Genomic DNA, 220,384 nt, shown 5'->3' on the forward strand with positions numbered 1-220,384 from the left:
GGGCGAAGCCACCAGCAGTTGCGAGAACTGGCCCAGACGACGCACCGAGAGCCGCGAATCGGTGAGTTCGCCGGTGCGCACCACGGCATCGAAGCCCTCCTCGATGACGTCGACGAGCCGGTCGCTGAAGTCGAGGTCGAGTTCGACGTCCGGGTACTCGCACATGAAGTCGGCCAGCAGCGGCAGCACCAGCGAGCTGACCAGCGGCAGGCTCACGCGCAGCTTGCCGCGCGGCGAACCGGCCGAGCAGGACAGCTCCTGCTCCGCCGCCTCGATCTCGGCCAGCACCCGGCGGCTGCGCGCGAGGAACAGCGCGCCCTCGGCGGTGAGCGTGATGCTGCGGGTGCTGCGGTGGAACAGCCGCACGCCCAGCCGCTCCTCCAGCCGCGCCACGCGCTTGCCGACGGCGGACGCGGAAACGCCGAGCACGCGGCCGGCAGTGACGAAGCTGCGGGTTTCGGCGACCTGGATGAAGACGGTGAAGCCGCTGAGGCTGTCCATGGCTTTGCTCCATTGCGGACCCTAATGTCCGTATTGAGTGGAACTGTATCCCCCTTTTTCCGGAGTCGGCTTCTTCCTATCGTTGGCCGCATGACATCCTTCAACCCGAATTCCTCCCCTTCCAGAGCACGGCTGCCGCTGTCCGGCCTGCTTGCGCTGGCGGCCGCCAGCTTCATCACGATCCTCACCGAAGCCATGCCGGCCGGCCTGCTGCCGCAGATAGGCGCGAGCCTCGCCGTCACGCCCGCGCTGGTCGGACAGCTGGTGACGGTCTATGCGCTCGGCTCGCTGGTCGCTGCCATTCCGCTGGTGGCGCTCACGCGCGGCTGGCGGCGGCGTCCGCTGCTGATGCTGGCGATCGGCGGCTTCGCGGTCGTCAACACGATCACCGCCCTGTCCCACAGCTATCCGCTGACGCTGGCCGCGCGCTTCTTCGCCGGCGTGTTCGCGGGGCTGCTCTGGGCGCTGGTGGCCGGGCACGCGGGGCGCATGGTGCCGCCGTCGATGCAGGGCCGCGCGATCGCGGTCGCCATGCTGGGCGCACCGCTGGCGCTGTCGCTGGGCATTCCGGCGGGCACGCTGCTGGGCACGGGCGTGGGCTGGCGTCCGGCCTTCCTGGTGATGTCGGCGCTGTCGGTGCTGCTGCTCGGCTGGGTGCGCTGGAAGGTGCCCGACTTTCCCGGCCAGGAAGCCGCGCGCCGCCAGAGCGTGAGGCGCGTGTTCCTGCTGCCGGGCGTGCGGCCTGTGCTCGGGGTGATGCTGGCCTTCGTGCTGGCGCACAACATCCTCTACACCTACATCGCGCCGTTCCTGGTGCATGCCGGACTGGGCGCGCGGGTCGACCTGGTGCTGCTGGTCTTCGGCACGGCCTCGCTGGCGGGCATCTGGGCGACGGGCGTGCTGATCGACCGCTGGCTGCGCGAACTGGTGCTGGCGAGCACGGCGGCGTTCGGGCTGACGGCGCTGCTGCTCGGCTCCGCCACCGGGTCGGCGGCAGCGGTGTACCTGGGCGTGGCCATCTGGGGCCTGGCCTATGGCGGCGCGGGCACGCTGTTCCAGACCGCCTCTGCGCAGGCGGCGGGCGAATCGGCGGACGTGGCGCAGTCGATGGTGGTCACGGCGTGGAACCTCGCCATCGCGGGCGGAGGCCTGATCGGCGGCCTGCTGCTGCAAGGCGGCGGCGCGGGGGCATTGCCCTGGTCGCTGCTCGTGCTGCTGGCGCCGGCGCTGTGGCTGACCTGGCGGGCCTGCGCGCACGGCTTTCCCGGGGCACGCGCTGTCGCCGGCGCGACAGCACGCTGAAACCCGCGGCTTTTGATGCGTCCGCCGCATCGAAAAGCCGCCGATAAATCATCAATGGCTTTGGCCACCGCGCCACCTGCCCGAGCAGGCGAATAGTTACATTCGAAGTCATGCAATCTCCCGCCGCCCCCGCCCTTTCGATCAAACAGGTCCTTTTCTGCGGGGCGATGATCGTCACGCTGTCGATGGGCATACGCCACGGCTTCGGCCTGTGGCTGCAGCCGATCACGCAGGCGCAGGAGTGGAGCCGGCAGACCTTTTCCTTCGCGCTGGCCATACAGAATCTTTCCTGGGGCATCTTCGGCGTATTCGCGGGCATGCTGGCCGACAGGTTCGGCGCGTTCCGGGTGCTGATCGGCGGCTCCATCCTTTACGCGCTGGGGCTCTTCGGCATGGCGCATTCGCCGACGCCGCTGCTCTTCACGCTGAGCGCGGGCATCCTGATCGGCGCGGCGCAGGCGGGCTCGACCTACGCGGTGATCTACGGCGTGATCGGGCGGCAGATTCCGGCCGAGCGGCGCTCGTGGGCCATGGGTGTGGCGGCCGCGGCCGGCTCGTTCGGCCAGTTCCTGATGGCGCCCATCGAAGGCCGGCTGATCGGCCACCTCGGCTGGCAGACGGCGCTGGCCGTGGTGGCGGTGCTGGCGCTGGTGATCGTTCCCCTGGCCTTCGGGCTGCGCGAGCCGAAGACGGCGGCGCAGGCCGGGCACCGCGAGCAGTCGGTGATGCAGGCGGTCGGCGAGGCCTTCCGCTACCCGAGCTTCGGGCTGCTGATGGCGGGCTACTTCGTCTGCGGCTTCCAGCTGGCGTTCATCGGCATCCACATGCCGACCTACCTGCGCGACCGCAGCCTGCCGGCCGAGGTGGCGGGCTATGCGCTGGCGCTGATCGGGCTATTCAACGTGTTCGGCACCTACACGGTGGGGCTGCTGGGGCAGAAGCTGGCCAAGCGGAAGATCCTGGCCGCCATCTATTTCGCGCGGGCGGTGTCGATCGCGCTCTTCCTGATGGCACCGATCTCGCCGATGAGCGTGTATCTGTTCTCCGCGGCGATGGGCTTCCTGTGGCTTTCCACGGTGCCGGCGACCAACGCGATCGTGGCCGGCATCTTCGGCGTGGCGCATCTGTCGATGCTCAGCGGCTTCGTGTTCCTGAGCCACCAGGTCGGCTCCTTCCTGGGCGTGTGGCTCGGCGGCTATCTGTACGACACCACGGGCAGCTACGACATCGTCTGGTACATCGCGATCGCGCTGGGCGTGTTCGCGGCGGTGGTCAACCTGCCGGTGAAGGAAAGCGCGATCGCCCGCAGTCCCCAGCCGGTAGGCGCCGCGGGCTGACCCGTGAGCCGGTTTGCGTGTAGAACAGCGCCATGACTCCGCAGATGCGCAACCACATCGCCCACGCCGGCTGGCTGGCCGCCGCGCTGGTGGTGCTGGGCGGCGTGTTCGCGCTGTACGTGCATCCGGATTTCCTCGTGACGCTGGTCGACCAGATCTGGTCCTGCTTCTGAGCTTCGGATTGCTATGAAAGAAATAGCGCCAGTGCACGGCCTGGGAGCCCCTTCCGAGTGGATCGTCCGCTGGTCGCACCTGCTCGCGCCCGGGGCCGGCGTGCTGGACGTGGCCTGCGGCGGCGGGCGGCACATGAAGTGGTTCGCCGGACGCGGGCACACGGTCACCGGCGTCGACCGGTCTCCCGAGGCCGTCGAGGCCGCCGGCGCATTCGGCAAGGTCGTCGAGGCGGACATCGAATCCGGCCCCTGGCCCTTCCCGGGCCAGGCCTTCGGTGCCGTGATCGTCACCAACTACCTCTGGCGGCCGCGCATGGCCGACATCGTGGGCGCGGTGGCGCCGGGCGGCGTGCTGCTCTACGAGACTTTCGCCGCCGGCAACGAGACCGTCGGCAAGCCCTCGCGGCCCGACTTCCTGCTGCAGCCGGGCGAACTGCTGGCGGCCTGCGCCGGGTTGCGCGTGGTGGCCTATGAAGACGGCTTCATCGCGCAGCCGGAGCGTTTCGTGCAGCGCATCGCCGCCATTCGCCCGGCCGCATCCGATGCCGGGCAGCCGGCCCGGCCCGTCCTTAAGGGAAACTGAGGGGGCCGGGGCTGCTGTCTGGCGGGGCGCCGGAGTAAGTAGAATCGGCGCTTTCGTCCACCGACAAAGAGATTCCCCTTGGAGCAACTGACAGGCAGCATCGTCGCGCTCGTCACGCCGATGCACGACGACGGCAGTGTCGACTACCCCGCCCTGCGGCGACTCATCGACTGGCACATCGAAGAAGGCACCGACTGCCTGGGCGTGGTCGGCACCACCGGCGAATCGCCGACGGTCGATGTCGAGGAGCACTGCGAAATCATCCGCGTCTCGGTCGAGCAGGCCAAGGGCCGAGTGCCCGTGATGGCCGGCTGCGGCGCGAATTCCACCAAGGAAGCCATCGAGCTCGCCAAGTTCGCCAAGGGCGTGGGCGCCGACTCGCAGCTGCAGGTCGTTCCCTACTACAACAAGCCCACGCAGGAAGGCCAGTACCAGCACTTCAAGGCCATCGCCGAGGCCGTGGGCGACCTGCCCATCGTGCTGTACAACGTGCCCGGCCGCACCGTCGCCGATATGGCGCACGACACCGTGCTGCGCCTGGCGCAGGTGCCCGGCATCATCGGCATCAAGGAAGCCACCGGCAACATCGAGCGGGCCCAGTGGCTCATCCGCGAAGTGCCGAAGAACTTCGCCGTCTATTCAGGCGACGACCCGACCGCGGTCGCGCTCATGCTCTGCGGCGGCCAGGGCAACATCAGCGTCACGGCCAACATCGCGCCGCGCAAGATGCACGAGCTGTGCGTGGCCGCGCTGGCGGGCGACGTCAAGCGCGCCATGGAGATCCAGTTCGAACTCATGCCGCTGCATCGCAACCTGTTCGTCGAGCCCAACCCCATCCCGCTGAAGTGGGCCATGGCACGGCTCGGCCTGTGTGGCGGCGCGCTGCGCCTGCCGCTCACCGAACTCGGCGAAGCAAGCCGCCCGGCGGTCGAAGGCGCCCTGCGCGCCACCGGCCTGCTGAAGGGTTGAGCACTCCCCTCCAGCACGTCCCGGACCCGCCTTTCCCCTGGCCGCAGCAAGGTTAAGCAACCTTTTGCCCGAACCGCGCTCAGAGATGGCGGCGGGCACTGCGGCCCCTAGATTGACCGAACCATTCCAACAAGGAAGACGACGTTGAAGAACCTTTCGCGACTTGCACTGCTGGCCCTCGTTGCCAGCCTCGCCGCCTGCTCCGTCCTCGAGAGCGACAAGATCGACTACAAGAGCGCAGGCAAGGCCCCGACGCTCGAAGTCCCACCCGATCTCTCCCAGCTTTCGCGCGACAACCGCTACGCCATCCCCGGCGGCGCCGTGACGGCCAACTCCTACCAGGCCGGCATCGCCAATGCCCCGGGCATCCCCACCGCCGTGGCCAACATCGGCGACGTGCGCATGGAGCGCTCGGGCACGCAGCGCTGGATCGTCATCAACCGCACGCCCGACCAGCTCTGGGACCCGGTCAAGGACTTCTGGCAGGAAAACGGGTTCCTGCTGACCACCGACCAGCGCAACCTGGGCATCATGGAAACCGACTGGGCCGAGAACCGCGCCAAGCTGCCGCAGGACATCATCCGCGGCACGCTGGGCAAGCTGGTCGACTCGGTCTACTCGACCGGTGAACTCGACCGCTTCCGCACCCGCCTGGAGCGCACGACGACCGGCACCGAGATCTTCATCAGCCACCGCGGCATGCAGGAGGTCTACAACAACTCCCGCCAGGACCAGACCGTGTGGCAGCCCCGCCCGAGCGATCCTGAGCTCGAGACCGAATTCCTGCGCCGCCTGATGGTCAAGCTCGGCGTGTCGCAGGAGCAGTCGAAGATCCTGGCCGCGACCACCGCGACGCCCAAGACCGCCACCATCGCCAAGGTCGGCAACCAGCCGGTCGTGCAGATCAGCGAAGGCTTCGACCGCGCATGGCGCCGCGTCGGCCTCGCGCTCGACCGCACCGGCTTCACCGTGGAAGACCGCGACCGCAGCGCAGGCCTCTACTACGTGCGCTACGTTCCGCCGAACCCCGACAAGAAGGAGCCTGGCTTCTTCGGCAAGCTGTTCGGTGGCTCGAGCAAGACCGAAGCGCCTGCGAAGTTCCGCATCTCGGTCAAGGGCCAGGGCGAAGCCACCACGGTGTCGGTGCTCAACGAAGCTGGTGCACCCGAAACCTCGGTCAACGCCGAGCGCATCGTCAAGGTCATCGCCGACGACCTGAGATAACCCGCATGCTCCGCTTCCGAAGCCTCGGCAGCGGCAGCACGGGCAACGCCGCGCTGGTCGAGACGACCAGCGCCGGCCGCACCTCCCGCCTCCTCGTCGACTGCGGCTTCGGCCTCAAGCAGCTCGACCTGCGGCTGGCCCAGGCGGGCCTTGTCGCAAGCGACATCGATGCGGTCTTCGTGACCCACGAGCATGGCGACCACATCGGCTGCGCCCACTCGCTGTCGCGGCGCAACCGCATTCCCGTCTGGATGAGCGAAGGCACCTGGCTCGCCACCGGCGGGCGCGACTTCGAGGGCCTGCTGAACCTGGCGCGCGACGATGCCGAGTTCACGGTCGGCGACATCTGCGTGCAGCCCTTCACCGTTCCGCACGATGCGCGCGAACCGCTGCAATTGCGCTGTACCGACGGCAAGCGCACCCTGGGCGTACTGACCGACCTTGGCCATGCAACGACGCACGTGCTGAACCGGCTGGCCGGCGTGCATTCATTGCTGCTGGAGTTCAACCACGACAGCGAACTGCTGGCGAACTCGAGCTATCCGCCTTTCCTGAAGCACCGCGTGGGCGGCAACTACGGGCACCTGTCGAACGTCGCCGCGGCGGAGATCGCACGCGCGCTTCTTCACGACGGACTGCGGCACGTGGTCGCGGCACACCTGAGCGAGCAGAACAACCGGCCCGAGATCGTGCGTCGCCTCATGGCCGAGGCGCTGGGCGGCAACGAGTCGGAGATGCTGACCGCCACGGCCAGCGGGGGCTCGCCCTGGCTCGACGTCTGAGCACAATGCCTCTCACAAGGCAATAAGGCAGAAGACGCTCACTCTCTCCTAAGAAAAAAAGCCGCCTCATGGCGGCTTTTTGCATGTCTGATGCAGCGCTGCTGTTTACTGCTTCGGCGCTTCATTCTTCTTCGCGGCCTCGGTGGCCGCATTCGCGGCATCGAGCGCGGACTGCGAGCCCGGAGCCGGTGTTGCAGACGACGAAGACGATGCGCCCGGATCGGCCGATGGCGCGGGAGCCGGGGCAGCGGGTGCTGGCGCGGGTTCAGTCACAGGCGCAGGAGGCGGCGTCACGACAGCCGGCGCTGCATCCTCCTTCTTCCCGCAGGCGACGAGCGCGGCAGCGGCAATCAGCGAGGCGATCAGGACGGACGATGACTTCTTCATGGAAACTCCTTTGGCAATGAAGATCTGGAACGAAAAAATTCTAGACCTGCATATCCGCCCGAATATGTCTCGCGGCCGCATTCGCGGCATTGGCTTACAAGCCGAGTGTCGATGCGGGAAAGGCGGGGCGCCCGAGGCGCCAGCACTCTTCGATGGCCTCGCGCAGTTCGCGTCGCGAGCGCGCATCGATGCCGCTCACGCCCCTGCTGCGTTCGGGGTCGATGCGGTGCACGAACCACGTGGGCGTCCAGATGGCGCTCGGCACTTCGGAGCCCGCGGCCTTGCCGGTGGCGCGGCATTCGATGATGTGGTCCCACAAACGCCGCCACGGCACGAAGCGCGCATGGCCTCGCTCCAGCACGTCGAAGCGCTGCGCGAGCAGCATCAGGCGCCGACCGCTCGCGGCCCAGGCCTGCAGTGCCTCGATGGTCGCGCGCTCGCCCAGGGGCCAGTCGGCGAAGTCGGGGTCGCTGAAGACGATCTCCTTCCAGCCCTCGCGCGCCGCGGCCGAAAGCGCGTTGCGCAGGAGCGCGTCGAAGGCTTCGCGGCCGTCGAAGCGCCCTTCGGGCAGCGAAGGAGCGGGAGCCTCATCCGGCATGAAGCCACCCTGCCTCGCACCACTCGCCGAGCAATGCAAGAGCGCCCTCGCTGGCGCGCGCGAGTTCGCGCGGGCCGAGTGCGCGGCGATCGGCCAGCTTGCGCATCAGCGTCGCATCGGCGCCGCCCGCGCGAAAGCTCTCGCCGTTGATGTAGATGTGGCGCGCGTCGTAGAGCATGCGCGTGCGGCGATCGAGCTTCACATGCTGCATGGCGTCGGGCGCCTCGCCGCCTTCGCCGAACCAGACGTTGGCCTTGGGCTCGGTGAGCGACTCGCCAAGCGCGCGGTCGACGGCATCGGCGTCGCGCAGCGCGGCCTCGATGGCCTTGCGTGCGAAGCCCTGCAGGGCTGCGGGCATGGCCGCGGGTGCATCGACCGCGGGCTGGGTCGGATCGCGATACCGCGCGAGTTCGGCAGGCCCGGCGCCCTCCAGGTCTTCCGCATAGGCCTGCGCCATGCGCGCCAGCAGGTCGGCGCCGAGTTCACCGAGTGCCGACGAACGCAGGCCGATGGAACAGGTCATGCAGTCGTCGCCCACCGCCACGCCGTCGTGGGCGTAGCGGGGAGGCAGGTAGAGCATGTCGCCGGGCTCGAGCACGAAGGTCTGCTCGGGTTCGAAGTTCTCGAGGATCTTCAGCGGCAGGCCCGGCTGCAGCCGCAGGTCGCTCTGCTTGCCGATGGACCAGCGACGGCGCCCTTGCGCCTGCAGCAGGAACACGTCGTAGCTGTCGAAATGCGCGCCGACGCCCCCGGTGTCGCTGGCATAGCTGATCATCAGGTCGTCGAGGCGCGCGTCGGGCAGGAAGCGGAACTGCCGCAGCAGCTCGTGCACGCCTTCGTGATGCAGGTCCACGCCCTGCACCAGCAGCGTCCAGGCCGGCTGCTTCAGCGGCGGCAACGCGCGCCGGGCCAGAGGCCCATGCTTGAGCGACCAGCCGGCCTTGCCGTGGCGGATCAGGCGCGATTCGACATCTTCGCGTTCGGCAAGCCCGAACAACTCGGAACGCTCGATCGGTGGCACCATCGCGGGTATCGCCTGGCGAACGAGCAAGGGTTTCTTCTGCCAATGCCGCCGCATGAACTGCGCGGCGCTCAGGCCACCCAGCAAGGGCAGCGGTTCGTTAATCTCCATGGGAGAATTCTGCAATGGAAATCTCTGAACAATGCGTGGTCGGCCTGACCTGGACGATGAAAGACACGCTCGGCGACGTGCTGGACGTGCTCGACGAGCCGGTGGAATTCATGGTCGGCGGCGACGATCTCTTCGACGTGATCGAAGCGGCCCTGCAGGGCCATGAGCCGGGCGCCCGGGTGCAGCTGCAGATCGAGCCCGAGCAGGGCTTCGGCGACTTCAACGACCAGCTGCTCTTCCTGGAGCCGCGATCCCTTTTCCCCGAAGGCACGGAAGAAGGCATGACCTTCGACGGCTCCGCCCTGCCCAAGGGCGTGAACGGCGACATTCCGAAGGACGCGATCTACACCGTGGCGGAGATCTATCCCAATCACCTCGTGCTCGACGGCAACCATCCGCTGGCGGGCATCGCGATCCGGCTCGACATCACGGTGCGCTCGGTGCGCGAGGCCACGGAGGAAGAAGTGGGCCGCGGCACGGCGGGCACTGGCTTCTTCAAGGTCGCGCCGATGGCGCCGGGCAACCAGACGCTGCACTGACTGCCGCGCAGCACCCATGAAAAAGCCGGGCAGTGCCCGGCTTTTTTGCATCCCGATGGATCGGGTTCGCTTACATGCGCGAAATCTGGCCGTTGTCGATGCGAACGCGGTCGCCGATGCGCAGGTCGCCGGGGCTCTGCACGTCGAAGGCGCGGTAGCCGCCGCGGTCGGTCTGCACCGACACCCGATAGATTTCATAGGCACGCGGGCCGTTCTGCTGCGCCTCGATGGTGTTGCCCAGCAGGGCCCCGCCGACGATGCCCAGGGCGGTAGCCGCTGCACGGCCGTTGCCGCGCCCGAACTGGTTGCCCACCACGCCGCCGATCACACCGCCGGCGACAGCGCCGCCGCCCGTGGTGCCGGTGCCGGCGGTTTCGCTGCGCAGCACCTCGATGTTGGCCACGTGGCCGTATTCGACGTAGGAAGCTTCGCGGTACTGGATGGCCTGCGGGGGCGCCTGGTACGGATAGCGCGAGGTCTGGTAGACCGGCGCCGGTGCCACGCACGCCGTGAGCGTGGCCAGGGCCAGCACGGAAGCGGTGACGGAAACAAAGCGCATTGAGATCTTCATGTTGGGAGGCTCCTCGGATAGAACGGCGCATGCATCATGAATGCATGCACCCTGCGTGTGCCTGACTAACGCCGCAGCATCCGCCGCGATGACGCAGTTCACACACTGAAACCTTCGAGGCCGTACAGCCCACGCCGGTTCCGTTCTTTACCGCCCCGAAACCCAGCCGATCTTCAGGATTCGCTCAATGTTTGCCGGTGGAGCCGTAGCCGCCCTCGCCACGTTGCGTGGGTGCAAATTCTGTGACGACTCGAAACTGCGCCTGCACCACGGGCACGATCACCAGTTGCGCCAGCCGCTCCATCGGGTTCAGCACGAAGGGCGTGTCGCTGCGGTTCCAGGCGCTGATCTTCAACTCGCCCTGGTAGTCGCTGTCGATCAGGCCGACGAGGTTGCCCAGCACGATGCCATGCTTGTGGCCCAAGCCCGAGCGCGGAAGGATCAGCGCCGCATAGGCCGGATCGGCCAGGTGGATGGCGATGCCGGTGCCCACCAGCTGCCAGCCGTTGGGCTCCAGCGTGATGGGGGCATCGAGGCAGGCCCTCAGGTCGAGGCCGGCGCTTCCGGGGGTGGCGTATGCAGGGAGTTGATCCACCATGCGCGGATCGAGGATGCGGACGTCGACTTTCACTTAGTTGTTGCCTTGCTTCTGTTGCTGTTCTCTTTGCTTGCGTGCCGCCTCTTCGAGCACCTGCTGCCACTTGGCGACACCCGGGGTGAGCTTCACGCCCTTCAGTTTCCTGCCGAACCACGTGGCCAGCGCTGCGAGCAGCACCAGCACGCCGAACGGCACGCCCGCCGCCCACAGCACGAGGAACACCACCGCGCCGAAGGCACCCAGCACCTTGAGCAGCACCGGGTCGAATGAGCCGGGCTGTTTTCTCGGCACCTCGCCGTTCGGCAGTTCAGCGCGCTGCATCGCGGCCGTGACGGGCCCCTGCCCCTGCTGCGGCCCCGAGGTCGTCGTCATGCCGACGTCGAGCCCGTGCTCGCCTGGTGGCGCGGGTCGCCTGGGCAGCGCCGCCTGCGCGGACAGCCGCTCGACATAACGGGCGAAATCGCCATTCGGCGGGGTGTTCCATTGGGGATTCATCAGACCCTCCAGTCGGGAAGACGCGCTGCGATCTCTGTCATGAGCTCGCGCGCCAGCGTGAGCTTGGGTGCGCGCGGAAGCTCGCGCACGCCGTTGGCGTCCACCAGCAGCAGCGCGTTGTCGTCCTGCCCAAAGGTCAGCGGGCCGATGTTGCCCACCAGCAGCGGAATGCCCTTGCGCTCGCGCTTGGCCTTGGCGTGCTCGGCGAGGTTCTCGCTCTCGGCGGCGAAGCCCACGCAGAAGAGCTTCTTCGACTGGGCCCGTTCGCTCTTCGCGACGGTGAGCAGGATGTCCGGGTTCTCGGTGAAGTTCAGCACCGGCGTCTTGCCGCTGCCGTCCTTCTTGATCTTCTGGTCGCTCTGGGTGGCTGGGCGCCAGTCGGCAACGGCGGCCGTAGCTACAAAAATGCTAGCACCCTGGGCAGCACGGGTGGTGGCTTCGAGCATGTCCTGCGCCGAAAGCACGTCGATGCGTGTCACGCCGCGCGGCGTGGGCTGGTGCACCGGGCCGGCCACCAGCGTGACCTCCGCGCCCGCCTCGCGGGCCGCCCGCGCAATGGCGAAGCCCATCTTGCCGGACGAATGATTGGTGATGCCCCGGATCGGGTCCAGCGCCTCGAAGGTCGGGCCGGCCGTGACCAGTACCTTCTGTCCCGCCAGCAGCTTGGGGGCGAAGAAGGCCGTGATGTCCTCCAGCAGCTGCGCCGGCTCCAGCATGCGGCCGTCGCCGGTCTCGCCGCAGGCCTGCCAGCCGTTGCCCACGCCCAGCACGGTCGCGCCGTCGGCGGCCACCTGCATCAGGTTGCGCTGCGTGGCCGGGTGGACCCACATCTCGCGGTTCATGGCCGGCGCGATGAGGAGCGGAACGCGGTCCATCGGACGGGCCAGGCACATCAGGCTCAGCAGGTCGTCGGAGCGGCCCTGCACCAGCCGGGCGATGAAGTCGGCGCTGCAGGGCGCCAGCACGATCGCATCGGCCTCGCGGCTCAGGTTGATGTGCGGCATGTTGTTGGGCTCGCGCGTGTCCCACTGCGAGGTGTAGACGGTACGCCCCGAGAGTGCCTGCATGGTCACGGGCGTGATGAACTGCTCGGCCGCCTCCGTCATGACCACCTGGACGGTCGCTCCCGCCTTGACGAAAAGCCGGCACAGCTCGGCCGACTTGTAGCAGGCGATGCCTCCGGTGAGGCCCAGGACGATGTGTTTGCCGGCGAGATCTTGCATGGGGCGTATTGTTGCTCACATGCCATCGTCCCCCGGGGCAACAAGCCCTTGGCGGAAGGTGTCGCGAAGGGCACACCTATAATCGCAATTTCCCACTGCCCGGATTCACAGCGTCCGGAACTGGCATGACCAAATTTGTCTTCGTCACCGGTGGTGTCGTTTCTTCCCTTGGCAAGGGAATCGCCTCCGCCTCGCTCGCCGCGATCCTCGAATCGCGCGGCCTCCAAGTCACCCTCATCAAGCTCGATCCGTACATCAATGTCGACCCCGGCACGATGTCGCCCTTCCAGCATGGGGAAGTGTTCGTCACCGATGACGGCGCAGAGACCGACCTCGACCTCGGCCACTACGAGCGCTTCATCAACACGCGGATGCGCAAGGCCAACAACTTCACGACCGGCCAGATCTACAAGACCGTGCTCGAGAAGGAACGCCGCGGCGACTACCTCGGCAAGACGGTGCAGGTGATCCCGCACATCACCAACGAGATCCAGGAATACATCAAGCGCGGCGCCGGCATCGGCACGGCGCACGAGGTGGACGTGGCCATCGTCGAGATCGGCGGGACCGTGGGCGACATCGAGTCGCTGCCCTTCCTGGAGGCCGTTCGCCAGATGAGCCTGCGCATGGGCCCGAACAATTCGGCCTTCGTGCACCTGAGCTACGTGCCCTGGATCGCCGCCGCCGGCGAACTCAAGACCAAGCCCACCCAGCACACCGCGCAGAAGCTGCGCGAAATCGGTATCCAGGCCGACGCCCTGCTGTGCCGCGCCGACCGCCCGATTCCCGACGACGAACGCGCCAAGATCTCGCTGTTCTCGAACGTGCCCGAATGGGGCGTGATCTCGATGTGGGACGTGGACACCATCTACAAGGTGCCCCGCATGCTGCACGAGCAGGGCCTGGACGGCCTGATCTGCGACAAGCTGCGCATCAACACCCCGCCCGCCAAGCTGCAGCGCTGGGACGAACTGGTGTACGAGGTCGAGCATCCGCAGAAGGAAGTGTCGATCGCCATGGTCGGCAAGTACGTCGACCTGTCGGACAGCTACAAGTCGCTCAACGAAGCGCTGCGCCATGCCGGCATGAAGAACCATGCCCGCGTGAAGATCGACTACATCGACTCCGAGACCATCTCTCCGCAGGACGTGTCCCGCCTGGCCAAGTACGACGCCATCCTGGTGCCCGGCGGCTTCGGCCAGCGCGGCGTGGAAGGCAAGATCTCGGCCGCCCGCTTCGCCCGCGAAGGCAAGGTGCCCTACCTGGGCATCTGCCTGGGCATGCAGGTCGCCACCATCGAGTACGCCCGCCACGTGGCCGGCCTGAAGAACGCCAACAGCACCGAGTTCGACCCCGAGACGCCCACCCCCGTGATCGCGCTGATCACCGAGTGGAAGGACCGCGACGGCACGGTGAAGACGCGCGACGAGAAGTCCGACCTCGGCGGCACCATGCGCCTGGGCGCGCAGAGTTCCGACGTGTCGCCCGGCACGCTGGCCCACAGCATCTATGGCGACGTGGTCACCGAGCGCCACCGTCACCGCTACGAAGCCAACGTGAACTACCTCGACGAACTGCGCAACGCCGGCCTCGTGATCTCCGCGCTCACGCAGCGCGAGCACCTGACCGAGATCGTCGAGCTGCCGCAGAACGTGCACCCGTGGTTCATGGGCGTGCAGTTCCACCCCGAGTTCAAGTCGACCCCGTGGGGCGGCCATCCGCTGTTCAACGCCTTCATCAAGGCGGCGCTCGAGCACAAGGAAAAGGGCGCGGGCAGCACCAACAAGGCACTGAAGGCCGTGGCATGAGCAGTGGATACGTCATCGCCCACGTCGAGGTGACGAACCCGACGCAGTACGAGGAATACCGCAAGTGGTCGACCGTCGCCATGCAGGCGCACGGCGCCGAGGTGTGCGTGCGCGGCGGGCAGATCCAGCCGCTGGAAGGCGACTGGAAGCCCACGCGCGTCGTGATCCTCAAGTTCCCCAGCTTCGAGAAGGCCAAGGCCTTCTACGAGACGCCCGAATACCTGAAGGCGCGCGAGGCGCGTGCCGGCGCAGCGATCATGAACATGATCGCCGTCGAAGGCCTCTGATCCTTCCGCTCCCTCCGACCCGTTCCCCCATCTATTCATCCGCCCAAAGAGACCAGAAAGAGAAAGACAGAAGATGAGTGCAATCGTTGACATCGTCGGCCGCGAAATTCTCGACAGCCGAGGCAATCCCACCGTCGAGTGCGACGTGCTGCTCGAATCGGGCACCATGGGCCGTGCGGCCGTGCCCTCGGGCGCATCGACCGGTTCGCGCGAAGCGATCGAGCTGCGTGACGGCGACAAGAGCCGCTACCTCGGCAAGGGCGTGCTCAAGGCCGTGGAGAACATCAACACCGAGATCTCGGAAGCCGTGCTGGGCCTCGACGCCAGCGAACAGGCTTTCCTCGATCGCACGATGATCGACCTCGACGGCACCGACAACAAGGGCCGCCTGGGCGCCAACGCCACCCTCGCCGTCTCGATGGCCGTGGCCCGCGCCGCGGCCGAGGAGTCGGGCCTGCCGCTGTACCGCTACTTCGGCGGCATGGGCGGCATGCAGCTGCCGGTGCCGATGATGAACGTCATCAACGGCGGCGCGCACGCCAACAACAGCCTCGACCTGCAGGAATTCATGATCATCCCCGTGGGCGCCAAGAGCTTCCGCGAGGCCGTGCGCTACGGCGCCGAAGTGTTCCACGCACTGAAGAAGATCCTGGGTGACCGCGGCATCAGCACGGCCGTCGGCGACGAAGGCGGCTTCGCTCCCAGCGTCGAGAGCCACGAAGCGGCCATCCAGCTGATCCTGGAAGCCATCGACAAGGCCGGCTACACGGCAGGCGAGCAGATCGCCCTGGGCCTCGATTGCGCGGCCAGCGAGTTCTACAAGGACGGCAAGTACGTGCTGTCGGGCGAAAACCTCTCGCTCACGTCCGAGAGCTGGACCGACATGCTGGCGACCTGGGTCGACAAGTACCCGATCATCAGCATCGAAGACGGCATGCACGAAGGCGACTGGGACGGCTGGAAGCACCTGACCGAGCGCCTGGGCAAGCGCGTGCAGCTGGTGGGCGACGACCTGTTCGTCACCAACACCAAGATCCTGCAGGAAGGCATCGAGAAGGGCATCGCCAATTCGATCCTGATCAAGATCAACCAGATCGGCACGCTGACCGAGACCTTCGCAGCCATCGAGATGGCCAAGCGCGCCGGCTACACCGCCGTGATCTCGCACCGCTCGGGCGAGACCGAGGACAGCACCATCGCCGACATCGCCGTGGGCACCAACGCCGGCCAGATCAAGACCGGCTCGCTCTCGCGTTCGGACCGCATCGCCAAGTACAACCAGCTGCTGCGCATCGAGGAAGACCTGGGCGACATCGCCGTCTACCCCGGCCGCGGCGCGTTCTACAACCTGAAGTAACGCCCGGACGCCACGCTGCATGCGCGCCCGCTTCGTTCCTCCCATCGTCCTGCTGCTCCTGTTGGCCATCCTGCAGTGGCAGCTGTGGAACGGGCGCGGCAGCGTGCGCGACGTGGCCCAGCTGCGGACCAAGCTGGCCGACCAGAAGGAAGCCAACGCCAAGGCCGTGCTGAACAACGAGCGCCTGAGTTCCGAGGTCAACGACCTGAAGGACGGCCTCGAGATGGTCGAGGAACGGGCGCGCGCCGAGCTCGGCATGGTCAAGCCGAACGAAGTGTTCGTGCAGATCGCGCACTGACCTCGGCCTTCCCCCCTCTCCTCCCCTTTTCTTTCTTCCGTCCGCCGAGCCGATGACCGAGCTACTCTCGGCCCCCGCGTTCATGCTGTTGGGCTCTCCCGTGAGCTGGCTCGAGCTCGTCGCGTCGACGCTGGCGCTCGCCATGGTCGGCTGCAACATGCGCGAGATCCACTGGGGATGGCCGCTGGCCATCGTCAGCTCGTTGCTCTACGTGGCGGTGTTCGCCAAGGCGCGCATCTACGGCGACGCCTCGCTGCAGGTCTTCTTCGCGCTCGTCGCCTTCTGGGGCTGGGCGCAGTGGCTGCGCGGCCACCGGGCCGACGGCAGCGCGCTGCGCGTCAGCCGGCTTTCGTCGCGCGGCATCGTGCTCACGCTGCTGGCCTGCGCGCTCGCATGGCCGGCGGTCGCCCTCTTCCTGCGCCGCTTCACCGACACCGACGTGCCCTGGTGGGACGGCTTCGCCACCGGCCTGAGCCTGGTGGGGCAATTCCTGCTCGGGCGCAAGTTCATCGAGAACTGGCTGATCTGGCTGGCGGTGAACGTCGTGAGCGTGGGCCTCTTCATCCACAAGGGCCTGTGGCTCACCGTGGGGCTGTACGCGGTGTTCGCCGTGCTCAGCGTGGCCGGCTACCTTGCCTGGCGCCAGCGCATGCCCTCTGCCGGGGCTGCGCGCGCATGACGCCCGTGCTGCCGACCGGTTGCGTCATCGCCCTCGTGGGCGCCGAGAGCACCGGCAAGACCGAACTGGCCCGCGCCATCGCGCAGCGCCTGCACGACCGCGGCATGCCCGTCACGCTGGTGAGCGAATACCTGCGCGAATGGTGCGAACGCGAAGGCCGCACGCCGCGCCCCGACGAGCAGCAGGCCATCGCCGACGAGCAGACCCGCCGCATCGCGATGGCCGCGGCCACCGGCGTGGTGGTGGCCGACACCACGGCGCTCATGACAGCCGTCTACAGCGAACAGCTCTTCGCCGACACCTCCCTCTACGACGCCGCGCTGGCCGCGCAACAACGCTTCGCCATCACGCTGCTGACCGCGCTCGACCTGCCCTGGGTGGCCGACGACATGCGCGACGGCCCGCATGCGCAGCAACCCACCGACACGCTGGTTCGCGCCGCGCTCGCACGCGCGAAGCTCTCGTACGCGGTCGTGCACGGCACCGGTGGCGAGCGGCTCGCCAGCGCCTGGAACGCCATCGTCTCCATCGCGGGCAACGAGGGCCGGCCGCGCACGCGCGCCCGGTCCGACGCGAAGCCCGCCTCGTGGTCATGGCCTTGCGAGAAATGCTCCGACCCGGAATGCGAACATAAGCTGTTCAGCGATCTCATCGCGCGCCGCGAGTAACGCGCTCGCCCTCCTTCCTCTTACCGGAGACCCGATGCCCCTTTCGACCGCCGCGCGCATCGCGCTTCTTCCCGGCGCCCTGGCCGCCCTGCTGTTGGCCGCGACCGGCCCGGCCAATGCGGCCCCTGTCGCCGCCACCGTCGAGAACGGCACCACCACCACCGCCTGCGCCGAGGAAGACAACGTCTCGCTCACCCTGCGCGGCGAAGGCATCCGCCGCATGCGCATCGAGGCGCTGCAGCCCGATTACCTCGACAAGATCGGCAACGACGTCACCGCGCCCGATTTCTCGGGCTGCAACTTCGACGGCGGTGCGCACCCCACCGACCCGGCCTACCGCTTCCGCAAGCGCACCGTGGTGCTGATGGACAACGCCCAGTGGCGCGTCGTCGGCATGACGCTGCCGAGCTTCTGGCGCCCGCAGCGCGTGCCCGTGCAGGTAGGCAAGCGCAAGGACCGCGGCTTCCACCTGCTGCAGGTGTTCAGGAAGGAAAACGGCAAGCCGCTCGAAGCCATCGTGCTCTATCCGTCCGACGGCTACTGGCGCATCAAGCCGCTGCCCGAGCCGCGCTTCGGCGACGGCGTGTACGGCTCGTCCTTCCTGCTCGGCCCGGTCGAGGCGGCCGCGCGGCCGGTGGTGAACATCGCGTCGATCCGCATCGTGCCCCGGCCGCTGGCCATCCACGTACGCTTCACCGATGGCGGCAGCGCAGCAGTGAAGGTCGACGAGATCAGCCGCACGCGCACCGCGCTCGACGTCACGCTGTCGAAACCGACGGCAAGTGCCCAGCCCTTCGCGGTGCTGCGCTCGATGTACGTCACGCCCGACAACGCCGACGTGAGCGAGGTTCGCTGGCAGGCATCGCCCGGTGCCGCGCAGCAGGTGCTGCCGCTGCCGGAGGTGAAGAGCCTTCAGGCCACGCAGGTGCGCTTCGGCCGCAGCCTGCCATCGAAGCACAACACGAGCGCGCCGGACATCGCCTTCGGCGGCTTCGACAGCCAGGACTGAGCGCCGAGCGCGGCCAGCCCTACTCGATGCCCAGGTCGGCGATGAAGCGTTCGCGCCGCTCGAGCGCTTCCAGCGCCTTCTTGCCCAGGCCGGTCGCGACCAGGTTCAGCAGGCCCTCGCAGAAGATGACGTAGGCGCCCATCGAGTTGCTGAAGAAGGTGCTGCCGTGCGGCACGAAGAAGGAGTGCTTCGCGAAGGCCGCGAGCGGCGAGGCGCGATGGTCGGTGATGGCGATCACGACCATGCCGGCCTTGGCGGCGGCCTCGGCCGTCTCCGCGATGCTGCGCGTGTAGGGCTCCACGCTGGTCACCACCACCAGGTCGCCGGGCTGCAGCTGCGCCAGCCCCTCGGCCACGCCCAGCCCGTGCGGATCGAGCAGCGCCACGTCGCCACGCACCATCGCCAGCCCGTAGGCCAGGAAGCTCGCCAGCGCGCTGAACTGCCGCAGGCCGTGCACCCGCACCCGTGGCGCGGCGGCAAGGAGCCGGGCAGCCTGTTGCAGCTCGTCGGCCGACAGCTGCGCGAGAAAGCCTTCGGTGTTGGCGATCGAGTCGCGGGCGATCTGCACCATCGTGTCGATCTCCGGGCGCTGCCCCGGCCCTTCGGACTGCGAACGCTCCGACGCGTGCGCCACCAGCCGGCCGGCCTGCTCGCTGTAGAAGTGGCGGTGCCGCGACGCCAGTCCGTCGCGGAACACAGTCTGGAACTCGACGAAGCCGGCGTAGCCCAGCCGGGTGGCAAGGCGCGTGAGCGTCGATGCGTTCACGCCCAGCGAGTCGGCCAGCTCGGTGATGGTGCGCACCGCGACCTCTTCCGGGCGTTCGACCAGGCGAGCCAGCACGCTGTGCGCCTTGCTGCCCATCGAGATCAGCGCGTCGCCGCGCCCGAGGCTGACCGTCAGTGCGCGTAGTTCCTCGACGGTTCGCGGCGGCGAGGCGCCGTCCGCAATGCCGCCTGCGCCGTCGGTGTCGTCGGCATCAGGCTGGGCGGGCACGCTGGCTTTTTTCGGTGCTTGCATGGCCGTCGATCATATGGAATCGCGGCGGCCGGGCCGGGTGCTCGTACACCTCCCACTCGATATGCGAAGCGCCGGCGACGATGCGGATGTCGGCGGTCGCCATCGTGTTCTCCGCGTCGCTGTCGTCCGGGGCGGCACGCAGGATCGGGAACGACGCATCGCTGCCGTCGGCCAGCAGGCGCAGCGGATCGATCGTCGCGCCATCTTCCGCCAGCAGCGCATCGCCGCGCTCCTGCCTGTGCCGCGAAGAGCCCGTGACGATCTGCGACAGGTCGCGCAGCGACGAGTGCAGCGCATGGTTGGCATGCAGCCGGCGCCCGTCGATCTCCACGATGGAGCAAGCCCCGGAGCTGAACTCCACGCTCAACAGCCCGGGCGATGTCCGATGCGCCACCGTGAGGTGAAAGCCGCCCGCGCGTTCGTTCGACGCGAGCAGTTCGCGCACATCCTGCGGGCTGGCGGCTTCGAGCAGTGCCCGTGTGAGCACCATGCGCGGAACGCCCGGCCGCACGTTCAGGCATCGAAGGTTGTTCACCGTCATCGCGAGGCCGCCGTCGGTCACGGCGAAGGTATGGCCCGGCAGCGAGCCCGGATAGACGAAGGAGGTGAAGGGCACACTGCCCTCGACGGTGCATTCCGCGATCGCGCAATGCCCCGCGAAGGCCGGGTCGCCGTCTTCGTTGTGCGTGATGCGGCGCAGCGTGCCCGTCGATTCCTGCACCGTGGTGCAGCCGTCGGGCGCCATGGCCCACAGGTCGCCGCGGCAGTTCCACAGGAACACGTCTTCGAGGGGCAGCTCCAGCCCCGTGGCGAGGCCCTGGAGTTCGTCCCATATGCGCGGGAAGCGCGAACGCACCAGGGCGGACATCGCCGCGGCAGCGGGTGTGCCGCGATGGTGCATCACCGATGCCCATGCAGGCGACTGCCGCGCATAGTCCTGCATCGCCGCGGCGCCGAAGCGGCCCAGCGTCCGTCCCGTCTCGAACGGCGATCCTCCGGCTTCGAGGTAATTCAATGTCGGCATGTCACTCCACGTGCTGAAGAAAGTCGCGCAGGCGCTGGTTGGGCGGGTTGTCCAGCAACTGGCCCGGCGGTCCGTCGACCGTGATGTGGCCGTGCTCCATGAAGATCAGTCGTGTCCCGACCTTGCGGGCGAACTGCATCTCGTGGGTGACGACCACCATGGTCATGCCCTCCTCGGCGAGCGACTGCATCACGCGCAAGACTTCCTGACGCAGCTCGGGGTCGAGCGCGGAGGTCGGCTCGTCGAACAACATCAGCTTGGGTCTCACGGCCAGCGCGCGTGCGATGGCCACCCGCTGCTGCTGCCCGCCGGAGAGTTCGCTGGGATAGTGGTTCACGCGCTCGGAGAGCCCCACCTTGGCGAGCAGCTCCGCGGCCTGCGCCCGGGCCTGCGACCTGGAGGCGCCGCGCACCTGGCGCGGGCCGAAGGCGACGTTCTCCAGCGCGGTCATCTGCGGGAACAGGTTGAACTGCTGGAACACCATGCCGGCCTCCTGGCGGATCTCGCGCGCCACGGCATTGCCGCCGCGCACGCTGAGGCCGTCCACCAGCAGGTCGCCGCCGTCGATCTGCTCCAGCGCGTTGATGCAACGCAGCAGCGTCGACTTGCCCGAGCCCGAGGGGCCGATCAGCACCACGACCTCGCCCTTGCGGATCTGCAGGCTCACACGGTCGAGCACCTTGTTGGCGCCGAAGCGCTTCTCCACATTCTTGAATTCGACGATGTTCACAGGATGCGCATCCTTCTTTCGACAGTCCGCAGGCCGAGCGTGAGCAGCCCGATCAGCAGCAGGTAGATGGCCGCGACCGCGCTCCAGATCTCGATGGCGCGGAAGTTGGCGGCCATGATTTCCTGCCCCTGGCGCGTGAGCTCGCCGACGCCGATGACGATGAAGAGCGATGTGTCCTTCAGGCTCACGATGAACTGGTTGCCCAGCGCCGGCGTCATGCGCCGGAACGCGACCGGGCCGACGACGAACGCCAGCACCCGCCAGCGCGGCAGGCCCATGGCCAGCCCCGCCTCGCTCAGGCCGCGCGGCACGGAGAGGAAGGCGCCGCGCACGATCTCCGCGATGTAGGCGCCTGAATTGATGACGATGGAGGCGATGGCCGCCGTCATCGGGTCGACGCGCACGCCCAGCAGGCCGGGCAATGCGAAGTAGATGAACATGACCTGCACCACGATGGGCGTGCCCCGCACCAGCCCCACGTAGGCGAAGCCGATGCTCGCGACGAGGCTGTTTCCGTAGGCGCGCATCAGGCCGAACAGCACGCCCAGCAGCGTGCCTCCGGCAAGACCCGCCACGGTGATGAGCACCGTGAGTTGCGCGCCCTTCAAGAGCGCCGGCAGCGCGCCGGCGATCACTGACCAGTCGAAATCCATGAATGGCTCCGTGGCGTGTCGCTCAGGGCTTCGGCGGTTCGGCCTTGAACCACTTGCGGTAGATGGCGGCGTAGCGGCCGTCGGCCTTGATCTTCGCGAGCGCCGCGTTCACCTGCGGCACCAGCGGGCTGCCCTTGGGGAAGCCGATGCCGTACTGCTGCGCCATCATCTGCGGGCCCACCGCCTTGGCCTTGCCAGCACCGGCGGTCGCGATGTAGTACAGGACGTTCGGCGTGTCGTGCATGGCGGCGTCGACACGGCCGGTCATCAGTTCGAGGTAGGCGTTGTCGATGTTCGGGAACTGGCGCAGCTCGGTGCCGGCGAAGTTGGCCTTGGCGTAGTCGGCGGCGGAGGTGCCGGTCTTGATGGCCAGCGTCTTGCCCTTCAGGTCGGCCACGCCGGCGATCTTGCTGGCGGCGGGCACCATGAGGATGAAGCCGCTGTCGTAGTAGCCGTCGGAGAAGTCGATGACCTTCTTGCGCTCGTCCTTGATAGTGATGCCGGCCAGCGCGACGTCGACGTTCTTCGTCTGCAGCGCGGGCAGGATGCCGGCGAAGTCCATCGGCTGCAGCTTGTATTCGAGCTTCAGCTCCTTGGCCACGGCTTCCCACAGGTCGATGTCGAAGCCCACGTACTTGTCGCCTTCCTTGAATTCGAAGGGAACGAAGGCGGTATCGACCGCCACCAGCAGCGGGCCGGCCGCCGTGGCGGGAGCGGCGATGAACGACGTGGCGACGGCCGCGGCCGCGAGCAGTCGGAGTACGAGTTTCTTCATGACAATCCTTCCGGAGTAAGAGCTCACCGAATTGGTGCAATTGAATTTGCATGAAAATCAAATTCGCAAATCCATTTGCATAATGTGTGCCATGCGGCAGCGCGCGGCAAGCTCGGGTTTGCCCTGAGCGCCGTCGTGCCGCCAAGGCAGGTTTCGGAAGGAGGATGGGAAGAAATCGGCCGCGTCGCCCGGCCGATGGCGGAGCAGGCGCCCTAGCCCGCGCGCCGCACTTCGCCCGGCGTGACGCCGAGCACGCGGCGCATGCAGCGCGCCATGTGGCTCTGGTGCGAGAAGCCGCTTTCCAAAGCGACCATGCTCGCCGGCATCTCGCTGCGCAGCAGCAGGCCGCGCGCGCGGTCTACGCGGCGATGCACCACGTACTCGTGCACCGGCAGGCCGATGGAGCGCTTGAACTGCGTCTTCAGGTGCGATGCGCTGAGGCCGGCAATGTCGGCCAGCGTGGCCAGCGAAAGATCGCCGTCGAGATTCGCCTCGATGAACTCGGTCACGCGACGCAGCTGCGGCCGCGTCAGTCCTTGCGTCGATGCGGCGCCTGCGGCGGCCTCCTGCCCGGCGAGCAACTGCACCGCGAGCGCGGTGCCCAGGCTGTCGGTATAGAGCCTGCCATTGGGAAAGCCCGCGCGCCGCTCGGCGTCGAGCGCCCATGCGACGTGCTCGATGCGCGCGTCGCGGAACTGGTGGCGCTGGTCGAGCACGGCCCGCTCGGGTGGCAGCCCCATCTCTTCGGCGGTGCGCTTCAGCAGCACGGGCGGCATGCGCACGACGACCGAGGTGCTCGGCGCTTCCTCGTGCCAGACGTCGGTGATGCCCGCCGGCAGGATGTCGAGATCGCCGCGCGTGTACAGGAAGTTGTGCAGCCTGCAGGCACCAGCCACCGGCCCGCCGATGTGCAGCTTGATGCGATGGTCGGGCAGCGCGTCGTAGCCGACGACGCCGCCCGGCGTCTCGCGCAGGTCCACACGCAGGCTCGTGTCGAGGTCGGTGTTGCTCATCGGAACATTATCGAGCGCGGTGCTTCACGACGTCGTCCGTTCGTGCTCCGGCACGGCCGAACGTGCGCGACCCGGCGGGTGCCGATCCGGATCATTCGCAGCCTTGAACTTCATCCATTCAAAGGCAAGCGAATCATGACGAACATCTACGGCGGCAAGAAGGCCGTCATCACCGGCGGAACCATCGGCATGGGCCTCGCGACAGCGCAGGCGCTGCTCGCGGGCGGCGCCGAAGTGCTGGTGACGGGGCGCAACCCCGCGAATCTCGAAGCCGCACGGCGCACGCTCGGCGCGGGCGCCCACGTGCTGGCCTCCGACGCGGGCTCGCTGGCCGACATCGACGCGCTGGCAGCCACCGTGCGCGAGCGCTTCGGCCGGATCGACCTGCTGCACATCAACGCCGGCATCTCTACGCTGGAGCCCTTCGACCAGGTGACGGAGGCCGGCTACGACCGCGCCTTCGCCATCAACACCAAGGGCCCCTTCTTCACCGTGCAACGCCTCGCGCCGCTGATCCGCGAGGGCGGCTCCATCGTCGTCACCTCTTCCATCGCCGACGAAGGCGGCATGCACGGCCTGAGCGTCTACAGCGCGACCAAGGCCGCGCTGCGCTCCTTCGCCTCGGGCTTCGCGGCGGAACTGCTGGCGCGCGGCATCCGAGTGAACGTGGTGAGCCCCGGCTTCATCGACACGCCCACGCTCGGCGTTGCCGACGCGACGCCGGAGGAGCGCGCGGAGTTCATCCGGCTGGGTGACCAGATCACGCCGATGCGGCGCCATGGCACCGCCGACGAGGTGGCTCGCGCGGTGCTCTTCTTCGCCTTCGAGGCGACCTTCACGACCGGCGCGCGACTGACCGTCGACGGCGGGCTGGGCCAGAACCTGACGCCCGCCGCAGCCTGATGACGAACAGACGAGAAAAGGAACGGAGAACGACATGACCGACGTATCCCTCATCGGCCTCGGCCCCATGGGCATCGCGCTGGCGCGCGCCCTTCAGCCCCGGTACACGCTGACCCTCTGGAACCGCACCGCCGAGCGTGCGAAGCCGCTGCTGAACCAGGGCACGCTGCTCGCGGCCGACGCGCGCAGCGCCATCGAAGCGAGCCCCATCGTGCTGATGTGCGTGGCCGACTACGCGGCAGCGCGCTCCATCCTTGCCATGCCCGGCGTGGCCGGGGCCTTGCGCGGCAAGGTGCTCGTGCAGCTGAGCACCGGCACGCCCCAGGACGCGCGCGATGCATGGGCAGCCGCCGACGGCGTGGCCTATCTCGACGGCGCCCTGCTCGCCACACCGGGCCAGATCGGCCGGCCCGACACGCCGCTCTTCATTTCCGGCGAGGAACGCGCACTCGCCATCTGCCGCCCGGTGCTCGAAACCATCGCGGGCAACGTCGTGTATATGGGCGAGCCCGTCGGCAACGCGGCGGCCTGGGACCTCGCCACGCTGTCGTGCATGTTCGGCGCGATGAGCGGCTTCTTCCACGGTGCGCGCATCTGCGAGTCCGAGGGGCTGGGCGTGGGCGAGTTCGGCCGGATGATCGGCGCGATATCGCCGGTGCTGGGAGAAATGATCCGCGCCGAAGGCGATGCCATCGAGGCCGGGAGCTACGGCGAGCCCCAGAGTTCGATGGCCACCTGCGCGGGTTCGGGCCGGCTGTTCGTGAAGCAGGCGCGAGAGGCGAAGCTGGACGCGAGCTTTCCCGATTTCCTGGCCGGCATGTTCGACCGCGCGCTGGCGGCCGGCTACGCGAACGAACGGCTCGCCGCGATGGTCAAGGTGCTGCGCTGAAAGGCTCGTCGGCGCAGCCGCTCACTGCACGACCGGGCTGCCCGGGATCTGGTCGCCCAGCGGCGTGAACAGCTGCGCCGCGTCGACCGCATCGAAGCGGTACTGCTTGCCGCAGAAGTCGCAGCCCACCTCGATGTTGCCGCGCTCGGCGAGGATGCTCTCGGCCTCCTGCTCGCCGAGGCCGCGGATCATCTGCGCCACGCGCTCGCGGCCGCAGGTGCAGGCGAAGCGCGGGCCGAGCATGCCGGCCTGCGGCTCGAAGCGCAGCAGCTTCTCTTCCCAGAACAGGCGGCGCAGGATGGTCTCGACGTCGAGCGTGAGCAGCTCGTCGCGCGTCAGGCTCGACGCGAGGATCGAGATGCGGTTGTAGTCCTCGTTGCGGCCGATCTGGTCTTCGTTGGCCTGGTCATGGTCCTTGTCGGCGGTGCCTTCAAGGTTGCCCTCGCCCTTCACCGGCAGGCGCTGGATCAGCAGGCCCGCGGCGACCTTGTCGTCGGCGGCCAGCACCAGCGTGGTGTCGAGCTGCTCGCTTTGCAGCATGTAGTGCTGAAGCACGTCGCTGAGCTTGCCGAGCTTCTCGCCGTTGTCGCCGAAGAGCGGCACGACGCCTTGATAGGGCGTGGTGCCCGGCAGCTTGTCCTTGGGGTCGAGCGTGATGGCGCAGCGGCCCTTGTTGTTCACGTTGACCATGTCGGGCAGGTGCGCATCGGCGGGCAGCTCGCCCATCACCTTGGCGGTGGCGCGCAGGCTCAGGTCGGGCTTGGACTCGGCCACCGCCACCTTGACGGGACCGTCGCCGAAGATCTGCAGGATCAGCGCGCCGTTGAACTTGATGTTGGCCTGCATCAGCGTGGCCGCAGCCGTCATCTCGCCGAGCAGTTCGACCACGGGCTGCGGATAGGCGCCGGTGGAGGTGTTGGAGGCGCGCCGCGCAAGGATCTCCTGCCACGCATCCGTCAGGCGCACGATCATGCCGCGCACCGGCAGGCCATCGAACAGGAATTTGTGCAGCTCGCTCAAAACATTGGTCCTCTCTCAATAAAACAGTCTTCGCGCGGAATACCGCGGAACCGGCTTTGCCGGGCCGCCGGTATTGCCCCCTGCAAGGGGGTTGGCGGCCACACGAAGTGGGCAAGCCTGGGGGTTAGCCAATTTTCTTCAGGCCCTTGGCAAAGCGCCGGGCGTTGGCCACGTAGTTCTCCGCGCCGTGGCGCAGCTTGGCGGCCGCCTCGTCGTCGAGGGTGCGCACCACCTTGGCGGGCGATCCCATGATGAGCGAGTTGTCGGGAAACTCCTTGCCCTCGGTCACCACGCTGCCGGCGCCAACGATCGAGTTGCGGCCGATCCTCGCGTTATTCAAGACCACGGCCTGGATGCCGATCAGCGTGTTGTCGCCGATGGTGCAGCCGTGCAGCATCACCTGGTGGCCCACCGTCACGTTGTCGCCCACGGTCAGGGGGCAGCCGATGTCGGCATGCAGCACCGAGAGGTCCTGGATGTTGCTGTTGCGCCCGATGCTCAGCGTCTCGGTATCGCCGCGCAGCACGGCGCCGAACCACACGTTGGCGTTGTCCGCCAGCCTGACGTTGCCCATCACCTCCGCGCTGTCGGCCACCCATGCACCTTCGCCCACCTGGGGTGCCACACCGTCGAGTTCGTAGAGCGCCATTGTTCCGGTCCCTGCAAGGTCAAAACCTAGAATTGTAGGGATGCACCCCCGATTGAGCGCGCTGGCCGCGCTTCGCCTTACTGACCCCGATGAAAAGGTGGCCGCCACCCGCGCCATCTCTCTGAACGGCGCTACCGATTCCATAGCAACCGAAGCCATCCGCACGCAGGGCGACGAACTCGGCGTGCCGGGCCGCCCGGAACGCCCGCTGCGCGTGGCCGCCACCGCCGTGCAGAAGCGCTCGCCCTTCACTACCGAAGGCCGGGCCGCGCTGATCCATTCGATCTGCCACATCGAGTTCAACGCCATCAACCTCGCGCTCGACGCCGTCTGGCGCTACGACGGCATGCCCGAGGCCTACTACCGCGACTGGCTGCGCGTGGCCCACGAGGAGGCGCTGCACTTCACCCTGCTGCACGCGCACCTGCAGGACATGGGCTGGCGCTACGGCGACTTCCCCGGCCACGACGGCCTGTGGAACATGTGCGAGAAGACGAAGGACGACGTGCTCGCCCGCATGGCGCTGGTGCCGCGCACGCTGGAGGCGCGCGGGCTCGACGCCACGCCGCTCATCCAGGGCAAGCTCAAGCGCGTGAACACGCCCGACGCGCTGCGTGCGGTGGAGATCCTCGACATCATCCTGCGCGACGAGGTGGGCCACGTGGCCATCGGCAACCACTGGTATCGCTGGCTGTGCGATGGCGCCGGCCTCGATGCGGAGGCGACTTACCCGACGCTGGTCGCGCGCTACGACGCGCCGCGCCACAAGCCGCCCTTCAACCTCGAGGCACGCAGCCGGGCGGGCTTCAGCCCCGAAGAACTTCGTGCGCTGACCGACTCCCGTCCCGAATGACCATCGTGATCTCCGACCAGACCTGGTCGCGCCCCGACCTGCTCGCCTGCCTGCAGGACCGCAAGGGCACCGAACCGCTGCACTTCGAACGCTGCAATTTCGACGAAGCCGACCTGTCGCGCCTCGACCTGCGCGGCGCGCAATTCACGCTGTGCAACTTCGCCGAAACCTCGTTCGACCGCACCCTGCTGTCGGACAGCCGCTGGGCCGGCTGCAGGGCGCGCCAGGCCGACTTCGGCCTCGCGGACCTGACGAACGCCCGCTTCCAGGACAGCGACCTGAACAACACGCAATGGGCTCGCGCCAAGCTGGCTTCGGCGTTCTTCAGCGGCGTGAAGCTCACCGGCGCGCACTTCGGCGAAGTGTCGGCGCTGGGCATCGGTTTCAAGGATTCGCTGCTGGTCGACGCGCACCTGCGCGGCATGTCGTTTCGCAAGCAGAAGCTCGAACAGCTCGACTTCTCCGAGGCCGACCTGTCCGGCTGCGATTTCCGCGAGGCGGTGTTCGAAGGCGGCAGCCTGCGCAACGCGCACCTGAAGCTCACGCGCTTCGAAGGCGCCGACCTGCGCGAGGTCGACCTGGGAGGGCTGCGGCTCGCGAACGCGGCGCAGTTCAAGGGCGCCACCATCTCGCACCGGCAGGCCGCCTCGCTGGTGGAGGAACTGGGCCTGCGCGTGGTCTGAATGCGGCTCAGGCCGATGCGGGCCTGGCGTGCACCACGAGCTTCGGCGAGAAGTCCTGGAGCACCTCTCCGCGCTGGTTGAGCGTCTGGCAGTGCATCGTCACCATCGCGCGGCCCGGCTTGGAACGCGAAGGCACGATCGCGGTCACCTCGCCCTCCACGTGCAGCACGTCGCCGGGCCGCGTGGGCCTGGGCCACTGCAGCTCGCCGCCCGATCCGATGATGCCGTCGGCCAGCGGGATGCCGCTTTCGACCAGCAGCTTCATCGTGAGCGCGGCCGTATGCCAGCCGCTCGCGGCGAGGCCGCCGAAGAAGGTGTTCTTCGCGGCCTCCTCGTCGGTGTGAAAAGGCTGCGGATCGAATTGCTGCGCGAAGGCCTTGATCTGCGCCACGTCCAGCGCGTGCTCGCCGCTGCGGAAGCGGTCGCCGACCTTCAGGTCTTCGAGATACAGCTTGGCCATGGGGTCTCCTTTGTTGTTGGCGGCGACCGTCATTCTCGGACGGTCCGTGTTCAGACGCGCTCGAGGATGGTCGCGATGCCCTGCCCTCCGCCGATGCACTGCGTGGCCAGTGCATAGCGGCCGTTCTCACGCGCGAGCAGCGACGCAGCCTTGCCGGTGATGCGCGCACCGGTCGCGCCCAGCGGATGGCCGATGGAAAGGCCGCCGCCATCGAGGTTGATCTTCGCCGGGTCGAGCCCGAGATCGCGGATGCAGGCCAGTGCCTGCGAGGAGAAGGCTTCGTTGATCTCGATCACGTCGAGGTCGGCCGCGCTCAGGCCCGCGCGCGCCAGCGCCTTGCGCGTGGCGGGAATCGGACCGATGCCCATGATCGCCGGGTCGACGCCCACGGTCGCGAACGAGCGGATGCGCGCCAGCGCCTTCAGCCCGTGCTTCGCCGCGAATTCGTCGCTGGTGACGAGCACCGCTGCAGCGCCGTCGGTCAGCGGCGAGGACGTACCGGCAGTGACAACACCGTCGGGGCGGAACGCGGGCTTCAGGTTGGCCAGTGCTTCCGCCGAAGTCGTCGGACGGATGCAGCCGTCGGCATCGACGACATCGCCCGAAGCCAGGCGCACCGGCACGATCTCGCCCGCCAGCCGCCCCTGCGCGCGCGCCTCGGCCGCCTTGCGGTGCGACTCCACCGCGAAGGCCTCCTGGTCGGCGCGGCTCACGTTCCAGCGCTGCGCGACGTTCTCGGCGGTCTCGCCCATCGAGATGTAGGCGTCGGTGTTTTCCTTCAGCTCGGGGCTCGGCGAGAAGTTGAAGCCGCCCTGCGGCACCATCGTCATCGACTCCACGCCCACGCACAGGAACGCATCGCCCATGCCCGCCTCGATCTGCGCGGCGGCGATGTGCACGGCCTGCATCGACGAGCCGCAGAAGCGGTTGACCGTCATGCCGCCCACCTCGTGCGGAAGACCAGCCAGCAGCCCGACGATGCGCGCCAGGTTGTTGCCCTGCGAGGCCTCGGGGTAGGCGCAGCCGAGAACCACGTCTTCGAGCAGCGCGGGATCGAGATCGGTGCGCTGCAGCAGGCCGCGCACGACGCCGGCGGCGAGCGTGTCGGGCCGCACTTCGGCAAGCGCGCCTTTCTTCGCGAAATGGAACGGGGAACGGGCGTAGGCGGAAATAACGGCTTTCATGGGATGTTCTCCAGCGGGTTTGACTACCTTCCAATCGGTAGGCTTCGAGGTCGAAAAATAAGCACGCCAAGGCGTGCCTGCGCGAGGCCGGGCGTTCAGCCCGACAAGGAACTCCTGAGTTGGGCGATCGCTTCGTCGAAGTCGTCGACGCGGCCCGTCATGCGCGCCGACAGCAGCGCGCCCTGGCAGACCGAGAACACATAGGCGGCCAGCGAAACCACCGAGGCGCCTGTCTTGCGCTCCGGCATCAGCGCACCCAGCACGCCGGTGAGCCAGGTCACCTGCGTATTGCGCAGCTCCTGCACGGCAAGGCGCAGTTCGTCGTTGATGACGCCCCAGCCGGGAGCCACCGCCCCCGCGGGGCACATGCCCGAGCCGGCCCGCAGCGTATTGCGGTACATGCGGAAATACGATTCGAGCGCGTCCTTCGGCTCGCGCGCCCGGGCGGCATCCCAGTCCTTGAAGCCCTGCGTGGCCCCGCGGATCACCGCGACGCCCAGCGCTTCCTTGGTCGGGAAGTGGTGATACAGGCTGGCCTTGCGCACACCGACCGCGTCGGCCACGTCCTGGAAGCTGAAGCCCAGGTAGGAGCGCGTTTCGATGAAGCCGCGGGCCACCGCGAGGATCTGCTCGCGGGTGCTGCCGGCGGCCAAAGCTGTGGCGTTGGTCATCTACCTACTATAAGGTAGGGAAGATCAACCCACAAGCCGAGATGTCATGAAGGCGTCAGTCGGCCTTGATGCCCGCCGCCTTGACGATGCGCCCGTTGCTCTCGAACTCGCTGGCGATTTCCTTCGCGAACGCCGCCGAAGTGCCGCCGGTCGGCACGTTGTCCGTGGCCGTGAGCTTGGCGCGCAGCTCGGGGCTGGCCAGCGCCTTGTTGATCTCGGCGTTGTACTTCGCGACCAGCGCGGCAGGCGTGGCCGCGGGCGCGAACACGCCGAACAGCGAATTGATGTTGGCCGCCTTGTAGCCCAGCTCGCCCAGCGTGGGCACCTGCGGCAGGCTCTCGAGCCGCGCGGGCGCGCCCACCGCCAGCGGGCGCAGCTTGCCCGACTGGATGTGCGAAGAGAGCGTCGGGCTCGCGTTGGTCGACAGGATCTCGAACTGCCCGCCGATCGCGTCGTTGAGCTGCTGTCCGCCGCCCTTGTAGGGCACGTGCGTGATGTCGACGCCTGCCGCCGCGCGAAGCTGCTCCAGCACGATGTGGCCGAGCGAGGCCGGCCCCGAGGTGGCCCAGCGCACCGCGCCCGGATGCGCCTTGGCATCGTCGATCAGCGCCTTGAAGTCCTTGGCCTTGCTCGCCGGCGTGGCGATCAGCAACACAGGCGAATACATCACGCTGGCCACCGGCGCCACGTCCTTCAGTGGATCGAAAGGCAGCTTGCCCAGGTGCGGGCTCAGCACCAGCGGGCTGATGGCCGAGAAGCCCAGCGTCGCGCCGTCGGGCGCGGCCTTGGCGACGGCGTCCATGCCGATGGCGCCGCTCGCGCCGGCGCGGTTGTCAACGATCACCGTGACACCCATCTGCGCCGCGAGTCGGTCGCCCAGTGCGCGCGCGACCACGTCGCTGACGCCGCCCGCCGGGTAGGCGACGATGAGCCGCACGGTCTTGGGCACGGCCTGCGCGAAAGCGCCGGATGCGGCGCACAGCGCGGCGGCGGCAAGGAGTCGGGTCGCCGTGCGGCGCGAGGGCTTCGAGGAAGCGAGGAAATTCATGTCGTGTGTGTGGCAGCCCGGATCGTCTGCCTGCTTGCGTGATGGATGGCGTCAGTCCAGCTGCAGCTTGCGCTCCTTGATCAGCCTGGACCACTTCTCATTGTCCGCCTTCACGAAAGCCGCGAACTCGACCGGGCCGAGCGAATGCACTTCGGCGCCCGCCGTCGCGAACTTGGCCTTGATCTCCGGCTGCGCCAGCGCCTTCGCGAGCTCGCCGGAGAGCCGCTCGACGACCTCCTTCGGCATGTTGGCCGGCCCGACCAGCCCCTGGAAGCCGACCGACTCCATGCCCGCGAGGCCCAGCTCCTTCACCGTTGGCACGTCGGGCAGCTGCGGATCGCGCACCGGGCCGGTCACCGCCAGCGCCTTGAGCTTGCCGCCCTTCACCTGCGGCAGCAGCACGCTGCCCGCGTCGATCAGGATCTGCGTCTGCCCGCCGATCAGGTCCTGCACGGCGGGCGCGCTGCCCTTGTACGGCACGTGGGTCATGTCGAGCCCCGTCACCTGGTTCATCAGCTCGCCATTGAGGTGCGTCGAGGTGCCGTTGCCGCCCGAGGCGAAGTTGACCTTGCCCGGCTGCCCCTTGGCCCAGGCGACGAACTCCTTGAGATTCTTCGCCGGATGGTCGGGTCGCGTCACCGCGATGTAGCTGCCCTGGCTGATCTGCCCGATGTAGGTGAACTGCCTGATCGGGTCGTACGGCGGCTTGCTCTGCAGGTACGGCGCGATGGCGAACGGCCCCGTGTTGGCCAGCAGCAGCGTGTAGCCGTCGGCGGGCTGGCGCGTGAGCTCGGTGGCCGCGATCATGCCGCTCGCACCGGGCTTGTAGTCGACCACCAGCTGCTGCTTGAGCGCCTCCTGCAGCGGCACCTGCACCGTGCGCGCCGCGAAGTCGATGCCGCCGCCGGGCGGATACCCGACGATCAGGCGGATGGGCTTGGCTGTCGGAAAGCCCTGTGCGAACGCAGCGGTGCCCGCGGCCAGCAGTGCTGCAGCGAGCAGCGTCGTCATCTTCTTTTTCACGAATCGTGTCTCCTTGTTTTTCGGGGAAAGAAACCGCGCGCCCTCAACCGCGCGGATGGTGCTGCGCATGCAGCTGCTTCAGGCGCTCGCGCGCCACGTGCGTGTAGATGGTCGTCGTGGAGATGTCGGCGTGCCCCAGCAGCAACTGCACCGCGCGCAGGTCGACGCCGTGGTTCAGCAGGTGCGTGGCGAAGGCATGGCGCAGCGTGTGCGGCGACAGCGGCACGTGGATGCCGGCCGCGGTGGCGTGCTTCTTGACGATGACCCAGAACATCACGCGCGTCATGCCCGCGCCGCGCGCGGTCACGAACAGGTCGGGCGTCTGCTGTCCGTCGAGGATGGCCGGGCGCGAGTCTTCCAGGTAGCGCTCGATCCAGCGCCGCGCCTCGGCGCCGAAAGGCACCAGCCGCTCCTTGTTGCCCTTGCCGAGCACGCGCAGCACGCCGTCGTTGAGGCTCATGTCGATCGCCTTGAGCGCGACCAGCTCGCTCACGCGAAGGCCGCTCGCGTACATCAGCTCCAGCATCGCGCGATCGCGCAGGCCCAGCGGCGACTCGACGTCGGGCGCGCCCAGCAGGTCGTCGACCTGCTTTTCGGAAAGCGTCTTGATGGCCCGCGGCATCTGCCGCGCGGGCATGAGCCGGATGCTCGGGTCGGCCGTGATGCGCCGCTCGCGCAGCGCCCAGCGGTAGTAGCGCTTGAACACCGTGAGCCGCCGGTTCGCCGACGTGGCCTTGCCCCTGGTGGACAGGCGCGCACCCATGTAGGCCTGCAGGTCGGTTTCCTTCGCTGCGTCGAGCGCGGTGCCGCTGCGCTGCGCGGCCAGCCATTGCGCGAACAGCGCGAGGTCGCGGCGGTAGGCGGCCAGCGTATTCTTCGACAGCCCGTCCTCGAGCCACAGGGCATCGATGAAATCGTCGATCTCGGGTGTCTTCGTCTGTGTCTGCGGCGCGGCCTCTGTCATGCCTTGCAAGATAGCAAAAAGAAAAAGCCGCCCGGCATGCGGGCGGCCTTTGCGTGCGGAAAAGGAACCGGGCTCAGTCGAGCTTCAGGTTCTGCTTCTTCACGACCTGCTTGTAGACCTCGTACTCGGCCTTGATCTGCGCCGAGAACTGGTCGGGCGTGTTCGCCACGATCAGCGAGCCCGTGTCCTCGATGCGCTTGCGCACCGCCGGCTCTTCCACTGCCTTCTTCACGCCCGCGCTGATCTTCTCGACCACTTCCTTCGGCAGGCCCTTCGGGCCGAGGATGCCGTAGTAGGCCATGCGGTTCACCGGCTCCAGGCCCACTTCCTTGAAGGTGGGCACGTTGGGCAGCGCGGCCAGGCGCTGCGGCGCCGACACCACGATGGGAATCAGCCGGCCGCTCTGGATGAAAGGCATGGCCGAGGGGATGTTGTCGAACATGATCGGCACCTGGCCGGCCACCACGTCGTTCAGCGCCGGGCCCGCGCCGCGGTACGGGATGTGCGTGACGAAGGTGTTGGTCAGGCTCTTGTAGAGCTCCATCAGCAGGTGGCCGATGCCGCCCGTGCCCGACGAGGCGTACGAATACTTGCCGGGGTTCTTCTTCAGCTCGGCCACGAACTCTGCGTAGTTCTTGGCCGGGAAACTGGGGTTGACCGCGATGATGTTCGGCGTGGCCGCGATGTTGATGATCGGCGTGAAGTCGTTGATCGGGTCGTACGGCGTCTTCGGGTTGATGGCCGGGTTGGCCGCCGTGCTCGACACCGTGGCGATGCCGAGCTTGTAGCCGTCGGGCGTGGCACGTGCCGTCTCGGCCGCGCCCACGATGCCGCCGCCACCGGCGCGGTTGATCACCACCACGGGCTGGCCCAGCACCTTGCCCAGCGGATCGGAGATCACGCGCGCCACGATGTCCGTCGTGCCGCCCGGTGCGAACGGCACGCTCAGTTCGACGGGCTTGTTGGGATAACCCTGCGCAAAGCTCTGGCCCGCGACTGCAATCAGTGCCGCGGCTCCCACCATCGCGCTCCATTGACGACGTTGCATCAAAAACTCCTTGTTCTGGCTGTATGTCGAAAAAACGAAGCCCGGATGCTAGCGGCTCGGGGGCCGTATCCGTGCTCTGGATTACCCATGGTCAGGGAGGTTTATCCTCGAAGCGGTGAACTACGCGCAGCTGCTCTTCCCCGACTTCTCCCTCATCGCCATCGGCTGGCTCCTGTGCCGCTACACCGCCCTCGACCGCCGCGTGTGGGACCAGGTCGAGAGCCTCGTTTACTACTTTCTATTTCCTGTACTGCTGTTCCATTCGATCGTGCGCAGCCCGCTCGACTTCGCAGCGACCTCGAGCCTGCTCACCGCAGGCGTCGGCGTGGGCGTGTGCGGCATCGCGCTGGCCTATGCACTGCCCTTCGTTCCGGGCCTGCGCACGCACATCGACCGGCGCGACCACGCGGCCAGCGCGCAGATCGCCTTTCGCTTCAACTCCTTCATCTGCCTGGCGCTGGCCGAACGGCTCGGCGGCTCCGAGGGGCTGCTGCTGATCGCGGTGTTGATCGGCGTGTGCGTGCCCATCTTCAACATCGCGGCCGTTTGGCCGATGACGCGGCATGCGCAGACGGGGTTCGTGCGGCAGCTGGTGCGCAATCCGCTGATCGTTGCGACCGTGGCGGGGTTGCTGGCCAATGTGCTGGGGTTGACGGTGCCAACTTGGGCCACGCCCACTCTGACGCGGATCGGGGCTGCTTCGCTGGCGCTCGGGCTGCTGGCGGCGGGGGCGGGGATGAAGTTCTCTACCTTGGGGGCGGGGAAGGTGCTGGCTGTGTCCGTGCTGGCGATACGGCATCTGTTTCTGCCGTTGGTGGCTTGGGGGCTGGCTCGGTTGCTGCGGCTCGATGCTGCGCAGGGGGCTGTGTTGATGGCGTTTTCTGCTGTGCCTACTGCTTCTAGTGCTTATGTGTTGGCGGCTCGTATGGGGTACAACGGGCCCTACGTGGCTGGGCTGGTGACTCTGTCTACCTTGCTGGGGGTTGTCAGTTTGCCGTTTGCTTTGGCTTTGCCTCGGTAGGAGGAGTGTTTGTTTTCCGGGGCCGGGTCTCGGCCCGGCGGCCGACTCACTTTCTTTTGCTTCGCCAAAAGAAAGTAAGCAAAGAAAAGGCGACCCTACTGTCTGCGACCCTTCGCTTCGCTACGGGCAACCTGCGGTGCTCGACGTAGGAGGGGGTCCGCAGAACTCGCTTCGCTCAAACAGCTGCGGCCCTTATCCCTCCTACGTCTGCGCTCCTCGGCGCAGCCAGAAGGGAGTTGGGGACCGAGCAGGCCATCGCTGCGCTCGGCCTTCTGAACAGCCTGGACTGGCCTTCGCTTCGCTCGGCCACGCGTTCAACTTCAGCGCCGCCAGCAAGAGCAGCGATTCATTCCAAGCACGGCAGGCGCGAAGCGCCTGCCGTGCCTTGGAGGCCGAGCAACGCGATGGCCCGCGCGTCTCCCCTCCCCTCTGGCTGCGCCGAGGAGCGCAGCGTTTCGCGGATCAGGGCTCGCAGCTGTTTGAGCGAAGCGAGTTCTGCGAGACCCCGCGAAACGCGAGCACCGCAGGTTGCCCGCAGCGAAGCGGAGGGTCGCAGACAGTGGGGTCGCCTTTTCTTTGCCTACTTTCTTTTGGCGAAGCAAAAGAAAGTAGGTCCGCCGCCGGGCGGAACTCCCGGCCCCGGGAAGCAAACAACCAACAAACCTCAACCACGAGCCAACAAAGCAGGAACAGCAGAAGCCAACAAAGCAACCCCGGAAGCCGTCAACAACCCCAACACAACCTTCCGAAACGCCACCTCACTGATCCCGATATAAAGCCGAGCCCCCAACAAAACAGGCACAGCAACAGCCAGCGCAACAACCCCCAGCAAAGGCACAACAGCCCGCCCGATATTCCCGCTGAAAACGTGAATCCCGAACGCCACCAGCAACATCGAAAGATTGAAGTTCTGGATCACAGCCCGCTGCGTATCCCGCTGAAACCCACGCAACGTGCACCACAGCGTAGGAATAGTCCCCGAAAACCCCCCGATGCCCGCCATCGCCCCACCGATGGCACCAGCCACCCCATCGGCCACGCGCCCGCCGAACGCAACCTTCGGCAGATGCTGCGACATCAGCATCGCCGGGCACCACAACACGAGCAGCACCCCAAGACACAGCTTGAAGACGACAAGATCGAGATGCGGCAGCAGCCAAACGCCGAACGGCACCCCGACCAGCCCACCGAGCACGAAGGGCCAGAGAACGCTCTTGTCGAAGGAACGCCGCACGGTGACCGCGGCAATCACCTGCCCCGTCAGCGCCCCGAACAAGGCGAGCACGGCGGCAAGCTGTGGCTCCAGGGTCCACGCCCAGACGGACATCGCCACCAGGCCGAACGCAAAGCCCGACAGGCCCTGCACGAAACCCGCCAGCACGGCGCCGGCGACCACATAGACATACAAGGCTTGCATGCGGTCGATGATATCGACCGCACTCCGTTCAGCCGCGTGGGCCGCAGGCTCAGGCGGAGGCCGGCACCACCAGCGCCGTGCGCCGCACGCGACGCACGTTGAAGGCGCTGGCGATCAGCACGCCCTGCACCAGCGCCAGACCCACGATCACGCTGGTGTACTGGCCGTGGTCCATCAGCCGGCCGAACACCAGCGGCGCCACGGCCTGCCCGATGTCGAGGCCCGCGTACACCACGCCGTAGACGCGCCCGGTCGCATTGGGCGGCGTCGACTTCTTCACCAGCAGGTCGCGCGACGGACCCGCAACGCCCGAGACGAAGCCCATGGCACCGAAGAGCACCGGCACCACGATCGGCGGGAAGTCGGCGAAGGCCAGCGCAAGAGCCAGCGCGGCCGCGACGCCGAAGCCCACGCCCACGATGCGCTCGCAGCGCGAGGGATCGGACGCCAGGAAGCCTCCCACCACCATGCCCGCCGCGCTCGCGACCATGTAGACGGTGAGGCACACGGCCACCAGCGCCACCGGCACGGCGTGCAGGTGCCCCGCGGCCACGGGCGCGAAGGTCTGCACCACGCTGATCACCACGGCATAGAAAAAGAAGAAACCGAAGCACATCCACACGGCCGGAATGCGCAGGAAGTCGAACTCGCCGCCGGCGGGTGCGTGCTCGCCCTGCCCGGTGGCCTTGTGCACGGCCGCCGCGTCGAGCGACAGCACGCTGCGGTAGATCCACAGCACCAGCAGCACCAGCAAGGCCACGGCGCCCGCCGAAGCCAGCGCCACGCGCCACGAGAAGGCAATGGCGATCGGCACCACGAAGGCCGGCGCCAGCGCCCAGCCCAGGCTGCCGGTGATGCCGTGCACGCTGTAGGCATGGCCCAGGCGCGTCGGGGCGACCTTGCGGTTGAACAGCGTGTAGTCCACCGGGTGGAACACGCCGTTGCCGATGCCGCCGACCACCGCGCACAGCAGCAGCATCCAGTAGCTCTGCGCCAGCGCATAGCCGAAAGCAGCCAGCCCCAGTGCCCCGAGCCCCACGAACAGCACCGGCCGCGGGCCCAGCTTGTCGACGATGAAGCCCGATGCCGCCTGCACGATGCACGAGACCACGAAGAACACGGTGAGCACCGCGCCCAGCTCGACATAGCTCACGTTGAACGCGTCCTTCAGCCACGGGAACAGCGGCGCCAGGATGAGCTGGCTGAAGTGGCTGACCGCATGGGCCAGGCCGACCAGCCCGATGAGCTTGGCGTCGGTGCGCAGGGTTGTCTGGGGAGAGGAGGAAGCGGCACTCGCGGGCGAGGTTGAAGACATGGATTGCTACAAAAAAACGGGGCGGGCACCGATGCTATGCGGCGGGGAAGCGGCAGAATGGCGATACAGCGACAACATTTGTCGAAACCATGCCAAGCGCCGCCTCATCCCCCCCAAGGAGCGCCGCGTCCGCCGCCAGGCTGCGCGGGCCCACCCCGATCAACAGCGTTGCCTCCCTCACGCCGCACCTCTACGCACCCGACGCGGTGCGGCCGCTGCGCGCAAAAGAACATTTCCTGAGCGCCGACACGCTGGTCGAGCTGCACGAGCACCCGTGGCCGCAGCTCACCTTCTCCACCCGCGGCGTGATCCGCCTGAGCACGCAGGACGGCAGCTACATCGTGCCGCCCTCGCGCGCGCTCTGGGTGCCGGCCAACATGCCGCACAGCATCACGCTCATCGAGGACGCCGAGCTGCGCACCGTCTACCTGCACGCCTGGATCGCGCCCTCCTGGGAGAAATGCGAGGTGCTCGAGATCAGCCCCCTGCTGCGCGCGCTGATGCTCGCGCTCGACACCACGCCCGATGGCCTGCCGCCTATAGACGCGCATGCGCCGCAGCGCGAACGCATGATCGCGCCGCTGCTGGTCGACGAGCTGGAGCGCGCCACGCAGATCCGCATCGACGTGCCGCTGCCCACCGACAAGCGCCTGCGCCAGCTCTGCGAGACGCTGCTGCGCAACCCGGCCGACCGCGCCACACTGGCCGAGCGCGCCGCCGCCATCGGCGCGAGCGAGCGCACGGTGGCACGCCTGTTCCGCGACCAGCTCGGCATGAGCTGGCAGCAATGGCGCCAGCAGGCCGTGATGGCACACGCGCTGCCGCTGCTGGCGCGCGGCATGGCAGTAAGCCAGGTGGCCGCCGCCAGCGGCTACGCCACCGACAGCGCCTTCTGCGCGATGTTCAAGGCCGCCACCGGCCGCTCGCCCACCTCGTTCCAGCACCGCAAGCGTCCCGCGCCCGCCTGAGGCGACCGGGGATCGGCGGGGACTTCACGGCGCTCTGGCAAGATCGGCGGCCGACAACACCATGCACTCACCGATCTCCCTGAACGCAGCACCCGGCGCCAGGCCGCCCACGTGGACCGCCGACATCTGGCTGCGCGTGCGCCGCCATTTCCTGCTGAAGGCGGTCGGCACCACGGTCTTCACGTGGCTCTTCTTCATCGGCTACTTCCACCTGCTGCGCAACCCGGCCTTTCCGATCGAGGTGATGCCGCTGACGCCGCTGGACCGCCTGCTGCCGTTCCAGCCCTACCTGCTGGGCCCGTACCTCTCGCTGTGGGTGTACGTGGGCATCGCGCCGGGGCTGCAGCTGACCTTCCGCGAGCTGGTGGTCTACGGGCTGTGGATCGGCGGGCTTTGCATCACCGGCCTGGGCATCTTCTACTTCTGGCCGACCCAGATACCCCCTTTGGCCATCGACGTCTCCGGCTACCCGGGCTTCGCGATGCTGCAGGGCGTGGACGCGGCGGGCAACGCCTGCCCGTCGATGCACGTGGCGGTGGCCATCTTCACTGCCATCCGCATCGAGGACGTGCTGCGCGAAGCGCGCACGCCGGCCTTCTGGCGCTGGCTGAACTGGGTCTGGTTCGCCGCCATCGCCTATTCGACGCTGGCGGTCAAGCAGCACGTGGCGCTCGACGTGGCAGCCGGCGCGCTGCTGGGTATGGCGTTTGCCCTACCCTCGATGCGCTGGCGGCCGGGCGCGCGCGAGCGCAGGGATTCCCCTTGGGTGGGAGCGGATATCATCCGTAAACACTGACCACTCACCACTGGCCGACGAGGAAGGGATCGATTGACTCAAGGACCGCACAGGGCGGCGATCGATCGGCGGCACACGACGACAGGCATTGCACGATGAGTTCGCTGAAGGAATTGCAGGACCTGATCCACGAGAAGTACGGTATCGAACCGTCGAAGCTCGACCCCCACGCCTCCATGCGTGAAACCGGCGGACTCGATTCGCTGGCACTGGCCGAATTTCTGTTCGCCATCGAAGACCACTTCGGCATCGTCATGCCCGACGAGGACGCGAGCATCGACACCCTGGCCGAACTCGCCGTGCTGGTCGACAAGGTAAGGGCCGAGAAGGCCGCGTCGGCGTCGTGAACCACGAGGTCGCCGTCACCGGGCTGGGCGTCGTGGCGCCGCACGGCGACGAGCCCGGCGCGCTCTTCCAGGCACTGCTGCAGGGCCGTTCGGCCATACAGCCCGTTTTTCCCGAACTGCCCAAACCGGCAGCGGCGGCCACCGTGGCCTTCGACGAGACCCGCTGGTTCACCAAGCTGCAGCTCGCCGGCGTCGACCGCGTGAGCCAGTTGGCCGTGGCAGCCGCCGACATGGCGATGCGCGACGCGGGCCTCTCCGTATCGGACGCCGACCCCGAGCGCGTGGGCGTCTTCTCCGGCTGCGGCATGGGCGGCGCGGCGGCCCTCGAAGCGGCCTATCGCGGCAACGGCCGCGTCTCTCCGCTCACCATTCCCGCCTTCATGCCCAATGCACCGGCCGCCCACGTGGCCATGCGCCAGGGCGTGAAGGGCCCGGTGCTCACCTATTCGGTCGCCTGCGCCTCCTCTTCGGCGGCGATCGCCGAAGCGGCCAAGGCCGTGCAGCGCGGCGAGGTCGACGTCGCCATCGCCGGCGGCAGCGAAGCGCTGATCGTGCCGGGGGTGGTTGTGGCCTGGCAGGCCATGCAGACGCTGGCCGGCTTCCAGCCCGGCGAGGCTGCCGGCGCGGTGCGCCCCTTCGCCACCGACCGCAGCGGCTTCGCGCTCGGCGAAGGCGCGGCTTTCCTGGTTCTCGAATCCGCCGAACGCGCGCGCTCTCGCGGCGCCCGCAGCCATGCCACGCTGGCCGGCTGGGGCCTGAGCAGCGATGCCACCCATCTCACCAAGCCCGACGCGCCGGGCCAGGCCCGCGCACTGCGCGCCGCCCTGCGCCAGGCCGGCCTCCAGCCGAGCGACGTGGGCTACTGCAACGCGCACGGCACTGCCACCCGCATCGGCGACGTGGTCGAGCGCAACGCGCTGGCCGAGGTGTGGGGCGACGATCTCGACAGCCTGCGCGTGAGCTCGACCAAGGCGCTGCACGGCCACATGCTGGGCGCGGCGGGCGCCATCGAGGCGCTCATCACCGTGCTGGCGCTGCAGCAGCGGCAGTTGCCGCCCAACGCCAACTGCCGCGAGATCGATCCGGAATGCCGGCTGAACCTCGTGGCGCAGGACGATGCGGCGGCACCGTCGCTCGAAGCCGCCATCAGCAATTCCTTCGCCTTCGGCGGCACGAACTCCGTGCTGCTCTTTCGCCGGGCCTAGGCGGCCTTCAGCTCGCGCGGCACGGCCAATGCGGCGGCCGCGCGCAGCCAGGCAACGAAGGCGCCGACCAGCGCATCGTCCGTGCGGCTCGGCGCCACGAACACGCTGTAGCCCCGGCTCGACGGCGCCCGATGCGGGCAGGCCAGTACGAGTTCTCCCGAACGCAACTCGCGCTCGACGAAGTAGTCGGGCACCAGCCCCACGCCCAGGTCGGCGCGCACGGCCGCGACCAGCGAGGAGAACATGTCGAAGCGGTGGCCCGCCACCAGGTTCTCGGGCGCACGCAGATGCGCGCTCTGCCCAAACCATTCCTCCCAAGCGCCCATGCGCGTGCGCAGCTGCAGCAGCGGCGCCGCGCGGAAATCGCCGCGCGCCATGGCCGCCCGCCCCTTCGCCTTGGGCGAGCACACCGCGACGCAGAACTCCCCCATCAGCGGCAGCGCGTTCGCGCCCGGCCACACCGCATCGTCGTACTGCACGCCCACGTCGAAGGGCAGGTCTTCCATGTAGAGGTTCGTGGGAAACACCTGCAGGTGCAGGCTGCAGCCCGGATTCAGGCCGATGAACTCCGGCAGGCGCGGCGTGAGCCAGCCCTCGGCCAGCACCGGCACCGCGCCCACCAAGAGGCGCAGGCCGTCGGTGCGCTGCGCCATGGCTTCGAGCGTGTGGTTCTGCAGCCGCAGCAGGTCGCCCGAAATCTGGCCGTGGTAGCGACGCCCGGCTTCGGTGAGCTCGGTGCCGCGCGCGGTGCGCTGCACCAGCCGCACGCCGATCTGCTCCTCCAGCAGCCGCAGCTGCTGGCTCACCGCGCTGTGCGTGAGGCACAGCTCCTCCGCGGCCTTGCCGACGCCGTGGTGGCGGGCCACCGCGTCGAAGATCAGCAGCGCGCGGGTGCTCGGAATGTGGCGGCGCATGAGGGCTTCGTTAGAAAAACTGACAACGCGGAAGATTAAACCAGAGCGCGCACTTAACACAGCCATAAGAATCGCTGACGACGCCGCACCGGCGTCGCCTCGTATCCGGCCCCTCTACAAGGACATTCCGCACCATGCCCCGCTCCGTGTCGCTTCGCCTCGCTCCGATCGTCCTCGCCCTGGCCTCCGCCGCCACGGGCCTCGCCCATGCCCAGAACGGCAGCGTCGCGGCCACGCCCACCCAGGTGCGGCCCGAAGTGGACAAGGCCTACACCCAGCTGATGGCCTCGCCCGCCATCCAGAAGCTGCTGGAGGCCGTGAAGGCAGACCACGATCGCTCGGTCGAAGACCTCAAGATGCTCACCGAGATCGAGGCCCCGCCCTTCAAGGAACAGAAGCGCGCCGAGGCCTTCCTGGCCCGCATGAAGGCCCTCGGCCTCTCGGACGCGAAGATCGACGCCGAAGGCAACGTGGTCGGCCTGCGCAAGGGCACGGGCAACGGGCCGAAGCTGCTGATCTCGGCTCACCTCGACACAGTCTTCCCCGCCGGCACCGACGTGAAGGTCAAGGAGCGCGACGGCAAGCTCTACGCGCCCGGCATCTCCGACGACACGCGCGGCCTGTCGGTGCTGCTGTCGTGGCTCAAGGTGCTCAACGACAACAAGATCCAGACGGTGGGCGACCTGCTCTTCGTGGGCAACGTGGGCGAGGAAGAGCTCGGCAACCTGCGCGGCATCAAGGCGATCTTTCGCGACAACCTCGACATCGACGGCATGGTCGGCCTCGAGCCCGCGCCCGACGGCACGGTGCTGATGCTGGGCACGGGCAGCCACCGCTACGAAGTGACCTTCAAGGGCCCGGGCGGCCACAGCTACGGCGCCTTCGGCCAGGTGCCGAGCGCCATCCACGGCATGGGGCGCGCCATCGCGAAGATCGCCGACATCCGCACGCCGAGCTTCCCGAAGACGACGTTCACGGTCGGCACGGTCGGCGGCGGCACCTCGGTCAACACCATCGCGCCGGACGCGCGCATGGCGGTCGACATCCGCTCCGACGACATGGCGCCGCTGCTCGAGACCGAGAAGAAGATCCTCGCGGCCATCGACGAAGCCGTGGTCGAGGAGAACAAGCGCTGGAACGTCAACACGCTGAGCGTGAGCACCAAGCTCATCGGCGACCGTCCGGGCGGCCGCACGCAGTCGGACACCGTGATCGTCGAGGCGGCCACGCGCTCTAATTCGGCCTTCGGCCACAAGACGCTGCTGACCGGCGCGAGCACCGACGCCAACGTGCCGATGTCGCTGGGCATCCCGGCCATCATCATCGGCGGCGGCGGCAAGACCGGCGGCTTCCACGCGCTCAGCGAATGGATCGACGTGACCGACGGCTGGAAGGGCGCGCAGAACTCGCTGGTGACGGTGCTCGGCCTGGTCGGCGTGCAAGGCACCAGCGCACCGCTGCTCGAAAAGCGCCCTCCACGTTCGAAGTAAACACAGGCGCGAGGGCGACTGCAGCCGGGGCTTGGCCCCGGCGTCTCCGTTATGCTGGTGGCCGCTTTCCACCACGCTACCGACAGGAGGACAACATGCACGCCCGTTCCACCCTCATCGCCCTCGCGCTGCTCGCCGCAGGGGCTTCGGCACAAGCCAACAACCTGCTCGACCAGCTGAAGGAAAAAGCCGGCGAGGCGGCCACCGCCAACTCGCAAGGCGGCGCCGGCAGCAACAGCGCAGGCGGATCGGCGCTCGGCAACCTGGGCAGCAGCCTGGGCTTCAAGATGCCCGCCATCGGCACCAGCACCATGGGCAACGCGGCCGGCGTGCTGCAGTACTGCGTGAAGAACAACTACCTGGGCGGCGATGCGGCCTCGGTGAAGGACAAGCTGCTCGCCAAGATCACCGGGCAGAAGAAGCAGGAGACCGGCTTCGCCAGCGGCGCCAAGGGTCTGCTGCAGGGCGGCGACGGCAAGTCGCTGAACTTCAAGGGCCTGTCGTCGAAGGTCAAGGAAAAGGCCTGCGACTACGTGCTCAAGAACGCCACTTCGCTGATCTGACCCCGCTCCGCATTCCGCATCGCTCCCGCGCGGCGCACCGCGCATGTGCCTGCAGTTTTCTCCCGTGCGCCCGCAAACATCCATGACTCCGGCTGCCCCCTCTCCCTCCCTGCGCCAGCGCCTGTCCCGCTGGGTTCCCTGCCTGGCCTGGCCCCGCCCTTCCGCAGCGCTGCTGCGCAACGAGGCGATGGCCGGCATCACCGTGGCGCTGATGGTCATTCCGCAGGGCGTGGCCTATGCGGCGCTGGCGGGCATGCCGCTGGTCACGGGCGTGTACGCGGCGCTGTTCCCGGCGCTGATCGCGGTGATGTTCAGCTCGTCGCAGCGGCTGTCGGTGGGGCCTACGGCGCTCACCAGCCTGCTGGTCGGCGCCTCGCTCGCTCCGCTGGCCGTGGCGGGCAGCGCCGAGTGGGTGGCGATGGCGGTGTGGCTCACGCTGATGTCGGGCGCGATCCAGATCGTGCTGGGCGCGGGGCGCTTCGGCTGGCTGCTGCGGCTGGTGAATTCGCCGGTGCTCATCGGCTTCACGCAGGGCGCGGCGGTGCTGATCGCCATCTCGCAGTTGCCGGCGCTGCTCGGTTTCACCGGTCGAACGATTCCGCAGGTGCTGCAGGGCGGGCCGCTGCCCGACCTCGTGGCCATCGCATTCGGCCTCGGCAGCATTGCGGTGCTGTGGCTGGGCAAGCGCCTGCTGCCGCGCTTTCCGACCACCATGGCGCTGGTGGCCGGCGCGGCCGCCATCAGCTGGCTGATCGACTACGCGCTGCGCGGCGGCGCGGTGGTGGGCACTCTGCCCTCGGGCCTGCCCTCGTTCTACTGGCCCGGGCTGCTGCCGGTGAGCACCTTCAGTGCGCTGGTGCTGCCGGCGCTGATGATCACGCTGGTGAGCTTTCTAGAGACGGCGTCCAGCGCCAAGGTCGACAACGCACGCGCCGGCACGCTCTGGAACGAAAACCAGGACCTGATCGGCCAGGGCCTGGCCAAGCTGGCCTCGGGCTTCACGGGCGCGTTTCCCACCAGCTCGTCGTTCTCGCGTTCGGCGATCACGCTGTATGCGGGCGCGCAGACCGGCTGGGCGACGCTCTTCAGCGTGGTCGTCGTCGCAGGCGCGCTGCTGTGGCTGATGCCGCTGCTCTACCACGTGCCGCAGGCGGTGCTGGCGGCGGTGGTGGTCACGGCCATCCTCGGACTGGTGAAGCCGGCGAGCTTCACCGCGCTGTGGCGCATCTCGCGCATCGAGGCGGGCATCGCCTTCGGCACCTTCGTGCTGACCATCGCGACCGCGCCCAGCATCTACTGGGGCGTGCTCGGCGGCCTGCTGGCCGCCCTGGCGCACTACATGTACCGCCACCTGCACCCGCGCATCATCGAGGTGGGCCTGCATCCCGACGGCAGCCTGCGCGACCGCCACCTGTGGAAGCTGCCGCCGCTGGCGCCGAATCTCTATGCGCTGCGCATGGACGCCGAACTCGACTTCGCCTCCGCCTCCACGCTCGAACGCGCGCTCACGGTGGCAGTGGCCGAGCAGCCCGGGCTCACCGACGTGTGCCTGTTCGCGCAGCCTATCAACCGCATCGACATCACCGGCGCCGAGGTGTTCGGGTCGATCCGCCGGATGATGGAATCCAAGGGCATCCGCCTGCACCTGAGCGGCATGAAGCTGCCCGCGATGCAGGTGCTGGAAAGCGCCGGCCTGCTGGCGCCGGGGCCGATGCTCTTCAGCTACCGCACCGACGGCGAGGCGCTCGCGGCGCTGATGCCGCGCGTCGAAGTGCCGGCGCAGCAGGAAGCCGCCGCCTGAGGCGCCAGCGCCCATGAAGACCACCATCGAAGAACTCGTCGCGTTCCGCACGGTGGTGGACACGGGCTCGATCACGGCCGCGTCGGAGCAGCTGTCGCAGACCGTCTCGGGCATCAGCCGCGCGCTGAGCCGGCTCGAGCAGAAGCTCGACACCACGCTGCTTCGCCGCACCACGCGGCGGCTCGAACTCACGGAGGAAGGCGCGGCCTTCCTGCAGCGCACGCGCGCGATCCTCGATGCCATCGACGATGCGGAAGAGCAGATGGCCGCGCGCCGCCAGCAGCCCGCCGGCCGGCTGCGAGTGAACGCGGCCTCGCCCTTCATGCTGCATGCCATCGTGCCGCTGGTGCCGGAGTTCCGCAGGCTCTATCCGCAGATCAGCCTGGAGCTCGACACCGACGACCTGCCCATCGACCTGCTGGAGCGCCGCACCGACGTGGCGATCCGCATCGGCCCGCTGCGCGATTCCACGCTGCATGCGCGGCCGCTGGGCACGCACAGGCTGCGCGTGCTCGCGAGCCCGGCGTACCTCGAAACGCACGGCAAACCGCGCAAGGTGGCCGACCTGGCCGAACATACGCTGCTGGGCTTCACGCAGCCCGAGTCGCTGAACCGCTGGCCGCTGCGCGGCGTGCACGGCGACGAATGGAACATCGCGCCCACGCTGGTTGCGTCGAGCGGAGAAACGCTGCGCCAGCTGGCCCTGGCGGGCGTGGGCATCGTCTGCCTGTCGGACTTCATGACGGGCATCGACCGCGCCAATGGCTCGCTGGTGCAGGTGCTTGTGAAGGAGACGGCGGACGTGCGCCAGCCGGTGAATGCCGTGTACTACCGCAACACGCAGCTGTCGGCGCGCATCACGTCGTTCCTGGACTTCCTGTCGCAGCGCATGGTCGGTTAGCCAGCCGGCCGGCGCTGCCATTGCGGCACGGCGGCTACTGCGGCTGCTTCGCCACGAAGCGCTCGACCGTGGCCGACTTGATCTCGTAGCCGCTCACGCCCATGTCTTCCGACGAGTAGCGCGCGGCCTTCAGCGTGCCGCTCACGTACACGGTGTCCATCGCGTGCAGGCCCTTGACGACCGAGGCGGCGACCACGTGCACGATCTGGTTGGCGGGCGGCGGCGGGGTGTGGATGCAGGCGCCGAAGTAAGGCACCAGCAGGAACTCACGGATGCCTTCCTGCGTGTTGTCCAGCGGCACGACGAAGCCGGCGAGCTTGCCGGCCTTGCCGTCGAGAGCCACGTTGACGGGCGCGTTGTCCCAGACGGCGCGCATCTCGTCGAGCATCTGGATCGCGCGCGGATCGTTGTCGCGCAGGGCCTCGAGGCTGATGTTGCGGTAGCGCCTGGTCGGGTCCCAACTCTTGGGGATCAGTTCTTCCCACTTGAGCTCGGCGGGTGCGGTGGCGTTTGCGTCCCGTTGCGCCGCCGCTCCAGGACCGCATCCGGTCAGGAGCGCCGAGGCCGGCGCCAGCAGGAACGCGGCCAGCACGGCGCGCGGAAAGAACCTTCTCATGAGTGCGATTGTGATCGGCGGATGTTTCAACCCCGTAAAGCAGGGCCTTTTGCACTCAATTCCTCCCAGATGGATACAAATTCGTTGCAACGAGCCAGAATGCCGCACCACGACTCGAGCGAGGAGGCCTGCATGGCACCGACAGGATGGCTGGGACTCACGTCCCTGGGGACCGTTCACACCGCGATCAGCCTGGTCGCCGTCGTTGCGGGGCTGCTGGCCCTGCTTCGCTGCAAGGAAATCACCATGCGCACCGGCCTCGGCCGGCTCTTCGTGTGGACCACCGTGCTGACCTGCCTCACGGCCTTCGGCATCTTCCAGCACGGCGGCTTCGGCAAGCCGCATGCGTTGGGCATCATCACGCTGCTCGCGCTGGCCGTGGGCGCGCTCGCCGGGCGGGGCGCTCTCTTCGGGAAGTGGGCGCGCTACGTCGAGGCCATCGCGTTCTCGGCGAGCTTCCTGTTCCACTGGATCCCGGCCTTCACCGAAACGCTGACGCGCCTGCCGCTCGGTGCCCCGCTGTTGCCGAATGCCGACGCGCCGGAGCTCAAGGCGATCACCGGGGTGCTGCTCGTGCTGTACCTGATCGGCGTGGGGCTGCAGATCCGCCGGCTGCGCGGCGGTGGCGGCGAGCTCAGTCCCGCACCGGCCCGCGCAGGCTCTTGATCTGCGAACGCTGGCTTTTGCCTTCGAGCCGGCGCTGCTTCGAACCGTAGGTGGGCTTGGTCGCGCGCCGCACGCGAGGAGCGACGGCGACGCTGTCGACCACCGCCTGCAGCCGCGCGAGCGCGTCGGCGCGGTTCATCTCCTGCGTGCGGTGCTGCTGCGCCTTGAGCACGAACACGCCTTCCTGCGTGATGCGGCTGTCGCGCAGCGCGAGCAGCCGCTCCTTCACGTCGGCCGGCAATGAGCTGGCATGGATGTCGTAGCGCAGGTGCACCGCGCTCGACACCTTGTTGACGTTCTGCCCGCCCGCGCCCTGCGCCCGGATGGCGCTGAAGTCGACCTCATCGGGGTCGATCAGGACGGGCGGATGAAGCACGCGCTCAGACTCGTTCGAAGACGGCCGCGATGCCCTGCCCGCCGCCGATGCACATCGTGACCAGCGCATAGCGACCGCCAGTGCGCTGCAACTCGGCGATCGCCTTCGTCGTGATGATCGCGCCGGTCGCGCCCACAGGATGGCCCAGCGAAATGCCCGAGCCGTTCGGATTGACCTTGGCGGGATCGAAGCCCAGCTCCTTGATGACCGCGCAGGCCTGCGCCGCGAAGGCTTCGTTCGACTCGATCACGTCGAAGTCGCTCACCTTCAGGCCGGTGCGCTCCAGCACCTTGCGCGTGGCGGGCACCGGGCCGATGCCCATGTACGCGGGCTCGACGCCGGCGTGCGCGTAGCCCACCAGGCGCGCCAGCGGCTTCAGGCCGCGCGCCTTGACGCTCTCGCCGCTGGCCAGCACCACGGCAGCCGCGCCGTCGTTGATGCCCGAGGCATTGCCGGCGGTGACGAGGCCGTCCTTCTTGAACGCGGGCTTCATCTTCGACAGCGTCTCGACGGTGGTGTCGGCGCGCACGTGCTCGTCGGTGTCGAACAGCACGACGCCCTTGCGCGTCTTCACCTCGACCGGAACGATCTGCTCCTTGAAGCGGCCCGCCGCGATGGCGGCCGCAGCGCGCTGCTGGCTGCTCACGGCCAGCTCGTCCATCTGATCGCGCGTGATGTCGTAGCGCGCGGCCACGTTTTCCGCCGTGATGCCCATGTGGATCTTCTCCCACGGGTCGTGAAGGATGCCGAGCATGTAGTCGACCAGCACCGCATCGCCCATGCGCGCGCCGTAGCGTGCCGAGGTGTCGAAGTACGGGCCGCGGCTCATCGACTCCGAACCGCCGCCGATGGCGATGTCGCAGTCGCCCAGCGCGATGGCCTGCGCCGCCGACACGATGGCCTGCAGGCCCGAACCGCAGAGGCGGTTGACGTTGAAGGCCGGCGTCTCGATGGGGCAGCCCGCGTCGATGGCCGCCACGCGGCTCAGGTAGGCGTCCTTCACGTCGGTGGGGATCACGTTGCCCATGACCACATGGCCGATGGCATCGGCCGCGACGCCGCTGCGCTCGATGGCGGCCTTGACGGCGGTGGTGGCAAACTGGGTGTTGGGCACGTCCTTCAGCGAGCCGCCGAAGGTGCCGATGGCGGTGCGGGCGGTGCCGACCACGAAGATGTCGCGCGAAGTCATGGAATGTCTCTCCTGGATGAAAGCAAAAAGCCGCGGCTGGCGAGCCGCGGCTCCAGGAGGACGATTCTGACGGCGAACGGCGCGACCGGCTGTCGCGCCCGAAATAGCGCCGGGTGGCGACCGGTCAGCCGCGCGGAGAGACCGATTTGGGCGAAACGTCGGTCACGTCGCTGGCGCTGCCTCGGATGCGCACCGGGCGCTCCACCGATTCGCCGCGTGCCCGGGCGTTGGCAACGTCGGCAGCGGTCGGTTCGGCCGGCTGTGCCGCATTGCGAAATCGGTCGAAGCCCGAGCGGGGGTTGAAGCGCATGACCCATGGGGTCACGGGCTTGCCCGTGAGGCGCCCCCAGGCGTAGCGAACGCCCCAGACGGCCGCCAGCAGCATGACCGCAACAGCCAGGCTGGCCGCGAAAACCAGCCCCAGGAGCAGAAGAATGACGCGTATTACGAAGTTCATCATCCGACTTTAGGCCGAAGCAGCCGCCGTTGGTTCCCCCGCCTTTCGGAAGGCGAACTGGCCGGGCGACTGGATCGGGTCGGTCGTGACCTCGATCGTGTCCTTCGGCCCGAAGCTTCCGTCGAGCAGCAGCTTCGACAGCGGGTTCTCGATGCGCTGCTGGATCGCGCGCTTCAGCGGACGCGCGCCGAACACCGGGTCGAAGCCGACCTTGGCGATCTCCGCCAGCGCCGCCGGAGAAACCTCCAGGCCAAGATCCATCTTCGCGAGCCGCGCCTGCAGCACCTTGAGCTGGATCGCGGCGATCGATTCGATGTTCTTCGCGTCGAGCGCATGGAACACGACCGTTTCGTCGATGCGGTTCAGGAACTCGGGGCGGAAGTAGTTCTTCAGCTCGTCCCACACCGCTTCCTTGATCTCTTCCGAGGGCTTGCCCACCATGGCCTGGATGATGGGCGAGCCGATGTTGCTCGTCATCACGATCACGGTGTTCTTGAAGTCCACGGTACGGCCCTGGCCGTCGGTGAGGCGGCCATCGTCGAGCACCTGCAGCAGCACGTTGAACACGTCCGGGTGGGCCTTCTCGACCTCGTCGAGCAGCACCACGCTGTAGGGCTTGCGGCGCACGGCTTCCGTGAGGTAGCCGCCCTCCTCGTAGCCCACGTAGCCCGGCGGCGCGCCGATCAGGCGTGCGACCGAATGCTTCTCCATGAACTCGCTCATGTCGATGCGGATCAGGTGGTCTTCGCTGTCGAACAGGAAGCCCGCGAGCGCCTTGCACAGCTCGGTCTTGCCCACGCCCGTGGGGCCGAGAAACAGGAACGAGCCGGTCGGGCGGTTCGGATCGGACAGGCCCGAGCGCGAGCGGCGGATCGCGTTGGCGACCGCGCCGATGGCCTCGTCTTGGCCGACCACGCGCTCGTGCAGCTTGTCTTCCATCACGAGCAGCTTGTCGCGCTCGCCCTGCATCAGCTTGGCGACCGGAATGCCGGTGGCGCGCGCCACGACCTCGGCGATTTCTTCCGAGCCGACCTGCGTGCGCAGCAGCGTGGGCGCGCTGGACTTGCCCTTGCTCGCCTCGCTGGCCTCGGCTTCCTTCAGGCGCTTCTCGAGCGCCGGCAGCTGGCCGTACTGGAGCTCGGCGACCTTGTTGAAGTCGCCCTTGCGCTTCCATTCCTCGATCTGGAACTTGATCTTGTCCACGTCTTCGCGCACCTGCGCGCTGCCTTGGGCCTGGGCCTTCTCGGCCTGCCAGATCTCGTCGTAGTCGGCGATTTCCTTCTGCAGCTTCTCGATCTCGTCCTCGATCAGGCCGAGGCGCTTCTGCGAGGCCTCGTCCTTCTCGCGGCGCACGGCTTCGCGCTCGATCTGCAGCTGGATCAGCCGGCGGTCGAGGCGGTCCATGACCTCGGGCTTGGAGTCCATCTCGATCTTGATCTTGGCCGCGGCCTCGTCGATCAGGTCGATGGCCTTGTCGGGCAGGAAGCGGTCGGTGATGTAGCGGTCGGACAGCTCGGCCGCGGCCACGATGGCCGGGTCGGTGATCTGCACGCCGTGGTGCACTTCGTACTTCTCCTGCAGGCCGCGCAGGATGGCGATGGTGGCCTCCACGCTGGGCTCACCCACGATGATCTTCTGGAAGCGGCGCTCCAGGGCGGCATCTTTCTCGATGTACTTGCGGTACTCGTCGAGCGTGGTGGCGCCCACGCAGTGCAGCTCGCCGCGCGCGAGCGCCGGCTTGAGCATGTTGCCCGCGTCCATGGCGCCCTCGGCCTTGCCGGCGCCCACCATGGTGTGCAGCTCGTCGATGAAGACGATGGTCTGGCCTTCGTCCTTCGCGAGTTCGTTGAGCACGGTCTTCAGGCGCTCCTCGAATTCGCCACGGAACTTGGCACCGGCCAGCAGCGCGGCCATGTCGAGCGACAGCACGCGCTTGCCCTTGAGCGAATCGGGCACCTCGCCCGCGACGATGCGTTGCGCGAGGCCTTCGACGATGGCGGTCTTGCCCACGCCGGGTTCGCCGATGAGCACTGGGTTGTTCTTGGTGCGGCGTTGCAGCACCTGGATGGCGCGGCGGATTTCCTCGTCGCGGCCGATGACCGGGTCGAGCTTGCCCAGCCGGGCGCGCTCGGTGAGATCGAGGGTGTATTTCTTGAGGGCTTCGCGCTGGCCTTCGGCGTCGGCGCTGTTCACGCCCTGCCCGCCGCGCACGGCGTCGATGGCGGCCTCGAGCGACTTGCGGCTCAGGCCGTTTTCCTTGGCGATCTTGCCGATGTCGGCCTTGCTGTCGGCCAGCGCCAGCAGGAAGAGTTCGCCGGCGATGAACTGGTCATTGCGCTTGATGGCTTCCTTCTCGGTGGCCTGCAGCAGCTTGCCGAGCTCGGGGCCGACCTGCACGATGTCGTGGCCCTGCACCTGCGGCAGCTTCTTGATGGCGGCCTCGGCCGCCTGCGTCAGGCCCGGCACGTTGACGCCGGCACGCTCCAGCAGGGCGCGCGGGCCGTCGTCCTGGCGCAGCATCGCGACCAGCAGGTGTGCCGGTTCGATGTAGGCGTTGTCGTTGCCCAGTGCGAGCGACTGCGCGTCGCCCAGTGCTTCCTGAAATTTGGTGGTGAGTTTGTCTTGTCGCATGGCTTGATTCCTGCATTCAAAATAGGGCCGTCGGCCGTCCCTTCAAGTGCAAAAGCGCTTGCGGGGCTTTTTCTTGTTCTTTCCACTTCTGCTGTTTTTGGAGTCCATCATGTCCTTTTCAAGGCGCAATGTCGTGTCGCTCGGGGTGCAAATGCTGCTGGCGCTGGGTCTGTCGGGTGCCGCGCTGGCACCGGCCCACGCCCAGAGCGGCACGCCGATCCGCCTGCTGGTGGGCTTCCCCGCCGGTGCCGGCACCGACGCCATTGCACGCACGCTGGGCGAAAAACTCAAGGACGTGCTGGGCGTGCCGGTGGTGGTCGAGAACCGCGCCGGCGCGGGCGGTCAGATCGCGGCGACGGTGCTGAAGTCTTCCTCCGCCGACGGCCACACGCTGTTCCTGTCGCACGACCACACCATCTCGATCCTGCCGCAGGTGGTGAAGAACCCGGGCTTCAACCCCGCCACCGACTTCGTGCCCGTGGCCGGCTTCGCCACCTTCGCCAACGTGCTGGCCGTGTCGGGCGGCACGCCGGCCAAGAGCATCGACGAGTACGTGAAGTGGGTCCGCACGCAGAAGGGCGGCAAGGAAACCATCGGCATCCCGGCGCCGGCCTCGATTCCGGAGTTCCTGGTGAAGATGATCTCCGACAAGTACAAGATCGACGTTCAGCCCGCGCCCTACCGCGGCAGCGCGCCCATGACGGCCGACATGCTGGGCAACCAGATCACCGCGGGCATCGCCTCGGTGCCGGACTTCATCGAGAACCACAAGGCGGGCAAGGTGCGCATCGTGGCCTCCATCGGCTCCAAGCGGCAGGCGGTGATCCCGAACGTGCCGACCTTCACCGAGCTGGGCTTCTCGAACCTGGAGGACCTGCCCTACTACGGCATCTTCGCGCCCGTGGGCACGCCGCAGCCGATCATCGACAAGTACGGCGACGCGCTGCAGAAGGTGCTGGCCATGCCCGACGTGAAGCAGAAGCTCACGACGATGGGCCTGACGGTGGGCTACGAGCCGCAGGGCCAGTTCGCGGGCCGTGTGCGCACGTACACGCAGACCTGGGAAAAGATCATTCAATCGAGCGGCTTCAAGCCACTCTGAACAGGGTTCTCAGGCGTTCGGGGCGCTGATGCCCCAGCGCGCCAGTGCCGCGTCGTCGGCCACGCGCGCATCGACCCAGCGGGCGCCTTCGGGCGTCTGCTCCTTCTTCCAGAAGGGCGCCTGGGTCTTCAAGTAATCCATCAGGAACTCGCAGGCCTCGAAGCTCTGGCCGCGATGGGCCGAGACCACCGCCACCATCATGATCTGGTCTTCGGGCTGCAGCAGCCCGACGCGATGGATCACGCGCGCGCCCAGGATGTCGAAGCGGCGGTGGGCCTCGTCGATCATGGCCTCGATGGCCTTCTCGGTCATGCCGGGGTAGTGCTCCAGCTCCATCGACGAGACGCTGCTGCCGTCGTTGCGGTCGCGTACCGTGCCGACGAAGCTGCAAATGGCGCCCACGCGTTTGTCGCCGTCGCGCAACGTGGCGACCTCCCGCGAGAGGTCGAAATCGTTCGTCTGGATCGAAACACGCGCAACGCTCATGTCCGAATTGTGGCATCGCGATAGACTGTGCCGATGCCCTGCCTCGCCACGCCCACGCTCTTCCCGGTGCCTTCGCACCCCGAAGGCCGCCGCCAGAGCCAAAGCAGCAGCAACAAAGCCAAAAAACCAAAGCTCGTCTGACCGGAGCCGAGGTTCCGTCGTCGGATGAGCGACGGAACCTGCAGAAGGCTTTGGCCCCTCCCGGGTTGCGCGCGCATCGGACGGTGGTTCTTTCCATCGGTCGATTCCTGAAAGGAAGCCCGCGTGCCTCAACAACAACCAAGCCCCGACACCCCCGACTTTTCCGGTTTCTGGGTGGCCCTCGTCACTCCGTTCCGCGACGGCGCGGTCGACCACACCGCCCTCGCCGAGCTTGTCCGGCGCCTCGCCGACGACGGCGTGACGGGCTTCGTGCCCTGCGGCTCCACCGGCGAGGCCGCCGCGCTCGACGAGACCGAGCAGCTGGCCGTGCTCGACACGGTGCTGGGCGCGGCCGGCGGCCTACCGGTCGTGATGGGGATTTCCGGCTATCACCTGGGCAAGGCCACGGCCTGGGCACGCAAGCTCTCCGAACGCCCGCTGGCGGGCCTTCTGGTGGCTGCGCCGCACTATGTGCGCCCCTCGCAGGCCGGCCTGCTCGAATGGTTCCATACCATCGCGGACGCCAGCTCGGTGCCCGTGCTGGTCTACGACATTCCCTACCGCACCGGCGTCACCATCGCCCGCGAGACGCTGCTGGCGCTGGCCGAGCATCCCCGCATCCGCGGCATCAAGGACTGCGGCGGCGACATGGCCAAGACGCGCGCGGTGATCGCCGATGGCCGGCTGCAGGTGCTGACGGGCGAGGACCACCAGATCTTCGGCACCATGGCCGAAGGCGGCGTGGGCGCCATCGCGGCCAGCGGCAATGTGCAGACGCGGCGCTTTGTGCAACTGGTGAAGCTGCTGGCGGACAACCGGCTGGCCGAGGCACGCGCCGAATGGCAGTCGCTGCAGCCGCTGGTGGAACTGCTGTTCGCCGAGCCCAACCCCGGCCCGCTGAAGGCGCTGCTGGCCCACTTGGGCGAGATGGCCGACGAGTTGCGCTCGCCGATGACCCGTGCGTCCGGCAGCCTGCGCGAGCGCCTTGTGGCGCTGGACGCCCGGCTCAGCCGCCCGTGACCGGCGGGAAGAAGGCTACTTCGCAGCCTTCTCGCAGGGCCGCGGCTTCATCGCTCATGACCTGGTCGAGCGCCATGCGCACCGCCTTGCCGCGAGCAAGCGCGGTGGCGTAGGCGCCGCCCCTGCCGATGAGCTCGTCGCGCAGGGCCGAAAGCGTTTCGGCTCGCGTCTCGACGGCTTCGCCGCTGCTGGAAAGCGCCTCGCGCACCGAGGCGAAATAACGGACCTGGACTTTCATGCGATTCAGCCCAGCAGCGATGCGAAGGGAATGAAGTCGACGACGTCGCCCGACTTGATCGTCCTGCCCGCCGGGTTGTCGACCACGCCGTCGCCCCAGACCATCGAGGTAAGCACGCCCGAACTCTGGTTGCCGAATAGGTCGAGGCCGCCGGCCGCATTGCGCCGCACGCGCAGGAACTCGCGGCGCTTGTCGGCTCGCAGCCAGTCGAAATCGGCGCGGATCTTCACCGCCTCTGGCGCAACGCGCGTGGCGCCCTGCAGCGTCAGAAGGAAGGGCCTCACCAGCATCAGGAAGGTGAGGAAGCTCGACACCGGGTTGCCCGGCAGCCCCGTCACATGGCAGGCGCCCTGCCCGCTGCTGCGCGCGATGGAGCCGTAGGCGAAGGGCTTGCCGGGCTTCATCGACAGCGACCACAGCTGCAGCTCGCCCAGCGACTGCAGCGCGGCGCGGATGTGGTCTTCCTCACCGACGGAAACGCCGCCGGTCGTGATGATCAGGTCGCTCGCCTCGGCAGCGTCGCGCAGCGCCACGATGGTGGCTTCGCGGTTGTCGGGCACGATGCCCAGGTCGTTCACCTCGCAGCCCAGGCGGTGCAGCAGGGCCCGCATGAAGAAGCGGTTGGAGTTGTAGATGGCGCCGGGCTTCATCGCGTCGGGCGCGACCTCGCCGGGCATCACCAGTTCGTCGCCGGTGGAGAGCATCGCCACGCGCGGCTTGCGCGCGACCTGCAGGCGGTCGAAGCCGACGCTGGCCGCGAGGCCCAGCGCGGCGGGCGTCAGGCGTTCGCCCTTCCTGAGCACGACGTCGCCGGAGGCCACGTCCTCGCCGGCGCGGCGAATCCACTGGCCGACGGCCGGGACGATGGCGATGCGCACCGAACCCAGGCTGCCTTCCTGCGGCGTGGCGGCGGTGTCTTCCTGCATCACGACGGCATCGGCGCCCTCGGGAATCTGCGCGCCGGTGAAGATGCGCGCCGCGGTGCCGGGCATGAGCCGCGTGCCCACGGTGCCGGCGGGAATGCGCTGCGCCACCTTCAGTTCGGCGCCCGGCGCGGCGCAGTCGGCGACGCGCACGGCGTAACCGTCCATCGCGCTGTTGTCGCGCGGCGGCACCGTGAGGCCGGAAACGAGATCCTGCGCCAGCACGCGGCCATCGGCGTCGAAGGTGCCGACGCTTTCGGTAGGCAGCACCGGCGCCGCCTTCGCGAGCAGCGTCGCGATCGCCTCGTCGAGAGGCATCAGCGGCGGACGCGAGGACGAAGCGGCGAAGGGAACGGGTGAATCAGCCATGGTGATCGGGGTTGTATTCGAAGCGCTCCCCGCTGTCGATCAACCACTTCGCAATGGCCTCGGCGTCGTTGAGGTCGAAGAGCGGCCGCTCGGTGGGCGACGGCAGGCTGGCCGGCGCATCGGTGGCCACGGCGACGACGAAGGGATCGTCGGGGTACAGCACGGGCCGCACGGGCTCGCCCGCCTCCGGCTCGCGCCAGATCTCGATCTTGGGCAGGTCGCTGTGGCGAAAGCCCTCGACCAGCACCCAGTCGGCGGCCGGATGCGCCTCGGCCAGCAGCTGGTGCACGTCGAGTTCGACGGGAGTCTCGAACTCGCGCATCACCGCCAGCCGCTTGTCGGACGCGACGACCACCTCGAAGGCACCGGCCTCGCGGTGGCGGTACGTGTCCTTGCCGGGATGATCGATGTCGAACTTGTGGTGCGCGTGCTTGACCACCGACACGCGCTGGCCGAGCCGCTTGAGCGCGGGGATGAGGCGCTCGAGCAGCGTGGTCTTGCCCGCGCCCGAGTAGCCGGCGAAACCGACGACCTTCATGCGAGGCCCCGACCGTGCTCAGTCACAGTGCTCGGCGATGTAGGCCTTGACGGTCTCTGCGTCGGCCGGCAGCTTGACGACGCGCTTGGGCAGCGCCTCGATGCCCTCGAACTTCTTTGGACGCGCTGGCTCTTCGCCCAGCGCCTCGACCAGCGTGGCCGCGAACTTGATGGGCAACGCCGTTTCGAGTACCACCATCGGCACTCCGGGGGTGAGCTGCTCGCGCGCGGCCTTGAGGCCGTCGGCCGTGTGCGGATCAACCAGCGTGGCGAAGCGCTTGTCGGTGTCGCGGATGGTGGCCAGGCGGTCGGCATGCGTGCTGCGGCCGCTGCGGAAGCCGAAGCGGCCGGCGGCCTGCGCAAACGCCGGGTCGGCGCTCAGGTCGAAGCTGCCGTTCAGGCCCAGGTCGTCCACGAACAGCTTGCGCAGCTTTGCCGGGTCGCGGCCGACCAGGTCGAACACGAAGCGCTCGAAGTTGCTGGCCTTGCTGATGTCCATCGACGGGCTGGAGGTCTCGTGCGTGTCGACGGCGCCGCGCACGCGGTACACGCCGGTGCGGAAGAACTCGTCGAGCACGTCGTTCTCGTTGGTGGCAACCACCAGCGTGTGGATCGGCAGGCCCATCGAGCGTGCCACGTGGCCCGCGCAGACGTTGCCGAAGTTGCCCGAAGGCACGGTGAAGCTCACCGGCTTGTCGTTGCTCGCGGTAGCCTGGAAGTAGCCGGCGAAGTAGTAGACGACCTGCGCCAGCAGCCGCGCCCAGTTGATCGAGTTGACCGTGCCGATGCGGTACTTGCGCTTGAAGGCCAGGTCGTTCGACACCGCCTTGACGATGTCCTGGCAGTCGTCGAACACGCCGGTGATGGCGATGTTGTGGATGTTGGCGTCCTGCAGGCTGAACATCTGCGCCTGCTGGAACGGGCTCATCCGGCCGTCGGGCGAGGTCATGAAGACGCGCACGCCCTTCTTGCCGCGCATGGCGTACTCGGCCGCGCTGCCGGTGTCGCCGCTGGTGGCGCCCAGGATGTTGAGCTCGGCGCCGCGGCGGGCCAGCTCGTACTCGAACAGGTTGCCCAGCAGCTGCATCGCCATGTCCTTGAAGGCCAGCGTGGGGCCGTTGGACAGGGCTTCGAGGTACACGCCGTCTTCCAGCTCGCGCAGCGGAACGATCTCGTCCGTGCCGAACACCTCGGCGGTATAGGTCTTCGCGCAGATCGCCTTCAGGTCGGCCGACGGGATGTCGTCGATGTAGAGCGACAGGATCTCGAAGGCCAGCTCGGCGTACGGCAGATTGCGCCATTTGGCGAGCGTGGCGGTATCGACCTGCGGGTATTGCTCGGGCAGGTAGAGGCCGCCATCGGGCGCGAGGCCTTCGAGGAGGATTTCGCAGAAGCGCTTGCGGTCGGGGTGGCCGCGGGTGCTCAGGTAGTTCACGGGATGTTCCTAGAGGCCAATTCCATAGTGGCGCAGATCAAGCCAGAAGCGGGAGCCGATCAGCGCCAGCATGCCGAAGAAAAGAATGAAGTAGTGCGGGACGCGGTACTCGACGTTGTCGGTCGCATCGAGCGCCGAGAAATACGCCCAGGCCGCGAGAAAGCTGCCCGCGCCGTTGAGCACGAGCTGCCGCCAGCCGAGGCTGGCGAACAAGGCCAGCACGACCAGCACCGCGAACCAGAACGCCAGGTGCCAGCGCGGCATTTCCACGTGCGCGAAGCGGAGCAATCCGACCAGCGCGAATGTGGCGATGAGCGTGGGCACGGCGGCATTCCATGGCGACGATCAGCTCAGGACAGCTCTTCCTTGCGGATGCGCACGATCGGCTCCAGCACGGTCGGCAGCGCCTGCAGCTCGGCCAGCACGTCGTTGACGGTGCCTTCGCGCGCGTCGTGCGTGAGGATGATCAGGTCGGTCTGCGTCGAGCCCTCGCCGCCCACCTCGTCGGCTTCGCGCTGCAGCACGGCGTCGATGCTGATGCCGGCGGTGGCGAGCAGGCCCGTGACCTTGGCGAGCACGCCGGCCTGGTCGGCCACGCGCAGGCGCAGGTAGTAGCTGGTGACGACTTCGGACATCGGCAGCACCTGCAGGTCGCTCATCGCGTCGGGGTGGAAGGCCAGGTGCGGCACGCGGTGCGCGGCGTCTGCCGTGTGCAGGCGGGTGATGTCGACCAGGTCGGCGATCACGGCACTGGCGGTCGGCTCGCTGCCCGCGCCCTTGCCGTAGTAGAGCGTGGTGCCCACGGCGTCGCCGTGCACCACCACCGCGTTCATCGCGCCCTCGACGTTGGCCAGCAGGCGCTTCGACGGCACCAGCGAGGGATGCACGCGCAGCTCGATGCCCTTGGCGGTGCGCTTGGTCACGCCCAGCAGCTTGATGCGGTAGCCCAGCTGCTCGGCGTACTTGATGTCCTGCGCGGCGAGCTTGGTGATGCCCTCGATGTGGGCCTTGTCGAACTGCACCGGGATGCCGAAGGCGATGGCGCTCATCAGCGTGACCTTGTGGCCCGCGTCCACGCCCTCGATGTCGAAGGTCGGGTCGGCTTCGGCGTAGCCCAGGCGCTGCGCCTCCTTCAGCACGGTCGCGAAGTCCAGGCCCTTGTCGCGCATCTCCGAGAGGATGAAGTTGGTGGTGCCGTTGATGATGCCGGCCAGCCACTGGATGCTGTTGGCCGTGAGGCCTTCGCGCAGCGCCTTGATGATCGGGATGCCGCCGGCCACCGCGGCCTCGAAGGCCACCATCACGCCCTTGGCGTGCGCGGCCGCGAAGATCTCGGTACCGTGCACCGCCAGCAGCGCCTTGTTGGCCGTGACCACGTGCTTGCCGGCCGCGATGGCCTCGAGCACGAGCTGCTTCGCGATGCCGTAGCCGCCGATGAGCTCGATGACGATGTCGATCTCGGGGTTGGCGATGACTTCGCGCGCATCGCTCACCACCTTGACGCCCTCGCCTGCCACTTCGCGGGCACGGGCGGTGTCGAGGTCGGCCACCATGGTGATCTCGATGCCGCGGCCTGCGCGACGCTTGATTTCTTCCTGGTTGCGCTGGAGCACCTTGAAGGTGCCGCTGCCGACCGTGCCTGCACCGAGCAGGCCTACTTGGATGGGTTTCATTGGGAGAGTCGCACTTATGGCGTTCAGGGTTTGGATGGGGTGGCGGACGGCTCGGAAAGCTCCACGCGGGTGACATAGCGCGGCAGGCTCCAGGCACCGCCCGCGAAGCCGCGGCACATGCCGTCGCCCGCGGCGGCGGTGCGCACGAAGTCCTTGCCGTTGAAGCTCCAGGTCTCGCTCGACCAGCAGTCGCCGACGCCACGTCCCTTCATGGAGGACGTGACGCTGGCGTCCTTCTCGTCGAAGTCGCCGTTCGCCTCGATGGCGACGGGCGCGTAGGGCGGCTTGTCGTTGGCGATCCAGAGCAGGCTGGTGTAGTTGTAGGCGCCCATGCCGCAGCCGAAGGACAGCAGCACCTTGCGGTCGGTCAGGCGCGTGACGTTCAGCGACTTGGCGTTGAAATCGTCGTGGTTGTTGCAGGCTTCCTTGACGCTGTCCAGCTTCAGGGAAGGGAAGATGCGCGCGGCCAATGCGTCGTCGCCGGCGCGCGCCTTGGGCGGCACGACCACGTTCACGACAGGCGCCGGCACCGGCGGCAGCACGGAGGATTCGGGCTTGTTGCCGCGGCGCACCAGCGCGCCGGGCGTACCGACGCGGCCCTGAGCCTCGTCCATCTTCAGCAGCACGGCGTTGAGGCCGGCAAGCGAAAGAACCCACTTGTGTCCGCCGCTGTCCGTGAGCGTGGCGTCGTCACCCTTGAGCAGTTCGGGCAGCACGGTGCGGATTTGCGCCTGGTCGAGGCTGACGGCACCGTCCTTGAGACCGGACAAAGTGGCCTTGCCGACCTTGAAGCGCATCGAGCCCTTGGCATCTGCCTGGCCGCCGGTCTGCAGGTCGATTTCGATGGGAGTTCCGGGGCCCGCATTGCGGGTGATGAGCATCGACACCGGCTCCAGAGCGCTCCCGCTCTCCACCTGGTAGCCGGCCGCGCGGCAGGTGCGGGTGTTGTCGCAGGCCAGTTCCCAGTCGTTGTGCGAGAACGAGACGCCCTCCTTGCCGGCGGCGCCAGCGGACAGCGCGGCGAACGACAGCGCCGCGGCGGCAGCGATGCGGGCGGGCGTCATGCTCGCTGCTTGCGTCGCAAGCGGTACTGCTCCAGGAACCTGGCGATGCGGTTGATGGCCTCGCGCAGGTCGTCCTCGTGGGGCAGGAACACGATGCGGAAGTGATCAGGAGTGGCCCAGTTGAAGCCGGTGCCCTGCACCAGCATCACGCGTGTTTCCTTCAGCAGCTCGAGGAAGAACTGGCGGTCGTCCTCGATCGGATAGACCTCCGGATCGAGCTTGGGGAACATGTAGAGCGCGGCGCTCGGCTTGACGCAGCTCACGCCGGGGATCGCGGTGATCAGCTCGTAGGCCAGGTCGCGCTGGCGGCGCAGGCGCCCGCCGTCGCACACGAGGTCGTTGATGCTCTGGTAGCCGCCGAGTGCCGTCTGGATGGCCCACTGGCCCGGCACGTTGGCGCACAGGCGCATGTTCGAGAGCATGTTCAGGCCCTCGATGTAGTCCTGTGCGCTGCGCTTGTCGCCCGAGACCACCAGCCAGCCGGCGCGGTAGCCGCACGAGCGGTAGCTCTTGGACAGCGAATTGAAGGTGAGCGTGAGCACATCGGTCGACAGGCTGGCGATGGCGGTGTGCTTCACCCCGTCATACAGCACCTTGTCGTAGACCTCGTCGGCGAAGATCACGAGGCCGTGCTCGCGCGCGATGCCCACGATGCTCCTGAGCAGGTCGTCGGAGTACAGCGCGCCCGTCGGGTTGTTCGGATTGATGACCACGATGCCCTTGGTGCGCGGCGTGATCTTGGCGCGGATGTCGTCGAGGTTCGGCATCCAGCCGTTGGCCTCGTCGCACAGGTAGTGCACCGGCGTACCGCCGGAGAGGCTGGTGGAGGCGGTCCACAGCGGGTAGTCGGGGGCCGGCAGCAGCAGCTCGTCGCCGTCGTTGAGCAGTGCGTTCGTGGACATCGCGATCAGCTCGCTGGCTCCGTTGCCGAGGTAGATGTCGTCCAGGGTGACGCCGACCACACCCTGCTTCTGCGTCTCGTGCATCACCGCCTTGCGTGCCGCGAAGACGCCCTTGCTGTCGGAGTAACCGGCCGAGGTGGGCAGGTTGCGGATCATGTCCTGCTGGATTTCCTCGGGAGCATCGAAACCGAACACGGCGAGGTTGCCGATGTTGAGCTTGATGATCTTCTGGCCGTCCTCTTCCATCTGCTTGGCGGCGTCCATGATGGGGCCGCGGATGTCATAGAGAACGTTGGCCAGCTTGGCCGATTTCTTGAGCTGCTTCAAAGGGCCCTCCCGGGCGCGGGTTAGAGTTTGCTTACGCGGAATCAAAGGCCCTTGCGAGCCCCGTGGCACTAGGGAAAACCTATAATTTGACCACAGTTCCCAGTGCCCAGATGAAGCTCCAGCCCGACAAATCCGACGCTCAGTCTCTCACCGCACACGGTCCCGGCTGGGTGGCGATCAACAACGAAAAAGTCGAAGGCAGCGTCGTTGTCGGCTCGCGCGGCGAGCGCTTCGAATGGAATTGTTCGAGCTTCGACCAGATCGGCCCCGAACATTTCGCGCAATTGGCATCCCTGGGCGCCGAATTGATCATCTTCGGCAGCGGAAACCGCATCCGCTTCCCCCAGCCCGCCTGGCTGAAGCCGCTGATGGCCCAGCGCACCGGCGTCGAAACAATGGACACCGCAGCAGCCTGCCGGACCTACAACATCCTGGCCGGAGAAGGCCGGCACGTGATCGCAGCCCTCCTCGTGGAGAGCCCCGTGGGTGGCTGATGGGGGTGTTTTCGGGGTAAAATACCGGGTTGCGAACAGGCCAGCTACCCCAAAGTTAGCAACGACCAATCCTCCATTCCTTGAGCAAGCCCTGTGCGAAACGGGGCGAGAGGGCTCAGGAGCGGAATCTAACGGAGAAAACAAGTTTCATGGCGATCGTTGTCAACAAACCCATTCCTGAATTCGACGCCAACGCCACGGGCGGCATCAAGGTCTCGAATACCTCGCATCTCGGCCACGTGCTGGTCATGTATTTTTACCCGAAAGATAACACTCCGGGCTGCACCACCGAAGCGATGCAGTTCCGCGATCGTTACAAGGACTTCGAAAAGGCCGGTGCCACGGTGTTCGGCGTGTCCCGCGACAACATGAAGTCGCACGACGAATTCAAGGCCAAGCTCGAGCTGCCCTTCGAACTCATCGCCGATACCGAAGAAAAAATGTGCCACATGTTCGGCGTGGTCAAGAACAAGATCATGTACGGCAAGAAGGTCAAGGGCATCGAGCGCAGCACCTTCCTGATCGGCGCCGACGGCATCCTGAAGGCCGAATGGCGCGGGCTCAAGGTCCCTGGCCATGTCGACGACGTGCTCAAGGCCGTCAAGGCCCTCAAGAAGGCTGCCTGAGCGCCTCCCGGCGAGCCGGCCACACGCTTTTCCGCCCTGGCGTGGGAAATGCCCAACGCGGTGCGTAAAGAGCTCCCGGCGCGTAATCCGCGGTGTGCATAATGGCCTCATGCCGTTGAGCTCCACGACCGCATCCTCCGAACAAAGCCGCCTTGGTCTTCAGGCGGCTTTTTCGTTTTCTGGTTCCCACTCTCTGCGAGCGATCTGACACATGCCACTGCCCCCCGCCCCCACGAAACGCGCTGCATTGCTCTCCCCGGACGCACTCGATGCGCCCGCCCGGTCCTCGCACCGGGGCTCGCGCCGTTCCGGTGATTCGCGTGCTGACGAAGCCGCGGCGCGCAGCCCGCAGCCGCTGGAGCTGTTCGACAGCCTCGGCGCAGAAGGCGCCGGCGGTGGCGCCGCCGTGCGTCCGGCCCGCCGGACCAAATCGAAGGCTGCGCCCGCACCCGCACCGGTGAGCGCGCCGCAGCCGCAGGCGCTCGTCCAGGTCGAAACCAAGGCGCCGGCCGTCGAACCTGCCCCGGCTCCCGCAACGGCTCCGCAGCCGCCGGCACGCGCCAAGCGCAGCAAATCGACCGGTCCAGCCAAGCTGTTCGTGCTCGACACGAACGTGCTGCTGCACGACCCGATGTGCCTGTTCCGCTTCGAGGAACACGACATCTTCCTGCCGATGATCGTGCTGGAGGAGCTCGACGGCCACAAGAAGGGCACCACCGAAGTCGCTCGCAACGGCCGCCAGACCAGCCGCACGCTCGACGCGCTGGCAGCCGCCCAGGACGCCGACATCGACAAGGGCCTGAAGCTCGACACCACCGGCCATCGCGAGGCCGGCGGACGCCTGTTCTTCCAGACCGCCCCGCTCGACTACTCGCTGCCGATCAGCCTGCCCCAGGGCAAGGCCGACAACCAGATCCTCGGCGTTGTGCACGCACTGCGCGACGAATATGCCAAGGACCGTCCGGGCCAGCCCAAGCGGGAAGTCGTGCTGGTGTCGAAGGACATCAACATGCGCGTCAAGGCGCGCGCCCTCGGCTTGGCCGCCGACGACTACCAGAACGACAAGACACTGGAAGACGGCGACCTGCTCTACGCCGGCTCGCTCGCGCTGCCCGCCGACTTCTGGACGCGCCAGAGCAAGACCGTCGAGAGCTGGCAAAGCGGCAGCAGCACCTTCTACCGGATCAGCGGTCCGCTGGTGCCGAACCTGTTCATCAACCAGTTCGTGTACTTCGAGGCACCGGGCGAGCCGAGCATGTATGCCCGCGTCACCGAGATCCGCGACAAGACCGCGGTGCTCAAGACGCTCAAGGACTACAGCTCGGGCAAGAACGCCGTGTGGGGCGTGAACACCCGCAACCGCGAACAGAACTTCGCGATGAACCTGCTGATGGACCCGGAGATCGACTTCGTCACGCTGACCGGCACCGCCGGCACCGGCAAAACCCTGATGGCGCTGGCCTCCGGCCTCACGCAGGTGCTCGACGACCGCCGCTACACCGAGATCATCATGACCCGCGCCACCGTGAGCGTGGGCGAGGACATCGGCTTCCTGCCCGGCACCGAAGAAGAAAAGATGGGCCCCTGGATGGGTGCGCTCGACGACAACCTCGAGTTCCTGGCCAAGGGCGACGGCGGCGGTGCCGGCGAGTGGGGCCGCGCGGCCACCAACGAGCTGATCCGCAGCCGCATCAAGGTCAAGAGCATGAACTTCATGCGCGGGCGCACCTTCCTCAACAAGTACGTGATCATCGACGAGGCGCAGAACCTCACGCCCAAGCAGATGAAGACGCTGATCACCCGCGCCGGCCCCGGCACGAAGATCATCTGCATGGGCAACCTCGCGCAGATCGACACGCCGTACCTGACGGAAGGCTCCTCGGGCCTGACCTTCGCGGTCGACAAGTTCAAGGGCTGGCCGCACGGCGGGCACATCACGCTGGCGCGCGGCGAACGCTCGCGACTGGCCGATTTCGCCAGCGACGTCCTCTGATCCCCGGGGCACCGCCCCACACGAGCCCGCGCCTGCTCTCCCCGAGCAGCGCGGGCTTTTTTCATCCGTGGTGACAGGCTACTGACAAGACGCTGTCAGTAGGCCGGCAGCACCATCCGGGCTCCTTCCAACGCAACGAAAGAAAGAGAGCCCCGAAATGCAGAACGCCATCACCTGGTTCGAGATTCCGGTCACCGACATCGACCGCGCCCAGGCCTTCTACGAGACCGTGCTCGCGCGCAAGCTGCGCCGCGAGGACTTCGGCGGCGAGACGCTGGCCATCTTCCCGCACGACAAGCCAGCCACCGGCGGCGCGCTGCAAGGCGGCGCCAATGGCAGCGCGCGCGCCGGCACGGGCATCCGCATCTACCTCGACTGCAATCCCAGCATCGACGCGGTGCTCGCGCGGATCGTGCCTGCAGGCGGGCAGATCGTGGCGCCCAAGTCGGCCCTGCCGCCCGGCCTGGGCTTCATCGCCCATCTGCGCGACACCGAGGGCAACGAAGTCGGCCTGCACTCGCTGGAGTGATCCGCCATGACGCAGCGCAACTGGATCGCCGTGGCAAGTGCCGAGCATGCGCGGCGCGGGCGCGACCACAAGCCGCTCGGCTTCATCCAGGTCGGCCACGGCAAGCATGCGCCGCTCAAGCGGCTTTCGGCGGGCGACCGCGTGGCCTACTATTCGCCGGCCACGATGTTCGGCGGCACGGACAAGCTGCAGAGCTTCGTGTCGATCGGCATCGTGCAGCCGGGCGAGCCGTACGAATTCGACATGGGCAACGGCTTCGTGCCGTGGCGGCGCGACATGGTCTACGCTGCCGGGCACGAGACGCCGATCGCCCCGCTGATCGAGCGGCTGGCCTTCATCGAGAACCCCAAGCAGTGGGGCTACAAATTCCGCTTCGGCATGTTCGACGTCACCGACGCCGACATGAAACTGATCGCCCAGGCCATGAAGGCCGACCTGAAAACACTATTGCTCTGAGGAGAAAAAAGCCAAATGGAACCAGTTCGCCAGCATCAGGATGCGTTCCGCGTCGCGGGCCTCACCATCCGCACGACAAACCGCGAGGAGACCGACCCGGCCACGGCCCGCCTCGGCAAGCTGTGGGGTCGATTCTTCGGCGAGGAAACCTATGCATCGACGCCGGACCGAACCGCCGACACGCGCATCTTCAGCGTCTATTCGGCCTACGAATCGGACGCCAACGGCGCCTTCGACGTGACGGCGGGCGTCGCCGTATCCGGCGGCGATGACAGCCTTGCAGTGGAGGCCGGCGACTACCTGGTCTTCAACGGCCAGGGCCAGATGCCGCAGATGGTGATCGCCACCTGGGAGCGCATCTGGCAGTATTTCGAGGCGCACCCCGAGGTTGCCCGCCGGTATCGCAGCGACTTCGAAGCCTATGAAGGGCCGGACAAGGTGGCGATCCACATCGGAGTTTCATGAGCACCACGAAGAAGAGCTGGCGCGAGCGCCTGGCCAGCTACCCTCACCTGCCGAGCGTCAAGGAGATTCCCGCCGCCATGCGCTCCCGGCACGGCGAGGGGACCATCGCCACGCCGTCGCCGCAGGAGGTGGAGGCAGCGATGCGCAGCATTCCCGAGGGCCGGCTCGCAACGGTGATGGGCATCGGCGAAGACATCGCGCTGCGCCACGAAGCCACCATCGGCTGCACCGTGACCACGGCGATCTTCGCGCACATGGTCGCGCACGCCGCCGAGGAGGCGCCGAAGACGCAAAGCGCGGCGCCCTGGTGGCGCACCCTCAAGGTCGGCGGCGAACTCAATGCCAAGTACCCCGGCGGCATCGAGGCGCAGATGTCGAGGCTCGAGGCCGAGGGCCACACGGTCGTGCAGCGCGGCAAGCGCTATTTCGTCGAAGACTTCGCGAAGAAGCTCACCGGAACCCGCTGATGCGCCGCGCCGACCGCCTGTTCCAGCTCGTGCAGCTCATCCGCGGCCGCCGGCTGACCACGGCCGCGTTCCTGGCGCAGCGCCTCGAGGTGTCGGAGCGAACGGTGTATCGCGACATCGCCGACCTGCAGCACCAGGGCGTGCCCATCGAGGGCGAGGCCGGCGTGGGCTACCGGCTGGGCGCGGGCTTCGAGCTGCCGCCGCTGATGTTCACGCAGGACGAGGCCGCGGCGCTCGTGGCCGCGGCACGGCTCGCGCAGAGCTGGGTCGATCCGGCGCTGGCGCGCGACATCGAAAGTGGGCTGGGCAAGATCCTGTCGGTGCTGCCGCCCGCGGCGCGCGTCTCAGCCGAGGCGCTGGCGCTCTATGCCCCCGGACTGGGCCTGGACGACACCCTGCGCGCGCGGCTGCAGACGCTGCGCGAGGCGACGCAGTCGCACAACAAGCTGCGGCTGCACTACCGCGACGTGTCGGGCGACGCCAGCGAGCGCACGGTGCGTCCGCTGGGCTGCTTCTATTGGGGCAAGGTGTGGACGCTCTCGACCTGGTGCGAGCTGCGCGACGACTTCCGGGGCTTTCGCCTGGACCGCATGGACGCGATCGAGGTGCTGCCCGATCGCTTTCGCGACGAAACAGGCAAGACGCTTGCAGACCTGCTGCGACAGGTCAACGCCGAGACGGCGCAAGGAAAAGTGGTACCGCAGAAGCCGGGCACGCCGCCGCCCTGGAACAACGGCAAGAGCGGCAACGCGGCGGGTTGACTGCGCCTCGACGCCGCCGGATCAGTACTCGTCGTTGTTGCTGTAGCCGACCAGGTTCTCGAACTTGGTGAGCGGCTTCAGGAAGCCGAGCTTGACGGTGCCGGTCGGGCCGTTGCGGTGCTTGCTGATGATCACCTCGGCCACCCCCGGCTCCTTCGACTCCTTGTTGTAGTAGTCGTCGCGGTAGATGAACATGATGATGTCCGCGTCCTGCTCGATGGCGCCGGATTCGCGCAAGTCGCTCATCATGGGGCGCTTGTCGGTACGGCTTTCCACGCCGCGGCTGAGCTGCGACAGCGCGATCACCGGGCACTTCAGCTCCTTGGCCAGCATCTTCAGGCCGCGCGAAATTTCGCCCACGGCCGTGGCGCGGTTCTCGTCGCCCGAACTGCTGGTGGACATGAGCTGCAGGTAGTCGACCACGATCAGGCCGAGCCGCCCGTACTGGCGTGCCAGGCGACGCGCGTTGGCGCGCAGTTCGCTGGTGGAAAGACCTGGCGTCTCGTCGATGTGCAGCGACACGGTGCGCAGCTTCTCGATGGCTTCAGTGAGCCGCGGCCACTCCTCGTCGGTGAGCTTGCCGGTGCGCAGGTGGCCCTGGTCGATGCGGCCGATGGAACCCACGATACGCACCGCCAGCTGGGCGGCGCCCATTTCCATGGAGAACACGGCCACCGGCAGGCCTTCGTCGAGGGCCACGTGCTCGGCGATGTTGATCGCGAGCGAGGTCTTGCCCATCGAGGGACGCGCGGCCAGCACGATCATGTCGCCCGGCTGCAGGCCCGAGGTCATCTTGTCGAAGTCGTTGAAGCCGGTGCGAACGCCCGTGATGTCGTTGGGGTTCTCGGCCATCTCCGTCACGCGGTCGAGCAGGTCGACCACCAGGGCATCCATGCTCTGGAAGCCCTGCTTCATCCGCGTGCCTTCTTCGCCGATGTTGAAGATCTTCTGCTCGGCCTCGTCGAGGATCTTGTCGACCGCCTTGCCCTGCGGATTGAAGGCGTTGGTGGCGATCTCGTCGCTGGCGGAAACCAGTTTGCGAAGAATGGAGCGCTCGCGCACGATCTCGGCGTAGCGGCGGATGTTGCTCGCGCTGGGCACGTACTGCGCGAGCGAATTCAAGTAGACCAGTCCGCCGATCTCGTCGGCCTTGCCGAGGTTCTGCAGCTGCTCGTAGACGGTGATCACGTCCGCCGGCTTGCTGGCGTTGATCAGCCCGCCGATGGCCGCGTAGATCAGCTTGTGCTCGTGGCGGTAGAAGTCGCCGTCGACCAGCAGGTCGCCCATGCGGTCCCAGGCGCCGTTGTCGAGCAGCAGGCCGCCGAGCACGCTGGATTCAGCCTCGATGGAGTGAGGCGGAATGCGCAGTTGAGCGACTTGGCGGTCGGCCGACGGATCGTTGTCGGCATAGGAAAAAACGGCGGACATGGACTTCCCTTGCAACCCTGCATGCTAAGCCGCGCAGCTCGATGCGCGTGTGGACAAGGTTGTGAATAAACGGTGATCTTCCAGTGCAATCGGCTGGAAAAGACGGGACAACTCGCTCCCGGAAAAACAAAAGCCGCCCGAAGGCGGCTTTTGTGCAGCGCACGAGGCGCTGTGGAAGATCAGGCGGTTTCGCCGTAGACCGTCACGGTGATGTCGACCACCACGTCGGTGTGCAGGGCAACGCTCACGGTGCTGTCGCCAACGATCTTGATCGGACCGTTGGGCAGGCGCACTTGCGCCTTGGCAACCTTGTAGCCTTGCTTGCCCAGTTCTTCGGCGATGTCGCCGTTGGTGACCGAGCCGAACAGACGGCCGTCGACACCAGCCTTTTGCGTCAGCTTGATGGTCGTGCCACCGAGCTTTTCGCCTTGGGCTTGCGATTCGGCCAGCTTGGCGGCCGCAGCCTTTTCGAGTTCGGCGCGCTTGGCTTCGAATTCGGCCTTGTTGGCAGCGGTGGCGCGGCGGGCGCGGCCCGACGGGATCAGGAAGTTGCGTGCGTAGCCGTCCTTGACCTTGACGATGTCGCCCAGGGCGCCGACGTTGACAACCTTGTCCAGAAGAATGATTTGCATGGTGTCGACTCCTTAGACGCGGTGCTGGTCGCTGTACGGCACCATGGCCAGGAAGCGTGCGCGCTTGATGGCGGTGTTCAGCTGGCGCTGGTAGATCGCGCGCGTGCCGGTCAGGCGGGCGGGGATGATCTTGCCGTTTTCGCTGATGAAGTCACGCAGCGTGTCGATGTCCTTGTAGTCGATTTCCTCGACGCCAGCGACGGTGAAGCGGCAGAAGCGCTTGCGCTTGAACAGCAGCGACTGGGTGTTGCGCTTCGGGCGCTTGTCTTTGTTGAATTTCTTGAACGTGGCCATTTCGGGACCTCTTGTCGAAAATTAATCTTGCTGAAAATCCTGGATGTGCAGGACCGGATGCTTGCCGTTGCCCGGTGTCGCGAGGAAGCCCTGAAAACGCCAGAGACTTCCCATCGACTGTCTTGCGAGCCGCTCGGCGATGGCGCCGAAGGCAACGGCTTTGAGGGCCGTCTTCACCTGCCTGGGCTTTCCTGCCTCCTGGAGCGTCGACTCGTGTTCGAGCTTCAGGTCGATGGCTGGCAAGCCGGCTGGCGTGAATCGCAGGTTTCCGAGTTCGGCAACGGAGGCGGTCAGCAGAAGCTGGTTGACCCCGGTTGCCGCAGCGGCGGCAGTCACGCCATCAGTTGTTGTTGGCGGCGTATTCGGCCTGCTGGGCCTTGCGGGCCTCTTCGCGCTCGACCGTCTTCATCATCGACGAAGGACCGGTTTCGGCCTTCTTCTTCTGGACGGTCAGGTGACGCAGAACGGCGTCGTTGAACTTGAACGCGTGTTCCAGTTCGCCCATCACGGTCTGTTCAGCTTCGATGTTGACGCACAGGTAGTGGGCCTTGCTGAGCTTGTTGATCTGGTAAGCCAGCTGACGGCGGCCCCAGTCTTCGACGCGGTGGACCTTGCCGCCGCCGGCCGTGATCAGGCCCTTGTAGCGCTCCAGCATGGCCGGAACTTGTTCGCTCTGATCCGGGTGGATCAGCAAAATGATTTCGTAGTGACGCATGGCACTCCTTGTGGATTCTTCCGAGGAAGAGGAAAAGCCACCTGCAGCGTCGGGCGCAGTGTGGCAAGGCAAAGCCGGCGATTATAGCCCTGTCCGAGCCGATCCGGCAAGAAGCTCAGTCGTTGAGCGCCTTGTCGAGCGCCGCTGCCTTCTCAGCGCCGACGGCAGCACGGATCTTCGGCGCCAGCGCCAGCAGATCTTCATAGCTGGTCGTGCCCTCGACCTGCAGGTTGAGCCGGAAGCCCTTCAGGCCCAGGCCGCCGGTCAGCTGGGTCGCGATGGGATAGGCGTCCTTGTAGCGCTGCTGCCTGCTGCGCCCCGAAGAGCCCTGGGCAGGCGCCGTAGCAGCGGCCGCCGTCTCCGCGGTAGGCGTCAAGCTCCCCGCCACCGGCTCCAGCACGCCCAGCCCGACCATCTGGTCGATGTCTTCACGGACGATGCCCATGCCGGCAGCCAGCACGTCATCGACAGAGCGCTTGCCGTCGAACAGGATGAACGCCGAACGCTGGCGCGGCGACAGCGGTATCGAGCGGTCCTTCAGCGCCTGGTGGCCTGCTTCTGTCTTGACGAGGATCATGGTGGTCTTCCCTTCCGGGATACGCCCGTGAGTCCCGCCAGTCTGGCATCAAATACGCAATTTGTTTCAATCACACTCCCGGGTCGCGGGAATCCCCCCATGGGGATTTCCGCAATCCAGGAGGCTCGCCCGGCTCAGCGCTTAGCGAGCTGCTGCCAGGTGTCGATCACGCTGTCGGGGTTCAGCGAGATCGATTCGATCCCCTGCTCCGCCAGCCACAGCGCGAAGTCCGGGTGGTCGCTGGGGCCCTGGCCGCAGATGCCGACGTACTTGCCCTGCGACTTGCAGGCCTTGATGGCGCGGCTCAGCATCGCCTTGACGGCCGGGTCGCGCTCGTCGAAGTCGGCAGCCAGCAGCTCGAGGCCCGAGTCGCGGTCCAGGCCCAGCGTGAGCTGGGTCAGGTCGTTCGAGCCGATCGAGAAGCCGTCGAAGTACTCCAGGAACTCGTCGGCCAGCACGGCGTTGCTCGGCACCTCGCACATCATGATCAGCTTGAGGTCGTTCTGGCCGCGCTTCAGCCCGTGCTCGGCGAGCAGGCCGGTCACGCGCTCGGCCTGGCCCAGCGTACGCACGAAGGGCACCATGATCTGCACGTTGGTCAGGCCCATGTCGTTGCGCACGCGCTTGAGCGCCTCGCACTCCATGGCGAAGGCCTCGCCGAAGTCGGCACTCAGGTAGCGCGCGGCGCCGCGGAAGCCCAGCATCGGGTTTTCCTCCTCCGGCTCGTAGCGGCTGCCGCCGATCAGCTTGCGGTACTCGTTCGACTTGAAGTCCGACAGGCGCACGATGACCTTCTTCGGCCAGAAGGCCGCGGCGATGGTCGCGATGCCCTCGGCCACCTTGTCGACGTAGAAAGCGCGCGGCGATGCATGGCCGCGGGCCACCGACTCCACGGCCTTCTTCAGGTCGTTGTCGACGTTCGGATAGTCGAGGATCGCCTTCGGGTGCACGCCGATGTTGTTGTTGATGATGAACTCGAGCCGCGCCAGGCCCACGCCGTGGTTCGGCAGCTGCGCGAAGTCGAAGGCGAGCTGGGGGTTGCCCACGTTCATCATCAGCTGGATGTCGATCTCGGGCATCACGCCGCGCTGCACCTCGGTCACCTCGGTCTCGAGCAGGCCGTCGTAGATGAAGCCGGTGTCGCCCTCGGCGCAGCTCACAGTGACCAGCGTGCCGTCCTTCAGCAGGTCGGTGGCGTCGCCGCAGCCGACCACGGCCGGAATGCCCAGCTCGCGCGCGATGATGGCCGCGTGGCAGGTGCGCCCGCCGCGGTTGGTGACGATGGCCGAGGCACGCTTCATCACCGGTTCCCAGTTGGGGTCGGTCATGTCGGTGACGAGCACGTCGCCGGCCTGCACCTGGTCCATTTCGCTGATGCTATGCACGAGCCGCACCGGGCCGGTGCCGATCTTCTGGCCGATGGCACGGCCTTCGGCCAGCACCGCGCCCTTGCCCAGCAGCTTGTAGCGCTGCTCGGCCTTGCCCTGCTGCTGGCTCTTCACCGTCTCGGGACGGGCCTGCAGGATGTAGAGCTGGCCGTCGGTGCCGTCCTTGCCCCACTCGATGTCCATCGGGCGGCCGTAGTGCTCCTCGATCACCAGCGCGTACTTCGCGAGCTGCTCGACCTCGGTGTCGGTCAGCGAGTAACGGTTGCGCTGCTCGGCCTTGACGTCGGTGGTCTTCACCAGCTTGCCGGTCGCCTTCTTTTCTTCGGGCGTGGCGAATTCCATCTGGATCAGCTTGGAGCCGAGGTTGCGGCGGATCACGGCCTTCTTGCCGGCCTTCAGGGTCGGCTTGTGCACGTAGAACTCGTCGGGGTTCACCGCGCCCTGCACCACCGTCTCGCCCAGACCGTAGCTGGAGGTGATGAAGACCACGTCCTCGAAGCCCGATTCGGTGTCGATGGTGAACATCACGCCGGCGGCGCCGAGGTCGGAGCGCACCATGCGCTGCACGCCGGCCGACAGCGCGACCACGTCGTGCTCGAAGCCCTTGTGCACCCGGTAGCTGATGGCGCGGTCGTTGTAGAGGGAGGCGAACACCTCCTTCATCTTGTGCAGCACGTCGTCGATGCCGACCACGTTCAGGAAGGTTTCCTGCTGGCCTGCGAAGGAGGCGTCGGGCAGGTCTTCGGCGGTGGCGGACGAGCGCACGGCGAACGAAGCGGACGGGTTGCCGGCGCTCAGCGTGGCGAAGGCTTCGGTGATGGCCTTCTGCAGGTCGGCCGGGAACGGCTGGGCCTCGACCATGCCGCGGATCTCGGCGCCGGCGGCGGCAAGAGCGCGCACGTCTTCGACGTTCAGGGCGGCCAGGCGCTTGCTGATCTTGTCGGCCAGGCCGTCATGGGCCAGGAACTGGCGGAACGCGTGCGCCGTGGTCGCGAAACCGGTGGGCACCCGCACGCCCTGCGGCAGCTGCGAGATCATTTCGCCGAGGCTGGCGTTCTTGCCGCCAACCGCCTCGACGTCGGTCATTCTCAGGTTTTCAAACGGTACGACCAGGGCGGTCGCGTCGAAAAGTGCAGACATGGGAAAGCTCCAGAAGTTGAAACCGGTGCCGCATGCAGACGGCGCGGCACGATCGTTCTCGTTGCTTTGGGTGCGGGCGCGGTGTGCATGGAGAGAATTGGGTTGGGAAGGCAGATTCCCGATAATGGCCCTGATTGTAGGCGGGGCAAGGTAGCCCGCGCCGCAGGACAAGGCCGCATGACTATTCCTTCACGCACCGTTTTCTTCATTTCCGACGGCACCGGCATCACCGCCGAGACCTTCGGCAACGCCGTCCTGGCCCAGTTCGAGATGAAGCCGCGCCACGTCCGGCTGCCTTTCACCGACACGGTCGACAAGGCCCACCAGGCGGTGAGGCAGATAAACCACACCGCCGAGATAGAAGGCGCCAGGCCCATCGTCTTCACCACGCTGGCCAACATGGACGTGCTGGAGGTGATCGAAACCGGCTGCAAGGGCATGCTGCTGGACATGTTCGGCACCTTCGTGCGGCCGCTGGAAATCGAGCTGGCCGTGAAGTCGAACCACCGCATCGGCCGATTCAGCGACGTCAGCAAGAGCAAGGAATACAACGACCGCATCGCGGCCATCGATTTCAGCCTGCAGCATGACGACGGCCAGAGCAACCGCGACCTCGAGGGCGCCGACGTCATCCTGGTGGGCGTGAGCCGCAGCGGCAAGACGCCCACTTCGCTCTACCTGGCGATGCAGCACGGCCTGAAGGCGGCCAACTACCCGCTGATTCCGGAAGATTTCGACCGCCGCCAGCTCCCGCCGGCGCTCATTCCGCATCGCAAGAAGATCTTCGGCCTGACCATCCAGCCCGAGCGGCTCAGCGAGATCCGCAACGAGCGCCGGCCGAATTCGCGCTACGCCAGCATCGAGAACTGCCGCCACGAGGTGGCCGAGGCCGAGGCGATGATGCGGCGCGCGGGCATCCGCTGGCTCTCGACCACCACCAAGTCGATCGAGGAAATCGCCACCACGATCCTGCAAGAGCTGCGGCCGGAGCGGCTGGTCTACTGAGCTTGCTATCTTTCGGATAGCAAGCAGCATCCGGCCGCTCTAACCGAAGAGGTACTGCACCGTCCCGTCCGCGCTGGTCACCGGCTGGCAAGGCGTGCCCCAGACCGCCTCGATCAGCGCCGGTTCGAGCACCTCGGCCGCCCTGCCCTGCACCAGCCCGCCCGAAGCTCCGCCCAGCACCACCACCTCGTCGGCATAGCGCCGCGCCAGATTCAGGTCGTGCAGGACCGCCACCACGCCCACGCCGCGAGCGGCCCAGTCGCACAACAGGCGCATCGCCGAGTGCTGATGAGCCAGGTCCAGCGCCGCGGTGGGCTCGTCGAGCAGCAGCCAGCGGCTCGCGCCATCGGGCCTCGGATTCCATAGCTGGGCCAGCGCCCGCGCCATGTGGGCTCGCGCCTTCTCGCCGCCCGACAAGGTGTTGAGGACGCGCGGTGCCAGCGCTGACACGTCGGTCAGCGCCATCGCCTCATCGACGATCGCGTCCTCGTCCGGCCCCGGCGCGCGGCGGTGCGGATAGCGGCCCAGCGCCACGATTTCCTGCGCGGTGAAGTCGAAGGCGACCGCGCTCTCCTGCGGCATCAGCGCCCGGCGCAGCGCCAGTTCGGGCATGCCGTGGTCCGCGAGCGAACGGCCGTCGAGCATGACGCTGCCGCGCGTCGGCGTGCGCTGGCCGGCCAGCACCGAAAGCAGCGTCGACTTGCCCGCACCGTTGGGCCCAAGGATGGCCGTCACCCTGCCCGGCGCGAGATGAACCGAGGCACCGGCCAGCAACGTCTTGCCGCCGACCTGGACCTCCACGCCGGAGCAGCACAGGGCCATCGGATCGCGTTGCACCGCGGTCATATGCGCCCCCTGAAGCGCCGCAGCATCCACAGGAACATTGGCACGCCGATGAAGGCCGTCAGCACGCCCAGCGGCAGCTCGGCCGGTGCCATCGCCGTGCGCGCCACGGTATCGGCGGCCAGCACCAGCGCAGCACCGAGCAGCGCCGATGCCGGCAGCACCACGCGGTGATCCGGCCCCGCCACCATGCGCACCCAGTGCGGAGCGATCAGGCCGATGAAGCCGATGATCCCGGTCGTCGCCGTCACCGCCCCCACGGCCACGGCCGTGACGAGGATGGCGCGCCGCTTGCTGCGCTCCACGTCCACGCCGAGCAACGCCGCCTGCGCCTCGCCCAGCGCGATGGCATTGAGCGGCGCCGCCAGCGACCGCGCCGCCACGCACGCGAGCAGCACCGCCGCGCCGACCAGCAGCACGGCGCTCCAACGCGCCCCGCCCAGGCTGCCCAGCAGCCAGAACTGCAGGCTGCGCAGCTGCTCGTCGGTCGCCATCACGCTGAGAAAGCCCAGCCCCGCGCTCGCCAGCGCATTCACCGCAATGCCCGCGAGCAACATCAGCGCCATGCGCGTGCCGCCCTCGCTGCGCGACAGCGTGTAGATCAGCAGGGTCACCGACAGTCCGCCGCCGAAAGCCATGAGCACCAGCGTCCAGCTACCGAGCGTGCGCGGCAGCACCGGCCAGAACCATGCGCCGAGGATGATCGTCATGCCGGCCGCAAGCGCCGCGCCGCTGCTGATGCCCACCAGCCCCGGATCGGCCAGCGGATTGCGGAACAGCCCCTGCATCAGCGTGCCCGCCATGCCGAGCCCCGCGCCGGCCGCCACGCCGAGCACGAGGCGCGGCAGGCGGATGTTGAGGAAGACGAGGTGCTCGGGCGACTTGTCGGCGCCCTGCCCCAGCGTCGTCAGCACATTCCAGAGCTGCGGCAGGCTGATGGCGTAGGCCCCGGAGACGGCGCCCAGCACGAGGGCCGCGACGAGCAGCAGCGCGCTGCCGCCCAGCACGGCCCGGGCCGAGAAGCGCTGCGTCATGCCAGCGCGGCCAGGAATTTCTCGTGCAGCTCCGCAACGGCCGACGGCATGCGCGGGCCGAAGCCCAGCAGGAGCAGCGCGTCCTGCGTGATGAGGCTGCGCTTCCTGAAGGCCGGCGTGAGCGCGAGCTCGGGCCGCTCCCAGAACCTGTCGACGCCGCCGTGGGCCTCGATGCTCTGCGTGCTGGTGAGGATGATGTCCGGCGCGGCGCTGGCCATGGCCTCGGCCGTCATCGGCCGGTAGCCCTGGAAGCCGCCGAGCGCATTGACGCCGCCGACGAAGCCGATCACCGAATGCGCGGCGGTCTTCTCGCCCGAGACCTGCGGGCTCGCGCTGTGCGAGAGCACGAACAGCACGCGCGGCTTGCGTCCTTTTCCGGAGGCGGCGGCCACGCGCTGCTGCACCTGGTTCCATTCGGCGTCCAGCTTCGCCTGCAGATCGCGCGCCTGCGACTCGCGCGCGGCGGCGCGGCCCACGGCCTGCACCTTGCGCTGCACCTCGCCCCAGCTGTGGTCGGCCTCGATGATCTCGACCTTCACGCCCGCGCTGCGGACCTGGTCGAGCACCACGGCCGGGCCCGACTCGTTGGTGGCGATGATCGCGTCGGGCTTGAGCGACAGCAGGCCCTCGGCCGAGAGCTGGCGCATGTAGCCCACCTTCGGCGTGGAGCGCGCGGCCGCGGGATAGAGGCTGGTGGTGTCGGTGCCGACGAGCTGCGCTTGCGCGCCCAGCAGATACACCACTTCGGTGATCGCGCCGCTGACGGTCACGAGCTTCGGCAGCTTCGCGTCCTGCGCGAACAGCGGCAGCGCGGCGGCGCCCAGCGACGATGCACCGAGCAGGCGCAGCACGTCGCGGCGTTGGGGAAGGCGGCGGGACATTTCGTCGAAGGCGGTCATTGGTTCTGTGCCGTGGTTTGCAGACGCGGAAGCTCGCGCACGATGCGCCGCCATTCCTCGCGCTCCGGCACGCCGGGCTTGCGCGCGCCGAAGAACATGGCCATCAGCTCGCCCTGCGGGTCGAAAGCCTCGACCGATGTCACCACGCCGTCGCTGGTCGGTTTCTCGACGATCCACACGCTGGCGATGCGGTCTTCGCGCAGGTGCAGGTTGAAGCCCGGGTCGAGCACGTTGAGCCAGCGGATCGGCGCTGCGTTCTCGCCGGGGCCTTTCATTTCCATCGGCTCGATGCGGGTCACCGGGCCGGTGTGGATCTGGATGCAGCCGGGGCTGCCGACGAACACCATGATCGGCGTGCCGTCGAACGCCGCTTCCATCAGCAGGGCGCGCACGGCGTCGGGCTCGGCGCGCTGCGTGAACTCGCCCTCGGTCAGGCGAAAGCTCTGCTGCCGCTCGACATCGAACTTCTTCAGCAGGCCGAAGAACTCGTGCGTGTCCTGCATGCCGCGCCATGCCTCCGACAGGCCGGCCGTGTCGATGGCGCTGTCATCGCGCGGCGCGGCCTTCTCCTCGGGCGCAGCGAACGCCACGGGCTCGTCGGGCGCGGTGAAGCCTTCGACAACCGACTGGAATGCATCGCGGTCGGTGGCTTCGCGCACGAAGATCTTGTGCACGGCCACGCCCTCCGGATTGAAGAACTGCAGACTCAGCGAAGGCGGCACGCCGGGGTTCGCGGCAGCCTCGCTCACTGCGAAGCCCGCATGCCAGCGGCTGAAGAACAGGCGCAGGTCGATGGCCTCGCCCAGCGCGAGCCCCATCGCCTCGCTGCCCGACACCTTTTCGTAGACGCCGGTCTTCTCGTGCACCGTGGTCTCGTTGCGTGTGAGCGCGAGTACGGGGCCGCAGAGTTCGAGCGCCTGCAGCAGCTCGACCCACGGCCCGCGCAGGCGCGTGGCGCGCAGTGCCTTGTCGTGCGCGCCGGTGTGCGCGGCCACCGCCGCGCCTTCGGACAGGCCCATGGCCGCGGCGGCGTCCTTGTGGCGCATGCCCTTGGCACGCAGTTCGGCGAAACGGGTTCGGATGTCGTCGGCGGTCATCATCGGGTTTCCTTCTTGTGGAGAAAGCGTTGCAAAGCGGCGATCAGAAGTCGGCAACGAGCGACACGTTGAAGCTGCGGCCGGGCTGGGTGTAGGCGTCGCGGATGTTCGACGTCGAGGCCAGGCCGCGCACGTCGCTCCACATCCAGTAGCGCTTGTTGGTGAGGTTGGTGATCGATGCGTTCAGGCGCAGGTCCTTGCGGATGCGCCATTGCGCGCTCAGGTCGAAAGTGGTGGCCGCGGGCGTCTGGAACTGGGTGCCGGTCGTGATCTCGGTGCCGTCGATGTCGGACCACTTCTTGCGCGCGTGGTTCACGGCGTCGAGGCGCACGCTCCACACCGGCGCCTGGTACTTGATGCCGACGCTGGCCTTGCTCGGGTCGATCGAATTGAGCGGCCGGTTGTTGGTGCGGTCGCGCCCGCGCGTCTGGCCGTAGGCGAAAGGCACCGTGAAGCCATTGCCGTTGTCGGTGAAGTCGAGCTCACCCTTGATCTCGAAACCGCTGATGCGCGCGCGCCCGATGTTGACCGACTGGAAAGTCGCCGGATTGGTGCGCGATCCGAACACGCCGCCGACCTGGCGGTCGTTCTCGATCAGGTCCTTGTAGTCGCCAGTGAAGGCGGCCACGTCGAAGCTCAGGATGCCGGTGCGCCCGCGCAGGCCCAGTTCGATGTTCTGGCTCTTCTCCGGCTTGAGGTTCGGATTGGGAATGGTCCTGTAGCCCGAGATCACGTTCTCGAAGAAGTTGTTGACCTGGAAGGCGTTGGGCGCCTTGAAGCCCGAGGCGTAGTTGCCGTACACGCTCCACTGCGGCGTGGCACGGAACAGTACGCCCAGCTTGGGCGACACGGCCGAGCCCGAGAGCGAGACGGCCTGCGCGTTGAAGCCGGCCTGCTTGGCGTTCAGCGAGAAGCGGTCGAAGCGGATGCCGGGCGTGATGCTCCAGCGGTCATGGATGAACTCGTCCTGCACGTAGAACGCCGAAGAGGTCTCGCGCGTGTCGGGGAAGCGCTTGAGCGGGTAGCTTTCGCCGGCCGGCGGCACCAGGCCGGTCTGCAGGTTCTCGACGTTGGTGCGGGTGTAGTCGAAGCCGTAGGTGATCTTCTGCGCCCAGTTACCCATGCGGATGGTCTTGTCGGCCTGCAGGCCGAGCTGCCAGGTGCTCTCGTCGTAGGTGACGTCGCGCGTGCGGTCGGCGGCGGTGTAGCGGTCTTCGTAGATGAACTCGCGCGACTTCGCCTTCTGGTAGCTCACCACGGCGAGCAGGCTGTCGGCCATGGCGGCGTTCAGGCGCAGGCGGCCGTCGTAGGTGAAGCGGTCGCGCTGCAGGTCGGTCTTGGCGTTGAGGCCGACGACCGAGGTGGAAGCGTACGGCGGCTTGGAGACGCCCGAGAGCAGGTCGTAGCGGCTGGTCTTGTCGACGTGCTCGAAGGTGAAGCCGTGGCGTTGGTCGGCGTTGGGCGTGAGGATGACCTTGGCGAGCAGCGCCTTGTTGCGGTCGCGCTGCGGGTTGGGCGTGGTGCGGTCTACGTTGGCCGCGTTGTTGGTGCCCATGTTCTCCAGCGCGCTGGAACGGCCCACGTTGGCCGAGATGAGCCACTGCAGCGTGTCGTTGGCCTTGCCCGCGAGCGTGACACCGCCGCGCGTGCCGTTGTCGTCGCCGGTGTAGCCGATGCTGGCGCTGCCACCGAAGCTCTTGCCGTCGCGCAGGTAGGACGACGGATCGCGCGTGATGAAGTTCACCAGGCCCGCGAGGCCATCGGAGCCGTAGAGCGCGGAGGCCGGGCCCTTGATGATCTCGATGCGCTCGACGAGGCCGATGTCGAAGTAGTCGCGACCGAATGCGTTGGCGCTGAAGACATAGCTGCGCGGCGTGCGGATGCCGTCGGTCAGCAGCAGCACGCGGTTGCCGTCGAGGCCGCGGATGTTGAAGCCGGCATTGCCGTCGCGGCCGGTGTTGCCCTGCGCGAGGCCGAAGCGCGCGGGAGAGCGCTTGACCGACACGTTCGGCAGGTCGCGCACGGCGTCGCGGATGTCGGTGATCTGCTTCGATTCGATGTCGTCGCGGCCGATGACCTCGGTGCTCACCGCAAGGTCGTCCCTCGCCTGCTCGGAGCGCGAGCCGCTCACCACCACTTCGTTGAGCGCCGCGACGCGCTGCTGCGCCCACGAGGGTGCGGCAAGGCCGAGCCCTGAGGCGATCAGGCACGGCAAAAGAGCAACGCGAGGGGCAAGGCGATGGGAAGGACGGAGCTTGGTTTGGGCGGCCACGAAAAAGGTCCAGAAAACAGTTGAGAAACTGCTCGCTGGACCTCTTGGCGCAGGCGGCTGCGCATGGTGACCTGGCTGGCATTGAAGGGCCCCGACACTGCGGGGCCCGAGCCGGTCATTTTATGAGAATAATTCTCAACTAAACAACCAAATGCTTACTTATGCTGGGGCCGATGTGCGGATCAGATGGTCGAACGCACCCAGCGCAGCCTTCGCGCCGTCGCCGGCCGCGATGATGATCTGCTTGAACGGCACCGTGGTCGCATCGCCTGCCGCGAACACGCCCGGCACCGAGGTCTGGCCGCGCGCGTCGACGATGATCTCGCCGTGCTTCGACAGCTCGACAGTGCCCTTGAGCCAGTCGGTGTTGGGCACGAGGCCGATCTGGATGAACACGCCCTCGAGCTCGACCTTCTTCGACTCGCCCGTCGCGCGGTCCTTGTAGATCAGGCCATTGACCTTCTGGTCGCCGGTGATCTCGGTGGTCTGCGCGTTGGTGAACACGTCGACGTTCTTCAGGCTCCTGAGCTTGCGCTGCAGCACGGCATCGGCGCGCAACTGCGTGTCGAACTCGATCAGCGTGACATGGCCCACGATGCCGGCAAGGTCGATCGCCGCCTCGACGCCCGAGTTGCCGCCGCCGATCACCGCCACGCGCTTGCCCTTGAACAGCGGACCGTCGCAGTGCGGGCAGTAGGCCACGCCCTTGTTCTTGAACTCGTGCTCGCCGGGCACGTTGATGTTGCGCCAGCGCGCGCCGGTCGAAATGATGACCGACTTGCTCTTGAGCGAGGCGCCGCTTTCGAGCTGCACTTCGATCAGGCCGTCGCCCGGCACCAGCGCCTTGGCGCGCTGCAGGTTCATGATGTCGACGTCGTAGTCGCGCACATGCTCCTCGAGCGCGTGGGCGAACTTCGGTCCTTCGGTTTCCTTGATCGAGATGAAGTTCTCGATGCCCATGGTGTCGAGCACCTGGCCGCCGAAGCGCTCGGAGGCGACGCCGGTGCGGATGCCCTTGCGCGCGGCGTACACGGCAGCCGCGGCGCCTGCGGGACCACCGCCGACGATCAGCACGTCGAACGGGTCCTTGGCGGCGATCTTCTTCGCTTCGCGCTCGACGCCGCTGTTGTCGATCTTGGCGAGGATTTCCTCCAGGCTCATGCGGCCCTGGCCGAACTCGGTGCCATTGAGGAACACGGTCGGCACGGCCATGATCTGGCGTTCCTTGACTTCGTCCTGGAAGGTGCCGCCTTCGATCATCGTGGTGCGGATGCGCGGGTTCTGCACCGCCATGAGGTTCAGTGCCTGGACCACGTCGGGGCAGTTGTGGCAGGTGAGCGAGACGTAGATCTCGAACTCGAAATCGCCGTCGAGCGCCTTGATCTGGTCGAGCACCGCCTGCTCGACCTTCGGGGGATAGCCGCCGATCTGCAGCAGGGCAAGGATCAGCGACGTGAATTCATGGCCCATCGGCAGGCCGGCGAAGCGCGGGCCGTGGTTTTCGCTCGGGCGGTTGACCGAGAACGAGGGCTTGCGATGGTTGTCGTCGCGGCTTTCGGTCAGCCTGACCAGCGGGGACGACTCGGCAACATCCTTCAGCAGCGACAGCATCTCGCCCGAGGCCTTGCTGTCGTCGAGCGAGGCGACGATCTCGATCGGCTGGGTGGCGCGTTCGAGGTAACTCTTCAATTGGGCTTTGGTGTTTGCGTCGAGCATGAGGGACTCTCTTTCGATAACGTAAAACTATCAAATGGGGACAAAAAAGCCCGGGGCCTTATGAGCACCCGGGCTTTCGCGCGGGTGGCGCTTAGATCTTGCCGACGAGGTCGAACGACGGGGCGATCGTCTTGTCGCCTTCATTCCACTTGGCCGGGCAGACTTCGTTCGGGTGGGCGGCGGTGTAGACCGCGGCCTTCAGCTTGCGCAGCGTTTCCTTCACGTCGCGGGCGATCTCGTTGGAGTGCACTTCGGCGGTCTTGATGATGCCTTCGGGGTTGATCACGAAGGTGCCGCGCAGCGCCAGACCTTCTTCGGGGATGTGCACGCCGAAAGCGTTGGTCAGCGTGTGGGTCGGGTCGCCCACCAGCGGGAACTTGGCCTTGCCGACAGCCGGCGACGTGTCGTGCCAGACCTTGTGCGAGAAGTGCGTGTCGGTGGTCACGATGTAGACCTCGGCACCCAGCTTCTGGAATTCGGGGTAGTTGTCGGCCGCGTCTTCGACTTCGGTCGGGCAGTTGAAGGTGAATGCCGCGGGCATGAAGATCAGCACGGACCACTTGCCCTTGAGCGTCTCATCGGACACATCGATGAACTTGCCGTTGAGATAGGCCTGGGTCTTGAAGGGCTGAACTTGCGTATTGATCAGGGACATGTTGATTCCTTGGATGCTGCGGGTGAACAAAAATAAGGGCGAGCCATGAGTATAACTACCAATCCTCCAATATTCATAGTTATCACCTATTGAAAGTATTGGGGCTCGCTATGTTTTCGATGACGGCGAAATACGGCTGACACACCATCAATACGAACGTGTATCACCATCACACGCATGCAGACCGGCGCAGCATGGGATTGCTTGCAAGCGGTCCTTTCCGCCTCTGACAATCACCGCTTTCAGAACAAGGAAAAATCATGAAGGGCGACCCCAAAGTCATCGAACACCTGCAGGCGCAGCTCAAGAACGAGCTGACCGCGATCAACCAGTACTTCCTGCACTACCGGATGCTCAAGCACTGGGGCCTGGACAAGCTGGCGAAGAAGGAATACGAGGAATCGATCGGCGAGATGAAGCACGCCGACAAGCTCATGGACCGCATCTTCATGCTCGACGGCCTGCCGAACCTGCAGGACCTGGGCAAGCTGAACATCGGCGAAGACGTGCCCGAGCTGCTGCGCTGCGACCTCGGCGCCGAGACCGGCGCGCAGGCCACCATCAAGGACGGCATCGCGCATTGCGAATCGGTGCGCGACTATGTCTCGCGCGACCTGCTCCAGGAGATCCTGGACGACACCGAGGAGCACATCGACTTCCTCGAGACCCAGATCGACCTGATCGACAGGGTCGGACTGCAGAACTACCTGCAGTCGCAGATGGGCGAGCTCGAATAAGGCGGGGGCCTGCCTCTCACCAATCGACGGGACTTCGGTCCCGTTTTTTATTGCTTTACGTAACTTAACCACCCACGAATAACAGTCATTCTCATTCGCACGGATAAAATCCGCGCCTTCGATGACTGCCGCCACCCGCCCCGACAACCGCCGCCGTGCCTATTGGCTCAAGACCCTGCACGAATGGCACTGGGTGAGTTCGGCGATCTGCCTCATCGGGATGATCCTGTTCAGCGTGACGGGCTTCACCCTCAATCACGCGAGCCAGATCGAGGCCAGGCCCGTCGTCACCAAACTGAACGGCACGATCGACGAGGCCCTGCGCGCCCAGCTCGAAAAGCAGTTGCCCGCCGCCAAGGCTCTCAAGGGCAAGGCCCCTCTTCCTGTCGAACTCCAGGCCTGGGTGCAGAAGCACTGGGACATCGGCACCTCCGGCCGCGAAGCCGAATGGTCCGACGACGAAATCTACCTGTCGCTCCCCCGCCCCGGCGGCGACGCATGGCTGCGCCTGAGCCTGACCGACGGCGAGATCGAATACGAGCGTACCGACCGCGGCTGGCTCTCCTACCTCAACGACCTCCACAAGGGCCGCAACACCGGCGCCGCGTGGAGCTGGTTCATCGACATCTTCGCGGGCGCCGCCCTGGTCTTCTCGATCACGGGCCTCTTCATTCTCAAGATGCATGCGGGCAACCGGCCTTTCACCTGGCCGATGGTCGGCATGGGGCTTGTGGTGCCGGTGCTGCTCGCGCTGCTGTTCATTCACTGATTTCGTTCATCAATCCATCCAGATCCAGGAAAGAGGTTTCCCGTGCACGTTCGCTACTCACTCGCACCGCTGGCCATGTCGGCGCTGTTCGCGGCTCCGGCTTTTGCGTCGGGGCTGGCCGTCAACATCGAGATTCCCCGGCTGAACGTCTCCGAGTACCACCGCCCCTATGTGGCGACCTGGATCGAGCGCGCGGACAACACTGTCGCCGGCACGCTGGCCGTCTGGTACGACGTGCGCACCAAGACCAACAACCCCGAGGGCGAAGGCACCAAGTGGCTGAAGGACATGCGCCAATGGTGGCGTCGTGGCGGTCGCGAACTCTCGGTGCCGGTCGACGGCGTGACAGGCGCGACCAAGCCTGCCGGCAAGCACCAGTTGAGCTTCACCGAAGGCACGGTGCCAATGCCCAAGCTCGCGCCGGGCGCCTACAAGCTCGTGGTCGAGGCCGCGCGTGAAGTCGGCGGCCGCGAAGTCGTGAGCATTCCCTTCCAGTGGCCCCCGACGGCCGCGGCGCAACCCACCGCCACCGGCAAGGAAGAGCTCGGCGAGATCAGGCTCGAACTCAAGCCCTGACCTTCCCCTTTCAACCTGCCAGCCCCGTCATCCCAAGGAACTGCCATGACCCGCGCCAACCTCCGCCTCGCCTCCCTCGCCATCGCCCTGTCGGCCGCCGCATCGCTCGCGCAGGCCCACAACGCCTGGCTGCTGCCCTCCTCCACCGTGTTCTCCAAGGCCGACACCGTGACGGTCGACGCCGCCGTGTCGAACGACCTGTTCGTCGCCAACCACGCGCCGCTGCGGCTCGACGGCCTGCAGATCACCGCGCCCGACGGCAGCACCGTCAAGCCCGAGACCGAGGCCAAGCTCAAGCTGCGCAACGTGTTCGACGTGAGCGTGGCGCAGGCGGGCACCTACCGCATCGCCGTGATCAACGCCGGCGCCTTCGCGAGCTGGAAGGACAAGGCCACGGGCCAGACCAAGCGCGCGCGCGGCACGGCCGAGGCCATCGGCAAGGAAATCCCGGCCGATGCGCAGGACGTGACGGTCACCCAGTCGTCCGGCCGCATCGAGACCTTCGTGACGGTCGGCAAGCCCTCCGCGCTCAAGCCGATCGGCCAGGGCCTCGAGCTGATCGCCACCGGCAGCCCGACCGACCTGGTCAAGGGCGAGAAGGCCACCTTCACGCTGAACCTCGACGGCCAGCCCGCCAAGGGACTCGAGGTGACGGTGACGGCGGGCAACACGCAGTACCGCGACAAGCTCGAGGAAATCAAGCTCAAGACCGATGACAAGGGCCAGTTCAGCGTGACCTGGCCGGCCGCCGGCATGTACTGGCTCGACGCCAGCACCAAGGACAGCAAGACCACGGTGCCGCAAGCCAAGGAACGCCGCCTGAGCTACGCGGCCACGCTCGAAGTGATGCCCTGACGCGGCGGCAGACGGATCTTTTCCTTGGGCCTTTCGTTCAGCACCTGGCGCGCTGGCGGCTATGCCAACGCGGCCGTACCTCGCCCCGCCGATCCCTCGACCCTGCAGCACCTGGGTGGACGGACCATGGGCACCACCTGGTCGCTGCGCTTCGACAACCCGCGGATGCTGCCGCTCGCGCAGGTCCAGGCGGCCGTCGAGGCAGCGCTCGGCCGCGTCATCGCGCAGATGAGCCACTGGGAGCCTGACTCGGACATCAGCAGGTTCAACCGGGCCGAGGCTGGATCGCGCCACTTGCTGCCTGCGGAGTTCGCCACCGTGATGCGATGCGCCTCCCAATGGGCAACGGCCAGCGGCGGTGCGATCGACCCGACCGTGGGTCCGCTCGTTGCCTGCTGGGGCTTCGGTCCCGAGGCAGAAGAAGACAACCGCCTGCCTGCCGAGGCAGCCTTGGCAGAAGCGCGTGGACGCGTAGGCTGGTCTCGACTGGCATTCGACGCGGGCGAAGGCTCGCTCCTTCAGCCAGGGGGCGTCGCGCTCGATCTTTCGGGCATCGCCAAGGGGTTCGCAGTGGACCATGGCATCGACGCCTTGCGCGCGCTGGATATCAACGACGCCCTTCTTGAAGTCGGCGGAGAGCTGCGAGGCATCGGCAAACGCCCTGGCGGGCAGGCATGGCAGGTGCTCGTCGATGGCGATCCTGCCGGGGCACGCCGCGTGGCGCTTGCCGATATGGCCGTCGCCACTTCGGGCGACCGGTGGCATCGGCGCTCGCGCGAGGGGCGCCATTGGTCGCACACGATCGATCCGCGAACGGGAGAGCCGGTCGCGCATGCGCTGGCTAGCGTCACCGTGCTGCATGCGGAATGCATGCAGGCGGACGCACTGGCCACCGTGCTGACGGTGCTGGGGCCGGACGAAGGCTTCGACTTCGCGCAGCAGCACGGCGTCGCCGCACTGTTCGTGAGTCATGGCGAACCGGTGCCCTCGGCCAAGGCCACTCGCGCCTGGCCCGCTCCGGCCGGAACATGAGCGACTTCGCTTGGCGCGCATTGGGCGCGGGCTCCACCGTGGCCGCCTACGCGGCGCTTTGCGCGTCGATCTACGTGCGCGAGCGCAGGCGCGAAGTTGCGGCGGCGCGCGACTCGGCGGCGCTTTCGGGAAGTGGCAACGAGCCCCCCGTCCTCATGCTGTTCGCCAGCCAGACCGGCCAGGCCGAAGCCATCGCCTGGCAGACCGCACGGCAATTGAGCGCAGCGAACACGCCGGCGCGCGTGATGGAGCTGAACGCGCTCGATGCGCCTACCCTGGCTGCCGCGCGGCGTGCGCTCTTCATCGCCAGCACCTACGGCGAAGGCGATGCGCCCGATGGCGCCAGCGTTTTCGTCGAGCGCGTGATGCATTCGTCGCTGGCACTGCCTTCGCTGCGCTTTGCCGTGCTGGCACTGGGCGACCGGCAGTACGCCAATTTCTGCAATTTCGGTCGCGCGCTCGACGAATGGCTGCTGGCGGCAGGCGCCGGACGCGAGTTCGATCGCATCGAGGTCGACAACAGCGATCCGGCAGCGCTGGCCGCATGGCATGCGCAATGGGGCGACACGCCGGAAGCCGACACCCGCGATACCAAGGCCTCCAGCTTCGCCCAATGGCGGCTCGTTGCGCGGGAGCGCCTCAATCCGGGCAGTGCGGGCGGGCCGGTCTTTCACCTCGGGCTGGTGCCGCAGGTCGGTGAGCAGTTGCCGCACTGGGCCTCGGGCGATCTTGCGCAGGTGGCGGTGGCAAGCGATCCGAAGCGCCCGCGCGACTATTCGATCGCCTCAGTGCACGCTGATGGCGAACTGCAGTTGCTCGTGCGGCAGGAGCAGCACCCTGACGGCACGCTGGGCGCAGCATCGGGCCTGCTCACGTCCACCCTCAGCATCGGCGACACGGTGGCCCTGCGGCTGCGGGCGCACCGGGGCTTCCGCCTGGAGGGCAACGAGGCGCGGCCGCTGATCCTCATCGGCAACGGCACCGGCATCGCGGGACTGCGCGCGCATCTGCGGGCACGCGCAGCCATGGGCAGGCAAGACAACTGGCTGGTGTTCGGTGAGCGCCGGGCCGCCCATGATTTCCTGTATCGCGAGGAAATCGAGGCGTGGCAGGCCGACGGCGTGCTGACGCGGCTCGACATGGTGTTCTCGCGCGACCAGGCAGAGCGCTTCTACGTCCAGCACCGCTTGCTGCAGTCGGCCGACACCCTGCTGCGCTGGCTGCGCGACGGCGCTGCCGTCTACGTCTGCGGGAGCCTGCAGGGAATGGCTTCCGGCGTGGACGCGGCGTTGCGCCAGATTGCCGGCGAAGCACTGATGAGCGAGCTGACTGCCAGCGGACGTTACCGGCGCGACGTCTACTGAAGCCTGGCAACTGCGCCAGCTACGTTGCGTGACAGCAACAAATCGAGCACAACTTTTGGATTAATTCAGCTCGATCGTAATTTTTGATATTGAGAACCAATATCATTCGCGGCGATTTACGAAGCTTCGTGAATCGACTCACCCAGCCAGTCCCGCCACGCTTCTCCAAGGAACGCAGGCCGTCAGGACACCGCCAGTCGAGTCCTGACGCCCGCCCCTTTCGGAGAAAACTTCATGGCCTACATCAAGAGCCGCAAACACCCTGTTGCGCGTGCCGTTCCACATCTCTCTGGCGCCGCCGCCGCAACGCTGATGGCCATTGCGGCCCCCAGCGCACTTGCCCAATCGGGCGGCGCGCTGCCTGAAGTCCGCGTGCAGGACTCCGCAGTCACCGACTACAAGGCCGACAACTCGGCCAACCCCAAATTCACCGCCCCGCTGGTGAACACGCCCCAGACCATCCAGGTCATCAAGGAGCAGATCATTCGCGACCAGGGCGCGACCACGCTGACCGAGGCGCTGCGCAACACGCCCGGCGTGGGCACCTTCTTCCTCGGCGAGAACGGCAACACCAACACCGGCGACGCCGTCTTCATGCGCGGCTTCGACAGCTCGAGCGCCATCTTCGTCGACGGCATCCGCGACCTGGGCTCGGTGTCGCGCGACGTGTTCAACATCGAACAGGTCGAAGTCGTGAAGGGTCCCTCGGGCACCGACGTGGGCCGCACCTCGCCGACCGGCTACATCAACCTCGTCACGAAGAAGCCCAGGCTCGAAGACAGCTTCACGGGCTCGCTGGGCTTCGGCAGCGCCGACTTCAAGCGCGGCAGCATCGACTGGAACAAGTCGCTGAGCGGTGCCAACGGCATCGGCGCGGCCTTCCGGCTGAACGCGGTGAGCGAAGACGGCGGCGTGGCCGGCCGCGACTTCGTCAAGAACAAACGCTGGGCGATCGCACCGTCTCTCGCCCTCGGCCTGAACAGCCCGACGCGCATCTTCCTCGACTACCTGCACGTCAAGCAGAACAACATTCCCGACGGCGGCGTGCCCACCATCGGCCTGCCCGGCTACACCACGCCGGACGCCACCGCGATCACCCGCGGCCTGGCCCGTCGCACCTACCTGAACTACGCGCAGCGCGTCGATCCGAGCAACTTCTACGGCACCAGCTCGGACTTCGACAACATCACGGCCGACATGTTCACGGCGCGCATCGAGCACGACCTCACGCCCGACATCACCATCCGCAACACCACGCGCTACGGCAAGACCTCGCAAGACTACATGCTGACGTCGTTCATGGGCGGCGGCCTGACGTCGACGAACGGCGTCGGCACCCTGCCCGCCGTGACGGCCGGCTTCCTGAACACCGTGATCCCGACGATCCCGGCGAGCTGGACGATCACGCGCAACCTGCCCACCAACAAGGACCAGGAAAACACGATCTTCACCAACCAGACGAGCGTGTCGGCCAAGTTCAACACGGGCAGCATCAGCCACTCGTTCAACGGTGGCCTCGAGTTCATCCGCGAGAAGCAGACCGCCAACAACTTCTACGCGCCGGGCTTCGCGAGCGTGGGCACCACGCTGGCAGCAGCCGGCTCGTGGCCTGCAGCCAACCTGTACAACCCGAACCCGTACGTGAGCGGCTACAACCGCATCGCCAACGGCACGGGCTCCGACGGCAGCACCGACACCATCGGCCTCTACGCCTTCGACACGCTCAAGTTCAACGAGCAATGGCAGCTGACTGCCGGCCTGCGCTACGACCACTACTCGACCACGTACAACGCCACCGCGCTGACGCTGGCACGCACCGGCAACGGCCCGCAGACCTCGACGATCACGCCGACCAACCTGAAGCTGTCGGACAACCTGCTCTCCGGCAAGATCGGCCTGGTCTACAAGCCGACCGAGAACAGCAGCGTCTACGCGGCCTACGGCACTGCGGCTCAGCCGCCGGGCGGCGCCAACTTCCAGCTGGCCGCCGGCGGCACCGGCAACAGCGCCGCGCGCACCGACTTCCTGCCGCAGAAGGCCAAGACCTACGAGGTCGGCACCAAGTGGGACGTGCTGAACAAGCGCGTGGCCCTGACGGCTGCGCTGTATCGCACCGACGTGAGCAACGAGGTCGTGCAGGACTCGGTCACGCAGCAGTACTTCCAGACCGGCAAGAAGCGTGTGCAGGGCATCGAACTCGGCGTGTCGGGCGCACTGACCGACAACTGGGGCGTGACTTCGGGCTTCACCACCATGAACACCCGCGTGCTGAGCGGTCCCTCGGTGCTGGCGGACGGCTCGACCGCCCTCGCCTACACGCCGAAGAAGGCCTTCACGCTCTGGACCACCTACCAGTTCCCGTTCGGCCTGACCCTCGGCGGCGGCGCACGCTACAACGGCAAGCTGCAGCGCGGTACCGACGGCGCGGTGGGCACGCCTGCGTACGTCGACTCGTACTGGGTGTTCGATGCGATGGCCTCCTACCGCATCAACAAGAACATCGACATCCAGCTGAACGTGTACAACCTGTTCAACAAGGACTACGTGGCGGCCATCAACAAGAGCGGCTACCGCTACACGCCTGGCACGCCGCGCTCGGCGAAGATCACCGCGAACTTCGCGTTCTGATCAGCCTCCTCTCCTGCACCGTGCCAATCCGGGGCGGTGCGACACTCGAGCCCCGGCCCGCGCCGGGGCTTTTCTCATTGCGGAGTTCCTGAAAAATGATGCTTCATGTGCCCGAAGTGCTGAGCCCCGACCAGGTGCGCGAGATGCGCGCCGCGCTCGACGCCACGCAATGGACCGACGGACGCGAGACGGTCGGCGCGCAGGGAGCGCAGGTCAAGCGCAACCGTCAGTTGCCGGAGCATTCGCCGGTCAGCAAGGAACTGGGCAGCATCGTGCTGGCTGCACTCGCGAGGAACGCGCTGTTCTTTTCGGCGGCGCTTCCGTCGCGCTTCGTGCCGCCGCTGTTCAATCGCTACGAGGGAGGCGAGCATTACGGCGTTCATGTCGACGGTGCGGTGCGAGCCCTGCCCGGCAGCGGGCAGCAGCTGCGCACGGACCTGTCGTGCACGCTTTTTCTGTGCGATCCGGAAGATTACGAGGGGGGCGAACTGGAGGTGATCGACACCTACGGCTCGCACGAAGTGAAGCTGCCGGCGGGGGATCTCATTCTTTATCCGGCGAGCAGCCTTCATCGCGTCCACCCGGTGACCCGGGGAGCGCGCGTGTGCTCGTTCTTCTGGCTGCAGAGCATGGTGCGCAGCGATCAGCAGCGCGGCATGCTTTTCGAGCTTGACCAGAACATCCAGAAACTGCGCGCTCGTCTCGGCGAATGCGAGGAAACCGTAGCGCTGACGGGGCATTACCACAACCTGCTGCGGCTCTGGTCGGAGGTCTGACCCCGGAAAGCCGGATGTTGCATGAATCAGTAACACATAGTTATTGTGAATGCGATGGATTCTTATTTATAATCGTCTTCATCCAACAGCCAGCCAACTGCCGCTTTCACCGCCATGATCGTTTGTGTCTGCCGCCGAGTCTCCGACCGCGAAATCGCACGCCACGTGCGCGCCGGCATGACTTTCGACGAAGTGCAATTCGAACTTGGCGTAGCCACCCAGTGTGGCCAATGTGAAGGTTGCGCGCGCGATATCGTCGCGCAGTGCAGCGCTTCGCACCCGGTCGCCGCATTGAATTGCGAATCGGGCCCGAGAGCGATCCAGCTTGCCAACTCCATCAAGGAAAGCAAAGCATGGAACTCGTCTCGGCACTCGGCGGCAGCCTGATCCTCGTCGCGGGTTCGGTCTGGTGGATCTTTCGCAAGTAGCGCCAGTGGCGTCTTCGTAGCGGTTTTGCTGCAATCGGGGCACCTTCCGCGGTGCCCGCATTCGAATGGTTGATCGTGTCTGACCGCTTCGCCCCCCCTCCTTCCGTCTTCGGCCTTTCGCGCAATGTCGTCATTGCCGGGGGCGTCGTCCTTTTTCACGCGGCTGCGCTCTGGGCGCTTCAAAGCGGGCTGCTGCGCCGCGCCGCCGAAGTGGTGATCCCCGTGGAGATCATCAGCCAGCTCGTAGAACCGCCCAAGCCGGCTCCTCCGCCGCCGCCTCCGCCCCCTCCGCCGGAGAAGAAGGTCGCCAAGGTGCCGCCGCCTCCGCGGCCCCAGGCGATCAGGGAGCCCAAGCCGACTCCTGCGCCCAACGCCCCCACGGGTAGCGTCGAGCCGCCACCGCCGCCGGCCCCCATTCCGCCACCCGCTCCGGAACCGCCCCCGGCGCCGCCTCCCGCACCGCCAGCCCCCAAGCTGGTCGAAATCAGCGAAGGCCAGACGCAGTACATCCGCGAGCCACGGGTGGTGTTCCCTGCAATGAGCAGGCGCCTGGGCGAATCCGGCGTCGTGGTCGTGGCCGTGTACTTCAGCAGCGCGGGCATTCCGAAGCGGGCTGAAATCTTCAAGTCCAGCGGCTACGAGCGGCTCGACCAGGCCGCGCGCGACGCGGTGATGTCATCGCAAGTGACGCCGTTCAAGCAGCCGGGAGCCAACGAGGCCACGGTTTACATGCTGAAGGCGCCCATCCGATTCAATCTTTCCCAGTAATTTTTTGGAGTAGTACGCATGGATTCTCAATTCGGCTTGATGAACGTCTGGAATCAGGGCGATTTCGTCACCAAGGCCGTGGCAGTGCTGCTGATCGGCATGTCGCTCGCGTCGTGGATCGTCATCATCGTCAAGGCGCTGGACGTCGTCCGCTACAAGCGCCTCGCCAAGCACTCGCAGGACTTCTGGCACAGCGAAGATTTCGCCACCGCCCTGAACAAGCTCGGCAAGGACGACAGCAACCCCTTCCGCGCACTGGCCCTGGAAGGCCGCGAGGCAGCGGCCCACCACCGCAACACCAAGGCCCATCTGCACGATGCGCTCGACGTGAGCGACTGGATCACGCGCGCCCTGCGCAACGGCATCGATGCCTTCACCGCCCGCCTGCAGACCGGCCTGGCGATCCTGGCTTCGGTCGGCTCCACGGCGCCGTTCATCGGACTGTTCGGCACCGTCTGGGGCATCTATCACGCGCTCATGAGCATCGGCTCGGCCGGCCAGGCGACCATCGACAAGGTTGCCGGCCCTATCGGCGAAGCACTGATCATGACGGCGCTCGGCCTCGCCGTGGCCATTCCCGCGGTGCTGGGCTACAACGCACTGGTGCGCGGCAACAAGTTCGTGCTGACGAAGCTCAACGCCTTCGCCCATGACCTGCACGCCTACTTCGTGACCGGCGCCCGCGTCCAGAGCGGCAGCGACGCCATCGTGGTTCCGCTCAAGAAGGGCTGAGCACCATGGCCTTCGGAACACAAGACGAACCCGATGAGGTGATGAACGAGATCAACATGACGCCGCTGGTCGACGTCATGCTGGTGCTCCTGATCATCTTCATCATCACCGTGCCGGTGATGAAGCACGCGGTGAATATCGACCTGCCGCGCGCAACGAGCGAGCCGGAACAGCCCAAGCCCCAGAACATCCTGTTCAGCGTGACGGCCGACGGCAGCTACTACTGGAACGAGCAGAAGATCGACGACAGCGAACTGCCCGGCCGCCTCGCAGCCGAAGCAGCCAAGGAACCGCAGCCCGAGCTGCACATCCGCGGCGACAAGGCTGTTCGCTACGAGCGAGTGGCCAAGGCGATGTCGGAAGCCCGTGAGGCCGGCGTGCGCAAGATTGGCTTCGTCACAGAACCCGACACGAAGTGAGCTGAAAGAGAAACGCAAATCAAAAAAAGTTGATCGCGCCGATTGACTTCTACTTGCGAATCATTATCATTCACTCATCGCTTCGATAAGGGAACTCCAGATGCCAGCCACACCGAATGCCTTTTCTGTCCTGAACCATCCTTCGCTCGACCAGTCGGGTGGTGGCCATGCGTCCATCCAGGCAACGCGTCCGGTGCCGATGCTCGAAAGCACGGAGCTTCTGAAAGGAAGCAAGACCGTGGGCATCATGCACAACGGCTCCCTCTATCGGCTGCAAGCCACCAAACTCGGCAAGCTGATCCTGACGAAGTAAGTCACCCAGCCCGCCCTTCGCGCAAGTTTCATCGTGGGGCGACTCAAGGAGATTCATCTCCGAAGGGTCGTTTTTTGCTAGCCAACGGTTCGCCGACTAGCCAAGCTTTTTTTCCACGCTGAAGCAGCCCAAATAAAAACGCCGACCTCGAAGTCGGCGTTTTGCTTTGTACGGGAGAAAAGAATCAGAGGCCGAGAGCCGCAATGCCGGCCTTTGCAATCTGCGCGTCTTCGTTCGACTTCACGCCGCTCACTCCGACTGCGCCGATCACGTGGCCGTCCTTGACGATCGGCACGCCGCCTTCGAGCAGGCCCTGCACTTCGGGTGCCGTCAGGAACGCCGTGCGGCCGCCGTTGATGATGTCTTCGTAGACCTTGCTCTCGCGACGGCCCATGGCTGCCGTGTGAGCCTTGGCGGGAGCGATGTGCGAAGACAGCGCCGCGGCGCCGTCCAGACGCTGCAGCCAGAGCAGGTTGCCCGCGTCGTCCGAGATCGCGATGGTCACTGCCCAGTTGTTCTTGAGAGCCTCGGCTTCGGCCGCTGCGGCGATGGTCTTGACGTCGGCGAGTTCGAGGAATGACTTGGTCTTCATGATGGATGAGCTCAGTTTGCGTGAAAACCCAAGAGCATAACGGCCATGCCGCCAAGGGCGCCTCCGGGGCTTGGGAACACCCTGCATACGGTTTTTGCGGTACCCCCTCTTGCCGCCCCCTAGAATGCGCCCAACTGCGTCATTGCAGCAACCACAGGAGCTCCGGCCATGAACGACCGCGTTACCACCCTAGACACCTCTTCCGACTACGGCCAGCCGTTGGCGCAGGCAGAACGCCAGCGCGTGCTGCGCAACACCTACTGGCTGCTCGCGCTGAGCCTGCTGCCCACCGTGCTGGGCGCCTGGGTCGGCGTAAGCACCGGCATCACCCGTTCGCTCACCGGTGGCCTGGGCCTCATCGTCTTCCTCGGCGGTGCCTTCGGTTTCATGTTCGCCATCGAGAAGACCAAGAACTCCGCCGCCGGCGTGCCGGTGCTGCTGGGCTTCACCTTCTTCATGGGCCTGATGCTCTCGCGCCTGATCGCGATGGTGCTCGGCTTCAAGAACGGCTCCGAGCTGATCATGACGGCCTTCGGCGGTACCGCCGGCGTGTTCTTCGTGATGGCTTCGCTGGCCACCGTCATCAAGCGCGACCTGTCGGGCATGGGCAAGTTCCTGTTCGTCGGCGCAATGGTGCTGATGGTCGGCGGCATCATCAACGTGTTCGTCGGCTCGACCACCGGCATGCTGGTCATCTCGGTTGCCGCCATCGGCATCTTCTCGGCCTACATGCTCTATGACCTGAAGCAGATCATGGACGGCGGCGAAACCAACTACATCAGCGCCACGCTCGCCCTGTACCTCGACCTGTTTAATGTGTTCCAGAGCCTGCTGGCCCTGCTCGGGATCTTCGGCGGCGAACGCGACTGAGCAAGCGGATCAACCGCACCAGCAAAAAGGGCCCTGAGGGCCCTTTTTCATTCCAGCTCGAAAACTGCGATCGACTCGACGTGCGCCGTGTGCGGGAACATGTTGACCACTCCCGCATGAGTGCAGCGATAGCCGGCCTGGTGCACCAGCAACCCCGCATCCCGCGCGAGCGTCGACGGATTGCAGCTCACGTACACGATGCGCTTCGGCGGCGTCCACCCATTGGTGCGCAATTCAGGTTGCTGATGAAGATCGGCGATGGCTTTGGCCAGCGCAAACGCGCCTTCGCGCGGCGGGTCGACCAGCCACTTGTCGGAGCTTCCGTCGGCCACCAGCATCTCCGGCGTCATTTCGAACAGGTTGCGCGCCACGAACGTCGCAGGCGACAACTCGCGGCGAGCCGACGTGGCCGGCTGATTCCTCTTGAAGTTGTCGGTCGCGCGCGCCACCAGCGTGTCGCTGCCTTCGATGCCCAGCACCTCGCGCGCCTTGCTCGCCAATGGCAAGGTGAAGTTGCCGAGGCCGCAGAACCAGTCGATCACTCGCTCGTCGGACTGAACGTCGAGCAGGCGCAGCGCCTTGCCCACCAGTGCACGGTTGATGTGCGGATTGACCTGCGTGAAATCGGTAGGCTTGAACGGCATCGTGACGCCGAACTCCGGCAGCCGGTATGCCAGCGGCGTGCCGCCCTCTTCCAGCAGCTTCACGGTGTCCGGCCCCTTGGGCTGCAGCCACCACTGGACGCCTTCATTCTTCTCGGCAAAGGCCTTCAACCGGTCGATGTCGGCACGCGAGAGCGGCTCGAGGTGGCGCAGCACCAGCGCGATCGTGCCGAGCCGCGTGGAATCGGGCGCATCGCCGCAGGCCAGTTCGATCTGGGGGCAGGTGTCGCGCGCGTCCATCGAGCCGATCAGTTCGCGCAGCGGCATCAGCATTTCGCTCACCTGCTTCGGCAGCACCGGACACACCTGCATGTCGGCCAGGTAGCGGCTCTTGCGCTCGTGAAAGCCGATCAGCACCGTGCCTTTCTTGACCACATGCCGCACCGAGAGGCGCGCGCGATAACGGTAGTGCCAGGCCGGACCTTCGAGCGGCCGCAGCAGGTTCTCGGGCTTGACCTTGCCCAGGTGCCAGAGGTTGTCTTCCAGCGCTCGCTGCTTCACGGCCACCTGGGCGGCCGCGTCGAGATGCTGCATCTTGCAGCCGCCGCATGCACCCGTGTGCAGGCCGAAATGCGGGCAGCCAGGGCGCACCCGTTGCGACGATTCACGGCGGATGGCCGTGACCGTGCCCTGCTCCCAGTTGTTCTTGCGCCGGTGAACGTTGAACCGCACTTCCTCGAAAGGCAGAGCGCCTTCGATGAACACGACCATGCCGTCGGCCTTGTGCGCCACGCCCTGCGCATCGAGGTCGAGGGACTCGACCTTCAGCCATTCTTCGCCAGGATTCGCGGGGACTTTCTTTTCTTCGATGGATTCCGTCATCCCCCGATTGTCTCAGCGTGGGCGCCTCCCCCTGGAACACCTAGAACAGCGCGTCCCGCCCCACGCCGGAGCGGGCCAGTTGGCGCCGCATCTTGGCCAGCGCTTCGTTCTGGATCTGCCGCACGCGCTCCCGGGTGAGGCCGAGGCGCACGCTCAGCACCTCCAGCGTCTCGGGTTCGCGGTCGTGCAGGCCATAGCGCCCCTCCAGCACCTCGCGTTCGCGTGCATCGAGGGCATGGACCCACTGGTCGAGCAGGCGCTCCACCTCGCGCGTATGCGTCACGTCGGTCGGGCTGCCCTGCTCGTCCTCGGACGCCACCGTGTCGGCCAGCGTGAAGCCCTCGTCTCCCCTGGAATCGCCCGCATCCAGCGAGCGCGGGGCTTCGGACAGCGCCAGCAACTCGGCCACCGCCTGCACGTCGCGTCCCAGCAGTGCAGCGATGTCTTCCACCCGCACGCCGTCCGGCCTTAGCGCAACGAACTCGGCATCGCCTTCCAGCGTGCGGCGAGCCTTCAGCACCTGTTGCAACTCACGCACCACGTGCACCGGCAGCCGGATCGCGCGTGCCTGCGTCATCACCGCGCGCTCGACCGACTGGCGGATCCACCAGGTCGCATACGTGGAAAAGCGGAAACCGCGTTCAGGCTCGAACTTGGTGATGGCGTGCATCAGGCCGAGATTGCCCTCCTCGATGAGGTCGGACAAAGGCACGCCACGGCCCAGGTAGCCCTTGGCGATGTTGACCACCAGCCGCAGGTTGTGCTCGATCATCGATTGCCGCGCGGCGAAATCGCCGGCGCGCGCGGCGCATGCGGTCTGGTATTCCTCGGCGGGGGTGAAGAGCTCGGTGCGCCGGACCTGGCGCAGGTAGATGGTCAGCGCATCGGCGCCCTCGCCACCGACCACTTCGCCCGCGGCACCCAAGGCGCCATTGGCAGGCAGAGCGGCATCCGTCGCCGAGGGATCTACATCTTCTTCAGGACCGTTCGCGTCCTTGCCGGCGAACTCCTGGTGCCCGTCGCCTGGAGGCACGCTGCTGCCCCTGCCCGCCGACCCGCGCACAGGCAACAGCGTGCGGCGGGGGCGGGAGGCAGCCATGGCATCACCGGCTGGGCAGGTAGCGAGAGGGATCGACGGGCTTGCCCTGGCGGCGGATCTCGAAATGCAGCTTCACGCGATCGGCATCGCTGTTGCCCATTTCGGCGATCTTCTGGCCCTTCTGAACCGACTGGTCTTCCTTCACGAGCAGCGTCTGGTTGTGCGCATATGCCGTGAGGTAGGTGTTGTTGTGCTTCAGGATGATCAGGTTGCCGTAGCCGCGCAGGCCCGCGCCCGCATAGACCACGCGACCGTCGGCAGCCGCCAGCACGGGGTCGCCCGCCTTGCCGGCGATGTCGTAGCCCTTGTTCTTCGCTTCGTCGAAGCCCGCGATCAGCGAGCCGCTCGCCGGCCAGATCCAGCCCACGTCTTCATCCCCGGAGCCGCCGCTGGCGGGGCTGGCCGGAGAAGCCGTGACCGGCGCCGGCGGCTTGGTCGCGCCGCTGGACGGCGTCGAAGGCACCACCACAGGTTGCGGCGGCACCGGCTTCGTGACGGCACTGTCCGAAGGCGTTGCGGGCGCGGCTGCGACAGCGGTACCCGAGCCTGTGGGCGGAATCACGCGCAACACCTGGCCGACTTCGATGAGGTCGGGATTGTCGAGGTTGTTCCAACGAACGATGTCCTGCCAGCGCTGGCCGGTATCGGCGCCGATACGGCGGATCGTGTCGCCGGGGCGCACTGCGTAGTAGCCGGGCTTGCCGTAGTTCTCGATGCCGGCAAGCGGCTTGCCGTTGGCGTCCGTGGTGATGGGTGGGCCGCCGGGCACTGTGGCCCCTGGCGCGCGAGTCATGGTGCCCCGGTCTTCGACTGGCGCCGGCCCACGAGGTGTGGAACAGCCCGCGATCACGAGCACAAAGGCCAACGTGACGCCAGCGAACCAACTCCGATTGCCAAAACCCTGCATTTGTTATTCCTTCAAGCAATACCAGATTTTAGGGGGACAAAGTGAACCGCCTCAAGAATGAGACGCTCCAGTCCCCGGGGGGTCTTGTCGATGACGACAAGGGCTTGGCCACCCTTCGCGGAATGGGTGGGCGCCACGATGCGACCACCTACGGCGAGCTGCTCGATCCATGCCTCGGGCACCGCTTCGCCGCCTGCCGCGGCGATGATGCCGGCATAGGGCGCGCCCTTGGCGTAGCCGATCATTCCGTCGCCCAATATCAGGTGCACGGTCGCCAGCCGGAAATGCCTCAGATTGGCCCGCGCGCGTTCATGCAGCCCGCGCAGGCGCTCGATGCTGTAGACCTCGGTCGCCACATGATTCAGCACGGCTGCCTGGTAGCCGCAACCCGTGCCGATCTCGAGCACCCTGCCCAGCTTGCCCTCGGGCTTTCCCGCCAGCGCGGGAGCGCCCATCAGCAGCTCGATCATGCGGGCCACCACGTTGGGCTTGGAAATGGTCTGCCCCAGTCCGATCGGCAGGCTGGTGTCTTCGTAGGCCTGGTTGACCAGTGCACTGTCGACGAAGCGATGGCGCTCCACGGTACCCATCGCGCGCAGCACGCGCGCATCGGAAATACCTTGCGCCGCAAGCTTCTGCACCATGCGCGCCCTCACGGCGTCGGATGCCATCGAAGGCGTGGACGGCACCACGGGCTTGACCGGCACGGCGGGCATGCGCCCTCGCGTGGCGGCCGAAGCGGTGGGTGTCAGGCGAACGGGAAAACTAGGCCGCTGGCTGGCCATGTCAGTTGCCGAGACGGGCCACCGTCTCGCGCCATTGGCCAAGGTTGGCGTGATCGGTCAGGTCGATCTGCAGCGGCGTCAGCGCGATGTGGCCTGCCGCGGTGGCGTGGAAGTCGGTGCCCTCGCCGCTGTCCTTGGCGCCGCCGGCACCGGCGATCCAGTACATGGTCTCGCCGCGCGGGCTGTCCTGCGTGATCACCTTCTCCGCCGCATGGCGCCGGCCGAGGCGGCAGACCTTGACGGGCTTCAACTCGCCGAAAGGCAGGTTCGGTACATTCACATTCAGCAGGAAAGCGCCGCCTTCATGCATGCGCTCGCGCTCGATCTGCTGCACCAGACGCCGCGCCACCTGGGCGGCCGCGTCGACATGCGCCCAGCCTTTTTCGATCTGCGAGAAGGCGATGGCCGGAATGCCGAACAGATAGGCCTCCATCGCTGCGCCGACGGTGCCCGAGTAGATGGTGTCGTCGCCCATGTTGGCGCCGTTGTTGATGCCGGAAACCACGAGGTCGGGCCGGTAGTCGAGCAGGCCCTTGAGCGCGATGTGCACGCAGTCGGCCGGAGTGCCGGTCACATAGCGGAAGCCGTTGTGCGCCTCGCGCACATAAAGCGGCGCCGCAAGGGTCAGGGCGTTCGACTTGGCGCTGTTGTTGTGCTCGGGCGCGACCACCTCGACTTCGGCGATGTCCTTGAGTGCGTCGTGCAGAGCGACGATGCCCGGCGCCTGGAAGCCGTCGTCATTGGAAATAAGTATCTTCATGGTGCTTCTGGATGCACCGGATTGTAGGCTTCGGGTGCGTCGCAGCAGGGACAAGCCCACCCCGCCGCGACCCCTATCATGCCCGCAGTCATTGCCCCAACATTACCTGTCTGAAGGAGACCCCTGGCATGCACGCATGGCTTTGCGAAAACCCCGTCGGCGTCGACGCGCTGACCTGGAAGGAACTGCCCACCCCCACCCCGGGCCCGGGCCAGGTGCTTATCGAAATCAGGGCGGCCAGCCTGAATTTCCCCGATCTGCTGATCGTGCAGAACAAATACCAGATGAAGCCGCCGCTGCCCTTCGTGCCGGGCTCCGAGTACGCGGGCATCGTCCAGGCAGTCGGAGAAGGCGTCACGCACCTGAAGGTCGGGCAGAACGTGGCCTGCCTCTCTGGCACGGGCGGCTTCGGCACTCACACGCTGGCGCCCGCAGCGCTGTGCATGCCGCTGCCGGAAGGCTTCGGACATGTCGACGCAGCGGCTTTCATCATGATCTACGCCACCTCGTGGCACGCACTGATGGACCGGGCGCAACTGAAGGCCGGCGAAACGGTGCTGGTGCTCGGCGCGGCCGGCGGCGTGGGCACGGCAGCCATCCAGATCGCGAAAGCTGCCGGGGCCAAGGTGATCGCGGCCGCCTCCACCGACGAGAAATGCGAGCTTTGCCGCTCCATCGGCGCCGACGCGACGATCAACTACACGACGCATGCGCTGCCCAACGGTTTTCGCGACGCCATCAAGGCCGTAACCGACGGCAAAGGACCGGATGTCATTTACGACCCGGTGGGCGGCGATTTCGCTGAACCGGCCTTTCGCTCGATCGGATGGCGCGGCCGTTATTTGGTGGTCGGTTTTGCCTCGGGCCCGATTCCGTCGCTGCCATTGAATCTGACGCTGCTGAAAGGCGCCTCTCTCGTCGGCGTGTTCTGGGGCGATTTCGCCAAGCGCGAACCCAAGGCGAATGCGCAGATGATGGCGGAATTGGCGCAGTGGTACGGCCAGGGAAAGATCAAGCCCGTGATCGACAGCACGATGCCGATGGCGGAATTGAAGGCCGCTTACGCGCACATGGGTTCGCGTGGCGTCAAAGGGAAACTGGTGATGGTGAACTGAGCGCGTCGCTCTTCGACACCCAATAAAAAAGCCCGCTCATGCGGGCTTTTTTATTGGGCACTTGCCCAGCGAAAACAGGGGCACTTACTTGATCTCGTAATCGGAAAGAGACTTGCCCGCGGCCAATGCCTCGGTCACCCAGCGCGGCTTGCGGCCACGGCCACCAGACCAGGTTTCGCCGGTCGGGCTGCGGTATTTGGCGGCAGCCTTGGCGGGGGCGGCGCTTGCACTGCGCTTGGCGGCGCCAACGCGGCCGGTCAGTTTCAGATCGGAAGCCGTCAAACCGTATTCGGCGATCTTCCGGCGCAACTCTTCGATCACGCCTGCGCGTTCCTGGTTGCGCAGGTCTTCGGCCTGCTTGCGCAATTGCGCAATCTGCTCGTCATGCTTCTTGATCTGGGAATTGATATCGGCGAGGGTCGAAGCCATTCTTGGACTCCTGAAATTGAAAACGGGGCGATTTTAATTCAGTTTACATTTGCCACAAGTGCCTTACCAGCCGAAAAAAATGGTGGCGCATTGCATTAGTGCAACAACTCGCAACGTAAAGCGACGCCCGCCGGAACAGCTTATAGGAGGCAGAGAGGGGGAAAAAGAGGCTTCGGTGCGAAGTTCGCAGAAGATGCGGCGACCGAAAAAGACAACGCCGGGACAAACCCGGCGTTTTTTGTTCCTTTGAATGTGCTATTGCGCAATAGCACAAAGGAGATATTTTGGGGTGGCTGATGGGACTCGAACCCACGACGACCAGAATCACAATCTGGGACTCTACCAGCTGAGCTACAGCCACCGCAGAGCCTACGATTGTAGCGTTAAAAATCGCGATTTTGACGGGCCGAATGAACGAAGAGGCTCGAAAGCCACATTTCACCCTGCAATCGCCGATCCACCCTGAGGCAGGGCATCCGGGATCCGTATGGAGCCATCGGATCTCTCATGAGTGCCGACCAGGAGCCCGCTGGCGACTGCATGCTCACGCAAGGCATCGACGACCTCATCTCTCCCCGGAGTTTCCGAAAACTTCGGCTTGCCCCTGAGCGCGAACAATTGGAACGCATACCTATGAACCCCGTGCCCCGGCGGAGGATCGGGCGGCAGCCAAGCCGCCTGCAAGGCGGAATTGCGCCCGACATGCAGCCCCGCCACGCCATCGTTGCCTTGGCTGGGAACGGCCCCTTCAGCAAGCGCTCCCCCCGGCACCAGATCCACTACGATGGCATGGACCAGTGGGTTCGGCGTGGGCGAGTCGGCATCTTCTACGACCAGCAGCAACGATGCCGCGCCTGCAGGCAACCCACTCCATTGAAGCGGCGGCGACACCCCTTCGGCATCGGCGGTGTAGCACTGCGGCAATGGCGCATGGTCGGCAAAGGCTACGCTGGTGAGTTGGATCGAACCCATCCCCTCTCGCATTCCGAGCGTATTGAAAACGATGTTGTCCAGTCCTGCCCGCACTCCCTGCAAGGCCTGGCCGATGACTTCAGGCAGTTTTTCCAGCATGCGAATGGTGTACCGCGGCCCTGACGGCGAATTTGTAGGACGCAGCGCAGCGCCCGCGTCACGAAGTCGGGCATAAATTCTCGGGTGCTCGCTCGATGCACAGCGTCGCCCCGCCACGCATGCCGGCACGCACATCGCTCCGCTATCATGAATGCGCCCTGTGCAGCCGGGCATGGCTTGCAGCCAGTTCCACCACTTCACCACACCAAAGGAAATCTTCATGAGCATCGTCTGGACTATCCTGATCGGGTTCGTCGTGGGTCTTGTGGCACGGGCAGTCAAGCCGGGCGACGACTCCGCAGGCTTCATCGTCACCACCATCATCGGCATCGCGGGCTCGCTGATCGTCACGTACGTCGGCCAGTCGCTGGGCTGGTACACCGCCGGCCAGGGCGCCGGCTTCATCGCCTCGGTACTGGGCGCGATCGTGCTGCTCTTCATCTACGGCATGATCAAGCGCAAGAGCTGAACGACATGAACGAGGGGCCGTGCCGCTTCACGCGCACGGCCACCCGGCGATGCCCCGCAAAGCACGCGCCAAGCATCATGTGTATGTGGTCGAGCTGGACGACCGCGTATGGAACAACGGCCGCTTCAGGCGCGCCAACCCCGACTACCAGCTCGGCAAGCCCTTCGTCTACGTCGGCATGACCGGCCTGGACCCCGACATCCGCTTCGACAAGCACAAGGCCGGCATCCAGGCCAACAGCTTCGTGCAGGAGTTCGGGCTGCGCCTGCTGCCCGCGCTCTACGAGCGCTACAACCCCATGACCTACGAGGACGCGCGCCTGATGGAAGTCGACCTCGGCATCGCGCTGCGCAAGGCCGGCTACGGCGTCTGGCAGGCCTGACGAGGCCTGATGTGGCGACTCGTCAGGAGTAGGTGACCCAGTCTTCGTAGGCCGGACCATCCAGGTGCGGCAGCGTGTTGTAGGTCACGAGCATGTGCCTCTTGGGCGTGAAGGCGAACTCGGTCACCGACGTATTGCGGATGCGCAGATTGAGTTCGATCGTCGTCTCGGCGCTCGTGCCCAGCACGTGGCCCACCGCCGTGCTGATCGGCCCTCCGCTCGACACCACCAGCACCTTCGCGCCATGGTGCCTGTCGCGCACGTGATCGAGCGCCGTCGTCACTCCGGCAAGAAAGTCGACGTAGCTCGGCATGCCCGCCGGCGCGGTCCTGCCCTGCATCCAGGCGCTCAGTCCTTCGCGCAGCAGCCGGAAGTGATGGCGATACATCTCGGGCGTGTCGGGCTTCTGCAGCTTGCCTTCGTGGATGGTGGCGATGACCGCCTCGCTGTCGTACTCGTTGAGGCCGGGCCATGGCAGCACGTCGTCGCGCTCGAGGCCCAGCCCCTTGGCAATGCCCTCCCAGGTCTGGCGATGTCGCCTCAGCGTGCCGGTGATGACGGCATCGAACTTCATGCCGCGCTCGCGCCAGTACTCGCCCAGGCGAACGGCCTGCCGATGGCCGAGCTCGCTCAGGTTGTCATAGTCGGCAGCACCGAAGCTGGCCTGCCCGTGGCGCACGAGGTAGAGGGTTCCCATGGGCGGAATTCTGGCAAGAAGCGAAGGCGCAAGTTGTCCCTCGTGCGACCTGTGCGTGCACCAATGAAAAAGGCCCGAGCCATCGGCCCGGGCCTTCCTGCTTGTTCGCGGTAGCGCGAAGTCCGCCTGTATCAGCGGCCTGCGGCCGGCGGCAGCGTCTCCGCCGGCTTCGGCACCAGGATCTCAGCCTTGAAGCGATCCTTCAGCAGGTTGTAGTAAGCCGCATCCTCGGCCGCCGCGATGGACTGGCCAACCTGCGCCTGCTCCTGCTTCGCCAGTTCGGCCGGCGGCGGCGTGCGCGGCACCAGCTTGGTCACGCGCACCACCGTGTAGCCTTGCGCACCCAGGTCCACGCCCACGAGCACGGGCAACTTGGAGGCGTCGGCACGCAGCGCGGCGTCGATGACCGGCAGCGGCTGCGATTGCGCATCGCGGCGCGACACCGTCACGGGTGCGCCGAAGGTCGCGCCGTCCGCCTTGGCAGTCCACGCGGCGAGCTTCGCTTCGCCTTCGGCCTTGGCCAGCACTGCTGCGCGCTCGGCGACGAGCTGCGCACGGATCTTGTCCTTCACATCGGCCAGCGGCACCGGGTGCGCAGCCGTGTACTTCGTCACGCGACCCGATGCGAGTTGGCTGGGGCCGACTTCGATCGCCTCGGTGTTCTGCTTGCGCTCGAGCGAGTCGGCCGCGAACAGCGCGCTCAGGAAGTTGCGGTTTGCCAGCGGGCCGGTGGTGCCCGGGGCCGGCGTACGCGCGACGTTGTCGGCAGTGCGGATCGTGAGCTTCAGCTTCTCGGCCGCCGGCTTGAGGCTGTCGGGCGTCTGGTAGACCGCGTCGGTGAAGGTCTCCGCGGCCTTCGCGAATTCCTGCGTTGCCTGCTGCGAGCGCATGTCGTTCTCGATGGTCGCGCGCACCTGCTCGAAGGGCGGCACCACCGCCGGCTTGATGTCGGTCAGGTGGATGATGTGATAGCCGAACTCGGTTTCGACCACACCGCTGATCTCACCCTTCTTGAGCGCGAACATCGCGTCCTCGAAGGGCTTGACCATCGCGCCCTTCGTCACGAAGTCGAGGTCGCCGCCCTTCTCCGCCGAACCCGGGTCCTGCGAGTTCTTGCGCGCCACTTCGGCAAATGTGTTCGGGGCCTTCTTCACTTCGGCCAGCAGTTGCTCGGCCTTGGCCTTGGCCTTCTCGCGATCGGCGGCAGACGCGCTGGCAGGCGCAGTGATCAGGATGTGGCTCGCGCGGCGCTCTTCCTTCGTGCCGAAGCGCGAGGCGTTCTGCTCGTAGTAGGTCTTGAGATCGGCTTCGTTCACGACGACGTTCTTCTTGGCCGCGTCGAGGTCGAGCACCAGGTACTCGATGCTGGCCTGCTCGGGTGCCTGGAACTGTGCCGTGTGATCCTTGTAGTAGGCCTCGATGTCGGCATCGCTCACCGTCACCTTCGACGCGAAGGCATCGGGGCTGAAGCGGGCGACCTGGATCTCGCGGGTGTCGTAGAAGGCGTTGATCGTGGTCGCGGCCAGGGCGGGCGGAGTGAAGGCCGTGCTCGAGATGCCCAGCAGCACCTGCTGCGTTGCCATCTCGGAGCGCACCGAGGCTTCGTACTGCTCGGGCGTGCGGCCCGTCACTCGCTGGAAGGTCTCGCGGTCGAACTTGCCGTCGGGCGTGCGGAAGGTGGCGAGGCCCTGGTCCTGCGCGAAGATGCGCGACAGGCGGTCTTCGGACACCGTCATGTTGGCCTTGGCAGCCGCCGCGGCCAGCACGCGATCGCGCACCATTCGCTCCAGCGTGGCGTAGCGCATGGCATCGGACTCGAGCAGCGTCGGATCGACGTTGGGCGACTGCTGGCGGATGCGGTCCGTCTCGACGCGATGCTGCTGATCCCACTCGGGCTTCGTGATGTCGTGCCCTTCGATGCGCGCAACCTTCTCGTCGCGGCCGAAGCCCTGGTAGCGCTCGACGCCGAACAACACGAACGACGGGATGATCAGCAAGAACAAGATGATCATCACGATCTTGTTGTACTTGCGGAAGGTATCAAACATGCTTGAACACTCTTTTTCGACAGCAGTCGGACGGCAATAAAAAAGGCGAACTTGTGGTTCGCCTTTGCATCGGGTGGTGGTGGGTGCTGAGGGGCTCGAACCCCCGACCTACGCCTTGTAAGGGCGCCGCTCTACCAACTGAGCTAAGCACCCCACCGGAAATACTCTCCGAGTCTAACGCCTCAGTTCAGCGCGTCTTTGAGCGCCTTGCCGGGACGGAACTTCGGAATCTTGGCTGCCTTGATTTTAATCGCGTCGCCGGTGCGGGGATTACGGCCGGTGCGGGCCGCGCGTTTGCCTACTGCGAAAGTGCCGAAACCGACGAGCGAAACGGAGCCGCCCTTCTTGAGCGTGGTACGAATGGCGCCGATGGTGGATTCGAGCGCGCGGGTCGCTGCGGCTTTGGAAATGTCGGCGTTCTTTGCGATGTGCTCAATCAGTTCGGTCTTGTTCACAAGGGCCCCTTGTAGAAAAAAAGTTGGTCGGCTTTCGTCAGCTGCGACCTGGCCGCAAACGGTGCGACACAAGAACCCGGCAGGCCTGACGCCTCGGCAGCGCGCTGCCAGCGAGGATTACAACCACTGGTCTGCAGGGTGTCAATAAGACACGAGGCCATGCCGAGCAGCGGAGCGCGCGATTTTAGGGGCGTTTCGTGAAGTCCTTTTTCAAAGGCTCTCAAAGGGCATCGGCGATGGCCTTGCCCAGGTCGGAAGTGCTGGCCGTCCCGCCGATGTCGGGGGTGCGCGGTGCTCCGCTTTGGGGCGCGAGCACCTTCTCGATGGTCGACAGGATCGCGTCGTGCGCCTGCTTGTGGCCCAGGAACTCCAGCATCATCGCGCCGCACCAGATCTGCCCGATCGGGTTGGCGATGCCCTTGCCGGCGATGTCGGGCGCCGAGCCGTGCACCGGCTCGAACAGCGACGGCATGGTGCGGTCGGGGTTGAGATTGGCGCTGGGCGCGATGCCGATGGTGCCCGTACAGGCCGGCCCGAGGTCGGACAGGATGTCGCCGAAGAGGTTGCTCGCCACCACCACGTCGAAGAAGTCGGGCCGTTGCACGAAGTGGGCCGTGAGGATGTCGATGTGGAACTTGTCGAGCCTGATGTCCGGGTAGCTCTTACCCATCTCGGCCACGCGCTCGTCCCAGTACGGCATGGTGATCGAGATGCCGTTCGACTTGGTGGCGCTCGTCAGGTGCTTCTTGGGCCGTGACTGCGCGAGCTCGAACGCGAACTTCAGTACCCGGTCGACGCCCACGCGCGACATCACCGTTTCCTGCACCACGATCTCGCGCGGCGTGCCCTGGTACATGCGCCCGCCGATGCTGGAGTATTCGCCCTCGGTGTTCTCGCGCACGATGTACATGTCGATCTCGCCGGGCTCGCGCGGCGTGCCGTCGCGCCTCACCACTGGCGCGATGATGCCGGGCATCAGGCGCGCGGGGCGCAGGTTGATGTACTGGTCGAACTCGCGGCGGAACATCAGCAGCGAGCCCCACAGCGACACGTGGTCCGGGATCTTCTCGGGCCAGCCCACCGCGCCGAAGAAGATGGCATCGTGCCCGCCGATCTGGTCCTTCCAGTTGTCGGGCAGCATCTGGCCGTGCTTCTCGTAGTAGTCCCAGCTCGAGAAGTCGAAGTGGTCGAACTTCAGGTCGATGCCGAATTTGCGCGCCGCAGCATCGAGCACGCGCAGCCCCTCGGGCATGGTTTCCTTGCCGATGCCGTCGCCGGCGATGACTGCGATTCTGTGGGTGCTCATGAGTTGGCTCCTGCTTGTTCGTGTTGCGAAGATGGAAGAAAGAAGGCCCGGGCCTCGGCGAGCAGCTCGTCCGGCGCTTCTTCGGGAACATAGTGGCCGCAAGGCAGCGCGCGGCCCGACACATCGGCGGCGCGCTCGCGCCACAGCGCCAGCACGTCGAAGGCCTTGCCGACCGCGCCATGCTCGCCCCACAGCACGCGCAGCGGCTGCGTCAACTTCAGGCCGGCAGCGATGTCGGCGCGGTCGTGCACGAGGTCGATGGTGGCGGAGGCGCGGTAGTCCTCGCAGATGGATTCGGCGGTGCCGGCGATGGCGGCGCACCGCTCGTATTCGGCCAGCACCTCGGGTGCGAAAGGCGCGAGGCCTGCGTGCCGCCCGCCCATCACGCTGCGCACGTAGCGCACCGGGTCGGATGCGATCAGTGCCTCGGGCAGCGGCGGCGGCTGGATCAGGAAGAACCAGTGCCAGTAGGCCTTGGCAAAGGCCTCGGAAGTCTGCTCGTACATCGCGAGCGTGGGGGCGATGTCGAGCAGCAGCATGCGCTCGACCGTCGCGGGATGGTCCATCGCGAGCCGGTGCGCGACACGCGCGCCGCGATCGTGCGCCAGGACGGCGAATCGCTCGAAGCCGTGGTGCCGCATGGCGGCGAGCGCATCGAGCGCCATCTCGCGCTTGCTGTAGACGGCATGCTCGGCATCGGCCGCCGGCCGGCCCGAATCGCCATAGCCACGCAGATCGACCGCCACCACCGTGAACCGCTGCGCCAGTGCCGGCGCCACGCGATGCCAGATCGCATGCGTCTGCGGATGACCATGGAGCAGCAGCAAGGGAGCCCCCTGCCCGCCGATGCGCCCGTGAATGCGCACGCCGTTGCGCTCGATGTCGAAAGTGGGGAAGGAAAGAAAGGAGGCCGTCACGGCGACGATTGTGCGTTGCGCCCCGCCTACCATCAAGCAACAATCAGCCAATTCATACTTTCCGATCTGGCATGAATCAACCCTCGATGGAACGAAGCGACCTGGCGCTGGTGCTGGCGATCCGCGACCAGGGCAGCCTCGCGGGCGCGGCCGCCACGCTCGACGTCGTGCCCTCCGTCGTCACCAAGCGGCTGGGCGCGCTGGAGGCACGCCTGGGTCAGCGCCTGTTCGATCGCACTACCCGGCGCCTCAGCGCCACGGCCGAAGGCGAGGCGGTCTGCCTGCACGCCCGGACACTGCTCGACGGCTTCGCCGCGCTCGAAAGCGAACTCGGCGAGAGGCAGAACGAGCTGACCGGCACGGTCCGCCTGGCCGCCACCTTCGGATTCGGCCGGCGCTGGCTCGGACCGGCGCTTGCTGCCTTCCAGGCCCGGCACCCCGCGCTGCAGATCGAGCTGCTGCTGACCGAGCAGCTGCCCGACCTCGGCGCCGAGGGCTACGACGGCGCGGTCTGGCTCTGGGCCGTGCAGCAGCGCCATGCGGCCGACTGGGTTTCGCGGCGCATCGCACGCAACCAGCGTGTGCTGGCGGCCTCGCCCGACTACCTGAAGCGCCGCGGCACACCGGCCTCCATCGAGGCGCTGGCCTCGCACGATTGCCTGGTCGCACGCGAGAACGGAGATGCCGGGGGCCAGCGCCAGCACGCGGTCTGGACCCTGCGCCATGCGCGCGACGGCAGCACCGCGCGCGTGCGCGTGCAAGGGCCGCTGGCCAGCAACTCGGGAGAGATGGTGCGCGACTGGTGCCTGGCCGGGCACGGGATCATGCTGCGCAGCCTGTGGGACATCGCGCCGCAGCTCGCGAGCGGCGAGCTCGTGCGCCTGCTGCCGCAGTACGCGATGGCCGAAGCCGACATCCACTGGATCGCGCCCTGGCGGCCGAAGACGCCGCGCCGCGTGCGCCTGCTGGTCGATCACCTCGTCGAGCAGTTCCGCGGCGAGCCCTGGAAGCCGGGCAAGGCCGGCGGGCGCTGAAAAGAAGGATCGGACCGCTCAGCGTCCGTTGCGCACCACGAGGCTCACGCCCGCGGCGGTGAGCCCGATGCCCAGCACTGTCACCAGCGTGATCGGCTCGGAGAACAGCAGCCATGCCATCACGGCCGTACAGGGCGGCACCAGATAGAGCAGGCTGGTAACGGCGGTGGCCGTGCCGCGCTGGATCAGCATGTAGAGCAGCGAACTGCCGCCCAGCGAAAGCGCCAGCACCGACCAGGCCATCGCTCCGCCCGAATGCAGGTTCCAGTGGATTCTGTCCGTCTCCAGCGCCGCGAACGGCAGGGTGACCAGCACCGCGGCCGCCATCTGCACGGCGCTCGCGCTGCGCACGTCGCACGGCGCGACGAAGCGCTTCTGGTACAGCGTGCCCGCCGTGATCGACACCAGCGCCATCAGAGCCAGCCCCATCGTCAGCACGCTGACTTCGCCGCCCTGCCCCAGTTTGCGCAGCACCACCAGCACAAGGCCCGCGAAGCCCAGCCCCAGTCCGATCCATTGCCGGCCGGTGATGCGCCCGCCGGTGAACGACAGCCAGACGGCCGTCAGCACAGGCTGGATGCCGACCAGCAACGCCACCAGCCCCGCGCCCATGCCTTCGCGCACCGCGGCCCAGACTCCGCCGAGGTAGCCCGCCTGCATCAGGATGCCGGTGACGGCCAGGTGCCCCCACTGGGCCTTCTGCTTCGGCCATTCGACCCGCGCCAGCGCGACCCATGCGGCAAAGCACGCCAGCGACAGCGCGAAGCGAACGGCCAGGAACTTGAGGGGCGGCGCATAGGGCATGCCGTAGCGCGCGACGATGAAGCCCGTGCTCCAGATCAGCACGAAGACCGCGGGCATCGCCCGCAGCCAGCCCGCGCCGCGGGCCGGGGATGAGGCCGTCATTTGGTTCTGGCCCGGATTTCCGGAATGGCCTTCTGCAGGTAGTACACCATCGACCAGATGGTGAGCACCGCGGAGATCCAGATCAGCCACTGGCCCCAGACGCCGGTGTCGATCACGCCGAACAGGCGCCCGTCATAGAGCAGGAACGGAATGGCGACCATCTGCACGGTCGTCTTGACCTTGCCGATCATGTGCACCGCCACGCTCTTGCTGGCGCCGATCTGCGCCATCCATTCGCGCAGCGCCGAGATGGCGATCTCGCGGCCGATGATGATGAGCGCCACGAACACGTCGGCCCGGTTCAGGTGCACCAGCACCAGCAGCGACGCGCACACCAGGAACTTGTCGGCCACCGGATCGAGAAAGGCCCCGAAGGCCGAGGTCTGGTTGAGCCGGCGGGCCAGGAAGCCGTCGAGCCAGTCGGTCGCGGCGAAGACGATGAACATGACCGTGGCGATCAGGTTGCGCATCGGCTCGGCCATCGGCAGGTAGAACACACCGACGATCAAAGGGATCGCGACGATGCGCGTCCAGGTCATGATGGTCGGCAGGGTCCAGAACATCGCTTGATTGTGTCATGGCCGCGCGATCCCCCTGCGGGCCTCATGCGCTCAATGCAACGCCTTGTAGATTTCTTCCGCCAGGTCGGAGGCGATGCCTTCGACCGAGGCGATGTCCTCGATGCTCGCAGCCGCCACGCCGCGGATGCCGCCGAAGCGCTGCAGCAACCGTGCGCGCCGCTTCGGCCCGATGCCCGGAATGTCCTCGAGCTGGCTGCCGCCCACCCGCACCTTGGCGCGCTTGGCCCGCATGCCGGTGATGGCGAAGCGGTGCGCCTCGTCGCGGATCTGGGCCACCAGCATCAGCGCGGCCGAGTCCTTGCCGAGGTAGACCTTCTCGCGGCCGTCGGCGAACACCAGTTCCTCGAGCCCGACCTTGCGGCCCTCGCCCTTTTCGACCCCGACGATCAACGACAGAGGCAGGCCCAGTTCGCCGAACACCTCGCGCGCCATCGACACCTGTCCCTTGCCGCCGTCCACCAGCACCAGGTCGGGCATGCGCGCGGTCCGGGTCTTGGGCGGCGCCTCGCTGCCGTCGCTCTCGGCGTCGCCGGGCGGCAGCGCATCGGTCTCGGCGGCCATGGCCTCGGCCAGCTTGCCGTAGCGGCGGTGCAGCACCTGGCGCATGGCGGCGTAGTCATCGCCCGGCGTGATGCCTTCGATGTTGTAGCGGCGGTATTCCTTGTTCTGCATCGCGTGGTGCTCGAACACCACGCACGAAGCCTGCGTCGCCTCGCCCGCGGTATGCGAGATGTCGAAGCATTCGACTCGGAAGTTGTCTAGGTCGTCCGCGGCCAGCTCCAGCGCGTCGGCCAGCGCGCGAGTGCGCGCCTGCTGCGAGCCTTCTTCGGCGAGCAGCCGGGCCAGCTGCAGCTTGGCGTTGGTCTCGGCCATTTCGAGCCAGTGGCGGCGCTGCTCGCGCGGCTGGAACACTGCCGTCACGCGCGAGCCGGCCTGCTGCGAGATCGCCTCGATCAGCTCGCGGCTCACCTGCTCGCTCAGCACCAGCGTGGCGGGCACGGGCACGTCGATGTAGTGCTGGGCGATGAAGGCCTCGAGCACCTGCACTTCGACCGGATCTGCGACGGCGGGCGGCGCGCCCTCCTCGTCGTCGAGTTCGCCGTGATGGATCTGCGCCGCATCTTCCACGTGCACCGGAAAGTACGGCCGGTCGCCCAGGTGCCGGCCGCCGCGCACCATGGCCAGGTTCACGCAGGCCTTGCCGCCCTGCACCTTCACGGCCAGGATGTCCACATCCTTGTCGGAGGCGATCTCGATCGATTGCTGGTGCAGCACGCGCGAGATGGCCGACATCTGGTTGCGCAGCTCGGCCGCCTGCTCGAACTCCAGCTTCTCGGCATGTGCCGTCATGCGCTGTTCGAGCTTGGAGAGCACGAGCTGCGTGTCGCCCATCAGGAAGGCCTCGGCGCTGGCCACGTCCTGCGCGTAGGCCTCGGGCCCGATGTGGCCCACGCACGGACCGCTGCAGCGCTTGATCTGGTAGAGCAGGCAGGGCCGCGTGCGGTTGGCATACACGGTGTCTTCGCAGGTGCGCAGGCGGAACACCTTCTGCAGCAGCTGGATGGATTCCTTCACCGCCCAGGCGCTGGGGTACGGCCCGAAGTAGCGGTGCTTCTTGTCGACCGCGCCGCGGTAGTAGGCCAGCCGCGGAAACTGGTGCGAGGCGATCTTGAGATAGGGGTAGCTCTTGTCGTCGCGAAACAGGATGTTGTAGCGCGGCTTGAGCGTCTTGATGAGGTTGTTCTCGAGCAGCAGCGCCTCGGCTTCGGAGCGCACCACCGTGGTCTCCATGCGCACGATCTTCGAGATCATGTGCCCGATGCGGGTGCCGCCGTGGTTCTTCTGGAAGTAGTTGGCGACCCGCTTCTTCAGGTTGCGCGCCTTGCCCACGTAGAGCACCGCGCCGGCCGCGTCGAAATAGCGGTACACGCCGGGCAGTTGCGGCAGGGCCGCCACTTCGCTGAGCAGTTGTTCGGAATGCACGTCTGACATGGCGGCTATTGTGGCGCGCGGCATGGGGCCCGGCGGCCGTCTGCGCGCAAACCCCGACGCGGCTGGAACGAAATGTGCTGAAGATGGGGCACGGGCGCGAGGAGCGCCCGTGTTTTTTCAGAAAACCTATTCGGGAACCTCCATGAAGAAAAGCAACAACAGACGCGTCTGGTGGGCGCTCACGCCCGTGGCGCTCTCGCTGAGCCTGACGGCCTGCGGCGGCGGCTCCAACAACGATGCCCAGAACGCGGCCGCCACGCTCGCGGCCATCGCGGCGATCAACGCGGCGAACCAGCCAGCACCGGCACCGGCTGCGCCCGATACCGGCTGCCTCATCCCGAGCGGCGGTTCGTCGGTAGTGGTCGGCTCCGGCGACGCGGGCGACCCTGCCGCCCCCGAGCCGGCTTCGGGCTACGTGCCTGGCCACAAGCTGGTCTACGCCAAGAACTACATGGTGGTCGCCAACCACCCGCTGGCCACGCGGGCCGGCTGCGACGTGCTGAAGGCCGGCGGCAGCGCGGTCGATGCGGCGGTGGCCGTGCAGGCCGTGCTCGGGCTGGTCGAGCCGCAGTCGAGCGGCCTCGGCGGCGGAGCCTTCATGCTCTATTACGACGCGGCCACGAAGAAGGTGCAGGCCTATGACGGCCGCGAGACCGCGCCAGCCGCGGCCAACGAGAACTACCTGCGCTACATCGACCCGACCGGCGCCGACACCACGCCGCCCAAGCCCGGCGGCGCGCGCGCCAGCGGCCGCTCCATCGGCACGCCGGGCGCGGTGCGCATGCTCGACATCGCCTACCAGGACCACGGCAAGCTGCCCTGGAAAGATCTCTTCAGCTACGGCATCACGCTGGCCTCCGACGGCTTCTCGATAGGCGGGCGCATGGCCGCCGCCATCTCCGTGTCGGCCACCGACCTCAAGCGCGACGCCGAGGCCACGGCCTACTTCCTCAACGCCGACGGCACACCGAAGGCGCTGGGCACCAAGCTGAAGAACCCGGCCTATGCGAAGACGCTGAACGCCATCGCCACGCAGGGCGCCAACGCCTTCTACACGGGCGACATCGCACAGGGCATCGTCGACAAGATCGGCATCACGACAGCCGCGAACGATGGCTCGGCCATCACGCCCGGCATGACCACGATGGCCGACATGGCCAACTACAAGGCCAAGCGGCGCGACCCGGTCTGCGGCACCTACCGCGACTACTACGTCTGCAGCATGTCGCCGCCCTCCTCCGGCGGCATTGCCGTAGTGGCCAGCCTGGGCATCCTCGAGACCTTCAACCTGGGCCTGTACAAGCCGACGGCCATCGACCTCGAGGGCGGCAAGCCGACCGTGATGGGCGTGCACCTGGTGAGCGAGGCCGAACGCCTGGCCTACGCCGACCGCGACAAGTACGTGGCCGACACCGACTTCGTGCCGCTGCCGGGCGGTTCGGTGGATTCGCTGATCAACAAGCCCTATCTGCAAAAGCGCGCCAGCCTCATCAGCCTGACCAAGAGCATGGGCAAGGCGACGGCCGGCGACCTCGGCTCGGTGCCGCTGGGCATCGACAAGACCGAGGAGCATGGCACCACGCACTTCACCATCGTCGACAAGCAGGGCAACGTGGTCTCGATGACCACCACGGTGGAGTCCACGCTCGGCTCGTATCACATGACGCAGGGCTTCATGCTGAACAACCAGCTCACCGACTTCTCGTCCAACCCGAACGACACCGTCGATCCGAGCATCAAGGTGGCCAACCGCGTCGCGCCGGGCAAGCGCCCGCGCAGCACGATGGCGCCGACGCTGGTGTTCCGGAAGAATGCCGACGGCAGCATGGGCGAGTTCGTCATGGGTACCGGCTCGCCCGGCGGCGGCACCATCATCCAGTACGTCGTGAAGACGCTGGTGGGCGCGCTCGACTGGGGACTCGATGCGCAGCAGGCCACGTCGCTGGTCGACTTCGGCGCGTCCAACAGCGTCAACACCAACGTGGGCGGCGAGCATCCGAACGTGGACACCAGCAACAGCGGAAACAACGACGCGCTGATCACCGGCCTGCGCGCACTGGGTCACACGGTGGTGACGTCGGCCCAATCCAGCGGCATCAGCACCATCATCCGCACCAACGTCGGCGGCAAGCCGGTGCTGACCGGCGGGGCCGACCCGCGGCGCGAAGGCATCGTGCTGGGCGATACCTTCACGCCCTGAGAACCCGCAGGGCCTTCACGGCCCTGAGGGTGCCCGCGCTACCTACTTCGCGAGTTCGCTGACCAGCCGGTACAGGAACTCGCGCCCGTCGTACAGGCGCTGGATCTCGATGCGCTCGTCCAGCCCGTGCGCGCGCGCGTCGGACGGCTCCAGGAACATGCCGGTCACGCCGTACATCGGGATACCGGCGTTGCGCATGAAGCGGCTGTCTGTGGCGCCGGTGCTCATCGCGGGCACCACTGGCACGCCGGGCCACATCTGCTGCGTGATCGACTCCACCGTCTTCACGAGGTCGCCGTTCAGCGGCGACGCCGGGCTGCGCAGCGGCTTGCCCAGGTTGCGCACCACGATCTTGTCGTTGCCGACGGCCTGGGTCAGCAGGCGCTCCACTTCGTCCGGGTCGTCGTGCGGCAGGATGCGGCAGTTGACCGTGGCCTTGGCCGACTGCGGCAGCGCGTTCTCGGCGTGGCCGGCCTGCACCATCGTCGCGACGCAGGTGGTGCGGAACTGGGCGCTGTAGGCTGGGTTGGCGGACATACGCTCGATCACCGACGGGTCTGGATTGCCGGCGCCCACCGCGCGCATGTCGTCGGCGAGCTGGCCGGTGGCGAAGGGTGCGCTGCGCGCGAAGTAGGTCCTGGTGACGTCCGCGAGCTTGACCGGGAAGCTGTAGTTGCCCAGCCGCTCCAGCGCCGCCGACAGCGCATAGATCGGGTTGGTCCTGGTCGGCACCGAGCTGTGGCCGCCCACGTCGCGCGCCTCCAGCATGTAGGTGGTGTACATCTTCTCGGCCACCTGCATGCGGTGCAGGTTGGGCTTGCCGCCGCGCAGCTCGCCGCCGCCGCCTTCGTTGATGCCGAACTCTGCCTGCAGCAGTTCCGGCTTGTTGTTGATGAGCCAGAAGGCGCCGTTGCTGAGCGCGTCGCCGCGTTCCTCGTCGGCGGTCAGCGCCAGGATGAGGTCGCGCTTGGGCTTGAAGCCTTCCTGCTTCAGTTGCCCCACCACCGAGACCAGCGCCGCGGCCATGGCCTTGTCGTCGATCGCGCCGCGCGCGGTGAAGTAGCCGCCGGTTTCCTGCAGCTTGAAGGGGTCGGTCTTCCAGTCTTCGCGGCGGGCCTCGACCACGTCGATGTGGGCCAGCAGCAGCAGCGGCTTCTTGCTGCCGTCGCCCTTGAAGCGAAGCACCAGGTTGCCCTTCTTGGGGAAGGGTTCGAAGATCTGGATGTCGCCCGGAGCGAAGCCCGCTTCGACCAGACGCTTTTCCATGGCCCGCGCCGCCGCGGTGTTGTCGCCCACCGAATGGGTGGTGTTGATCTCGATCAGCTCCTTGTAGATGTCGTGGAAGCGCTGCTGCTGCGGCGTGAGCGACGGCGGAGTCTGCGTCTGGGCCACGGCGGCGGCCATGCCGCAAAGTGCCAGGGAGACGGCGAGCACGGTTTTCGCGGCACGGAAGGTCTTCATCCTCATGGGTTCTCTCTCCGGTGGTGGTTGTCCGGACAGCATAGCAAGCACCGCCCGCGAACACGGGCACACTCGCGACCATGCAATCCAGCCAATCGAAGCAGTGGGACATCTTCTGCAAGGTCATCGACAACCACGGCGATCTCGGCGTCTGCTGGCGGCTGGCCAGCCAGCTGGCCGCGCTCGGCGAGCGCGCGCGGCTGTGGATCGACGACGCGACGGCGCTGAGCTGGATGGCGCCCGAGGCCCGCGCCGGCGGCGACGGCGTGCAGGTGATCGACTGGCTCGATCCCTCCTCCCTTCGCTCGGCCGTGGCTGGGCCGGCGCCCGACGTGCTGGTCGAAGCCTTCGGCTGCGATCCGGCGCCGGAACTGATCGCCCGCTTTGCCGAAGGACCGGGCCTGGCCTGGATCAATCTCGAATACCTCTCGGCCGAGCCGTACGTCGAGCGGCTGCACGGCCTGCCCTCGCCGGTGTTCAAGGGCCCGGGCGCCGGCCTGACCAAGCGCTTCTTCTACCCGGGCTTCACGCCCGCCACGGGAGGACTGCTGCGCGAGCCCGACCTGATGGAGCAACGCGCGGGCTTCGATCGCGCGCAATGGCTGGCGGCAAAGCAGATACCGTGGCAGCAGGGCGAGCGCCTGGTTTCCCTCTTTTGCTACGAGCCCCCGGCGCTGGCCGACCTGCTGGAGCGGCTTGCCGATGGCGGCCAGCCCACGCGCCTGCTGGTGACTGCGGGACGCGCCACGCAGGCAGTTCAGGCCGTATCCGGAAGTGCCCCTCTGCCCCACGGGCGAGGCGCGCTATCAATTTCATACCTGCCTCATCTCACGCAGCCCGACTTCGACCGCCTGCTTTGGGCCTGCGACCTGAACTTCGTGCGCGGCGAGGATTCGCTGGTGCGTGCCCTCTGGGCCGGCGCACCGCTGGTCTGGCAGATCTATCCGCAGGACGACGATGCCCACCACGTCAAGCTGAACGCCTGGCTGGACTGGATCGGCGCCCCGCCCTCGCTGAGGCTTTTTCACCACGCCTGGAACGGCTTCGGCGACGGGCGCCTGCCCGAGCCCGAAATGCAGGGCGCGTGGCTGCAAACGGCCCTGGACGCCCGTGCGCGGCTGCTTGCGCAGGACGACCTGGTTACCCAGCTGCGGAAATTCGTCACCCAAAAAAGCTAAAATAGTGGGCTTTGCGGATTTCGGCCCGGATCTCATCGACCCGGAATGCTCTCCGCTAAACCTGCCGCGGGACATGTACCGCGGGGCCAGACATCCCGGCGAACGTCGAAACAAGCATCGAGACGGCAGCCGAAGGCCCCGCGCACCGAGCGGCCAACATCCAGAGACCCTGTTATGAAAATCGCTCAAGAAATCCGCGCCGGCAACGTCATCATGCACGGCAAGGACCCGATGGTCGTCCTCAAGACCGAATACAGCCGCGGCGGCCGCAACTCCGCCACCGTGCGCATGAAGATGAAGAGCCTGATCGCCAACTTCAACACCGAAGTGGTCTTCAAGGCCGACGACAAGATCGACCAGATCGTGCTCGACAAGAAGGAGTGCACCTACTCCTACTTCGCAGACCCCATGTACGTCTGCATGGACACCGAATACAACCAGTACGAAGTCGAAGCCGAGAACATGGGCGACGCCCTGAACTACCTCGAAGACGGCATGGCTGTCGAAGTGGTGTTCTACGAAGGCAAGGCCATCTCGGTCGAACTGCCCACCAGCGTCGAACGCGAAATCACCTGGACCGAGCCGGCCGTCAAGGGCGACACCTCGGGCAAGGTCATGAAGCCCGCCAAGATCGCCACCGGCTTCGAAATCGGCGTGCCGCTGTTCGTGTCGCAAGGCGACAAGATCGAAATCGACACGCGCACCGGCGAATACCGCAAGCGCGTCTGAGCCTCCAGCCGCTCACCGACCACCACCCTCGAAGAAGGCTCCGCAAGGAGCCTTTTTCGTTTCCGGGACAGTTTCCGGGACATCGCCCGCGCGTTGGGCACGATGGTTGCAACGCTGCACAATCACCCGGGTCAACCTGTCCGCTTTCTTCATGAACAACACGCACAACCTTCACGACAAGCGCCTGGCCGATGCCTGGGCCACGCTCCAGGCCCATGCGGACCAGGGCCTCCCGCTCGATCCCGATCCTTCGCGCATCGCCTTCGCCGACCCCGAATTCCTGCTGCGCCGCGAGACGCGCGGCATCCGCATGCAGCTCGAGCTGATGAAGCCCGACATCGAGCAGCGCGCCCATGGCATCGAGAACACCGTGGTGGTGTTCGGCAGCGCGCGCTTCCGCAGCGAGGAAGATGCCGCGGCCATGATCGCGCAGGCCGAGCTCAGCGGCGACACCGCCGCATCCGAGCGCTGGCGCCGGCTGGCGCGCAACTCGCACTACTACGAGAAGGCGCGCGCCTTCGGCAAGCTGGTGGCCCAGTACAGCAACGACCGGGAGCCGCAGGACAAGCTCTTCATCTGCACCGGCGGCGGCCCCGGCATCATGCAGGCCGCCAATCGCGGCGCGCACGAAGGCGGCGGTCTCTCGGTGGGCCTGGCCATCGCGCTGCCGATGGAAGAGGAAGCCAACCCGTACGTCACGCCGGCGCTGAGCTTCAAGTTCCACTACTTCGCCATCCGCAAGATGCATTTCATGATGCGTGCGAAGGCGCTGGTGGCATTCCCGGGCGGCTTCGGCACGCTCGACGAACTGTTCGAGGTGATCACGCTGGTGCAGACGAAGAAGTCGAAGCCCGTGCCGATCGTGCTCTTCGGCTCCGATTACTGGAAGCGCCTGATCGACTTCGACTTCCTGGTCGACGAGGGCGTGATCTCGCCGGGCGACGTGAAGCTCTTCGAATACGTCGACGCGCCGGAAGACGCGTGGAGCGCTATCAAGCGCTTCTACAAGCTCTGATCCAGGCCGCTCCTGGAGCGGCACAGCGCCACATCAGTCGGCGCTGTCGTCGTCCTCGGCCGGATGCAGCGCCTGCTCGAGGAATTTCGTGAGCGCCCGTGCGCGGCGCTTGCGTTCCGCGGCACTGGTCTGCCCCATCGCCACGGCGTCGTCGGCCACGCCGTGCAGCGCATTGAAAAGAATCACGGCCGTGAGGGTCGCGTCCTCCACGTCCCAGAAGCCGGCGCCGTCGCCCTGCTTCAGCAGCGTGACCAGCTGGGTGATGACCGCGTTGTCGTTGCGCATGCGGCGGTCTTCGGGGCGGTATTCGTGGAACACCACGTCGTGCAGCGCGACGTTGTCGAGGTAGGTCTCCAGCCCCGTTTCCACCCAGGCCTTCAGCCGTGCGTGGTAGTTGTCGGGCCGCTGGCGGTCCATGGCCTCCTGCAGCCGCCCGCAGAAGGTGTCGACGAAGCGCTGCTGCAGGGCGCCGAGCAGCGCCTCCTTCGACGGGAAGTACAGGTAGAAGGTGCCCTTGGCCACCTGCGCGCCGGCCGCGATCTCGTCGATGCTGGTGGCGGCGATGCCCTTCTCGATGAAGAGGCGCTCGGCCGCATCCATCAGCGCGCCGGCGCGCGTCTCGGGCGCCTTGGTACGGCGGCGCGGCGCGGGCTCGCCATCGGGAGGGGTGGGAATCGTGACGGGGTCGCCGCTCTTCGTCATCTGTGTGCTGCCTCAGGAAACGGTTGCCGCCAGCCGGGCCGAGCGGATCGCCGTGCGCACGGCCTGCAGGTCGAAGGACAGGCCGCGCGGCGTCATCACGCGCTCGCCGAGCCACACCAGCGCGTCGTCAGTGTCGGCAAAGATGCTGGCGGGCACGCCGAAGAGTTTCTCGACATTCATCTTGCGCATTTTCTCGTACTGGTCGGCGGGCACCACGCTGGCCATGCCCATCATATGGCGGCGGATATCGGCGCCGCGCTCCTGCAGCCACTGCTTCGCGCCCTGGGCACTGCCTTCGGGGTGGACCAGCGCATCGGCGTCCGCGAAGACCCGCAGCGACGCGAAGGGTTCGCCGCGGTCGAGCCAGCGGTTCCAGTCGTCGGTGAAGGCCTGCATGGCCTCGAGTGTCTGGAGCCCGGCCGACACGCTGATGACGAGCGGCCACTGGCTGAGTTCGTGATGGATCATGGAAAGCTCCTTGGAAAAAGCCGGAAGGGGATGAGGACGCAGGCGCGCGCGAAAGCGCACCGGCACGCGTGCGGCGGGCATGGCGGGGTGAGGCTCAGGCGGCTCAGGCGGCTCGGGCTGGCACGGCCGCGGCGCGCGATCGCACGCTCACGAGCAGGCCCGCGGCCAGCAGGCCGGCGATGCCGGCACAGGCCATGGCGGCATGGAAGCCGCCTGCCAGCGCGGCGCTCAGGAGGCTGTGCGCCGTGGGCACATCGAGCGAGGCCAGCGCGCCCAGGTCATGCCGGCCGACTGCCGCGACCGCCGCCTGCCGGGCATCGACCACGCCGGCCTGCGCCAGCGCGTCGGCCAGCAGCGAGGTGGCACGCGTGCTCATCAACGTGCCGAGCAGCGCGATGCCGATCAGCATGCCGGCCTGGCGCAGCGCATTCATCGTCGCCGAGGCCATGCCCGAGCGCTGCGCGGGCACCAGGGCCATCATGGCGGTGCTCGTCGCCGGCACCGCCAGGCCGGTGCCCGCGCCGAGGAACACGAACAGCAGCGCCAGCAAGGCGTAGGGCGTGTCGGCGGAGAACAGCGTCAGCAGCAGCATCGCGCCGCCGATGAGCCCGTAGCCCGCCACCATCAGCGCGTGCACTTCGTAGCGCCTCGAGAGACGGCCGAACTGCGAGGACACGATGCCGGTCGCGATGAACTGCGGCACGAGCCGCCAGCCGGTGTCGCTGGGCGACCAGCCCTGCACCTGCTGCAGGAAGAGCGAGAAGAAGAACAGGCTGGCATACGCCGAGAAGCCGAGCACGAACGAGGCGAAATTGGTGACCGAGAAGCGCGCGTCGCGAAACAGCCCCAGGGGCAGCAGCGGCCGCGCCACGCGAGCCTCCACCATCAGGAACAGTGCCAGGCCGATGGCCGCCGCAACCAGCGCGCTCGCGGCATGCACCGAGCCCCAGCCGTGCTCGCCCGCGGCGATCAGCCCGTAGGTCAGCGCACCCAGCCACAGCACGCTGAGCACCTGCCCGACGGGGTCGAGCGCCGCGTGCTCGGGATGCGAGGTCTCCCGGATGCCCCAGAGGCCCAGCCCCACCGTCAGCAGGCCGATCGGGATGTTGATGAGGAAGATGCTCTGCCAGCCCGCATGGTCCACCAGCAGGCCGCCAAGCAGCGGCCCGAGGATCAGCGACAGCGCCGTGAACGACGACCACCCGCCGATCACCCGCGCCCGCGCGGCCGGCTCCGGAAACGCATGCGCCAGCAGCGACAGCGCGCCCGGAATCATCAGCGCGCCGGCCACCCCTTGCACCGCCCTGCCCGCCAGCAGCGTCGGCAGGCTCCCGGCCATGGCGCACATTGCCGACCCCAGCGTGAACACGGCCACGCCAGCCAGCCATGCGCGCTTGCGGCCATAGCGGTCGCCCAGCGGCCCGGCCAACAGCATGAAAGCCGAGAGGCACAGCGCGTAGATGTCGATCACCCACTGAAGGCCGGCCAGATCGGTGGAAAGCGCCCGCTGCAGCGTGGGCAGCGCAACATTGACGATGCTCACGTCGAGCGTGGCGATGAAGCTGCCGAGATACACCGCGGCAACCAGCGCAAGGCGGCGGCGCGGGTCGGCCACTGCCTGGGCCTGAATGGGGGAGTCCATGGACGCCTTCAAGGTCGTTGAGGAAGGCGCCGATACTGACTTTGAGTCAGTAAATTGTCAATCAAATGAGAATTACTCTTATCTGGAACGTGGATTTCATGCTCCGCCCTCCGCCTTCGATCAGACCTTCAGCCCCCAAGTCGCACGCGCACCGATCGCGACCACCCCGCCCACCACCCAGAACACGCCGGCGATGCCGATCAGCGCACCGAGCGAGCCGAACAGCATCGGCATCGCCACGCTCGACGCGTTGATGGTCATCAGCCGCAGCCCCAGCGCCTCGCCGTGGCGGGTGTGCGGCGTGATCTGGTGCAGCATGCTCATCACCATCGGCTGCACCGCGCCCAGCGCGAAGCCGAGCACCACCGAGCAGATGCCCATGGTCCAGGCCGAATCCAGCAGCGGATAGACCGCGAACACCAGTGCCGTGACCGCCGTCGAGGTCAGGATCACGTTGCGCTCCGAGGCGCGCGAGGCGATCACCGGCAGCACCACGCGGATCACCGCCGCCGCGATGGCGAAGGCGCCGAGGATCGAGCCGATCACGGAGGCGCTGATGCCCCGGTCGTGGCCAAGAATGGGCAGCACGAAGGCGTGCACGTCCCAGCTCGACGACTGCAGCCAGTTCACGAAGAGCAGCCGGCGGAACATCGGCTCGCGCAGCAGGTCCCAGGCGCGCGTGGGCTTGGCGCCCGCCAGCGGCGCGGCGGGCGGCGGTTCGTGCGCGCCGCGCGCGAGCATCCAGCAGAGGATGGGCAGCGCCGCCATCACCGCGAAGGAGATGCGGAACGCGAGCATGTCGGCTGGAGCGCGGCCCGCATGATCGATCAGCATGCCGGCCAGGAACGGCCCGACGAAATTGGCCACGGCCGGCGCGATGGCCAGCCAGCTGAACACGCGCTTGAGTTGCGTCGCATTGGTGGCCGAGCGGCCCACGTGCCGCTGCAGCGCGATCACCGTCGCGCCGGTGGCGCCGCCGGTCAGCAGCGCCGCGAGGCACATCACCGGGAACACCGGGAAGATCACCACCAGCCCCGCGCCGACGACCGCCGCGATCACCGAAAGCCACAGGGGCCGCTTGAAGCCGTAGCGGTCGGCAAAGCGCCCCGCCGGCAGGGCAAGAAAAACCTGGGTGAGCGCAAACAGCGAGATCAGCACGCCGACCGCCGCCGCGCTGTAGCCCTGTTGGAGGGCCAGCAGCGGCGTCGCGAGCCGCATGCCGGCCATGGTCGCGTGCAGGCACACCTGGGCGCCGATCACACGCAGCAGTTCAGAACCTTTCACGGGGAGTCTTCGCCCTCTTCTTTCTCGTTGTTGTCGGCTTCGGTGCCAGTGGTGGGTGGAAGCAGCGCCTGGGCCTGGGCCTCGGGCAGCGCCTCGACCTTGCGCAGCGCCAGGCGCATCTGCCGGGCGCGCGTGTCGGCCTTGTCGATGGTGTCGGAAGCCTTGGCCACCTGCTCCTTGATGCGGGCGACCCATTCGCCGTAGCGCTCGAACTCGGTCTTCACCGCGCCCAGCACCTTCCAGACCTCGGAGGCCTGGCGCTCCAGCGCCAGCGTGCGGAAGCCCATGTGCAGGCTGTTGAGCATCGCGAGCAAGGTGGTCGGGCCGGCCAGCGTCACGCGATGCTGGCGCTGCAGCGCGTCCATCAGGCCGGGCCGGCGCAGCACTTCCGCATAGAGGCTTTCCACCGGCAGGAACAGGATCGCGAAATCGGTGGTGTGCGGCGCGGCGAGGTAGTTGTCGGCGATCGACTTGGCCTCGGTGCGGATGCGCGCCTCGAGCGCCTTGGCCGCGAGGTCGACGCCCGCGGCGTCGGCGCGCTCGTGCGCGTCGATGAGCCGTTCGTAGTCGTCGCGCGGAAACTTCGCATCGATGGGCAGCCACACCGGCGCGCCGTCGTCGCCGCGACCCGGAAAGCGGATGGCGAAGTCCACGCGCTGCCCGCTGCGCGGCTTGGTCTCGATCTGCCGGGCGTACTGCTCGGGCGTGAGCACCTGCTCGAGCAGCGCCTCGAGCTGCACCTCGCCGAACATGCCGCGCGTCTTCACGTTGGTCAGCACGCGCTGCAGGCTGCCGACGCCCACGGCCAGCGTCTGCATCTCGCCAAGGCCCTTGTGCACCTGCTCGAGGCGGTCGGCCACCTGCTTGAAGCTCTCTCCCAGGCGAGCCTCGAGGGTGCTCTGCAGCTTCTCGTCGACCGTCCTGCGCATCTCTTCGAGCTTGGCGGCGTTGGTCTGCTGCAGCTGCGCGAGCTGCGCCTCCATGGTGGCGCGCACCTCGTAAAGGCGGCGCGCGTTCGATTCGCTCAGGCCCTGAAGTTGCGTGTTGAGCGTGTCGGCCAGCGTCTTCTGCAGCGAGGCGAGCTGCAGCGCGAAGGCATCGAGCTGCGCGTTCTGCGTGCGCGTGGCTTCGGCGCCCTGCTGCACCAGCGCCTGCTGGAAGGTGGCGAAGGCCTGCGCGGTTTCCTGGCGCGCGCCGCGCGAGCTTTCACCGATGTCGTTGCGCAACTCGCGTTCTGTGCGTTCGTTGGCCGCGCCCAGCGTGGCCAGCATGCGCGACACCTCGCTGAGGTCCGGCGGTGGCTGCCGGCGGGCCAGCAGCCAGATCACCAGCACGAGCTGGAGGGCCGCGAGCACGGCCAGTCCGACAAGGATCAGCGAGGAGTCCAAGGTCCGGTTGCGCTCCTGCTGCTTACTTGCTTGCCGCCGGAACCGGCGTCACGGGCGTCAGCGGCCCCTTGCCGCTGAAGTACGCGATCAGGTTGTCGGCCGCGAGATCGGCCATGGCGCGGCGCGTGGGCACGGTGGCGCTGGCGATGTGCGGCGTCAGCACCACGTTGGGCACGGTCAGCAGGTCGGGATGCACCTTGGGCTCGCCCTCGAACACGTCGAGCCCGGCGGCGGCAATGCGCTTCTCGCGCAGCGCCATGGCCAGGGCCGCGTCGTCGACGATGCCGCCGCGTGCGATGTTGATGAGCGTGGCGGTCGGCTTCATCAGCGCGATCTCGGCCGCGCCGATGGTGTGGTGCGAGGCCGGCGAGTAAGGCACCACCAGCACCACGTGGTCGGCCGTCTTCAGCAGCTCTTCCTTGCCTACGTAGCTGGCCTTGCATTCGGCCTCGAGCGCAGCATCGAGCCGGGAGCGGTTGTGATAGACCACCTTCATGCCGAAGCCGTGCGCGCCGCGTTTGGCAATGCCCTGCCCGATGCGGCCCATGCCGATGATGCCCAGCGTGGAGCCGTGGATGTCGGAGCCCGCGAACATGTCGAAGCTCCACTTCTGCCACTTGCCCGCGCGCAGGAAATGTTCACTCTCGGCGATGCGGCGGGCCGTGGCCATCAGCAGCGCAAAGCCGAAATCGGCCGTGGTCTCGGTCAGCACGTCGGGCGCGTTGGTGCCCAGCACGCCGTGCGCGGCCATCGCGTCGACGTCGAAGTTGTTGTAGCCCACCGCCATGTTGGCGCAGATCTTCAGGTCGGGGCAGGCGTCGAGCACCGCGGCGTCGATGCGCTCGCTGCCGGTCGTGAAGGCGCCCTGCTTGCCCTGCAGCTTCGCGATCAGCTGCTCCTTGCTCCAGCTCTCGTCCGACTGATTCGACTCGACCTCGAACTGCTGCGACAGGCGCTCGATGGTCTCGGGAAAGATCGCGCGCGCGACCAGGATCTTGGGCTTGCTCATGAGTTGTCTCTCTGCGAAGGAAGGTCAGCGGAAGAAGAGGAAGGTGGAAAGGACGAACAGCGGAACCAGGATGGCGCACGACCACGCCATGTAGCCGAAGAAGCTCGGCATGCGCACGCCGCGGCTTTCGGCGATGGCCTTGACCATGAGGTTGGGCGCGTTGCCGATGTAGGTGTTGGCGCCCATGAACACGGCGCCCGCCGAGATGGCCGCCAGCGTGCTCGCGTAGGTGGTCATCAGCGCGGCCGGGTCCCCGCCCGCGGTGTTGAAGAACACGAGGTAGGTCGGAGCGTTGTCGAGGAAGGAACTCAGCACGCCTGTCGCCCAGAAGTACATGGCCGGGTCAGGCTGGCCGTCGGCACGGGTCACGGCCGAGACGATGGCGCCGAACGGCCCCTGCGTGCCGGCCTTGAGCATCGCGATCACCGGGATGATGGTCAGGAAGATGCCCGCGAACAGCTTGGCCACCTCGGCCATCGGCCCCCATTCGAACTGGTTGTCGGCGTGCACCTTGGGCGAGGTGAGCTTGTACGAGACTGCCGCGATCAGCAGCAGCCCGACATCGCGCACCAGCCCCGGCAGGCCGACCTCGGTGCCGAAGACGTCGAAGACCACCGGCGACTTCCAGAAGCCGCTCAGCAGCACCAGCGCGATCACGCCGCCCAGCAGCCAGAAATTGGCGGCGCCGTCGAAGCCGATGCCGGGCGTGTCCGGCGTCGGATCGACGGGCAGCACGCCTTCCTTGCGGTAGTAGTGGCGGTCGATGAAGTAGAACAGCACCAGCAACACCGACAGGATGAACAGGGTGTCGGGCAGGATGTTCTGCAGGGTCCAGAAGAAGCTGACACCTTTCAGGAAGCCCAGGAACAGCGGTGGATCGCCCAGTGGCGTGAGCGAGCCGCCCGCGTTCGACACGATGAAGATGAAGAACACGATCACGTGCACCTTGTGCACGCGGTTGTCGTTGGCTCGGATCAGCGGCCGTATCAGCAGCATCGAGGCGCCCGTGGTGCCCATGAAGCTCGCAAGCACCGCTCCGATAGCCAGGATCGCGGTGTTGAGCCCTGGCGCGCCGTGCAGGTTGCCCCGGATGTGGATGCCGCCCGCCACCGTGAACAGCGCCGTCAGCAGGATGATGAATGGGATGTACTCGGCCACCAGTGCGTGCACGAACTGCACGCCGGCGAACTGCACGCCAAATACGGTTGCGAACGGGAGCAGGAAAGCCAATGCCCAGGCAGCCGAGACCTTGCCGTAATGGTGATGCCAGAACGCCGGCGCGAGCAGCGGCAACAGCGCGATCGACAGCAGGATGCCGGCGAAGGGAACGCCCCACAGCGGCGAGAGGCTGCCGCCGTCGAATTCGGCGGCCGAAGCCAAGGCTGGGAACAGGAGCAGGAATGGCAGCGCGGCCGCCTTGGGTGGGGTCTTCTTTTGCATGGGGCCGTACCGTACCAGACGGGCCAGTACAGCTTTCAGGCCGGGGGTTGTTCGATCTCGAACACCTGGCGCAGGTAGGCCAGGTATTTCTCGTCCTCGCACATGTTCTTGGACGGCGTGTCCGACAGCTTGGCCACCGGCTGGCCGTTGCACTCGATCATCTTGATGACGATCTGCAGTGGCTCGTAGCCCAGGTCGTTCGTGAGGTTGGTGCCGATGCCGAAGGCCAGCTGGCAGCGGCCGCGGAACTGCTGGTAGAGCTCGATGGTGCGCGGCACCGTGAGGCCGTCGCTGAAGATCAGCGTCTTGGTGCGCGGGTCGACCCGGTTGGCGATGTAGTGCGCCAGCATGCGCTCGCCCCAGATGAAGGGGTCGCCGCTGTCGTGGCGCGCGCCGTCGAAGAGCTTGCAGAAGTACAGGTCGAAGTCGCGCAGGAAGGCGTTCATGCCGTACACGTCCGACAGCGCGATGCCCAGGTCGCCGCGGTATTCGCGCGCCCAGCTCTCGAAGCCGAAGATCTGGCTGTCGCGCAGCCGCGGCCCGAGCGCCTGGCAGGCCTGCAGGTATTCGTGCGCCATGGTGCCCAGCGGGATCATGCCGAGCTTCATGGCATAGAGCACGTTGCTCGTGCCCGCGAGCTGCGGCAGCCGCGCGCCCGGCGGGGCCTGCACCGGCGGCGAGGTGACGGCGCCGAGCCGGGCGGCCGAGGTGCGCAGCACCTCTTCGTGCCAGTCCTTGGAGAAGCGGCGGCGCGTGCCGTAGTCGGCGATCTTCAGGTCGCCGAGGCCGGCTTCCTGCAGCTGGGCCAGCTTGGTCTCGAGCCGGCGGCGGCCTTCCTCGAAATCGGGCTTCTTCTGCGTGTTGCGGAAGTAGACCTCGTTGACGATGGCCAGCACCGGGATCTCGAACAGGATGGTGTGCAGCCACGGCCCCTTGATGCGGATCTCGAGCTCGCCCGAGGGCTGGGGAATGATGTTGATGTACTTCTCGTTGAGCCTGAAGAGGCCGAGGAAGTCGACGAAGTCGCTCTTGATGAAGCGCATGGAGCGCAGGTAGGCGAGTTCGGCGTCGCGAAACTGCAGCGAGCACAGGCCGCGCACTTCTTCGCGGATCTGACCCGCGAACTGGGCCAGGTCGACACCGGGGTTGCGGCACTTGAAGCGGTACTCGACCCGGGCCCCCGGAAAGTGATGCAGGACCACCTGCATCATCGTGAACTTGTAGAGGTCGGTGTCGAGCAGGCTGTGAATGATCATGGTGCTGGGCGCGGTGTCTCAAACTTTCGGCGGCCGTTCGATTATCACGGGACGCGTCGGCATCTGCCTACGGGGGGCGAACAGCACGTCCTACCGGCGGGGCGAATCCTCGCGGCGACATTGATTTCACGGCGGCGGACACGCCCCGCCGAATCAACAGTCCCAAAGGAGATTCGCATGAACAAGGACACCATCGAAGGCAACTGGAAACAGCTCAAGGGCAAGGTCAAGGAGCAGTGGGGGAAGCTGACCGACGACGACTTCGACGTCATCGCCGGCAAGCGCGACCAGCTGCTCGGCCGCATCCAGGAACGCCACGGCATCAGCCGCGACGAAGCCGAAAAGCAGGTCAAGGACTGGGAATCGCGCGACGGCCGCACGCCCGACTCGCTCTGGTTCGAGCGCTACTGAGCGCCCCTCCCCTGCTTGCAGCCGAATTCCATCAACCTGCTGAAGGAGAACATCCCATGAAAAAGCACCTTCTCATGCTGGCCCTCGCCTCCACCTGCTTCGTGGCCACCCAGGCCAGTGCCATGACCAAGGACGAATACAAGGTCGCCAAGGAAAAGATCGAGGCCGACTACAAGGTCGCGAAGACCCAGTGCGACACGATGAAGGACAACGCCAAGGACGTCTGCATGAAGGAAGCCAAGGGCAAGGAAGACGTTGCCAAGGCCGAGCTCGAACAGCAATACCAGCCGAGCGACAGCCACGCCCGCAAGGTGGCCGAGGAAAAGGTGAAGGCCACCTACGAAGTCGCGAAGGAAAAGTGCGACGACCAGAAGGGCGAAGCCAAGACCGCCTGCGAGAAGCAGGCCAAGGCGGACGAAGCCCAGGGCAAGGCCGAGATCAAGGCCATGAAGAAGACCATGTAAGGTCTTCAGCTCATCTGAAGCACTGACGGCGCCCGAGGGCGCCGTCTTTTCGTCCCGGCCCGCTCAGGCCTTGAGCGAGTCGACCACCTTCTGCAGCTCCTGCGGCAGAGGCACCGGCCGCTGAGTGACCCGATCCACGTAGACGTGCACGAAGTGGCCCTGCGCCGCGGCGGTTTCGGAGCCCTCGGCGAACAGGGCGATCTCGTAGCGCACGCTCGAACGGCCCGCCTGGGCGACCCGCACGCCCGCCTCCACCGCCTGTGGGAACGCGATCGGCGCGAAGTAGTTGCACTGCGTCTCCACCACGAAGCCGATGGTCTGCCCCTGATGGATGTCGAGCGCGCCGCGCTCGATCAGCAGGGCATTCACCGCCGTATCGAACCAGCTGTAGTAAACGACGTTGTTGACGTGGCCGTACATGTCGTTGTCGGCCCAGCGCGTCGGGATGCTGCGGAATGCCCGGTAGCCGCTGCGTGCGTGGGGAATGGGTTTGGTGGGAGCGCTCATCGCGCGGCATTCTGCCAGCGGCCCCTGGCGGGCGAAGGCAACCTTGGCGACCTCCCGCAGCCGTTCGGCCGCCGAATTTAGAAGAGGGCTTCTAAATTGCTGCATGGCAGCAAAAACCTCTTGATCGCAAAACCCAGCTGCCTATACTTGAGCCCATGCTGCACCGCAACATTGACGGCGAGACAGCGCAACGTGAACCGACCACTCAATCATCCCTTCTGGAGATCTCAAATGGCCCTGACCGCTGACCAAATCCTCGCCGCTCAAAAAGCTAACCTCGAAACCCTCTTCGGCCTGACCACCAAGGCTTTCGAAGGCGTCGAGAAGCTCGTCGAACTGAACGTGACCGCTTCGAAGGCCGCCCTGACCGAAGCCCAGAACACCGCCCAGGCCGCCCTGAGCGTGAAGGACGCCCAGGAACTGCTGACGCTGCAAGCCAGCCTGTTCCAGCCCCTGGCCGAGAAGACCGCCGCCTACAGCCGTCACCTGTACGACATCGCCCAGGGCACCGGCGCCGAGTTCACCAAGGCTTTCGAAGCCAAGGCTACCGAAGCCCAGCAAGCCTTCGTCGGCCTGGTCGACAGCGCTTCCAAGAACGCTCCCGCCGGTTCAGAAACCGCCGTTGCCGTCCTGAAGAGCGCCGTGGCTGCCGCCAACAACGCTTTCGAATCGGTCCAGAAGGCCGTCAAGCAAGCGTCGGACGTCGCCGAAGCCAACTTCAACGCCGTGTCGACCCAAGCCGTCGCCGCTGCCAAGACCGCTACCGCTTCGCGCAAGCGCTAAGCTGTCGACCACCACCAGTTGTCTCCTTGGGTCCTCACGGATCCAATTCAGGGCCTCATCCTCGGATGAGGCCTTTTTTTATACCTGTTGCTCGCGCCCAGGCTACGCGCACTTCGGGCCGCAGCGGGGACAGCACCTGCGGCCCGGCGAAGCCGGTTCCGCGGTGTTCCTGCCCTGTGCTTCGCGTCTTCGATAATGAAAGGCTCATCTCAGGAGACTTTTATGCAGATCGACGGCAAGGTTTTTATCGTGACCGGTGGCGCTTCGGGCCTCGGCGAAGGCACGGCGCGCATGCTGGCCGCCAACGGCGGCAAGGTGGTCATTGCCGACATGCAGGCTGAAAAGGGCGAAGCCGTTGCCAAGGAAATCGGCGGTGTGTTCGTCAAGTGCGACGTGAGCCAGGAAGCCGACGGCCAGGCAGCCGTGGCAGCAGCGCTCAAGCTTGGCAAGCTGGTCGGCCTCGTCAACTGCGCCGGCATTGCGCCCGCCGAGAAAACCGTGGGCAAGAACGGCCCACACGCGCTGGCCACCTTCAGCAAGACCGTCACGGTCAACCTGATCGGCAGCTTCAACATGATCCGCCTTGCGTCCGACGCCATGAGCAAGAACGAGCCCGAATCCACCGGCGAGCGCGGCGTGCTGATTTCCACCGCTTCCGTAGCCGCCTACGACGGCCAGATCGGGCAGGCGGCCTACAGCGCCTCCAAGGGCGGCGTGGTCGGCATGACGTTGCCCATCGCCCGCGACCTCGCGCGCAGCGGCATCCGCAACATGACCATCGCCCCCGGCATCTTCGGCACGCCCATGCTCTTCGGCATGCCGCAGGAAGTGCAGCACGCGCTGGCCGCCAGCGTGCCCTTCCCTTCGCGCCTGGGCACGCCCGAGGACTACGCCAAGCTCGCCAAGCACATCATCGAGAACGACATGCTCAACGGCGAAGTGATTCGCCTGGACGGAGCGATTCGACTGGCTCCCCGCTGACCTTTTCCGATTCCGGCAGCTTCGTGCTGCCGGTGCGGTCCAGGCGCTCGTACTGCGCGATCACCTGGGCCCCCAGCAGCACCAGCGTGGCGGCGATCTCCAGGCTCAGCAGCACGACGATGGCCGTGGTGAGCGATCCGTAGACCACGTTCACCTGCGACAGCGTCGAGAAATACCAGATCAGCACGCGCCGCGTGGCCTCCCACAGCAGCGCGGCCGTCACGCCGCCCAGCAGCGCGTGGCGCAGCGACATGCGCCCCGCCGGCATCACGAGGTAGAGCGAGGTCAGCATGAAGATCTCGCCGCCCAGCCCCAGCAGGTACAGCAGCAGCCCCGAAACACCCGACAGCGACCAACTGCGCCCCAGCAGGTCGACGCTTTCCTGCCCCACCAGTTGCAGCGCGCCCGACACCAGCGTGACCAGCAGCAGCCCCACGCACAGGCACAGGATGTAGACGTAGGGCATGGCCACCGACACCAGGAAGTGCCGCTTGTGGTCGGCCTTGCGGTGGTGAAAGATCACCGCCATCGCGCTTTCGAGCACGCTGAAGGCCAGCGAGCTGAAGAAGATCATCGTCACCAGCAGCACCGGGCCGAGCACGTCGCGGTGGTCGAGAAAGCTCGACAGCTCCGCCACGATGGCCTTCGATTGGCCCGGCAGCAGCCATTCCAGGTACCGCCCGATGGTGCGCAGCAACTCGGCCTGCTCGATGACGTGCGACAGCGCGATCACGCTCACGATCAGCAGCGGCACGATGGACAGCAGCGCGTAGTACGCCACCGCGCCCGCGAGCAGCAGGCCCTGGTTGGCGCGGAATTCCTTGAGGGCGTCCCAGAAGAATCTGAGGGGATGGCGCAGCAGCGGCGCGACGTGTTGCAGCGGTTTGGGCGTCGTCATGCGTGGATTCCGGTCGCTTTCAGTATGCCGTCCGGCGGTGAACCTTCGGCTGCTTGCGTATGATTTGCCGCTCTTCGCCTACATGACCATCCCCGCTTCATTCATCCAGGAACTCATCGCGCGCGCCGATGTGGTCGAGATCGTCGGCCGCTATGTGCAGCTCAAGAAGGCCGGCGCCAATTTCATGGGGCTGTGCCCGTTCCACGGCGAGAAATCGCCCTCTTTCTCCGTCAGCCCGACCAAGCAGTTCTATCACTGCTTCGGCTGCGGAGTGCATGGCAACGCCATCGGTTTCCTGATGGAACACGCGGGCATGGGCTTCGTCGAGGCGGTCCACGACCTCGCCGGCCAGTACGGCATGCAGGTGCCCGAGGACGACGCATCCCCCGCCGAACGCGCCCGTGCCGCCGCCCAACGCCAGAAACAATCAACGTTGACCGACGTGCTCGAAAAAGCCGGCGAAGCCTACCGCAAGCACCTGCGGCAGGCGCCCGGCGCCATCGAATACCTGAAGGGCCGCGGCGTCTCGGGCGAAGTGGCCAAGCAGTTCGGCATCGGCTACGCGCCGGCCGGCTGGCGCGCCCTGGCGAGCGTGTTTCCCGACTACGACGACCCGCTGCTCGCCGAGAGCGGCCTGGTGATCGTCAACAACGAGGAAGGCAAGCTCAGCGAGGAGGAAGCCAAGCGCTACGACCGCTTCCGCGACCGCGTGATGTTCCCCATCCGCAACGTGAAGGGCGAATGCATCGGCTTCGGCGGCCGCGTGCTGGGCGACGAGAAGCCCAAGTACCTGAATTCGCCCGAGACGCCGGTGTTCAGCAAGGGCCGCGAACTCTATGGCCTCTACGAAGCCCGCGCCGCCTTCCGCGACCGGGGCTACGCGCTGGTCACCGAGGGCTACATGGACGTTGTGGCGCTGGCGCAGCTCGGCTTTCCGAACGCGGTGGCCACCCTGGGCACGGCCTGTACGACGGAACACGTGCAGAAGCTCTTCCGCTTCACCGAGTCGGTGGTGTTCAGCTTCGACGGCGACGCCGCCGGACGCCGGGCTGCGCGCAAGGCGCTCGACGGCGCGCTGCCCTACGCCACGGACGTGCGCAGCATCAAGTTCCTGTTCCTGCCGGCCGAGCACGACCCCGACAGCTTCATCCGCGAACACGGCGCCGAGGCCTTCGCCCGATTCGTCAACGAGGCCACGCCGCTGTCGCGCTTCATGATCGAAGCCGCCCGCGAAGGCTGCGACCTGACCACCGCCGAAGGCCGCGCCCACATGACGAGCAATGTGCGCCCGCTCTGGAGCGCGATGCCCGACGGCGCGCTGAAGCGGCAGCTGCTGAGCGAGATCGCGACGCTGGTTCAGCTCGACGCATCCGCGCTGTCAGAGCTGTGGGCCTCCACGCCCGGCCCGCGCAGGGCCGGCGGCGCACCCGCACAGCAGCAGCGGCGCCATGACGAGCCCCCCAGCTACGGCGACGCAGGCGGAGACGACTACTACCCCGACATGCCCCCGCCGCAGGACTACGAGCCTGCGCGCTATGAAAGCGATAGCAAGCCCAAGTTCCAGCAGCAACGCAAGTTCGCGGGCAAGGGTGGCAAGCGCTGGGGAGGAAAGTTCGAGGAACCCATCGAGCCGCTGCGCGGCCGTGGCGCGCCGCCGAGCCGCCCGGACGTGGCGGTGCGGCTGCTGCTGTCGAACATGGCCCAGTGGGAAGCGCTGTCGCACGAACTCCACGTGATGCTGTGCGACCTGCCGGGCCAGCACGGCGCCCTCTTCACCTGGCTCGACAGCCAGTTGCACGAGCACGGCGTCCAGCCTTGGGCGGCCTTGCGCGAAGGCCTGCGCGGACTCGACTTCGAGTCGCTGGCCGAGCGACTGATGTCCGTCGCCGAGGCCGGCCCCATTCCCGAGGGCGAGGAAGCGCAGCACCTGGCCGACGCCGCCCGGGAGCTCGCCAGCGTGCTCGACTTCATGCTCGAGGAGCTCTTGAAAAAGCAGGAGAACGAGGCAATTGCAGCTTTCGGGAAAGATCCGGATGCGCCGGATCGCTTCAGGGCAATTCAGGCGCGGCGGCTCGAATTGCGTGCCCGATTGCGCGCGTCGGGATCAGAAACTGCTTGAAATTTGCGCAACACGCTATAATGTAGGGCTTCGCAATTGGCGAAATTAGGCAAGAGCGACAGCAGCACCTCCGGGCCGACCCCTAGCGCAATGCACTCCAACGGTAGATTCCGGCGGAAAGGGTCAATAACCGCAAGGACTGCACACCAAATGTTCGCCCGACATCTTGCCTGTTGAGGAATTAGTTCCTCTTTCCCATTTGTTTCCAGTCCGTGCCTGTGCACGGGCTCGGTGGCGCCGTCCGTGTGGCGGTGCGCCTGTGATTCCGCTTGTCTTTTCTTGCCGTAACGAGGTCGTATGCCCAGTTCAAAGAAGCCTGCTCCTTCACTTGCCAAAAGCGTCGCCACCAAGCCCGCCGCAGAAAAACCGTTGAAAGCCGGTGCGAAACCGGCAACCAAGACGGCCGCCGCCGCATCCAAATCGGCCGCCGCTACGAAAGTGAAAACCGTGCCCACGAAATCGACCTCCCTCGAAGATCCCAAGAAGGCAGCCGCCCCGGCCGCCAAGAAGGTCGGCCGCCCGCCCAAGGCCGCCGGCGCCGCCACGCCCGCCACCGGAGCCAAGCGCGGCCGCAAGCCCAAGGCCGACAAGGAAGCCCCCGAGAGCGACGTCGACCTGTCGGACATCGAGGACGACCTGGCGGGCGACGAACCCGCGGCTGCGGCAACCGAGGAAAAGGTCAAGCCGCTTCGCATGAAGATCAGCAAGGCGAAGGAACGCGCCTTGATGAAGGAGTTCGGCCTCGACGAGACCGTGCTCTCCGAAGAAGACCTGGCCAAGCGCCGCTCGCGCCTGAAGACCCTGATCACGCTGGGCAAGACCCGCGGCTACCTGACGCACGGCGAAATCTCCGACCACCTTCCCGACAAGCTGGTCGACGCCGAGACCATGGAAGTCGTGGTCACCATGCTCAACGACATGGGCGTGGCGGTGTACGAGCAGACGCCCGACGCCGAGACCCTGCTGCTGAACAACACCGCGCCCACCGCCACCACGGTGGAAGAAGCCGAGGAAGAAGCCGAAGCCGCTCTCTCCACGGTGGACAGCGAATTCGGCCGCACCACCGACCCGGTGCGCATGTACATGCGCGAGATGGGCACGGTCGAGCTGCTGACGCGCGAAGGCGAAATCGAGATCGCCAAGCGCATCGAAGGCGGCCTGATGGCCATGATGGAAGCCATCTCGGCCTCCCCCGCCACCATCGCCGAGATCCTGCGCCTGGCCGGCGAGATCCGTGAAGGCAAGGTCGTCATCTCGACCATCGTCGACGGCTTCTCGAACCCCAACGAGGCCGACGACTACGTGGCCGAGGAAGACTTCGACGAATTCGACGAGGAAGACGACGACGACGGCAAGGGCGGCTCCAAGGCCCTGACCAAGAAGCTCGAGGAACTCAAGAACGAGGCCCTCTCGCGCTTCGACCGCATCGCCGAGCTGTTCGAGAAGATCCACAAGATCTACGAGAAGGAAGGCTACGGCACGCCAGCGTACGCCAAGGCCCAGCAGGCCGTGTCCGACGAGCTGATGACCATCCGCTTCACCGCCCGCACCATCGAGAAGCTGTGCGACCTGGTGCGCACGCAGGTGGACGACGTTCGCAAGAAGGAACGCGAGCTGCGCCGCATCATCGTGGACAAGTGCGGCTTCCCGCAGGACGAATTCATCCGCGACTTCAGCGGCTACGACAAGAACGGCAACCGCATCGCCTCCAACCTGCTGAACCTGAAGTGGGTCGAGAAGCAGGCCGCCGCCGGCAAGCCCTGGAGCATGGTGCTCTCGCGCAACATCCCGCCGGTGCAGGAACTGCAGCAGAAGCTCGCCGACATCCAGTCGCGCGTGGTGGTGCCGCTGTCGGAGCTGAAGGACATCAACAAGCGCATGAACGAGGGCGAATCGTCCTCGCGCGACGCCAAGAAGGAAATGATCGAGGCCAACCTGCGCCTCGTGATCTCCATCGCCAAGAAGTACACGAACCGCGGCCTGCAGTTCCTCGACCTGATCCAGGAAGGCAACATCGGCCTGATGAAGGCGGTCGACAAGTTCGAATACCGTCGCGGCTACAAATTCTCGACCTACGCGACGTGGTGGATCCGCCAGGCCATCACCCGCTCGATCGCCGACCAGGCGCGCACCATCCGCATTCCGGTGCACATGATCGAGACGATCAACAAGATGAACCGCATCTCGCGCCAGCACTTGCAGGAGTTCGGCTTCGAGCCAGACGCCGGCATCCTGGCCGCCAAGATGGAGATCCCGGAAGACAAGATCCGCAAGATCATGAAGATCGCGAAGGAGCCGATCTCGATGGAAACACCCATCGGCGACGACGACGATTCGCACCTGGGCGACTTCATCGAGGACAGCAGCAACACGGCTCCCATCGAAGCCGCGATGCAGGCCGGCCTGCGCGACGTGGTCAAGGACATCCTCGACTCCCTCACGCCGCGCGAAGCCAAGGTGCTGCGCATGCGCTTCGGCATCGAGATGAGCACGGACCACACGCTGGAAGAAGTCGGCAAGCAGTTCGACGTGACACGCGAGCGCATCCGCCAGATCGAGGCGAAGGCCCTGCGCAAGCTCAAGCATCCGTCGCGTTCGGACAAGCTGCGCAGCTTTATTGATACGCTCTAAGCCGGTCTCCCGGTATTTCCCCGACGAGGAGGCGCCCGCAAGGGCGCTTTCTTTTTTGGTACTCGCAAGACTCGCATAAGAAGAATGGAGCAAACCTCACCATGAATCCCGATGCAGACAAACTCTGGCAGGCCCCGCGCTGGGCGCTTGCCGTGCTGCTCGCGGTGCTCGGCATGCTCGGGCCCTTCTCCATCGATACCTACATCCCGGCCTTCTCGGGCATCGCGCAATCCATCGGCGCGACGCCGGCCGAGATGCAGCAGACGCTTTCGGCCTACCTGTTCGGCTTCGCGTTCATGAACCTGTTCCACGGCGCGCTGTCGGACAGCTTCGGCCGCCGACCCGTGGTGCTGTGGGGCCTGGCGGTGTTCACGCTGGCCTCGCTGGGCTGCGCGCTCTCGCAGAACATCACGCAGCTGGTGCTGTTCCGGGGCCTTCAGGGCCTGTCGACCGGCGCCGGCATCGTGGTCTCGCGCGCGGTGATCCGCGACATGTTCCCGCCCGCCGAGGCGCAGCGGGTGATGAGCCAGGTCACGATCTACTTCGGCGTGGCACCGGCCATCGCGCCCATCGTGGGCGGCTTTCTCTTCGTGCACGCGGGCTGGCACGCGGTGTTCTGGTTCCTTGTGGCGGTGGGCGTGGTGCTGTTCACAGCCAACTACAAGCTGCTGCCCGAGACGCTGCACAAGGACCATCGCCAGCCCTTCCAGGTTCGGCACCTGATGCGCGGCTACTGGAGCCTGTGCTCCGACCCGCGCTTCCTTCTGCTGGCCTTCGCGAGCGGCGTGCCTTTCAACGGCATGTTCCTCTACGTGCTGGCCGCGCCCGCCTTCCTGGGCGATCACCTCGCGCTGCAGCCGCAGCAGTTCTTCTGGTTCTTCCTGCTGACCATCGGCGGCATCATGCTCGGCGCGCGCGCCAGCGGCCGCATGGCGGGCAAGGTGGCGCCCAAGCGGCAGATCCGCGACGGCTTCGTCATCATGCTGGTCACCTCGGTGGTCAACGTGGTGGCCAACACCTTCTTTCATGCCCACGTGGCATGGGCGCTGTGGCCGCTGGCGGTGTTCGCCTTCGGCTGGGCGCTGATGGTGCCGGTGGTCACGCTGCTGGTGCTAGACCTGCACCCCGAGCGCCGCGGCATGGCCTCGTCGCTGCAGGCGGTGATCGGCTCCACCGCCAACGGCATCGTGGCCGGCGCGGTGGCGCCGCTGGTGATGCACTCCACGCTCGCGCTGGCGCTCACCTCCATGGGCATGCTCGGCATCGGGCTGGTCGCCTGGGTGTGGCTGCACGACCGCTGGCCCGACATTGGACGCAAGGTGGCGCACGAGGGCTGAGCAAAAAAAGACAGAGACAGCGGCGCCTCCGATCGACAACAACAACGACAGCAAGAGACAGGCAAAACGTTCCAATGCGCTTCGAAGCACTCCTGACCTACGCGCGCGCCTGGTTGCCGGGCCGCACCACCGTCGATGCGCGCGAGCGGCTGCGTGCCGTCATGGGCGCGGGCATCGGCCTGCTGTTCACCGCGCTGCTGTGCCGGTGGCTTGCCGGCCCACTGGCCGCCTCGGTCTGGCTGATCGCGCCGCTCGGGGCGAGCGCCGTGCTGGTGTTCGCGGTGCCGGCCAGTCCGCTGGCTCAGCCGTGGTCGGTCATCGGCGGCAACACGCTGTCGGCGGTGGTCGGCATCGCGGCCGCCAACTGGATTCCCGATCCGGCGCTGGCAGCCGCCGTCGCCGTGGCGGGAGCCATCGGCCTGATGTTCAGCGCGCGCTGCCTGCACCCGCCCGGCGGCGCCGCGGCGCTGCTCGCGGTGCTGACGCACACGACGCACTTCTCGTCGGCCCTCTTCCCCTTCTTCACCAACTCGCTGCTGCTGGTGCTGGCCGGCGTGGCCTACAACACGCTGACCGGGCGGCGCTATCCGCACGTGCAGGTGGCGCCGCGTCCGCCGGGCTCCGACGCACGCTTCAGCCAGGCCGACATCGACGCGGTGCTGGCCCGCTACAACCAGGTGCTCGACATCAGCCGCGACGACCTCGAATCGCTGATCCGCGAGACCGAGCTCGAGTCGTACAAGCGTCGCCTCGGCACGCTGAGCTGCGCGGACATCATGTCCAGGGTGCCGATCTCGGTGGAGTTCGGCACGCCACTGCAGGAGGCCTGGGCGCTGATGCACGAGCGCCGCATCAAGGCCCTGCCGATCACCGACCGCACGCGCCGCGTGGTGGGCATCGTCACGCAGGCCGATTTCTTCCGCCAGCTCGACCTGCAGCACCACGAGGGCATCGCGGCCAAGCTGCGCGACCTGATCCGGGCCACCCGCACGGTGATGTCGAACAAGCCCGAGGTGGTGGGCCAGATCATGACGCGCCAGGTGCGCGTGGCCAGCGCCGACCGGCCCGTGGTCGACCTTGTGCCGCTGTTCTCCGAGGGCGGCCACCACCATATCCCCATCATCGACGATGAAAAACGGCTGGCCGGCATGATCACGCAATCGGATTTCGTGCGCGCCCTCTACCGTGCCGTGCGGCCGGAAAACTGAAACCGAAGGAGTGCGCGCATGGCGTGGATCGTGTTGTTCATCGCGGGCCTGCTCGAAACGGGCTGGGCCATCGGCCTCAAGTACACCGAGGGGTTCACGAAGCTCTGGCCGTCGGTCGGCACCGCGATCTCGATGGTGCTCAGCGTGGTGCTGCTGGGCTGGGCGATGCGCTCGCTGCCCGTGGGCACGGCCTACGCGGTGTGGACTGGCATCGGCGCGGTGGGCACCGTGGCGCTGGGCATCGTGCTCTTCAACGAGCCGGCCAACGCGGCGCGGCTCGTGTGCGTCGGGCTGATCGTGGCCGGCATCATCGGGCTCAAGTTCACGAGCCAGGGCTGAGCCCTATTCGAGGGTCACGCCGGCTTTCTTCACCAGCGCCGCATAGCGCGCCGCCTCGCTGCGGAAATAGCTCGCGGCCTGCTCGGGCGTGGTGGGCCTGACGACGTTGCCCTGCTTGTCCATCGCCTCGCGCACCTCGGTGCTGGAAAAGGCGGCGACCACCGCGGCGTGCACGCGAGCGACATCCGCCGGCTGCATCTTCGCTGGCCCGATCATGGCGAACCAGCCTTCGACCGCGTAGTTCGGCAGCCCCTGCTCGGCGATGGTCGGAATGTCCGGCGCGGCCGGCGAGCGCTGCGCGCCGCACAGGCCGATGGCGCGCAATGCGCCGCTCCTGATGTGCTGCTGCACCGCCGGCAGCGCCACCACGCCGAGCTCCACCTGCCCGCCGATCATGTCGGTCATCATCGGCCCGGTGCCCTTGTAGGGAATGTGCCGCGCCTTCACACCGGCCTCGTCCATGAACATCTCTCCCGCGAGATGGATGATGGTGCCGTTGCCCGACGAGGCGTAGTTGTAGCCGCCCGGCTTCGAGCGCAGCAGCGCGACCAGTTCGGGCACGTTCTTCGCCGGCAGCTTCGGGTTCGCCAGCAGCACCAGCGGCGTCGCGCCCACCACGCTGATCGGCGTGATGTCGTTGATCGCATCGAAGGGCATCTTCCTGAACACCGCCGGATTGATGACGTGGTTGTTCGACACCATGCCCAGCGTGAGCCCGTCGGGCGCGGCCTTGACGATGGCCGCCGCGCCGGTGATGCCGCCGGCGCCCGGCAGGTTCTCGATCACCACCGGCTGGCCGAAGGCCTTGCCCAGCGCAACCGACGCCGCGCGTGCAATGGTGTCGACGCCCGAGCCCGCGCTGATCGGCAGGATGAGGCGGATGGGCTTGTCCGAGCCCTGCGCGAGCGCCGGGCATGCTGCCACCGCGGCGGCGCAGGCGCCCAGGCCGAGCAGCGCGCGGCGGTTCATCTTCAGGGGAAGTGTGTGCGTCATGGTCTTGTCTCTCTTCTTTATGGTTCTCGAAAGGGCCCCGCTCAGGCCACCGCCGATCCGGCATGCAGCGCATCGATCTCCTCGCGCGCATAGCCCAGCCCCGCCAGCAGCTCGCGGGTGTGCTCGCCCAGCGTCGGTGGATGCAGCCGCACGCCGAGGCGCTCGCCGTCGAGCGTGATCGGGAACAGCGTGGTCTGCGCCATCTCTCCGGCGCGCTCGCCGTCGGGCAGGCGTATGTCGGCGAGCCCGCCCGTGGCCTTCAGGTGCGGATCGGCGTACAGGTCTTCCGGCCGCGTGATCGGCGCGAAAGGCAGGCCGGCGGCCTCGAAGATCGCCGACAGTTCCGCCGCCGAACGCTGCGCGAGGCGCTCGCGCAGGTCGGCCAGCAACGTGGGCCGCATGCGCACCCGGTCGTTGTTGGTGCGAAGCGCCGGGTCGGCCTTTAGGTCATCGAAGCCCAGCGCCTCGCAGAAGGTCTTCCACTGCGCATCGCTCACCGCCGCCAGGAAGATCTGCTCGCCGTCCTTCACGGTGAACACGTCGTACAGCGCCCAGGCCGAGATGCGCTCGGGCATCGGCGCCGCCGCCTGGCCGGTGATCGCGTACTGCAGCATGTGCTGGCCGACCAGGAACACGTTGTTCTCGAACAGCGCCGACTTCACCTCCTGGCCCTTGCCGGTCTCGGTGCGCTGCATCAGCGCGGCGATCGCGCCGATGGCGCCGAACATGCCGCCCATGATGTCGTTCACGCTGGTGCCCGCGCGCAGCGGATCGCCCGGGCGGCCCGTCATGTAGGCCAGCCCGCCCATCATCTGCACCACCTCGTCGAGCGCAGTGCGGTGCTCGTAGGGGCCGGGCAGGAAGCCCGTGTGGTTCACGTACACGAGGCGCGGGTTGAGCTTGCCCAGCGCGGCGTAGCCCAGGCCGTACTTGTCCATGGTGCCGGGCTTGAAGTTCTGCGCCACCACGTCGGCGGTGACGCACAGCCGCAGCGCCGCCTCCACGCCCTGCGGATTGCGCAGATCGAGCGCGATGCTCTTCTTGTTGCGGTTGAACATCGGGAAGAAGCCCGCGCCCGCGCCCAGCAGGTGCCGCGTGCGGTCGCCCTCGATGGGCTCGACCTTGATGACCTCCGCCCCCAGGTCCGCCAGCACCATGCCGCAGGTCGGCCCCATCACCATGTGCGTGAACTCGACCACTCGGATGCCGGCGAGCGGCAGGCGCTTTTCTTCTGTGCCTGCCGTGCTCATGCCGCGACGCCTTCCATGGCCGTGAAGGTCGTCGGAAAGCCCGCGCGCCACACCGTGCCCTGCAGCGTTTCACCCTCGAGCCAGCCCGCCACGCGGCGGCGCAGGTCGAGCAGCTTCGGCAGGTCGACGCCGGTGGCGACACCCATGCTCTCCAGCATGAAGACCAGATCCTCGGTGTCGACGTTGCCGCTGGCACCCGGTGCATGCGGGCAGCCGCCGATGCCGGCCAGGCAGGCGTCGAAGCGCGTGATGCCGACTTCGAGCGCCGCGTACGCATTCGCGAGCCCCATGCCTCGCGTGTCGTGGAAATGGCCGCACCACAGCCGGTCGCCCGCGATGCGCAGTGCGTGCTCGAACAGGCTGCGCACCATCGCCGGATCGGCGTAGCCGACAGTGTCGGCCAGGCTCACGCGGTCGGCGCCGGCGTCGAGCAGCGCCTGCATCAGCCGCAGCACCTCCTCAGGGTCGACGTGGCCCTGCAGCGTGCAGCCGAAGGCCGTGCCCACGCCGCCGTCGATCAGCGTCTTCGAGCCCGCGGCGTCGCGCGCCGCGCGGATACGGCCGACCTCGGCCACCACCTCGTCCGGCGTCTTGCGCAGGTTGGCGAGGCTGTGCGCATGGCTTGCCGAGAGCGGCACGATCATCAGGTCGGCCCCGCCGGCGATGGCGCGCTCGGCCCCCTTGAGGTTGGGCACCAGCACCGAGGCGAAGAGCCCCGGCAGCGTCTTCGCATAGGCCAGCAACTCGGCGGTGTCGGCCAGTTGCGGCAGCAGGTGCGCGGGCACGAAGGAGCCGACCTCGATCTCGCGCTGGCCGGCGGCGTGCGCGTCGTGGATCCATTCGAGCTTGCGTTCGGTGGAGAGCACGCGCGCGATGCTCTGGAGGCCGTCGCGCAGGCCCACTTCGCGGACGACCGCGCGCGGCGGCAGGAAGGCGTGAATCAAGTCTTGTCTCCGTCGTGATGCTGACAACGGCGCCGATGTTAGGAGTTCCAACTTGATCCAGAAGGTATATTTTGGAAGCCATCCGATTCCAGAACGGAACACCATGAGAGACCTCGACCTGACCACCCTGCGCCTCTTCGTCGCCGTCTGCGAAACGCGCAGCATCGCGCGCGCCGGCGAGCAGGCCAGCATCGTCGGCTCGGCCATCAGCAAGCGGCTGGCTCAGCTGGAAGAAACCGTCGGCACGCCTCTGCTGCTGCGCAAGCGCCGGGGCGTGGTGCCCACTCCCGCCGGCGAGACCCTGCTGGAGCACGCCCGCGCGATGCTCGGCAGCGTGAACCGCATCGAGCGCGACATGGCGGCGTACGCCGGCGGCGTGCGCGGGCACGTGCGCATCCTGGCTTCGGCTTCGGTCATGGCCGAGTCGCTCGCCGAGGACGTGGCCGACTTCCTGCAGGACCCGGCGCACCGCAACATCCGCGTCGACATGGAAGAGCGCGTGAGCCCCGAGATCGTGCGCGGCATCCGCGAAGGCAGCGCCTCCATCGGCCTGTGCTGGGACGCAGCCGACCTCGAAGGCCTGGAGCGGCGCGACTACCGCTGCGACCACCTCGCCATCGTGGCGCATCCCTCGCACCCGGTGGCGCAGCGCGAAAGCGTGCGCTTCGAGCAGGTGCTCGACCACGAATTCGTCGGCATGCCCGCGCTGAGCGCGGTGCAGCTCATGCTCGCGCGCGAGGCGGCCGTGGCGGGCAAGCCGCTGGTTTACCGGGTGCTGGTGTCGAACTTCGACGCGGCGCTGCGCGTCGTGCGCGCCGGGCTGGCAATCAGCGTGGTACCGGCCGAGGTGGCTCGGCCATTTGCCGAAGCCTTCGGGCTGCGGCTGATGCCGCTCACCGACGCGTGGGCGCGGCGGCGCTTTGCGATCTGCTTCCGGGGCGACACGGAGCTCTCGCCCTCGGCACAGCTGCTGGTGGCGCATCTGGAGCAGCGTGCGACGGACTGATTCGTTCGGATTCAGAAACTATCCGTTGTCGATCGTCGGGTTTTTGTTTCGATTCGCGCAACCTAACATTCGAGGCATTCAGCGCTGTCACCCATCCACCCCGAATCGAATCACGCAAAGAAAGATCGCCGCCATGTTCCGCAGAGCCCTCCTCTCCTCCGCCCTCGCCGTCGGCTTCAGCCTCGCCGCACCGCTCGCCGCCCAGGCCGCGCAGCCGCTCAAGCTCGACGTGTACAACCCCGGCGCGAAGTCGATGTTCCCGGTCTCCTCGGAGATCGTCACCGGCCAGACCGACGCGGTGCTGATCGACGCCCAGTTCCAGCGCAACGACGCCGAGGCGCTGGTGCAGAAGATCAAGGCCACGGGCAAGAAGCTGACCACGGTCTACATCAGCCACAGCGACCCCGACTACTACTTCGGCCTCGACGTGATCCAGGCCGCCTTCCCCGACGCGAAGATCGTCGCCACGCCGCAGACCGTGGCCGCCATCCAGGCCTCGAAGGACGGCAAGCTCGCGCACTGGGGCCCGATCCTGAAGGACAACGCACCCAAGGCGCTGGTGGTGCCGCAGCCGCTGGCCGGCGACAGCATCGAGCTCGAGGGCCGCAAGATCCAGGTCGTAGGCCTCGACGGCCCCACGCCCGAGCGCAGCTTCGCGTGGATTCCCTCGCTGAAGGCCGTGGTCGGCGGCATCCCGGTGTCGGCCAACATCCACGTGTGGGTGGCCGACACGCAGACGCCCCAATCGCGCCTCGACTGGATCAGGACACTGGGCCGCATCGAAGCACTGCATCCCAAGACCGTGGTGCCCGGCCACTACCTGCCGAACGCGAACGGCAGCGCGCCCTACTCGCTCGCGTCGGTGAAGTTCACGCGCGACTACCTGAAGGCCTTCGAAGTCGAAGCGACCAAGGCCAAGGACTCGGCCGCGCTCATCGCCGCGATGAAGAAGCGCTACCCGAAGCTGGAAGACGCCTCGTCGCTGGAACTCGGCGCCAAGGTCATCAAGGGAGAGATGAAATGGCCGCAATGAACGACGCCGTGAGCAACGGCGCCACGCTGCACTACATCTTCGATCCGCTGTGCGGCTGGTGCTATGCCGCAGCGCCGCTGGTCGACGCGGCGCGCGAAGTGCCAGGCCTGAAGGTCGAGTTCCATGGCGGCGGCATGATGACTGGCGCCAACCGCCGCCCGATCACGCCGCAATGGCGCGACTACGTGATGCCGCACGACCACCGCATCGCCGAGATGACGGGCCAGCCCTTCGGCGAGCGCTACTTCGAAGGGCTGCTGCGTGACACCGGCGCGGTGATGGATTCCGAACCGCCGACCACCGCCATCCTCGCGGCCGATTCGCTGCGCCCCGGTGGCGGGCTGGACATGATCCATCGCCTGCAGCAGGCGCACTACCTCGAGGGCCGCCGCATCGCCGACGTGGAAGTGCTGAAGGCGATCGCCGCCGAACTCGGCTTCGATGCCGCGGCCTTCGCATCGGCCTTCGACAGCCAGTCGGGAGAAGCGACCGCGCGCCACATCGCGCAGAGCCGCCGGCTGCTTCAGCAGGCGGGCGGCCAGGGCTTTCCGACATTCGTGCTGGCACAGCCCGACGGCAACGCGAGCCGCGTCGACATCGGCCCGTGGCTCGGCCGCGCGGACGAGTGGAAGGCGCAGCTCGGCGCGTTCGTCGCGCCGTCGCAGTCTTCTTCGGCAGAGCCGCCCGCATGCGGGCCGGACGGCTGCGCCATCTAGAACCTTCGCGCCGCTACCTGCTGCACTGGAAGCTCGCCGCCTGCGAGGCATCGCCGCTCACATAGCGCGGCCACATCGGCCACTCGCACAGCGGACGCGCACGCGTGACCTTGAACGGCGGCTGCACCTCCTGCTCCACCAACTGCAGGCCGCCAGGCGCCTTTCCGCGCTCGACCCAGTCGGCCAGCGCGCCGAGCATGTCGACATTGGCCGGCGCGCCGCTTCCCACGTGGTCGACGCCCGGCGCGGTGTACAGGCGCATGAAGCGGTCCACGTTGTCGCGCCCCAGGCGGGCGACCACCGACTCGTAGTAGCGGATGCCGGCGAACGGGCTCTGCGCGTAGTCGGCCATGTGCTCCAGCATCAGCAGCTTGCCGCCGCGGGCGTTGAATGCGCTCAGGTCGGGGTTGGTCGAATCCATGAGCTGCGACACGGTGGCGATGCGCGCGGCGTAGTCTTCGGCGCGGTAGTTGCGCACGTCGAGCGAGGGATTGCGCGCGTAGAAATACTGCAGCGCGCCGCTGCCGTAGAACCACGCGATGCCGTTGCTGGGCTGCGGCGGCACGGTCGGGGCGGCAGTGCCGGTCCACCATGCGTTCCAGCCCCCCATCGAGGCGAAGGCCGGCGTCGCCTCGCCGCCGATGCCCCAGCCGGGGTACTCGTTGATGCCATTGGCCAGCGGCACCGGCGCACGCCACGGCGAACGCAGCGTGCGCACCGCCTGCACCTGCGCATCGTTGAGGCAGTTGTCGCCGCTCGTGCCCGCCGCGCAGCGCAGCGTGGCCGGATCGAAGCGCTGCAGGCAGGCCACCGGGTTCGACACGATGCGGTCGGCCACGCCGTCCGCCGCGTCGCACGATGCGAGCACCGCGTCGTGCACCAGTTGCACCTGCGCCGGCCGCAGCCAGCCCTCGCCGAAGGTGGCGATGCCGTTGCGCGTGCCGGCGTGCTGCAGCCCCGTCCAGTTGATCACCGGCACGCGGCTGAAGATGCCGTCGAAGTCCTGCGGATAGCGCTGCGCCATCGTGAGCGCCTCGCGCCCGCCCTCGGAGCTGCCCATGAAGTACAGCTTCTGCGGCGCCTGCCTGTAGGCGCGCTGCATCAGCGCCACCGCCACGTCGCGCACCTTCTTGTACGAGGCGTGCGCGAAGTTGGTCAGCGCCTCGTCGTTGAGCGCGAAGGCCTGCGGCGGCTGGCCCGCCACGCTCTGGTGACCGGAGTCGGTGCCGTAGGTCACGTAGCCTTGCGCCAGCGGCGTGGGCAGGTCGAAGCGCGCGGCCGGCACAAGCGAGAGGCCGGTGATCAGCACGCCGTTGAAGCCGCCCCCGCCGTACTGCACGCTGCGCCCGTTCCACGCGAGCGGCAGGTTGACCTGGAACATGATGGGCGGAGCGCTGGCATCGAGCGGCGCGATGCGGCCCAGCACCTTGCAATACGAGGGCATCGCCGGCGTGATGCGTGAGGCGGGGCTGGGCCCGCGCTCGGCCACTGCGAGCGCGGAGGCCGGCACCAGCGTCGCTGAATCGATCGTCGCCGCGCCGCTCGGCAGGCCTATCGCCGACGCAGCGACCGGCGCGACAAGTGCAGCGCAGGCCGCCGCCGGATCGGCGCCGAGCGAGAGGCTCTTCGGGCCGGTGGTGGTGCCGCAAGCCGCGAGCAACAACGCGGCGGTCGCCAGCATGGCGCCCCCGCTGAACACTGTCTTCGGGGTCGCCATCTGTCTGTCTCCTTTTTTGCTTGTCGTGTCTGTCTGCTACCGCGCCACGCCCAGCAGCCGGTCGAGCACCTGCGGCTGGCTGCGCAGCGCGGCCGCGCTGTCGGTGTGGACGATGGTCCCGTGGTCGAGCACCACCGCCTCGTCGGAGATCGCGAGGATCGCCTGCGGATGCTGCTCCACGATGATCGCGGCCAGCCCTTCGTCCTGCGTGATGCGGCGAATGGCGCGCAGCAGCTCTTCCACGATGATGGGCGCGAGGCCCTCGAGCGGCTCGTCGAGCAGCAGCAGCTTCGGGTTGAGCACCAGCGCGCGGCCCACGGCCAGCATCTGCTGCTCGCCGCCCGAAAGCTGCGTGCCGAGGTTGGTCTTGCGCTCGGCAAGGCGCGGGAACATCTCGTACACGCGCTGCGGATTCCACTTGCCGGGCCGCTCCACCGCCGTGAGGTTCTCGTGCACCGTCAGCGACTTGAAGATGTTGCGCTCCTGCGGCACCCAGCCGATGCCGGCCGCCGCGCGCAGGTGCGGTGCGAGCTTGTGCAGGGCCTGGCCGCCCAGCGAGATGTTGCCGCCGTGCTGGCGCGTTGCGCCCGCGAGCGTGTTGATCAGCGTGGTCTTGCCCGTGCCATTGCGGCCCAGCAGCGCGAGCGTCTGCCCCTCGCCGAGCGCGAATGCCACGTCGTGCAGCACCACGGCCTCGCCGTAGCCGGCGCTCAGGTTCTCGATGCGCAGCAGTTCAGACATGCGCGCTCTCCCCGTGGCCCAGATAGACCTCCTTCACCTTCGGATCGTTGGCGATGGTCTCAGGGTCGCCTTCGGTCAGCAGGGTGCCGTTGACCAGCACAGTCATGCGGTCGGCGAAGCTGAACACCAGGTCCATGTCGTGCTCGATCAGCAGCACCGACACGTCGGCCGGCAGCGCGGCCACGGTCTGCAGCAGCTCCTCGCGCTCGCCGGCGGGCACGCCCGCCACCGGCTCGTCGAGCAGCAGCACGCGCGGCTCGCAGGCCAGCGCGATGGCGATTTCAAGCAGGCGGCGCTTGCCGTAGGCCAGGTGCTTCACCTGCTGTTGCGCCACGTCACTGAGGTGGAACTGCTCCAGCAGTTGCGCCGCGCGCTCGGCGATGGCCTTGCTCGAACCCAGCGGCTTCCACCACTGCGCGCCTGCACCCTGGTGCTGCGACACCACGAGCGCCAGCGTTTCGAGCGGTGTCATCGAGTCGAACAGCTGGTTGATCTGGAAGGTGCGCACCAGCCCGCGCGCCACGCGCTTGTGCGGCGCGAGCGAGGTGATGTCCTCGCCCATCAGCGTGATGCGGCCTTCGGTCGGCGTGAGCACGCCAGTGAGCTGGTTGATGAGCGTGGTCTTGCCAGCGCCGTTCGGGCCGATGAGCGCATGGCGCGCGCCACGCTTGAGCTCCATCGTCACGTTGTTGGTGGCCGTGATGCCGCCGAAGCGCATCACCAGGCCGTAGGTGGAAAGCACGGTGTCGGTCATGCCGCACCGCCCTTCTTGCCCTTGCTTGCGCCGAACCATGTCCACGGCTTCAGCAGGCGGTCGCGCCCGACAAGCACCAGCAGCACCAGGATCAGCCCGATCCAGAACATCCAGTACTGCGGCGTCACCGCCGACAACCACGTCTGCAGCAGCTTGAAGACGATGGCGCCCGCCACGCCGCCGTAGAGCCAGCCCACGCCGCCGATGACCAGCATCAGCAGCACGTCGGCCGAGCGGTCGAAGGCCAGCACGTCGAGCGAGGCGAAGCCGGTGGTCTGCGCCAGCAGGGCGCCCGCGGCACCGGCGATGCCGGCCGCCACGGTGTAGATCACCACCAGCCGCGACACCACCGGGATGCCGATGGCCATGGCGCGCAGCCGGTTGTCGCGGATGGCCTTCAGCGTGGCGCCGAAAGGCGAATGCACGAGGCGGCGCATCACGAGGAACAGCACCAGCATCACCGCCAGCGAATACCAGGCTGCCGTGCGGCCGTACAGGTCGAACTCGAACATGCCGAGCACCGGCCCCATCACCACGCCCTGCAGGCCGTCGGCGCCGCCGGTGAGCCAGTCGAGCTTGTTGGCGAGTTCGAGCAGCAGCAGCGCGGTGCCCAGCGTGACCATCAGCCGCGTGAGGTCGCTGCCGCGCAGGATCGTCACGCTGGCCACCATGCCCAGCAGCGCGGCCAGCACGGTCGCGAACAGCAGGCCCACGGTCGGGTCGGGCATCACGAGCTTGGCGAAGAGCGCCGCCGCATAGGCGCCGAAGCCGAAGAAGGCTGCATGGCCGAGCGACACGATGCCGGTGTAGCCCAGGATCAGGTCCAGCGACATCGCGAACAGCGCGACGATGGCGATCTCGTTGACCAGCAACGAGTGCGAAGGCATCACCAGCGGCAGCGCGAAGGCCGCGGCCCAGACGACGAACTCGAGCGGACGCCAGCGCGCCTTGCGCAGCAGGGCCGACTGGAAATCGGCGACAACGGGAGGCGTGCTCATTCAGCGGCCCCCTTTGCGCGTGAACAGGCCCTGCGGGCGCCACATCAGGATCAGGATCATCAGCAGGTAGACGGTGAACGCGCCCATCTTCGGAATGAAGTACTTGCCCGCCACGTCGGCGATGCCCAGCAGCAGCGCCGCCGCGAGCGGCCCGGTGATCGACGAGGTGCCGCCGACCGAGACCACGATCAGGAAATAGATCATGTACTTGAGCGGGAAGGTCGGATCGAGCCCGAGAATCTCCGCGCCCAGCGCGCCGCCCAGCCCCGCGAGCCCGGAGCCCACTGCGAAGGTCAGCAGGAACACGACGTTGACGTTGATGCCCAGCCCCGCCGCCACGCGCGGATCGTCGACCGCCGCGCGCAGCCGGCTGCCGAAGCGCGTCTTCGAAAGAATGAGCTGCAGCACCACCGTGAGCACCGCGCACACGCCGATGATGAAGAGCCGGTAGTGGCCCATGCCCAGCAGCAGCGCGCCGTCACCGATCTCGGTGCGACCGCGCAGCCATTCGGGCAGCTGCACGTTCTGCTGCGACGAGCCCACGAAGTAGTCGACGGCAGCCACGGCCATGAAGGCCAGGCCGATGGAAAAGAGCACCTGGTCGAGGTGCGGCTTGCCGTACATCGGCCGGTAGAGCGTTCGCTCGAGCAGCGCGCCGGCCAGCGCGACGACGATGAACGCGAGCGGCAGGCAGGCCAGGAACGGCACGCCCAGCTTCTGCATCGCGAACACCGTGAGATAGCCGCCCGCCATGGCGAAGGCGCCGTGCGCGAGGTTGATGAAGTTCATCAGCCCCAGCGTCACGGCCAGCCCGACGGCGAGCACGAAGAGCAGCATGCCGTAGGCGATGCCGTCGAAAAGGATGGTCAACATGTCAGCTACTCAAACACGGGCCGTGCCTTGCGGTCTCTTCGCGAAACACCGAGGAACCGGCTTTGCCGGGCCTCAGGTGTTGCCCCCGGTAGGGGGTTGGCGAAGCGACACGAAGTGCGCGCAGCCTGGGGGCGAGCCTTTATTTTGCTTTGCCCGGGTCCTTCACGCCCTTGATCACGTCGAACTCGACGTTGTAGAGCTGCCCGTCCTTCTTCTCGACCTTGCGCAGGTACACGTCCTGCACGATGTCGCGCGTCTGCGCGTCGATCAGCACCTGGCCGCGCGGGCTCTCGAAGACCTGGCCCTTCATGGCCGCCAGCAGCGCCTCGCCGCCGCCCTGGCCCTTGGTGGCCTTGAGCGCCTCGTAGATCACGCGCATGCCGTCATAGCCGCCCACGGCCATGAAGTTGGGGCGCATCTTGGGGTTGGCCTTCTCGAAGGCCTCGACGAACTTCTTGTTCAGCGCCGAGGGGTGCGCAGCCGAGTAGTGGTGCGAGGTGACAACGCCGAGCGCGCCGTCGCCCATGTCGTTGAGCTGGTCGTCGTCGGTCACGTCGCCAGTGGCGATCATGCGGATGCCGGCCTTGTCCATGCCGCGCTCCAGGAACTGCTTCATCACCGCCGCGCCTGCGCCGGAGGGCACGAAGACGAAGAGCGCATCGGGCTTCACGTCGCGCACCTTCTGCAGGAAGGGGGCGAAGTCGGGGTTGCGCAGCGGCACGCGCAGCTTGTCGAGCACCTTGCCGCCGTTGAGCTGGAAGCGCTCGGTGAAGAACTTCTCGGCGTCGTTGCCCGGGCCATAGTCGGCCACCAGCGTCACGACCGTCTTCACGCCGTTCTTCGGCGCCCAGTCGCCCATGGCCACCGACACCTGCGGCAGCGTGAAGCTCGAACGGATGATGTAGGGCGATGCCTCGGTGATGCTCGACGTGGCGGCGGCCATCACCACCTCGGGCGTCTTCGACTGGGTGGCGATGGGCGCCACCGCGAGGGCCAGCGGCGTCAGGCCGAAGCCGGCCAGCACGTTGACCTTGTCGTTCACCACCAGCTCCTGCGCGAGGCGCTTGGTCACGTCGGGCAGGCCGGTGTCGTCCTTGACGATCAGCTCCACCTTCTTGCCGGCCACGGTGTCGCCGTTCTGGGCCATGTACAGGCGCGCGGCGGCTTCGATCTGGCGGCCCGTGGAGGCCGACTGGCCCGTCATCGGAAGGATCAGGCCGATCTTGAACTTGTTGTCCTGGGCGCTGGCCAGCGACATCGAAAGCGCAAGAGCCGACAGGGCGGCGGTCTGGATGAGATGGCGTCTTTGCATGTTTTTTCCTTTGAGGGGCGGAACGCGAACCGGGGCTATTTTCAACACTTTGCAACATCCGGCGCAGCAGGCAATCACCTAGCTGGCGACCGTCGCCGGCCTTTGTTGCGCGATTGACAAATTAACTGCGCGATCATCGCGCAGGGTGTATTCCGGGGGAGCCGGTCAGCTGTCGGCGCGATAGGCGGAGTCGAGCGTGAGCGTACCCACCGCGCGTGACACGCAGGCGCAGATGCGCGTGACCGACTTCTTCTCGTGCTCGCTGAGGAACACGTCGCGGTGGTCGATCTCGCCGTCGACGGAGATCACGTCCATGGCGCACAGGCCGCACTCGCCGCGCTTGCAGTCGGAAAGCGTCTGCACGCCCGCCGCGTCGAGCGCCTCGAGCAGCGTGCAGTCGGCCGGCACGGTGATGGCGAGATTGTGCCGCGGAATGCGCACCTGAAAGGGCTGCGTGGCCAGCCGGCCGCTGCTGCCGAAGGTCTCGAAGCGAAGGTCCGCGATGGCACGGCCCGCCGCGTGCCACGCGCGCTTGACGGCCTCGAGCATCGGCACCGGACCGCAGGTGTAGAGCTGGCCCCCGGGCGGCAGCGCGGCGATGGCGGCGGCGAAGTCGATGGGCGTCGCGCCTTCGTGGGCCTCGACGCCGCTCTCGCCGAGCGCCTCGCGCAGGTGCGGCAGGTAGCCGAACTCGGCCGCATTGCGCGCGCCGTAGAGCATCTTCACCGGTACGCCGCTGCGCCTCGCATGCGCGCCCAGCCGCTGCGCCATCAGCACCAGCGGCGTGATGCCGATGCCGCCGGCCACCAGCAAATAGCCTGGCGCGGAGAGGTCGAGCGGGAAGTGGTTCTGCGGCGCGCTCACCTGCAGGCGGTCGCCCACCGCGAGCCGCCACATCGCGAGCGAACCGCCGCGGCCATCGTCGAGCCGCTTGACGGCGATGCGCCAGCACTTGCCGTCGCCCTCGCTCACCAGCGAGTACGAGCGGGTCTGCACGCGGCCCTGCGCCGTCATCACCTGCACCTGCAGGTGGGCGCCGGGTTCATGGGCGGCGGCGAACCCGCTCTCGGGGCGCAGTTCGAACTCGCGCACGGTGGGCGTCACGTCGCGCAGCGCGACGACCTGCGCCTGCATCCATTGAAGATCGCTTTTCATCGGGGGAACAACACGAAGGAGAAATGGGAGAGAGAGGTGGAATCAGCCGCGCCGGCGGATCAGCTGCACGCCCGGCAACGGACGCTGTTCCGCCGTGGGCGTGCCATGCAGCGCCTCGCGCAGGTTGCGTCGCGCGATGCGGCTGTGCTCGCGCATCAGCGCCTCGGCGCGCGAGCCTTCGCCGGACTCGATGGCGTCGAGCACCTGCACGTGCTGGTCCTGCGCGACCACGAGCATGTCGCGCGCGGCCGGCGAATTGGCCTGCACAACGACGAAGCCCGAGGGCGAGGCGAACGGCAGGTTGACCACGCGCTCCAGCTGCTGCGCGATGACGGGGCTGCCCGCCATCTCGCACAGCAGCGCATGGAAGCGCTCGTTGTGCGTCACGTAGCGCGAGAAGGCCGCGTCGTCGAGCGCAGGCTCGCGCAGCAACTCGTCTATGCGCTGCAGGCACGCGCGCGCCTCGCGCAGCACCACCGGCGCCGCGCCGCGCTCGGCGGCGAGCCGGGCCACCAGGCCTTCGAGCGTGCCGCGCAGCTCGATGGCGTCGGCCACGTCGCGCTCGGAGAAGGTACGCACCGCATAGCCGCCGTTGGGCAGCGCCTCGAGCAGGCCTTCCTGTTCGAGCCGCATCAGCGCGGTGCGCACCGGCGTGCGCGACACGCCGAGCTGCTCGGAGATCGCCACCTCGGCGATACGCGCGCCGCCGGGCAGCTCGCCCGCGAGGATCATCTCGCGCAGCCGCAGCTGCGCCTTCACAGCTTGCGAACTGCCGCTGTCGCCGGGCTCGGCGGCGGAGGAGACGGCCGCGACCTTCACGCGGCCTCCTTCTCGGCCGGACGGATCGGGATCGCCGCGCGCGCGGGCTTCTCCTTCTCGACCATGCGATCGATCAGCTTGCGCGCCCACATGGAGCCGGCGTCGATGTTGAGGTTGTAGAACTGGTGGTCGGGGTGCTCGTCGATGGCCTTCTGCTGCGCCTCGAGCACGAGCTCGTCCTCGCGGAAGATGCCCGACACTCCCTCGCGCAGCTCGTGCGTGAGGCGCTGCTCGCCCAGGCAGTAGTTGCGCGCGAAGGCCCAGAAGTAGAGGCACGTCTTGTCGGTCTCGGGCGTGATCGTGTTGAGCACGTAGCCGTTCACGCCCTTGCTGCGGTCGCCAGGGTTGCCGTCGGCCGGCACCGCGCCGCTGCCGGCCTCGGCCACGCCGACGTCGATGTTCACTGTGCACGGACCTTCGAAGCGGATGATCTGCCAGCGGTCGACCTTGCCGTTGTAGCCGCGCGCATGGCGGATCTGGCTGCCCCAGAAGGGCGGCGGATCGATGTTCTCCATCCAGCGCGTGACGGTGGCCGAGCGGTCGCCGTGCGTGGCGACGAAGGGGGCCTCGGCGACTTCGCGGTTGCCGATGGAGGAGCCGTGCACGAAGGTCTCGTGCGTCAGGTCCATGAGGTTGTCGACCACGAGGCGGTAGTCGCAGTTGACGCGGATCATCTTGCCGTCGCCGGCCCAGGCGGGATCGTCGTTCCAGTGCATATCGGGAATGAGCGCCGGGTCGGCCTTGGCCGGGTCGCCGGGCCAGATCCACACGAAGCGGTGCTTTTCCACTGCCGGAAAGCTGCGCACGCAGGCCGAGGGGTTCAGCGTTTCCTGGCTGGGCATGTGCGTACAGCGGCCCTGGCTGTTGTAGACGAGGCCGTGATAGCCGCAGACCAGTTCGTCGCCCTCCAGGCGGCCCAGCGACAGCGGCATCAGCCGGTGCCAGCAGGCGTCCTCGAGCACGGCGACCTGCCCGTCGGTACGGCGGAACAGCACCACTTTCTGGTTGCAGATGGTGCGAGGCAGCAGCGCATGGCGCACTTCGACGTCGTAGGCGGCTGCGTACCAGGCGTTCAGGGGAAAGGCGGTCGTGGGCGTTTTCATGAATACTCAATGTATACAGAAAGCGGGAAATTTCTAGTCTTTCTGGGTATTTCGAGGGTAAACACCGAGATATCTGTATACAGCAATCACCTTTTCGAAGGCGATACGATGTTCCGCTCATTCCCCAAAGAATCCCGACGGAGTCATCCATGACACAGCACGCCGCCTTGCCTGCCCGCTACGACCACGTGGGCAGTTTCCTGCGCCCCAAGTACCTGCTCGAAGCCCGCGAGCAGAAGGCCAAGGGCGAGATCACGCCCGAGCAGCTTCGCCTTGTCGAGGACAAGGCGATCACCGAGATCGTCAGGTTCCAGGAAGACATCGGCCTGAAGAGCATCACCGACGGCGAGTTCCGCCGTACTTACTTCCACATCGACTTCCTCGACCAGCTCGGCGGCGTGAAGACCGACATTCCGGTCACCATCCGCAAGCCCGACGGCACTGAAGAACTCGCTCCACCAGCGATGCGCGTGCTGGACAAGGTGCGCCACGTCAAGGACATCCAGCTCGCCGACTTCCAGTACCTCAAGAGCCAGGTCTCGGCCGGCCGCACGCCGAAGGTGACGATTCCCTCGCCGACCATGCTGCACTTCCGCGGCGGCCGCGCCGGCATCAGCAAGGACGCCTACCCCGAGCTCGACCCGACCTTCTACGACGACGTGGCCAAGGCCTACGGCGACGAGTTGCGCTCGCTGGCCGCCGCCGGCTGCACCTACGTGCAGATGGACGACACCAACCTCGCCTACCTGTGCGACGAGCACATGCGCGAAGCCGCCCGCAAGCGCGGCGACGATCCGAACGAACTGCCGCACCGCTACGCCGCCTTCATCAACAAGGTGGTGGCGCAGAAGCCGCCGGGCATGCTGCTGGCCATGCACCTTTGCCGCGGCAACTTCAAGAGCACGCACGCGGCCGCGGGCAACTACGAGCCGGTGGCCGAGGCGCTGCTCAAGGAGATGGACCTCGACGCCTACTTCATGGAATACGACGACGCCCGCTCGGGCGACTTCAAGCCGCTGCGCTACCTGCCCAAGGGCAAGACCGTTGTGCTCGGCCTCGTGACCACCAAGTTCGGCGAGATGGAAGACAAGGACGAGCTCAAGCGCCGCATCGAGGACGCGAGCAAGTACGCCTCGCTCGACCAGCTCGCACTGTCGCCGCAGTGCGGCTTCTCCAGCACCGTGCACGGCAACAACATCGCGGTGGAAGCGCAGCGCAACAAGCTGCGCCTGGTGGTCGAGACGGCGCAGGAGGTGTGGGGCTCGACCTGAAGCCCGGTTTCTGTTGAAGTCGGGGACCATGACGACTCACATCTACTCCGGTCCCCTCAGCATGTTCGGCGCCAAGGTCGAGATCGCGGCACGCGAGAAAGGCGTGCCCTTCGAGTTGGTCATGGTGCCCTTCATCGAAGGCGACCACTACGAGCCCAAGCACCCCGAGGTGCTTCGGGTCAATCCCGTCAAGCAGCAGGTGCCCGTGCTGGTCGACGACGAGGTGTCGCTCTTCGACTCGACGCAGATCTTCGAGTACCTGGAAGACCGCTATCCCAGCCCCGCGCTGTGGCCCGATGGCATTGCCGAGCGGGCCCGCGCCCGGCAGCTGGAGCAGAAGTCCGACGAGGTCTTCTTCCCGAACGTCATCAAGCTCTTCGGCCTGCAGGAGGCCATGCAGAGCGCTCCCGCGATCGCGGCCTGCGCCGGCTGTGCCCGCTTCTACGATGAGATGGAAGGCCTGCTGGCCACGCGCGAGTACATCGCCGGCCCCTACTCCTTCGCCGACATCGCCTTCTACATGGCCTGCGTGTTCGCCGACCGCAAGGGCGCCGGCATGACCGATGCCACCCCGCGCCTGCTGGCCTGGCGCACGCGCGTGGGCGACCGGCCCGCGGTGCGCGCGGTGGTCGACCCGATGATGCGGTTCCTCGCCTCGCAGGGGCGCGACGTACCGGCCTTCCTGCAGCGCTGAAGGGACACTGAAGGCGCCGCCCTCAGCGCTGAGGCATCATCGATTCATGCCGACCAAAGAGTTCGACTGGCTGCCTTCACCCTCGCAGCACTTTCTCGTCGTCACCTTCGCACTGCTGGTCTACGTGCTGACCACGCGCGCGCGCCGCGAGCAGCGCGCCCCCACCACCGCCATCGCCTGGGTCATGGGGCTGGTGCTGATGCCCTATTTCATCCTGCCGATGTACCTGCTGTTCGGCCAGCGCAAGCTGCGCCCGGCGGGTTCCCCCAGGCCGCCGCGCTCGGTGCCGCCGGGCCACTGGGCAGCCGACCTGATCGAGAGCTTCGGCCTCGCGCCGCCCGGGCGCAGCGCGATCCGCATGCATGCCGACGGCGAGGCCGCGCGCGAGGCGCTGTGGGAGGTGATCGACGGCGCGCGCGAACGCATCGACGTGTGCACCTTCATCATCGGCGACGATCCGCTCGGGCATGCGGTGCTCGACCGGCTTGCCCAGCGGGCGCGCGAGGGCATCAAGGTGCGGGTGCTGCTCGACGGCTTCGGTGCGCTCTCGCTGCCGCGCCATCACTTCGACCGGCTGCGCGCGGCGGGCGGCGAGGTGGCGGTGTTCCGCCCCTTCTTCAGCCTGCGCCGCATCGGTCCGCGCAACCTGCGCAACCACCGCAAGTTCACCATCGCCGACGACCGCTGGCTGTGGTCGGGCGGGCGCAACCTCGCGGGCGAGTACTTCACCGGCAACGACAAGCATCCCGAAGCCTGGCGCGATCTCTCCTTCGACCTGCGCGGCAGCGTGGCGGCAGCGGCGGCGCGGCAGTTCGACCACGACTGGGCCTCGGTGCGCAGCCGCAAGGCCCGCGCCATCACCGCGCCCGACGCCGAGGGCCCGGGCACGGCCATGGCCCAGTTCCTGCCGAGCGGCCCTGACCAGACGGAAGACACGGCACATGCGCTGCTGATCGACGCCTGCTTCCGCGCCGAGCACCGCATCCTCGCCATCACGCCCTACTTCGTGCCCGGCGACGGCCTGCGCGACGCGCTGCGGCTGGCTGCGCGGCGCGGCGTGCAGGTGACCATCGCGATGCCCGCGCAATCCAACCACCGGCTGGCCGACTTCGTACGCGCACGCGCCATGCGCGACCTGGCGCGCGCAGGCGTGAGCTTTCGCATGCTGCCCTTCATGGCGCACGCCAAGGCGGTGGTGGTGGACGAGGAGCTCGCGATGTGCGGTTCGATCAACCTCGACCTGCGCAGCCTGCTGCTGAACCACGAGGCGGCCGTGGTGTTCTACGGCCACGACCACATCGAATGGCTGGCCGAGTGGATCGAGACAACCGCTTCGGCCGGCGAGCCTTATCGCGCGCGCAGGCCGGGACTGGTGCGCGACGTGGCGGAAGGCCTGCTGCTCACCGTCGCTTTCCAGCTTTAGGCGCCGCAGGCGGCTCGGCGGCCTTTGCCACCGCGTCGAGCCCCGCGAGCACGTAGCGCACGACTTCGTCGGCCAGGGCCTGCGTGTCCTTCAAGGCCGGCAGCACCTTGCTGCTCAGGTCCTTGGGCGCCACCGTCAGCACCAGGCACGGCAACACCGTGAGCAGCAGGCTGCGCTGCACCGAAGGATGGTCGTCGGGCAGGCCCATGGTCTCGCCGACGATGCCGCGCAGCAGCTTGGCCTTGGGCAGCACCGCGCGCTGGATCAGCGCCGGCATGGCAGGCGACGGCGACAGCGCCTCGCGCAGCACCACGCGAAAGCCCCAGGGCGCCTTCGGCTGGGCGCTCATCTCGACCATGTGCGTGAGGAAGGTTCGCAGCTTCTGGCGCGGATCGGTCGACTCCACCGACAGCGCCATCAGCTCGTCGAGGCTCACGAGCTGCTTGTGCGCCTCGACCAGCACGGCCTCGTAGAGGCCGTCGCGCCCGCCGAAGTGGTAGTTGATGGCGGCCATGTTGGTGCCCGCGCGCGTGCAGATTTCCTTGCTGGTGCTTTCTGCGAAGCCTTGCTCCGCGAACAGCTGTCCGGCGGTTTCGAGGATGTGCAGGCGCGTTGCGTTGCCGTCGGTACGCGGAGTGCGGGTTGCCATGCCCCGAGGCTAACCCAAACAAAAAAATACTTCAAATTCAAATTTCAATTTGATAACATCGCGCCGACTCCAGGGCAGCAGCCCCGCCAGGAAACACGCCATGAACAGGAAACCCCTCATCGCCGTCGCCGTTGTGGTCATCGCCGCCGCGGCGGGCGGCTGGTGGTACGCGAACCGCTCCGCCACGCCCTCCGACCAGCTCGTGCTGTACGGCAACGTCGACCTGCGGCAGGTCTCGCTGGCCTTCAATGCCAACGACCGCGTCGCCGAACTGACGGTGCGCGAAGGCGATCGCGTGCGCGCCGGACAGGTGCTCGGCCGGCTCGACACCCGCTCGCTGGTGCTGCGCGTGGCGCAATCGCAGGCGCGCATCGGCGTGCAGGAACAAGCCCTGCTGCGCCTGAAGACCGGCAGCCGCCCCGAGGAAGTTGCACAGGCCAATGCACAGGTGGCCGCCGCGCAGGCCGATGCCGAACTGGCGCAGCAGCAGCTCGCGCGCCTGCAGGCCATCGGCGCCACCACGGCCGGCCGCGCGGTGAGCCAGCAGGATCTAGACAGCGCGCAGGCACGGCGCAAGGTGGCGCTGGCGCAGCTCGACAACGCACGCAAGGCGCAGCAACTGGTGGTGACCGGCCCGCGCAAGGAAGACATCGGGCAGGCCCAGGCCCAGCTCGAGTCGGCCCGCGCCGAGCTTGCGCTCATGAACCACCAGCTCACCGAGGCGGAGCTCAAGGCGCCCATCGACGCCATCGTGCGCGCCCGCCTGCTCGAACCCGGCGACATGGCCTCACCGCAGCGCCCGGCCTTCACGCTTGCCATCACCGATCCCAAGTGGGTGCGGACCTATGTCGCCGAGCCCGACCTCGGCCGCGTGCGCGCCGGGCAAGACGCCCGCGTGAGCACCGACAGCCAGCCCGGCGAAGCCATCGCCGGCAAGGTGGGCTACATCTCGTCGGTGGCCGAGTTCACGCCCAAGACCGTGCAGACCGAGGAGCTGCGCAGCAGCCTGGTCTACGAAGTCCGGGTGATGGTCGACGACCCGCAGGACCGGCTGCGCCTCGGCATGCCGGCCACCGTGCGGCTGCAACTGACGCCCTCTTCTTCCTCCACTGCTACCGGCAAGCCCTGATGACCGTCACCGGGCCGGCCGTGGCCGGACGCTCGCTGCACAAGCGCTTTCTGCCGAAGGCGTCGAGGGAGCCTGTGCCCGCCCTCGACGACGTGTCGCTCGAAATTCCCGCCGGTACGCTCACCGCACTGGTCGGCCCCGACGGCGCAGGCAAGACCACGCTGCTGCGCCTGATGGCCGGCCTGATGCGCGCCGACGCGGGCGAGCTGCGCGTGCTCGGCATCGACGTGTCGGCCGATCCGCAGGCGGTGCAGGACCGCATCAGCTACATGCCGCAGCGCTTCGGCCTCTACGACGACCTCAGCGTGCAGGAGAACCTCGACCTCTACGCCGACCTGCACGGCGTGCCCCGCGACAGGCGGCGCGAACGCTACGCACGGCTGATGGAGATGACCGACCTCGGCCGCTTCACCGACCGGCCCGCCGGCAAGCTCTCGGGCGGCATGAAGCAGAAGCTCGGGCTGGCCTGCACGCTGGTGCGATCGCCAGACCTGCTGCTGCTCGACGAGCCGACCGTGGGCGTCGACCCGCTCTCGCGCCGCGAGCTGTGGGAGATCGTGCAGCAGCTGGTAGACGAGGAAAAGCTCTCCGTCATCGTCAGCACCGCCTACCTCGACGAGGCCGAGCGCTGCAGCCATGTGTTCGTGCTGCACGGCGGCAAGCTGCTGGCGCAGGGCGCGCCGGCCGAACTGCGCGACCGGGCGGACGGCCTGTGCTTCGTCGCGACGCCGCCCGGCGACGAGCCGCCGCGGCTGCTGCAGGCCCGCCTGCTCGACGCGCGGCAGGACATCGTCGACGCGGTACCGCAAGGCGGCGAAGTGCGCTTCATCCGCCGTGACGCAACGGACGGCGCGCGATTCGATGCGTTGCTCGAAGGCGCTCACGCCGAGCCGGTCGCTCCGCGCCTGGAAGACGGCTTCATGACGCTGCTGCGCACGCAGCCGTCGAACGACGACAGCGCCACCCCAGCGGCGGCCGCGGCATCGCAACAGAGACAGGGCCAATCGGAAGAAGTCGTCATCGAGGTCAAGGACCTCGTGCGCCGCTTCGGCGATTTCGTCGCAGTGGCCAGCACCAGCTTCTCGGTGCGTCGCGGCGAGATCTTCGGCCTGCTCGGCCCCAACGGCGCCGGCAAGACGACCACTTTCCGCATGCTCTGCGGCCTGCTGCCGGCCAGCGGCGGGCAACTGCGCGTGGCGGGCGTCGACCTCCGGCATGCCCGCGCGCAGGCGCGCCAGCGCATCGGCTACGTCTCGCAGAAATTCGCGCTCTACGGCAACCTCACGGTGCGCGAGAACCTCTCGTTCTTCGGCGGCGCCTACGGGCTGCGCGGAGCGAAGCTGCGCGAGCGCATGGACACGGTGCTGCGCCAGTTCGACCTCGCCCACTCGCTCGATTCGCCCAGCGGCCAGTTGCCGGGCGGCTTCAAGCAACGCCTGGCCATGGCCACCGGCCTGCTGCACGAGCCCGAGATCCTGTTCCTCGACGAACCCACCAGCGGCGCCGACCCGCTCGCGCGCCGCGAGTTCTGGCGGCGCATCACCGCGCTGGCCGAAGGCGGCACCACGGTCGTCATCACCACGCACTTCATGGAGGAGGCCGAGTACTGCGACCGCATCGTGATCCAGGACGCGGGCAAGGTGCTGGCCATCGGCACGCCGCAGGAGGTGCGCGCGCAGGCGCTCGGCGACGACAGGGAAAGGCGCATCGACATGGAGCAGGCCTTCATCGGCATCGTCGAGAACGCGCGGCACGCGACGAAGAAGGAGGTGGCAGCATGAGCGGCTTCTGGTCCCGCCTGATCTCCCTCACGCGCAAGGAATTCCGCCAGCTGCTGCGCGACCGCAGCAACCTGGCCATCGGCATCCTGCTGCCGATGGTGCTGATCCTGATCTTCGGCTACGGCATGTCGCTCGACGTGAAGAACGCGCCCGTGGCGGTGGTGATGGAAGACGCCTCGCCCACCGCGCACGAGGCCATCGCCGGGCTGGCGCTCTCGCCCACCATCGCGCCTGTGCTGCTGGGCTCGATGCACGACGCCGAGGAGTTGATGCGCGAGCGCAAGGTAGACGGCATCGTGCGCGTGCCCTCCGACTTCTCGCGCTCGCTCGCCGCGGGCAACGCGCGCGTGCAGCTCATCGTGCACGGCTCCGACGCGGGGCGCGCGAGCATCATCCTGGCGTATGTGAGCGGCGCGCTCGCGCAATCGGGCGTGCGGCAGGCGGACCGCGGCGGCAACTCGGGCGGCAACGCGATCGCCGGCAGCGTCACGGTCGAGCAGCGCTTGTGGTTCAACGCCGCGAACACCAGCACCTGGTACCTGGTGCCAGGGCTCATCGTGCTCATCATGACGCTGGTCGGCGCCTTCCTCACCGCGCTGGTGATGGCGCGCGAGTGGGAACGCGGCACGCTGGAGGCGCTCTTCGTCACGCCGGTGCGGCCGGTGGAGATCCTGCTGGCGAAGATCATTCCGTACTTCGCGGTCGGCATGCTGGGCCTGGCGCTGTGCCTGCTGTCGGCGCGCTACCTTTTCGCGGTGCCGATGTACGGCTCGCTCGTCGTGGTGGTGTTCGCCTCGATGCTCTACCTGATCGTGGCTGTGAGCCTGGGCCTGGTGATCTCCTCGGTCACGCGCAACCAGTTCCTCGCGAGCCAGGTGGCCCTGATCGCAACCTTCATGCCTTCGATGATGCTGTCGGGCTTTCTCTTCGACCTGCGCAACGTGCCCACCGCCGTATGGGTGATCGGCCACGCGCTGCCGGCCACCTACTTCATGGACCTCATCAAGACGCTGTTCCTCGCGGGCGACGTCTGGCCGCTGGTGTGGCGCAACTGCGCGATCCTGCTGGCGTACGCCGTGGGCCTGCTGCTGGTGGCACGCGCGGTGACGCGAAAGAGCCTCGACTGAAAGCACGGCCATGAACGCCCTCATCGACTTCTTCCTTCGCGTGGCCAACCTCTGCCGCAAGGAGCTGCTGACCATCCTCAAGGACCCGGCCACGCGCGCCATCCTGGTGGCGCCAGCGATCATGCAGAGCCTGGTCTTCGGCTATGGCGCGACCTACGACCTCACCAACGTGCCGTATGCGCTGCTCGACCAGAGCCGCAACGGCGCATCGTCGGAGTTGATCGCGCACCTCGACAGCACGGGCGTGTTCCACCGCGTCGCCACGCTGCGCTCGCAGGCCGACATCCGCGAGGTGATCGACACAGAGAAGGCGCTGCTCGTCATCCAGATTCCCTCGAACTTCGAGCAGCAGCTCAGCGCGGGGCAGACGGTGGCCATCCAGCTGATCCTGGATGCGCGCAACTCCAACACCGCGGGCTCGGCGGCGGGCTACGTGAGCGCGGTGGTCGAGCGCTACAACGCCGAGTTGCGCACGCGCGCAGGCGCACCGCCGCGTTCGCTGACCGTGGAATCTCGCGCATGGTTCAACCCGAACCTGGAGACGCGCTGGAACCTGCTGCCCGGCATGATCGCCGCGCTCAGCATGCTGCAGACGCTGTTGCTCACGGCGCTTTCGGTGGCGCGCGAACGCGAGCAAGGCACCTTCGACCAGTTGCTGGTAACGCCGATGTCGCCGCTCGAGATCATGATCGGCAAGGCGCTGCCGCCGGTGCTCGTGGGGCTGGTGCAGTCGTCCCTGATCCTGCTGGTGGCGCTCTTCTGGTTCGGCATTCCGATGGCGGGCTCGCTCGTCACGCTCTACACGGGGCTGCTCTTCTTCACGGTGGCGAGCGTGGGCATCGGACTGTCGATCTCCGCCGTGTCGGCGAACATGCAGCAGGCCATGCTCTACGCCTTCGTGCTGCTGATGCCGCTGATGCTGCTGTCGGGCCTGACCACGCCGGTGCGCAACATGCCGCATGTGCTGCAGGTGGCGACGCTGGCCAATCCGCTGCGCTTCGCCATCGACCTGGTGCAGCGCGTGTACCTCGAAGGCGTCGGGCTGGCCACGGTCTGGCACAACCTGATTCCCCTGGCTGTCATCGCCGTCGTCACGCTGCCGCTGGCGGCGTGGCTATTCCGCAATCGCCTTGTCTGAAAACGGGAGCACGCCATGTCCCATCCTCTTTCGTCCCTTGCCTGCGCCGCTGCATCGCTCTCGCTCGCCCTCGCTCTTGCCGGCTGCGCCGTGGGGCCCGATCACCAGTCGCCAAAGACCGACGCACCCGCCGACTGGTCCGCATGGCATGGCGGCTCGCCCACGCTGCTCGGAGCGGAACGGCAGAGCGCCACCGGCACCGGCATCGCATCGGGCGACTGGAAGGCCTTCGGCGACCCGGTGCTGGACCGCCTCGAAGCCATGGTGCTAGCCAGCAACCCCGATCTGCAGACGGCCGCGCTGCGCTTCGCGCAAAGCCGCGTGCAGCGCACCACCGCCGCCGCGCAGCAGGGGCCGCAACTGAATGCCAGCGCGGGCGTCACCCGGCAGCGCCAGAGCGAGACCGGCGCAGCCACGCGGATGATCGACGCGCTGGGCTCGTCGGTCTCCAACCGCGACCAGCTCATCCGCACGCTCAGCGAGCCCTACAACCTCTATCAGGCGGGCTTCGATGCCTCGTGGGAAATCGACCTCTGGGGCCGCGTGCGCCGCGCCATCGAGGCCGCCGATGCCGACGCGGGCGCTTCGGCCGCGCTGCTGCGGCAGGCGCGGCTCAGCGTGCAGGCCGAGCTGGCGCGCAACTACTTCGAACTGCGCGGCACGCAGCACGAGCTGCGCATCGCGCGCGCGGACATCGCGGCGGCTGCCGAGTCGCTCGAACTGGTGCAGGCGCGCGCCGACGGCGGCCTCGTCACCGACCTGGACCCGGTGCGCCAGCGCGCCTTGGTCGCGGACCTGCGCGGACGCATTCCCGCCCTTCAGCAGCAGGAGGCCGATGCGATGAACCGCATCACGCTGCTGGCAGGCGCCGCGCCCGGCGCGCTCAATGCCGAGCTGGCGGACAACACCACGGGCGCCACGGGCGACGCGCTCGACGCGCCCGCGCTGCCGCCGCTCGCGCTCGGCCAGCCCGCCGAACTCGCGCGCCGCCGCCCTGACATCGCGGCAGCCGAGGCGCAGTTGCATGCCGCCACCGCGCGCATCGGCGTGGCGGTGGCCGATCTCTATCCGCGCGTGACGCTGGGCGCCGGCTTCGGCTACGAATCGGTGGGCAGCGAGCGTTTCGGCGAATGGGGCAGCCGGCAGTGGCACGTGGGTCCGTCGATCAGCCTGCCGATCTTCGATGGCGGGCGCCGCCGCGGCACCGTCGAGCTGCGCGAACTGCAGCAGCAGGAAGCGGCCGTGGCCTTCCAGCAGACCGTGCTCAAGGCCTGGCATGAGATCGACTCGGCCCTCACCGCCTACGCCGCCGAGCGCCAGCGGCAGGCCGAACTGGCCGAGCGCGAGCGCCGCAGCCGCGACGCGCTGGTGCTCGCGTCGGCGCGCTACAGGGGCGGGCTCACCGACTTCGGCGTGGAGCTCGACGCGCGCCGCACCCTGCTGCAGGCCAGACGCGACCAGGCCCAGAGCACCAGCCGGCTCGCGGTGGGGCTGGTGGCGGTCTACAAGGCGCTGGGCGGCGAGGCTGTGGCGTCAGAAGCACAAATGCAACACAATTGAAACCAATTGAACAAGCACACTAAAATATCTACCGGTTTCGGGGATTGACAAGCCAGCCTGCCCTACCGGTTCGTCACCGGACGGGCGCAAACGGATCTCCCGGCACCCCCTGCTTGGCGGGGTAGCCCGCTCGGGCACGGTCTTTCGCGGGGCCGGCCAGAGCGCCATCCGTTGGTGTCTTGCGCCCCGATCTCCGGGGAAAACCGATGCGAGCTTTCTTCTCGCTGCGTGCCCTGGCGAAACTGGCGAACCCGGCGTTGATGCTGTGGACAACGCTTTTCGCACTGTCCGGAATCCCGGCACCCACTTTCGCCGCCATGGACGAGATCGGCCGGGCTCCTCCAAGCACCCACCGCCTGAAATTCATCGTCGATCCCGAGCTGGCCGCCGACATCGGCCCCGCCGAGGCAGGCCGGCGCCTCGCGCAGTACGTGGCCGACCTCAACACGGTGTTCACGCGCGAGACGGTGCGCAGCTTCTCCTTCGACCCCGCCGCCGACCTGCAGCTGGTCACGCCCGCCAACGCGCCGCAGTGCAGCTACAACGGCCTGGTCAATGGCGAGGTGGTGGTCTGCGTCTCGAAGTCCACCCGGGGCTACAGCCACGGCGGGCTTTCCACCAGCTGGACCTTTCCGCAGAAGGGCGTGACCTGGAACCTGAACTGGATCGCCATCCACGACCCGCTGCGCCTGTCGCGCGCGCCCACGCCGGCCGCGCCCGAATCCACCGAGAAGGACTACCTCGCCCGCCAGCTGAAGACCCTGCTGCATGAGCTGGAGCACGTGTTCGGTGCGGGCTCGGGGGAGTACTACAACAGCATCGCGGTGACCGACACCACCGGCATCGCGCCCATCGCGGACCTCGCCCTGGCCAGCGACGGCGACCGCTACTGGTGGACCCGCCAGCACTGGCGGCTCGACCCGCTGCTGGGCACCGTCTTCGAGCAGCGCCGCGACCCGGCGGCCAACCGCGTCGCCACGCTCGAGCTGATCCGCTTCACCGAAGGCACCAAGGCCAACATCAACACCGACTGGACCGACTGGCCCAAGCTCGGCAGTTCGAAGTTCATGGCCGGCACCACCGCCACCCAGGTGCGCGTGACCGACCGCGACACCGGCACCGCCCTGCCCGGTGCGCAGGTCTCGGTGTGGCGCAGCCCCGGTGCCGGCAAGCCGCTGGTGATGCTCGCGACCGGCGTGGCCGACGCGGCGGGCCGCTACCAGTTCGACTGGGACTGCGGCTTCAGCTGCTTCGCCGTCGGCAAGACCACGCTGCTGGTGAAGGCGCGCGCGGCCAACCGCGCGCCGGGCGCCACGTGGTTCACCATCTTCGATGCCTTCGAGCAGAAGGCGGTGCACGGGCAGCCGATGTTCACCATCGACCTCGCGCTCGGCAGCCCCGACGCTACGCCGCCCACCGTGTCGATGGCCGCACCCTCGATGGCCACGGTGGGGCAGCTCACCGTCATAGCGCCCGCGGTGGTGGACAACGTGGGCATCGTCGGCGTCAAGGTGATGGGCCGCGACAGCATCCCAATCTGCACCTTCACCGCCCCGCCCTACACCTGCAGCTGGACGCCGGGCGCGCCCGGCGTGCAGACCATCCGCGTCATCGCGCTCGATGCCGCCGGCAACTCGGCAGTGGCTTCCGCCAACGTGATCGTCAACGCGCCTTCGGACACCGTGCCCCCGGCCGTTTCGCTGTCCGTGCCGCCGAGCGTGCCCGCGGGCGTGGCGGCAAGGCTCTCCGCCAACGCATCCGACAACGTCGGCGTGGCCGAGCTGAAGTTCGTCGTCGACGGCAGGACCGCCTGCACGCTGCGCGCGGCGCCCTACGTTTGCGCATGGACGCCGAAGCGCCCCGGCTCTGCGAATGTCGAGGTGCGCGCCATGGACGCGGCGGGCAACGTCGCCAGCACCTCCGCCGGCATGCGCGTCGAGGGCCTGCGCGCCGAAGACCTCTGATCGGCGGCTTCAATCCGCGGTGGATGCCGTGACAAAGTGCCCAAATATTAGGCACACCCTACAGCGGGGAAAGGTCCACGCCTACGGGGTCGAAATTTAAAATTGAGGCCTTCCTGGTTACAGCAACCTCGCGTTCGGCATTCGGGAATGGGCGGTCCGCCCTTCGCAGAACAGATTTGCAGCCAGTACCCCGCACTCCAGAAGCACCGGCGCCCATCAGGGCGTATCGCCCTCGGCGATTTCGGCGCGACGCAGGAGCGTGGCCAGCAAAGGTGGTCACGGGCGGGGCCTGTCCGCTTCGTGCAATTCGGAAACCATCGAGTGGCCTGAGGCGATCCCCTTTGCTTTGTTGATCACTGCCGGGCTCCCCTGAGGAAGGGGACAAGATTCGATGCGATCCATTCATTCGCTGCTGGCGCGTGCGCGCCGGCTGGGCGCAGCCTTGCCTTTTTCCTTTGCAATGCTGCTGCTTTCCCTGAATTCCACGGCCTCCTGGGCCGCCATGGACGAAGTCGGCCGCGCCACGCCGAGCGTGCACCGCCTGAAGTTCTTCGTCGATCCGCAACTGGTGGCCGACATCGGCGCGCCCGAAGCCGGACGCCGGCTCGCGCAATACGTGGCCGACATCAACACCGTGTTCACGCGCGAGACCGTGCGCAGCTTCGTCTTCGATCCGGCCGCCGACTTCCAGGTCGCCGCGCCCGGATCGGCGCCGCAATGCGGCTTCAGGGGCGTGGCCGAGCGCGAGATCGTGCTGTGCGTCTCGAAGTCGCTCGAAGGCTACAGCCACGGCGGCCTGACCACGAGCACCACCTTTCCGCCCAGGGGCGTGACCTGGAACCTCAACTGGAGCGCCATCCACGATCCGCTGCGCCTGTCGCGCGCGGTGACGCGCGGCTCGCCGGAATCCACCGAGAAGGACTACCTCGGCCGCCAGCTCAAGACATTGCTGCACGAACTGGAGCACGTGTTCGGCGCGGGCTCGGGCGAGTACTACAGCGCGATCTCCGTGGCCGACACCACCGAGGTCGCGCCCAGGGCCGACCTCGACCTCGCGAGGCTGACCGACCGCTACTGGTGGCAGCGCCAGGACTGGCGCCTCGACCCGCTGCTGGGCACCGTGTTCGAGGAGCGCTTCGACCCGGCCGCCAACCGCGTCGCCACGCTGGAGATGATCCGCTTCACCGCGGGCACCAAGGCCAACATCAATACGGACTGGAGCGACTGGCCCAGGCTGGGCACCTCGAAGTACATGACTGGCACCACGGCCACGCAGGTGCGCGTCACCGACCGCGAAAGCGGCGCCGCGCTGGCCGGTGCGCAGGTCTCGGTGTGGCGCGACCCCGGCGCGCGCAAGCCGCTGGAGCAAGTCGCGCAAGGCACGACCGGCGCGGACGGCCGCTTCGTCTTCGACTGGCGCTGCGGCTTCAGCTGCTTCGCCGTGGGCAAGACCAATCTGCTCGTGAAGGCGCAGTCGCCCGGCCGCGAGCCCGGCGCGACCTGGTTCACCATCTTCGATGCCTTCGAGCAGAAAGCCGTGCAGGGCCAGTCCTCGTTCAGCATCGACCTGCCGCTGGGCGTTGCCGATGCCTACAAGCCGACCGTGTCGCTCGCCGCGCCGGCCGTGGCAACGGTGGGGCAGCCGACGACCATCGCGCCGGTGGCGGTGGACAACGTCGGCGTCATGGGCGTCAAGGTGGTCGGCTCGGGCAGCCTGCCGATCTGCACCTTCACCGCCCCGCCCTACACCTGCAGCTGGACGCCGACCTCGGCCGGCGTGCAAACCATCCGCGTGATCGCGCTCGACGCCGCGGGCAACTCGGCGGTGGCCTCGGCCAACGTGATCGTCAATGCGCCTTCGGACACTTTGCCGCCGACCGTCTCCCTGGCTGCTTCGCCAGGCATTGCCGCGGGCACGGCGACGAAGCTCTCGGCCACCGCGACCGACAACATCGGCGTGGCCGAACTCAGGTTCGTCATCGACGGCAAGACGGCCTGCACGCTGCGCGCCGCACCCTACGTTTGCGCATGGACGCCGAAGAGCCCCGGCACCGCGAACCTCGAAGTGCGCGCGGCGGATGCGGCAGGCAACATCGCGAGCGCTTCCACCACCCTGCGCATCGAAGGCCTGCGACCCGAGGACCTCTGATCAGTCCTTGTTGGTGAAGCTCGCGTTGCCCAGCCCCGTGCCGATGGTCAGCACGCCCCAGTGGCGCACGTCGCGCATGAAGGGCAGCTCGCTCAGGCCCTGCACCACCGCGTCGTTGTGCATCAGTACCAGCGTGGGGCCCGAGCCCATCATCGGCATGCGGCGCCACAGCTGGCTGGGCAAATGGAAGGCGTGGCCTTCCCAGTCGCCCGGCAGGTTCTGTGCGCCGCGGGCGATGGAGCCATCGGGCCGGATCAGCCCGGGGCATCCGATGCCGACGAAAGGCGCGAGCCGGATCTTCCTGCGCTCGCTGTAGCGCACCATGTCCTCGAGCATGTCGGCGATGTGCTCGACCATGCCGCCGCGGTTCGGGCCTTCGTCCGCGTGGCGCCACTTCTCGCGCCGCACCACCTTCGCGAGCGAGAAGTCTGGCGCCTTGCGGTGCCGCGTCTTCACGATGCCGCAGCGCACGTTGGTGCCGCCTATGTCCACGGCGAGGATCGCGTCGTGGCCCTTCAGCATGGCGCGCGGCACGAGGTGCGCCCAGCCGATCAGCCCGCCGTCGTCCACGTCGTGCGAGAGGCGTGCGATCTGCACGTGCAGCCCCATCTCCTCGAGGATGGCGCCGGCCTGCAGGATGGCGCGCTCGCCCACGTCGCTCTCGGGAAAGCCGCCGCCGATGACGATGCGCTGCACCAGCTTCCACGAGGGCTGGCGCATGAAGCGCTGGATGACGAAGGCCAGCTCCTGCGCGAATTCCTCGATGGCCACGTGCATCAGGTCGGTGGCTTCGGACGCCTTCTTCTCCTGCAGCACGCGGTCGAGTTCCTTCTTGGCGAGGTCGCGAGAGTGCGATTTGCCCAGCGGGTCCTTGCCCTTCCTGCGGCGGCGCTTGCGCCAGTGTTCGAGCAGTTCGCGAAATGCCGTCTGGCTGGCCTGGTCGCCGACAAAGCCGTCCTTGTCGCGCAGCTGCAGGCTGTAGCCATCGACCTGCAGGCCGGGCAGTTCGCGCAGGCCGTGGACGTCGGGGCCGGGGAGGAGGTGGCGGTCGTCCCTCGCGGGTTGGGTCTTTTTCTTCATCGCGAACCACTGTGAGCCCGAACGGCCGGCGGCCCCATCGGCTCCGCGCACCATGGCGTGTAGGAGATTGGCGGGTACGCGCGACGGGGCGTTGTCTATACACTGGCCCGGATGCATCTGCCCCGCAGCTTCCTGCGCGCCGCCCTGCTCTTCGTCCTCGCCTGGCTTGCCGCCTGCGGCATCGCGCGGGCCGCCGACGAGACGCTTCGCGTCGGCTCCAAGCGCTTCACCGAGTCGTACATCCTGGCAGAGCTTCTGGCGCAGACGGCCGCGCCGCACACGGCCACGCCGCCCGTCGTGCGGCAGGGGCTGGGCAACACGGCCATCGTGTACGAGGCGCTGCGCTCGGGCGCCATCGACCTCTACGCCGAATACACCGGCACCATCGCGCTCGAGATCCTCAAGGGCGCACCGGCCGATACGCGCGAGGCGATGAACGCCGCCCTCGCGCCGATGGGCCTGGGCGTGGCGATTCCGCTGGGCTTCAACGACGGCTATGCGCTCGCGGTGCGCGCCGCCGACGCCGACCGGCTGGGCCTGCGCACGCTGAGCGACCTGGCGAAGCACCCCGAGCTGAAGTTCGGCCTGTCGAATGAATTCATCGGCCGTGCCGATGGCTGGAAGGGCCTGGCCGGGCGCTACGGCTTCACGCAGACGCCCACCGGCCTCGACCACGGGCTGGCCTACGACGCGGTGGCCGCCAAGCAGATCGACGTGATCGACATCTACACCACCGACGCCAAGATCGACCACCTCGGCCTGCGGGTGCTGGAAGACGACAGGAAGTACTTTCCGCGCTACGACGCGGTGGTGCTCTACAAGCTCGACCTGCCCACGCGGCTGCCCAAGGCCTGGGCTGCGCTGCAGGCGCTGGAAGGCAAGGTCGACGAGCACGCCATGATCGCGATGAATGCGCGCGCCGAACTGCAGAGCGTGCCCTTCGACGTGATCGCTCGCGACTTTCTCGCGAGCACGGGCGGCAAGGACGTGAAGGCGCAGCCGAAGGAAGAACGCCGGGGCTTCATGGCCAAGCTGTTCGGGCCGGACCTGTGGAAGCTCGCGCGCCAGCACCTGCTGCTGGTGGCGCTGTCGGTGGGCATCGCTATTCTTGTCGGCGTGCCGATCGCGATCCTGGTGTTTCCCCATGTGCGGCTGCGCGCGGTGGTGCTGGGCTTCGCGAGCCTGCTGCAGACCGTGCCCTCGCTGGCGCTGCTGGCCGTGCTGATCTCGATGCTGGGTGCCATCGGCGCGCTGCCGGCGCTGATCGCGCTCACGCTCTACTCGCTGCTGCCGATCATGCGCAACACGGTGACGGGGCTGGCCGAAGTGCCCAATGGCCTGCGGCTGGCCGGCACGGCGCTCGGCATGACGCCGCCGCAGAGTCTTCAGCTGGTACTGCTGCCGCTGGCGCTGCCCACGCTGCTGGCGGGTGTGCGCACTGCCACCGCGATCGCCATCGGCACGGCGACCATCGCAGCCTTCATCGGTGCGGGGGGCTTCGGCGAGCGCATCGTGACCGGGCTTGCGCTCAACGACCGCGAGTTGCTGGTGGCGGGCGCGCTGCCGGCGGCCGCGCTGGCGCTGCTGAGCGAAGGCGTGTTCGAGCTCATCGAATACATCATGCGAAGACGCCGGCGCGCGCCGCCGTCCTCGCTTCCGGCCACCTGAAGACCGATCAGGCCAGCGTGTAGGCTGTCTTCACCGTCGTGAAGAACTCCTGCGCATAGCGGCCCTGTTCGCGCGGGCCGTAGCTGCTGCCCTTGCGACCGCCGAAGGGCACGTGGTAGTCGACACCCGCCGTCGGCAGGTTGACCATCACCATGCCGGCCTGGCTGTGGCGCTTGAAGTGCGTGGCGTACTTCAGCGAGGTGGTGGCGATGCCGGCCGAGAGGCCGAACTCGGTGTCGTTCGCCGTGGCCAGTGCCTCCTCGTAGTTCTTCACGCGGATCACGCTGGCCACCGGGCCGAAGATCTCTTCCTTGTTGATGCGCATCGCGGCGGACGATTCGCTGAAGAGCGCGGGCGACATGTAGTAGCCGTCGGTCTCCAGCTTCAGCAGCTCGCCGCCCGCGGCCAGCGTGGCGCCCTCGCCCTTGCCGATGGCGACGTATTCCATGTCCTGGTCGAGCTGCGACTTCGACGAGACGGGGCCCATGTCGGTGCCCTGCGCGAGCGCGTCGCCCACCTTGATCTTCGCCATGCGCTCCTTCATGGCGTCGATGAACTTCGGATAGATGCCTTCGGTGACGATAAGCCGGCTCGATGCGGTGCAGCGCTGGCCGGTCGAGTAGAAGGCGCTCTGCACGCTGAGCTCCACGGCCTGCGCGAGGTCGGCGTCGTCGAGCACCACCTGCGGGTTCTTGCCGCCCATCTCGAGCTGCACCTTCTTGTGGTTGGTGACGCACTGCACCGCGATGTTGCGCCCCACGCCCACCGAGCCGGTGAAGCTGATCGCATGGATGCCGGGGTGGTTGACCAGCGCGTTGCCGATCACGCTGCCACGCCCCATCACGAGGTTGAACACGCCCGCCGGAATGCCCGAGCGGCTGATGATTTCCGCGATCGCCCAGGCGCAGCCCGGCACGAGGTCGGCGGGCTTCAGCACCACGCAGTTGCCGAAGGCCAGCGCGGGCGCGATCTTCCAGGCCGGAATGGCAATCGGAAAGTTCCACGGCGTGATGAGGCCGACCACGCCGACCGGCTCGCGCGTGATCTCAACGCCGATGTTGGGGCGCACCGAAGGCAGCACTTCGCCCGACAGGCGCAGGCACTCGCCCGCGAAGAACTTGAAGATATAGCCCGCGCGCGCGGCCTCGCCGATGCCTTCGGCCTTGGTCTTGCCCTCTTCGCGCGCCAGCAGCGTGCCCAGCTCTTCCTTGCGCGCGAGGATCTCGTTGCCGATCTTGTCGAGCGCGTCGGAGCGTGCCTGTACGCTGCCCGTGGCCCAGGCCGGAAAGGCCGCGGTGGCGGCGGCCACTGCCGCGTCGACGTGCGAGGCATCGCCTTGCGTGTACTGGCCGATCACGTCCGACAGGTTGCTCGGATTGACGTTCGGGCTGTAGCCCGCGCCGGCACGCCATTCGCCGCCGATGAGGTTGTCGAAGTTCTGCATGTTGGGTTCCTTGCTGCTCGATGGATGAAAAGAAAGAAGCCGGAGCGAGGGCTCCGGCTGCGGGAATGAAGAGAAACGGAGACTACGCCTTTACCTGACCATGCAGGGCTTCTTGTTGTCGAAGGTCCAGTTCGGGATCAGGTACTGCATCGCCTGCGCGTCGTTGCGCGCGCCGAGGCCGTGCTTCAGGTACAGCTGGTGAGCCTTCTCGACCTCGTCCATGTCGAGTTCCACGCCCAGGCCGCCGCGCGTGGGCACCTTCACGAAGCCTTCTTCAATCTGCAGCGGTGCCTTGGTCAGGCGCTGGCCGTCCTGCCAGATCCAGTGCGTGTCGATGGCGGTCACCTTGCCCGGTGCCGCAGCGGCCACGTGCGTGAACATCGCGAGCGACACGTCGAAGTGGTTGTTCGAGTGGGAGCCCCAGGTCAGGCCCCAGGCCTGGCACAGCTGCGCCACGCGCACCGAGCCCTGCATGGTCCAGAAATGCGGATCGGCCAGCGGGATGTCGACCGATTGCAGCGAAAGGCTGTGCACCATCTCGCGCCAGTCGGTGGCGACCATGTTGGTGGCGGTGGGCAGGCCTGTGGCGCGGCGGAACTCGGCCATCACCTCGCGGCCCGAGAACACGCCCTCGGCGCCGCACGGGTCTTCGGCATAGGCCATCACGCCGTGCAGGTCGCGGCACAGGCGGATCGCGTCCTGCAGCAGCCAGCCGCCGTTGGGGTCGAGCGTGACGCGGGCCTTCGGAAAGCGCTCGTGCAGCGCACGGATCGCCTCGACTTCCTCCTCGCCGCGCAGCACGCCGCCCTTGAGCTTGAAGTCGGTGAAGCCGTAGCGCGCATGCGTGGCCTCGGCCAGGCGCACGATGGCCTCGGGTGTCATGGCCTCCTCGTGGCGCAGGCGGAACCAGTCGTTGTCGGCGTTGGGATCGCTTTCATACGGCAGGTCGGTCTTCTTGCGATCGCCCACGTAGAAGAGATAGCCGAGCATCTGCACCGCGTCGCGCTGCTGGCCTTCGCCGAGCAGTGCCGCCACGGGCACTTCGAGGAACTGGCCCAGCAGGTCGAGCAGCGCGGCTTCGACGGCGGTGACCGCGTGGATGGTCACGCGCAGGTCGAAGGTCTGCAGGCCGCGCCCGCCGCTGTCGCGGCCGGCGAAGGCGCTGCGCATGCTGTTGAGGATCGCGTTGTGGCGGCCGATGGGTTGGCCGACGATGAGGTCGCGCGCGTCTTCCAGCGTCTGGCGGATCTTCTCGCCGCCGGGCACTTCGCCCACGCCGGTGCGGCCGGCGCTGTCGGTCAGGATCAGCAGGTTGCGCGTGAAGAACGGGCCATGCGCGCCGCTCAGGTTCATGAGCATGCTGTCGTGGCCCGCGACGGGGACCACGCGCATGCCGGTGACGACGGGAGCGCCCGTCACGGCTTTGGAAACAACGGATTCAGGGCTTGTCATCTTCGGGCTCAGTGCCTCAGTCTGCGGTGATGTGGCGGGCTTCGATCAATGTCTTCCAACGCGTCCATTCGCGCAGCTGGAAGGCGGTGAATTCCTCTGGGGTGCTGGCGACGATTTCCAGGCCCTGGTTGAGCATGCGTTTCTTCGTCTCAGGGTCCTGCATCGCTGCAATGACCGCGTCGCTCAGCTTCTTCTTGACGGCGGGCGGCAGGCCCCTGGGCGCGGCCATGCCCTGCCATGAATAGACCTCGGCGCCCTTCACGCCGGCCTCGGCCAGCGTGGGCACGTCGGGCAGCACGGGCGAACGCTTGTCGCCCGTGACGGCGATGGCGCGCAGCTTGCCGCCGCGGATGTGCGGCAGCACGGCATTGACGTTCTGGAACGAGAAATCGACCTGGTTGCCCAGCAGGTCGTTCACCGCCGGCGCGCCGCCCTTGTAGGGCACGTGCACGCCTTCGGTCTTCGTCTGCTGCCAGAAGAGCTCGGCCGAGAGATGGTCGGAAGAGCCGTTGCCCGAGCTCGCGAACGAGACCTTGCCCGGCGTCTTGCGCAGCAGCGCCAGCACCTCGGCCACCGTGTGCTCCGGACGCGCGACATTCGCGACGAGCACGTTGGGCGCCTGCACTGGCACGCTGATGTAGTCGAAGTCCTTCGTCGCGTCGTAGGGCACGCTCTTCTGCAGATGCGGCGTGACGACGAAGGCGCCGAGCGAGGACACCAGCAGCGTGTAGCCGTCGGGCGCGGCGCGCTTGACCTGGCCGGTGCCGATGGTGCCGGTGGCGCCGGGCCGGTTGTCGACGACGAAGCTGCCGCCGAGCCTGGTCTGCAGCTGCAGTGCGACGGCGCGGGCGACCATGTCGGTGGAACCGCCGGCCGGGAACGGCACGACGATGGTCACCGGCTTCTGCTGCGGCCATGCGTCGGACTGCGCCGAGGCGACCTGGGGCAGCAGCACCGCCGAGGCAGCCGCGAGGGCCGCCCCAAGAAGGACTCTCTTCTTCATTCGACCTAGATCCTCACGGCCTGCCGCGCGAGCAGCTTCCAGCTGCCGCCCTGCTTCTGCCAGACGCCGAGGATCTTCAGCGCCACCTTGCCGGGCTTGCCCGAGTCGTTGGTGTCGGCCGTGAGCGTATGGCGCACGATGGCGGTGTTGCCGTCGACCACCTTGACGGTCTGGTCGGTGATGGCGATGGTCACGAAATCGGACTTGCCGTCGAGCAGGTCGGCGATGAAGCTGGTCTTGGTGTCGACCTTGCCGCCGGAGTGGCCGTAGCTGAGGTCGTCGGCCACCAGCGCGCCCAATGCGGGAGCGGTGGGATCGATCATCGCGATGCGAAGGCGCTCGGCGGCAGCCGCCACCTCGGGCGCGGCCGATGCGGCATTGCCCGAGGGCATCACCGAGCAGGCCGAGAACAGGGCCGCAGAAGCGGCGACCAGGAAGAGCTTCTTGAGGAACATGGCGTCTTGTCTCCGTTGTTGTGATTGGGATCTGTTCTTCCGCCGGGTGCCGGCTTACTGCGGGCCGAGCGAGTCGATCAGCGCCTTGAGCTGCTCCATCTCGGCGGGCTTCAGGTCGGTGAGGGGCGCGCGCACGGGGCCGGCGTCGTGGCCGACGATCTTTGCGCCAGCCTTCACGATGCTCACGGCGTAGCCGGGCACGCGGTTGCGCAGTTCGAGGTAGGGCATGAAGAAGTTCTTCAGCAGGCGGTGCTGCGTCGGCAGGTCGTCGGCGGCGACGGCCTTGTAGAAGTCCATGGCGGTCTTCGGAATGAAGTTGAAGACGGCCGACGAATACACCGGCGTACCCATTGCCTTGTAGGCGGCGGCGTAGACCTCGGCCGTGGGCAGGCCGCCCAGGTAGGCGAAGCGATCGCCCATCTTCTGGTAGATGGCGACCATGGCCTCGATGTCGCCCACGCCGTCCTTGAAGCCGACGAGGTTGGGGTTGCGCTCGGCCAGCGCGGCCAGCGTGTCGGGCTTCAGGCGGCTGGTGGCGCGGTTGTAGACGATCACGCCGAACTTCACACTCTTGCACACGGCTTCGACGTGCGCGGCCAGGCCTTCCTGGCCGGCTTCGGTGAGGTAGTGCGGCAGCAGCAGGATGCCGTGCGCGCCGGCCTTCTCGGCGGCCTGCGCGCACTGGATGGCGAAGCGCGTGGGGCCGCCGGCGCCCGCAATGATCGGCACCACGCCGCGGCAGGTGTCGACCGCGGTCTTGATGATGCCGGGGTACTCGTCGCCGGTGAGCGAGAAGAACTCGCCCGTGCCACCGGCCGCGAACAGCGCGCTCGCGCCGTAGGGAGCGAGCCATTCGAGGCGCTGCTGGTAGCCCTTCTTGTTGAAGTCGCCATTGCTGTCGAAGTCGGTCAGCGGGAACGAGAGCAGGCCGGAGCCCATGATGGTCTTGAGTTCTTGCGGGTTCATCGGGAAGAGTCCAGTGAAGATTGGGAAAAGAAAAAGGGATGCGGCAGCCGGTCAGTCGAGCTTGACGTTGGCTTCCTTGATGACCTGGGCCCAGCGCGCGCGCTCCTTGGCGAAGAACTGGTCCTGCTCGGGCGCGGTCATGGTCACGACCTCGGCGCCCTGCCCTGCGAGGCGGGCACGGATGTCGGCGGTGCGGATGATGCGCACCAGCTCGCGGTTGAGCCGGTTGACGATCGCGTCGGGCACGCCGCGCGCGGCGACCATGCCCTGCCAGGTGCCCGATTCGTAGCCGGGGGCGCCCTGCTCCGCGATGGTCGGCACGCTGCCGATCAGCGGCATGCGCGTGGCCTTGGACACGGCGATCAGCTTGAGCTTGCCGGCCTGCACCTGCGGGTAGGTGGCGAGCATGCCGTTCATCAGGACCTGCGTCTGGCCCGAGACGGTGTCGAGCACGGCCTGCACGCCGCCCTTGTAGGGCACGTATTCCCACTTGGCGCCGATCCTGCGCTGCAGCTCGATGCCCGCGAGATGCGCGGTGCTGCCGCTGGCGGTGACGGCGAAGTTGAGATCGCTTTTCTTCGAGAGTTCGACCAGTTCCTTCAGCGTGCCCGCCTGCACCGAGGGATGCACCACCAGCAGGTGCGGCGAATAGGCCAGCATGGACACGCTGCGCAGGTCCTTCGACGGATCGAAAGGCAGCTTGGGGTACAGCGACGGGCTGATGGCCAGCGCGCCGAGGTCGCACAGCATCAGCGTGTAGCCGTCGGCGGGCGCCTTGGCCAGCAGGTCGGCGCCGAGGTTGCCGTTGGCACCGGCCTTGTTGTCGATGACGACCGGCTGGCCGAGCGCCTCCGACAGCGGCTGGCTGATGGCCCGCGCAATGATGTCGGACGAACCGCCCGGCGGGTACGGAACGATGATGCGGATCGGCTTCGAGGGCCAGTTGCCGGTGCCGCCCTGCGCACTGCCCGCGGCCTGCGCGAAGGCGCGCACCGGCAGGCTGGCGGCCAGCGTCGTGGCCAGAGCGGCGCCCAGCGCGCCGCGTCGGTTGATGGTCATGCTTGCTGCCTCCAGTTGTTCGATGGTCGTCACTGCTCGTGCATCTGCCCGCACAAGTTATCAGTCATCGTACAACTAGAGATATGACTTGTCCAGCGTGTCGGACAAGAAAAATCAGCTGGAAGCCGCCGGGACGGCAACAAGAACAACCGAGAGAGTCAGTGAGAAGCCGCGCCGTCGGACGACGGCACGGCCGCATCGGCGCCGCCTGCCGCCGCGGCGTCGGCCTTCGCCTTCTGCTGCGCAGCCTCCTGCGCCATGCGCAGCCGCTCGCGGCTGTTGGTCAGGTGGATGCGCATGGCGGCACGTGCCGACTCGGGGTCGCGCCGCGCGATGGCCGCGTAGATCTCTTCGTGCTCGCGGTTGACGCGGCTCAGGTAAGGCGCCCCGCCCTCGTGGGTGCGGATGGCGCTGATGCGGGTGCGCGGAATGAGCGTGGTGCCCAGGTGCCGCATGATGTCCGCGAAATAGGGGTTGCCTGTCGACTCGGCGATCTGCAGGTGGAAGCGGAAGTCGGGCCCCACGGTGTCGCCCGCCACCACCACGTTGCGCTCGAAGTCGTCGAGCGCCTGGCGCATGGCCACGAGCTGCTCGTCGGTGCGGCGGCTGGCGGCGAGCCCGGCCGATTCGGTCTCGAGGCTGATGCGCAGCTCCAGCACGGCCAGCACATCCACCGAGGCGGCGATCTCGCCCGGATCGAGGCGGAACACCCCGCCCGTGCGCGGCTGCAGCACGAAGGTGCCCACGCCGTGCAGCGTCTCGACCAGCCCGGCGGCCTGCAGCTTCGACAGCGCCTCGCGCACCACGGTGCGGCTCACCCCGTAGGCCTGCATGATGGCCGACTCGGTCGGCAGCTTGTCGCCCGGCCGCAGCGCCTGGCTGCGGATCTTCTCGCCCAGGTCTTCCACCAGCCCGTGCGCGAGGCCGCGCGCGCGCTGGCGCGGACGCCCCACGAAGGAAGAAGCCGGAGAGGCCGCTTCCGCCGGAGCCTCCGACACCAAGGGATTACCCGCAGTCGTCTGAACCATGGCCACGATGATAATCTCCAAACTAGTTGTACGACAACAGATAACTTATCACTCAACTCCCAAGGGCCGCCGACGAATCAGCCAGCGGCCTTCCGGTTTCCACGGCACCGAAATGCAGCGCCTTTGCCTTTTCGACCTCGACCTTGCTTCACCGGCATCGTACCGGCCGCTTTCGCGGAATCGCCGCGACCGCGGCCCCTCGGAAACCATGACTCCTGCATGCAAGGACGCGCAACCATGACAGACAACAACAAGATGAACCGTCTCCTGCTGACCGGCGCGGCCGGCGGCCTCGGCAAGGTGCTGCGCGAGCGGCTCAAGCCGTATGCGAACGTGCTGCGCCTGTCCGACATCGCCTCGCTGGCGCCGGCCGCCGGCGCGCACGAGGAAGTCGCGCCCTGCGATCTCTCCGACAAGGCCGCGGTGCACGCGCTGGTCGAGGGCTGCGACGCCATCGTCCACCTGGGCGGCGTGTCGGTCGAGCGGCCGTTCGAGGAAATCCTCGAGGCCAACATCAAGGGCGTGTTCCACATCTACGAGGCAGCGCGCCGCCACGGCGTGAAGCGCGTGGTGTTCGCCAGCTCGAACCACGTGATCGGCTTCTACAAGCAGAGCGAGCACATCGACGCCCACGCCGCGCGCCGGCCCGACGGCTACTACGGCCTGTCGAAGTCCTTCGGCGAGGACGTGGCCCAGTTCTATTTCGACCGCTGGGGCATCGAGACGGTGAGCATCCGCATCGGCTCCTCGTTCCCCGAGCCGGCCAACCGCCGGATGATGAGCACCTGGCTCAGCTACCGCGACCTGACTTCGCTGATCGAGAAGTCGCTTTTCACGCCGAACGTGAAGCACACGGTGGTCTATGGCATGTCGAACAACCGCGACGTGTGGTGGGACAACAGCGCCGCCGCGCACCTGGGCTTCGTGCCGCAGGACAGCTCCGAAGTATTCCGCGACAAGGTCGAGCAGCAGCCTCCCGTGGCGCCGACCGACCCGAACGCCATCTACCAGGGCGGCGCTTTCACCGCACAGGGCCCATTCGGCGATTGAGGCGATGAAAGCTGAACTGGTTCTCGACGCGCGCAATGGCACCGGCGAAAGCCCGGTGTGGCATGCCGCGCAGCAGGCGCTGTACTGGGTCGACATTCCGGCGCGCACGCTGAACCGCTGGCATGCGAGCGAAGGCCATGCGCAGTGGAAGGCCGACGAGATGATCGCCTGCATCGCGCCGCGCGCCGATGCACCCGGCGAATGGATCGCCGGCATGGAAAGCGGCCTCTTCTCGCTCAAGCCGCAGGCCGACGGCACGCTGGCCTCGACGCTGCTCTCCCCTGTCGACCACGCCGCGCCGGCCATGCGTTTCAACGACGGCCGCTGCGACCGCCAGGGCCGCTTCTGGGCCGGCACCATGCTGCTCGACATGGCCGCCGGCGCGCGCGTCGGCCGCCTCTACAGCTACGGCATGGGCGACGGCAACGCCACCTTGCGCCTCGACGACTTCATCGTGCCCAACGGCCTGGCCTTCAGCCCCGACGGCCGCACGATGTACCTCTCGGATTCGCACCCCACCGTGCAGGCCGTCTGGGCCTTCGACTACGACACCGCCACCGGCACGCCCGGCAACCGGCGTCTCTTCATCGACATGAAGCCCCTGCCCGGCCGCCCCGATGGCGCCGCCATGGACATCGACGGCTGCTACTGGATCTGCGGCAACGACGCCGGCCTGGTGCACCGCTTCACGCCCGACGGCCGGCTCGACCGCTCGCTCGAAGTGCCGGTGAAGAAGCCCGCCATGTGCGCCTTCGGCGGCGCGGACCTGGACACCCTGTTCGTCACCTCGATCCGCCCCGGCGGCATCGACCTGTCGGACCAGCCGCTGGCCGGCGGCGTCTTCGCGCTGCGGCCCGGCGCGCAGGGCGTTCCGGAGCCAGCCTTCGGCAGCTGAACCTTTTTTCAACAACCACCAAGCAAGAGGACGAGACAAATGAAATTCGCCAAGAAGACCCTGATCGCAATTTCCGCGTGCGCAGCAGCCGCGCTGACCACCATGGCTGCACACGCCACCGAGTTCCGTTCGGCCGACATCCACCCCGACGATTACCCCACCGTGACCGCGGTGAAGTTCATGAGCGAGCGCCTGAAGGCGCTGTCGGGCGGCAAGCACAGCATCAAGGTGTTCAACAACAGTTCGCTCGGCAGCGAGAAGGACACGATCGAGCAGGCCAAGATCGGCGCGCTGCAGATGGTGCGCGTGAACATCGCGCCCATGAACAACATCTGCCCCGAGACGCAGGTGCCGACCATGCCCTTCCTGTTCCGCTCGGTCGACCACCTGCACAAGGTGCTCGACGGCCCGATCGGCGAGGAGATCCTGAAGTCGTGCGAGAAGCAGGGCTTCGTGGGCCTGGCCTACTACGACAGCGGCGCGCGCTCGATGTTCACCGCCAAGAAGCCGGTGCGCAGCTTCGCCGACATGAAGGGCCTGAAGGTTCGCGTGCAGCAGTCCGACCTGTGGGTGTCGATGCTCGAGGCGATGGGCGCCAACGCCACGCCAATGCCCATGGGCGAGGTGTACACCGGCCTGAAGACCGGCCTGATCGACGCCGCTGAGAACAACTACCCCACGTATGAAAGCGCGCGCGCCTTCGAAGTGGCCAAGTACTACAGCAAGACCGAGCACTCGATGGCGCCCGAGATGCTGCTGTTCTCCAAGCGTGTGTGGGACAAGCTCTCCGCCGAGGAGCAGGGCTGGATCCGCCAGGCCGCCAAGGAGTCGGTGCCCTACATGCGCAAGCAGTGGGAAGAGCGCGAGGTGAAGTCGCTGGCCACGGTGAAGGCCGGCGGCGCCGAGATCATCGAAGTGGACAAGGCCCCGTTCCAGGCGGCGATGAAGCCGGTGTACGACAAGTTCATCACCGACGCGAAGCTCAAGGACCTGGTCAAGCGCGTACAAGAAACGAAATAAGGCTCGCCCCCAGGCTTGCTCACTTCGTGTAGCCGCCAACCCCCTACCGGGGGCAACACCAGAGGCCCGGCAAAGCCGGTTCCTCGGTGTTTCGCGAAAGAGCGGCTTGCTTTTTGAACGGAAAGACATGTACACCAAACTTTGCCGCACCCTCGCGCGTGCATGCATGTGGTTGGGCATCCTGGGCCTCGTCGCGGTGATCTGCGCCGTGAGCTGGCAGGTGTTCGGCCGCTACGTGCTCAACAACACCCCCACCTGGGCCGAAAGCCTCGCACTGCTGCTGGTGCTCTACGTCACCATGCTCGGCGTGGCCGTGGGCGTGCGCGATGCGGGCCACATCGGGCTCGAATCCTTCCTCGTCCTCGCGCCCGACTGGCTGCGGCTGAAGATGGAATACCTCATCCACGCGCTGATCCTGCTGTTCGGCCTGGCCATGGCCTGGAACTGCGCCGAACTCGCCGATTCGGTCTGGGACTACCGGCTGCCCACGCTGTGGATCTCCGAGGGCTGGAAGTACGTGCCGGCCGCCGTCTCGGGCGTACTGATCGTCCTCTTCTCCATCGAACACATCATCGCCTTGGCCCAGGGCCGCGAAGTAGAACCCGCCTGGGGATAACGAATGCACACCCCCAGGCTTCGCGCACTTCGTGTCGCTTCTCCAACCCCCGTGCAGGGGGCAATGCCTGCAGCCCGGCAAAGCTGGTTCAGCGGCATTCCCCGAACAGTCCATAGCCATAGCGCCCCCATTCAAGGCGAGGCGGCCAGATCATGACCATTCCCCTGTTGATTCTCTGCCTCTCGTTCACGCTCTTCCTCCTGCTGGGCGTGCCGGTGGCTTTCTCCATCGGCCTTTCGGCCCTGGCCACGCTGCTGTATGAAGGCCTGCCACTGGCGGTCGGCTTCCAGCAGATGACCTCGGGCATGGGCATCTTCTCGTTCCTGGCCATCCCGTTCTTCATCTTCGCCGGCGAGCTGATGCTCTACGGCGGCATCGCTGACCGCATCGTCAACCTGGCGCGCGACCTGGTGGGCCACGTGCGCGGCGGCCTCGGCATGTCGAACGTGGTGGCCTGCACGCTGTTCGGCGGCGTCTCGGGCTCGCCCGTGGCGGACGTCTCGGCCATGGGCGCCGTGATGATCCCGATGATGAAGAAGGAGGGCTATCACGCCGACTACGCAGTCAACGTGACGACCCACGCGGCGCTGGTGGGCGCGCTGATGCCGACCAGCCACAACCTCATCATCTATTCGCTGGCCGCCGGCGGAAAGGTGTCGATCGCGGCGCTGATCCTGGCGGCACTGCTGCCTGCGGCGGTGCTCACCATCAGCAACCTCGTGGCCGCCTACCTGGTGGCGGTGAAGCGCGGCTACCCGGCCGGCACCTTCCCCGGCTGGGCCATCGTGGGGCGCTCGTTCGCAGCGGCGCTGCCGGGCCTGTTCGTGGTTCTGCTGATCCTGGGCGGCATCCTGTCGGGCATCTTCACCGCGACCGAATCGGCGGCGGTGGCAGTGCTCTATGCATTGGGCCTCACGATCTTCGTGTACCGCACGCTGAAGTGGGAGCACTTCATCAAGGCCGCCTCGAAGGCGGTGCGCACCACGGGCGTGATCCTGCTGCTGATCGGCATCTCCAGCACCTTCGGCTACCTCATCAGCCTGTACGGCGTGGCCGAGCTCACCGGGCAGATGCTGTCGCAGGTGACGAGCACGCCGTGGGTGATCTTCCTGCTCATCAACATCATCCTGTTCGTGCTGGGCACCTTCCTGGACATGGCGGCCACCATCCTGCTGTGCACGCCCATCTTCCTGCCCATCGCGCAGCAGTACGGCATGACCTCGGTGCAGTTCGGCATCGTGATGCTCATCAACTGCGCACTGGGCCTGAACACGCCGCCCGTGGGCACGACGCAGTTCGTCGGCTGCGCGATCGGCGGGGTGTCGGTGGGAACGGTGATGCGCACCATCTGGCCGTTCTACGGCGCGCTGATCTTCGCGCTGGGGGTGGTCACCTTCGTCCCGGCCTTCTCGACCTGGCTTCCCAGCATGTTCATGGTAGTGAAGTAAGCAAGGCAAGGAAGATCCCGCGATGACCGAGACCACCCGCCCACCGCTCTACATCCGCATCCATGCGGCCGACAACGTCGCCATCGTCGCCAACGACGGCGGGCTGAAGGCCGGCGCGGAGTTCGCCGACGGCCTGCGGCTGGTGGACAACGTGCCGCAGGGCCACAAGGTCGCGCTGGTCGACCTGGCCGAAGGCGACGCCATCCGCCGCTACGACGTGGTGATCGGCTACGCGCTGAAGGCGCTGCCGCGCGGCAGCTGGGTGCACGAGCGCGTGATGCGCATGCCGACCGCGCCCGAGCTCGACGGCCTGCCCATCGCCACCGTCAAGCCCCCTGCCCTCGCGCCGCTGGAGGGCTACACCTTCGAGGGCTACCGCAATGCCGACGGCTCGGTGGGCACGCGCAACATCCTGGCCATCACGCAGACGGTGCAGTGCGTGGCGGGCGTCACCGAGTTCGCGGTGCAGCGCATCAAGACCGAACTGCTGCCGAAGTACCCCAACGTCGACGATGTGGTGGCGCTGGAGCACACCTACGGCTGCGGCGTGGCCATCGACGCGCCCGACGCCATCGTGCCGATCCGCACGCTGCGCAACATCAGCCTCAACCCGAACTTCGGCGGCGAGGTGATGGTGGTGAGCCTGGGCTGCGAGAAGCTGCAACCCGAGCGGCTGCTGCCGCCGGGGAGCATTCCCATCGTCGACAAGCGCGGCGAGGCCGAGGCCGACGCCGAACTCGACGTGGTCTGCCTGCAGGACGATGCGCACGTCGGCTTCATGTCGATGATCGATTCGGTCATGCGCCAGGCCGAGGAGCACCTTGCCCGCCTCAACGCACGCAGGCGCGAGACCGTGCCCGCCAGCGAGCTGGTGGTAGGCGTGCAGTGCGGCGGCAGCGATGCCTTCTCCGGCGTCACCGCGAATCCGGCCGTGGGCTTCTGCACCGACCTGCTGGTGCGCGCGGGCGCCACCGTGATGTTCTCCGAGACCACCGAGGTGCGCGACGGCATCGACCAGCTCACCTCGCGCGCATCCACGCCCGAAGTGGCCGAGGCCATGATCCGCGAGATGGCCTGGTACGACGCCTACCTGAAGAAGGGCCTCGTCGACCGCAGCGCCAACACCACGCCGGGCAACAAGAAGGGCGGGCTCTCGAACATCGTCGAGAAGGCGATGGGCTCCATCGTCAAGTCGGGCTCGGCGCCGATCACCGGCGTGCTCGCGCCCGGCGAGAAGGCCGCGCAGAAAGGCCTGATCTACACCGCCACGCCGGCCAGCGACTTCATCTGCGGCACGCTGCAGCTGGCCGCCGGCATCAACCTGCATGTGTTCACCACCGGACGCGGCACGCCCTACGGGCTGGCCGAGGTGCCGGTGATCAAGGTCGCCACGCGCAGCGACCTCGCGCGCCGCTGGCACGACCTGATGGACGTGAACGCGGGACGCATCGCCGACGGCGAGGCCAGCATCGAGGACGTGGGCTGGGAGCTCTTCCGGCTGATGCTCGACGTGGCCAGCGGCCGCAGGAAGACCTGGGCCGAGCACTGGAAGCTGCACAACGCGCTCGTGCTCTTCAACCCCGCGCCCGTGACCTGAGGAGGCACGCACGGCCGTAGCGATCCCGACGGCCGCGGGGAAAGTCATTCTGGAAAGTCCGGCTGGGGAGCCGGGCCTGGTTTTTTCTACAACAGAAGGAGACAGAGGATGCAGAAACCCAAGCTGGTGTCGAGTGCGATCGCGGGCGCCGTCCTGCTTGCCGCGTGCGGCGGCGGGGGCGGCGATGGAGGCACTTTCTTCCCGACGCCCGTGGCCACCAACCCGCCCGCGCCGGCACCGGCCCCACCCGCCGAAGCGCCCGTGGACCCCGAGGTGCTCGCTGCGCAGCCGAAGCTTTCGAACACGCCGATGGACGAGATCGTGCGCAACAACCTGCTGCCGACGATCGAACGGCTGTTCCAGCAGGTGCGCACGCAGAAGCTCGACACCGAACTGCTCGGCGTGAAGGTCTTCGCGTCGAACAGCGGCGACAAGTTCCTGCCCGGCAAGGTGGCCATCGGTTTCTCTTACCTTCTGCTGAACGCCTCGCCGTCCGATCCCAAATACAAGGAATACCTCGACGGCTACCGCGAGATCGCCGCGATGACCACCGGCGTCACCAACGAGAGCTGGGGCATCTACTACTACGTCTCCGCCCTCTGGAAGCTCAAGAAGGCCGGCCTGCTCGACGGCCCCGATGCCGCCGTGGACAGCACCACGCTCGCCACGCTGCGCACCAAGCTCGACTGGCGCACCTTCGTCAACGAGAGCGACTACTCGTTGATCGGGCTGCCCACCAACTACTACGGCGTGGCCTTCAGCGTGGCCCGCCTGCGCTACCTGCTGGGCTGGGAAGGCCCGGAAGCCAGCGAGGCGCTGCTGCAGAAGATGATCAACCACTACAAGACCTTCTCGGCCTTCGGCTTCTCCGACGAGACCGACGGCAGCGGGCGCTTCGACCGCTACAGCATCCTGCTGATCGGCGAGATCATGCAGCGGCTGATCGAGACCGGCATGACGGTGTCGGCGCAGGACGAGGCCTCGCTCAAGGGCTGGCTGCGCCAGTCGGTCGACGTGATCAAGCTGCGGCTGAACCCGGCCGGCAACGGCGTCGACTTCGGCCGCAGCCTCGCGGGCTATGCCGACACCGCGTTCGCCGAAGTGCTCTCGGCCGCCGAGCACATGAACGTGCTGAGCGCGGAGGAAAAGGACATCGCCTACGCATTCGCCACCCGCGTGACGGCCAAGTACGTCGAGTTCTGGTACGACTCCGAGACCGGCTCGCTCAACATGTGGGACAAGGGCCGGCGCACCGACAGCTACCGCGGCAAGGCGCGCATCCTCGGCGAGAACCTGAGCCTGTCGCACCAGCTCATCTACACCAACAACCTGTGGAAGTCCGCCGGCTACGCGCAGAAGGCACCGGTCTCGACGCAGACCTTCCTGGCCTACCTCGACAAGCTGCCGCGCTCGACGCTGACGAAGTTCGCGGGCTTCGACGGCCAGGCCGCCACCTACGACCGCGGCCTGGTCACCTACCGCGACGGCCTGCGCGTGATCAGCCTGCCGGTGGTGAACGGCGCGCAGACCTATCACCGCACCAACCCGTACTTCGCGATCCCGCACTCGTACAACATGCTCTCCAGCGTGGCCGACACGCAATGGCCGCAGCTGCAGCCGAAGTTCACGGTCGCTACTTCGTCCGACCCGCTGATTCCCGCGTCGTACCAGAAGAACCTGCAGATCGCGGAGGCCGGCAAGGTGCTCACGGTGAACTACACGCAGGACGCGATGGACAAGGCCACGGGCGGCGCGCCCATCAAGGACACGCGCATCACCTCGGCCACCACCTACACCTTCGAGCCAGGGCAGATCACGCGCGTCGATACCTACACGCCCGCCGCCGCGCTCGACATCGCCAAGGTCGAGCTGGAGTTCGGCACGTACTCCAGCGGGGCCGCGGCCACCGGCACCAGCAAGTTCAGCTTCGCCACCGGCGACGTGCAGGGCTTCGAAGTCGAAGGCCTGCAGAGCTGCGCGCCGGTCGACGTGAGCGCGGACGCCAACTACAACACGCCCAACGGCGCGTTCAGGACGAGCATCCGCTGCAGCTCGCCAGCCTTCAACTTCGCTTCGCCGCTCACCGTCAAGTGGGTGCTGAAGTACCGCTCGCCCAGCGTGGCGTCGTTCGCGCCGCGCTGATTCCCCGAACCAGCTTCATCAACGGAACCCCTCATGGAAGACCTCAAGGACCGCACGGCCCTCGTCACAGGCGCCAGCACCGGCATCGGCGCGGCGGTGGCCATCGCCTTCGCCGCGCGCGGCATGCGCGTGGCGGTGCACTACAACAGCTCCGCCGACGCGGCGAACCAGGTGGTCGACACCATCCGCGCGGCCGGCGGCAACGCCTTCGCGCTGAAGGCCGACGTGCGCGACACGGGCGCGGTCCGCGAGTGCGTGAAGCAGGCTTCGGCGCAGTTCGGCGGCCGCATCGACGTGCTGGTGAACAACGCGGGCAGCCTGGTCAAGCGAGTGCCGATCGCGGAGTTCGACGATGCGCTCTTCGACGAGGTGCTGCACATCAACGCGCGCTCGGTGCTCTCGTTCTGCCGCGAGGTGGTTCCGCTGATGCGCACGCATGGCGGCGGCAACATCATCAACGTGACCTCGGTCGCGGCCCGCACCGGCGGCGGGCCGGGCGCGTACCTCTACGCGGGCTCGAAGGGCTTCGTGAGCACGGCGACGCACGGGCTCGCCAGGGAGCTCGCGGGCGACCGCATCCGCGTGAACGCGGTGGCGCCGGGCGTCATCCAGACGCCGTTCCACGACCGCTTCTCGACGCCCGCGATGCTGGAAAGCTTCAAGGCAAGCATCCCGATGGCGCGCATCGGCACGCCGGACGAGTGCGTCGGCGCATTCCTCTATCTCGCCTCCGAGCAGCTCTCGGGCTACGTCACGGGGCAGGTGCTCGAGGTGAACGGCGGGCAGTACATGCCCTGAGGCCCCGGCACCCGATCTTTTTCAGCAACCACGGCAAACCACAACGGAGACAAAGAAGATGACGATCCGATTCCTGCGCAAGCTCGCGACCCTCACCGGTGCGGCCTGCATCGCCTTCGGCGCGGCGGCACCCGCCGCACAGGCCGCCGGCAACGACTACCCGAACCACGCGGTCGAGCTGGTCGTGCCCTACCAGCCCGGCGGCGGCACCGACGCGCTGGCGCGGGCCTTCGCCGACGCGAGCCGCAAGCACATGTCCGAGAGCATCGTGATCGTGAACCGCCCCGGCGCGGGCGGTGCCATCGGCTGGAACGAGGTGATCCACTCCAAGCCCGACGGCTACAAGCTCGCCGTACTCACCGTCGAACTGCTCACGCTGCCGCCCCTGGGCCTGGCGAAGTTCAACTACGACGACTTCCAGCCCATCGCGCAGCTCAACGCCGACCCGGCTGCCATCACGGTGAAGGCCGACTCGCCCTACAACACCATCGAGGAATTCCTGGCCGCGGCGAAGAAGAAGCCCGGCGAGTTGGGCGTTGGCAACTCGGGCACCGGCTCGATCTGGCACCTGGCGGCCTCGGCGCTGGAGGACAAGACCGGCGCGAAGTTCAACCACATCCCGTTCCAGGGTGCAGGCCCGGCCGTGCTGGCGCTGATGGGCGGCCACCTCGACGCGGTGGCCGTGAGCCCCGCCGAGGTCTCGACCTACGTGCAGGCCGGCAAGCTCAAGATGCTGATGGTGATGGCCGACAAGCGCCTGCCCGCCTTCGACAAGGTGCCCACTGCCAAGGAGCGCGGCATCGACATCTCGATCGGCACCTGGCGCGGCCTCGGCGCACCGAAGAACACGCCGCCCGAAGTGATGGCCAAGCTGCGCGACATCGCCGCCAAGACCGCCAAGGAACCGCTGCTGCGCGAAGTGATGGACAAGCAGAACCTGGGCTACGTCTACACCGACGGCGCGGCCTTCAAGGAAACGCTGGCGAAGGACAACGAGTACTTCAAGCAGCTCATCACCAAGCTGGGCATCAAGCCCTGAGCGAGCGCACGGCCATGAAGAAGACGACCATCGCATCGCTGCTGTGGCTGGCCGCGGCGGTACCCGCATCGGCCGCCACCTGGGTCTACGTGTCGAACGCCGACAGCCAGGAAATATCGGTGCTCGAGCTCGACCGCAGCCAGGGCGCGCTCAAGCCGGTGCAGACGCTGAACGTGGGCGGCACGGTGATGCCGATGGTGGTGAGCCGCGACAAGCGCGTGCTGTACGCCGCGCTGCGCTCGCAGCCGTTCCGCGTGACTGCGCTGTCGATCGACGGCGCCAGCGGCAAGCTCCAGAAGCTGGCCGAGGCGCCGCTGGCCGACAGCATGGCCAACATCGACCTCGACGCGAGCGGCAAGTGGCTGTTCGCGGCTTCGTACCAGGGCGGGAAGATCACGGTCAACGGCATCGGCAAGGACGGCGCAGTGGGGCCCATCCACCAGCTGATCCAGACCGAGCCCAACGCGCACGCCATCCACGCGGACGCGAGCAACCGCTTCGTGCTCGCCACCAGCCTGGGCGGCGACAACGTGTCGAGCTGGCGCTTCGACGCGGAAAAAGGACTGCTCTCGCCCAACGATCCACCGCTGACCCGCACCTCCGCGAAGTCGGGCCCGCGCCACTTCGTGTGGGACAAGGCGCAGCGCCACGTCTACCTGCTCGACGAGCTCGACGCCGCGCTGCACGTGTTCGCATGGGACGCCGCGCGCGGCACGCTGAAGCTGGAGCAAAGCACCACCACGCTACCCGCCGGCTTCACCGGCAAGCCCTGGGCCGCCGACCTGCACCTGACGCCGGACGGGCGCTTTCTCTACGCCTCGGAGCGCACCACCAGCACGCTCTCGGCATTCAAGGTCGATGCCGCCACCGGACAGCTGCAGCCGCTGGGCCAGACGCCGACCGAGAAGGGCCCGCGCGGCTTCGCCATCGACTCCACCGGCCGCTACCTGATCGCGGCGGGACAGGAATCGAACGGCATCTCGCTCTACGCCATCGACAGCGCCACCGGCGCGCTGGGCAAGCCCCAGCACCTGGACGTGGGCAAGAACCCGAACTGGATCGAGATCGTCGACATGCCCTGAGGGCCTTCGACATCGCTTCCGGCACCACCCGACAACCCAAGGAGACTTTCACATGCAACGACGCACACTCATCCGCACCGCGCTCGCCTCTTCGCTCGCCGCCGCTCTTCCCGTGGCCTTCGCGCAGGGCAATGGCAACTGGCCCACGGGCAAGCCCATCACGTACCTCGTGCCCTTCCCGGCGGGCGGCACCACCGACGTGCTGGGCCGGCTGATCGGGCAGAAGCTGGGCCCTGTGCTCGGCACCACCGTGATCATCGACAACAAGGGCGGCGCCGGCGGCAGCGTGGGCTCCGAGATCGGCGCGCGCGCCGCGCCCGACGGCTTCACGCTGGTGGGCGGCACGATCAGCTCGCACGCGATCAACATCAGCCTGTATCCGAAGCTGGGCTACGACCCGCAGAAGTCGTTCGCGCCGGTGACGCTGATCGGCACCAACCCGGTGGTGCTGGTGGTGAACCAGGCGAGCCCCTACAAGACGCTGAAGGACGTGATCGCGGCCAGCAAGGGCAAGGCGGGCGGACTCTCGTCGGCTTCGGCCGGCACGGGCACCTCGCAGCACCTGGCGCTGGAGCTGCTGGCCTACAAGTCGGGCGTGAAGTTCACGCACATTCCGTACAAGGGCAGCGGCCCGGCGATCCAGGACGTGATCGGCGGACAGGTCGACATGATGTTCGACACCACCGTGGTGGCCGGACCGCACATCCAGAGCGGCAAGCTGCGCGCGATCGCCGTCACCTCGGCGAAGCGGCTGGCCTCGATGCCGGACGTGCCGACGGTGGCCGAATCGGGCGTGCCGGGCCTGCAGGACTTCGAGGTGGTGTCGTGGCAGGCGATCTTCGTGCCCGCGCACACGCCCGCGCCGGTGGTCGACCGGCTGCACACCGAGATCCGCAAGATCCTCGCGACGCCCGAGATGCAGGACAAGCTCAAGGGCTTCGGCATGGAGCCGGCCGACCTGAGCACCACGCAGATCGCGGCCTTCCAGAAGGCCGAGGTGGAGAAATGGGCGCAGGTGATCAAGGCGGCGGGCATCAAGCCGGACTGACGCCCCCTGGAAGGCGGGCCGAACCAAGGGAAGCTTCCTACGCCCCGGGCGAAAAGCCCTTTATAGAATGCCCCTCCGATCCGCTTTCCAGATCCTTCCCACGTGTCCGACCGCTCCGCCGTACTGCCCCAATACCTGTTTCCCAAGCAGGCCCTGACCAATTTCGCCGGCTGGGTCGCGGGCAAGGAGCGGGGCGCCGTGACGACGTGGATCATCCGGCGCTTCGTGGCCAAGTACGGCGTGGACATGGGCGAGGCGCTCGAGTCGGACATCAGCCACTACAAGAGCTTCAACCAGTTCTTCACGCGCGAGCTGAAGCCCGGCGCCCGCCCCCTAGCGCAGGCCGACCTGATCTGCCCGGTGGACGGCGCGATCAGCCAGTTCGGCGCCATTCAAGGCGACCAGATCTTCCAGGCCAAGGGCCACAACTACACGACCACCGCGCTGGTGGGCGGCGACGCCACGCTGGCCGCGAAGTTCGCGCACGGCAGCTTCGCCACGCTCTACCTGAGTCCGAAGGACTACCACCGCATCCACATGCCCTGCGATGGCCGGCTGGTGCGCATGATCCATGTGCCGGGCGACCTGTTCTCGGTGAACCCGACGACGGCGCGCGGCGTGCCCGGCCTCTTCGCGCGCAACGAGCGCGTGGTGTGCGTCTTCGAGTCGGCGCGCGGGCCCTTCGTGCTGGTGCTGGTGGGCGCCACGATCGTCGGCAGCATGGCCACCGTGTGGCACGGCGTGGTCAACCCGCCGCGCGTGGGCGAGCTGCGCGAATGGCACTACGCCGACCAGCAGATCGACATCCGCAAGGGCGACGAGATGGGCCGATTCTTGCTGGGCTCCACCGTCGTCATGCTTTTCCCGGCGCCTGCGCTGGCTTTCAACCCGCAATGGTCGCCCGGCCGCGCGATCCGGTTGGGCGAAGCCATGGCCGAATACACCAATTTGTGAGGCTTTGTCTCACAACCCGCACCCAGCTTGCCTTGACAGCTACAAAACTAGTAGCATCCTCATCGATTGCGCTATAGTCGCCGGCCAACGGGACGGTTCATAACCAACCACAAGAACGCGAGGCGTCGCCCTGTCCCCCGCAGGTCGACGGTCCGCCCAGCTTCGAGGAGATGATGTCGATGAGTACCAAGGAAACCGCAGCCGTCAGCCAGTTGCTCGCCCTGCTCGAAGCCCGCTATGCACTGCGCGTGCTCTGGGCGCTGCGCGACGGTCACGCGCAGACCTTCCGCCTGTTGCAGGACAGCGTGGGCGGCATCACTCCCAATACGCTCAACACCCGCATCAAGGAGCTGCGCGAGGCCGGCCTCGTCGGCCACGGCAGCGACGGCTACAGCCTCACTCTCAGCGGGCAGGACCTGCTCAAGCGCCTGTCCGACCTGCAGGCCTTCGCCGGCAAATGGCAGCTGGGCCAGTTGAAGAAAGCCGCCGCGACGGCTCCTGCCGCACCGGCCGCAGGTACTTTCGCCGCTCCCGCGGCAGCCCCGGTTCCGCCGGCGGCCGCCCCCTCCCCCGATCCCCTCGCGGCGCCTGCGCCTACACCCGCGCCGACCGGCGACGACACCGGCCACGGCTGATGGACGGCGGGGCAGCCCGCCGGGCCTCGGTAAACTCCGCGCCTTCGATCCACGGATCTCACATCGACGCAAGGAGCGTTTCCCATGCCCACCACTCCCTCCGGCCTGCAATACGAAGACACCGAAGTCGGCACCGGCGCCGAAGCCAAGGCCGGCCAGCACGTGCATGTGCACTACACCGGCTGGCTCTACAACGACGGCGTGCAAGGCGCCAAGTTCGACTCCAGCCGCGACCGCAACGACCCCTTCGCCTTCTCGCTGGGCGCGGGCCAGGTCATCAAGGGCTGGGACGAAGGCGTGGCCGGCATGAAGATCGGCGGCAAGCGCACCCTGATCATTCCCGCATCGCTGGGCTATGGCGCCCGCGGCGCCGGCGGCGTGATCCCCCCGAACGCCACGCTCAAGTTCGACGTCGAACTGCTCGACGCCCACTGACCGAAGCTCGCCCCCAGGCTTCGCGCACTTCGTGTCGCTTCGCCAACCCCCTACCGGGGGCAACACCTGCGGCCCGGCAAAGCCGGTTCCGCGGTGTTCCCGGCTGAATTGCCTGAGTTTCCGTGCTCCTGCGGCCCATTTGGCCGCATTTTTTCGCTTGAAATGCCTCCGGCCAGCCCCAAGTGGCTGGCTGTTGTTTGTTTTCCGGCCCGTACCGGTTCTTTGAAAAATGTCTGACCCGCAACAATCCGCGAAGAATTCTCAAATGCTGCAAGGCGAGCCGAGCCCCGAAGAACTGGAGGCCGCGCAATTCGCCAATGAAGCCGAGGCGCTCGACGCGCTGGCCGTGGCCCAGGGCGAACTCGCCGCGCTGCAGACCAAGAATGCCGAGCTTGCCGATCAGTACCTGCGCGCCCAGGCCGATGTGCAGAACGCCCGCCGCCGCGCCGACGAGGAAGTCAGCAAGGCCCGCAAGTTCGCCGTCGAGGCCTTTGCCGAAAGCCTGCTGCCCGTGACCGACAGCCTGGAAGCCGGCCTGGCCGTCAAGGACGCCACGCCCGAGCAGATCCGCGAAGGCGCCGAAGCCACGCTGCGCCAGCTCAAGAGCGCGCTCGAACGCAACAAGGTGATCGAAGTGGCCCCCGCCACCGGCGCGAAGTTCGACCCGCACTTGCACCAGGCCATCTCGATGGTCCCCGCCGACCAGGAACCAAACACCGTGGTGAGCGTGCTGCAGAAGGGCTACACCATCAACGACCGCGTGCTGCGCCCGGCGCTGGTCACGGTCAGCGCGCCGAAGTAAGCCCCGCGGCATTCACCGGCTCACAAGATTCCCACAGGAAATCCCCGCTTCGTACCTTGAATCGCGACGGGTTATCCACAAGTTCATAACAACATATTTTTCAGGCTTTCAGGAGTAAGAACATGGCAAAGATCATCGGCATCGACCTCGGCACCACCAACTCGTGCGTGTCGATCATGGAAGGCAACACCACGCGTGTGATCGAGAACTCGGAAGGTGCGCGCACCACGCCGTCGATCGTCGCGTACCAGGAAGACGGTGAAGTGCTGGTCGGTGCCTCGGCCAAGCGCCAGGCCGTCACCAACCCCAAGAACACGCTGTACGCGATCAAGCGCCTGATCGGCCGCAAGTTCGAGGAAAAGGAAGTCCAGAAGGACATCGACCTGATGCCCTACACCATCGCCAAGGCCGACAACGGCGACGCGTGGGTGGAAGTGCGCGGCAAGAAGATGGCCCCGCAGCAGGTCAGCGCCGACATCCTGCGCAAGATGAAGAAGACCGCCGAAGACTACCTCGGCGAGACCGTGACCGAAGCCGTGATCACGGTGCCGGCCTACTTCAACGACGCCCAGCGCCAGGCCACCAAGGACGCCGGCCGCATCGCCGGCCTCGACGTGAAGCGCATCATCAACGAGCCCACCGCTGCCGCCCTGGCCTTCGGCCTGGACAAGCAGGACAAGGCCGACCGCAAGATCGCCGTGTATGACCTCGGCGGCGGTACCTTCGACGTGTCGATCATCGAGATTGCCGACGTCGACGGCGAGAAGCAGTTCGAAGTGCTGTCGACCAACGGCGACACCTTCCTGGGCGGCGAAGACTTCGACCAGCGCATCATCGACTACATCATCGGCGAGTTCAAAAAGGAACAGGGCGTCGACCTGAGCAAGGACGTGCTGGCCCTGCAGCGCCTGAAGGAAGCCGCCGAGAAGGCCAAGATCGAGCTGTCGAACAGCGCTCAGACCGACATCAACCTGCCCTACATCACGGCCGACGCCTCGGGTCCGAAGCACCTGAACATCAAGCTCACCCGCGCCAAGCTGGAAAGCCTGGTCGACGAGCTGATCGAGCGCACCATCGCTCCCTGCCGCCTGGCCATCAAGGACGCCGGCATCAGCGTGGGCGACATCAACGACGTGATCCTGGTCGGCGGCATGACCCGCATGCCCAAGGTGCAGGAAAAGGTGAAGGCCTTCTTCGGCAAGGAGCCGCGCAAGGACGTGAACCCCGACGAAGCCGTGGCCGTCGGCGCCGCCATCCAGGGCCAGGTGCTCTCGGGCGACCGCAAGGACGTGCTGCTGCTGGACGTGACCCCGCTGTCGCTGGGCATCGAGACGATGGGCGGCGTCATGACCAAGATGATCGCCAAGAACACCACGATCCCGACGAAGTTCGCGCAGACCTTCTCGACCGCCGAGGACAACCAGCCTGCCGTGACCATCAAGGTGTTCCAGGGCGAGCGCGACATCGCCGCGGGCAACAAGCTGCTGGGCGAATTCAACCTCGAAGGCATTCCGCCGGCATCGCGCGGCACGCCGCAGATCGAGGTGAGCTTCGACATCGACGCCAACGGCATCCTGCACGTCGGCGCGAAGGACAAGGGCACCGGCAAGGAAAACAAGATCACCATCAAGGCGAGCTCTGGCCTCTCCGAGGACGAGATCCAGAAGATGGTGAAGGACGCCGAGCTCAACGCGGCCGACGACAAGAAGAAGCTCGAGATCGTGCAGGCCCGCAACCAGGGCGAAGCCATGGTGCACAGCGTGAAGAAGTCGCTGGGCGAGCACGGTACCAGCCTCGAAGCTGCCGAGAAGGAAGCGATCGAGACCGCGATCAAGGACCTCGAGGAAGTGCTCAAGGGCGAGGACAAGACCGCGATCGAGGACAAGACCAACGCGCTGATGACCGCAAGCCAGAAGCTCGGCGAAAAGATGTACGCCGAATCGCAGGCCGCAGCCAGCGCCTCGGCCGCTTCCGGTGCCGCTGGCGCGGAAGCTGCATCGCACGCACAGGCAGACGACAACGTGGTCGACGCCGAAGTGAAGGAAGTCAAGAAGGGCTGATCTTCAGCCCGCCGACCAAGGCTGGAACACCTGAAAGGGTGCTCCAGCCTTTCTCGCTTCAAGTTACCCGAGTTCCCGCTGCTTCCCTGATCTCCCGATCGACCTGCCATGGCCACCAAACGCGACTACTACGAAACCCTCGGCGTCCCCAAGAACGCGAGCGAAGAAGAAATCAAGAAGGCTTATCGCAAGCTCGCGATGAAGCACCATCCGGACCGCAATCACGGCGACACCGCGAAGGAGGCCGAGGCCAAGTTCAAGGAGGTCAAGGAAGCCTACGAGATGCTGTCCGACGGACAGAAGCGCGCGGCCTACGACCAGTACGGCCATGCCGGCGTCGACCCCAACATGCGCGGCGGCCCGGGCGCTGAAGGCTTCGGAGGCTTCGCCGAAGCCTTCGGCGACATCTTCGGCGACGTGTTCGGCGGCGGCCGGGGCCGTGGAGGCGGCGGCCGCCAGGTCTTCCGCGGCAGCGACCTGAGCTACGCGATGGAGATCACGCTCGAGGAAGCGGCCGAAGGCAAGACGACCGAGATACGCATCCCCACCTGGGACGAATGCGAGACCTGCCACGGCTCGGGCGCGAAGCCCGGCACCAAGCCCATCACCTGCACCACCTGCCACGGCGCGGGCGCGGTGCAGATGCGCCAGGGCTTCTTCAGCGTGCAGCAGACCTGCCCGACCTGCCACGGCAGCGGCAAGATCATTCCCGAGCCCTGCACCGCGTGCCATGGCCAGGGCAAGATCAAGCGCAACAAGACGCTCGAGGTGAAGATCCGCGCGGGCATCGACGACGGCCAGCGCATGCGCGTGACCGGCAGCGGCGAGCCCGGCGTCAACGGCGGCCCGCCGGGCGACCTGTACATCGAGATCCGGCTCAAGAAGCACGACATCTTCGAGCGCGACGGCGACAACCTGCACTGCGTGGTGCCGGTGAGCGTGACCACGGCCGCGCTCGGCGGCGAGATCAACGTGCCCACGCTCAAGGGCGCGGCCGCCATCGACATTCCCGAAGGCACGCAGAGCGGCAAGCAGTTCCGCCTGCGCGGCAAGGGCATCAAGGGCGTGAACTCGAGCTATCCGGGCGACCTGTATTGCCACGTGCGCGTCGAGACGCCGGTCAAGCTCACCGAGTTCCAGCGCAAGCTGCTGAAGGAGCTCGACGATTCGCTCAAGAAGGGCGGAGAGAAGCACAGCCCCACCGACAAGGGCTGGTTCGACAAGGCGAAGGAATTCTTCAGTTGATCGCGCCGCACGCGCCGGGCTTGCTCCTCAGGAGCCTGGTGACGTGCCGCGGGCTGGCCGGCCTTTTCCTCTTGGCCGGCTTTTCTTCTTCATGGGCCGGCGAGCCGGCCGAGCCCGACCCTGATCGGCTGAGCGGCGAGTACCGCGTGGTCGACAAGGCACGGGGGACCGCATCACTGGCCCTTTTCTCCATCCACAAGACGGACAAAGGTTGGGAACTCAAGGCGGGCAAGGACTCGCGAGAACTCGACCCGCTGAGCACCGAAGATGTGCGGGCCCTGCTCAAGGGCGAGGATCCTGCGTCGGTCGGGATGCAATGCGGCGCATCGACCCGCGTTCTCGTCTGCCATGTAGCACCGGGGACTTCACTCGGCGACGGCTTCACCGCCAGCACCGGTCACTTCATGACCATTCTCCACACCGGCGTCTTCGAACTGGTGCGCACCGGCCCTGAGCCCGGCAGAAAGCACGCAAACAGTGCATCTCGCACCGTCGAGTCGCATGCCGACTCTTCTCCAAGCCTGAAGCCGACGCTGGCTCACGCGAGCCGCCTATCCAAAAGTGGCTCAGGGTTTGCTTTTATATATTTTTGGGTTGAGCAATAAACCGAACGGCAGATCGCGCGTTATTGCAACAGGAACGCCTGTTTTTTGAGCCTCGACGCTCAATAGGCGATTTTTTCCCGGAGAAAAGGCAAAACCGGACGATGGCCATTCGGCATAGGTGTTTTCACCCGGAGAGAATTGAGAAAGCGAGCCTTTGAATTTACCTGAAATCCGGAAATTTGTTCCTTGTTTTTTGTTGAACTTTACTTGCCGACGTGGTTCTGAATTAACAAATGATTTGCCGGGTTCAATCTTTGCTTTATGCTGATTGTTAGCAGATTGTTGTAAGGGAGTTTTCCGCGGCATGCAGCCATGGGCAGGCACACCTTTAAATGTTGCGCAAGGCCTTTGCTGCACGCCATCGGGCCAAAAGCCCACCGACCTGAAGGAGGCGTGACCATGGACGTGATCAGCAACTTTGCCGCCCGCTACGAGCGCACCCGCGAGGAAGTCATCTCGCTGCAGGACTACCTGGACATCTGCAAGCGCGATCCCATGGCCTACGCCACGGCCTCCGAGCGCATGCTCAAGGCCATCGGAGAGCCCCAGCTGGTCGACACCCGCAACGACCCCCGTCTTTCGCGCATCTTCGCGAACAAGGTCATCAAGATCTATCCGGCATTCAAGGAGTTCTATGGCATGGAAGACGCCATAGAACAGGTGGTGTCCTATTTCCGCCATGCTGCACAGGGGCTGGAAGAAAAGAAGCAAATCCTTTACCTGCTCGGCCCCGTGGGCGGCGGCAAGAGTTCCATCGCGGAGCGCCTGAAGCAGCTCATGGAGCACGTGCCCTTCTACGCCATCCAGGGCTCGCCGGTGAACGAATCGCCTCTCGGCCTCTTCGATACGGTCGAAGACGGCGAGATCCTTGAAAAGGAATACGGCATCCCGAGCCGCTACCTGAATCGAATTCTCTCGCCCTGGGCCGTCAAGCGGCTCGAGGAGTACGGCGGGGACATCCGCCAGTTCAAGGTGGTCAAGCGCTACCCGTCGGTGCTGCGGCAGATCGCCGTCGCCAAGACCGAGCCCGGCGACGAGAACAACCAGGACATCTCCTCCCTGGTCGGCAAGGTCGACATCCGCAAGCTCGAGACCTTCGCGCAGGACGATCCCGACGCCTACTCCTACTCCGGTGGCCTGTGCCTGGCCAACCAGGGCCTGCTGGAGTTCGTGGAAATGTTCAAGGCCCCCATCAAGGTGCTGCACCCTCTGCTGACGGCCACGCAGGAAAGCAACTTCAAGGGCACCGAAGGCTTCGGCGCCATTCCCTTCGACGGCATCGTGCTCGCGCACAGCAACGAGAGCGAGTGGAAGGCCTTCCGCAACAACAAGAACAACGAGGCGTTCCTCGACCGGATCTACATCGTCAAGGTGCCCTACTGCCTGCGCGCCTCCGAGGAAATCAAGATCTACGAGAAGCTGGTGCGCAACTCGTCGCTGGCCAGTGCCCCCTGCGCCCCCGGAACGCTGCGCATGATGGCCCAGCTCTCGGTGCTCACCCGCCTGAAGGAGCCCGAGAACTCGAGCACCTTCAGCAAGATGCAGGTGTACGACGGCGAGAACCTCAAGGACACCGACCCGAAGGCCAAGTCGATCCAGGAGTACCGCGACTACGCCGGCGTCGACGAGGGCATGAGCGGCGTTTCCACCCGCTTCGCCTTCAAGATCATCTCGAAGGTGTTCAACTTCGACAGCTCCGAGGTGGCCGCCAACCCGGTGCACCTGATGTACGTGCTCGAGCAGCAGATCGAGCGCGAGCAGTTCCCGCCGGAGGTCGAGCAGAAGTACATCAGCTACATCAAGGAGCTGCTGGCACCGCGCTATGCCGAGTTCATCGGCAAGGAGATCCAGACCGCCTACCTCGAGAGCTACAGCGAGTACGGCCAGAACATCTTCGACCGCTACGTCACCTACGCCGACTACTGGATCCAGGACCAGGAGTTCCGCGACGTCGACACCGGCGAAGTCTTCGACCGCGCCTCGCTCAACGCCGAGCTCGAGAAGATCGAGCGGCCCGCCGGCATCGGCAACCCGAAGGACTTCCGCAACGAGATCGTCAACTTCGTGCTGCGCGCACGGGCCGGCAACGCGGGGCGCAACCCGGCGTGGACCAGCTACGAGAAGCTGCGCTCGGTGATCGAGAAGAAGATGTTCTCCAACACCGAAGAGCTCCTGCCGGTGATCAGCTTCAACACCAAGAGCAGCGCCGACGAGCAGAAGAAGCACGAAGACTTCGTGACCCGCATGGTCGAGAAGGGCTACACCTCCAAGCAGGTGCGCCTGCTTTGCGAGTGGTATCTGCGGGTGCGCAAGAGTTCATAGAAAAAGCGTCGTTCCGTTCGTTTTCTCTTTGCAAGGAGCGTTGACAACATCGTGGCCATCCTGCAGCAGATCATCGACCGCCGGCTATCGGGCAAGAACAAGTCCATTGGCAACCGTGAGCGCTTTCTCAGGCGCTACAAGGGGCAGATCCAGGAAGCGGTGAGGCGCGCCGTCAGCGGCCGCAACATCCGCGAACTGGAGCAAGGCGAAGATGTGACCCTGCCGCGCCACGACGTGTCCGAGCCCGTGTTCGGCCACGCCCGAGGCGGCGACCGCGAATTCGTGCACCCGGGCAACCAGGAGTACCTGAAGGGCGACCGCATCAAGCGCCCTGAAGGCGGGGGCGGCGGCGGCTCCGGCAGCGGAGAAGCCAGCGACAGCGGCGAAGGCGAGGACGACTTCGTCTTCCGCCTCACGCGCGAGGAGTTCATGCGCGTCTTCTTCGACGACCTCGCGCTGCCGCATCTCATCCGCACCCAGATCGCCGACGTGCCCGAGTGGAAGAGCCACCGCGCCGGCTTCACCAGCGACGGCTCGCCCAACAACCTGCATGTGGTGCGCTCGATGCGCGGCGCCCTCGCCCGCCGCATCGCGCTGGGCGGCGAGCCGCGCAAGGAACTCAAGCGACTGGAGGCGCACCTCGAAAGCCTGCAGCGGCATCCGCAGGTCGACCAGCCCTTCATCCAGAAGGAAATCCGCGAGACGGAAGAGCGCATCGCCGAGCTGCGCCGCACCATGCGGCACGTGCCCTATATCGACCCCATCGACCTGCGCTACCGCAACCGCGTGAAGACGCCCGTGCCCAGCGCCAAGGCCGTGATGTTCTGCCTGATGGACGTGTCGGGCTCCATGGACGAGGCGCGCAAGGACATGGCCAAGCGCTTCTTCATGCTGCTGTACATGTTCCTCACGCGACACTACGAGAAGATCGACCTGGTCTTCCTGCGCCACCACACACAGGCGCAGGAAGTGACCGAGGAGGAGTTCTTCCACGCCACCGAAACCGGCGGCACGGTGGTGTCGAGCGCGCTGGTTCTGATGGACGAGATCATCAAGGCGCGCTACCCGAGCGGCGAATGGAACGTCTACGGCGCGCAGGCCAGCGACGGCGACAACTGGCACCAGGACAGCGGCCGCTGCCGCGAGCTGCTGGTCGAGAACATCCTGCCGGTGGTGCGCTACTACGCCTACGTGCAGGTGGCGGAGACCGAGCAGAACCTGTGGCAGGAATACCAGCAGCTCGAAGGCGTGGAACCCAACTTCGCGATGCGCAAGGTGTCCGACGCACAGGACATCTACCCGGTCTTCCGCGACCTGTTCAAGAAGGAAGGGGTCACGTCATGAACATCGCCATCTCCGCTCCCCCGCCTGCCACCAGCCTGCCGCGGCTGGAGCGCCTGCCCAGCCCTTCCGACTGGACCTTCGAGCTCACCGAGACCTATCACTCCGAGATCGCGAAGACCGCCAGGGGCTACGGCCTCGACGTGTACGCGAACCAGCTCGAAGTCATCACGGCCGAGCAGATGATGGACGCCTACGCGAGCGTGGGCATGCCCATGATCTATCGCCACTGGTCGTACGGAAAGCAGTTCATCTCGACCGAGAAGAACTACAAGCGCGGCCACATGGGGCTGGCCTACGAGATCGTCATCAATTCCGATCCGTGCATCGCCTACCTGATGGAAGAGAACACCATGGCCATGCAGGCCCTGGTGATCGCGCATGCGGCCTACGGCCACAACAGCTTCTTCAAGGGCAACTATCTGTTCCGGATGTGGACGGATGCCTCGTCCATCATCGACTACCTGGTCTACGCGCGGCACTACATCGCCGAGTGCGAGGAGCGCCACGGCCTCGACGCGGTGGAGGAGCTTCTCGACTCCTGCCACGCGCTGATGAACTACGGCGTCGACCGCTATCGCCGCCCGCAGAAGCGTTCGCTGGCACAGGAAAGCGCGCAGCGCGCCGAACGCGAGCGCCACATGCAGCAGCAGGTGAACGACCTCTGGCGCACGCTGCCGCGCAAGAGCGAACAGGCGGCCGAGGCCGATGCGGCCAAGCGCTTTCCCTCGGAGCCGCAGGAGAACCTGCTCTATTTCATCGAGAAGAACGCCGCACTGCTCGAGCCGTGGCAGCGCGAGGTGGTGCGCATCGTGCGCAAGATCGCGCAGTACTTCTACCCGCAGCGCCAGACGCAGGTCATGAACGAGGGCTGGGCCACCTTCTGGCACTACACGCTGCTCAACACCATGTACGACCGCGGCCAGCTCGCTGACGGTTTCATGATGGAATGGCTCAGCTCGCACACCGGCGTGATCTTCCAGCCGCCGGTGGGGCACCGTGCCTACAGCGGCATCAACCCCTATGCGCTGGGCTTCGCGATGTACACCGACCTGCGCCGCATCTGCGAGAAGCCGACCGAGGAAGACCGTCGCTGGTTCCCCGACTTCGCCGGCACCGACTGGCTGCGCACGCTCGACTACGCGATGCGCAACTTCAAGGACGAGAGCTTCATCGGCCAGTTCCTGAGCCCGAAGACGATGCGCGACTTCCGCCTCTTCGCGATCCGCGACTTCCAGAGCGAATCGGAACTCGAGGTGTCGGCCATCCACGACGACAGCGGCTATCACGCGCTGCGCGAATCGCTGTCACGCCAGTACGACATGGGCAGCCGCGAGCCCGACATCCAGGTGTGGAACGTGGCCATGCGCGGCGACCGCTCGCTGACGCTGCGGCACACGCAGCGCAACAACCTGCCGCTGCACGACACCGCCGAAGAAGTGCTCAAGCACGTCGCGCGGCTCTGGGGCTTCGACGTGCACCTGGAAAGCATCGACAGCCAGGGCCGCATCAGCCGCAGCTGGAAGGCCTCGGCGCCGAAGCAACTCTATTGATCGATCGAAGGCGAAGGGTCAGGTCGCCAGCGCCGTGATGGCGAGGATGTAGCCCTTCACGCCCAGCCCCACGATGATGCCCTTCGCCGCCGGCGAGATGTACGAGTGGTGGCGGAATTCCTCCCGCGCATGCACGTTCGAGATGTGCAACTCGATCAGCGGCACGCTCGCGCCCTTGATGGCGTCGTGCAGCGCGATCGAGGTGTGGGTGTAGGCGCCCGGGTTCATCACCACGCCGATCATGTTGCCCGCCGCCACCTCGCGGCCGGCTTCCTGGATCCAGTCGATCAGCACGCCCTCGTGGTTCGACTGGCGGCATTCGATCTCCACGCCGTGCTTCGCGCCGGTTTCCTTGCACAGGCGCTCGACGTCGGCCAGCGTGTCGCGGCCGTACTGTTCGGGCTCGCGCGTGCCGAGCAGGTTGAGGTTGGGGCCGTTGAGGACGAGGATCTTCTTCATGATGGTTGTCGGAGTCTGGCAAACGGAGGCCAATTATGTTCTCGCGGCCGTCCTGCGCCTGCGCGCGGCAGTCGAGCCCACGTAGTAGTTGTAAGAGTCGATGTCGACCACGCAACGCGCCATCAGGTCGACGAAGGAGCGCAGCTTCTGGCCCATGTAGCGCTGCCGCTGGTAGGCGCAGTAGATGCGCCGCGGCTCGGGCTGCCACTGCGGCAGCACCGGCACCAGCACTCCCTGCTCCAGCTCGGGCCGCACGAAGAAGGCCGGCAGCAGCGCGATGCCCAGGCCATCGATGCAGAAGGTCTTCATCACCCAGTGGTCGTTGGTCTCGAAGGCCGGCTCGGGCCTGAAGGCGAAGCTGGCCGTGCCCGACACCAGCAGCACCTGAGAGCGCTCCGAAGGCTCCTTCATCACGATGGACTGGTGTGCGGCCAGTTCGCCAGGCGACGAGGGCGTGCCATGCCGCGCCAGGTACTGCGGGCTCGCGTACAGCCCGTAGTTCAGCCGCCCCAGCAGCCGGGCCACGAGATTCGGCGCATCGGGCGGCTCGGAACACACGTAGCAATCGACATCGGCGATGCGCGGCGCGTGGAAGCCGTTCGCCACGTCGAGCTGGCAGCGCACGTCGGGGTGCGCCTCCAGGAACAGCTTGACCACGTGGCAGACGAAGGAGGTGCTGAACTGCGTGTCGGACAGCAGCGAGAGGCTGCCCGACACGCCCGTGGTCAGCGCATGGATCTCGGTGCTGGCCTCTTCCAGCCGCCCCTTCACCTCGTCGAGCAGCCCTTCGCCGCGCGCGAGAAAGGCGTGGCCAGCCTCGGTCAACGAGATGCGGCGCGGGCTGCGCAGCAGCAACTGGGCGCCCAGCAGTTCCTCCAGCCGCGTGAGCTGGCGGCTCAAGGTGGCCTTGGAAACGCCGGAGAGGCTTTCGGCCTTCGTGAGGCTGCCGCTGCGGGCGATCAGCACGAAAGCCTCGACCAGGGCGAGATCGATGCGGCTCATGCGGCCCAGCGTTGCAGGAATGAAAAGCAGCGTCTCTTCATGTGACTTTCATCGGTGCGGCGGAAACGGTACGGTATCACCGGCGAACAGCCGCCCTTTCGGCGCATTCCCCACGATCCATGAACACTCCTGAAAACACAGCCCCGTGGCACCCCGTCGCGCGCTCGGCCGACCTGCGCCCGGGCGCCAACATCGTCGCCGGCTTCGCCGAAGGCCAGGAACTCGCGCTCTGGCGCGCCGCCGACGGCACCGCCCAGGCCTGGGAGAACCGCTGCCCCCACCGCAGCGTGCGCTTCACGCTGGGCCAGGTCATCGACAACCGCCTGGCCTGCGCTTACCACGGCTGGCAATACGAGGCCGGCAGCGGGCAATGCGCCAGCATCCCGGCGCATCCGGCCATGCAGGCACCGCGCAACGTCTGCGCGAAGACCTTCGGCACGACGGAGGCGGCAGGAATGCTCTGGGTGCATCTCTCGCCCGAGGCTCCGCCCGCGCCCGATACGCTGGGTGGCGCCGTTCCCGCCGGCTGGCACTTCTGCCGCACGCTGACAGTCCGCGCGTCCGCCGGCACTGCACGGGAAGCGCTGGCACGCAATGGCCTAGCCGAAGGGCCGGCCGCTCCCGGCTGGCGCGGCCGGCTCGGCGGCACGGAAACCGTCGCACTCGTCCTCGATGCCCAGCCCGGGCTCGCCTTCATCCACCTGTGGACTGAAGCAGCCCCCGGCTCGGCCGCCATGAAGGCCTTGCACGCAGCAGCCCGCCAGCTGCGCACCGAAATCGAAGCCCTGCCCCAAGGCTGAAAGAAGAACCCATGCCCTTCGTCACCGACGATCCCAACATGCTCGACGACTGGCTGGTCGTCGGCCCGGCGCCGGCGCCTTCTGCCTCGCGCACCACCCGCCTGCTCGGCGAGACCGTGCTGCTGTCTACCGACGCCGACGACACGCCCCGCTGCAGCCTCGGCGACACCCCGCTCACCGTGCAGGCGCAGTACGGCTACCTCTGGGTCTGCCCCAGCGGCCGCCCGGCCCGGCCGCTCTTCGACTTTCCCGAATACGGCGAGCCCGGCCGCCGCCTCGTCGACTGCGGCGGCATCGGCGTCGCGGTGTCGGGGCTGCGTGTGATCGAGAACTTCCTCGACATGGCGCACTTTCCCTTCGTGCATGCCGACTACCTCGGCAAGGTTCCGCACACCGAGGTGGTGCAGTACCAGGTGCAGGTGGAGCCGGCCACCGGCGAGATCTGGGCCACCGACTGCCGCTTCTGGCAGCCGCGCGCCTCGGCCGCCCACGACTCGTCGGGCAGCGAAGTGCTCTACAAATACCGCGTGATGCAGCCCTTCTCGGCCATGCTCTACAAGTCGAGCTTCCGCGCGGGCGAGCTCGACGCGATCGGCATCTTCCTGCAGCCGGTCGACGACGAGCACGTCATCGCCCACACCCTGCTCGCCTGCTACGACGACGGCTCCACCGACGCGGAGCTCATCGCCTTCCAGCACACCATCTTCGGGCAGGACAAACCCATCCTGGAGAACCACGCCTTCAAGCGCATGCCGCTCGAAGGCCGCGCCGAAACGCCGACGCGCGGCGACACCTCCTCGGTCACCTACCGGCGATGGCTGCGCGAGCGCGGCATGCGCTTCGGCGTGAGGGCCGCGGCATGACGACGCTGAAGCTCTACGACTACCCGCTCTCGGGCAACTGCTTCAAGGTGCGGCAGATGCTGGCCTGGCTGGGCGTGGCGTACCAAACGGTGCCGGTCGACTTCTTTCCCGGGCGCGAGCACAAGTCGGCCGCATTCCTCGCCAACGTCAATCCGCTGGGCCAGTTGCCGGTGATCGACGACGACGGCTTCGTGCTGCGCGACGCGCAGGCCATCCTGGTCTACCTCGCGAGCCGCCACGACGCGGAAGGCCGCTGGTATCCCGCCGCCCCGAAGCTGCGCGGCGAAGTCGCCCAGTGGCTCGCCACCGCCGACGAGATCACGCGCACCGCATCGGCCGCGCGACTGCACGATGCGCTGGGCTATCACCACCTCGACATCGAAGCCTGCCGCAGCGGCGCGCGCGCCGTGTTCCGGGTGCTCGACGACCATCTCGCCGAGCGGGCCGCCGAGGGCCTGCGCTGGCTCGCGTCGTCGCCCGGGCCCACCATTGCCGATCTCGCCTGCTTTCCCTACGTCGCGCTCGCGGGCGAAGGCGGCATCTCGCTCGACGAGTTTCCCGCGCTGCAAAACTGGGTCTGGGATTTCCGCCACTTGCCCGGGTTCATCGGCATGTCGGGTATCTTCCCTGCTGGCCCTGCCTGAGAATCCTCCTCCATCCCCCGCTTTCGAGACCGAACATCATGAAAACCAAAGCCGCCGTCGCCTGGAAATCCGGAGCTCCGCTCACCATCGAAACCGTGGACCTCGAAGGCCCGAAGTTCGGCGAAGTGCTCGTCGAGATCAAGGCCACCGGCATCTGCCACACCGACTACTACACCCTCTCGGGCGCCGACCCCGAAGGCATCTTCCCCGCCATCCTCGGCCATGAAGGCGCGGGCATCGTGGTCGACGTCGGCCCCGGCGTCACCACCCTCAAGAAGGGCGACCACGTCATCCCGCTGTACACGCCCGAATGCCGCCAGTGCAAGTTCTGCCTGAGCCGCAAGACCAACCTGTGCCAGCTCATCCGCGGCACCCAGGGCAAGGGCCTGATGCCCGACGGCACGAGCCGCTTCAGCCTCGACGGCAAGCCCATCGCCCACTACATGGGCACCAGCACCTTCAGCAACTACACGGTCGCGCCTGAAATCTCTCTGGCCAAGATCCGCGAGGACGCGCCCTTCGACAAGGTCTGCTACATCGGCTGCGGCGTGACCACCGGCATCGGCGCGGTGATCTTCACGGCCAAGGTGGAAGCCGGCGCGAACGTGGTCGTGTTCGGCCTCGGCGGCATCGGCCTGAACGTTATCCAGGGCGCCAAGATGGTGGGCGCCGACAAGATCATCGGCATCGACCTGAACCCCGCGCGCGAGGAAATGGCCCGCAAGTTCGGCATGACGCACTTCCTGAACCCGAAGGACCACGAGAACATCGTCGACGCGATCGTGCAGCTGACCGACGGCGGCGCCGACTACAGCTTCGAGTGCATCGGCAACACCAAGGTGATGCGCCAGGCGCTGGAGTGCACGCACAAGGGCTGGGGCCGCAGCATCATCATCGGCGTGGCCGAGGCGGGCGCGGAAATCAGCACGCGGCCGTTCCAGCTGGTCACGGGCCGCAAGTGGGAAGGCTCGGCCTTCGGCGGCGCGCGCGGCCGCACCGACGTGCCGAAGATCGTCGACTGGTACATGGAAGGCAAGATCGACATCGACAGCCTGATCACGCACACCATGCCGCTGGAGAAGATCAATGACGGTTTCGACCTGATGAAGCGCGGCGAGTCGATCCGCGGCGTGGTGATCTACTAACCCCCAGGCTTCGCGCACTTCGTGTCGCTACGCCAACCCCCTTGCAGGGGGCAACACCTGCGGCCCGGCAAAGCCGGTTCCGCGGTGTTTCTGGAAAAGACATCGGCTCACTCTCTGGAGATGACCTCGTGATGGAAAGAATGGAACCCCTGCGCAGGATCGAGGCGGGCGTCCTCGAAGTCGCCTACTACGAAGCCGGCCCCGCCGACGGCCCGCCCGTGCTGCTGATGCACGGCTTTCCGTACGACATCCACACGTACGCCGAAGTTACCCCCATGCTGGCCGACGCGGGCTGCCGCGTGATCGTGCCGTACCTGCGCGGCTACGGCGCGACGCGTTTCCTTAGCGAGACCACGCCGCGCTCGGGCGAGCAGGCCGCGCTGGGCGCCGACCTCCTCGCGCTGCTCGACGCGCTGAAGATCGATCGCGCCGTGCTGGCCGGCTATGACTGGGGCGGCCGTGCGGCGTGCGTGGTCGCGGCGCTGTGGCCCGAGCGCTGCGCGGGGCTGGTGTCCCTGAACAGCTACAACATCCAGAACATCGCCAAGGCGATGGAGCCCGACACGCCCGACAACGAACACAGCCTCTGGTACCAGTACTACTTCCACAGCGAGCGCGGCCGCGCCGGCCTGCAGAAGGACCGCAAGGCATTCACGAAGCTGCTGTGGAGGCTCTGGTCGCCCACGTGGAAGTTCGACGACGCCACCTTCGAGCGCAGCGCCGCGGCCTTCGACCATCCCGATTTCGTGGACGTGGTGATCCAGTCGTACCGCCATCGCTTCGGCCTGGTGCCGGGCGATCCGGCCTATGCCGGCATCGAGCGCCGCCTCGCGGCCCAGCCCACGATCACCGTGCCCGCCATCACCTTCGACGGCATCGACGACGGCGTGCGCCCGCCCGCCGACGCATCCGCCCACGCGCACCGTTTCGGCGGTCCGCGCTCGCACCGGCTCGTGCCCGGAGCAGGCCACAACCTGCCGCAGGAAGCGCCGCGCGCTTTCGCCGACGCCGTGCTCGAACTCGTGCCCGCCCTGCGCAGCCCCAAGAATCCGCAATGACCGACAACACACCCAAGCCCCTTTCCGAGCACCGTGCCTTCGGCGGACTGCAGCGCTTCCTCGAACACCGCTCGCTGGAGATCGGCCTGCCGATGCGCTTCTCGGTCTACCTGCCGCCGCAGGTCGCGCACGAGCGCGTGCCCGCCCTGCTCTACCTCGCGGGCCTGACCTGCAACGAGGAAACCTTCGCCATCAAGGCCGGCGCGCAGCGCATGGCGGCCAGCCTGGGCATCGCGCTGATCGCACCCGACACCAGCCCGCGCGGCCCCGAGGCGGAAGGCATTCCGGGCGCCAGGGACAACTGGGACTTCGGCATCGGCGCCGGCTTCTACCTCGACGCGCTGGCCGAGCCCTGGGCCACGCACTGGCGCATGGAAAGCTGGATCGTGCACGAGCTGCTGCCGCTGGTGGCCAAGCACTTTCCCATCGACGGCGAGCGCATCGGCATCTTCGGCCACTCGATGGGCGGCCACGGCGCGCTCACGCTGGCGCTGCGGCATCCGGGGCGCTTCAGGTCGCTGTCGGCCTTCGCGCCGATCTGCGCGCCCACGCAGTGCCCCTGGGGCGAGAAAGCCTTCGCCGGCTACCTGGGCGAGCCCGGCGCCGACCGCGCGCAGTGGCTGGCGCACGATGCCAGCGCGCTCATGAAGTCGCAGGTCACGGCGCCCTATCCGCAGGGCATCCTCATCGACCAGGGCCTGGACGACAAATTCCTGGCCGAGCAGCTGCACCCCGAAGTCTTCGAGGCCGCCTGCTTCGCCGCCGGCCAGCCGCTCACGCTGCGCCGCCACGCGGGCTACGACCACGGCTACTACTTCATCCAGAGCTTCATGGCGGACCACATCGCGCACCACGCGCAGACCTTGCGCGCCTGAGTGCGCGCGTAAAGCCTCATCGACCGCGGCGCCCGCGCGCCGTATCATGAAACGCATCATGTCCGCCGCCCAGATTCCGGTCTTCCACCTGCGGTCGCGCCAAGGCGGCGCCGAAGAGAACATGGTGCTGGCGGGCATCTGGCGCCGTGCATGGATCGCGGCCAACCGCGACGTCCCGCACGTCGAGCCCATCGCCCACTGGCTGCATCGCGTGCACACCGAGTTCGGCCCGCCCGCCGACGTGGTGCTGGCGGAGCGCGAAGGCCAGGTGCTGGCCTTCATGGTGCTGCTGGCGCGGCGCGAATACGTGGCCCAGCTCTTCGTGGAGCCGCACCTGCGCAACCAGGGCCTGGGCAAGGCGCTGCTCGACGAGGCCTGCTTGCGCATTCCCGGCGGCTGGCGGCTGCACGTGGCCGCCACCAACACTGCGGCGCAGCGCTTCTACGAACGCTACGGGCTGGAGCGCGGCGCGGCAGACCGCCACCCCACGAGCGGGCGCGAACGCATCGCCTACCATTGGTCGCCCTCGCGTCCGCCGTGGCGCATCGGCTGAGCGGCCGCCCTCCCGTCTTCCCGTCTTCCCGTCCTCCCATATTTCGCAGCCCATGCGCATCGACCACATCGCCCTCTGGACCAACGATCTCGAACGCTGCAAGCGCTTCTACGTCGACTACTTCGGCGCCACCGCCGGCGCGGGCTACGTCAACCCGGCCAAGGGCTTCGCCTCCTGCTTCCTCAGCCTGGGCGACGGCGCGCGCATCGAGGCCATGACCACCAGCACGCTCTCGCCCGTGGCGGCCGAGGCCGGCGCGCAGCGCATGGGCTGGACGCACCTCGCAATCAGCGTGGGCTCCGACGCGGCGGTGGACGCGCTCACGCAGCGCCTGAAGGCCGATGGCTACCCGCTGCTCGACGGTCCGCGCCGCACCGGCGACGGCTACTACGAGAGCGTTGTGCTCGACCCGGACGGCAATCGCATCGAGATCACCGCCTGAGCACAGGCGACCTCCGCCAGGACTTTCCTTCATGCACTACCTGCTGATCTACGAAACCGCCCCCGACTACCTCGAACGCCGCGGCGAGTTTCGCGACGCCCACCTGGCGCTTGCCTGGCAGTCCGTGGAGCGCGGCGAGTTGCTGCTCGGCGGCGCCACCGGCAACCCGCCCGACGGCGCGCTGCTGCTGTTCGAAACCGACTCGCCCGACGTGCCCGCCGCCTTCGCGAAGGCCGACCCGTACGTGTTCAACGGCATCGTCACCGGCTGGCAGGTGAAGGCCTGGAATACCGTGGTCGGCGCGCAGGCGTCGACGCCCGTGCGGCCTGCCGCGAGCCCTGCCCGATGAGCGTCTTCGTACAAAGCCTGCACGAGATCTTCGAGCGCCTGGGCCGCATCGAGACGAAGCGCATGTTCGGCGGCCACGGCGTCTGGCACGAGGGCCGGATGATCGCGCTGGTCGCCAACGAAACGCTCTACCTGAAGTCCGACGCGGAAAGCGCCATGTACTTCGACAGGCTGGACCTGCCGCCCTTCACCTACACCCGCCAGGGCAAGTCGATGCCGATGTCGTACCGGCTCGCACCGGCGGATCTCTTCGAGGACCGCGAGGAAGCCGCGCGCTGGGGCCGGCTCGCCTACGAGGCGGCGCTGCGCTCCGGCCAGCCGCCGAAGCCGAAGAAGGCGCCGGCCGCAAGGAAAGCTGCTGCAAGAAAAGCGGCGGCGAAGAAGACCGCTCCCAAGAAAACCGCTGCAAAGAAAGCACCCGTGAAGAAGAAAAAGCCGACGACGAAAGCAGCCTCCCGGTGAACGAGCGCCGCAACGCCCCCGCGCTCCCGCCCCTGCCCGAGCGCGAACAGATCGCGCTGCTCGATCCCTTCGAAAGCCTCGGTCCCGGCAACATCGTGGTCGTCTCCACGCAGCAGGAGGCCGAGCGCGCCGCCGCCACGTTGCTGGCAGCCGGCATCGCGGGCTTCGACACCGAATCGAAACCCACCTTCGCGAAGAACGAGGTCTCGGGCGGCCCGCACGTGGTGCAGTTCGCCACGCGCGACACGGCATGGCTGTTCCAGATGCACCGCACCGAGTGCAACCCGGTGGTGGCCACGCTGATCGCATCGACCGAACTGCGCAAGGTCGGCTTCGGCCTCTCGGGCGACCTCACGCTGATCAGGAACCGGCTCAACATCGAGCCGAAGGCGGTGTTCGACATCGACGACGAATTCCGCCGCCGCGGCTATCGCAGGTCGGTGGGCGTGAAGGCGGCGGTGGCGCTGGTGTTCGAGCGCCGCTTCGTCAAGTCGCGCAAGGCGACCACTTCCAACTGGGCCAACCGGCAGCTCACCGAGGCGCAGATCCGCTACGCCGCGAACGACGCCTGGGCGTCGATCCGCGTGTACGACGCGCTCTTCGGCGGCGGCTGAGCTCAGTCGCGCCCGGCCTCGATGATGGCCTGCGCGAGCCGCAGGGGGTTCGAGAAGAACATCTCGTGGCTGCCCGGGCACTCCACCAGACGGAACAGTCCCAGCCGCTCCGACAGGCGCGGATGCCACGGCATGCCGTGCGGCATGGCGGTGTCCTGCTGGCAGTTCAGGTACGACTTGCCCAGCGCCAGCGCGGCCAGCGGCTGGCTCAGCCTGATCTTGTCGGTGAAGGTGCGGTACGGGTGCGGGTTCAGCTTCTCGTAGGCGGCCTGCGCGGTCGCGAGGTCTGCGTCGTTGATGAAGGCCTCGCGCCAGATCTCGAAGGGCAGCGTCACGGCGTTGCCGTTGGCCGCAGCGACGGCGTCGAACATGGTCACGTAGTGCGGCGGCACCATGTCGTTGAGCGATTCGCCGTCCAGCGGCACGAAGGCGTTGATGTACACCAGCCGCTTCAGCCTGTGGGCGATGCGGTCGGCCACGCCCGAGATCACCATGCCGCCGTAGCTGTGGCCGACGAGGCGCACCTGCGTGAGGTTCTTCTCTTCGATGTAGCGCACGGCCGACGCGATGGCGTCTTCCAGGCCGCAGCTGGAGCGGTCGTCGCCGGGGTTGTTTCCCGCCAGCGTGGGGCAGTACACGGTGTGGCCGGCCGCGCGCACGCCGTCGGCCACGGCTTCGATCTCGGCACCGGTGTGCCACGCGCCGTGGACCAGGACATAGGTATCGGACATGGGATGTCTCTTTCGTTGTTTCGATGGAGAGGGACTTTAGGAATAACGCGGTGCCGCGAATGGCCGATGCCTGCCACGCGGATGGCCGGTTCGCGCCAGTTCAGCGCCGGCGCCGCAGTTCGCCGGGTGTGGCGCCCAGGTGCGCGCGGCATTGGCGAACAAAGTGTGAAGCATCGGCCAGGCCCACGCGATACCCGATTTGGGCGATGCCCAAGCGGTCGAAACGTGCATCGGCGAGCATGCGGCGCGCTGCCGCCATGCGGAAACCCGCGAGCGCCGCGGCGAAGGTGGTGGCGCCCTCTCCGCTGCCGTCGCTGCCTTCTCCGGCAGCCAGGCAGCGGTGCAGGCTGCGCTCCGAAATGCCCAGCCCGCGCGCCACGCTGGCGGCAGTGAGGCCGCACTCGGCATGCCGCTCGTGCGTGGCGTCGAGCACGCGGCGGCGCAGCGCCGCCCGGCCCCTGCCGGATGCATCCGCAAGGCCGCTGCCGGTGGCCAGCGCCAGCAGGCCGCCGAGCTGGTCGCTCAGCAGCGCGGGGGGCACCGGCGGTTTCGCCGCCAGCTCCGGCGAGAGCTGCCGCACGAAGCCGCACAGCACGCCGCCCCAGCCCGAATGCCCGTCGATGCGCCGCGCCACCTGGTCGCCGGCATCGGGAAGCCATGCGTCGACCCAGGCGGTCGGCAGCTCGAGCGAGATGGTGTCGGCCGACTGCAGCAGGTGGAATTCGTAGAGGCGGCGCGAATCGACCAGCACCGCGTCGCCCGGCAGCAGACGCGCCGAGCGGCCGTCCTGCACGGCCACCCAGGCCGAATCGGCCTTGCACAGCAGGTAGAAATAGTTGTTGCGGCTGTGGGCAATGGCTCGGCGCGTGCGGTAGACGTCCTGCGCGCTGCCGCGCACCTGGTTGACCACGATGGGCCCCAGCGGCGCCGATTCGAGCGTGGCGCCGAAGCTGGCGGCCACGGGGCTGGTCACGTCCATCTCCAGGAAGCCTTCGCA

At 67.2% G+C, this 220,384-nt stretch carries 223 protein-coding genes, 2 tRNA genes and 2 pseudogenes (2 of these 227 running past the window's edge); 117 read left to right on the forward strand and 110 right to left on the reverse strand.

Annotated elements, in window-relative coordinates:
• Positions 1-501: the 5' portion of a LysR family transcriptional regulator gene (locus tag SFB74_RS21010; protein ID WP_432726226.1), read on the reverse strand. It extends 390 nt beyond the left edge of the window; 501 of the gene's 891 nt are visible here — the first part of the coding sequence; it begins with the start codon at positions 499-501; its stop codon lies off the left edge, out of view.
• Positions 502-591: 90 nt separating this feature from the next.
• Between SFB74_RS21010 and SFB74_RS21015 the strand changes: the two genes are divergently transcribed.
• The 7 genes from SFB74_RS21015 to SFB74_RS21045 all read left to right on the forward strand — a co-directional run bounded on the left by SFB74_RS21015 (position 592) and on the right by SFB74_RS21045 (position 6,871).
• Positions 592-1,803, forward strand: a complete 1,212-nt coding sequence (locus SFB74_RS21015; RefSeq protein ID WP_432726228.1) for an MFS transporter — start codon at positions 592-594, stop codon at positions 1,801-1,803.
• A 110-nt stretch (positions 1,804-1,913) separates the two neighbouring features.
• Positions 1,914-3,140, forward strand: a complete 1,227-nt coding sequence (locus tag SFB74_RS21020) for an MFS transporter (RefSeq protein ID WP_432726229.1) — start codon at positions 1,914-1,916, stop codon at positions 3,138-3,140.
• 32 nt (positions 3,141-3,172) lie between these two features.
• Positions 3,173-3,313 carry a hypothetical protein gene (locus SFB74_RS21025; RefSeq protein WP_432726230.1) on the forward strand — a complete coding sequence of 47 codons (141 nt, stop codon included), beginning with the start codon at positions 3,173-3,175 and terminating at the stop codon, positions 3,311-3,313.
• A 13-nt stretch (positions 3,314-3,326) separates the two neighbouring features.
• Positions 3,327-3,896: a class I SAM-dependent methyltransferase gene (locus SFB74_RS21030; RefSeq protein ID WP_432726231.1), complete on the forward strand. Its 570-nt coding sequence runs from the start codon at positions 3,327-3,329 to the stop codon at positions 3,894-3,896.
• Positions 3,897-4,016: 120 nt separating this feature from the next.
• Positions 4,017-4,865: a 4-hydroxy-tetrahydrodipicolinate synthase gene (gene dapA, locus SFB74_RS21035; protein WP_432731973.1), complete on the forward strand. Its 849-nt coding sequence runs from the start codon at positions 4,017-4,019 to the stop codon at positions 4,863-4,865.
• 144 nt (positions 4,866-5,009) lie between these two features.
• Positions 5,010-6,089: an outer membrane protein assembly factor BamC gene (gene bamC / locus SFB74_RS21040; protein WP_432726232.1), complete on the forward strand. Its 1,080-nt coding sequence runs from the start codon at positions 5,010-5,012 to the stop codon at positions 6,087-6,089.
• Between the two features lie 5 nt (positions 6,090-6,094).
• Positions 6,095-6,871, forward strand: a complete 777-nt coding sequence (locus SFB74_RS21045) for an MBL fold metallo-hydrolase (protein WP_432726234.1) — start codon at positions 6,095-6,097, stop codon at positions 6,869-6,871.
• A 105-nt stretch (positions 6,872-6,976) separates the two neighbouring features.
• On the opposite strand, the gene SFB74_RS21050 is transcribed toward SFB74_RS21045, so the two are convergent.
• The 3 genes from SFB74_RS21050 to SFB74_RS21060 form a co-directional block, all read right to left on the reverse strand.
• The gene (locus SFB74_RS21050; RefSeq protein WP_432726235.1) at positions 6,977-7,258 is read right to left on the reverse strand and encodes a hypothetical protein; all 282 of its coding nucleotides are present in this window, start codon (positions 7,256-7,258) and stop codon (positions 6,977-6,979) included.
• A gap of 94 nt (positions 7,259-7,352) precedes the next feature.
• Entirely contained in the window at positions 7,353-7,856 is a 504-nt protein-coding gene (locus SFB74_RS21055; RefSeq protein ID WP_432726236.1) for a hypothetical protein, read from the reverse strand.
• A complete protein-coding gene (locus SFB74_RS21060; RefSeq protein WP_432726237.1) occupies positions 7,846-8,988 on the reverse strand; it encodes a JmjC domain-containing protein in 1,143 nt (380 codons plus the stop codon). Before SFB74_RS21060 ends, SFB74_RS21055 begins: the two co-directional genes overlap by 11 nt.
• Positions 8,989-9,002: 14 nt before the next feature.
• On the opposite strand from SFB74_RS21060, the gene SFB74_RS21065 reads away from it, so the two are divergent.
• Entirely contained in the window at positions 9,003-9,527 is a 525-nt protein-coding gene (locus tag SFB74_RS21065) for an FKBP-type peptidyl-prolyl cis-trans isomerase (RefSeq protein ID WP_432726238.1), read from the forward strand.
• 70 nt (positions 9,528-9,597) lie between these two features.
• Here the strand turns inward: SFB74_RS21065 and SFB74_RS21070 are convergent, their stop codons facing one another.
• From SFB74_RS21070 to coaBC, 4 genes are all read right to left on the reverse strand, one after another.
• On the reverse strand, positions 9,598-10,098 hold the full coding sequence (locus SFB74_RS21070) for a glycine zipper 2TM domain-containing protein (protein ID WP_432726239.1): 501 nt from the start codon (positions 10,096-10,098) through the stop codon (positions 9,598-9,600).
• A 184-nt stretch (positions 10,099-10,282) separates the two neighbouring features.
• On the reverse strand, positions 10,283-10,729 hold the full coding sequence (dut, locus tag SFB74_RS21075) for a dUTP diphosphatase (protein WP_019655978.1): 447 nt from the start codon (positions 10,727-10,729) through the stop codon (positions 10,283-10,285).
• Positions 10,730-11,191, reverse strand: a complete 462-nt coding sequence (locus SFB74_RS21080) for a hypothetical protein (RefSeq protein WP_432726241.1) — start codon at positions 11,189-11,191, stop codon at positions 10,730-10,732.
• On the reverse strand, positions 11,191-12,414 hold the full coding sequence (gene coaBC / locus SFB74_RS21085) for a bifunctional phosphopantothenoylcysteine decarboxylase/phosphopantothenate--cysteine ligase CoaBC (RefSeq protein WP_432726242.1): 1,224 nt from the start codon (positions 12,412-12,414) through the stop codon (positions 11,191-11,193). The genes SFB74_RS21080 and coaBC overlap by 1 nt, the downstream gene beginning before the upstream one ends.
• Positions 12,415-12,539: 125 nt before the next feature.
• Here coaBC and SFB74_RS21090 point away from each other — a divergent pair, with 125 nt between their 5' ends.
• The 7 genes from SFB74_RS21090 (at position 12,540) to SFB74_RS21120 (ending at position 18,520) form a co-directional block, all read left to right on the forward strand.
• Positions 12,540-14,222, forward strand: a complete 1,683-nt coding sequence (locus tag SFB74_RS21090) for a CTP synthase (RefSeq protein WP_432726243.1) — start codon at positions 12,540-12,542, stop codon at positions 14,220-14,222.
• Entirely contained in the window at positions 14,219-14,509 is a 291-nt protein-coding gene (locus tag SFB74_RS21095; RefSeq protein WP_432726244.1) for a DUF1330 domain-containing protein, read from the forward strand. The genes SFB74_RS21090 and SFB74_RS21095 overlap by 4 nt, the downstream gene beginning before the upstream one ends.
• Before the next feature lie 73 nt (positions 14,510-14,582).
• A complete protein-coding gene (eno, locus tag SFB74_RS21100) occupies positions 14,583-15,866 on the forward strand; it encodes a phosphopyruvate hydratase (protein WP_093203187.1) in 1,284 nt (427 codons plus the stop codon).
• Positions 15,867-15,885: 19 nt separating this feature from the next.
• Entirely contained in the window at positions 15,886-16,164 is a 279-nt protein-coding gene (gene ftsB / locus SFB74_RS21105; protein ID WP_432726245.1) for a cell division protein FtsB, read from the forward strand.
• Positions 16,165-16,216: 52 nt separating this feature from the next.
• Complete coding sequence (gene pnuC, locus SFB74_RS21110; RefSeq protein ID WP_432726246.1) at positions 16,217-16,843, forward strand: nicotinamide riboside transporter PnuC; 627 nt, start codon at positions 16,217-16,219, stop codon at positions 16,841-16,843.
• Entirely contained in the window at positions 16,840-17,511 is a 672-nt protein-coding gene (locus SFB74_RS21115) for an AAA family ATPase (RefSeq protein ID WP_432726247.1), read from the forward strand. Before pnuC ends, SFB74_RS21115 begins: the two co-directional genes overlap by 4 nt.
• A gap of 34 nt (positions 17,512-17,545) precedes the next feature.
• Complete coding sequence (locus tag SFB74_RS21120) at positions 17,546-18,520, forward strand: hypothetical protein (RefSeq protein ID WP_432726248.1); 975 nt, start codon at positions 17,546-17,548, stop codon at positions 18,518-18,520.
• Positions 18,521-18,539: 19 nt separating this feature from the next.
• On the opposite strand, the gene SFB74_RS21125 is transcribed toward SFB74_RS21120, so the two are convergent.
• From SFB74_RS21125 to SFB74_RS21150, 6 genes are all read right to left on the reverse strand, one after another.
• Positions 18,540-19,514, reverse strand: a complete 975-nt coding sequence (locus SFB74_RS21125) for a MurR/RpiR family transcriptional regulator (protein WP_432726249.1) — start codon at positions 19,512-19,514, stop codon at positions 18,540-18,542.
• Positions 19,498-20,562, reverse strand: coding sequence for a C45 family autoproteolytic acyltransferase/hydolase (locus SFB74_RS21130; protein WP_432726250.1), 1,065 nt, complete (start codon positions 20,560-20,562; stop codon positions 19,498-19,500). The genes SFB74_RS21125 and SFB74_RS21130 overlap by 17 nt, the downstream gene beginning before the upstream one ends.
• Position 20,563: 1 nt before the next feature.
• Positions 20,564-21,292, reverse strand: a complete 729-nt coding sequence (glnQ, locus tag SFB74_RS21135) for a glutamine ABC transporter ATP-binding protein GlnQ (RefSeq protein WP_432726251.1) — start codon at positions 21,290-21,292, stop codon at positions 20,564-20,566.
• Positions 21,289-21,945 (reverse strand): glutamine ABC transporter permease GlnP, encoded by a 657-nt coding sequence (glnP, locus tag SFB74_RS21140; RefSeq protein ID WP_093203207.1) that lies wholly within the window; start codon positions 21,943-21,945, stop codon positions 21,289-21,291. Before glnP ends, glnQ begins: the two co-directional genes overlap by 4 nt.
• Positions 21,946-21,967: 22 nt before the next feature.
• Entirely contained in the window at positions 21,968-22,720 is a 753-nt protein-coding gene (gene glnH, locus SFB74_RS21145) for a glutamine ABC transporter substrate-binding protein GlnH (RefSeq protein WP_432726253.1), read from the reverse strand.
• A gap of 212 nt (positions 22,721-22,932) precedes the next feature.
• The gene (locus tag SFB74_RS21150; RefSeq protein WP_432726254.1) at positions 22,933-23,733 is read right to left on the reverse strand and encodes a helix-turn-helix domain-containing protein; all 801 of its coding nucleotides are present in this window, start codon (positions 23,731-23,733) and stop codon (positions 22,933-22,935) included.
• A gap of 135 nt (positions 23,734-23,868) precedes the next feature.
• On the opposite strand from SFB74_RS21150, the gene SFB74_RS21155 reads away from it, so the two are divergent.
• Together SFB74_RS21155 and SFB74_RS21160 are read left to right on the forward strand one after the other, a co-directional pair.
• On the forward strand, positions 23,869-24,636 hold the full coding sequence (locus tag SFB74_RS21155; protein ID WP_432726255.1) for an SDR family oxidoreductase: 768 nt from the start codon (positions 23,869-23,871) through the stop codon (positions 24,634-24,636).
• Positions 24,637-24,670: 34 nt separating this feature from the next.
• Positions 24,671-25,525 (forward strand): NAD(P)-dependent oxidoreductase, encoded by an 855-nt coding sequence (locus tag SFB74_RS21160; protein WP_432726256.1) that lies wholly within the window; start codon positions 24,671-24,673, stop codon positions 25,523-25,525.
• A gap of 21 nt (positions 25,526-25,546) precedes the next feature.
• On the opposite strand, the gene SFB74_RS21165 is transcribed toward SFB74_RS21160, so the two are convergent.
• Both SFB74_RS21165 and SFB74_RS21170 read right to left on the reverse strand, forming a co-directional pair.
• Positions 25,547-26,545 carry an Hsp33 family molecular chaperone HslO gene (locus SFB74_RS21165; RefSeq protein ID WP_093303940.1) on the reverse strand — a complete coding sequence of 333 codons (999 nt, stop codon included), beginning with the start codon at positions 26,543-26,545 and terminating at the stop codon, positions 25,547-25,549.
• Positions 26,546-26,669: 124 nt separating this feature from the next.
• The gene (locus SFB74_RS21170) at positions 26,670-27,194 is read right to left on the reverse strand and encodes a gamma carbonic anhydrase family protein (RefSeq protein ID WP_093303938.1); all 525 of its coding nucleotides are present in this window, start codon (positions 27,192-27,194) and stop codon (positions 26,670-26,672) included.
• 40 nt (positions 27,195-27,234) lie between these two features.
• Between SFB74_RS21170 and SFB74_RS21175 the strand changes: the two genes are divergently transcribed.
• Positions 27,235-28,047 carry a ferritin-like domain-containing protein gene (locus SFB74_RS21175; protein ID WP_432726257.1) on the forward strand — a complete coding sequence of 271 codons (813 nt, stop codon included), beginning with the start codon at positions 27,235-27,237 and terminating at the stop codon, positions 28,045-28,047.
• Positions 28,044-28,730, forward strand: coding sequence for a pentapeptide repeat-containing protein (locus SFB74_RS21180; protein WP_432726258.1), 687 nt, complete (start codon positions 28,044-28,046; stop codon positions 28,728-28,730). Before SFB74_RS21175 ends, SFB74_RS21180 begins: the two co-directional genes overlap by 4 nt.
• Before the next feature lie 7 nt (positions 28,731-28,737).
• Here SFB74_RS21180 and SFB74_RS21185 read toward each other — a convergent pair whose 3' ends face one another.
• From SFB74_RS21185 to SFB74_RS21215, 7 genes are all read right to left on the reverse strand, one after another.
• The gene (locus SFB74_RS21185) at positions 28,738-29,190 is read right to left on the reverse strand and encodes a MaoC family dehydratase (protein ID WP_093203229.1); all 453 of its coding nucleotides are present in this window, start codon (positions 29,188-29,190) and stop codon (positions 28,738-28,740) included.
• A 50-nt stretch (positions 29,191-29,240) separates the two neighbouring features.
• A complete protein-coding gene (locus SFB74_RS21190) occupies positions 29,241-30,374 on the reverse strand; it encodes a thiolase family protein (protein ID WP_432726259.1) in 1,134 nt (377 codons plus the stop codon).
• Positions 30,375-30,469: 95 nt separating this feature from the next.
• Positions 30,470-31,045 carry a TetR/AcrR family transcriptional regulator gene (locus SFB74_RS21195; protein ID WP_432726260.1) on the reverse strand — a complete coding sequence of 192 codons (576 nt, stop codon included), beginning with the start codon at positions 31,043-31,045 and terminating at the stop codon, positions 30,470-30,472.
• A 55-nt stretch (positions 31,046-31,100) separates the two neighbouring features.
• Positions 31,101-32,093: a Bug family tripartite tricarboxylate transporter substrate binding protein gene (locus SFB74_RS21200; protein WP_093203237.1), complete on the reverse strand. Its 993-nt coding sequence runs from the start codon at positions 32,091-32,093 to the stop codon at positions 31,101-31,103.
• 51 nt (positions 32,094-32,144) lie between these two features.
• The gene (locus tag SFB74_RS21205; RefSeq protein ID WP_177213671.1) at positions 32,145-33,116 is read right to left on the reverse strand and encodes a Bug family tripartite tricarboxylate transporter substrate binding protein; all 972 of its coding nucleotides are present in this window, start codon (positions 33,114-33,116) and stop codon (positions 32,145-32,147) included.
• A 43-nt stretch (positions 33,117-33,159) separates the two neighbouring features.
• Positions 33,160-34,080: a site-specific tyrosine recombinase XerD gene (gene xerD / locus SFB74_RS21210; protein ID WP_432726262.1), complete on the reverse strand. Its 921-nt coding sequence runs from the start codon at positions 34,078-34,080 to the stop codon at positions 33,160-33,162.
• A 73-nt stretch (positions 34,081-34,153) separates the two neighbouring features.
• A complete protein-coding gene (locus tag SFB74_RS21215; protein ID WP_432726263.1) occupies positions 34,154-35,128 on the reverse strand; it encodes a tripartite tricarboxylate transporter substrate binding protein BugE in 975 nt (324 codons plus the stop codon).
• A 103-nt stretch (positions 35,129-35,231) separates the two neighbouring features.
• Between SFB74_RS21215 and SFB74_RS21220 the strand changes: the two genes are divergently transcribed.
• Complete coding sequence (locus SFB74_RS21220) at positions 35,232-36,149, forward strand: AEC family transporter (protein WP_432731974.1); 918 nt, start codon at positions 35,232-35,234, stop codon at positions 36,147-36,149.
• A 664-nt stretch (positions 36,150-36,813) separates the two neighbouring features.
• Here the strand turns inward: SFB74_RS21220 and SFB74_RS21225 are convergent.
• Complete coding sequence (locus SFB74_RS21225) at positions 36,814-37,566, reverse strand: sulfite exporter TauE/SafE family protein (protein WP_432726264.1); 753 nt, start codon at positions 37,564-37,566, stop codon at positions 36,814-36,816.
• Between the two features lie 49 nt (positions 37,567-37,615).
• Complete coding sequence (locus SFB74_RS21230; protein ID WP_432726265.1) at positions 37,616-38,881, reverse strand: MFS transporter; 1,266 nt, start codon at positions 38,879-38,881, stop codon at positions 37,616-37,618.
• Positions 38,882-38,970: 89 nt separating this feature from the next.
• On the opposite strand from SFB74_RS21230, the gene SFB74_RS21235 reads away from it, so the two are divergent.
• The 4 genes from SFB74_RS21235 (at position 38,971) to SFB74_RS21250 (ending at position 42,197) form a co-directional block, all read left to right on the forward strand.
• On the forward strand, positions 38,971-39,849 hold the full coding sequence (locus SFB74_RS21235) for an AraC family transcriptional regulator (protein ID WP_432726266.1): 879 nt from the start codon (positions 38,971-38,973) through the stop codon (positions 39,847-39,849).
• 61 nt (positions 39,850-39,910) lie between these two features.
• Complete coding sequence (locus tag SFB74_RS21240) at positions 39,911-40,645, forward strand: phosphatase PAP2 family protein (protein ID WP_432726267.1); 735 nt, start codon at positions 39,911-39,913, stop codon at positions 40,643-40,645.
• A 95-nt stretch (positions 40,646-40,740) separates the two neighbouring features.
• Positions 40,741-40,992 (forward strand): acyl carrier protein, encoded by a 252-nt coding sequence (locus SFB74_RS21245; protein ID WP_432726268.1) that lies wholly within the window; start codon positions 40,741-40,743, stop codon positions 40,990-40,992.
• Positions 40,989-42,197: a beta-ketoacyl-[acyl-carrier-protein] synthase family protein gene (locus SFB74_RS21250; RefSeq protein WP_432726269.1), complete on the forward strand. Its 1,209-nt coding sequence runs from the start codon at positions 40,989-40,991 to the stop codon at positions 42,195-42,197. Before SFB74_RS21245 ends, SFB74_RS21250 begins: the two co-directional genes overlap by 4 nt.
• Here the strand turns inward: SFB74_RS21250 and SFB74_RS21255 are convergent.
• On the reverse strand, positions 42,194-43,111 hold the full coding sequence (locus SFB74_RS21255; RefSeq protein WP_432726270.1) for a LysR substrate-binding domain-containing protein: 918 nt from the start codon (positions 43,109-43,111) through the stop codon (positions 42,194-42,196). The two genes, SFB74_RS21250 and SFB74_RS21255, sit on opposite strands and share 4 nt — an antisense overlap.
• Before the next feature lie 134 nt (positions 43,112-43,245).
• Here SFB74_RS21255 and SFB74_RS21260 point away from each other — a divergent pair, with 134 nt between their 5' ends.
• From SFB74_RS21260 to SFB74_RS21275, 4 genes are all read left to right on the forward strand, one after another.
• Entirely contained in the window at positions 43,246-44,601 is a 1,356-nt protein-coding gene (locus tag SFB74_RS21260) for a M20/M25/M40 family metallo-hydrolase (RefSeq protein ID WP_432726271.1), read from the forward strand.
• Positions 44,602-44,696: 95 nt separating this feature from the next.
• Positions 44,697-45,164, forward strand: a complete 468-nt coding sequence (locus SFB74_RS21265; protein WP_432726272.1) for a DUF2501 domain-containing protein — start codon at positions 44,697-44,699, stop codon at positions 45,162-45,164.
• An 82-nt stretch (positions 45,165-45,246) separates the two neighbouring features.
• Positions 45,247-46,965: a SulP family inorganic anion transporter gene (locus SFB74_RS21270; protein WP_432726273.1), complete on the forward strand. Its 1,719-nt coding sequence runs from the start codon at positions 45,247-45,249 to the stop codon at positions 46,963-46,965.
• Between the two features lie 13 nt (positions 46,966-46,978).
• Positions 46,979-47,866 (forward strand): LysR substrate-binding domain-containing protein, encoded by an 888-nt coding sequence (locus SFB74_RS21275; RefSeq protein ID WP_432726274.1) that lies wholly within the window; start codon positions 46,979-46,981, stop codon positions 47,864-47,866.
• Between the two features lie 34 nt (positions 47,867-47,900).
• On the opposite strand, the gene SFB74_RS21280 is transcribed toward SFB74_RS21275, so the two are convergent.
• Positions 47,901-48,482 carry a DUF3299 domain-containing protein gene (locus SFB74_RS21280; RefSeq protein WP_432726275.1) on the reverse strand — a complete coding sequence of 194 codons (582 nt, stop codon included), beginning with the start codon at positions 48,480-48,482 and terminating at the stop codon, positions 47,901-47,903.
• A 99-nt stretch (positions 48,483-48,581) separates the two neighbouring features.
• Here SFB74_RS21280 and SFB74_RS21285 point away from each other — a divergent pair, with 99 nt between their 5' ends.
• Positions 48,582-49,148 (forward strand): hypothetical protein, encoded by a 567-nt coding sequence (locus SFB74_RS21285; protein WP_432726276.1) that lies wholly within the window; start codon positions 48,582-48,584, stop codon positions 49,146-49,148.
• Here the strand turns inward: SFB74_RS21285 and arfB are convergent.
• The 4 genes from arfB to clpB form a co-directional block, all read right to left on the reverse strand.
• Positions 49,117-49,524 carry an alternative ribosome rescue aminoacyl-tRNA hydrolase ArfB gene (gene arfB / locus SFB74_RS21290; RefSeq protein ID WP_432726278.1) on the reverse strand — a complete coding sequence of 136 codons (408 nt, stop codon included), beginning with the start codon at positions 49,522-49,524 and terminating at the stop codon, positions 49,117-49,119. The genes SFB74_RS21285 and arfB overlap by 32 nt on opposite strands.
• Before the next feature lie 4 nt (positions 49,525-49,528).
• Positions 49,529-50,713: an acetyl-CoA C-acyltransferase family protein gene (locus SFB74_RS21295; RefSeq protein ID WP_432726279.1), complete on the reverse strand. Its 1,185-nt coding sequence runs from the start codon at positions 50,711-50,713 to the stop codon at positions 49,529-49,531.
• 124 nt (positions 50,714-50,837) lie between these two features.
• A complete protein-coding gene (locus SFB74_RS21300; protein ID WP_432726280.1) occupies positions 50,838-51,173 on the reverse strand; it encodes a hypothetical protein in 336 nt (111 codons plus the stop codon).
• A 6-nt stretch (positions 51,174-51,179) separates the two neighbouring features.
• Positions 51,180-53,801, reverse strand: coding sequence for an ATP-dependent chaperone ClpB (gene clpB, locus SFB74_RS21305; protein ID WP_432726281.1), 2,622 nt, complete (start codon positions 53,799-53,801; stop codon positions 51,180-51,182).
• Positions 53,802-53,910: 109 nt separating this feature from the next.
• Between clpB and SFB74_RS21310 the strand changes: the two genes are divergently transcribed.
• Positions 53,911-54,903: a Bug family tripartite tricarboxylate transporter substrate binding protein gene (locus SFB74_RS21310; RefSeq protein WP_432726282.1), complete on the forward strand. Its 993-nt coding sequence runs from the start codon at positions 53,911-53,913 to the stop codon at positions 54,901-54,903.
• A 9-nt stretch (positions 54,904-54,912) separates the two neighbouring features.
• Here SFB74_RS21310 and SFB74_RS21315 read toward each other — a convergent pair whose 3' ends face one another.
• Complete coding sequence (locus tag SFB74_RS21315; protein ID WP_093203291.1) at positions 54,913-55,389, reverse strand: molybdenum cofactor biosynthesis protein MoaE; 477 nt, start codon at positions 55,387-55,389, stop codon at positions 54,913-54,915.
• 264 nt (positions 55,390-55,653) lie between these two features.
• On the opposite strand from SFB74_RS21315, the gene dapA (SFB74_RS21320) reads away from it, so the two are divergent.
• The gene (dapA, locus tag SFB74_RS21320; protein ID WP_432726283.1) at positions 55,654-56,550 is read left to right on the forward strand and encodes a 4-hydroxy-tetrahydrodipicolinate synthase; all 897 of its coding nucleotides are present in this window, start codon (positions 55,654-55,656) and stop codon (positions 56,548-56,550) included.
• Here the strand turns inward: dapA (SFB74_RS21320) and SFB74_RS21325 are convergent.
• The 8 genes from SFB74_RS21325 to SFB74_RS21360 are packed head-to-tail and all read right to left on the reverse strand — an operon-like array spanning position 56,537 to position 64,018.
• Complete coding sequence (locus tag SFB74_RS21325) at positions 56,537-56,788, reverse strand: MoaD/ThiS family protein (RefSeq protein WP_126472821.1); 252 nt, start codon at positions 56,786-56,788, stop codon at positions 56,537-56,539. The genes dapA (SFB74_RS21320) and SFB74_RS21325 overlap by 14 nt on opposite strands.
• Before the next feature lie 5 nt (positions 56,789-56,793).
• Positions 56,794-58,080, reverse strand: coding sequence for a molybdopterin molybdotransferase MoeA (locus SFB74_RS21330; RefSeq protein WP_432726284.1), 1,287 nt, complete (start codon positions 58,078-58,080; stop codon positions 56,794-56,796).
• Positions 58,073-58,618, reverse strand: coding sequence for a molybdopterin-guanine dinucleotide biosynthesis protein B (gene mobB, locus SFB74_RS21335; RefSeq protein WP_432726285.1), 546 nt, complete (start codon positions 58,616-58,618; stop codon positions 58,073-58,075). The genes SFB74_RS21330 and mobB overlap by 8 nt, the downstream gene beginning before the upstream one ends.
• Before the next feature lie 18 nt (positions 58,619-58,636).
• Positions 58,637-60,052, reverse strand: a complete 1,416-nt coding sequence (thrC, locus tag SFB74_RS21340) for a threonine synthase (RefSeq protein WP_432726286.1) — start codon at positions 60,050-60,052, stop codon at positions 58,637-58,639.
• 9 nt (positions 60,053-60,061) lie between these two features.
• Entirely contained in the window at positions 60,062-60,376 is a 315-nt protein-coding gene (locus tag SFB74_RS21345; protein WP_432726287.1) for a response regulator, read from the reverse strand.
• Between the two features lie 26 nt (positions 60,377-60,402).
• Positions 60,403-61,725, reverse strand: a complete 1,323-nt coding sequence (locus SFB74_RS21350; RefSeq protein ID WP_432726288.1) for a homoserine dehydrogenase — start codon at positions 61,723-61,725, stop codon at positions 60,403-60,405.
• Positions 61,726-61,748: 23 nt separating this feature from the next.
• On the reverse strand, positions 61,749-62,789 hold the full coding sequence (locus SFB74_RS21355; protein WP_432726290.1) for a DUF1176 domain-containing protein: 1,041 nt from the start codon (positions 62,787-62,789) through the stop codon (positions 61,749-61,751).
• Positions 62,786-64,018, reverse strand: coding sequence for a pyridoxal phosphate-dependent aminotransferase (locus SFB74_RS21360; protein ID WP_432726291.1), 1,233 nt, complete (start codon positions 64,016-64,018; stop codon positions 62,786-62,788). The genes SFB74_RS21355 and SFB74_RS21360 overlap by 4 nt, the downstream gene beginning before the upstream one ends.
• Before the next feature lie 110 nt (positions 64,019-64,128).
• Here SFB74_RS21360 and SFB74_RS21365 point away from each other — a divergent pair, with 110 nt between their 5' ends.
• The 8 genes from SFB74_RS21365 to SFB74_RS21400 all read left to right on the forward strand — a co-directional run bounded on the left by SFB74_RS21365 (position 64,129) and on the right by SFB74_RS21400 (position 69,809).
• Positions 64,129-64,512: an Mth938-like domain-containing protein gene (locus tag SFB74_RS21365; protein WP_301508310.1), complete on the forward strand. Its 384-nt coding sequence runs from the start codon at positions 64,129-64,131 to the stop codon at positions 64,510-64,512.
• 149 nt (positions 64,513-64,661) lie between these two features.
• Positions 64,662-65,138, forward strand: a complete 477-nt coding sequence (locus tag SFB74_RS21370; RefSeq protein WP_019655927.1) for a peroxiredoxin — start codon at positions 64,662-64,664, stop codon at positions 65,136-65,138.
• Between the two features lie 211 nt (positions 65,139-65,349).
• On the forward strand, positions 65,350-67,131 hold the full coding sequence (locus SFB74_RS21375; RefSeq protein ID WP_432726293.1) for a PhoH family protein: 1,782 nt from the start codon (positions 65,350-65,352) through the stop codon (positions 67,129-67,131).
• Positions 67,132-67,288: 157 nt separating this feature from the next.
• Positions 67,289-67,660, forward strand: coding sequence for a VOC family protein (locus SFB74_RS21380; RefSeq protein WP_432726295.1), 372 nt, complete (start codon positions 67,289-67,291; stop codon positions 67,658-67,660).
• 6 nt (positions 67,661-67,666) lie between these two features.
• The gene (locus tag SFB74_RS21385; RefSeq protein WP_432726296.1) at positions 67,667-68,116 is read left to right on the forward strand and encodes an EVE domain-containing protein; all 450 of its coding nucleotides are present in this window, start codon (positions 67,667-67,669) and stop codon (positions 68,114-68,116) included.
• Positions 68,117-68,131: 15 nt separating this feature from the next.
• Positions 68,132-68,581: a GyrI-like domain-containing protein gene (locus tag SFB74_RS21390; RefSeq protein WP_432726297.1), complete on the forward strand. Its 450-nt coding sequence runs from the start codon at positions 68,132-68,134 to the stop codon at positions 68,579-68,581.
• On the forward strand, positions 68,578-69,048 hold the full coding sequence (locus SFB74_RS21395; RefSeq protein WP_432726299.1) for a 6-O-methylguanine DNA methyltransferase: 471 nt from the start codon (positions 68,578-68,580) through the stop codon (positions 69,046-69,048). Before SFB74_RS21390 ends, SFB74_RS21395 begins: the two co-directional genes overlap by 4 nt.
• The gene (locus SFB74_RS21400) at positions 69,048-69,809 is read left to right on the forward strand and encodes a helix-turn-helix transcriptional regulator (protein ID WP_432726301.1); all 762 of its coding nucleotides are present in this window, start codon (positions 69,048-69,050) and stop codon (positions 69,807-69,809) included. Before SFB74_RS21395 ends, SFB74_RS21400 begins: the two co-directional genes overlap by 1 nt.
• A gap of 21 nt (positions 69,810-69,830) precedes the next feature.
• Here SFB74_RS21400 and dnaB read toward each other — a convergent pair whose 3' ends face one another.
• The 7 genes from dnaB to ppsA form a co-directional block, all read right to left on the reverse strand.
• The gene (gene dnaB / locus SFB74_RS21405; protein WP_432726303.1) at positions 69,831-71,237 is read right to left on the reverse strand and encodes a replicative DNA helicase; all 1,407 of its coding nucleotides are present in this window, start codon (positions 71,235-71,237) and stop codon (positions 69,831-69,833) included.
• A gap of 179 nt (positions 71,238-71,416) precedes the next feature.
• Positions 71,417-71,869, reverse strand: a complete 453-nt coding sequence (gene rplI, locus SFB74_RS21410) for a 50S ribosomal protein L9 (RefSeq protein WP_093203335.1) — start codon at positions 71,867-71,869, stop codon at positions 71,417-71,419.
• A 12-nt stretch (positions 71,870-71,881) separates the two neighbouring features.
• Entirely contained in the window at positions 71,882-72,163 is a 282-nt protein-coding gene (rpsR, locus tag SFB74_RS21415; RefSeq protein WP_007830781.1) for a 30S ribosomal protein S18, read from the reverse strand.
• 21 nt (positions 72,164-72,184) lie between these two features.
• A complete protein-coding gene (gene priB / locus SFB74_RS21420) occupies positions 72,185-72,499 on the reverse strand; it encodes a primosomal replication protein N (protein WP_132751596.1) in 315 nt (104 codons plus the stop codon).
• 4 nt (positions 72,500-72,503) lie between these two features.
• On the reverse strand, positions 72,504-72,878 hold the full coding sequence (gene rpsF, locus SFB74_RS21425; protein WP_125951590.1) for a 30S ribosomal protein S6: 375 nt from the start codon (positions 72,876-72,878) through the stop codon (positions 72,504-72,506).
• A 115-nt stretch (positions 72,879-72,993) separates the two neighbouring features.
• Complete coding sequence (locus SFB74_RS21430) at positions 72,994-73,455, reverse strand: hypothetical protein (protein WP_432726304.1); 462 nt, start codon at positions 73,453-73,455, stop codon at positions 72,994-72,996.
• A 134-nt stretch (positions 73,456-73,589) separates the two neighbouring features.
• On the reverse strand, positions 73,590-75,983 hold the full coding sequence (gene ppsA, locus SFB74_RS21435; protein WP_432726305.1) for a phosphoenolpyruvate synthase: 2,394 nt from the start codon (positions 75,981-75,983) through the stop codon (positions 73,590-73,592).
• 183 nt (positions 75,984-76,166) lie between these two features.
• Here ppsA and ppsR point away from each other — a divergent pair, with 183 nt between their 5' ends.
• On the forward strand, positions 76,167-76,988 hold the full coding sequence (gene ppsR, locus SFB74_RS21440; protein WP_432731975.1) for a posphoenolpyruvate synthetase regulatory kinase/phosphorylase PpsR: 822 nt from the start codon (positions 76,167-76,169) through the stop codon (positions 76,986-76,988).
• Between the two features lie 39 nt (positions 76,989-77,027).
• Here ppsR and SFB74_RS21445 read toward each other — a convergent pair whose 3' ends face one another.
• From SFB74_RS21445 to ahpC, 7 genes are all read right to left on the reverse strand, one after another.
• Positions 77,028-77,810 carry a heme ABC transporter ATP-binding protein gene (locus SFB74_RS21445; RefSeq protein WP_432731976.1) on the reverse strand — a complete coding sequence of 261 codons (783 nt, stop codon included), beginning with the start codon at positions 77,808-77,810 and terminating at the stop codon, positions 77,028-77,030.
• Between the two features lie 20 nt (positions 77,811-77,830).
• Entirely contained in the window at positions 77,831-78,865 is a 1,035-nt protein-coding gene (locus SFB74_RS21450; protein ID WP_432726306.1) for a FecCD family ABC transporter permease, read from the reverse strand.
• A complete protein-coding gene (locus SFB74_RS21455; protein ID WP_432726307.1) occupies positions 78,862-79,764 on the reverse strand; it encodes a heme/hemin ABC transporter substrate-binding protein in 903 nt (300 codons plus the stop codon). Before SFB74_RS21455 ends, SFB74_RS21450 begins: the two co-directional genes overlap by 4 nt.
• Positions 79,761-80,861 (reverse strand): hemin-degrading factor, encoded by a 1,101-nt coding sequence (locus SFB74_RS21460; protein ID WP_432731977.1) that lies wholly within the window; start codon positions 80,859-80,861, stop codon positions 79,761-79,763. The genes SFB74_RS21455 and SFB74_RS21460 overlap by 4 nt, the downstream gene beginning before the upstream one ends.
• Before the next feature lie 43 nt (positions 80,862-80,904).
• A complete protein-coding gene (locus SFB74_RS21465) occupies positions 80,905-83,133 on the reverse strand; it encodes a TonB-dependent hemoglobin/transferrin/lactoferrin family receptor (RefSeq protein ID WP_432726308.1) in 2,229 nt (742 codons plus the stop codon).
• A gap of 159 nt (positions 83,134-83,292) precedes the next feature.
• Positions 83,293-84,849 (reverse strand): alkyl hydroperoxide reductase subunit F, encoded by a 1,557-nt coding sequence (gene ahpF, locus SFB74_RS21470; RefSeq protein ID WP_432726309.1) that lies wholly within the window; start codon positions 84,847-84,849, stop codon positions 83,293-83,295.
• Between the two features lie 91 nt (positions 84,850-84,940).
• Entirely contained in the window at positions 84,941-85,504 is a 564-nt protein-coding gene (ahpC, locus tag SFB74_RS21475; RefSeq protein ID WP_007830764.1) for an alkyl hydroperoxide reductase subunit C, read from the reverse strand.
• 260 nt (positions 85,505-85,764) lie between these two features.
• Between ahpC and bfr the strand changes: the two genes are divergently transcribed.
• From bfr to hemP, 13 genes are all read left to right on the forward strand, one after another.
• The gene (bfr, locus tag SFB74_RS21480; RefSeq protein ID WP_056583098.1) at positions 85,765-86,241 is read left to right on the forward strand and encodes a bacterioferritin; all 477 of its coding nucleotides are present in this window, start codon (positions 85,765-85,767) and stop codon (positions 86,239-86,241) included.
• 121 nt (positions 86,242-86,362) lie between these two features.
• On the forward strand, positions 86,363-87,010 hold the full coding sequence (locus SFB74_RS21485) for a PepSY-associated TM helix domain-containing protein (protein WP_432726310.1): 648 nt from the start codon (positions 86,363-86,365) through the stop codon (positions 87,008-87,010).
• Between the two features lie 75 nt (positions 87,011-87,085).
• Entirely contained in the window at positions 87,086-87,586 is a 501-nt protein-coding gene (locus SFB74_RS21490) for a DUF2271 domain-containing protein (protein WP_432731978.1), read from the forward strand.
• A gap of 45 nt (positions 87,587-87,631) precedes the next feature.
• On the forward strand, positions 87,632-88,441 hold the full coding sequence (locus SFB74_RS21495; RefSeq protein WP_432726311.1) for a DUF4198 domain-containing protein: 810 nt from the start codon (positions 87,632-87,634) through the stop codon (positions 88,439-88,441).
• A 126-nt stretch (positions 88,442-88,567) separates the two neighbouring features.
• On the forward strand, positions 88,568-89,473 hold the full coding sequence (locus tag SFB74_RS21500) for an FAD:protein FMN transferase (protein ID WP_432726312.1): 906 nt from the start codon (positions 88,568-88,570) through the stop codon (positions 89,471-89,473).
• Positions 89,470-90,837, forward strand: a complete 1,368-nt coding sequence (locus SFB74_RS21505) for a sulfite reductase subunit alpha (RefSeq protein WP_432726314.1) — start codon at positions 89,470-89,472, stop codon at positions 90,835-90,837. The genes SFB74_RS21500 and SFB74_RS21505 overlap by 4 nt, the downstream gene beginning before the upstream one ends.
• Before the next feature lie 234 nt (positions 90,838-91,071).
• The gene (locus SFB74_RS21510) at positions 91,072-93,465 is read left to right on the forward strand and encodes a catecholate siderophore receptor Fiu (RefSeq protein ID WP_432726315.1); all 2,394 of its coding nucleotides are present in this window, start codon (positions 91,072-91,074) and stop codon (positions 93,463-93,465) included.
• Positions 93,466-93,560: 95 nt separating this feature from the next.
• Positions 93,561-94,241 (forward strand): Fe2+-dependent dioxygenase, encoded by a 681-nt coding sequence (locus tag SFB74_RS21515; protein WP_432726317.1) that lies wholly within the window; start codon positions 93,561-93,563, stop codon positions 94,239-94,241.
• 114 nt (positions 94,242-94,355) lie between these two features.
• Positions 94,356-94,628 (forward strand): (2Fe-2S)-binding protein, encoded by a 273-nt coding sequence (locus tag SFB74_RS21520; RefSeq protein ID WP_126025895.1) that lies wholly within the window; start codon positions 94,356-94,358, stop codon positions 94,626-94,628.
• A 116-nt stretch (positions 94,629-94,744) separates the two neighbouring features.
• Positions 94,745-95,437: an energy transducer TonB gene (locus tag SFB74_RS21525; RefSeq protein WP_432726318.1), complete on the forward strand. Its 693-nt coding sequence runs from the start codon at positions 94,745-94,747 to the stop codon at positions 95,435-95,437.
• Positions 95,438-95,455: 18 nt separating this feature from the next.
• Positions 95,456-96,169: a MotA/TolQ/ExbB proton channel family protein gene (locus SFB74_RS21530; RefSeq protein WP_432726319.1), complete on the forward strand. Its 714-nt coding sequence runs from the start codon at positions 95,456-95,458 to the stop codon at positions 96,167-96,169.
• Between the two features lie 5 nt (positions 96,170-96,174).
• On the forward strand, positions 96,175-96,588 hold the full coding sequence (locus SFB74_RS21535) for an ExbD/TolR family protein (protein WP_432726320.1): 414 nt from the start codon (positions 96,175-96,177) through the stop codon (positions 96,586-96,588).
• Positions 96,589-96,688: 100 nt separating this feature from the next.
• A complete protein-coding gene (gene hemP, locus SFB74_RS21540; protein ID WP_019655899.1) occupies positions 96,689-96,901 on the forward strand; it encodes a hemin uptake protein HemP in 213 nt (70 codons plus the stop codon).
• Between the two features lie 184 nt (positions 96,902-97,085).
• On the opposite strand, the gene SFB74_RS21545 is transcribed toward hemP, so the two are convergent.
• Positions 97,086-97,493, reverse strand: coding sequence for a GlcG/HbpS family heme-binding protein (locus tag SFB74_RS21545; protein WP_081268676.1), 408 nt, complete (start codon positions 97,491-97,493; stop codon positions 97,086-97,088).
• 168 nt (positions 97,494-97,661) lie between these two features.
• Between SFB74_RS21545 and SFB74_RS21550 the strand changes: the two genes are divergently transcribed.
• Positions 97,662-98,363: a Bax inhibitor-1/YccA family protein gene (locus SFB74_RS21550; protein ID WP_432726322.1), complete on the forward strand. Its 702-nt coding sequence runs from the start codon at positions 97,662-97,664 to the stop codon at positions 98,361-98,363.
• Between the two features lie 47 nt (positions 98,364-98,410).
• Here the strand turns inward: SFB74_RS21550 and rlmD are convergent, their stop codons facing one another.
• Genes rlmD through surE form a run of 5 tightly spaced genes read right to left on the reverse strand, consistent with a single transcriptional unit; the run spans position 98,411 to position 103,398 of the window.
• On the reverse strand, positions 98,411-99,847 hold the full coding sequence (gene rlmD / locus SFB74_RS21555; protein WP_432726323.1) for a 23S rRNA (uracil(1939)-C(5))-methyltransferase RlmD: 1,437 nt from the start codon (positions 99,845-99,847) through the stop codon (positions 98,411-98,413).
• Positions 99,848-99,887: 40 nt separating this feature from the next.
• The gene (locus SFB74_RS21560; protein WP_432726324.1) at positions 99,888-100,946 is read right to left on the reverse strand and encodes a sigma-70 family RNA polymerase sigma factor; all 1,059 of its coding nucleotides are present in this window, start codon (positions 100,944-100,946) and stop codon (positions 99,888-99,890) included.
• 4 nt (positions 100,947-100,950) lie between these two features.
• Positions 100,951-101,853: a peptidoglycan DD-metalloendopeptidase family protein gene (locus SFB74_RS21565; RefSeq protein ID WP_432726325.1), complete on the reverse strand. Its 903-nt coding sequence runs from the start codon at positions 101,851-101,853 to the stop codon at positions 100,951-100,953.
• Between the two features lie 11 nt (positions 101,854-101,864).
• Positions 101,865-102,638, reverse strand: a complete 774-nt coding sequence (locus tag SFB74_RS21570; protein ID WP_432726326.1) for a protein-L-isoaspartate(D-aspartate) O-methyltransferase — start codon at positions 102,636-102,638, stop codon at positions 101,865-101,867.
• 1 nt (position 102,639) lies between these two features.
• Complete coding sequence (gene surE / locus SFB74_RS21575) at positions 102,640-103,398, reverse strand: 5'/3'-nucleotidase SurE (protein ID WP_432726327.1); 759 nt, start codon at positions 103,396-103,398, stop codon at positions 102,640-102,642.
• Between the two features lie 128 nt (positions 103,399-103,526).
• Between surE and SFB74_RS21580 the strand changes: the two genes are divergently transcribed.
• Positions 103,527-104,513, forward strand: coding sequence for an NADPH:quinone oxidoreductase family protein (locus SFB74_RS21580; protein ID WP_432726328.1), 987 nt, complete (start codon positions 103,527-103,529; stop codon positions 104,511-104,513).
• Between the two features lie 84 nt (positions 104,514-104,597).
• On the opposite strand, the gene SFB74_RS21585 is transcribed toward SFB74_RS21580, so the two are convergent.
• From SFB74_RS21585 to SFB74_RS21595, 3 genes are all read right to left on the reverse strand, one after another.
• Positions 104,598-104,942, reverse strand: coding sequence for an H-NS family nucleoid-associated regulatory protein (locus tag SFB74_RS21585; RefSeq protein WP_432726329.1), 345 nt, complete (start codon positions 104,940-104,942; stop codon positions 104,598-104,600).
• 285 nt (positions 104,943-105,227) lie between these two features.
• Positions 105,228-105,303: transfer RNA gene (locus SFB74_RS21590), tRNA-His, on the reverse strand.
• Between the two features lie 77 nt (positions 105,304-105,380).
• Complete coding sequence (locus SFB74_RS21595; RefSeq protein ID WP_432726330.1) at positions 105,381-106,241, reverse strand: YbhB/YbcL family Raf kinase inhibitor-like protein; 861 nt, start codon at positions 106,239-106,241, stop codon at positions 105,381-105,383.
• Between SFB74_RS21595 and SFB74_RS21600 the strand changes: the two genes are divergently transcribed.
• Positions 106,234-106,482, forward strand: a complete 249-nt coding sequence (locus tag SFB74_RS21600; protein ID WP_019655888.1) for a GlsB/YeaQ/YmgE family stress response membrane protein — start codon at positions 106,234-106,236, stop codon at positions 106,480-106,482. The two genes, SFB74_RS21595 and SFB74_RS21600, sit on opposite strands and share 8 nt — an antisense overlap.
• A gap of 49 nt (positions 106,483-106,531) precedes the next feature.
• The gene (locus SFB74_RS21605; protein WP_093203403.1) at positions 106,532-106,864 is read left to right on the forward strand and encodes a hypothetical protein; all 333 of its coding nucleotides are present in this window, start codon (positions 106,532-106,534) and stop codon (positions 106,862-106,864) included.
• A 22-nt stretch (positions 106,865-106,886) separates the two neighbouring features.
• Here SFB74_RS21605 and SFB74_RS21610 read toward each other — a convergent pair whose 3' ends face one another.
• The 6 genes from SFB74_RS21610 to SFB74_RS21635 form a co-directional block, all read right to left on the reverse strand.
• Positions 106,887-107,561 carry a histidine phosphatase family protein gene (locus tag SFB74_RS21610; RefSeq protein ID WP_432726331.1) on the reverse strand — a complete coding sequence of 225 codons (675 nt, stop codon included), beginning with the start codon at positions 107,559-107,561 and terminating at the stop codon, positions 106,887-106,889.
• Between the two features lie 131 nt (positions 107,562-107,692).
• Entirely contained in the window at positions 107,693-109,609 is a 1,917-nt protein-coding gene (locus SFB74_RS21615; protein WP_432726332.1) for a SurA N-terminal domain-containing protein, read from the reverse strand.
• A 77-nt stretch (positions 109,610-109,686) separates the two neighbouring features.
• Positions 109,687-109,762 (reverse strand) — tRNA-Val (locus SFB74_RS21620).
• A 29-nt stretch (positions 109,763-109,791) separates the two neighbouring features.
• A complete protein-coding gene (locus SFB74_RS21625) occupies positions 109,792-110,064 on the reverse strand; it encodes an HU family DNA-binding protein (protein ID WP_007830705.1) in 273 nt (90 codons plus the stop codon).
• A gap of 220 nt (positions 110,065-110,284) precedes the next feature.
• Positions 110,285-111,370, reverse strand: a complete 1,086-nt coding sequence (locus SFB74_RS21630) for a tartrate dehydrogenase (protein ID WP_432726333.1) — start codon at positions 111,368-111,370, stop codon at positions 110,285-110,287.
• Positions 111,367-112,287, reverse strand: a complete 921-nt coding sequence (locus SFB74_RS21635) for an alpha/beta fold hydrolase (RefSeq protein ID WP_432726334.1) — start codon at positions 112,285-112,287, stop codon at positions 111,367-111,369. Before SFB74_RS21635 ends, SFB74_RS21630 begins: the two co-directional genes overlap by 4 nt.
• A gap of 86 nt (positions 112,288-112,373) precedes the next feature.
• Between SFB74_RS21635 and SFB74_RS21640 the strand changes: the two genes are divergently transcribed.
• On the forward strand, positions 112,374-113,321 hold the full coding sequence (locus SFB74_RS21640; protein WP_432726335.1) for a LysR substrate-binding domain-containing protein: 948 nt from the start codon (positions 112,374-112,376) through the stop codon (positions 113,319-113,321).
• An 18-nt stretch (positions 113,322-113,339) separates the two neighbouring features.
• Here the strand turns inward: SFB74_RS21640 and SFB74_RS21645 are convergent, their stop codons facing one another.
• From SFB74_RS21645 to uvrC, 3 genes are read right to left on the reverse strand one after another with little or no spacing between them, the layout of a single operon-like run.
• The gene (locus SFB74_RS21645; RefSeq protein WP_432726336.1) at positions 113,340-114,227 is read right to left on the reverse strand and encodes a DMT family transporter; all 888 of its coding nucleotides are present in this window, start codon (positions 114,225-114,227) and stop codon (positions 113,340-113,342) included.
• Entirely contained in the window at positions 114,224-114,790 is a 567-nt protein-coding gene (gene pgsA, locus SFB74_RS21650; RefSeq protein WP_432726337.1) for a CDP-diacylglycerol--glycerol-3-phosphate 3-phosphatidyltransferase, read from the reverse strand. The genes SFB74_RS21645 and pgsA overlap by 4 nt, the downstream gene beginning before the upstream one ends.
• A gap of 48 nt (positions 114,791-114,838) precedes the next feature.
• Positions 114,839-116,800: an excinuclease ABC subunit UvrC gene (uvrC, locus tag SFB74_RS21655; protein ID WP_432726338.1), complete on the reverse strand. Its 1,962-nt coding sequence runs from the start codon at positions 116,798-116,800 to the stop codon at positions 114,839-114,841.
• A gap of 142 nt (positions 116,801-116,942) precedes the next feature.
• Between uvrC and ggt the strand changes: the two genes are divergently transcribed.
• Positions 116,943-119,000, forward strand: a complete 2,058-nt coding sequence (gene ggt / locus SFB74_RS21660) for a gamma-glutamyltransferase (RefSeq protein WP_432726339.1) — start codon at positions 116,943-116,945, stop codon at positions 118,998-119,000.
• 42 nt (positions 119,001-119,042) lie between these two features.
• Here the strand turns inward: ggt and SFB74_RS21665 are convergent, their stop codons facing one another.
• Positions 119,043-120,467 carry a M20/M25/M40 family metallo-hydrolase gene (locus tag SFB74_RS21665; RefSeq protein ID WP_432726340.1) on the reverse strand — a complete coding sequence of 475 codons (1,425 nt, stop codon included), beginning with the start codon at positions 120,465-120,467 and terminating at the stop codon, positions 119,043-119,045.
• 74 nt (positions 120,468-120,541) lie between these two features.
• On the opposite strand from SFB74_RS21665, the gene earP reads away from it, so the two are divergent.
• The 3 genes from earP to SFB74_RS21680 all read left to right on the forward strand — a co-directional run bounded on the left by earP (position 120,542) and on the right by SFB74_RS21680 (position 123,383).
• Positions 120,542-121,639 carry an elongation factor P maturation arginine rhamnosyltransferase EarP gene (gene earP / locus SFB74_RS21670; RefSeq protein WP_432726341.1) on the forward strand — a complete coding sequence of 366 codons (1,098 nt, stop codon included), beginning with the start codon at positions 120,542-120,544 and terminating at the stop codon, positions 121,637-121,639.
• A gap of 174 nt (positions 121,640-121,813) precedes the next feature.
• A complete protein-coding gene (efp, locus tag SFB74_RS21675; protein WP_093203421.1) occupies positions 121,814-122,368 on the forward strand; it encodes an elongation factor P in 555 nt (184 codons plus the stop codon).
• A 151-nt stretch (positions 122,369-122,519) separates the two neighbouring features.
• Positions 122,520-123,383, forward strand: coding sequence for a TIGR00730 family Rossman fold protein (locus SFB74_RS21680; protein WP_126024931.1), 864 nt, complete (start codon positions 122,520-122,522; stop codon positions 123,381-123,383).
• 33 nt (positions 123,384-123,416) lie between these two features.
• Here the strand turns inward: SFB74_RS21680 and SFB74_RS21685 are convergent, their stop codons facing one another.
• The 8 genes from SFB74_RS21685 to pncB form a co-directional block, all read right to left on the reverse strand.
• Positions 123,417-124,085: a TetR/AcrR family transcriptional regulator gene (locus SFB74_RS21685; RefSeq protein WP_432726342.1), complete on the reverse strand. Its 669-nt coding sequence runs from the start codon at positions 124,083-124,085 to the stop codon at positions 123,417-123,419.
• Between the two features lie 12 nt (positions 124,086-124,097).
• The gene (locus tag SFB74_RS21690; RefSeq protein ID WP_432726343.1) at positions 124,098-124,553 is read right to left on the reverse strand and encodes a hypothetical protein; all 456 of its coding nucleotides are present in this window, start codon (positions 124,551-124,553) and stop codon (positions 124,098-124,100) included.
• 103 nt (positions 124,554-124,656) lie between these two features.
• Positions 124,657-126,195 (reverse strand): MFS transporter, encoded by a 1,539-nt coding sequence (locus SFB74_RS21695; RefSeq protein ID WP_432726344.1) that lies wholly within the window; start codon positions 126,193-126,195, stop codon positions 124,657-124,659.
• Between the two features lie 120 nt (positions 126,196-126,315).
• Positions 126,316-127,479: an MFS transporter gene (locus tag SFB74_RS21700; RefSeq protein ID WP_432726345.1), complete on the reverse strand. Its 1,164-nt coding sequence runs from the start codon at positions 127,477-127,479 to the stop codon at positions 126,316-126,318.
• Positions 127,476-128,867: a DNA recombination protein RmuC gene (rmuC, locus tag SFB74_RS21705; protein WP_432726346.1), complete on the reverse strand. Its 1,392-nt coding sequence runs from the start codon at positions 128,865-128,867 to the stop codon at positions 127,476-127,478. The genes SFB74_RS21700 and rmuC overlap by 4 nt, the downstream gene beginning before the upstream one ends.
• A gap of 22 nt (positions 128,868-128,889) precedes the next feature.
• Positions 128,890-129,876, reverse strand: coding sequence for a 2-hydroxyacid dehydrogenase (locus SFB74_RS21710; protein ID WP_432726347.1), 987 nt, complete (start codon positions 129,874-129,876; stop codon positions 128,890-128,892).
• A gap of 24 nt (positions 129,877-129,900) precedes the next feature.
• Entirely contained in the window at positions 129,901-131,316 is a 1,416-nt protein-coding gene (locus tag SFB74_RS21715) for a sodium:proton antiporter (RefSeq protein WP_432726348.1), read from the reverse strand.
• A 35-nt stretch (positions 131,317-131,351) separates the two neighbouring features.
• A complete protein-coding gene (gene pncB, locus SFB74_RS21720; protein ID WP_432726349.1) occupies positions 131,352-132,572 on the reverse strand; it encodes a nicotinate phosphoribosyltransferase in 1,221 nt (406 codons plus the stop codon).
• Positions 132,573-132,749: 177 nt separating this feature from the next.
• Here pncB and SFB74_RS21725 point away from each other — a divergent pair, with 177 nt between their 5' ends.
• Complete coding sequence (locus tag SFB74_RS21725; RefSeq protein WP_019655865.1) at positions 132,750-132,983, forward strand: CsbD family protein; 234 nt, start codon at positions 132,750-132,752, stop codon at positions 132,981-132,983.
• A 56-nt stretch (positions 132,984-133,039) separates the two neighbouring features.
• On the forward strand, positions 133,040-133,447 hold the full coding sequence (locus SFB74_RS21730) for a hypothetical protein (protein WP_432726350.1): 408 nt from the start codon (positions 133,040-133,042) through the stop codon (positions 133,445-133,447).
• A gap of 63 nt (positions 133,448-133,510) precedes the next feature.
• On the opposite strand, the gene SFB74_RS21735 is transcribed toward SFB74_RS21730, so the two are convergent.
• On the reverse strand, positions 133,511-133,954 hold the full coding sequence (locus SFB74_RS21735) for an acyl-CoA thioesterase (protein ID WP_432726351.1): 444 nt from the start codon (positions 133,952-133,954) through the stop codon (positions 133,511-133,513).
• Positions 133,955-134,185: 231 nt separating this feature from the next.
• On the opposite strand from SFB74_RS21735, the gene SFB74_RS21740 reads away from it, so the two are divergent.
• On the forward strand, positions 134,186-134,737 hold the full coding sequence (locus SFB74_RS21740; protein ID WP_176667094.1) for a phasin family protein: 552 nt from the start codon (positions 134,186-134,188) through the stop codon (positions 134,735-134,737).
• Between the two features lie 222 nt (positions 134,738-134,959).
• Positions 134,960-135,718, forward strand: a complete 759-nt coding sequence (locus tag SFB74_RS21745) for a 3-hydroxyacyl-CoA dehydrogenase (protein ID WP_432726353.1) — start codon at positions 134,960-134,962, stop codon at positions 135,716-135,718.
• Here SFB74_RS21745 and SFB74_RS21750 read toward each other — a convergent pair.
• Complete coding sequence (locus SFB74_RS21750; protein ID WP_432726355.1) at positions 135,666-136,616, reverse strand: YihY/virulence factor BrkB family protein; 951 nt, start codon at positions 136,614-136,616, stop codon at positions 135,666-135,668. The genes SFB74_RS21745 and SFB74_RS21750 overlap by 53 nt on opposite strands.
• 82 nt (positions 136,617-136,698) lie before the next feature.
• Between SFB74_RS21750 and dnaG the strand changes: the two genes are divergently transcribed.
• Complete coding sequence (dnaG, locus tag SFB74_RS21755) at positions 136,699-138,735, forward strand: DNA primase (RefSeq protein ID WP_432726356.1); 2,037 nt, start codon at positions 136,699-136,701, stop codon at positions 138,733-138,735.
• Here dnaG and SFB74_RS21760 read toward each other — a convergent pair.
• Positions 138,675-139,190 (reverse strand): hypothetical protein, encoded by a 516-nt coding sequence (locus tag SFB74_RS21760; protein WP_432726357.1) that lies wholly within the window; start codon positions 139,188-139,190, stop codon positions 138,675-138,677. The two genes, dnaG and SFB74_RS21760, sit on opposite strands and share 61 nt — an antisense overlap.
• Here SFB74_RS21760 and rpoD point away from each other — a divergent pair.
• The 4 genes from rpoD to sugE all read left to right on the forward strand — a co-directional run bounded on the left by rpoD (position 139,183) and on the right by sugE (position 144,250).
• Positions 139,183-141,366 (forward strand): RNA polymerase sigma factor RpoD, encoded by a 2,184-nt coding sequence (rpoD, locus tag SFB74_RS21765; protein WP_432726358.1) that lies wholly within the window; start codon positions 139,183-139,185, stop codon positions 141,364-141,366. The genes SFB74_RS21760 and rpoD overlap by 8 nt on opposite strands.
• A 101-nt stretch (positions 141,367-141,467) precedes the next feature.
• Positions 141,468-142,703: a multidrug effflux MFS transporter gene (locus SFB74_RS21770; protein ID WP_432726359.1), complete on the forward strand. Its 1,236-nt coding sequence runs from the start codon at positions 141,468-141,470 to the stop codon at positions 142,701-142,703.
• Between the two features lie 74 nt (positions 142,704-142,777).
• Complete coding sequence (locus SFB74_RS21775; RefSeq protein ID WP_432726360.1) at positions 142,778-143,911, forward strand: HPP family protein; 1,134 nt, start codon at positions 142,778-142,780, stop codon at positions 143,909-143,911.
• Between the two features lie 18 nt (positions 143,912-143,929).
• Positions 143,930-144,250 (forward strand): quaternary ammonium compound efflux SMR transporter SugE, encoded by a 321-nt coding sequence (sugE, locus tag SFB74_RS21780; RefSeq protein WP_432726361.1) that lies wholly within the window; start codon positions 143,930-143,932, stop codon positions 144,248-144,250.
• 3 nt (positions 144,251-144,253) lie between these two features.
• Here sugE and SFB74_RS21785 read toward each other — a convergent pair whose 3' ends face one another.
• Genes SFB74_RS21785 through SFB74_RS21795 form a run of 3 tightly spaced genes read right to left on the reverse strand, consistent with a single transcriptional unit; the run spans position 144,254 to position 147,437 of the window.
• Entirely contained in the window at positions 144,254-145,243 is a 990-nt protein-coding gene (locus tag SFB74_RS21785; protein WP_432726362.1) for a tripartite tricarboxylate transporter substrate-binding protein, read from the reverse strand.
• Between the two features lie 41 nt (positions 145,244-145,284).
• Positions 145,285-146,493: a CaiB/BaiF CoA transferase family protein gene (locus SFB74_RS21790; protein WP_432726363.1), complete on the reverse strand. Its 1,209-nt coding sequence runs from the start codon at positions 146,491-146,493 to the stop codon at positions 145,285-145,287.
• The gene (locus SFB74_RS21795; RefSeq protein ID WP_432726364.1) at positions 146,490-147,437 is read right to left on the reverse strand and encodes a hydroxymethylglutaryl-CoA lyase; all 948 of its coding nucleotides are present in this window, start codon (positions 147,435-147,437) and stop codon (positions 146,490-146,492) included. Before SFB74_RS21795 ends, SFB74_RS21790 begins: the two co-directional genes overlap by 4 nt.
• A gap of 103 nt (positions 147,438-147,540) precedes the next feature.
• On the opposite strand from SFB74_RS21795, the gene SFB74_RS21800 reads away from it, so the two are divergent.
• From SFB74_RS21800 to SFB74_RS21810, 3 genes and pseudogenes are all read left to right on the forward strand, one after another.
• The gene (locus tag SFB74_RS21800) at positions 147,541-148,443 is read left to right on the forward strand and encodes a LysR family transcriptional regulator (RefSeq protein ID WP_432726365.1); all 903 of its coding nucleotides are present in this window, start codon (positions 147,541-147,543) and stop codon (positions 148,441-148,443) included.
• Between the two features lie 133 nt (positions 148,444-148,576).
• A pseudogene (locus SFB74_RS21805) lies at positions 148,577-149,470 on the forward strand (MBL fold metallo-hydrolase); the annotation flags it as partial.
• Entirely contained in the window at positions 149,464-150,192 is a 729-nt protein-coding gene (locus SFB74_RS21810) for a DsbA family protein (protein ID WP_432726366.1), read from the forward strand. The pseudogene SFB74_RS21805 and the gene SFB74_RS21810, both read left to right, overlap by 7 nt.
• 13 nt (positions 150,193-150,205) lie before the next feature.
• Here SFB74_RS21810 and SFB74_RS21815 read toward each other — a convergent pair whose 3' ends face one another.
• The 9 genes from SFB74_RS21815 to SFB74_RS21855 all read right to left on the reverse strand — a co-directional run bounded on the left by SFB74_RS21815 (position 150,206) and on the right by SFB74_RS21855 (position 159,664).
• On the reverse strand, positions 150,206-151,909 hold the full coding sequence (locus tag SFB74_RS21815) for a tannase/feruloyl esterase family alpha/beta hydrolase (RefSeq protein ID WP_432726367.1): 1,704 nt from the start codon (positions 151,907-151,909) through the stop codon (positions 150,206-150,208).
• A gap of 36 nt (positions 151,910-151,945) precedes the next feature.
• Positions 151,946-152,650: an ABC transporter ATP-binding protein gene (locus tag SFB74_RS21820; protein WP_432726368.1), complete on the reverse strand. Its 705-nt coding sequence runs from the start codon at positions 152,648-152,650 to the stop codon at positions 151,946-151,948.
• Positions 152,643-153,404, reverse strand: coding sequence for an ABC transporter ATP-binding protein (locus tag SFB74_RS21825; RefSeq protein WP_432726369.1), 762 nt, complete (start codon positions 153,402-153,404; stop codon positions 152,643-152,645). The genes SFB74_RS21820 and SFB74_RS21825 overlap by 8 nt, the downstream gene beginning before the upstream one ends.
• On the reverse strand, positions 153,401-154,402 hold the full coding sequence (locus tag SFB74_RS21830) for a branched-chain amino acid ABC transporter permease (RefSeq protein ID WP_432726370.1): 1,002 nt from the start codon (positions 154,400-154,402) through the stop codon (positions 153,401-153,403). The genes SFB74_RS21825 and SFB74_RS21830 overlap by 4 nt, the downstream gene beginning before the upstream one ends.
• Positions 154,403-155,275, reverse strand: coding sequence for a branched-chain amino acid ABC transporter permease (locus SFB74_RS21835; RefSeq protein ID WP_019655845.1), 873 nt, complete (start codon positions 155,273-155,275; stop codon positions 154,403-154,405).
• Between the two features lie 139 nt (positions 155,276-155,414).
• A complete protein-coding gene (locus SFB74_RS21840; RefSeq protein WP_432726371.1) occupies positions 155,415-156,587 on the reverse strand; it encodes an ABC transporter substrate-binding protein in 1,173 nt (390 codons plus the stop codon).
• 165 nt (positions 156,588-156,752) lie between these two features.
• Positions 156,753-157,742, reverse strand: a complete 990-nt coding sequence (locus SFB74_RS21845; RefSeq protein ID WP_432726372.1) for a PDR/VanB family oxidoreductase — start codon at positions 157,740-157,742, stop codon at positions 156,753-156,755.
• 42 nt (positions 157,743-157,784) lie between these two features.
• Positions 157,785-158,561, reverse strand: coding sequence for a GntR family transcriptional regulator (locus SFB74_RS21850; RefSeq protein ID WP_432726373.1), 777 nt, complete (start codon positions 158,559-158,561; stop codon positions 157,785-157,787).
• Complete coding sequence (locus SFB74_RS21855; protein ID WP_432726374.1) at positions 158,558-159,664, reverse strand: Rieske 2Fe-2S domain-containing protein; 1,107 nt, start codon at positions 159,662-159,664, stop codon at positions 158,558-158,560. Before SFB74_RS21855 ends, SFB74_RS21850 begins: the two co-directional genes overlap by 4 nt.
• Before the next feature lie 149 nt (positions 159,665-159,813).
• Here SFB74_RS21855 and SFB74_RS21860 point away from each other — a divergent pair, with 149 nt between their 5' ends.
• Genes SFB74_RS21860 through SFB74_RS21870 form a run of 3 tightly spaced genes read left to right on the forward strand, consistent with a single transcriptional unit; the run spans position 159,814 to position 163,052 of the window.
• Positions 159,814-160,935, forward strand: a complete 1,122-nt coding sequence (locus SFB74_RS21860; RefSeq protein WP_432726375.1) for a 5-methyltetrahydropteroyltriglutamate--homocysteine S-methyltransferase — start codon at positions 159,814-159,816, stop codon at positions 160,933-160,935.
• 28 nt (positions 160,936-160,963) lie between these two features.
• Complete coding sequence (locus tag SFB74_RS21865; RefSeq protein ID WP_432726376.1) at positions 160,964-161,629, forward strand: glutathione S-transferase family protein; 666 nt, start codon at positions 160,964-160,966, stop codon at positions 161,627-161,629.
• Between the two features lie 46 nt (positions 161,630-161,675).
• Positions 161,676-163,052, forward strand: coding sequence for a phospholipase D-like domain-containing protein (locus tag SFB74_RS21870; protein WP_432726377.1), 1,377 nt, complete (start codon positions 161,676-161,678; stop codon positions 163,050-163,052).
• Here the strand turns inward: SFB74_RS21870 and SFB74_RS21875 are convergent.
• Entirely contained in the window at positions 163,030-163,701 is a 672-nt protein-coding gene (locus SFB74_RS21875) for a TetR/AcrR family transcriptional regulator (RefSeq protein WP_432726378.1), read from the reverse strand. The two genes, SFB74_RS21870 and SFB74_RS21875, sit on opposite strands and share 23 nt — an antisense overlap.
• A gap of 100 nt (positions 163,702-163,801) precedes the next feature.
• On the opposite strand from SFB74_RS21875, the gene SFB74_RS21880 reads away from it, so the two are divergent.
• The 7 genes from SFB74_RS21880 (at position 163,802) to SFB74_RS21910 (ending at position 174,549) form a co-directional block, all read left to right on the forward strand.
• Complete coding sequence (locus SFB74_RS21880; protein WP_432726379.1) at positions 163,802-164,830, forward strand: HlyD family efflux transporter periplasmic adaptor subunit; 1,029 nt, start codon at positions 163,802-163,804, stop codon at positions 164,828-164,830.
• Positions 164,830-166,611 (forward strand): ATP-binding cassette domain-containing protein, encoded by a 1,782-nt coding sequence (locus tag SFB74_RS21885; protein WP_432726380.1) that lies wholly within the window; start codon positions 164,830-164,832, stop codon positions 166,609-166,611. The genes SFB74_RS21880 and SFB74_RS21885 overlap by 1 nt, the downstream gene beginning before the upstream one ends.
• The gene (locus tag SFB74_RS21890) at positions 166,608-167,738 is read left to right on the forward strand and encodes an ABC transporter permease (protein ID WP_432726381.1); all 1,131 of its coding nucleotides are present in this window, start codon (positions 166,608-166,610) and stop codon (positions 167,736-167,738) included. The genes SFB74_RS21885 and SFB74_RS21890 overlap by 4 nt, the downstream gene beginning before the upstream one ends.
• Positions 167,739-167,748: 10 nt before the next feature.
• A complete protein-coding gene (locus tag SFB74_RS21895) occupies positions 167,749-168,876 on the forward strand; it encodes an ABC transporter permease (RefSeq protein ID WP_432726382.1) in 1,128 nt (375 codons plus the stop codon).
• A gap of 15 nt (positions 168,877-168,891) precedes the next feature.
• Positions 168,892-170,436 carry an efflux transporter outer membrane subunit gene (locus SFB74_RS21900; RefSeq protein WP_432726384.1) on the forward strand — a complete coding sequence of 515 codons (1,545 nt, stop codon included), beginning with the start codon at positions 168,892-168,894 and terminating at the stop codon, positions 170,434-170,436.
• A gap of 317 nt (positions 170,437-170,753) precedes the next feature.
• Positions 170,754-172,400, forward strand: a complete 1,647-nt coding sequence (locus SFB74_RS21905; protein WP_432726385.1) for an Ig-like domain-containing protein — start codon at positions 170,754-170,756, stop codon at positions 172,398-172,400.
• A 391-nt stretch (positions 172,401-172,791) separates the two neighbouring features.
• Positions 172,792-174,549: an Ig-like domain-containing protein gene (locus tag SFB74_RS21910; RefSeq protein WP_432726386.1), complete on the forward strand. Its 1,758-nt coding sequence runs from the start codon at positions 172,792-172,794 to the stop codon at positions 174,547-174,549.
• On the opposite strand, the gene SFB74_RS21915 is transcribed toward SFB74_RS21910, so the two are convergent.
• On the reverse strand, positions 174,550-175,629 hold the full coding sequence (locus tag SFB74_RS21915) for an ROK family protein (protein ID WP_432726387.1): 1,080 nt from the start codon (positions 175,627-175,629) through the stop codon (positions 174,550-174,552). It abuts the gene before it with no gap.
• A 111-nt stretch (positions 175,630-175,740) separates the two neighbouring features.
• Here SFB74_RS21915 and SFB74_RS21920 point away from each other — a divergent pair, with 111 nt between their 5' ends.
• The gene (locus SFB74_RS21920) at positions 175,741-177,297 is read left to right on the forward strand and encodes a glycine betaine ABC transporter substrate-binding protein (protein WP_432726388.1); all 1,557 of its coding nucleotides are present in this window, start codon (positions 175,741-175,743) and stop codon (positions 177,295-177,297) included.
• 7 nt (positions 177,298-177,304) lie between these two features.
• On the opposite strand, the gene SFB74_RS21925 is transcribed toward SFB74_RS21920, so the two are convergent.
• The 7 genes from SFB74_RS21925 to SFB74_RS21955 form a co-directional block, all read right to left on the reverse strand.
• The gene (locus SFB74_RS21925) at positions 177,305-178,741 is read right to left on the reverse strand and encodes an aldehyde dehydrogenase family protein (RefSeq protein ID WP_126472742.1); all 1,437 of its coding nucleotides are present in this window, start codon (positions 178,739-178,741) and stop codon (positions 177,305-177,307) included.
• Between the two features lie 90 nt (positions 178,742-178,831).
• Positions 178,832-180,193 carry a glucarate dehydratase gene (gudD, locus tag SFB74_RS21930; RefSeq protein ID WP_432726389.1) on the reverse strand — a complete coding sequence of 454 codons (1,362 nt, stop codon included), beginning with the start codon at positions 180,191-180,193 and terminating at the stop codon, positions 178,832-178,834.
• Positions 180,194-180,209: 16 nt separating this feature from the next.
• Positions 180,210-181,196, reverse strand: a complete 987-nt coding sequence (locus tag SFB74_RS21935; RefSeq protein WP_432726390.1) for a Bug family tripartite tricarboxylate transporter substrate binding protein — start codon at positions 181,194-181,196, stop codon at positions 180,210-180,212.
• 5 nt (positions 181,197-181,201) lie between these two features.
• Positions 181,202-181,651, reverse strand: coding sequence for a nuclear transport factor 2 family protein (locus SFB74_RS21940; protein ID WP_093203506.1), 450 nt, complete (start codon positions 181,649-181,651; stop codon positions 181,202-181,204).
• A gap of 54 nt (positions 181,652-181,705) precedes the next feature.
• Positions 181,706-182,617 (reverse strand): 5-dehydro-4-deoxyglucarate dehydratase, encoded by a 912-nt coding sequence (gene kdgD, locus SFB74_RS21945; RefSeq protein WP_432726391.1) that lies wholly within the window; start codon positions 182,615-182,617, stop codon positions 181,706-181,708.
• 51 nt (positions 182,618-182,668) lie between these two features.
• Positions 182,669-183,676, reverse strand: a complete 1,008-nt coding sequence (locus SFB74_RS21950; RefSeq protein WP_432726392.1) for a Bug family tripartite tricarboxylate transporter substrate binding protein — start codon at positions 183,674-183,676, stop codon at positions 182,669-182,671.
• Positions 183,677-183,834: 158 nt separating this feature from the next.
• Positions 183,835-184,704, reverse strand: a complete 870-nt coding sequence (locus SFB74_RS21955; protein WP_432726393.1) for a FadR/GntR family transcriptional regulator — start codon at positions 184,702-184,704, stop codon at positions 183,835-183,837.
• A gap of 237 nt (positions 184,705-184,941) precedes the next feature.
• Here SFB74_RS21955 and SFB74_RS21960 point away from each other — a divergent pair, with 237 nt between their 5' ends.
• The 18 genes and pseudogenes from SFB74_RS21960 to SFB74_RS22045 all read left to right on the forward strand — a co-directional run bounded on the left by SFB74_RS21960 (position 184,942) and on the right by SFB74_RS22045 (position 204,175).
• The gene (locus SFB74_RS21960; protein ID WP_432726394.1) at positions 184,942-185,754 is read left to right on the forward strand and encodes an NAD-dependent epimerase/dehydratase family protein; all 813 of its coding nucleotides are present in this window, start codon (positions 184,942-184,944) and stop codon (positions 185,752-185,754) included.
• Between the two features lie 4 nt (positions 185,755-185,758).
• The gene (locus SFB74_RS21965; RefSeq protein WP_432726395.1) at positions 185,759-186,649 is read left to right on the forward strand and encodes an SMP-30/gluconolactonase/LRE family protein; all 891 of its coding nucleotides are present in this window, start codon (positions 185,759-185,761) and stop codon (positions 186,647-186,649) included.
• A 39-nt stretch (positions 186,650-186,688) separates the two neighbouring features.
• Positions 186,689-187,669, forward strand: a complete 981-nt coding sequence (locus SFB74_RS21970; protein WP_432726396.1) for a TRAP transporter substrate-binding protein — start codon at positions 186,689-186,691, stop codon at positions 187,667-187,669.
• 127 nt (positions 187,670-187,796) lie between these two features.
• Entirely contained in the window at positions 187,797-188,285 is a 489-nt protein-coding gene (locus SFB74_RS21975) for a TRAP transporter small permease (protein WP_432726397.1), read from the forward strand.
• 152 nt (positions 188,286-188,437) lie between these two features.
• Entirely contained in the window at positions 188,438-189,733 is a 1,296-nt protein-coding gene (locus SFB74_RS21980; protein ID WP_126472736.1) for a TRAP transporter large permease, read from the forward strand.
• A 22-nt stretch (positions 189,734-189,755) separates the two neighbouring features.
• Positions 189,756-191,330: a galactarate dehydratase gene (gene garD / locus SFB74_RS21985; RefSeq protein ID WP_432726398.1), complete on the forward strand. Its 1,575-nt coding sequence runs from the start codon at positions 189,756-189,758 to the stop codon at positions 191,328-191,330.
• 108 nt (positions 191,331-191,438) lie between these two features.
• A complete protein-coding gene (locus SFB74_RS21990; RefSeq protein WP_432726399.1) occupies positions 191,439-193,472 on the forward strand; it encodes a hypothetical protein in 2,034 nt (677 codons plus the stop codon).
• A 33-nt stretch (positions 193,473-193,505) separates the two neighbouring features.
• Positions 193,506-194,270, forward strand: a complete 765-nt coding sequence (locus SFB74_RS21995) for an SDR family NAD(P)-dependent oxidoreductase (RefSeq protein WP_432726401.1) — start codon at positions 193,506-193,508, stop codon at positions 194,268-194,270.
• A 58-nt stretch (positions 194,271-194,328) separates the two neighbouring features.
• Positions 194,329-195,309: a tripartite tricarboxylate transporter substrate binding protein gene (locus SFB74_RS22000; RefSeq protein WP_432726402.1), complete on the forward strand. Its 981-nt coding sequence runs from the start codon at positions 194,329-194,331 to the stop codon at positions 195,307-195,309.
• A gap of 14 nt (positions 195,310-195,323) precedes the next feature.
• Positions 195,324-196,391 (forward strand): lactonase family protein, encoded by a 1,068-nt coding sequence (locus tag SFB74_RS22005; protein ID WP_432726403.1) that lies wholly within the window; start codon positions 195,324-195,326, stop codon positions 196,389-196,391.
• A gap of 52 nt (positions 196,392-196,443) precedes the next feature.
• Positions 196,444-197,439 carry a Bug family tripartite tricarboxylate transporter substrate binding protein gene (locus SFB74_RS22010; protein ID WP_432726404.1) on the forward strand — a complete coding sequence of 332 codons (996 nt, stop codon included), beginning with the start codon at positions 196,444-196,446 and terminating at the stop codon, positions 197,437-197,439.
• A gap of 102 nt (positions 197,440-197,541) precedes the next feature.
• Entirely contained in the window at positions 197,542-198,393 is an 852-nt protein-coding gene (asd, locus tag SFB74_RS22015; RefSeq protein ID WP_432726405.1) for an archaetidylserine decarboxylase, read from the forward strand.
• A 179-nt stretch (positions 198,394-198,572) separates the two neighbouring features.
• A pseudogene (locus SFB74_RS22020) lies at positions 198,573-198,875 on the forward strand (winged helix-turn-helix transcriptional regulator); the annotation flags it as partial.
• A gap of 237 nt (positions 198,876-199,112) precedes the next feature.
• Complete coding sequence (locus tag SFB74_RS22025; protein ID WP_013540334.1) at positions 199,113-199,463, forward strand: FKBP-type peptidyl-prolyl cis-trans isomerase; 351 nt, start codon at positions 199,113-199,115, stop codon at positions 199,461-199,463.
• Positions 199,464-199,692: 229 nt separating this feature from the next.
• Positions 199,693-200,265 (forward strand): nucleotide exchange factor GrpE, encoded by a 573-nt coding sequence (gene grpE / locus SFB74_RS22030; RefSeq protein ID WP_432726406.1) that lies wholly within the window; start codon positions 199,693-199,695, stop codon positions 200,263-200,265.
• 122 nt (positions 200,266-200,387) lie between these two features.
• Positions 200,388-202,325 (forward strand): molecular chaperone DnaK, encoded by a 1,938-nt coding sequence (dnaK, locus tag SFB74_RS22035; protein ID WP_432726407.1) that lies wholly within the window; start codon positions 200,388-200,390, stop codon positions 202,323-202,325.
• Between the two features lie 108 nt (positions 202,326-202,433).
• The gene (gene dnaJ / locus SFB74_RS22040) at positions 202,434-203,570 is read left to right on the forward strand and encodes a molecular chaperone DnaJ (protein WP_432726408.1); all 1,137 of its coding nucleotides are present in this window, start codon (positions 202,434-202,436) and stop codon (positions 203,568-203,570) included.
• Positions 203,567-204,175 (forward strand): hypothetical protein, encoded by a 609-nt coding sequence (locus SFB74_RS22045; protein WP_432726410.1) that lies wholly within the window; start codon positions 203,567-203,569, stop codon positions 204,173-204,175. Before dnaJ ends, SFB74_RS22045 begins: the two co-directional genes overlap by 4 nt.
• On the opposite strand, the gene SFB74_RS22050 is transcribed toward SFB74_RS22045, so the two are convergent.
• On the reverse strand, positions 204,137-204,553 hold the full coding sequence (locus tag SFB74_RS22050; RefSeq protein ID WP_432726411.1) for a hypothetical protein: 417 nt from the start codon (positions 204,551-204,553) through the stop codon (positions 204,137-204,139). The genes SFB74_RS22045 and SFB74_RS22050 overlap by 39 nt on opposite strands.
• A gap of 21 nt (positions 204,554-204,574) precedes the next feature.
• On the opposite strand from SFB74_RS22050, the gene SFB74_RS22055 reads away from it, so the two are divergent.
• From SFB74_RS22055 to SFB74_RS22065, 3 genes are read left to right on the forward strand one after another with little or no spacing between them, the layout of a single operon-like run.
• Positions 204,575-206,497, forward strand: coding sequence for a PrkA family serine protein kinase (locus tag SFB74_RS22055; RefSeq protein WP_432726412.1), 1,923 nt, complete (start codon positions 204,575-204,577; stop codon positions 206,495-206,497).
• 51 nt (positions 206,498-206,548) lie between these two features.
• Entirely contained in the window at positions 206,549-207,841 is a 1,293-nt protein-coding gene (locus tag SFB74_RS22060) for a YeaH/YhbH family protein (protein WP_432726413.1), read from the forward strand.
• A complete protein-coding gene (locus SFB74_RS22065; protein WP_432726414.1) occupies positions 207,838-209,391 on the forward strand; it encodes a SpoVR family protein in 1,554 nt (517 codons plus the stop codon). The genes SFB74_RS22060 and SFB74_RS22065 overlap by 4 nt, the downstream gene beginning before the upstream one ends.
• A gap of 18 nt (positions 209,392-209,409) precedes the next feature.
• Here the strand turns inward: SFB74_RS22065 and aroQ are convergent, their stop codons facing one another.
• A complete protein-coding gene (aroQ, locus tag SFB74_RS22070; protein ID WP_093203563.1) occupies positions 209,410-209,850 on the reverse strand; it encodes a type II 3-dehydroquinate dehydratase in 441 nt (146 codons plus the stop codon).
• Between the two features lie 33 nt (positions 209,851-209,883).
• Positions 209,884-210,852: a LysR family transcriptional regulator gene (locus SFB74_RS22075; RefSeq protein WP_432726415.1), complete on the reverse strand. Its 969-nt coding sequence runs from the start codon at positions 210,850-210,852 to the stop codon at positions 209,884-209,886.
• Between the two features lie 119 nt (positions 210,853-210,971).
• On the opposite strand from SFB74_RS22075, the gene SFB74_RS22080 reads away from it, so the two are divergent.
• The 11 genes from SFB74_RS22080 (at position 210,972) to SFB74_RS22130 (ending at position 218,656) form a co-directional block, all read left to right on the forward strand.
• Entirely contained in the window at positions 210,972-211,652 is a 681-nt protein-coding gene (locus SFB74_RS22080) for a Rieske 2Fe-2S domain-containing protein (RefSeq protein ID WP_432726417.1), read from the forward strand.
• An 11-nt stretch (positions 211,653-211,663) separates the two neighbouring features.
• On the forward strand, positions 211,664-212,515 hold the full coding sequence (locus SFB74_RS22085; protein WP_432726418.1) for an aromatic ring-hydroxylating dioxygenase subunit alpha: 852 nt from the start codon (positions 211,664-211,666) through the stop codon (positions 212,513-212,515).
• Positions 212,512-213,159, forward strand: a complete 648-nt coding sequence (locus SFB74_RS22090) for a glutathione S-transferase family protein (RefSeq protein ID WP_432726420.1) — start codon at positions 212,512-212,514, stop codon at positions 213,157-213,159. Before SFB74_RS22085 ends, SFB74_RS22090 begins: the two co-directional genes overlap by 4 nt.
• A 38-nt stretch (positions 213,160-213,197) precedes the next feature.
• Positions 213,198-214,304 (forward strand): S-(hydroxymethyl)glutathione dehydrogenase/class III alcohol dehydrogenase, encoded by a 1,107-nt coding sequence (locus SFB74_RS22095; RefSeq protein ID WP_019655804.1) that lies wholly within the window; start codon positions 213,198-213,200, stop codon positions 214,302-214,304.
• A 131-nt stretch (positions 214,305-214,435) separates the two neighbouring features.
• Positions 214,436-215,362: an alpha/beta fold hydrolase gene (locus SFB74_RS22100; RefSeq protein ID WP_432726421.1), complete on the forward strand. Its 927-nt coding sequence runs from the start codon at positions 214,436-214,438 to the stop codon at positions 215,360-215,362.
• Positions 215,359-216,237, forward strand: coding sequence for an S-formylglutathione hydrolase (fghA, locus tag SFB74_RS22105; protein WP_432726422.1), 879 nt, complete (start codon positions 215,359-215,361; stop codon positions 216,235-216,237). The genes SFB74_RS22100 and fghA overlap by 4 nt, the downstream gene beginning before the upstream one ends.
• 58 nt (positions 216,238-216,295) lie before the next feature.
• A complete protein-coding gene (locus tag SFB74_RS22110; RefSeq protein ID WP_432726425.1) occupies positions 216,296-216,790 on the forward strand; it encodes a GNAT family N-acetyltransferase in 495 nt (164 codons plus the stop codon).
• 52 nt (positions 216,791-216,842) lie between these two features.
• Positions 216,843-217,232, forward strand: coding sequence for a VOC family protein (locus SFB74_RS22115; RefSeq protein ID WP_432726426.1), 390 nt, complete (start codon positions 216,843-216,845; stop codon positions 217,230-217,232).
• 31 nt (positions 217,233-217,263) lie between these two features.
• Complete coding sequence (locus tag SFB74_RS22120; RefSeq protein WP_432726427.1) at positions 217,264-217,581, forward strand: YciI-like protein; 318 nt, start codon at positions 217,264-217,266, stop codon at positions 217,579-217,581.
• Positions 217,578-218,042, forward strand: coding sequence for a TfoX/Sxy family protein (locus SFB74_RS22125; protein WP_432726428.1), 465 nt, complete (start codon positions 217,578-217,580; stop codon positions 218,040-218,042). The genes SFB74_RS22120 and SFB74_RS22125 overlap by 4 nt, the downstream gene beginning before the upstream one ends.
• The gene (locus SFB74_RS22130; protein WP_432726429.1) at positions 218,039-218,656 is read left to right on the forward strand and encodes a 3'-5' exonuclease; all 618 of its coding nucleotides are present in this window, start codon (positions 218,039-218,041) and stop codon (positions 218,654-218,656) included. The genes SFB74_RS22125 and SFB74_RS22130 overlap by 4 nt, the downstream gene beginning before the upstream one ends.
• Positions 218,657-218,658: 2 nt before the next feature.
• On the opposite strand, the gene SFB74_RS22135 is transcribed toward SFB74_RS22130, so the two are convergent.
• Positions 218,659-219,387 carry an alpha/beta fold hydrolase gene (locus SFB74_RS22135; protein ID WP_432726430.1) on the reverse strand — a complete coding sequence of 243 codons (729 nt, stop codon included), beginning with the start codon at positions 219,385-219,387 and terminating at the stop codon, positions 218,659-218,661.
• Positions 219,388-219,487: 100 nt separating this feature from the next.
• Positions 219,488-220,384, reverse strand: partial view of a helix-turn-helix domain-containing protein gene (locus SFB74_RS22140; protein WP_432726431.1) — the 3' portion only. It continues 81 nt past the right edge of the window; 897 of the gene's 978 nt are visible here — the last part of the coding sequence; its start codon lies off the right edge, out of view — the gene reads right to left on this strand; the stop codon is at positions 219,488-219,490.

Source organism: Variovorax xiamenensis (genome assembly GCF_050916385.1).
Classification (GTDB): Bacteria; Pseudomonadota; Gammaproteobacteria; order Burkholderiales; family Burkholderiaceae_C; genus Variovorax.

Excerpts from the sequence above, each read along its gene's own strand:
- SFB74_RS21080 (WP_432726241.1), bottom strand. The coding sequence starts at position 11,191 with ATGAATCCCCAATGGAACACCCCGCCGAATGGCGATTTCGCCCGTTAT.
- fghA (WP_432726422.1), top strand. The coding sequence starts at position 215,359 with ATGACCGACAACACACCCAAGCCCCTTTCCGAGCACCGTGCCTTCGGC.
- SFB74_RS22135 (WP_432726430.1), bottom strand. The coding sequence starts at position 219,387 with ATGTCCGATACCTATGTCCTGGTCCACGGCGCGTGGCACACCGGTGCC.
- SFB74_RS21030 (WP_432726231.1), top strand. The coding sequence starts at position 3,327 with ATGAAAGAAATAGCGCCAGTGCACGGCCTGGGAGCCCCTTCCGAGTGG.
- ahpC (WP_007830764.1), bottom strand. The coding sequence starts at position 85,504 with ATGTCCCTGATCAATACGCAAGTTCAGCCCTTCAAGACCCAGGCCTAT.
- SFB74_RS21295 (WP_432726279.1), bottom strand. The coding sequence starts at position 50,713 with ATGACTTCGCGCGACATCTTCGTGGTCGGCACCGCCCGCACCGCCATC.
- SFB74_RS22010 (WP_432726404.1), top strand. The coding sequence starts at position 196,444 with ATGCAACGACGCACACTCATCCGCACCGCGCTCGCCTCTTCGCTCGCC.
- SFB74_RS21925 (WP_126472742.1), bottom strand. The coding sequence starts at position 178,741 with ATGCAGAACTTCGACAACCTCATCGGCGGCGAATGGCGTGCCGGCGCG.
- earP (WP_432726341.1), top strand. The coding sequence starts at position 120,542 with ATGCAATCCAGCCAATCGAAGCAGTGGGACATCTTCTGCAAGGTCATC.
- SFB74_RS21680 (WP_126024931.1), top strand. The coding sequence starts at position 122,520 with ATGAACAACACGCACAACCTTCACGACAAGCGCCTGGCCGATGCCTGG.
- SFB74_RS21055 (WP_432726236.1), bottom strand. The coding sequence starts at position 7,856 with ATGCCGGATGAGGCTCCCGCTCCTTCGCTGCCCGAAGGGCGCTTCGAC.
- SFB74_RS21355 (WP_432726290.1), bottom strand. The coding sequence starts at position 62,789 with ATGACGCCCGCCCGCATCGCTGCCGCCGCGGCGCTGTCGTTCGCCGCG.
- SFB74_RS22000 (WP_432726402.1), top strand. The coding sequence starts at position 194,329 with ATGACGATCCGATTCCTGCGCAAGCTCGCGACCCTCACCGGTGCGGCC.
- SFB74_RS21245 (WP_432726268.1), top strand. The coding sequence starts at position 40,741 with ATGAGTTCGCTGAAGGAATTGCAGGACCTGATCCACGAGAAGTACGGT.
- SFB74_RS21865 (WP_432726376.1), top strand. The coding sequence starts at position 160,964 with ATGACGACTCACATCTACTCCGGTCCCCTCAGCATGTTCGGCGCCAAG.
- SFB74_RS21400 (WP_432726301.1), top strand. The coding sequence starts at position 69,048 with ATGCGCCGCGCCGACCGCCTGTTCCAGCTCGTGCAGCTCATCCGCGGC.
- SFB74_RS21980 (WP_126472736.1), top strand. The coding sequence starts at position 188,438 with ATGACCATTCCCCTGTTGATTCTCTGCCTCTCGTTCACGCTCTTCCTC.
- SFB74_RS21330 (WP_432726284.1), bottom strand. The coding sequence starts at position 58,080 with ATGGCTGATTCACCCGTTCCCTTCGCCGCTTCGTCCTCGCGTCCGCCG.
- SFB74_RS21535 (WP_432726320.1), top strand. The coding sequence starts at position 96,175 with ATGGCCTTCGGAACACAAGACGAACCCGATGAGGTGATGAACGAGATC.
- SFB74_RS21270 (WP_432726273.1), top strand. The coding sequence starts at position 45,247 with ATGACTCCGGCTGCCCCCTCTCCCTCCCTGCGCCAGCGCCTGTCCCGC.
- SFB74_RS21460 (WP_432731977.1), bottom strand. The coding sequence starts at position 80,861 with ATGACCGCCGACGACATCCGAACCCGTTTCGCCGAACTGCGTGCCAAG.
- SFB74_RS21895 (WP_432726382.1), top strand. The coding sequence starts at position 167,749 with ATGAACGCCCTCATCGACTTCTTCCTTCGCGTGGCCAACCTCTGCCGC.
- SFB74_RS21530 (WP_432726319.1), top strand. The coding sequence starts at position 95,456 with ATGGATTCTCAATTCGGCTTGATGAACGTCTGGAATCAGGGCGATTTC.
- xerD (WP_432726262.1), bottom strand. The coding sequence starts at position 34,080 with ATGACAGAGGCCGCGCCGCAGACACAGACGAAGACACCCGAGATCGAC.
- SFB74_RS21350 (WP_432726288.1), bottom strand. The coding sequence starts at position 61,725 with ATGAAACCCATCCAAGTAGGCCTGCTCGGTGCAGGCACGGTCGGCAGC.
- SFB74_RS22095 (WP_019655804.1), top strand. The coding sequence starts at position 213,198 with ATGAAAACCAAAGCCGCCGTCGCCTGGAAATCCGGAGCTCCGCTCACC.
- SFB74_RS21170 (WP_093303938.1), bottom strand. The coding sequence starts at position 27,194 with ATGGCGCTCTACGAACTCGACGGTGTGGCACCCCAGGTGGGCGAAGGT.
- SFB74_RS22080 (WP_432726417.1), top strand. The coding sequence starts at position 210,972 with ATGAACACTCCTGAAAACACAGCCCCGTGGCACCCCGTCGCGCGCTCG.
- SFB74_RS21520 (WP_126025895.1), top strand. The coding sequence starts at position 94,356 with ATGATCGTTTGTGTCTGCCGCCGAGTCTCCGACCGCGAAATCGCACGC.
- pnuC (WP_432726246.1), top strand. The coding sequence starts at position 16,217 with ATGACCGAGCTACTCTCGGCCCCCGCGTTCATGCTGTTGGGCTCTCCC.
- SFB74_RS21225 (WP_432726264.1), bottom strand. The coding sequence starts at position 37,566 with ATGCAAGCCTTGTATGTCTATGTGGTCGCCGGCGCCGTGCTGGCGGGT.
- SFB74_RS21695 (WP_432726344.1), bottom strand. The coding sequence starts at position 126,195 with ATGGACTCCCCCATTCAGGCCCAGGCAGTGGCCGACCCGCGCCGCCGC.
- SFB74_RS21235 (WP_432726266.1), top strand. The coding sequence starts at position 38,971 with ATGCCAAGCGCCGCCTCATCCCCCCCAAGGAGCGCCGCGTCCGCCGCC.
- dnaK (WP_432726407.1), top strand. The coding sequence starts at position 200,388 with ATGGCAAAGATCATCGGCATCGACCTCGGCACCACCAACTCGTGCGTG.
- SFB74_RS21735 (WP_432726351.1), bottom strand. The coding sequence starts at position 133,954 with ATGAGCGCTCCCACCAAACCCATTCCCCACGCACGCAGCGGCTACCGG.
- SFB74_RS21960 (WP_432726394.1), top strand. The coding sequence starts at position 184,942 with ATGACAGACAACAACAAGATGAACCGTCTCCTGCTGACCGGCGCGGCC.
- pgsA (WP_432726337.1), bottom strand. The coding sequence starts at position 114,790 with ATGTTCTGGACCCTGCCGACCATCATGACCTGGACGCGCATCGTCGCG.
- SFB74_RS21860 (WP_432726375.1), top strand. The coding sequence starts at position 159,814 with ATGACACAGCACGCCGCCTTGCCTGCCCGCTACGACCACGTGGGCAGT.
- bfr (WP_056583098.1), top strand. The coding sequence starts at position 85,765 with ATGAAGGGCGACCCCAAAGTCATCGAACACCTGCAGGCGCAGCTCAAG.
- SFB74_RS21995 (WP_432726401.1), top strand. The coding sequence starts at position 193,506 with ATGGAAGACCTCAAGGACCGCACGGCCCTCGTCACAGGCGCCAGCACC.
- SFB74_RS21905 (WP_432726385.1), top strand. The coding sequence starts at position 170,754 with ATGGACGAGATCGGCCGGGCTCCTCCAAGCACCCACCGCCTGAAATTC.
- SFB74_RS21845 (WP_432726372.1), bottom strand. The coding sequence starts at position 157,742 with ATGAAAAGCGATCTTCAATGGATGCAGGCGCAGGTCGTCGCGCTGCGC.
- SFB74_RS21130 (WP_432726250.1), bottom strand. The coding sequence starts at position 20,562 with ATGCCGACATTGAATTACCTCGAAGCCGGAGGATCGCCGTTCGAGACG.
- SFB74_RS21185 (WP_093203229.1), bottom strand. The coding sequence starts at position 29,190 with ATGGCCAAGCTGTATCTCGAAGACCTGAAGGTCGGCGACCGCTTCCGC.
- SFB74_RS21505 (WP_432726314.1), top strand. The coding sequence starts at position 89,470 with ATGAGCGACTTCGCTTGGCGCGCATTGGGCGCGGGCTCCACCGTGGCC.
- SFB74_RS21685 (WP_432726342.1), bottom strand. The coding sequence starts at position 124,085 with ATGACGAAGAGCGGCGACCCCGTCACGATTCCCACCCCTCCCGATGGC.
- SFB74_RS21790 (WP_432726363.1), bottom strand. The coding sequence starts at position 146,493 with ATGAGCACGGCAGGCACAGAAGAAAAGCGCCTGCCGCTCGCCGGCATC.
- SFB74_RS21560 (WP_432726324.1), bottom strand. The coding sequence starts at position 100,946 with ATGGCTGCCTCCCGCCCCCGCCGCACGCTGTTGCCTGTGCGCGGGTCG.
- dnaJ (WP_432726408.1), top strand. The coding sequence starts at position 202,434 with ATGGCCACCAAACGCGACTACTACGAAACCCTCGGCGTCCCCAAGAAC.
- SFB74_RS21990 (WP_432726399.1), top strand. The coding sequence starts at position 191,439 with ATGCAGAAACCCAAGCTGGTGTCGAGTGCGATCGCGGGCGCCGTCCTG.
- SFB74_RS21730 (WP_432726350.1), top strand. The coding sequence starts at position 133,040 with ATGAAAAAGCACCTTCTCATGCTGGCCCTCGCCTCCACCTGCTTCGTG.
- SFB74_RS21070 (WP_432726239.1), bottom strand. The coding sequence starts at position 10,098 with ATGAAGATCTCAATGCGCTTTGTTTCCGTCACCGCTTCCGTGCTGGCC.
- glnH (WP_432726253.1), bottom strand. The coding sequence starts at position 22,720 with ATGAAGAAACTCGTACTCCGACTGCTCGCGGCCGCGGCCGTCGCCACG.
- SFB74_RS21175 (WP_432726257.1), top strand. The coding sequence starts at position 27,235 with ATGCACCCCCGATTGAGCGCGCTGGCCGCGCTTCGCCTTACTGACCCC.
- kdgD (WP_432726391.1), bottom strand. The coding sequence starts at position 182,617 with ATGAACCCGCAAGAACTCAAGACCATCATGGGCTCCGGCCTGCTCTCG.
- SFB74_RS21285 (WP_432726276.1), top strand. The coding sequence starts at position 48,582 with ATGCCGCACCACGACTCGAGCGAGGAGGCCTGCATGGCACCGACAGGA.
- rlmD (WP_432726323.1), bottom strand. The coding sequence starts at position 99,847 with ATGACGGAATCCATCGAAGAAAAGAAAGTCCCCGCGAATCCTGGCGAA.
- aroQ (WP_093203563.1), bottom strand. The coding sequence starts at position 209,850 with ATGAAGAAGATCCTCGTCCTCAACGGCCCCAACCTCAACCTGCTCGGC.
- SFB74_RS21195 (WP_432726260.1), bottom strand. The coding sequence starts at position 31,045 with ATGACCAACGCCACAGCTTTGGCCGCCGGCAGCACCCGCGAGCAGATC.
- SFB74_RS21515 (WP_432726317.1), top strand. The coding sequence starts at position 93,561 with ATGATGCTTCATGTGCCCGAAGTGCTGAGCCCCGACCAGGTGCGCGAG.
- SFB74_RS21025 (WP_432726230.1), top strand. The coding sequence starts at position 3,173 with ATGACTCCGCAGATGCGCAACCACATCGCCCACGCCGGCTGGCTGGCC.
- SFB74_RS21745 (WP_432726353.1), top strand. The coding sequence starts at position 134,960 with ATGCAGATCGACGGCAAGGTTTTTATCGTGACCGGTGGCGCTTCGGGC.
- SFB74_RS21120 (WP_432726248.1), top strand. The coding sequence starts at position 17,546 with ATGCCCCTTTCGACCGCCGCGCGCATCGCGCTTCTTCCCGGCGCCCTG.
- SFB74_RS21640 (WP_432726335.1), top strand. The coding sequence starts at position 112,374 with ATGGAACGAAGCGACCTGGCGCTGGTGCTGGCGATCCGCGACCAGGGC.
- dnaB (WP_432726303.1), bottom strand. The coding sequence starts at position 71,237 with ATGTCCGCCGTTTTTTCCTATGCCGACAACGATCCGTCGGCCGACCGC.
- gudD (WP_432726389.1), bottom strand. The coding sequence starts at position 180,193 with ATGACAAGCCCTGAATCCGTTGTTTCCAAAGCCGTGACGGGCGCTCCC.
- eno (WP_093203187.1), top strand. The coding sequence starts at position 14,583 with ATGAGTGCAATCGTTGACATCGTCGGCCGCGAAATTCTCGACAGCCGA.
- SFB74_RS21065 (WP_432726238.1), top strand. The coding sequence starts at position 9,003 with ATGGAAATCTCTGAACAATGCGTGGTCGGCCTGACCTGGACGATGAAA.
- SFB74_RS21840 (WP_432726371.1), bottom strand. The coding sequence starts at position 156,587 with ATGCAAAGACGCCATCTCATCCAGACCGCCGCCCTGTCGGCTCTTGCG.
- SFB74_RS21630 (WP_432726333.1), bottom strand. The coding sequence starts at position 111,370 with ATGAGCACCCACAGAATCGCAGTCATCGCCGGCGACGGCATCGGCAAG.
- SFB74_RS21785 (WP_432726362.1), bottom strand. The coding sequence starts at position 145,243 with ATGACGCACACACTTCCCCTGAAGATGAACCGCCGCGCGCTGCTCGGC.
- sugE (WP_432726361.1), top strand. The coding sequence starts at position 143,930 with ATGGCGTGGATCGTGTTGTTCATCGCGGGCCTGCTCGAAACGGGCTGG.
- SFB74_RS21855 (WP_432726374.1), bottom strand. The coding sequence starts at position 159,664 with ATGAAAACGCCCACGACCGCCTTTCCCCTGAACGCCTGGTACGCAGCC.
- SFB74_RS21510 (WP_432726315.1), top strand. The coding sequence starts at position 91,072 with ATGGCCTACATCAAGAGCCGCAAACACCCTGTTGCGCGTGCCGTTCCA.
- SFB74_RS21545 (WP_081268676.1), bottom strand. The coding sequence starts at position 97,493 with ATGAAGACCAAGTCATTCCTCGAACTCGCCGACGTCAAGACCATCGCC.
- SFB74_RS21390 (WP_432726297.1), top strand. The coding sequence starts at position 68,132 with ATGGAACCAGTTCGCCAGCATCAGGATGCGTTCCGCGTCGCGGGCCTC.
- SFB74_RS22115 (WP_432726426.1), top strand. The coding sequence starts at position 216,843 with ATGCGCATCGACCACATCGCCCTCTGGACCAACGATCTCGAACGCTGC.
- SFB74_RS21115 (WP_432726247.1), top strand. The coding sequence starts at position 16,840 with ATGACGCCCGTGCTGCCGACCGGTTGCGTCATCGCCCTCGTGGGCGCC.
- SFB74_RS21915 (WP_432726387.1), bottom strand. The coding sequence starts at position 175,629 with ATGAAGAAAAAGACCCAACCCGCGAGGGACGACCGCCACCTCCTCCCC.
- ftsB (WP_432726245.1), top strand. The coding sequence starts at position 15,886 with ATGCGCGCCCGCTTCGTTCCTCCCATCGTCCTGCTGCTCCTGTTGGCC.
- SFB74_RS21885 (WP_432726380.1), top strand. The coding sequence starts at position 164,830 with ATGACCGTCACCGGGCCGGCCGTGGCCGGACGCTCGCTGCACAAGCGC.
- mobB (WP_432726285.1), bottom strand. The coding sequence starts at position 58,618 with ATGAAGGTCGTCGGTTTCGCCGGCTACTCGGGCGCGGGCAAGACCACG.
- SFB74_RS21015 (WP_432726228.1), top strand. The coding sequence starts at position 592 with ATGACATCCTTCAACCCGAATTCCTCCCCTTCCAGAGCACGGCTGCCG.
- SFB74_RS22065 (WP_432726414.1), top strand. The coding sequence starts at position 207,838 with ATGAACATCGCCATCTCCGCTCCCCCGCCTGCCACCAGCCTGCCGCGG.
- coaBC (WP_432726242.1), bottom strand. The coding sequence starts at position 12,414 with ATGCAAGATCTCGCCGGCAAACACATCGTCCTGGGCCTCACCGGAGGC.
- SFB74_RS22125 (WP_432726428.1), top strand. The coding sequence starts at position 217,578 with ATGAGCGTCTTCGTACAAAGCCTGCACGAGATCTTCGAGCGCCTGGGC.
- SFB74_RS22075 (WP_432726415.1), bottom strand. The coding sequence starts at position 210,852 with ATGAGCCGCATCGATCTCGCCCTGGTCGAGGCTTTCGTGCTGATCGCC.
- SFB74_RS21835 (WP_019655845.1), bottom strand. The coding sequence starts at position 155,275 with ATGTTGACCATCCTTTTCGACGGCATCGCCTACGGCATGCTGCTCTTC.
- SFB74_RS21215 (WP_432726263.1), bottom strand. The coding sequence starts at position 35,128 with ATGCAACGTCGTCAATGGAGCGCGATGGTGGGAGCCGCGGCACTGATT.
- SFB74_RS21090 (WP_432726243.1), top strand. The coding sequence starts at position 12,540 with ATGACCAAATTTGTCTTCGTCACCGGTGGTGTCGTTTCTTCCCTTGGC.
- SFB74_RS21975 (WP_432726397.1), top strand. The coding sequence starts at position 187,797 with ATGTACACCAAACTTTGCCGCACCCTCGCGCGTGCATGCATGTGGTTG.
- SFB74_RS21935 (WP_432726390.1), bottom strand. The coding sequence starts at position 181,196 with ATGAAGAAGAGAGTCCTTCTTGGGGCGGCCCTCGCGGCTGCCTCGGCG.
- SFB74_RS21255 (WP_432726270.1), bottom strand. The coding sequence starts at position 43,111 with ATGCGCCGCCACATTCCGAGCACCCGCGCGCTGCTGATCTTCGACGCG.
- SFB74_RS21500 (WP_432726312.1), top strand. The coding sequence starts at position 88,568 with ATGGGCACCACCTGGTCGCTGCGCTTCGACAACCCGCGGATGCTGCCG.
- ggt (WP_432726339.1), top strand. The coding sequence starts at position 116,943 with ATGAAGAAAAGCAACAACAGACGCGTCTGGTGGGCGCTCACGCCCGTG.
- SFB74_RS21770 (WP_432726359.1), top strand. The coding sequence starts at position 141,468 with ATGAATCCCGATGCAGACAAACTCTGGCAGGCCCCGCGCTGGGCGCTT.
- SFB74_RS21150 (WP_432726254.1), bottom strand. The coding sequence starts at position 23,733 with ATGAGCAACACCGACCTCGACACGAGCCTGCGTGTGGACCTGCGCGAG.
- SFB74_RS21050 (WP_432726235.1), bottom strand. The coding sequence starts at position 7,258 with ATGAAGAAGTCATCGTCCGTCCTGATCGCCTCGCTGATTGCCGCTGCC.
- SFB74_RS21565 (WP_432726325.1), bottom strand. The coding sequence starts at position 101,853 with ATGCAGGGTTTTGGCAATCGGAGTTGGTTCGCTGGCGTCACGTTGGCC.
- SFB74_RS21715 (WP_432726348.1), bottom strand. The coding sequence starts at position 131,316 with ATGCAAAAGAAGACCCCACCCAAGGCGGCCGCGCTGCCATTCCTGCTC.
- uvrC (WP_432726338.1), bottom strand. The coding sequence starts at position 116,800 with ATGTCAGACGTGCATTCCGAACAACTGCTCAGCGAAGTGGCGGCCCTG.
- SFB74_RS21820 (WP_432726368.1), bottom strand. The coding sequence starts at position 152,650 with ATGTCTGAACTGCTGCGCATCGAGAACCTGAGCGCCGGCTACGGCGAG.
- SFB74_RS21605 (WP_093203403.1), top strand. The coding sequence starts at position 106,532 with ATGCCCCGCAAAGCACGCGCCAAGCATCATGTGTATGTGGTCGAGCTG.
- SFB74_RS21955 (WP_432726393.1), bottom strand. The coding sequence starts at position 184,704 with ATGGTTCAGACGACTGCGGGTAATCCCTTGGTGTCGGAGGCTCCGGCG.
- SFB74_RS21965 (WP_432726395.1), top strand. The coding sequence starts at position 185,759 with ATGAAAGCTGAACTGGTTCTCGACGCGCGCAATGGCACCGGCGAAAGC.
- SFB74_RS21240 (WP_432726267.1), top strand. The coding sequence starts at position 39,911 with ATGCACTCACCGATCTCCCTGAACGCAGCACCCGGCGCCAGGCCGCCC.
- SFB74_RS21155 (WP_432726255.1), top strand. The coding sequence starts at position 23,869 with ATGACGAACATCTACGGCGGCAAGAAGGCCGTCATCACCGGCGGAACC.
- SFB74_RS21265 (WP_432726272.1), top strand. The coding sequence starts at position 44,697 with ATGCACGCCCGTTCCACCCTCATCGCCCTCGCGCTGCTCGCCGCAGGG.
- SFB74_RS21800 (WP_432726365.1), top strand. The coding sequence starts at position 147,541 with ATGAGAGACCTCGACCTGACCACCCTGCGCCTCTTCGTCGCCGTCTGC.
- SFB74_RS22090 (WP_432726420.1), top strand. The coding sequence starts at position 212,512 with ATGACGACGCTGAAGCTCTACGACTACCCGCTCTCGGGCAACTGCTTC.
- SFB74_RS22120 (WP_432726427.1), top strand. The coding sequence starts at position 217,264 with ATGCACTACCTGCTGATCTACGAAACCGCCCCCGACTACCTCGAACGC.
- rpsF (WP_125951590.1), bottom strand. The coding sequence starts at position 72,878 with ATGCGTCACTACGAAATCATTTTGCTGATCCACCCGGATCAGAGCGAA.
- SFB74_RS21950 (WP_432726392.1), bottom strand. The coding sequence starts at position 183,676 with ATGACCATCAACCGACGCGGCGCGCTGGGCGCCGCTCTGGCCACGACG.
- SFB74_RS21740 (WP_176667094.1), top strand. The coding sequence starts at position 134,186 with ATGGCCCTGACCGCTGACCAAATCCTCGCCGCTCAAAAAGCTAACCTC.
- rplI (WP_093203335.1), bottom strand. The coding sequence starts at position 71,869 with ATGCAAATCATTCTTCTGGACAAGGTTGTCAACGTCGGCGCCCTGGGC.
- SFB74_RS21445 (WP_432731976.1), bottom strand. The coding sequence starts at position 77,810 with ATGGCCCTGTGCTGCTCCGGCGTGGAGGTCCAGGTCGGCGGCAAGACG.
- SFB74_RS21825 (WP_432726369.1), bottom strand. The coding sequence starts at position 153,404 with ATGACCGACACCGTGCTTTCCACCTACGGCCTGGTGATGCGCTTCGGC.
- dapA (WP_432731973.1), top strand. The coding sequence starts at position 4,017 with ATGCACGACGACGGCAGTGTCGACTACCCCGCCCTGCGGCGACTCATC.
- surE (WP_432726327.1), bottom strand. The coding sequence starts at position 103,398 with ATGAAGATACTTATTTCCAATGACGACGGCTTCCAGGCGCCGGGCATC.
- SFB74_RS21830 (WP_432726370.1), bottom strand. The coding sequence starts at position 154,402 with ATGAGCACGCCTCCCGTTGTCGCCGATTTCCAGTCGGCCCTGCTGCGC.
- glnP (WP_093203207.1), bottom strand. The coding sequence starts at position 21,945 with ATGGATTTCGACTGGTCAGTGATCGCCGGCGCGCTGCCGGCGCTCTTG.
- SFB74_RS21920 (WP_432726388.1), top strand. The coding sequence starts at position 175,741 with ATGCATCTGCCCCGCAGCTTCCTGCGCGCCGCCCTGCTCTTCGTCCTC.
- SFB74_RS21490 (WP_432731978.1), top strand. The coding sequence starts at position 87,086 with ATGTCGGCGCTGTTCGCGGCTCCGGCTTTTGCGTCGGGGCTGGCCGTC.
- SFB74_RS21370 (WP_019655927.1), top strand. The coding sequence starts at position 64,662 with ATGGCGATCGTTGTCAACAAACCCATTCCTGAATTCGACGCCAACGCC.
- garD (WP_432726398.1), top strand. The coding sequence starts at position 189,756 with ATGACCGAGACCACCCGCCCACCGCTCTACATCCGCATCCATGCGGCC.
- SFB74_RS21495 (WP_432726311.1), top strand. The coding sequence starts at position 87,632 with ATGACCCGCGCCAACCTCCGCCTCGCCTCCCTCGCCATCGCCCTGTCG.
- SFB74_RS22110 (WP_432726425.1), top strand. The coding sequence starts at position 216,296 with ATGTCCGCCGCCCAGATTCCGGTCTTCCACCTGCGGTCGCGCCAAGGC.
- SFB74_RS21380 (WP_432726295.1), top strand. The coding sequence starts at position 67,289 with ATGCAGAACGCCATCACCTGGTTCGAGATTCCGGTCACCGACATCGAC.
- SFB74_RS21890 (WP_432726381.1), top strand. The coding sequence starts at position 166,608 with ATGAGCGGCTTCTGGTCCCGCCTGATCTCCCTCACGCGCAAGGAATTC.
- SFB74_RS21595 (WP_432726330.1), bottom strand. The coding sequence starts at position 106,241 with ATGCTCATGAAGATTTCCTTTGGTGTGGTGAAGTGGTGGAACTGGCTG.
- ppsA (WP_432726305.1), bottom strand. The coding sequence starts at position 75,983 with ATGTCTGCACTTTTCGACGCGACCGCCCTGGTCGTACCGTTTGAAAAC.
- SFB74_RS21970 (WP_432726396.1), top strand. The coding sequence starts at position 186,689 with ATGAAATTCGCCAAGAAGACCCTGATCGCAATTTCCGCGTGCGCAGCA.
- hemP (WP_019655899.1), top strand. The coding sequence starts at position 96,689 with ATGCCAGCCACACCGAATGCCTTTTCTGTCCTGAACCATCCTTCGCTC.
- SFB74_RS21300 (WP_432726280.1), bottom strand. The coding sequence starts at position 51,173 with ATGATGAACTTCGTAATACGCGTCATTCTTCTGCTCCTGGGGCTGGTT.
- SFB74_RS21180 (WP_432726258.1), top strand. The coding sequence starts at position 28,044 with ATGACCATCGTGATCTCCGACCAGACCTGGTCGCGCCCCGACCTGCTC.
- pncB (WP_432726349.1), bottom strand. The coding sequence starts at position 132,572 with ATGATCATTCACAGCCTGCTCGACACCGACCTCTACAAGTTCACGATG.
- SFB74_RS21455 (WP_432726307.1), bottom strand. The coding sequence starts at position 79,764 with ATGACCGCCTTCGACGAAATGTCCCGCCGCCTTCCCCAACGCCGCGAC.
- efp (WP_093203421.1), top strand. The coding sequence starts at position 121,814 with ATGAAAATCGCTCAAGAAATCCGCGCCGGCAACGTCATCATGCACGGC.
- SFB74_RS21665 (WP_432726340.1), bottom strand. The coding sequence starts at position 120,467 with ATGAGGATGAAGACCTTCCGTGCCGCGAAAACCGTGCTCGCCGTCTCC.
- SFB74_RS21710 (WP_432726347.1), bottom strand. The coding sequence starts at position 129,876 with ATGAGCAAGCCCAAGATCCTGGTCGCGCGCGCGATCTTTCCCGAGACC.
- clpB (WP_432726281.1), bottom strand. The coding sequence starts at position 53,801 with ATGCGACAAGACAAACTCACCACCAAATTTCAGGAAGCACTGGGCGAC.
- SFB74_RS21375 (WP_432726293.1), top strand. The coding sequence starts at position 65,350 with ATGCCACTGCCCCCCGCCCCCACGAAACGCGCTGCATTGCTCTCCCCG.
- SFB74_RS21550 (WP_432726322.1), top strand. The coding sequence starts at position 97,662 with ATGAACGACCGCGTTACCACCCTAGACACCTCTTCCGACTACGGCCAG.
- SFB74_RS21875 (WP_432726378.1), bottom strand. The coding sequence starts at position 163,701 with ATGGCAACCCGCACTCCGCGTACCGACGGCAACGCAACGCGCCTGCAC.
- SFB74_RS21610 (WP_432726331.1), bottom strand. The coding sequence starts at position 107,561 with ATGGGAACCCTCTACCTCGTGCGCCACGGGCAGGCCAGCTTCGGTGCT.
- grpE (WP_432726406.1), top strand. The coding sequence starts at position 199,693 with ATGTCTGACCCGCAACAATCCGCGAAGAATTCTCAAATGCTGCAAGGC.
- rpsR (WP_007830781.1), bottom strand. The coding sequence starts at position 72,163 with ATGGCCACGTTCAAGAAATTCAACAAAGACAAGCGCCCGAAGCGCAAC.
- SFB74_RS21160 (WP_432726256.1), top strand. The coding sequence starts at position 24,671 with ATGACCGACGTATCCCTCATCGGCCTCGGCCCCATGGGCATCGCGCTG.
- SFB74_RS21395 (WP_432726299.1), top strand. The coding sequence starts at position 68,578 with ATGAGCACCACGAAGAAGAGCTGGCGCGAGCGCCTGGCCAGCTACCCT.
- SFB74_RS21750 (WP_432726355.1), bottom strand. The coding sequence starts at position 136,616 with ATGACGACGCCCAAACCGCTGCAACACGTCGCGCCGCTGCTGCGCCAT.
- SFB74_RS22055 (WP_432726412.1), top strand. The coding sequence starts at position 204,575 with ATGGACGTGATCAGCAACTTTGCCGCCCGCTACGAGCGCACCCGCGAG.
- SFB74_RS21190 (WP_432726259.1), bottom strand. The coding sequence starts at position 30,374 with ATGAAAGCCGTTATTTCCGCCTACGCCCGTTCCCCGTTCCATTTCGCG.
- SFB74_RS21045 (WP_432726234.1), top strand. The coding sequence starts at position 6,095 with ATGCTCCGCTTCCGAAGCCTCGGCAGCGGCAGCACGGGCAACGCCGCG.
- SFB74_RS21060 (WP_432726237.1), bottom strand. The coding sequence starts at position 8,988 with ATGGAGATTAACGAACCGCTGCCCTTGCTGGGTGGCCTGAGCGCCGCG.
- SFB74_RS21810 (WP_432726366.1), top strand. The coding sequence starts at position 149,464 with ATGGCCGCAATGAACGACGCCGTGAGCAACGGCGCCACGCTGCACTAC.
- SFB74_RS21385 (WP_432726296.1), top strand. The coding sequence starts at position 67,667 with ATGACGCAGCGCAACTGGATCGCCGTGGCAAGTGCCGAGCATGCGCGG.
- SFB74_RS21900 (WP_432726384.1), top strand. The coding sequence starts at position 168,892 with ATGTCCCATCCTCTTTCGTCCCTTGCCTGCGCCGCTGCATCGCTCTCG.
- SFB74_RS21315 (WP_093203291.1), bottom strand. The coding sequence starts at position 55,389 with ATGAGCGTTGCGCGTGTTTCGATCCAGACGAACGATTTCGACCTCTCG.
- ahpF (WP_432726309.1), bottom strand. The coding sequence starts at position 84,849 with ATGCTCGACGCAAACACCAAAGCCCAATTGAAGAGTTACCTCGAACGC.
- SFB74_RS22085 (WP_432726418.1), top strand. The coding sequence starts at position 211,664 with ATGCCCTTCGTCACCGACGATCCCAACATGCTCGACGACTGGCTGGTC.
- SFB74_RS21020 (WP_432726229.1), top strand. The coding sequence starts at position 1,914 with ATGCAATCTCCCGCCGCCCCCGCCCTTTCGATCAAACAGGTCCTTTTC.
- SFB74_RS21280 (WP_432726275.1), bottom strand. The coding sequence starts at position 48,482 with ATGAGAAGGTTCTTTCCGCGCGCCGTGCTGGCCGCGTTCCTGCTGGCG.
- SFB74_RS22025 (WP_013540334.1), top strand. The coding sequence starts at position 199,113 with ATGCCCACCACTCCCTCCGGCCTGCAATACGAAGACACCGAAGTCGGC.
- SFB74_RS21430 (WP_432726304.1), bottom strand. The coding sequence starts at position 73,455 with ATGATCCTCGTCAAGACAGAAGCAGGCCACCAGGCGCTGAAGGACCGC.
- dnaG (WP_432726356.1), top strand. The coding sequence starts at position 136,699 with ATGACCATCCCCGCTTCATTCATCCAGGAACTCATCGCGCGCGCCGAT.
- SFB74_RS21260 (WP_432726271.1), top strand. The coding sequence starts at position 43,246 with ATGCCCCGCTCCGTGTCGCTTCGCCTCGCTCCGATCGTCCTCGCCCTG.
- SFB74_RS21570 (WP_432726326.1), bottom strand. The coding sequence starts at position 102,638 with ATGGCCAGCCAGCGGCCTAGTTTTCCCGTTCGCCTGACACCCACCGCT.
- SFB74_RS21310 (WP_432726282.1), top strand. The coding sequence starts at position 53,911 with ATGTCCTTTTCAAGGCGCAATGTCGTGTCGCTCGGGGTGCAAATGCTG.
- SFB74_RS21910 (WP_432726386.1), top strand. The coding sequence starts at position 172,792 with ATGCGATCCATTCATTCGCTGCTGGCGCGTGCGCGCCGGCTGGGCGCA.
- SFB74_RS21485 (WP_432726310.1), top strand. The coding sequence starts at position 86,363 with ATGACTGCCGCCACCCGCCCCGACAACCGCCGCCGTGCCTATTGGCTC.
- SFB74_RS21940 (WP_093203506.1), bottom strand. The coding sequence starts at position 181,651 with ATGTTCCTCAAGAAGCTCTTCCTGGTCGCCGCTTCTGCGGCCCTGTTC.
- SFB74_RS21200 (WP_093203237.1), bottom strand. The coding sequence starts at position 32,093 with ATGAATTTCCTCGCTTCCTCGAAGCCCTCGCGCCGCACGGCGACCCGA.
- SFB74_RS21580 (WP_432726328.1), top strand. The coding sequence starts at position 103,527 with ATGCACGCATGGCTTTGCGAAAACCCCGTCGGCGTCGACGCGCTGACC.
- SFB74_RS21585 (WP_432726329.1), bottom strand. The coding sequence starts at position 104,942 with ATGGCTTCGACCCTCGCCGATATCAATTCCCAGATCAAGAAGCATGAC.
- SFB74_RS21775 (WP_432726360.1), top strand. The coding sequence starts at position 142,778 with ATGCGCTTCGAAGCACTCCTGACCTACGCGCGCGCCTGGTTGCCGGGC.
- SFB74_RS21645 (WP_432726336.1), bottom strand. The coding sequence starts at position 114,227 with ATGACGGCCTCATCCCCGGCCCGCGGCGCGGGCTGGCTGCGGGCGATG.
- SFB74_RS21690 (WP_432726343.1), bottom strand. The coding sequence starts at position 124,553 with ATGATCCATCACGAACTCAGCCAGTGGCCGCTCGTCATCAGCGTGTCG.
- SFB74_RS21365 (WP_301508310.1), top strand. The coding sequence starts at position 64,129 with ATGAAGCTCCAGCCCGACAAATCCGACGCTCAGTCTCTCACCGCACAC.
- SFB74_RS21325 (WP_126472821.1), bottom strand. The coding sequence starts at position 56,788 with ATGAAAGTCCAGGTCCGTTATTTCGCCTCGGTGCGCGAGGCGCTTTCC.
- SFB74_RS21600 (WP_019655888.1), top strand. The coding sequence starts at position 106,234 with ATGAGCATCGTCTGGACTATCCTGATCGGGTTCGTCGTGGGTCTTGTG.
- SFB74_RS21450 (WP_432726306.1), bottom strand. The coding sequence starts at position 78,865 with ATGACGCAGCGCTTCTCGGCCCGGGCCGTGCTGGGCGGCAGCGCGCTG.
- SFB74_RS21230 (WP_432726265.1), bottom strand. The coding sequence starts at position 38,881 with ATGTCTTCAACCTCGCCCGCGAGTGCCGCTTCCTCCTCTCCCCAGACA.
- SFB74_RS21725 (WP_019655865.1), top strand. The coding sequence starts at position 132,750 with ATGAACAAGGACACCATCGAAGGCAACTGGAAACAGCTCAAGGGCAAG.
- SFB74_RS21870 (WP_432726377.1), top strand. The coding sequence starts at position 161,676 with ATGCCGACCAAAGAGTTCGACTGGCTGCCTTCACCCTCGCAGCACTTT.
- SFB74_RS21815 (WP_432726367.1), bottom strand. The coding sequence starts at position 151,909 with ATGGCGACCCCGAAGACAGTGTTCAGCGGGGGCGCCATGCTGGCGACC.
- SFB74_RS22005 (WP_432726403.1), top strand. The coding sequence starts at position 195,324 with ATGAAGAAGACGACCATCGCATCGCTGCTGTGGCTGGCCGCGGCGGTA.
- SFB74_RS21880 (WP_432726379.1), top strand. The coding sequence starts at position 163,802 with ATGAACAGGAAACCCCTCATCGCCGTCGCCGTTGTGGTCATCGCCGCC.
- SFB74_RS21095 (WP_432726244.1), top strand. The coding sequence starts at position 14,219 with ATGAGCAGTGGATACGTCATCGCCCACGTCGAGGTGACGAACCCGACG.
- SFB74_RS21615 (WP_432726332.1), bottom strand. The coding sequence starts at position 109,609 with ATGTTTGATACCTTCCGCAAGTACAACAAGATCGTGATGATCATCTTG.
- SFB74_RS21275 (WP_432726274.1), top strand. The coding sequence starts at position 46,979 with ATGAAGACCACCATCGAAGAACTCGTCGCGTTCCGCACGGTGGTGGAC.
- SFB74_RS22100 (WP_432726421.1), top strand. The coding sequence starts at position 214,436 with ATGGAAAGAATGGAACCCCTGCGCAGGATCGAGGCGGGCGTCCTCGAA.